Origin of the sequence: Microbacterium sp. 10M-3C3 (assembly GCF_003931875.1) — a bacterium.
Classification (GTDB): Bacteria; Actinomycetota; Actinomycetes; order Actinomycetales; family Microbacteriaceae; genus Microbacterium.
The window spans coordinates 3000214-3224971 of record NZ_CP034245.1; the positions used below are offsets into that span (position 1 = coordinate 3000214).

The 224758-nt window shown below is 73.1% G+C and carries 209 protein-coding genes, 2 tRNA genes and 1 riboswitch (2 of these 212 running past the window's edge); of the genes, 92 read left to right on the forward strand and 119 right to left on the reverse strand.

Going from position 1 to position 224758, the window contains the following annotated elements; genetic code table 11:
- The 4 genes from EI169_RS14590 to EI169_RS14605 all read right to left on the reverse strand — a co-directional run.
- On the reverse strand, window positions 1–175 hold the 5' portion of the coding sequence (locus EI169_RS14590) for a DUF1877 family protein (RefSeq protein WP_053547121.1). The gene continues 347 nt to the left of window position 1, outside the view; only the first 175 of its 522 coding nucleotides appear in the window; the start codon lies at window positions 173–175; its stop codon lies beyond the left edge, outside the window.
- A gap of 317 nt (window positions 176–492) precedes the next feature.
- Window positions 493–581, reverse strand: a tRNA-Ser gene (locus EI169_RS14595).
- 65 nt (window positions 582–646) lie between these two features.
- A complete protein-coding gene (locus EI169_RS14600) occupies window positions 647–1927 on the reverse strand; it encodes an LCP family protein (RefSeq protein WP_240640474.1) in 1281 nt (426 codons plus the stop codon).
- A gap of 42 nt (window positions 1928–1969) precedes the next feature.
- Window positions 1970–3616 (reverse strand): RecQ family ATP-dependent DNA helicase, encoded by a 1647-nt coding sequence (locus tag EI169_RS14605; RefSeq protein ID WP_125132970.1) that lies wholly within the window; start codon window positions 3614–3616, stop codon window positions 1970–1972.
- Window positions 3617–3713: 97 nt separating this feature from the next.
- Here EI169_RS14605 and EI169_RS14610 point away from each other — a divergent pair, with 97 nt between their 5' ends.
- Window positions 3714–4073 carry a nuclear transport factor 2 family protein gene (locus EI169_RS14610; protein ID WP_240640475.1) on the forward strand — a complete coding sequence of 120 codons (360 nt, stop codon included), beginning with the start codon at window positions 3714–3716 and terminating at the stop codon, window positions 4071–4073.
- A 28-nt stretch (window positions 4074–4101) separates the two neighbouring features.
- Here EI169_RS14610 and EI169_RS14615 read toward each other — a convergent pair whose 3' ends face one another.
- The gene (locus EI169_RS14615; protein WP_125132971.1) at window positions 4102–5136 is read right to left on the reverse strand and encodes a methionine synthase; all 1035 of its coding nucleotides are present in this window, start codon (window positions 5134–5136) and stop codon (window positions 4102–4104) included.
- Window positions 5133–6110 carry a putative oxygenase MesX gene (locus tag EI169_RS14620; RefSeq protein ID WP_125132972.1) on the reverse strand — a complete coding sequence of 326 codons (978 nt, stop codon included), beginning with the start codon at window positions 6108–6110 and terminating at the stop codon, window positions 5133–5135. The genes EI169_RS14615 and EI169_RS14620 overlap by 4 nt, the downstream gene beginning before the upstream one ends.
- Window positions 6111–6183: 73 nt before the next feature.
- On the opposite strand from EI169_RS14620, the gene EI169_RS14625 reads away from it, so the two are divergent.
- Window positions 6184–7125, forward strand: coding sequence for a LysR family transcriptional regulator (locus tag EI169_RS14625; protein WP_125132973.1), 942 nt, complete (start codon window positions 6184–6186; stop codon window positions 7123–7125).
- 31 nt (window positions 7126–7156) lie between these two features.
- On the opposite strand, the gene EI169_RS14630 is transcribed toward EI169_RS14625, so the two are convergent.
- The 3 genes from EI169_RS14630 to EI169_RS14640 all read right to left on the reverse strand — a co-directional run bounded on the left by EI169_RS14630 (window position 7157) and on the right by EI169_RS14640 (window position 10819).
- Window positions 7157–8935 carry an ATP-binding protein gene (locus EI169_RS14630; RefSeq protein WP_125132974.1) on the reverse strand — a complete coding sequence of 593 codons (1779 nt, stop codon included), beginning with the start codon at window positions 8933–8935 and terminating at the stop codon, window positions 7157–7159.
- Window positions 8936–9086: 151 nt separating this feature from the next.
- Window positions 9087–9171, reverse strand: a tRNA-Ser gene (locus EI169_RS14635).
- Window positions 9172–9304: 133 nt separating this feature from the next.
- Window positions 9305–10819: a CitMHS family transporter gene (locus EI169_RS14640; RefSeq protein ID WP_125132975.1), complete on the reverse strand. Its 1515-nt coding sequence runs from the start codon at window positions 10817–10819 to the stop codon at window positions 9305–9307.
- A gap of 155 nt (window positions 10820–10974) precedes the next feature.
- On the opposite strand from EI169_RS14640, the gene EI169_RS14645 reads away from it, so the two are divergent.
- Window positions 10975–12621, forward strand: coding sequence for an ATP-binding protein (locus EI169_RS14645; protein WP_125132976.1), 1647 nt, complete (start codon window positions 10975–10977; stop codon window positions 12619–12621).
- Complete coding sequence (locus tag EI169_RS14650) at window positions 12621–13271, forward strand: response regulator (RefSeq protein ID WP_125132977.1); 651 nt, start codon at window positions 12621–12623, stop codon at window positions 13269–13271. The genes EI169_RS14645 and EI169_RS14650 overlap by 1 nt, the downstream gene beginning before the upstream one ends.
- Before the next feature lie 22 nt (window positions 13272–13293).
- Here the strand turns inward: EI169_RS14650 and EI169_RS14655 are convergent, their stop codons facing one another.
- Both EI169_RS14655 and serS read right to left on the reverse strand, forming a co-directional pair.
- Window positions 13294–14184 (reverse strand): HAD family hydrolase, encoded by an 891-nt coding sequence (locus tag EI169_RS14655; RefSeq protein ID WP_125132978.1) that lies wholly within the window; start codon window positions 14182–14184, stop codon window positions 13294–13296.
- Window positions 14181–15461: a serine--tRNA ligase gene (gene serS, locus EI169_RS14660; protein ID WP_125132979.1), complete on the reverse strand. Its 1281-nt coding sequence runs from the start codon at window positions 15459–15461 to the stop codon at window positions 14181–14183. The genes EI169_RS14655 and serS overlap by 4 nt, the downstream gene beginning before the upstream one ends.
- Before the next feature lie 59 nt (window positions 15462–15520).
- Between serS and EI169_RS14665 the strand changes: the two genes are divergently transcribed.
- From EI169_RS14665 to EI169_RS14675, 3 genes are all read left to right on the forward strand, one after another.
- Window positions 15521–16864 carry a diacylglycerol kinase family protein gene (locus EI169_RS14665; protein ID WP_125132980.1) on the forward strand — a complete coding sequence of 448 codons (1344 nt, stop codon included), beginning with the start codon at window positions 15521–15523 and terminating at the stop codon, window positions 16862–16864.
- A 52-nt stretch (window positions 16865–16916) separates the two neighbouring features.
- Window positions 16917–18287: a deoxyribodipyrimidine photo-lyase gene (locus tag EI169_RS14670; protein WP_125132981.1), complete on the forward strand. Its 1371-nt coding sequence runs from the start codon at window positions 16917–16919 to the stop codon at window positions 18285–18287.
- 117 nt (window positions 18288–18404) lie between these two features.
- The gene (locus EI169_RS14675) at window positions 18405–19454 is read left to right on the forward strand and encodes an LLM class flavin-dependent oxidoreductase (RefSeq protein ID WP_125132982.1); all 1050 of its coding nucleotides are present in this window, start codon (window positions 18405–18407) and stop codon (window positions 19452–19454) included.
- 16 nt (window positions 19455–19470) lie between these two features.
- On the opposite strand, the gene EI169_RS14680 is transcribed toward EI169_RS14675, so the two are convergent.
- Genes EI169_RS14680 through EI169_RS14690 form a run of 3 tightly spaced genes read right to left on the reverse strand, consistent with a single transcriptional unit; the run spans window position 19471 to window position 22230 of the window.
- Entirely contained in the window at window positions 19471–20304 is an 834-nt protein-coding gene (locus EI169_RS14680) for a PhzF family phenazine biosynthesis isomerase (RefSeq protein WP_125132983.1), read from the reverse strand.
- On the reverse strand, window positions 20301–21263 hold the full coding sequence (gene pheA, locus EI169_RS14685; protein ID WP_240640476.1) for a prephenate dehydratase: 963 nt from the start codon (window positions 21261–21263) through the stop codon (window positions 20301–20303). Before pheA ends, EI169_RS14680 begins: the two co-directional genes overlap by 4 nt.
- 10 nt (window positions 21264–21273) lie before the next feature.
- The gene (locus EI169_RS14690; RefSeq protein ID WP_125132985.1) at window positions 21274–22230 is read right to left on the reverse strand and encodes an EamA family transporter; all 957 of its coding nucleotides are present in this window, start codon (window positions 22228–22230) and stop codon (window positions 21274–21276) included.
- A gap of 73 nt (window positions 22231–22303) precedes the next feature.
- Between EI169_RS14690 and EI169_RS14695 the strand changes: the two genes are divergently transcribed.
- Together EI169_RS14695 and pgm are read left to right on the forward strand one after the other, a co-directional pair.
- Entirely contained in the window at window positions 22304–23212 is a 909-nt protein-coding gene (locus EI169_RS14695; RefSeq protein ID WP_125132986.1) for a LysR family transcriptional regulator, read from the forward strand.
- A 39-nt stretch (window positions 23213–23251) separates the two neighbouring features.
- On the forward strand, window positions 23252–24898 hold the full coding sequence (pgm, locus tag EI169_RS14700; RefSeq protein WP_125132987.1) for a phosphoglucomutase (alpha-D-glucose-1,6-bisphosphate-dependent): 1647 nt from the start codon (window positions 23252–23254) through the stop codon (window positions 24896–24898).
- Between the two features lie 116 nt (window positions 24899–25014).
- Here the strand turns inward: pgm and EI169_RS14705 are convergent, their stop codons facing one another.
- The 3 genes from EI169_RS14705 to EI169_RS14715 all read right to left on the reverse strand — a co-directional run bounded on the left by EI169_RS14705 (window position 25015) and on the right by EI169_RS14715 (window position 28404).
- Window positions 25015–26058: an NAD(P)-dependent alcohol dehydrogenase gene (locus EI169_RS14705; RefSeq protein ID WP_125132988.1), complete on the reverse strand. Its 1044-nt coding sequence runs from the start codon at window positions 26056–26058 to the stop codon at window positions 25015–25017.
- Between the two features lie 168 nt (window positions 26059–26226).
- The gene (locus EI169_RS14710) at window positions 26227–27309 is read right to left on the reverse strand and encodes a glycerate kinase (protein ID WP_125132989.1); all 1083 of its coding nucleotides are present in this window, start codon (window positions 27307–27309) and stop codon (window positions 26227–26229) included.
- 114 nt (window positions 27310–27423) lie between these two features.
- Window positions 27424–28404 carry a LacI family DNA-binding transcriptional regulator gene (locus EI169_RS14715; RefSeq protein WP_125133512.1) on the reverse strand — a complete coding sequence of 327 codons (981 nt, stop codon included), beginning with the start codon at window positions 28402–28404 and terminating at the stop codon, window positions 27424–27426.
- A 167-nt stretch (window positions 28405–28571) separates the two neighbouring features.
- Between EI169_RS14715 and EI169_RS14720 the strand changes: the two genes are divergently transcribed.
- From EI169_RS14720 to EI169_RS14740, 5 genes are all read left to right on the forward strand, one after another.
- Entirely contained in the window at window positions 28572–29489 is a 918-nt protein-coding gene (locus EI169_RS14720) for a sugar ABC transporter permease (protein ID WP_125132990.1), read from the forward strand.
- Window positions 29486–30418 (forward strand): carbohydrate ABC transporter permease, encoded by a 933-nt coding sequence (locus tag EI169_RS14725; RefSeq protein ID WP_125132991.1) that lies wholly within the window; start codon window positions 29486–29488, stop codon window positions 30416–30418. The genes EI169_RS14720 and EI169_RS14725 overlap by 4 nt, the downstream gene beginning before the upstream one ends.
- Window positions 30419–30500: 82 nt before the next feature.
- Window positions 30501–31844 carry a sugar ABC transporter substrate-binding protein gene (locus EI169_RS14730; protein ID WP_125132992.1) on the forward strand — a complete coding sequence of 448 codons (1344 nt, stop codon included), beginning with the start codon at window positions 30501–30503 and terminating at the stop codon, window positions 31842–31844.
- Window positions 31845–31909: 65 nt separating this feature from the next.
- The gene (locus EI169_RS14735) at window positions 31910–33427 is read left to right on the forward strand and encodes an alpha-L-arabinofuranosidase C-terminal domain-containing protein (RefSeq protein ID WP_205783826.1); all 1518 of its coding nucleotides are present in this window, start codon (window positions 31910–31912) and stop codon (window positions 33425–33427) included.
- 14 nt (window positions 33428–33441) lie between these two features.
- Window positions 33442–35196 (forward strand): beta-galactosidase family protein, encoded by a 1755-nt coding sequence (locus EI169_RS14740; RefSeq protein WP_125132993.1) that lies wholly within the window; start codon window positions 33442–33444, stop codon window positions 35194–35196.
- 135 nt (window positions 35197–35331) lie between these two features.
- Here EI169_RS14740 and EI169_RS14745 read toward each other — a convergent pair whose 3' ends face one another.
- Window positions 35332–36303 carry a substrate-binding domain-containing protein gene (locus tag EI169_RS14745; RefSeq protein WP_164515513.1) on the reverse strand — a complete coding sequence of 324 codons (972 nt, stop codon included), beginning with the start codon at window positions 36301–36303 and terminating at the stop codon, window positions 35332–35334.
- Window positions 36304–36358: 55 nt separating this feature from the next.
- Here EI169_RS14745 and galT point away from each other — a divergent pair, with 55 nt between their 5' ends.
- From galT to EI169_RS14770, 5 genes are all read left to right on the forward strand, one after another.
- Complete coding sequence (galT, locus tag EI169_RS14750; RefSeq protein WP_125132994.1) at window positions 36359–37534, forward strand: galactose-1-phosphate uridylyltransferase; 1176 nt, start codon at window positions 36359–36361, stop codon at window positions 37532–37534.
- Entirely contained in the window at window positions 37531–38694 is a 1164-nt protein-coding gene (galK, locus tag EI169_RS14755) for a galactokinase (protein ID WP_125132995.1), read from the forward strand. The genes galT and galK overlap by 4 nt, the downstream gene beginning before the upstream one ends.
- Window positions 38695–38765: 71 nt before the next feature.
- Window positions 38766–40229: a carboxylesterase family protein gene (locus EI169_RS14760; protein ID WP_125132996.1), complete on the forward strand. Its 1464-nt coding sequence runs from the start codon at window positions 38766–38768 to the stop codon at window positions 40227–40229.
- A gap of 46 nt (window positions 40230–40275) precedes the next feature.
- Complete coding sequence (locus EI169_RS14765) at window positions 40276–41256, forward strand: squalene cyclase (RefSeq protein ID WP_125132997.1); 981 nt, start codon at window positions 40276–40278, stop codon at window positions 41254–41256.
- A 19-nt stretch (window positions 41257–41275) separates the two neighbouring features.
- Entirely contained in the window at window positions 41276–42136 is an 861-nt protein-coding gene (locus tag EI169_RS14770; protein ID WP_125132998.1) for an NAD(P)-dependent oxidoreductase, read from the forward strand.
- On the opposite strand, the gene EI169_RS14775 is transcribed toward EI169_RS14770, so the two are convergent.
- The 4 genes from EI169_RS14775 to EI169_RS14790 all read right to left on the reverse strand — a co-directional run bounded on the left by EI169_RS14775 (window position 42129) and on the right by EI169_RS14790 (window position 45985).
- Window positions 42129–43115, reverse strand: coding sequence for an LLM class F420-dependent oxidoreductase (locus tag EI169_RS14775; protein ID WP_125132999.1), 987 nt, complete (start codon window positions 43113–43115; stop codon window positions 42129–42131). The genes EI169_RS14770 and EI169_RS14775 overlap by 8 nt on opposite strands.
- 110 nt (window positions 43116–43225) lie before the next feature.
- Complete coding sequence (locus EI169_RS14780) at window positions 43226–44173, reverse strand: site-specific DNA-methyltransferase (RefSeq protein ID WP_240640744.1); 948 nt, start codon at window positions 44171–44173, stop codon at window positions 43226–43228.
- A 101-nt stretch (window positions 44174–44274) separates the two neighbouring features.
- Window positions 44275–45324 carry a biotin/lipoate A/B protein ligase family protein gene (locus EI169_RS14785; RefSeq protein WP_125133000.1) on the reverse strand — a complete coding sequence of 350 codons (1050 nt, stop codon included), beginning with the start codon at window positions 45322–45324 and terminating at the stop codon, window positions 44275–44277.
- A 49-nt stretch (window positions 45325–45373) separates the two neighbouring features.
- Window positions 45374–45985, reverse strand: a complete 612-nt coding sequence (locus tag EI169_RS14790; protein WP_125133001.1) for a TetR/AcrR family transcriptional regulator — start codon at window positions 45983–45985, stop codon at window positions 45374–45376.
- A 106-nt stretch (window positions 45986–46091) separates the two neighbouring features.
- Here EI169_RS14790 and EI169_RS14795 point away from each other — a divergent pair, with 106 nt between their 5' ends.
- Window positions 46092–46919 carry a sugar phosphate isomerase/epimerase gene (locus EI169_RS14795; RefSeq protein WP_125133002.1) on the forward strand — a complete coding sequence of 276 codons (828 nt, stop codon included), beginning with the start codon at window positions 46092–46094 and terminating at the stop codon, window positions 46917–46919.
- Entirely contained in the window at window positions 46916–48046 is a 1131-nt protein-coding gene (locus EI169_RS14800) for a Gfo/Idh/MocA family oxidoreductase (protein WP_125133003.1), read from the forward strand. Before EI169_RS14795 ends, EI169_RS14800 begins: the two co-directional genes overlap by 4 nt.
- 89 nt (window positions 48047–48135) lie before the next feature.
- Here the strand turns inward: EI169_RS14800 and EI169_RS14805 are convergent, their stop codons facing one another.
- The 3 genes from EI169_RS14805 to EI169_RS14815 all read right to left on the reverse strand — a co-directional run bounded on the left by EI169_RS14805 (window position 48136) and on the right by EI169_RS14815 (window position 51933).
- Window positions 48136–49314 (reverse strand): ROK family transcriptional regulator, encoded by a 1179-nt coding sequence (locus EI169_RS14805; protein WP_125133516.1) that lies wholly within the window; start codon window positions 49312–49314, stop codon window positions 48136–48138.
- A gap of 61 nt (window positions 49315–49375) precedes the next feature.
- Window positions 49376–50335 carry an ABC transporter permease gene (locus tag EI169_RS14810; protein ID WP_240640745.1) on the reverse strand — a complete coding sequence of 320 codons (960 nt, stop codon included), beginning with the start codon at window positions 50333–50335 and terminating at the stop codon, window positions 49376–49378.
- 77 nt (window positions 50336–50412) lie between these two features.
- Window positions 50413–51933 carry a sugar ABC transporter ATP-binding protein gene (locus EI169_RS14815; protein WP_240640477.1) on the reverse strand — a complete coding sequence of 507 codons (1521 nt, stop codon included), beginning with the start codon at window positions 51931–51933 and terminating at the stop codon, window positions 50413–50415.
- A 257-nt stretch (window positions 51934–52190) separates the two neighbouring features.
- Between EI169_RS14815 and EI169_RS14820 the strand changes: the two genes are divergently transcribed.
- From EI169_RS14820 to EI169_RS14830, 3 genes are all read left to right on the forward strand, one after another.
- The gene (locus EI169_RS14820; protein WP_125133006.1) at window positions 52191–53237 is read left to right on the forward strand and encodes a substrate-binding domain-containing protein; all 1047 of its coding nucleotides are present in this window, start codon (window positions 52191–52193) and stop codon (window positions 53235–53237) included.
- A 104-nt stretch (window positions 53238–53341) separates the two neighbouring features.
- The gene (locus EI169_RS14825) at window positions 53342–54484 is read left to right on the forward strand and encodes a Gfo/Idh/MocA family oxidoreductase (protein ID WP_125133517.1); all 1143 of its coding nucleotides are present in this window, start codon (window positions 53342–53344) and stop codon (window positions 54482–54484) included.
- Between the two features lie 26 nt (window positions 54485–54510).
- The gene (locus EI169_RS14830; protein WP_125133007.1) at window positions 54511–55512 is read left to right on the forward strand and encodes a sugar phosphate isomerase/epimerase family protein; all 1002 of its coding nucleotides are present in this window, start codon (window positions 54511–54513) and stop codon (window positions 55510–55512) included.
- A 75-nt stretch (window positions 55513–55587) separates the two neighbouring features.
- On the opposite strand, the gene EI169_RS14835 is transcribed toward EI169_RS14830, so the two are convergent.
- Window positions 55588–56448, reverse strand: coding sequence for an alpha/beta fold hydrolase (locus tag EI169_RS14835; RefSeq protein ID WP_125133008.1), 861 nt, complete (start codon window positions 56446–56448; stop codon window positions 55588–55590).
- A 100-nt stretch (window positions 56449–56548) separates the two neighbouring features.
- On the opposite strand from EI169_RS14835, the gene EI169_RS14840 reads away from it, so the two are divergent.
- The 3 genes from EI169_RS14840 (at window position 56549) to EI169_RS14850 (ending at window position 60096) form a co-directional block, all read left to right on the forward strand.
- The gene (locus EI169_RS14840) at window positions 56549–56998 is read left to right on the forward strand and encodes a MarR family transcriptional regulator (RefSeq protein WP_240640478.1); all 450 of its coding nucleotides are present in this window, start codon (window positions 56549–56551) and stop codon (window positions 56996–56998) included.
- Window positions 56995–58344 carry an MFS transporter gene (locus EI169_RS14845; RefSeq protein ID WP_125133010.1) on the forward strand — a complete coding sequence of 450 codons (1350 nt, stop codon included), beginning with the start codon at window positions 56995–56997 and terminating at the stop codon, window positions 58342–58344. The genes EI169_RS14840 and EI169_RS14845 overlap by 4 nt, the downstream gene beginning before the upstream one ends.
- Window positions 58345–58485: 141 nt before the next feature.
- A complete protein-coding gene (locus tag EI169_RS14850) occupies window positions 58486–60096 on the forward strand; it encodes an MFS transporter (RefSeq protein WP_205783827.1) in 1611 nt (536 codons plus the stop codon).
- Between the two features lie 99 nt (window positions 60097–60195).
- Here the strand turns inward: EI169_RS14850 and EI169_RS14855 are convergent, their stop codons facing one another.
- The 4 genes from EI169_RS14855 to EI169_RS16860 all read right to left on the reverse strand — a co-directional run bounded on the left by EI169_RS14855 (window position 60196) and on the right by EI169_RS16860 (window position 64174).
- Complete coding sequence (locus EI169_RS14855; protein WP_125133011.1) at window positions 60196–61041, reverse strand: transglutaminase family protein; 846 nt, start codon at window positions 61039–61041, stop codon at window positions 60196–60198.
- Entirely contained in the window at window positions 61038–61973 is a 936-nt protein-coding gene (locus EI169_RS14860) for an alpha-E domain-containing protein (RefSeq protein WP_125133012.1), read from the reverse strand. The genes EI169_RS14855 and EI169_RS14860 overlap by 4 nt, the downstream gene beginning before the upstream one ends.
- Before the next feature lie 105 nt (window positions 61974–62078).
- Window positions 62079–63800, reverse strand: a complete 1722-nt coding sequence (locus EI169_RS14865) for a circularly permuted type 2 ATP-grasp protein (RefSeq protein WP_240640479.1) — start codon at window positions 63798–63800, stop codon at window positions 62079–62081.
- 125 nt (window positions 63801–63925) lie between these two features.
- A complete protein-coding gene (locus tag EI169_RS16860) occupies window positions 63926–64174 on the reverse strand; it encodes a hypothetical protein (protein ID WP_240640754.1) in 249 nt (82 codons plus the stop codon).
- Here EI169_RS16860 and EI169_RS14870 point away from each other — a divergent pair.
- Complete coding sequence (locus EI169_RS14870) at window positions 64128–65204, forward strand: CoA transferase (protein WP_240640746.1); 1077 nt, start codon at window positions 64128–64130, stop codon at window positions 65202–65204. The genes EI169_RS16860 and EI169_RS14870 overlap by 47 nt on opposite strands.
- Here EI169_RS14870 and EI169_RS16865 read toward each other — a convergent pair.
- The 5 genes from EI169_RS16865 to EI169_RS14895 form a co-directional block, all read right to left on the reverse strand.
- Complete coding sequence (locus tag EI169_RS16865; RefSeq protein WP_240640480.1) at window positions 65156–65989, reverse strand: hypothetical protein; 834 nt, start codon at window positions 65987–65989, stop codon at window positions 65156–65158. The two genes, EI169_RS14870 and EI169_RS16865, sit on opposite strands and share 49 nt — an antisense overlap.
- A 282-nt stretch (window positions 65990–66271) precedes the next feature.
- The gene (gene rocD / locus EI169_RS14880; protein ID WP_125133014.1) at window positions 66272–67489 is read right to left on the reverse strand and encodes an ornithine--oxo-acid transaminase; all 1218 of its coding nucleotides are present in this window, start codon (window positions 67487–67489) and stop codon (window positions 66272–66274) included.
- Entirely contained in the window at window positions 67486–68370 is an 885-nt protein-coding gene (gene ddaH / locus EI169_RS14885; protein ID WP_125133015.1) for a dimethylargininase, read from the reverse strand. The genes rocD and ddaH overlap by 4 nt, the downstream gene beginning before the upstream one ends.
- Before the next feature lie 206 nt (window positions 68371–68576).
- Window positions 68577–69515: a nucleoside hydrolase gene (locus EI169_RS14890; protein WP_164515514.1), complete on the reverse strand. Its 939-nt coding sequence runs from the start codon at window positions 69513–69515 to the stop codon at window positions 68577–68579.
- A complete protein-coding gene (locus tag EI169_RS14895; protein ID WP_205783828.1) occupies window positions 69512–70342 on the reverse strand; it encodes a ribokinase in 831 nt (276 codons plus the stop codon). The genes EI169_RS14890 and EI169_RS14895 overlap by 4 nt, the downstream gene beginning before the upstream one ends.
- Before the next feature lie 225 nt (window positions 70343–70567).
- On the opposite strand from EI169_RS14895, the gene EI169_RS14900 reads away from it, so the two are divergent.
- Window positions 70568–72637 (forward strand): MDR family MFS transporter, encoded by a 2070-nt coding sequence (locus tag EI169_RS14900; RefSeq protein WP_205783829.1) that lies wholly within the window; start codon window positions 70568–70570, stop codon window positions 72635–72637.
- Between the two features lie 89 nt (window positions 72638–72726).
- On the opposite strand, the gene EI169_RS14905 is transcribed toward EI169_RS14900, so the two are convergent.
- Window positions 72727–76389 (reverse strand): bifunctional proline dehydrogenase/L-glutamate gamma-semialdehyde dehydrogenase, encoded by a 3663-nt coding sequence (locus EI169_RS14905; protein WP_125133018.1) that lies wholly within the window; start codon window positions 76387–76389, stop codon window positions 72727–72729.
- 175 nt (window positions 76390–76564) lie between these two features.
- On the opposite strand from EI169_RS14905, the gene EI169_RS14910 reads away from it, so the two are divergent.
- Both EI169_RS14910 and EI169_RS14915 read left to right on the forward strand, forming a co-directional pair.
- Window positions 76565–77236 carry a hypothetical protein gene (locus tag EI169_RS14910; RefSeq protein ID WP_240640481.1) on the forward strand — a complete coding sequence of 224 codons (672 nt, stop codon included), beginning with the start codon at window positions 76565–76567 and terminating at the stop codon, window positions 77234–77236.
- Entirely contained in the window at window positions 77233–77829 is a 597-nt protein-coding gene (locus EI169_RS14915; protein WP_125133019.1) for a hypothetical protein, read from the forward strand. The genes EI169_RS14910 and EI169_RS14915 overlap by 4 nt, the downstream gene beginning before the upstream one ends.
- A 371-nt stretch (window positions 77830–78200) precedes the next feature.
- Here EI169_RS14915 and EI169_RS14920 read toward each other — a convergent pair whose 3' ends face one another.
- Together EI169_RS14920 and EI169_RS14925 are read right to left on the reverse strand one after the other, a co-directional pair.
- The gene (locus tag EI169_RS14920) at window positions 78201–79562 is read right to left on the reverse strand and encodes a hypothetical protein (RefSeq protein WP_240640482.1); all 1362 of its coding nucleotides are present in this window, start codon (window positions 79560–79562) and stop codon (window positions 78201–78203) included.
- 22 nt (window positions 79563–79584) lie between these two features.
- Window positions 79585–80145 carry an acyl-CoA thioesterase gene (locus EI169_RS14925; RefSeq protein WP_125133020.1) on the reverse strand — a complete coding sequence of 187 codons (561 nt, stop codon included), beginning with the start codon at window positions 80143–80145 and terminating at the stop codon, window positions 79585–79587.
- Between the two features lie 130 nt (window positions 80146–80275).
- Between EI169_RS14925 and EI169_RS14930 the strand changes: the two genes are divergently transcribed.
- The 3 genes from EI169_RS14930 to EI169_RS14940 all read left to right on the forward strand — a co-directional run bounded on the left by EI169_RS14930 (window position 80276) and on the right by EI169_RS14940 (window position 81962).
- A complete protein-coding gene (locus EI169_RS14930) occupies window positions 80276–80794 on the forward strand; it encodes a GNAT family N-acetyltransferase (protein ID WP_125133021.1) in 519 nt (172 codons plus the stop codon).
- A gap of 1 nt (window position 80795) precedes the next feature.
- A complete protein-coding gene (gene cofE / locus EI169_RS14935) occupies window positions 80796–81578 on the forward strand; it encodes a coenzyme F420-0:L-glutamate ligase (protein ID WP_125133022.1) in 783 nt (260 codons plus the stop codon).
- A gap of 87 nt (window positions 81579–81665) precedes the next feature.
- Window positions 81666–81962 carry a hypothetical protein gene (locus EI169_RS14940; RefSeq protein ID WP_205783831.1) on the forward strand — a complete coding sequence of 99 codons (297 nt, stop codon included), beginning with the start codon at window positions 81666–81668 and terminating at the stop codon, window positions 81960–81962.
- A gap of 57 nt (window positions 81963–82019) precedes the next feature.
- On the opposite strand, the gene hutI is transcribed toward EI169_RS14940, so the two are convergent.
- Genes hutI through hutH form a run of 5 tightly spaced genes read right to left on the reverse strand, consistent with a single transcriptional unit; the run spans window position 82020 to window position 88813 of the window.
- Window positions 82020–83156, reverse strand: coding sequence for an imidazolonepropionase (gene hutI / locus EI169_RS14945; protein WP_125133023.1), 1137 nt, complete (start codon window positions 83154–83156; stop codon window positions 82020–82022).
- A complete protein-coding gene (locus tag EI169_RS14950) occupies window positions 83153–84454 on the reverse strand; it encodes a formimidoylglutamate deiminase (protein ID WP_125133024.1) in 1302 nt (433 codons plus the stop codon). The genes hutI and EI169_RS14950 overlap by 4 nt, the downstream gene beginning before the upstream one ends.
- Complete coding sequence (locus EI169_RS14955) at window positions 84451–85638, reverse strand: allantoate amidohydrolase (RefSeq protein WP_240640483.1); 1188 nt, start codon at window positions 85636–85638, stop codon at window positions 84451–84453. Before EI169_RS14955 ends, EI169_RS14950 begins: the two co-directional genes overlap by 4 nt.
- A 2-nt stretch (window positions 85639–85640) precedes the next feature.
- On the reverse strand, window positions 85641–87278 hold the full coding sequence (hutU, locus tag EI169_RS14960) for a urocanate hydratase (protein WP_125133025.1): 1638 nt from the start codon (window positions 87276–87278) through the stop codon (window positions 85641–85643).
- Window positions 87275–88813: a histidine ammonia-lyase gene (hutH, locus tag EI169_RS14965; protein ID WP_125133026.1), complete on the reverse strand. Its 1539-nt coding sequence runs from the start codon at window positions 88811–88813 to the stop codon at window positions 87275–87277. The genes hutU and hutH overlap by 4 nt, the downstream gene beginning before the upstream one ends.
- A gap of 119 nt (window positions 88814–88932) precedes the next feature.
- Here hutH and EI169_RS16720 point away from each other — a divergent pair, with 119 nt between their 5' ends.
- Window positions 88933–89247, forward strand: a complete 315-nt coding sequence (locus EI169_RS16720) for a helix-turn-helix domain-containing protein (RefSeq protein WP_205783833.1) — start codon at window positions 88933–88935, stop codon at window positions 89245–89247.
- Window positions 89196–89846 carry an IclR family transcriptional regulator C-terminal domain-containing protein gene (locus tag EI169_RS14970; protein ID WP_205783835.1) on the forward strand — a complete coding sequence of 217 codons (651 nt, stop codon included), beginning with the start codon at window positions 89196–89198 and terminating at the stop codon, window positions 89844–89846. Before EI169_RS16720 ends, EI169_RS14970 begins: the two co-directional genes overlap by 52 nt.
- Window positions 89847–90310: 464 nt before the next feature.
- Here the strand turns inward: EI169_RS14970 and EI169_RS14975 are convergent, their stop codons facing one another.
- From EI169_RS14975 to EI169_RS14985, 3 genes are all read right to left on the reverse strand, one after another.
- Window positions 90311–91837 carry a cytochrome b/b6 domain-containing protein gene (locus tag EI169_RS14975; RefSeq protein ID WP_240640484.1) on the reverse strand — a complete coding sequence of 509 codons (1527 nt, stop codon included), beginning with the start codon at window positions 91835–91837 and terminating at the stop codon, window positions 90311–90313.
- Window positions 91838–92037: 200 nt separating this feature from the next.
- On the reverse strand, window positions 92038–93009 hold the full coding sequence (locus tag EI169_RS14980; RefSeq protein WP_125133027.1) for an electron transfer flavoprotein subunit alpha/FixB family protein: 972 nt from the start codon (window positions 93007–93009) through the stop codon (window positions 92038–92040).
- Window positions 93010–93020: 11 nt separating this feature from the next.
- Window positions 93021–93797 carry an electron transfer flavoprotein subunit beta/FixA family protein gene (locus tag EI169_RS14985; RefSeq protein WP_125133028.1) on the reverse strand — a complete coding sequence of 259 codons (777 nt, stop codon included), beginning with the start codon at window positions 93795–93797 and terminating at the stop codon, window positions 93021–93023.
- A 99-nt stretch (window positions 93798–93896) separates the two neighbouring features.
- On the opposite strand from EI169_RS14985, the gene EI169_RS14990 reads away from it, so the two are divergent.
- Window positions 93897–94424 carry a MarR family transcriptional regulator gene (locus EI169_RS14990; protein WP_125133029.1) on the forward strand — a complete coding sequence of 176 codons (528 nt, stop codon included), beginning with the start codon at window positions 93897–93899 and terminating at the stop codon, window positions 94422–94424.
- A 60-nt stretch (window positions 94425–94484) separates the two neighbouring features.
- Here the strand turns inward: EI169_RS14990 and EI169_RS14995 are convergent, their stop codons facing one another.
- From EI169_RS14995 to EI169_RS15005, 3 genes are read right to left on the reverse strand one after another with little or no spacing between them, the layout of a single operon-like run.
- Complete coding sequence (locus EI169_RS14995) at window positions 94485–95261, reverse strand: enoyl-CoA hydratase-related protein (protein ID WP_125133030.1); 777 nt, start codon at window positions 95259–95261, stop codon at window positions 94485–94487.
- Window positions 95258–96178: a 3-hydroxyisobutyrate dehydrogenase gene (gene mmsB, locus EI169_RS15000; RefSeq protein WP_125133031.1), complete on the reverse strand. Its 921-nt coding sequence runs from the start codon at window positions 96176–96178 to the stop codon at window positions 95258–95260. The genes EI169_RS14995 and mmsB overlap by 4 nt, the downstream gene beginning before the upstream one ends.
- Window positions 96175–97374, reverse strand: a complete 1200-nt coding sequence (locus tag EI169_RS15005) for an acyl-CoA dehydrogenase family protein (protein WP_125133032.1) — start codon at window positions 97372–97374, stop codon at window positions 96175–96177. The genes mmsB and EI169_RS15005 overlap by 4 nt, the downstream gene beginning before the upstream one ends.
- Window positions 97375–97671: 297 nt before the next feature.
- On the opposite strand from EI169_RS15005, the gene EI169_RS15010 reads away from it, so the two are divergent.
- Entirely contained in the window at window positions 97672–101469 is a 3798-nt protein-coding gene (locus EI169_RS15010; protein ID WP_125133033.1) for a choice-of-anchor I family protein, read from the forward strand.
- A 165-nt stretch (window positions 101470–101634) separates the two neighbouring features.
- Complete coding sequence (locus tag EI169_RS15015) at window positions 101635–102162, forward strand: ribonuclease H (RefSeq protein WP_125133034.1); 528 nt, start codon at window positions 101635–101637, stop codon at window positions 102160–102162.
- Window position 102163: 1 nt separating this feature from the next.
- Here EI169_RS15015 and EI169_RS15020 read toward each other — a convergent pair whose 3' ends face one another.
- Both EI169_RS15020 and EI169_RS15025 read right to left on the reverse strand, forming a co-directional pair.
- The gene (locus tag EI169_RS15020) at window positions 102164–103351 is read right to left on the reverse strand and encodes a thiolase family protein (protein WP_125133035.1); all 1188 of its coding nucleotides are present in this window, start codon (window positions 103349–103351) and stop codon (window positions 102164–102166) included.
- Between the two features lie 96 nt (window positions 103352–103447).
- The gene (locus EI169_RS15025; RefSeq protein ID WP_125133036.1) at window positions 103448–103897 is read right to left on the reverse strand and encodes an SRPBCC domain-containing protein; all 450 of its coding nucleotides are present in this window, start codon (window positions 103895–103897) and stop codon (window positions 103448–103450) included.
- A gap of 80 nt (window positions 103898–103977) precedes the next feature.
- On the opposite strand from EI169_RS15025, the gene EI169_RS16725 reads away from it, so the two are divergent.
- From EI169_RS16725 to EI169_RS15045, 4 genes are read left to right on the forward strand one after another with little or no spacing between them, the layout of a single operon-like run.
- On the forward strand, window positions 103978–104619 hold the full coding sequence (locus tag EI169_RS16725; protein ID WP_205783844.1) for a TetR/AcrR family transcriptional regulator: 642 nt from the start codon (window positions 103978–103980) through the stop codon (window positions 104617–104619).
- Window positions 104620–104671: 52 nt separating this feature from the next.
- Window positions 104672–105652 (forward strand): ABC transporter ATP-binding protein, encoded by a 981-nt coding sequence (locus EI169_RS15035; protein WP_125133037.1) that lies wholly within the window; start codon window positions 104672–104674, stop codon window positions 105650–105652.
- Window positions 105649–107268: a polyketide antibiotic transporter gene (locus EI169_RS15040; RefSeq protein ID WP_125133038.1), complete on the forward strand. Its 1620-nt coding sequence runs from the start codon at window positions 105649–105651 to the stop codon at window positions 107266–107268. Before EI169_RS15035 ends, EI169_RS15040 begins: the two co-directional genes overlap by 4 nt.
- Window positions 107265–107732, forward strand: coding sequence for a MarR family transcriptional regulator (locus EI169_RS15045; protein WP_125133039.1), 468 nt, complete (start codon window positions 107265–107267; stop codon window positions 107730–107732). Before EI169_RS15040 ends, EI169_RS15045 begins: the two co-directional genes overlap by 4 nt.
- A 91-nt stretch (window positions 107733–107823) precedes the next feature.
- Here EI169_RS15045 and EI169_RS15050 read toward each other — a convergent pair whose 3' ends face one another.
- Entirely contained in the window at window positions 107824–108408 is a 585-nt protein-coding gene (locus EI169_RS15050; RefSeq protein ID WP_125133040.1) for a TetR/AcrR family transcriptional regulator, read from the reverse strand.
- 70 nt (window positions 108409–108478) lie between these two features.
- On the opposite strand from EI169_RS15050, the gene EI169_RS15055 reads away from it, so the two are divergent.
- Window positions 108479–109456 (forward strand): zinc-binding dehydrogenase, encoded by a 978-nt coding sequence (locus EI169_RS15055; RefSeq protein ID WP_125133041.1) that lies wholly within the window; start codon window positions 108479–108481, stop codon window positions 109454–109456.
- A gap of 39 nt (window positions 109457–109495) precedes the next feature.
- Here EI169_RS15055 and EI169_RS15060 read toward each other — a convergent pair whose 3' ends face one another.
- The 4 genes from EI169_RS15060 to rlmN form a co-directional block, all read right to left on the reverse strand.
- Window positions 109496–109993 carry an NUDIX domain-containing protein gene (locus EI169_RS15060; RefSeq protein WP_125133042.1) on the reverse strand — a complete coding sequence of 166 codons (498 nt, stop codon included), beginning with the start codon at window positions 109991–109993 and terminating at the stop codon, window positions 109496–109498.
- Window positions 109994–110000: 7 nt separating this feature from the next.
- Window positions 110001–111017, reverse strand: coding sequence for an aldo/keto reductase family protein (locus EI169_RS15065; RefSeq protein ID WP_125133043.1), 1017 nt, complete (start codon window positions 111015–111017; stop codon window positions 110001–110003).
- 64 nt (window positions 111018–111081) lie between these two features.
- Entirely contained in the window at window positions 111082–111813 is a 732-nt protein-coding gene (locus EI169_RS15070; RefSeq protein ID WP_125133044.1) for a DUF429 domain-containing protein, read from the reverse strand.
- Window position 111814: 1 nt separating this feature from the next.
- Window positions 111815–113059, reverse strand: a complete 1245-nt coding sequence (gene rlmN / locus EI169_RS15075; RefSeq protein ID WP_125133045.1) for a 23S rRNA (adenine(2503)-C(2))-methyltransferase RlmN — start codon at window positions 113057–113059, stop codon at window positions 111815–111817.
- 182 nt (window positions 113060–113241) lie between these two features.
- Between rlmN and EI169_RS15080 the strand changes: the two genes are divergently transcribed.
- A complete protein-coding gene (locus EI169_RS15080; protein ID WP_125133046.1) occupies window positions 113242–114102 on the forward strand; it encodes a Cof-type HAD-IIB family hydrolase in 861 nt (286 codons plus the stop codon).
- 98 nt (window positions 114103–114200) lie between these two features.
- Here the strand turns inward: EI169_RS15080 and EI169_RS15085 are convergent, their stop codons facing one another.
- The 3 genes from EI169_RS15085 to EI169_RS15095 are packed head-to-tail and all read right to left on the reverse strand — an operon-like array spanning window position 114201 to window position 116577.
- Window positions 114201–115034: an NAD(P)-dependent oxidoreductase gene (locus EI169_RS15085; RefSeq protein WP_125133047.1), complete on the reverse strand. Its 834-nt coding sequence runs from the start codon at window positions 115032–115034 to the stop codon at window positions 114201–114203.
- Window positions 115031–115819, reverse strand: a complete 789-nt coding sequence (locus EI169_RS15090) for an enoyl-CoA hydratase-related protein (RefSeq protein WP_125133048.1) — start codon at window positions 115817–115819, stop codon at window positions 115031–115033. The genes EI169_RS15085 and EI169_RS15090 overlap by 4 nt, the downstream gene beginning before the upstream one ends.
- Window positions 115816–116577 (reverse strand): SDR family NAD(P)-dependent oxidoreductase, encoded by a 762-nt coding sequence (locus EI169_RS15095; RefSeq protein WP_125133049.1) that lies wholly within the window; start codon window positions 116575–116577, stop codon window positions 115816–115818. Before EI169_RS15095 ends, EI169_RS15090 begins: the two co-directional genes overlap by 4 nt.
- Window positions 116578–116758: 181 nt before the next feature.
- On the opposite strand from EI169_RS15095, the gene EI169_RS15100 reads away from it, so the two are divergent.
- Window positions 116759–117262 carry a GNAT family N-acetyltransferase gene (locus tag EI169_RS15100; protein WP_240640486.1) on the forward strand — a complete coding sequence of 168 codons (504 nt, stop codon included), beginning with the start codon at window positions 116759–116761 and terminating at the stop codon, window positions 117260–117262.
- On the forward strand, window positions 117259–118011 hold the full coding sequence (locus EI169_RS15105; protein WP_125133050.1) for an aminoglycoside 3'-phosphotransferase: 753 nt from the start codon (window positions 117259–117261) through the stop codon (window positions 118009–118011). The genes EI169_RS15100 and EI169_RS15105 overlap by 4 nt, the downstream gene beginning before the upstream one ends.
- 4 nt (window positions 118012–118015) lie before the next feature.
- Here the strand turns inward: EI169_RS15105 and EI169_RS16650 are convergent, their stop codons facing one another.
- On the reverse strand, window positions 118016–118924 hold the full coding sequence (locus EI169_RS16650; RefSeq protein ID WP_125133051.1) for a cation:proton antiporter: 909 nt from the start codon (window positions 118922–118924) through the stop codon (window positions 118016–118018).
- On the opposite strand from EI169_RS16650, the gene EI169_RS16945 reads away from it, so the two are divergent.
- Window positions 118917–119516: a hypothetical protein gene (locus tag EI169_RS16945; protein WP_276312893.1), complete on the forward strand. Its 600-nt coding sequence runs from the start codon at window positions 118917–118919 to the stop codon at window positions 119514–119516. The genes EI169_RS16650 and EI169_RS16945 overlap by 8 nt on opposite strands.
- Window positions 119517–119658: 142 nt before the next feature.
- On the opposite strand, the gene EI169_RS15120 is transcribed toward EI169_RS16945, so the two are convergent.
- The 3 genes from EI169_RS15120 to EI169_RS15130 form a co-directional block, all read right to left on the reverse strand.
- Window positions 119659–120432 (reverse strand): energy-coupling factor transporter transmembrane component T, encoded by a 774-nt coding sequence (locus EI169_RS15120; RefSeq protein ID WP_125133525.1) that lies wholly within the window; start codon window positions 120430–120432, stop codon window positions 119659–119661.
- Between the two features lie 8 nt (window positions 120433–120440).
- Window positions 120441–121934, reverse strand: coding sequence for an ATP-binding cassette domain-containing protein (locus tag EI169_RS15125; RefSeq protein ID WP_240640487.1), 1494 nt, complete (start codon window positions 121932–121934; stop codon window positions 120441–120443).
- The gene (locus EI169_RS15130; protein ID WP_125133052.1) at window positions 121931–122569 is read right to left on the reverse strand and encodes an ECF transporter S component; all 639 of its coding nucleotides are present in this window, start codon (window positions 122567–122569) and stop codon (window positions 121931–121933) included. The genes EI169_RS15125 and EI169_RS15130 overlap by 4 nt, the downstream gene beginning before the upstream one ends.
- Window positions 122562–122671: riboswitch (TPP riboswitch) on the reverse strand. It overlaps the preceding gene by 8 nt.
- 36 nt (window positions 122672–122707) lie before the next feature.
- Between EI169_RS15130 and EI169_RS15135 the strand changes: the two genes are divergently transcribed.
- On the forward strand, window positions 122708–124273 hold the full coding sequence (locus EI169_RS15135) for a D-alanyl-D-alanine carboxypeptidase (RefSeq protein WP_125133053.1): 1566 nt from the start codon (window positions 122708–122710) through the stop codon (window positions 124271–124273).
- Window positions 124274–124412: 139 nt separating this feature from the next.
- Here EI169_RS15135 and EI169_RS15140 read toward each other — a convergent pair whose 3' ends face one another.
- From EI169_RS15140 to EI169_RS15155, 4 genes are read right to left on the reverse strand one after another with little or no spacing between them, the layout of a single operon-like run.
- Window positions 124413–125327 carry a DnaJ domain-containing protein gene (locus tag EI169_RS15140; RefSeq protein WP_125133054.1) on the reverse strand — a complete coding sequence of 305 codons (915 nt, stop codon included), beginning with the start codon at window positions 125325–125327 and terminating at the stop codon, window positions 124413–124415.
- Window positions 125328–125337: 10 nt separating this feature from the next.
- On the reverse strand, window positions 125338–125922 hold the full coding sequence (locus tag EI169_RS15145; RefSeq protein ID WP_125133055.1) for a hypothetical protein: 585 nt from the start codon (window positions 125920–125922) through the stop codon (window positions 125338–125340).
- Window positions 125919–126848: an LssY C-terminal domain-containing protein gene (locus EI169_RS15150; RefSeq protein WP_125133056.1), complete on the reverse strand. Its 930-nt coding sequence runs from the start codon at window positions 126846–126848 to the stop codon at window positions 125919–125921. Before EI169_RS15150 ends, EI169_RS15145 begins: the two co-directional genes overlap by 4 nt.
- Window positions 126848–127948, reverse strand: a complete 1101-nt coding sequence (locus tag EI169_RS15155) for an enoyl-CoA hydratase/isomerase family protein (RefSeq protein WP_125133057.1) — start codon at window positions 127946–127948, stop codon at window positions 126848–126850. Before EI169_RS15155 ends, EI169_RS15150 begins: the two co-directional genes overlap by 1 nt.
- A 104-nt stretch (window positions 127949–128052) precedes the next feature.
- Between EI169_RS15155 and EI169_RS15160 the strand changes: the two genes are divergently transcribed.
- Both EI169_RS15160 and EI169_RS15165 read left to right on the forward strand, forming a co-directional pair.
- Window positions 128053–129462, forward strand: a complete 1410-nt coding sequence (locus EI169_RS15160; protein WP_125133058.1) for an ABC transporter ATP-binding protein — start codon at window positions 128053–128055, stop codon at window positions 129460–129462.
- Entirely contained in the window at window positions 129459–130283 is an 825-nt protein-coding gene (locus EI169_RS15165; RefSeq protein WP_125133059.1) for an ABC transporter permease subunit, read from the forward strand. The genes EI169_RS15160 and EI169_RS15165 overlap by 4 nt, the downstream gene beginning before the upstream one ends.
- Before the next feature lie 21 nt (window positions 130284–130304).
- Here EI169_RS15165 and EI169_RS15170 read toward each other — a convergent pair whose 3' ends face one another.
- A complete protein-coding gene (locus EI169_RS15170) occupies window positions 130305–130739 on the reverse strand; it encodes a hypothetical protein (RefSeq protein ID WP_125133060.1) in 435 nt (144 codons plus the stop codon).
- Window positions 130740–130845: 106 nt separating this feature from the next.
- Here EI169_RS15170 and cofG point away from each other — a divergent pair, with 106 nt between their 5' ends.
- From cofG to EI169_RS15195, 5 genes are read left to right on the forward strand one after another with little or no spacing between them, the layout of a single operon-like run.
- The gene (gene cofG, locus EI169_RS15175; RefSeq protein WP_125133061.1) at window positions 130846–133260 is read left to right on the forward strand and encodes a 7,8-didemethyl-8-hydroxy-5-deazariboflavin synthase CofG; all 2415 of its coding nucleotides are present in this window, start codon (window positions 130846–130848) and stop codon (window positions 133258–133260) included.
- Complete coding sequence (locus tag EI169_RS16730; protein WP_205783845.1) at window positions 133257–134747, forward strand: NAD(P)/FAD-dependent oxidoreductase; 1491 nt, start codon at window positions 133257–133259, stop codon at window positions 134745–134747. The genes cofG and EI169_RS16730 overlap by 4 nt, the downstream gene beginning before the upstream one ends.
- Window positions 134744–135763 (forward strand): glucose-6-phosphate dehydrogenase (coenzyme-F420), encoded by a 1020-nt coding sequence (fgd, locus tag EI169_RS15185; protein WP_125133062.1) that lies wholly within the window; start codon window positions 134744–134746, stop codon window positions 135761–135763. Before EI169_RS16730 ends, fgd begins: the two co-directional genes overlap by 4 nt.
- Window positions 135764–135803: 40 nt before the next feature.
- Entirely contained in the window at window positions 135804–136523 is a 720-nt protein-coding gene (gene cofC / locus EI169_RS15190; RefSeq protein ID WP_125133063.1) for a 2-phospho-L-lactate guanylyltransferase, read from the forward strand.
- Entirely contained in the window at window positions 136520–137188 is a 669-nt protein-coding gene (locus tag EI169_RS15195) for a DUF1275 family protein (RefSeq protein WP_240640488.1), read from the forward strand. Before cofC ends, EI169_RS15195 begins: the two co-directional genes overlap by 4 nt.
- A 61-nt stretch (window positions 137189–137249) precedes the next feature.
- On the opposite strand, the gene cofD is transcribed toward EI169_RS15195, so the two are convergent.
- From cofD to hemE, 11 genes are all read right to left on the reverse strand, one after another.
- Window positions 137250–138212 (reverse strand): 2-phospho-L-lactate transferase, encoded by a 963-nt coding sequence (cofD, locus tag EI169_RS15200; RefSeq protein WP_125133064.1) that lies wholly within the window; start codon window positions 138210–138212, stop codon window positions 137250–137252.
- A 142-nt stretch (window positions 138213–138354) separates the two neighbouring features.
- Complete coding sequence (locus EI169_RS15205) at window positions 138355–139692, reverse strand: glutamate-1-semialdehyde 2,1-aminomutase (protein ID WP_125133065.1); 1338 nt, start codon at window positions 139690–139692, stop codon at window positions 138355–138357.
- A gap of 88 nt (window positions 139693–139780) precedes the next feature.
- On the reverse strand, window positions 139781–140752 hold the full coding sequence (hemB, locus tag EI169_RS15210) for a porphobilinogen synthase (protein WP_125133066.1): 972 nt from the start codon (window positions 140750–140752) through the stop codon (window positions 139781–139783).
- The gene (locus EI169_RS15215; protein WP_125133067.1) at window positions 140749–141555 is read right to left on the reverse strand and encodes a uroporphyrinogen-III synthase; all 807 of its coding nucleotides are present in this window, start codon (window positions 141553–141555) and stop codon (window positions 140749–140751) included. The genes hemB and EI169_RS15215 overlap by 4 nt, the downstream gene beginning before the upstream one ends.
- Window positions 141555–142574, reverse strand: coding sequence for a hydroxymethylbilane synthase (gene hemC, locus EI169_RS15220; RefSeq protein WP_125133068.1), 1020 nt, complete (start codon window positions 142572–142574; stop codon window positions 141555–141557). Before hemC ends, EI169_RS15215 begins: the two co-directional genes overlap by 1 nt.
- Window positions 142575–142581: 7 nt before the next feature.
- Window positions 142582–143298 carry a hydrogen peroxide-dependent heme synthase gene (hemQ, locus tag EI169_RS15225; RefSeq protein ID WP_125133069.1) on the reverse strand — a complete coding sequence of 239 codons (717 nt, stop codon included), beginning with the start codon at window positions 143296–143298 and terminating at the stop codon, window positions 142582–142584.
- An 88-nt stretch (window positions 143299–143386) separates the two neighbouring features.
- Complete coding sequence (locus EI169_RS15230) at window positions 143387–143665, reverse strand: DUF3618 domain-containing protein (protein WP_125133070.1); 279 nt, start codon at window positions 143663–143665, stop codon at window positions 143387–143389.
- The gene (locus EI169_RS15235) at window positions 143655–144065 is read right to left on the reverse strand and encodes a phage holin family protein (RefSeq protein ID WP_125133071.1); all 411 of its coding nucleotides are present in this window, start codon (window positions 144063–144065) and stop codon (window positions 143655–143657) included. Before EI169_RS15235 ends, EI169_RS15230 begins: the two co-directional genes overlap by 11 nt.
- 3 nt (window positions 144066–144068) lie before the next feature.
- Entirely contained in the window at window positions 144069–144527 is a 459-nt protein-coding gene (locus tag EI169_RS15240) for a hypothetical protein (RefSeq protein WP_240640489.1), read from the reverse strand.
- Between the two features lie 21 nt (window positions 144528–144548).
- Window positions 144549–146027, reverse strand: coding sequence for a protoporphyrinogen oxidase (hemG, locus tag EI169_RS15245; protein ID WP_125133072.1), 1479 nt, complete (start codon window positions 146025–146027; stop codon window positions 144549–144551).
- Complete coding sequence (hemE, locus tag EI169_RS15250) at window positions 146024–147067, reverse strand: uroporphyrinogen decarboxylase (RefSeq protein ID WP_125133073.1); 1044 nt, start codon at window positions 147065–147067, stop codon at window positions 146024–146026. The genes hemG and hemE overlap by 4 nt, the downstream gene beginning before the upstream one ends.
- Before the next feature lie 149 nt (window positions 147068–147216).
- On the opposite strand from hemE, the gene EI169_RS15255 reads away from it, so the two are divergent.
- From EI169_RS15255 to EI169_RS15265, 3 genes are all read left to right on the forward strand, one after another.
- Entirely contained in the window at window positions 147217–148545 is a 1329-nt protein-coding gene (locus EI169_RS15255) for a glutamyl-tRNA reductase (protein ID WP_125133074.1), read from the forward strand.
- Between the two features lie 87 nt (window positions 148546–148632).
- On the forward strand, window positions 148633–149202 hold the full coding sequence (locus EI169_RS15260) for an HhH-GPD-type base excision DNA repair protein (RefSeq protein ID WP_125133075.1): 570 nt from the start codon (window positions 148633–148635) through the stop codon (window positions 149200–149202).
- Window positions 149203–149363: 161 nt separating this feature from the next.
- The gene (locus tag EI169_RS15265) at window positions 149364–152192 is read left to right on the forward strand and encodes an AAA family ATPase (protein ID WP_125133076.1); all 2829 of its coding nucleotides are present in this window, start codon (window positions 149364–149366) and stop codon (window positions 152190–152192) included.
- Between the two features lie 3 nt (window positions 152193–152195).
- Here the strand turns inward: EI169_RS15265 and EI169_RS15270 are convergent, their stop codons facing one another.
- The 6 genes from EI169_RS15270 to EI169_RS15295 form a co-directional block, all read right to left on the reverse strand.
- Complete coding sequence (locus EI169_RS15270; RefSeq protein ID WP_125133077.1) at window positions 152196–153011, reverse strand: ABC transporter permease; 816 nt, start codon at window positions 153009–153011, stop codon at window positions 152196–152198.
- The gene (locus tag EI169_RS15275; RefSeq protein ID WP_125133078.1) at window positions 153008–154006 is read right to left on the reverse strand and encodes an ATP-binding cassette domain-containing protein; all 999 of its coding nucleotides are present in this window, start codon (window positions 154004–154006) and stop codon (window positions 153008–153010) included. The genes EI169_RS15270 and EI169_RS15275 overlap by 4 nt, the downstream gene beginning before the upstream one ends.
- Window positions 154007–154178: 172 nt before the next feature.
- On the reverse strand, window positions 154179–155564 hold the full coding sequence (locus EI169_RS15280; protein ID WP_125133079.1) for a glycine--tRNA ligase: 1386 nt from the start codon (window positions 155562–155564) through the stop codon (window positions 154179–154181).
- Between the two features lie 85 nt (window positions 155565–155649).
- Window positions 155650–156510 carry a hypothetical protein gene (locus EI169_RS15285; protein WP_125133080.1) on the reverse strand — a complete coding sequence of 287 codons (861 nt, stop codon included), beginning with the start codon at window positions 156508–156510 and terminating at the stop codon, window positions 155650–155652.
- Window positions 156507–157634 carry an o-succinylbenzoate synthase gene (gene menC, locus EI169_RS15290; protein ID WP_125133081.1) on the reverse strand — a complete coding sequence of 376 codons (1128 nt, stop codon included), beginning with the start codon at window positions 157632–157634 and terminating at the stop codon, window positions 156507–156509. The genes EI169_RS15285 and menC overlap by 4 nt, the downstream gene beginning before the upstream one ends.
- 156 nt (window positions 157635–157790) lie before the next feature.
- A complete protein-coding gene (locus EI169_RS15295) occupies window positions 157791–157991 on the reverse strand; it encodes a hypothetical protein (RefSeq protein ID WP_125133082.1) in 201 nt (66 codons plus the stop codon).
- Window positions 157992–158234: 243 nt separating this feature from the next.
- On the opposite strand from EI169_RS15295, the gene EI169_RS15300 reads away from it, so the two are divergent.
- Window positions 158235–159044 carry an SDR family oxidoreductase gene (locus tag EI169_RS15300; protein ID WP_125133083.1) on the forward strand — a complete coding sequence of 270 codons (810 nt, stop codon included), beginning with the start codon at window positions 158235–158237 and terminating at the stop codon, window positions 159042–159044.
- A 25-nt stretch (window positions 159045–159069) separates the two neighbouring features.
- Window positions 159070–159255 carry a multidrug transporter gene (locus tag EI169_RS15305; protein WP_125133084.1) on the forward strand — a complete coding sequence of 62 codons (186 nt, stop codon included), beginning with the start codon at window positions 159070–159072 and terminating at the stop codon, window positions 159253–159255.
- A gap of 271 nt (window positions 159256–159526) precedes the next feature.
- Here EI169_RS15305 and lhgO read toward each other — a convergent pair whose 3' ends face one another.
- The 3 genes from lhgO to EI169_RS15325 all read right to left on the reverse strand — a co-directional run bounded on the left by lhgO (window position 159527) and on the right by EI169_RS15325 (window position 162017).
- Window positions 159527–160729 (reverse strand): L-2-hydroxyglutarate oxidase, encoded by a 1203-nt coding sequence (lhgO, locus tag EI169_RS15310; RefSeq protein ID WP_125133085.1) that lies wholly within the window; start codon window positions 160727–160729, stop codon window positions 159527–159529.
- 151 nt (window positions 160730–160880) lie between these two features.
- Window positions 160881–161255 (reverse strand): VOC family protein, encoded by a 375-nt coding sequence (locus EI169_RS15315; RefSeq protein WP_125133086.1) that lies wholly within the window; start codon window positions 161253–161255, stop codon window positions 160881–160883.
- A gap of 54 nt (window positions 161256–161309) precedes the next feature.
- Window positions 161310–162017: a GNAT family N-acetyltransferase gene (locus EI169_RS15325; protein ID WP_240640490.1), complete on the reverse strand. Its 708-nt coding sequence runs from the start codon at window positions 162015–162017 to the stop codon at window positions 161310–161312.
- A gap of 107 nt (window positions 162018–162124) precedes the next feature.
- On the opposite strand from EI169_RS15325, the gene EI169_RS15330 reads away from it, so the two are divergent.
- On the forward strand, window positions 162125–163522 hold the full coding sequence (locus EI169_RS15330; protein WP_125133531.1) for an MFS transporter: 1398 nt from the start codon (window positions 162125–162127) through the stop codon (window positions 163520–163522).
- A gap of 57 nt (window positions 163523–163579) precedes the next feature.
- On the opposite strand, the gene EI169_RS15335 is transcribed toward EI169_RS15330, so the two are convergent.
- Complete coding sequence (locus tag EI169_RS15335) at window positions 163580–164914, reverse strand: MFS transporter (protein ID WP_240640747.1); 1335 nt, start codon at window positions 164912–164914, stop codon at window positions 163580–163582.
- Window positions 164915–165000: 86 nt separating this feature from the next.
- Here EI169_RS15335 and EI169_RS15340 point away from each other — a divergent pair, with 86 nt between their 5' ends.
- The gene (locus EI169_RS15340; protein ID WP_125133087.1) at window positions 165001–166473 is read left to right on the forward strand and encodes a peptide MFS transporter; all 1473 of its coding nucleotides are present in this window, start codon (window positions 165001–165003) and stop codon (window positions 166471–166473) included.
- Between the two features lie 9 nt (window positions 166474–166482).
- Here EI169_RS15340 and EI169_RS15345 read toward each other — a convergent pair whose 3' ends face one another.
- Genes EI169_RS15345 through EI169_RS15355 form a run of 3 tightly spaced genes read right to left on the reverse strand, consistent with a single transcriptional unit; the run spans window position 166483 to window position 169978 of the window.
- A complete protein-coding gene (locus tag EI169_RS15345) occupies window positions 166483–167424 on the reverse strand; it encodes a 3-hydroxyacyl-CoA dehydrogenase (RefSeq protein WP_205783846.1) in 942 nt (313 codons plus the stop codon).
- Window positions 167421–168701, reverse strand: coding sequence for an iron-containing alcohol dehydrogenase (locus EI169_RS15350; RefSeq protein ID WP_125133089.1), 1281 nt, complete (start codon window positions 168699–168701; stop codon window positions 167421–167423). The genes EI169_RS15345 and EI169_RS15350 overlap by 4 nt, the downstream gene beginning before the upstream one ends.
- Window positions 168698–169978: an aldehyde dehydrogenase family protein gene (locus EI169_RS15355; protein WP_346427099.1), complete on the reverse strand. Its 1281-nt coding sequence runs from the start codon at window positions 169976–169978 to the stop codon at window positions 168698–168700. The genes EI169_RS15350 and EI169_RS15355 overlap by 4 nt, the downstream gene beginning before the upstream one ends.
- On the opposite strand from EI169_RS15355, the gene EI169_RS15360 reads away from it, so the two are divergent.
- From EI169_RS15360 to EI169_RS15370, 3 genes are read left to right on the forward strand one after another with little or no spacing between them, the layout of a single operon-like run.
- Window positions 169931–170272 carry a hypothetical protein gene (locus EI169_RS15360; RefSeq protein WP_205783847.1) on the forward strand — a complete coding sequence of 114 codons (342 nt, stop codon included), beginning with the start codon at window positions 169931–169933 and terminating at the stop codon, window positions 170270–170272. The genes EI169_RS15355 and EI169_RS15360 overlap by 48 nt on opposite strands.
- Window positions 170273–170332: 60 nt before the next feature.
- The gene (locus tag EI169_RS15365; RefSeq protein WP_125133091.1) at window positions 170333–171103 is read left to right on the forward strand and encodes an SDR family oxidoreductase; all 771 of its coding nucleotides are present in this window, start codon (window positions 170333–170335) and stop codon (window positions 171101–171103) included.
- Window positions 171100–171342, forward strand: coding sequence for a glutaredoxin domain-containing protein (locus EI169_RS15370; RefSeq protein ID WP_125133092.1), 243 nt, complete (start codon window positions 171100–171102; stop codon window positions 171340–171342). The genes EI169_RS15365 and EI169_RS15370 overlap by 4 nt, the downstream gene beginning before the upstream one ends.
- 48 nt (window positions 171343–171390) lie before the next feature.
- On the opposite strand, the gene EI169_RS15375 is transcribed toward EI169_RS15370, so the two are convergent.
- Window positions 171391–171843 carry a MarR family winged helix-turn-helix transcriptional regulator gene (locus tag EI169_RS15375; protein WP_125133093.1) on the reverse strand — a complete coding sequence of 151 codons (453 nt, stop codon included), beginning with the start codon at window positions 171841–171843 and terminating at the stop codon, window positions 171391–171393.
- 88 nt (window positions 171844–171931) lie between these two features.
- Between EI169_RS15375 and EI169_RS15380 the strand changes: the two genes are divergently transcribed.
- Genes EI169_RS15380 through menE form a run of 4 tightly spaced genes read left to right on the forward strand, consistent with a single transcriptional unit; the run spans window position 171932 to window position 175813 of the window.
- Window positions 171932–172861: an SDR family NAD(P)-dependent oxidoreductase gene (locus EI169_RS15380; RefSeq protein ID WP_125133094.1), complete on the forward strand. Its 930-nt coding sequence runs from the start codon at window positions 171932–171934 to the stop codon at window positions 172859–172861.
- 8 nt (window positions 172862–172869) lie between these two features.
- Window positions 172870–173757: an amidohydrolase family protein gene (locus EI169_RS15385; protein WP_125133095.1), complete on the forward strand. Its 888-nt coding sequence runs from the start codon at window positions 172870–172872 to the stop codon at window positions 173755–173757.
- A 31-nt stretch (window positions 173758–173788) separates the two neighbouring features.
- Window positions 173789–174241 (forward strand): MaoC family dehydratase, encoded by a 453-nt coding sequence (locus EI169_RS15390; RefSeq protein ID WP_125133096.1) that lies wholly within the window; start codon window positions 173789–173791, stop codon window positions 174239–174241.
- Window positions 174242–174280: 39 nt separating this feature from the next.
- A complete protein-coding gene (menE, locus tag EI169_RS15395; protein WP_125133097.1) occupies window positions 174281–175813 on the forward strand; it encodes an o-succinylbenzoate--CoA ligase in 1533 nt (510 codons plus the stop codon).
- On the opposite strand, the gene EI169_RS15400 is transcribed toward menE, so the two are convergent.
- From EI169_RS15400 to EI169_RS15420, 5 genes are read right to left on the reverse strand one after another with little or no spacing between them, the layout of a single operon-like run.
- Entirely contained in the window at window positions 175806–176651 is an 846-nt protein-coding gene (locus EI169_RS15400; protein ID WP_240640491.1) for a PaaX family transcriptional regulator C-terminal domain-containing protein, read from the reverse strand. The two genes, menE and EI169_RS15400, sit on opposite strands and share 8 nt — an antisense overlap.
- Window positions 176648–177457, reverse strand: coding sequence for an ABC transporter ATP-binding protein (locus EI169_RS15405; protein WP_125133098.1), 810 nt, complete (start codon window positions 177455–177457; stop codon window positions 176648–176650). Before EI169_RS15405 ends, EI169_RS15400 begins: the two co-directional genes overlap by 4 nt.
- Complete coding sequence (locus tag EI169_RS15410; RefSeq protein ID WP_125133099.1) at window positions 177450–178274, reverse strand: ABC transporter permease; 825 nt, start codon at window positions 178272–178274, stop codon at window positions 177450–177452. Before EI169_RS15410 ends, EI169_RS15405 begins: the two co-directional genes overlap by 8 nt.
- Entirely contained in the window at window positions 178271–179140 is an 870-nt protein-coding gene (locus EI169_RS15415; protein WP_125133100.1) for an ABC transporter permease, read from the reverse strand. The genes EI169_RS15410 and EI169_RS15415 overlap by 4 nt, the downstream gene beginning before the upstream one ends.
- Window positions 179141–179164: 24 nt before the next feature.
- Window positions 179165–180151: an ABC transporter substrate-binding protein gene (locus EI169_RS15420; protein WP_125133101.1), complete on the reverse strand. Its 987-nt coding sequence runs from the start codon at window positions 180149–180151 to the stop codon at window positions 179165–179167.
- Between the two features lie 288 nt (window positions 180152–180439).
- Between EI169_RS15420 and purU the strand changes: the two genes are divergently transcribed.
- Together purU and EI169_RS15430 are read left to right on the forward strand one after the other, a co-directional pair.
- Window positions 180440–181318, forward strand: coding sequence for a formyltetrahydrofolate deformylase (purU, locus tag EI169_RS15425; protein WP_125133102.1), 879 nt, complete (start codon window positions 180440–180442; stop codon window positions 181316–181318).
- A 145-nt stretch (window positions 181319–181463) separates the two neighbouring features.
- Entirely contained in the window at window positions 181464–182246 is a 783-nt protein-coding gene (locus EI169_RS15430) for a hypothetical protein (protein WP_125133103.1), read from the forward strand.
- 111 nt (window positions 182247–182357) lie between these two features.
- Here EI169_RS15430 and EI169_RS15435 read toward each other — a convergent pair whose 3' ends face one another.
- The 3 genes from EI169_RS15435 to EI169_RS15445 all read right to left on the reverse strand — a co-directional run bounded on the left by EI169_RS15435 (window position 182358) and on the right by EI169_RS15445 (window position 185847).
- Complete coding sequence (locus tag EI169_RS15435; RefSeq protein WP_240640492.1) at window positions 182358–182849, reverse strand: 2'-5' RNA ligase family protein; 492 nt, start codon at window positions 182847–182849, stop codon at window positions 182358–182360.
- 29 nt (window positions 182850–182878) lie between these two features.
- Window positions 182879–183763, reverse strand: coding sequence for a serine hydrolase (locus EI169_RS15440; protein WP_125133534.1), 885 nt, complete (start codon window positions 183761–183763; stop codon window positions 182879–182881).
- A 119-nt stretch (window positions 183764–183882) separates the two neighbouring features.
- On the reverse strand, window positions 183883–185847 hold the full coding sequence (locus EI169_RS15445; RefSeq protein WP_125133105.1) for a M13-type metalloendopeptidase: 1965 nt from the start codon (window positions 185845–185847) through the stop codon (window positions 183883–183885).
- A gap of 194 nt (window positions 185848–186041) precedes the next feature.
- Between EI169_RS15445 and EI169_RS15450 the strand changes: the two genes are divergently transcribed.
- Entirely contained in the window at window positions 186042–187367 is a 1326-nt protein-coding gene (locus tag EI169_RS15450; protein WP_240640493.1) for an MATE family efflux transporter, read from the forward strand.
- A gap of 10 nt (window positions 187368–187377) precedes the next feature.
- Here the strand turns inward: EI169_RS15450 and EI169_RS15455 are convergent, their stop codons facing one another.
- Window positions 187378–188028, reverse strand: a complete 651-nt coding sequence (locus EI169_RS15455) for a TrmH family RNA methyltransferase (protein ID WP_125133107.1) — start codon at window positions 188026–188028, stop codon at window positions 187378–187380.
- A gap of 88 nt (window positions 188029–188116) precedes the next feature.
- On the opposite strand from EI169_RS15455, the gene EI169_RS15460 reads away from it, so the two are divergent.
- Both EI169_RS15460 and EI169_RS15465 read left to right on the forward strand, forming a co-directional pair.
- Complete coding sequence (locus tag EI169_RS15460; protein WP_125133108.1) at window positions 188117–189376, forward strand: Nramp family divalent metal transporter; 1260 nt, start codon at window positions 188117–188119, stop codon at window positions 189374–189376.
- A gap of 8 nt (window positions 189377–189384) precedes the next feature.
- Window positions 189385–190020: a metal-dependent transcriptional regulator gene (locus tag EI169_RS15465; protein WP_125133109.1), complete on the forward strand. Its 636-nt coding sequence runs from the start codon at window positions 189385–189387 to the stop codon at window positions 190018–190020.
- A gap of 111 nt (window positions 190021–190131) precedes the next feature.
- Here the strand turns inward: EI169_RS15465 and EI169_RS15470 are convergent, their stop codons facing one another.
- Window positions 190132–191076 (reverse strand): SDR family NAD(P)-dependent oxidoreductase, encoded by a 945-nt coding sequence (locus tag EI169_RS15470; protein WP_125133110.1) that lies wholly within the window; start codon window positions 191074–191076, stop codon window positions 190132–190134.
- A gap of 60 nt (window positions 191077–191136) precedes the next feature.
- On the opposite strand from EI169_RS15470, the gene EI169_RS15475 reads away from it, so the two are divergent.
- Window positions 191137–191961, forward strand: coding sequence for an HAD-IIA family hydrolase (locus EI169_RS15475; RefSeq protein ID WP_125133111.1), 825 nt, complete (start codon window positions 191137–191139; stop codon window positions 191959–191961).
- An 8-nt stretch (window positions 191962–191969) separates the two neighbouring features.
- Window positions 191970–192542, forward strand: a complete 573-nt coding sequence (locus tag EI169_RS15480; RefSeq protein WP_125133112.1) for a YdeI/OmpD-associated family protein — start codon at window positions 191970–191972, stop codon at window positions 192540–192542.
- A gap of 222 nt (window positions 192543–192764) precedes the next feature.
- On the opposite strand, the gene pyrE is transcribed toward EI169_RS15480, so the two are convergent.
- The gene (pyrE, locus tag EI169_RS15485) at window positions 192765–193343 is read right to left on the reverse strand and encodes an orotate phosphoribosyltransferase (RefSeq protein ID WP_125133113.1); all 579 of its coding nucleotides are present in this window, start codon (window positions 193341–193343) and stop codon (window positions 192765–192767) included.
- 132 nt (window positions 193344–193475) lie between these two features.
- On the opposite strand from pyrE, the gene EI169_RS15490 reads away from it, so the two are divergent.
- The 3 genes from EI169_RS15490 to EI169_RS15500 all read left to right on the forward strand — a co-directional run bounded on the left by EI169_RS15490 (window position 193476) and on the right by EI169_RS15500 (window position 196108).
- Window positions 193476–194321, forward strand: a complete 846-nt coding sequence (locus tag EI169_RS15490; protein WP_125133114.1) for an exodeoxyribonuclease III — start codon at window positions 193476–193478, stop codon at window positions 194319–194321.
- A gap of 124 nt (window positions 194322–194445) precedes the next feature.
- On the forward strand, window positions 194446–194871 hold the full coding sequence (locus EI169_RS15495; RefSeq protein WP_125133115.1) for a YciI family protein: 426 nt from the start codon (window positions 194446–194448) through the stop codon (window positions 194869–194871).
- A 4-nt stretch (window positions 194872–194875) separates the two neighbouring features.
- Entirely contained in the window at window positions 194876–196108 is a 1233-nt protein-coding gene (locus EI169_RS15500; protein ID WP_125133116.1) for a DUF6596 domain-containing protein, read from the forward strand.
- 111 nt (window positions 196109–196219) lie between these two features.
- Here the strand turns inward: EI169_RS15500 and EI169_RS15505 are convergent, their stop codons facing one another.
- The 4 genes from EI169_RS15505 to EI169_RS15520 all read right to left on the reverse strand — a co-directional run bounded on the left by EI169_RS15505 (window position 196220) and on the right by EI169_RS15520 (window position 198787).
- Window positions 196220–196843: a dihydrofolate reductase family protein gene (locus tag EI169_RS15505; RefSeq protein ID WP_125133117.1), complete on the reverse strand. Its 624-nt coding sequence runs from the start codon at window positions 196841–196843 to the stop codon at window positions 196220–196222.
- Window positions 196844–196877: 34 nt separating this feature from the next.
- The gene (locus EI169_RS15510; RefSeq protein ID WP_125133118.1) at window positions 196878–197579 is read right to left on the reverse strand and encodes a helix-turn-helix domain-containing protein; all 702 of its coding nucleotides are present in this window, start codon (window positions 197577–197579) and stop codon (window positions 196878–196880) included.
- Window positions 197580–197582: 3 nt separating this feature from the next.
- The gene (locus EI169_RS15515) at window positions 197583–198017 is read right to left on the reverse strand and encodes a VOC family protein (RefSeq protein ID WP_125133119.1); all 435 of its coding nucleotides are present in this window, start codon (window positions 198015–198017) and stop codon (window positions 197583–197585) included.
- Between the two features lie 188 nt (window positions 198018–198205).
- Window positions 198206–198787: an NADPH-dependent FMN reductase gene (locus EI169_RS15520; protein ID WP_240640494.1), complete on the reverse strand. Its 582-nt coding sequence runs from the start codon at window positions 198785–198787 to the stop codon at window positions 198206–198208.
- Between the two features lie 156 nt (window positions 198788–198943).
- On the opposite strand from EI169_RS15520, the gene EI169_RS15525 reads away from it, so the two are divergent.
- The 4 genes from EI169_RS15525 to EI169_RS15540 all read left to right on the forward strand — a co-directional run bounded on the left by EI169_RS15525 (window position 198944) and on the right by EI169_RS15540 (window position 202978).
- The gene (locus EI169_RS15525; RefSeq protein ID WP_125133121.1) at window positions 198944–200203 is read left to right on the forward strand and encodes a histidine kinase; all 1260 of its coding nucleotides are present in this window, start codon (window positions 198944–198946) and stop codon (window positions 200201–200203) included.
- Window positions 200196–200870: a response regulator transcription factor gene (locus tag EI169_RS15530; RefSeq protein ID WP_125133122.1), complete on the forward strand. Its 675-nt coding sequence runs from the start codon at window positions 200196–200198 to the stop codon at window positions 200868–200870. The genes EI169_RS15525 and EI169_RS15530 overlap by 8 nt, the downstream gene beginning before the upstream one ends.
- A gap of 117 nt (window positions 200871–200987) precedes the next feature.
- Window positions 200988–201872, forward strand: a complete 885-nt coding sequence (locus EI169_RS15535; protein WP_125133123.1) for an ATP-binding cassette domain-containing protein — start codon at window positions 200988–200990, stop codon at window positions 201870–201872.
- Window positions 201869–202978 carry an ABC transporter permease gene (locus EI169_RS15540; RefSeq protein WP_125133124.1) on the forward strand — a complete coding sequence of 370 codons (1110 nt, stop codon included), beginning with the start codon at window positions 201869–201871 and terminating at the stop codon, window positions 202976–202978. Before EI169_RS15535 ends, EI169_RS15540 begins: the two co-directional genes overlap by 4 nt.
- Before the next feature lie 235 nt (window positions 202979–203213).
- Here EI169_RS15540 and EI169_RS15545 read toward each other — a convergent pair whose 3' ends face one another.
- Window positions 203214–205007: a glycoside hydrolase family 15 protein gene (locus EI169_RS15545; protein ID WP_125133125.1), complete on the reverse strand. Its 1794-nt coding sequence runs from the start codon at window positions 205005–205007 to the stop codon at window positions 203214–203216.
- 60 nt (window positions 205008–205067) lie between these two features.
- Between EI169_RS15545 and EI169_RS15550 the strand changes: the two genes are divergently transcribed.
- Window positions 205068–206459 (forward strand): glucose-6-phosphate dehydrogenase, encoded by a 1392-nt coding sequence (locus tag EI169_RS15550; RefSeq protein ID WP_125133126.1) that lies wholly within the window; start codon window positions 205068–205070, stop codon window positions 206457–206459.
- On the opposite strand, the gene EI169_RS15555 is transcribed toward EI169_RS15550, so the two are convergent.
- A complete protein-coding gene (locus tag EI169_RS15555) occupies window positions 206446–206826 on the reverse strand; it encodes a VOC family protein (protein WP_125133127.1) in 381 nt (126 codons plus the stop codon). The genes EI169_RS15550 and EI169_RS15555 overlap by 14 nt on opposite strands.
- Window positions 206827–206911: 85 nt before the next feature.
- Complete coding sequence (locus tag EI169_RS15560; RefSeq protein ID WP_125133128.1) at window positions 206912–207439, reverse strand: winged helix-turn-helix domain-containing protein; 528 nt, start codon at window positions 207437–207439, stop codon at window positions 206912–206914.
- A gap of 57 nt (window positions 207440–207496) precedes the next feature.
- Here EI169_RS15560 and EI169_RS15565 point away from each other — a divergent pair, with 57 nt between their 5' ends.
- The 4 genes from EI169_RS15565 to EI169_RS15580 all read left to right on the forward strand — a co-directional run bounded on the left by EI169_RS15565 (window position 207497) and on the right by EI169_RS15580 (window position 212242).
- Window positions 207497–208831 (forward strand): MFS transporter, encoded by a 1335-nt coding sequence (locus tag EI169_RS15565; protein WP_125133129.1) that lies wholly within the window; start codon window positions 207497–207499, stop codon window positions 208829–208831.
- 417 nt (window positions 208832–209248) lie between these two features.
- On the forward strand, window positions 209249–210430 hold the full coding sequence (locus tag EI169_RS15570; protein ID WP_125133130.1) for a 3-oxoacyl-[acyl-carrier-protein] synthase III C-terminal domain-containing protein: 1182 nt from the start codon (window positions 209249–209251) through the stop codon (window positions 210428–210430).
- A complete protein-coding gene (locus EI169_RS15575) occupies window positions 210427–211125 on the forward strand; it encodes a methyltransferase domain-containing protein (protein ID WP_125133131.1) in 699 nt (232 codons plus the stop codon). The genes EI169_RS15570 and EI169_RS15575 overlap by 4 nt, the downstream gene beginning before the upstream one ends.
- On the forward strand, window positions 211118–212242 hold the full coding sequence (locus EI169_RS15580) for an FAD-dependent monooxygenase (RefSeq protein ID WP_125133132.1): 1125 nt from the start codon (window positions 211118–211120) through the stop codon (window positions 212240–212242). The genes EI169_RS15575 and EI169_RS15580 overlap by 8 nt, the downstream gene beginning before the upstream one ends.
- Window positions 212243–212367: 125 nt before the next feature.
- On the opposite strand, the gene EI169_RS15585 is transcribed toward EI169_RS15580, so the two are convergent.
- The 3 genes from EI169_RS15585 to EI169_RS15595 form a co-directional block, all read right to left on the reverse strand.
- The gene (locus tag EI169_RS15585) at window positions 212368–213213 is read right to left on the reverse strand and encodes a UbiA family prenyltransferase (protein ID WP_240640495.1); all 846 of its coding nucleotides are present in this window, start codon (window positions 213211–213213) and stop codon (window positions 212368–212370) included.
- Between the two features lie 36 nt (window positions 213214–213249).
- Complete coding sequence (locus EI169_RS15590; protein WP_125133133.1) at window positions 213250–215454, reverse strand: AAA family ATPase; 2205 nt, start codon at window positions 215452–215454, stop codon at window positions 213250–213252.
- A gap of 104 nt (window positions 215455–215558) precedes the next feature.
- Window positions 215559–216542, reverse strand: coding sequence for a helix-turn-helix domain-containing protein (locus tag EI169_RS15595; RefSeq protein WP_125133134.1), 984 nt, complete (start codon window positions 216540–216542; stop codon window positions 215559–215561).
- Between the two features lie 88 nt (window positions 216543–216630).
- On the opposite strand from EI169_RS15595, the gene EI169_RS15600 reads away from it, so the two are divergent.
- Window positions 216631–216927, forward strand: coding sequence for a hypothetical protein (locus EI169_RS15600; protein WP_125133135.1), 297 nt, complete (start codon window positions 216631–216633; stop codon window positions 216925–216927).
- Window positions 216928–216992: 65 nt separating this feature from the next.
- Complete coding sequence (locus EI169_RS15605) at window positions 216993–217358, forward strand: hypothetical protein (protein ID WP_125133136.1); 366 nt, start codon at window positions 216993–216995, stop codon at window positions 217356–217358.
- Here EI169_RS15605 and EI169_RS15610 read toward each other — a convergent pair.
- From EI169_RS15610 to EI169_RS15625, 4 genes are all read right to left on the reverse strand, one after another.
- Window positions 217342–218601 (reverse strand): glycosyltransferase, encoded by a 1260-nt coding sequence (locus tag EI169_RS15610; protein WP_125133137.1) that lies wholly within the window; start codon window positions 218599–218601, stop codon window positions 217342–217344. The genes EI169_RS15605 and EI169_RS15610 overlap by 17 nt on opposite strands.
- 1 nt (window position 218602) lies before the next feature.
- On the reverse strand, window positions 218603–219811 hold the full coding sequence (locus EI169_RS15615; RefSeq protein WP_240640496.1) for a glycosyltransferase: 1209 nt from the start codon (window positions 219809–219811) through the stop codon (window positions 218603–218605).
- Between the two features lie 122 nt (window positions 219812–219933).
- A complete protein-coding gene (locus EI169_RS15620; RefSeq protein ID WP_125133138.1) occupies window positions 219934–221973 on the reverse strand; it encodes an ABC transporter ATP-binding protein in 2040 nt (679 codons plus the stop codon).
- Window positions 221970–223697 carry an ABC transporter ATP-binding protein gene (locus EI169_RS15625; RefSeq protein ID WP_125133139.1) on the reverse strand — a complete coding sequence of 576 codons (1728 nt, stop codon included), beginning with the start codon at window positions 223695–223697 and terminating at the stop codon, window positions 221970–221972. The genes EI169_RS15620 and EI169_RS15625 overlap by 4 nt, the downstream gene beginning before the upstream one ends.
- 119 nt (window positions 223698–223816) lie before the next feature.
- On the opposite strand from EI169_RS15625, the gene EI169_RS15630 reads away from it, so the two are divergent.
- On the forward strand, window positions 223817–224413 hold the full coding sequence (locus EI169_RS15630; protein ID WP_125133140.1) for a hypothetical protein: 597 nt from the start codon (window positions 223817–223819) through the stop codon (window positions 224411–224413).
- Window positions 224414–224435: 22 nt separating this feature from the next.
- On the opposite strand, the gene EI169_RS15635 is transcribed toward EI169_RS15630, so the two are convergent.
- On the reverse strand, window positions 224436–224758 hold the 3' portion of the coding sequence (locus tag EI169_RS15635) for a MerR family transcriptional regulator (protein WP_125133141.1). The gene runs 130 nt beyond the window's last position; only the last 323 of its 453 coding nucleotides appear in the window; the start codon falls outside the window, past its right edge; it ends in the stop codon at window positions 224436–224438.

The window sequence follows — 224758 nt, forward strand, 5'->3', positions numbered from 1 at the left end:
AGAGCATGTCGCGCTTCGGTGAGACCTGCTCGAACGTCGCGACACTCACGCTCGCGTGCGGCTCCAGGCCCCACGCGTCAGCGAGCGGGTCGCTGGAGAGGATGCTGTGCGGGTCATCGACCGCCTGCTGAGCAAGGTCGGCATCGAAGGCATAGGCGTAGTAGCGGATTCCCATGCGGCCAGCATCCCGACGCAGGCGCAGCCACGATCACCGCATCCGACGCCGTGGGGAGAACGCGCCCGAATCCGCCGCTGTGGAGGAACGGAGGCCTTCGCATGGCCCCGCCCCTGGAGACCGAGGGATATGCGCTCGCGGTCTCGCGGGCAGCGGCACTGAACCTTCGACCGGTCCGGCCGCAACCGAGCAGGTTGATGAACAAGAGCTCCCGATCGAGTTCAGATCGCCCAGCGTGAGACGCTCCGCAAACGTGGCAGAAGTGGCGGATTTCGTGGCAGAGCAGAGTAAAAAACCCCTGACCGGGGATTTTTCGGCGGAGACGGAGGGATTTGAACCCTCGGTCCCCTTACGGGGACTCCACCTTAGCAGGGTGGTGCACTAGGCCTGACTATGCGACGTCTCCAGGTGCCGCACGGCGGCACGCGGCTCCCATACTAACCGCCCGCAGGCGCGGCGCCGAACCGTCACTCAGCGCAGGTTGCCGTTCGAGCACGTGTTCTGCGCGGCGGTCTGCCCGGCAATCGTCGAGGGCAGTGCCACCGGCGTCTCGGTCGGTGCCGGATTCGCCGCATCCGTCGGCGCGGTCGTCGGCGCCTCGGTCGGAGCCTCCGTCGGCGTCGCGCCGTCGCCCCCGTCTTCGACGATGACGCCGTCGCCCTGGCTCGCCTTGCCGGTCAGCTCGATCGGCTGATTCGCCTCGAGCGCCGCCCACAGGGCGTCGGCCGCCGGCTTGTTCGGCACGACGCGGTTCGGGTCGGCGGGATCGGCCAGGGTCGGGTACTGCACGAAGACGATCTCGTCGAAGGGGACGTCCTTCACCGCGAGCGCGATCTGCACGAGCGTCATCGGGTTCGTGAGGCTCGTCGACGGGTCGACGTTCTTCAGCGCCGTCGAGGCCAGCGAGAACAGCGTCGCCGGGTTGGACAGGACGTCCTCGCTCACGAGCTTGCGCGCGAGCTTGGCCATGTACTGCTGCTGGTTGGAGATGCGGCCGAGGTCGCCGCCGTCGCCGACGCCGTGACGCGTGCGCAGGAACTGCAGCGCCTCGAGGCCCTGGATGTTGCGGGTACCGGCGGGCCAGTCGATGCCCGTGTAGCGGTCGCGGATGCCGTTCGCGATGCAGACGTCGACGCCGCCGATCGCATCTGTGATGTTGATCACGCCGCCGAAGGTCGTCTTGGCCGCGAACGGAATGTTCTGGCCGCTCAGCTCGGAGACGGTCTTCACGACGCACGACAGACCGCCGTACGAGTAGGCGCTGTTGATCTGCTGCTTGCTCATCGCCGACGTGGTCTTCCCGTCCGCGTTCGTGCATGACGGGATCGGCACCATGAGGTCGCGCGGGAAGGAGATCACCGTCACCCGGCGCGGGTTGTCGGAGATGTGGACGAGCATGTTCACGTCGTTGAGGTTGTCGGCCGCGTCCGGGCCCGTGCAGCGCGCGCCGAAGTACTGCGCGAACTCGGGCTCGCACTCGTCCGTGCCCGCGATGAAGAGGTTGACGCCGCCTTCGATCGCCCCGATGTCGGGCGGTACGGGGCTCTGCCCCTCGAGGTCGACGGCGTCGGCCGTGAAGCTCGACACACCGTCGTAGACCGCCCACGCCGCGACCCCGCCGCCGGCGACCAGCACGACCGCGAGCGCGACCGCGACGATGCGCATGATCTGCGAGAACGGGCCGGGTGAGGTGAGTCGACCGTGACGCGCCACCGTGCGGCGGCCGCGCGAAACGGGCGTGGTCGGGCTCACGGAGATCCTTCCGGACGGGGAAAGGGCGGGCAGCGCCCCATATTAGGGCCGGACGCCTGTGAACCCGGTGAAGGACTCTCGCAGCAGCCCGTGTTCGGAGATCACGGCACGAGCGAGGGTCTTGTAGCCCTGCGACTCGAAGAACACCGTGATGCGGTCGGCTTCGACGGCCATGACCGTCCCCTCCCCCCACTCGGCGTGCGTCACGGGCTCGTCCACCTGCCACTCGTCGCCCCCGACGGATGCGGCCTGCGCGGCGTAGGCGGATCCGTCGGCGCACGTGTCGCAGTGGCCGCACGGCTCGGGCAGCTCCTGCCCGAAGTAGCCGAGCAGCACGTGCCGGCGGCACCGTCGCGTCTCGGCGTACCCCCGCATCATGTCCACGCGCGAGCGGTCGATGTGCTCGCGGTCCTCGGAGCGCTGGAGGGCGGCCGCGACAGCGGCCTTCTCGTCGCGGCCCAGCCAGCTCGCGCCGTTGCGATCGATGCGTGCGGCGGCGGTGTCGACCAGCAGGCTGAGGAGCGCGGTCAGGCGCCGGGGCGCGACCTCCGCCGCCGCGGCGAGGTCCGCGCGCGACACGGTGCCCCGGGCGGCGAGCGCGCCGACGACGCGGCGCAGCTCCGGAGCATCCGGATGCTTCGTCGCGAAGAACGTGCGCAGCGCGAGGTCTTCCGGCCGGTAGTGCAGCGTCGCCCGGGCGGCCGCGCCGTCGCGACCGGCACGGCCGAGCTCCTGGTAGTAGGCGTCGACGGAGTCGGGCACGTCGGCGTGCACGACGAAGCGCACGTCGGGCTTGTCGATGCCCATGCCGAACGCCGACGTCGCGACGACCACGTCGAGCTCACCCGCGTGGAAGCGCTCGTGGACGCGTTCGCGCTCCTTCGCCGGCAGCCCGCCGTGGTACGCGGCGACCCGCAGCCCGCGCGCCGTCAGGTCGGCGGCGTACTCCTGCGTGCTGCGGCGCGTCGCGACGTACACCAGCCCGGGCATCGGCAGGCCCGCGACATCGTCGACCACGGCGGCCCGCTTGTCGGCGTCTTCGGGGTGCCGGCGCACCGCGAGGTCGATGTTGGGGCGGTCGACGTCGCCCGCGAGGATGACCGGATCACGCAGGCCCAAGCGCTCGACGATCTCGCGGCGCACCGGCAGCGACGCCGTCGCGGTGAGCGCGAGCACGGGCGGACGGCCGAGCCGCTCCACCGCGTCGCCCAGCACGAGGTAGTCGGGGCGGAAGTCGTGCCCCCACGCCGCGATGCAGTGCGCCTCGTCGACGACGAACAGCGACACCCCCGCCTCGGCCACCCGCGTCACGACGTCATCCTTTGCGAGCTGCTCCGGCGCGAGCAGGAGGTACTCGATCTCGCCGGCGTCCACGCGCTCCCACGTGTCGCGCGTCGCGCGCGCGCCGCGCGTGGAGTTCAGAACCGCACCGACGGGCGCGTCGGGCGCCTCGCCGAGCCGCTCGACCTGATCCGCCTGCAGGGCGATGAGCGGCGACACGACGACCGCGATCCCCGGTCGCAGCGCCGCGGCGATCTGATAGACCGCGGACTTGCCCGACCCGGTCGCCCATACGACGAGCACGTCGCGGCCGTCGACCGCGGCACGGATCGCTTCGCGCTGGTCGGGATGCAGGTGGTCGAGGCCGAAGCGCTCGCGCGCGACGCCGTCGATGTCGAGGGAGGTCATGGTCCTAGTGCAACGCTAATCCCCGGATCCGGCTGCGGGGGTTGCGGATCGTGCCAGAGTCGAACCACCGGATGTCGTACCGCGCCGAGGAGGAACCATGGCCACACCCGTCGAGCAGCTCATGCACGCGAATCTCACCGAGGTCTTCGGTGAGCGCGGCAGCGCCGCGCGCGCCGAGGCCGCGGCGCGGACGTACGCCGCCGACGTCGTCTTCTCCGATCCGGACGAGGTCGTGGTCGGCGTCGACGCCGTGGTCGAGAAGGCCGGGAGGATCCTCGACGGCGCGCCCGGGTTCGTGTTCCGCCCCGCCGGTCCGGTGCACGAGAACCACGACCTCGGCTACCTCGCGTGGGAGTTCGGGCCCGCCGATGCGGAACCGGTCGTCACCGGATTCTACGTGTGCTTCATCGAAGCGGGGCGCATCACGAAGGTCTACACGGTCCTGACCGCGTCCTGACCAGCCGACCGCGTCGAGGTCGCGCGGCTCAGGCGGCGCGTGACAGCTCCTCGCGGAGAATGCGGGCGCCGGCCGACAGCGCGGTCAGCTTGTCGAGAGCGACCTGGCGCGGCAGCGGCGCCATGCCGCAGTTCGAGCTCGCGATGAGGTCCGCCGCATCCACGAACTCCAGCGCGCGCCGCAGCGTGTCGGCGACCTCCTCCGCGCTCTCGACGCGGGTGCTCGCGACGTCGAGGGCGCCGAGCATGACCTTCTTGCCGCGGATGAGCTCGAGGAGCTCGATCGGCACGCGGGAGTTGTGGCTCTCGAGCGAGACGACGTCGATGCGCGAGCCCTGCAGCAGCGGGAAGGACTCCTCGTACTGCCGCCACTCCGGCCCGAGGGTCTCCTTCCAGTCGGTGTTGGCCTTGATGCCGTAGCCGTAGCAGATGTGCACGACCGTCTGCGCCTTCAGGCCCTCGGCCGCGCGCTCGAGGGCCGCGATGCCCCAGTCCTTCATCTCGTCGAAGAAGACGTTGAAGGCCGGCTCGTCGAACTGGATGATGTCGACGCCCGCGGCCTCCAGGTCACGCGCCTCCTGGTTGAGGATCGCCGCGAACTCTTCCGCCAGACGCTCGCGGCTGCGGTAGTGCCGGTCGGCGAGCGTGTCGATCATCGTCATCGGACCGGGCAGCGCCCACTTGATCGGCCGGTCGGTCAGCGTGCGCGCGAACGCGGCGTCCGCGGCGAACACCGGGGCGTGCCGGGCGACGTCGCCGACCACCGTCGGGACGCTCGCGTCGTAGCGGTTGCGGATGCGGACGGTCTCGCGGCGCTCGAAGTCCACGCCGTCGAGGTGCTCGATGAAGGTCGTCACGAAGTGCTGCCGCGTCTGCTCGCCGTCGCTGACGATGTCGATGCCGCGGCGCTCCTGCTCGAGAACGGCACTGCGCAGCGCGTCGCGCTTGCCCTCGGCGAGCGCCTCGCCCTCGAGCTGCCACGGTGACCACAGCCGCTCGGGCTCCGCGAGCCACGCCGGCTTCGGCAGGCTTCCCACGATCGCGGTGGGCAGCAGCGCGGTCATCGCGCGCCCGCCAGCTCGGCGCCGGTCCATCGCGCGAGGAGTGCGCCGTAGGGGCGCACGAGGTGCTCCTCGGCCCAGCGGCCCTGCACGACGGCGAGGCGGCTGCGCTCTTCCCGGTCGTACTCGATCCCCGTCGGCTCGAAGTCGGGCTGCTCGAGGCTCGGCCGGTAGAGCTCGCCCGCGACCGAGCGCGCGGCGTAGATCTCGGGTCGGTAGATCTTCTGGAAGGTCTCCATCGTGCTGACCGTACCGATCAGCTGCAGGTCGGTATACCCGTCGAGGCGGCCGTCGCGGACGTAGAAGGCGAGGGGGGCGACGCTCCCGCGCGGCATGAAGTACCGCACCTGCAGGCCCATCTTCGCGAAGTAGCGGTCGGTGAGCGACGGCGACCCCTCCTGCACGTACTCGACGCCGAGCACCGGATGGGTCGCGGCCGTGCGGCGATACGTGCGGCTCGTCGACACGCTGATGCAGATGAGCGGTGGCGCCGGGTAGTGCCGACGGAAAACGTCCGAGTCCACCAGGCGTTCGAAGAGCCGGCCGTGGAGATCGCCGAAGTCCTCCGGCACCGGGCCGCCGTCGGCGGTGGCGGCAGCAAGCGCGATGCTGAAGTCGTAGTCGCGCAGGTAGGAGGAGAAGTTGTTCCCGACGATGCCCCGGTGGCGCTCACCCGTGCGCCGGTCGAGGATCGAGACGTCGAGGATCTCGATCGCGGGCACCGGCGCCGCGGCATCCACCTGCAGGTCGATCGAGACGATGTCGAGCTCGACCGCCCAGCGGCCGCGCTCCGCGTCGTCGGATGCGGCGAGGTCGGCGAAGCGGCGGTCGATCATCGCCAGCGCGGCCCGCAGGTTCTCGCGGCGGTTCGCGCCGCGCGCGAGGTTGGCGAAGTTGGTCGTGATCCGCGAGCCGGCCGACGGGACGTAGTCCTCGTCGAAGCGCGTCGTGGTCAGGCGGAACGCGATCTTGTCCATGGAGGACAGCGTGCCCGCAATGCCGGGTCATCAGGTAATCCGGCGTCACTATGCAATGCCATAGCCTGTGACTATGTCCCAGCGCGCGAGCGGCATCACCCTTCAACAGCTGCAGTACTTCATCGAGGTGGCGGCAGAGGGGTCGATCTCGGCCGCGGCCGACCTGCTCTACGTCGCGCAGCCCACGATGTCGGCGGCGATGAAGGACCTCGAGCAGCGTGTCGGCCGCACGCTGCTGCTGCGCTCGGCGCGCGGGGTGACGCTCACGCTCGACGGCGTCGAGTTCCTGGGGTACGCGCGCCAGGTGGTCGAGCAGGCGCAGCTGCTCGAGCAGCGCTATCTCGGTCGGCCGCCCTCCCGGCGCCTGCTCGGCGTCTCCGCGCAGCATTACTCGTTCGCGGTCGACGCCTTCGTCCGCATGGTGAAGGCGACCGACGTGCCGGAGTACGAGTTCTCGCTCCGCGAGACGCGCACGTGGGACATCATCGAGGACGTCCGCACGCTCCGCAGCGAGCTCGGCATCCTGTATCGCAACGACTTCAACCGCGACGTGCTCGACAAGCTCCTGCGCGACTCCTCGCTCGCCTTCCATCCGCTCTTCGTGGCGGAGCCGCACATCTTCGTCTCCCGCCGCAATCCGCTCGCCTCACGCGAGCGGGCGACCCTCGACGACCTCGCCGCCCTGCCGCGGCTCACCTTCGATCAGGGCGCGAACAACTCGTTCTACTTCGCCGAGGAGATCCTCTCGACACTCTCGAGCAGCCGCGAGATCCGCGTGTCCGACCGGGCGACGATCTTCAACCTCATGATCGGCCTCGACGGCTACACGATCTCCACGGGCATCATCAGCGACGATCTCGACCCCGAGATCGTCGCGGTGCCGCTGGACGTCGATGAGCGCATCGAGATCGGCTGGATCGGCCGCACCGCGGTCCCCCTCACCGAGCAGGCGCAGCGCTACCTCGCCGAGGTGCGCGCCGTGGTCTCCGAGTTCGGCGTGACGCTCGTCGACTGAGCCGGGGCCAAGCAACGGCTCGTCACCTCAGTTAGAAGAGCCGCTGCTCCGGGTCGTCTTGCTTACCGTCGGTCGGAGGGTCGCTCTTGGGAGTTCTAGCACGCCGCGGTCGTGAGCGCGGGAACCGCTCACCCTTCCCATACTCGACGTTCGGACCGCGTGCCGCTTCAGAGGTCCGCGTGATGATGGATCTGGTCTGAAGATCCGCGAGGATATCTCGAGCGCGCCAGACATCTATGTCGAACAGGTTCTGCAGAGTGCGGTTAGTCACCTTGCCGTACTCGTTGATATGCGCGACAACTTTGCGGTCGATCTCATCCGTTGTGCGCCGCTGGTAGCGCACGGCGGTGCCGAGCGCACGAAGTGCGTCGCTCCGAAGCCGGTACTGCTTGACTCGCGATCGTTGCGACTCCCGCGTGAGTTCCAGGATGCCGGGCACATCCTGAGCCATCCTCCTCAGAATTAGCTCGGTTTCCGCTTGCCCCTTCTGTAGTACCGGCGCCATGTCGGCCGAGGTGACAGTTCTACGTTGGCAGAGGGAGTACAGCACGAGCATCGAATCCGTGTCCTCGCGCTCGTCCGCGGGCAATTGCGCAACGAATCGGGCAATAGAGGTTCTTGGGGCACCTCCAGCGAGCACGACCCGCACATAGTCCACGCCGTCTTCGATTACCGGCGGCTCCTGTCCAGCACGAATCATCTCGCGGAACATGCGATCCACGCCTCGCCCCGTCTCCTCTGCGAGCCGGAGCATGCGTGCCGCTTTGGCTAGCACGGGATTTCGCGGGGTGGATGCGTGGGTAAGGATGTTGCGGCTCGTGACGCTACCAACAAGCGGACCCGGAGAAATTGCGATGAACGCCGAGGGCGAATGTTCCAGGTTGACTGGTTGGTCCAAGTGGTAGTCGCGGTGTATCAGCGCATTCGATAGCGCCTCCCGAACTGCGACTTCTGGGAAGTCGGCGATCTCGATCTGTTGACCGTTGGGCAGGGTTAAAGGGGTCACGTTGCGGCGCGCCCAGATCAAGTCCATCGTCCGCTCGAACGCAAGTATTAACGGGTAGTTCAAGCGCTCCACGGCCGTCGCTTCACCACCAGGCGTCTGCCGGTATTGATAAAGAACTTGTGGAAGCTGGCTGGCCTCCTCGCTGAACAATAGGGCGCCAGCTCGCAGCAAGAACCCCTTTTCGTCCATCACGCCGAGCGCGCGGAGCAAGTCTTCGTCGCTGAGGAGGGCCAGCGCTTGTCGGTCATCTGGCACACGCTGCAGTGCGTCACGCGCAGCAGTGAGCGCTCGCGGCGAGACATGAGATATCCGAAGCTCAGTCGACTGTGCTGACCAGTCGATCGGAAGTCGTTCTTCTCGCAGGCGGCGATGCTCCTGAGGAGTCAGCGGAACACAGTCCGTGCCAATTCGATGGGTTGCTTTGCCCTGCTTGTCGGCGTGAATATCAAAGCTCTGAAAGACGTCCAGGACGAGCAATGCCACGCCCGCGTGCTCTCTCAGCCGAGATCCCACCATTAGTGGCGGATCGGTTAGCTCATGAATTCGGCGCTGAACTATGCGGGGGTCGAGGTCACACCCCATCATCGCTTCCCGGCCACCTCTGGAGTTCGCCACCCCCATCACAACTGTGCCGCCCCTGCTGTTTGCGAAACACACGGTGGCGTCCACTAGTAGCTTGAGTGCGTCGTTCTTGCTGTGCGGCTGTTGTTTGAAGTCCAGATACTCGGACTCAAGACTGTCCGCGGTCGCGCCCTCACTGATCTTTGCGAGGATGCGATCGAGATCAGCGTCACTAAGAGGCATAGCCACAGTCTGACACGAGTTTGGCGATTCGCACCCATGTCAGGCTTCTGCCAAACTTCCTCAAACTAGGGCCCGTCGGTGTCGCACCGCCCCCGCATACGTCGTCCTGACGCCGCTTGAGGAGATCTGGCGTGGAACGCCTCCCACGAAGCGGAGGGTGTGGGATTCGAACCCACGGGACATCGCTGCCCACTGGTTTTCAAGACCAGGTCCATCGGCCGCTCGGACAACCCTCCCGGTGCCGGATGCCGCAGCATCCGCCGCCCGAGTCTATCCACTGACGCCGGGTCACCATCGCGCCGCCGAATCACCACGTCCGCCGGGCGAGCGCGTGGTGACTCGGCGGCGCGGGGGCTGGCGAGGGATGCGTCACGCGACGAGCGGGACGACCCCCACGAGCACGGCGACCGCGAGCATGACGAGCGACACGATCACGGCGCGCCACAGCACCTTCTTGTGGTGGTCGCCGAGGTTCACGCCGGCGAGCGACACGAGGAGCAGGATCGCCGGCACGAGCGGGCTCTGCAGGTGCACGGGCTGACCGGTGATCGACGCGCGCGCCATCTCGACGGGGTCGATGCCGTAGGTCTGCGCGCTCTCGGCGAGGATCGGCAGGATGCCGAAGTAGAACGCGTCGTTGGACATGAAGAACGTGAACGGGATCGACAGCACGCCCGTGATGACCGCGAGGAAGGGACCCATCGCGTCGGGGATCACGGTCGTGACCCAGTTCGCCATGGCCGTCACCATGCCGGTGCCGTTGAGCACACCCACGAGCACGCCGGCGGCCAGCACCATCGAGACGACGCCGACGATGCTCGGCGCGTGGGCGACGATCTCGTCGGCCTGCTGCTTGATGCGGGGGAAGTTGACGATGAGCGCGATCGCGGCGCCGACCATGAAGACGTACGGCAGCGGGAACAGGTCCAGCACGAGCAGCACCATGACGGCGAGCGTGAGCACGAGGTTGAACCAGATGAGCTTCGGACGCAGCGTCGGGCGGTTCGGGTCGAGCATCGTGTCAGCCATCGCGGTGTCGGCCGCGTCGACGAGCTCGGCGGCGGCGACAGCCCCGCGGGCGCCGCGCACGGTCACGATGTTGCCGGTGCGCAGATGCGCGCGGGCGCCGGGCTTGCTCTCGGCGCCGCGGAAGAGGCGCGGGCCGGCGAGGCGTCCGTCGCCGCCCTCGAGCCGCGACAGGTCGACCGAGCCGGCGAGGCGGCGGCGCTCGGACAGGCCGAGGAACCACGCGAAGGTCAGCGCGACGACGATGCCCGCCGCGAGCGAGGGCAGCATCGGCACGAAGATGTCGGTCGGCTGCAGGCCGAGCGCGGAGGCGGCGCGGACGGTGGGGCCGCCCCACGGCACGATGTTCAGCGTGCCGTTCATGAGTCCGGCGACGCACGTCAGCACGACGGGGCTCATGCCCAGGCGCAGGTAGATCGGCAGCATCGCGGAGGTCGTGATGATGAAGGTCGTCGACCCGTCGCCGTCGAGCGACACGGCGCCGGCGAGAAGGGCCGTGCCGAGGACCACCTTGGCGGGGTCGTCGCCGAGCAGGCGCGTGACGAAGCGGATGAGCGGGTCGAACAGCCCGACGTCGATCATGATGCCGAAGTACATGATCGCGAACATGAGGAGCGCGGCCGTGGGCGCGAGGTTGCCGATCGCGTCGATCACCATGTCGCCGAGGCCGAGGCCCGCGCCCGCGAACAGACCGAACACCGTCGGCACGACGATGAGCGCGACCATGGGCGTGAGCCGCCGCGTCATGATGAGCGCCATGAAGAGGAGCACCATGAGGAAGCCGAGGGCGACCAGGATGCCGTCGGGCGGGGTGAACGCCGTGGCGTACTCCGCGGTTTCTGCTCGCAGGATTCCCATCGCGACTCCTTCGTCGTAACGTGCGGCCCCGACGGGTCCGCTGACCGGATGCAGGGGAGGCTACGGCCGGTCGCAGCGCCTTCGCGCGCTATCTCTCGTTTCGCCCCTTATGCGCGTATCGTGGGTTTCGCGCATTTTGCGCACAGAGGAGGACGATGCGGTTCGCGACGCGCCTCCTGCTCGTGCAGCTGATCACCCAGGTGTGCGTCGTCGCGGTGTGCGCGGCCGCCTTCGTCGCCCTCACCGTCGGGCAGCTGCGCGCCGAGGCGGAGTCGTCGGCGCTGAACATCGCGCGCACCGTCGCGGCATCGCCGCAGGTGCGCACGCTCGTCACCGCGTACAGCGCCGACCCCGGCACCCCGGATGCGGCGAGCCTGCGCGACGGCCTGTTGGAGAGCTACGCGCGCACGACGACGGAGCGCTCCGGCGCCCTGTTCGTCGTCATCACCGACGACCAGGGCATCCGCCTCGCCCACCCCGACCCCGATCGGCTCGGCGAGGTCGTGAGCACGAGCTTCGACGCGGCGCTGGCGGGGCAGGAGGTCGTGACGTGGGAGACCGGCACGCTCGGCGAGTCGGCCCGCGCGAAGGTGCCCGTCTACCCGTTCGTGCGCGACGGCGCGCCGGTCGGCGAAGTGAGCGTCGGGTTCGCCCGCGGCAGCGTGTTCGACGACCTCCCCGCGATCCTGCTCGCGATCGGCGTGACGGTCGTCGTGGCGCTCGCCCTCGGCGCCGCGGTCGCGGTGCTCATGCGCCGCCGCCTCGAGCGCCTGACCCTGGGCCTCCAGCCCGAAGACCTCGCGGCGCTCGTGCAGACGCAGTCGGCGGTGTTCGCCGCATCCGACGCGGGCGTCGTGGCGGTCGATCCCGACGGCGTCGTGCGGGTGTGGAGCGAGCCCGCCGTCGAACTCCTGGGCGTCGCGGATGCGGTCGGCCGCCGTCTCGACGACCTGCCGCTCGGCGACGACCTGCGCGCGGCGCTGCGCGAGGGAGCGCCGTACGGCGTGATCGTCGGCGAGCGCATCCTCTACATCGACGCCGCGCGCGTGTCGCGTCTGGGCCGAGACCTCGGCACGTCGGCGGTCGTGCGCGACCGCACCGACGTCCTCGCCCTCACCGAGCGCCTCGAGAGCGTCCGGACCCTTACCGAGGCGCTGCGCGTCGAGCGGCACGAGTTCGCCAACCGGCTGCACGCGGCGTCCGGCCTCATCGCGGCGGGCCGCCTCGCCGACGCGCGCGAGCTCCTCGGCGACATCGGCGCGCGCGGCGCCGTCGACCACCGCGTCCCGGGCGTCCCGGCCGTCACCGACCCGGTGCTGCAGTCGTTCGTCGGCGCGAAGGCGATCACGGCGGGCGAGCGGGGCGTGCGCGTGCGCGTCGGCCCCGACACGCTCCTGCGCGGCACCCTCACCGACGTCGAGGACGCCCTGGCCGTGCTCGGCAACCTCATCGACAATGCGATCACGGCCGCCGCATCCGCGCCCGCGCCGCGCTGGGTCGAGGTGACGCTGCTGGACGCGGGCGGCGAGCTGGTCGCGACCGTGACGGACTCCGGCGCCGGCATCGACGCCGGTGCGCGGCCGTTCGAGCCGCGCACCGGCACCGCGCCGACCGAGCCCGACGCGGTGCACGGCCACGGCATCGGGCTGCCGCTGTCGCGGGAGCTCGCACGGCGCCGCGGCGGCGACGTGTGGATCATCGACGAGGGCGGCGCGGGCACCGGCGCCGTGTTCGGGATGCGGCTGCCCGGCGTCATGGGCGCCCTCGACGACGCCTCATCCATCGATCACGAGGAGGACTGATGCCGGAACTGCGCGTGCTCGTGGTGGACGACGACTACCGCGTCGCGGGGCTGCACCGCGACGCGGTCGCCGCCCAGCCCGGCTTCGTCGCCCTCGAGCCGGTGCGCACGGCGGCCGACGCGCTCGTCGCGCTGCGCACGCACTCCCCCGACCTCGTCCTCGCCGACGTCTACCTCCCCGACGGCGACGGCATCGAGATCGTCCGCGCGGCGAGCGCCGATGCGTTCGTGCTGTCGGCGGCGACGGATGCGGCGACCGTGCGCCGCGCGTTCGCCGCCGGCGCGCTCGCCTACCTCGTCAAGCCCTTCGAGGAGCGGGTGCTCGCCGACCGGCTGGCCGCGTACGGGCGCTACCGCAACCTGCTCGCCGCGCCGGCACTCACGCAGGAGCAGATCGATCGCGCCGGCGCCGCGATGCACGGCGCGGGCGACGCACCGTCGATCGCGCGGTCGGCGACGGAGCAGACGGTGCTCGCCGCCCTCGGCGCCGACGAGGCGTCGGCGAGCGAGGTCGCCGAGCGCGCGGGCGTCTCGCGCGCGACGGCGCAACGGCATCTGAGCGCGCTCGCGACGCGGGGCCTGGTCGAGGTGAGCCTGCGGTACGGCGCGACCGGGCGGCCCGAGCACCGGTTCCGCACCGCGCACGGCTGACGCGCCCGCGGGCGGAGGTCGGTTACAGGGCGCGGAGGATCGCGGCGACGCCGCCATCCGCGACCGACGGGCCGACTTCGCCGGCAGCCGCGTGCACCTCGGCGGGGCCCTGGCCCATCGCGATCGCGCGGCCGCCGTGCTCGAGCGCCCACTGGAACATCTCGATGTCGTTGCGCCCGTCGCCCATCACGAGCACGTTCTCGGGCGCGATGCCCAGGCGCTCGCGGACGATCTGCAGCCCGGTCGCCTTGTTGACGCCCTGCGGCGCGATGTCGAGCCACGCCGTCCAGCCGATCGCGTACGACACCTGGCTGAGGCCGATGCGGCTGACGAGCTCGAGGAAGTCCTCGTCGGTCTGCCCCGGGGAGACGACCACGACGCGGCAGACGGGCTGGTGCGACAGCTGCTCGAACGTCACGCGATCGGCGCCGCGCAGGTTCCAGTCCTCGAGGTACTCGGTGTACAGGCGCGTGCCGTCGGGCAGCTCCACCATGTACCGCGCGTCGCGCAGATGACCACGGAGCAGCGCGAGCACTTCGGCGGGGTCGAACGTCTCGACGTGCACGCGCTCGTACCCGCCTCCGGCGGTGCGGCCCATGATGATCGCACCGTTGGAGCACACGGCGTACTCGGGCTCGATGCCCAGGACGTGCATGATGCGCTCGGTGCTGTCCCAGCTCCGCCCCGTCGCGAGCATCACCTCGTGGCCGAGGCTCTGCGCGTGCGCGACGGCGTCCACGACGCCCGGGCTCAGCGACTCGTCCTCGAGGATCACGGTGCCGTCGACGTCGAGCGCGATGAGCAGGCGCTCCGCGGATGCGGCGGGCGCGACGTCCGCGACGGCCTCGGCCGCGTCGGCCTGCGGCCGCGTCTCGACCTCGCCGGGGGCCGGGACATGCGGATCGTCCGTCACGCGATGGGCTCCAGCACGGCCAGTCCACCGAGGTAGGGCCGGAGCACCTCGGGCACCGTCACCGACCCGTCGGCGCGCTGATGCGTCTCGAGGAGCGCCACGATCCAGCGGGTGGTCGCGAGGGTGCCGTTCAGGGTCGCGACGGGCGTCGTCCTGCCCTGTCCGCCGCCCTCGGCCGCCTGCCGATAGCGGATGTCGAGCCGGCGCGCCTGGTACGTGGTGCAGTTCGACGTGCTCGTGAGCTCGCGGTAGGCGCCCTGCGTCGGCACCCACGCCTCGATGTCGTACTTGCGGGCGGCGCTGGACCCCAGGTCGCCGGCGGCGACGTCGATGACGCGGTACGCGAGATCCAGGTCCTGCAGCATCCGCTCCTGCATCTCCACGAGCCGGAGGTGCTCGGCCTCGGCCTCGTCGGGCGTGGTGTAGACGAACATCTCGAGCTTGTTGAACTGGTGCACGCGGATGATGCCGCGCGTGTCCTTGCCGTACGAGCCGGCCTCGCGCCGGTAGCAGGTCGACCAGCCCGCGTACCGCTTGGCGCCGCGCTCGAGATCGAGGATCTCGTCCATGTGGTAGCCGGCCAGCGGCACCTCGCTCGTGCCGACCAGGTACAGGTCGTCGTCGTCGAGGTGGTAGATCTCGTCGGCGTGCTGGCCGAGGAAGCCCGTGCCGCGCATGACCTCCGGACGCACGAGGGTCGGCGGGATGATCGGCGTGAACCCGGCGGCGAGCGCGCGGTCGAGCGCGAGCGTCATGAGCGCGAGCTCGAGCCGTGCGCCGATGCCGGTGAGGAAGTAGAAGCGGCTCCCCGACACCTTCGTGCCGCGCTCCATGTCGATCGCGCCGAGCATCTCGCCGAGCTCGAGGTGGTCGCGCGGCTCGAAGCCGAAGCGCGCGGGCTCGCCGTGCGTGCGGAGCGTGACGAAGTCGTCCTCGCCGCCGGCGGGCACGCCGTCGATCACGATGTTCTCGATGCGCGCGAGTGCCGCCTCTGCCGCGGCCTCGGCCTCGGTCACGGCGTGCTGTGCCGCCTTCACGCGGTCGCTGAGGTCTTTCGCCTGCGCCACGAGCGCGGCCTTCTCGTCCTTGGGCGCCTGCGCGACGCGCTTGCCGTGGGCGTTCTGCTCGGCACGCAGCTCCTCGAACGCCGTGATGGCGGCGCGGCGGTCGCGGTCGGCGGCGATCGCCGCATCGACGGTCTCGGGCGACTCGCCGCGGGCGATCTGCGAGCGCTTCACCCGCTCGGGATCCTCGCGCAGCAGGGTCAGGTCGATCACGCGTCGAGTCTAGTCAAGCCCGCCCGCAGCGGGTCCGCGGCTGGCCTAGGGTGGACCCCATGGCGGCGTCCGACGGCTCACGCAACGACGACTCCTCCCGCGAGCCCGAAGATCCGGAAGATCCCGTGCTCGAGCACGAGACGCGGCCGGCCCCCGAGGAGGACGTGCCCACCGACACCGCCGAGTTCGCCGCGACGAGCATCGCCCCGGATGCGGCGGAGGCGGAGCAGGCCGACGAGGTCGGCGCCCCCGGCCCCGAAGGCGCGTCGAAGGACGCGCCGCATCCGGCCGAGGCCGCGGCGCCCGACGACGTCATCCGCGAGCCGGAGGACGTCGAGCCCGATACGGCCGACGGCGAGCACGGCGAAGCCCGCCGCGTGACCGCCGACGGCGAGCACACCACGATGACGGCGCCGGAGACCGACCTGCGGCGCGCCGCGCTCGTCTACAACCCCATCAAGACCGATCCGGCGCAGCTGCGCGCCCGCGTGGCCGAGCTGTCCGCCGAGGCGGAGTGGGCGGAGCCCCTCTTCTTCGAGACGACGGTCGACGACCTCGGCGACGATGCGACGCGGGCCGCCGTGCACGACGGCGTCGACGCGGTGCTCGTGGCCGGCGGTGACGGCACCGTCCGCGCGGTGGCGGAAGCCCTCACCGACACCGGCATCCCGCTCACGATCGTGCCGAGCGGCACGGGGAACCTCCTCGCCCGCAACCTCAACCTGCCCCTCGACGACGCCGACGCCATGATCCGCGCCACCTTCGCCGGCGACGTGCTCTCGGTCGACGTGGGTGTCGCGCGCCTGCGGCGCACCGACGGCAGCACCGAGGAGCACGGCTTCGTCGTCATGGCCGGCATGGGCCTGGACGCGGCGATGATCGCGAACACGCGCCCGGAGCTGAAGAAGACCGTCGGCTGGGTCGCGTACGTCGACGGCGCCGCGCGCTCCCTCGTGACGGCCAAGCCGTTCCGCGTGGTGTACCAGCTCGACGAGCACCGCCTCCACTCGTCGCGCGTGCAGAGCATCCTGTTCGCCAACTGCGGGGCGCTCCCGGCGGGCATCGCGCTCATCCCGGATGCGTCGATCACCGACGGGCAGCTCGACGTCGCCATCATCCAGCCCGCGGGGCCGCTCGGATGGCTGGGCGTATGGCGGAAGATCTGGTGGGACAACTCGTTCCTGCGGCGCTTCCGCGCCGGCCGCCGGGTGCTCGAGCGTCGCGGCCGCGACTCGTCGGTGCACTACCGCCAGGGCCGTCAGATCGAGACGGCGACCGCCCCCGCGCAGCCCGTCGAGCTCGACGGCGACGAGTTCGGCGAGGCCACCCGCATCCACTGCCGCATCGTGCCCGGCGGGCTCCAGGTCGCCGTCCCGGCCGGCCACCCGACCGCGTCGCTGTAGTCCGGGCTGTCAAGCCCGGGCCGACGCGACCGGCGCTGGATAGCGTCGAGCCATGTCCAGCCCGTCCCTCGTGTGGTTCCGCGACGATCTGCGTCTGGCCGACCATCCGGCGCTGCGCGCCGCGATCGACCGCGACGAGCCGATCGTCGGCCTGTACGTGCTCGACGAGGAGTCGGACGGCGTGCGGGCTCTCGGGGGCGCCGCTCGCTGGTGGCTGCACCATTCCCTGGCGTCGCTGCGCGACCGCCTGCACGACAAGGGCGCGACCCTGATCCTGCGCCGCGGCCGGGCGGCCGACGTCGTGCCCGACGTCGTCGCCGACACGTCTGCCGGCGCGGTGTTCTGGAACCGCCGCTACGGCGGCCCCGAGCGCGAGATCGATGCGGGGCTGAAGTCGAGCCTCCGCGACGACGGGCTCACGGTCGAGTCGTTCGCCGCGAACCTCCTCTACGAGCCGTGGACCGTGCGCACCGGCTCCGGCACGCCCTACGGCGTGTACTCGCCGTTCGCGCGCGCGGTGCAGAAGCTGCCGTCCCCGCGCGACCCCCTCCCCGAGCCGCGCTCGGTCACGGGCGCCCGCACGCGCGCCGCATCCGACGACCTCGACGAGTGGGGGCTGCTGCCGACGAAGCCCGACTGGGCCGGCGGGCTGCGCGAGACGTGGGAGCCCGGCGAGCCGGCCGCCCGCGCGCGGCTGCGCGCGTTCCTCGACGAGGACCTCGGCGACTACGCGAAGTACCGCGACGTGTTCGCCGGCGGGGTCACCTCGCAGCTGTCGCCGCGGCTGCGGTGGGGCGAGCTGAGCCCGTACCAGGTGTGGAAGGACACGATCGAGCACCGCGGCAGCGGCGAGCACGCGAAGTCCGCCACGGGGTTCCTGTCGGAGGTGGTGTGGCGCGAGTTCGCATGGCACGTGCTGTTCCACTTCCCCGATCTGGCGACGAAGAACTGGCGGAGCGAGTACGACGCCTTCCCGTGGCCGCGGCTGGAGCCGAGCCACCTGGAGGCGTGGCAGCGCGGACGCACCGGCATCGCCGTCGTCGACGCCGGCATGCGCCAGCTGTGGCGCACGGGCGTCATGCACAACCGCGTGCGCATGGTCACCGCGTCGTTCCTGTGCAAGAACCTGCTGATCGACTGGCGCCACGGCGAGCAGTGGTTCTGGGACTGCCTCGTCGACGCGGATGCGGCGAGCAACCCCTTCAACTGGCAGTGGGTGGCCGGCTCCGGCGCCGACGCGGCGCCGTACTTCCGCGTCTTCAACCCCGAGACCCAGCGCGAGAAGTTCGACCCGCACGACGAGTACGTGCGGGAATGGGCGCCGGAGTTCCTCTCCGACGACCCGCCGGAGCCGATCGTCGACCTGAAGGAGACGCGACAGGCCGCCCTCGACGCGTACGCGCACGTCCGCCACGGGGGCTGACGCCCCTCCCCCTCCGTTCACTCGTCGTATATCGCGTGAGAATGCGCGCGCTTGCCGCGATATACGACGAGTGAGCGGAGAGGGAACACCGGCGAGCGCGGCGGGGTTGGAGTGGGGGTGAGCTTCCCCCAGCTGTCGGTCCTCGACCTCATCCCCGTGCGCTCGGGGCAGTCCAGCGCGCAGGCGGTCGCCGCCTCGCTCGACACCGCCGTGCGCGCCGACCGCCTCGGCTACCGCCGGTACTGGTTCGCCGAGCACCACAACATGCCCGCCGTGGCCTCGACGACCCCGCCCGTGCTCATCGCGGCGGCCGCGTCGCGCACCGAGCGCATCCGCGTCGGCTCCGGCGGCGTCATGCTGCCGAACCACGCGCCGCTCGTCGTCGCCGAGCAGTTCGCGGCGCTCGAGGCGATCGCCCCGGGCCGCGTCGACCTCGGCATCGGCCGCGCCCCCGGGTCGGACCCGGTCATCACGCAGCTGCTCTTGCGCACCGGCACGACGAGCGACGTCGACCGCTTCCCGGAGCACATCGCGAATATCCTCGCGCTCACCTCCGCCCAGGGCGCGACCGTGCGCTTCACCTCCGGCGGCGAGTACACCGTGCACGCCACGCCCGTCTCGCAGGGCTCGCCCGAGGTGTGGCTGCTCGGCTCGAGCGACTACTCCGCGCGGCTCGCGGCCAGCCTCGGCCTGCCGTACGTGTTCGCGAACCACTTCTCCGGCGAGGGGCTCGAGCGCGCGCTCGCCCTCTACCGGCAGGAGTTCCAGCCGAGCGAGTACCTCGACGCGCCGCGCACGTTCCTCACCGCGAACGTCGTGGCCGCCGACACGGCCGAGGAGGCCGGGGAGCGCGCCCTGCCGCAGCTGCGCATGATGGCGCGGCTGCGCACGAACCGGCCGCTCGTGCCGCTCGAGACCGTCGAGCAGGCCAAGGCCGATCCGTGGGACGGGCTGTCGACCACGATCATGGATGCCGCCCGCGCGAAGTGGTTCGTCGGCGACGGCGCCACGGTGCGCGCCGAGCTCGCGGCGTTCGCCGAGCGCTGGGGCGTGGACGAGGTCATGATCTCGCCCGTGGCGGGCGCCTACGACGGCGAGCCGCTGGACACCGCGCCCGGCCGCATCCGCTCGCTCGAACTGCTGTCGACGGCGTCCGTCGCAGCCTGAGCCGTCGCGGGCCGGGTCAGAGCGGCGTCGCGGTTCCCGAGACGGTGATTCCGCCGGCGTCGGGGATGTCGACCTGCAGGAGGCTCGGGCGGCCGACGTGCGCTCCCTGGTGGATGCGCAGGGTCGCCGGCGGCTGCACCGCGCCGAGCTCCCGCAGATATCCACCGAAGGATGCGGCGGCCGACCCGGTCGCCGGGTCTTCGGTGATCGCGCCCACCGGGAAGAGGTTGCGCGCCTCCCACACGGCGTCGCCGACGCGGTGCACGACCGTGACCGTGCCGGTCCAGCCCTCGGCGTCCATGAGCGCGCGCACCGCGGCGGGGTCGAAGGCGAAGCCGTCGAAGACCGCACGCTCGCGCACGACCAGCACGGGGTGCCGGTTGCCCGCGAACGCGACCCGCACCGGAAGGGCCGGGTCGAGGTCGCCGGGCTCGAGCCCGAGGAGGTCGAGCAGCCGCGCGAGCACGGAGGGATCGATGCCCTCGACGCGCGGCGCGACGCTCGTGAACGCCGCCCGGACCACCCCGTCGGGATCGCGCGCGGTCTCGATGCGCACCGGACCGACCGGGGTCTCGAACGTGCGCGGCCCGAGTCCGTCGCGCTCGGCCAGCACGACCGCCGTCGCGATCGTCGCGTGACCGCAGAACGGCACCTCGGCGATGGGCGAGAAGTAGCGGATGCGCCGCTCCCCGGTGAGGAACGCCGTCTCGGCGAAGCCCACCTCGGCCGCGATCCGCTGCATCCGCGCCTCGTCGAGGCCCGCGGCATCCGTCACGATCCCGGCGGGATTCCCGCCGCCGGGATGCTGCGGATCGGCGAACGCCGCGTACCGCAGGACCTCGGGCGTCACGCGTCGGGCTCGCCGCTGAGCAGGCCGCGCAGCCAGTCGCGCGCCTCGACGAACACGTCGTCGGAGTAGCGCTCGGGGTAGCGGACGATCGCGCGATCCGCGCGTGCGTACGAGCCGAGGTAGATGACCTTGGGGCTGAAGCGGCGCAGCCCCAGCAGCGCGTCGGCCATGCGCTCGTCCTCGATGTGCCCATCGGCGTCGATGACGAACCGGTAGCGGCCGAGGGCGTCGCCGATCGGCCGCGACGCCAGCAGCGACAGGTTGATGCCGCGCGTCGCGAACTGCTCGAGCAGCTCCAGCAGCGCGCCGGGGTGGTCTTCGGGCAGCTCGACGATGAGCGAGGTCTTGTCGGCGCCCGTGGGAGGGGCGGGGGCGACCGTCCGCGACACGAGCACGAACCGGGTCACGGCGTTGGCGTTGTCGCCGATCCCCTCGGCCAGCACCTCGAGGTCGTGGTGCGCGACGATCCCGGGCGCGGCGATCGCCGCATCCGCGTTGCTGGTGGCGTCGAGGAGGCCCAGGGCGCTCGCGACGTTGCTCTCGGCGGGGAGGTGCGCGTGCGCGGGCAGCGTGGTCGAGAGCCACCGCAGGCATTGCGCGTAGGCGACCGGATGCGCCGCGACGAGCGACACGTCCTCGAGCCGCGTGCCCGGCCGGGCGACGAGCACGAAGCTCACCGGCACGAGGTACTCCCCGACGATGCGCAGGCCCGGCATCGTCGCCAACGCGTCCTGCGCCGTGGACACCCCGCCGTCGACGGAGTTCTCGATCGCGAGCATCGCCGCGTCGGATCGTCCTTCGACGACGTCGTCGAGCGCCTCGCCGATGTTGCGCACGGGGCGCCACACCTGGTCGCGCGCCTCCGGCACCTGCGCGAGCGCGGCCTCCGTGAAGGTCCCCGCGGGTCCGAGGTAGCTGTACGTGCGGCGGACGGGCGGGGTCTCGTGCTCGGGCGTCACGCGCGCAAGCCTAGCCCGCGCGCTCCCCAGCGGTTGAGCGTCCCCGACGCGCCGCATCCCGCGCCGCCGGGCGGCGTGTCGTGGACACGCGACGCAGCGCGGCAAGGGGGACGGATGCGACGAGCACGCCGAGCACGAGCACGACGCCCCCGATGGCCTCGGCCACGGTGGGGACCTGGCCGAGGAGCACGGCGGCCGCGACCATCGCGACGACGGGCGCGAGGAGCACCCACGGCACGACCGCGGCGGAGCGGTTGCGGGCCAGGAGCGCGTTGAAGATCGCGTAGCCGACGAGCGTGCAGACGATCGCCGTGTACGCCGTCGAAAGCGCCGCCCGCCCGCCGAAGGCGGCGAGCCCCGCGAGCACCGCCCCCGGGCCCTCGATCACGAGCGAGAGCGCGAGCGCGGGCACCGGCACGACGAGCGCCGACCACACCGTGAGCGAGAGCGCGCCGAGGCGCCCCGGGCCGGCGACCACCCCCGCACGACGCGAGATGACGTTGCCGATCGCCCACGACAGCGCGGCGGCGAGCGCGAGCAGCACGGCCAGGAGCGGCGCATCGCCGCCGCGGCCGGTCGCGATGACGGCGAGCCCGACCACGCCGGCCGCCACCCCCGCCACCTGCGCGGCGGTGGGCCGCTCGCGCAGCACGCCCGCGGCGATCGCGATCGTGAACACCGCCTGCGCCTGCAGGAGCAGCGCCGCGAGCCCCGGCTGCAGCCCGAGCGCGAGTGCCGTGTACAGCAGGCCGAACTGGCCGAGGCTCATGAACAGCCCCACGCCGACGACCGTGCGCCACGACCCGCGCGGGCGCGGCACGACGACGACGAACGCGGCGACCACCGCGAAGCGGATCGCGACGAACAGCAGCGGCGGGATGCCGGCCATGCCCCAGTCGATGACCACGAAGTTGAAGCCCCACGCCGATGCGACGGCGGCGGCCAGGAGCATGTCACGGCGACTCACGCGTCGAGTCCAGCGGATGCACCGGATGAAGCACAAGCGATGCTTTCTTCCGCGAAATCGGTAGCATCGCTTCATGATCGACCTCGACGCCGTCCAGTCCCTCCACGCGGTCGCGACGGAGGGCAGCGTCGCCGGTGCCGCTGCGGTGCGCGGCTTCACGCCGTCGGCGGTGTCGCAGCAGATCAAGCGCCTCGAGCGCGAGACGGGCGTGCCCCTGCTCGAGCGCGTCGGCCGGGGCGTACTCCTCACCGAGGCCGGATCGCGCCTCGTGATCTCCTCGACGCCGATCCTCGCCGACCTCGCGCGCCTGCGCGCCGACCTGCACGCCGGTGTCGCCGACGCCGCCGAGATCACCGGCGAGCTGCGCATCGCGGCGTTCTCGTCCGTCGTGCGCGGGCTCCTCGCCGACGTCCTCGCCGACCTCGCCCGCACGCATCCGCGCCTGCGGCTGCCGCTGCGCGAGAGCGAGCCGTGGGAGACCGTCGCGCTCGTCGCGTCGGGGCAGCGCGATCTCGGCATCGCGCACCAGTGGGGCGGCATCGCCCTCGCCCTCCCCGATTCGCTCGTCGCGACGCCGCTCTACACCGACATCGCCGACGTCATCCTGCGCGAGGACCACCCGCTCGCCGGCCGCGACGTGCTGCATCCGGCCGACCTCGCCGACGAGCCGTGGATCGCGACGTTCGAGACGACGATCTGCCGCCAGTGGCTGCGGCGCCTGTTCGACGGGGTGGGCGGCGCGCCCCGCGTCGTGCACGAGTCGATGGAGTTCCACAACCACCTCGAGCTGGTGCGTGCGGGCCTGGGCGTCGCGCTCATCCCGCGCCTGGGGCGCGGCCCGCTCGGCCCGGGGCTCGTGGCGATCCCGACGGCCGACCCCGCCTCCACGCGCGACGTCGTCACAGTGCATCGGCGCTCGCAGGCCGACTCCCCCGCGCTGCATGCCGTGCTCGCCGCGCTGTCGGCGCGCCTGCCCGGCTGAGTGGTATCGAGGGGCGCGCGCAACGGGCAGACTGGGCGCATGAGCAGTCGCGCAGGACTCCCCGCCGAAGCATCCGATCTCGTCGACATCGACGAGCTGATCGCCGCCTACTACGACCGCAAGCCCGATCCCGCCGTGCCCGAGCAGCGCGTCGCGTTCGGCACGAGCGGGCACCGCGGCTCGAGCCTGTCCACGAGCTTCAACGAGGACCACATCCTCGCCACGACGCAGGCGATCGTCGACTACCGGGCCGCGCAGGGCATCACCGGCCCGCTCTTCCTCGGCCGCGACACCCACGGGCTGTCGCTGCCCGCCGAGCGCAGCGCGATCGAGGTGCTCGTCGCCAACGGCGTCGACGTGCGCGTGGACTCCCGCGACTCGTGGGTGCCGACCCCGGCGCTCAGCCACGCGATCCTCACCTACAACCACGGCCGATCAGCCGACGACCCCGGTCGCGCTGACGGCATCGTCGTGACGCCGAGTCACAACCCGCCGCGCGACGGCGGCTTCAAGTACAACCCGCCGCACGGCGGCCCGGCCGACACGGATGCGACGGGCTGGATCGCCGACCGCGCCAACGAGCTCATCGCGGCGGGCCTGCAGGGCGTGAAGCGCACGCGGCACGCCGACATCGACCTCGACGCGCTCGGTCAGTACGACTTCCGCGACGCGTACGTCCGCGACCTCGCGAACATCCTCGACGTGGACGCGATCCGCACCGCCGGCGTGAGGATCGGCGCCGACCCGCTGGGCGGAGCATCCGTGGAGTACTGGGCGCTCATCGCGGAGGTGTACGGCCTCGACCTCACGGTCGTGAACCCCGAGGTCGACCCGACGTGGAAGTTCATGACGCTCGACTGGGACGAGAAGATCCGCATGGATCCGTCCTCCCCCTCGGCCATGGCCGCGCTCGTCGCGCGCCGTGACGAGTACGACATCCTCACGGGCAACGACGCCGACGCCGACCGGCACGGCATCGTCACGCCCGACGCCGGGCTCATGAACCCCAACCACTACCTCGCCGTCGCGATCGACTACCTGTTCTCGCACCGCCCCGGCTGGTCGGCGGATGCGGCGGTGGGCAAGACGCTCGTGTCGTCGATGATCATCGACAAGGTCGTCGCAGGCCTCGGCCGGCGCCTGTACGAGGTGCCGGTCGGGTTCAAGTGGTTCGTGCCGGGGCTGCTCGACGGCTCCGTCGCGTTCGGCGGCGAGGAGTCGGCGGGCGCGTCGTTCCTCCGCACCGACGGCTCGGTGTGGACGACCGACAAGGACGGCATCCTGCTGTGCCTGCTCGCCGCGGAGATCCTCGCCGTCACGGGCAAGACCCCGTCGCAGCGCTACGCGGAGCTCGAGGCCGAGTTCGGCGCATCCGCGTACCAGCGCGTGGACGCCCCCGCGACGCCTGCGCAGAAGGCGGCGCTCGGCAAGCTCTCCCCCGACGCGGTGGCGGCGACCGAGCTCGCGGGCGAGCCGATCACCGCGAAGCTCTCGCACGCGCCGGGCAACGGCGCGGCGATCGGCGGCCTGAAGGTGCAGACCGCCGACGCATGGTTCGCCGCGCGCCCGTCGGGCACGGAGGACGTCTACAAGCTGTACGCCGAGAGCCTGCGCGGCGAGGAGCACCTGCGCGAGGTGCAGGCCGAGGCCCGCGCCGTGGTCTCGGCCGCGCTCGGCGACGCGTAGCCGCATCCGCCCGTCGTGTGCCTGCCCCTGCCGGCCAGAGCAGGCAAATCGGTCGGATGCAGTACTTCTCGCGCGAGAAAGTACTGATCTCGGCCGATTTGCCTGCTCTCGCGCGCTCAGATGGTCGCGGCGTCGATGACGAAGCGGTAGCGCACGTCGCTCGCGAGAACGCGCTCGTACGCCTCGTTGATCGCGGATGCCTCGATCAGCTCGGTCTCGGGCGCGATGCCGTGCTCGGCGCAGAAGTCGAGCATCTCCTGCGTCTCACGGATGCCGCCGATCGACGACCCGGCGAACGAGCGCCGGTTGGCGAACAGCGTGAAGACCTGGATCGGCAGCGGCTCCGGCGGGGCTCCCACGTTGACCATCGTGCCGTCGAGCTTGAGCAGCGAGAGGTACTGCTTCAGATCCAGCGGCGCACTCACGGTGTTGAGGATGACGTCGAACGTGTTGCGCAGCGAAGCGAACGTCTCGCGGTCGCTCGTGGCGTAGTAGTGGTTGGCGCCGAGAGCCAGGCCGTCGTCCTTCTTGCGCAGCGACTGCGACAGCACCGTCACCTCGGCGCCGAGGGCGTGGGCGATCTTCACACCCATGTGGCCGAGGCCGCCGAGCCCGACGATCGCGACCTTCGAGCCCGGGCCGACGTTCCAGTGCCGCAGCGGCGAGTACGTCGTGATGCCGGCGCACAAGAGCGGCGCGGCCTTGTCGTAGGGGATCGACTCGGGCACGCGCAGCACGAAGTGCTCGTCGACGACGATGCCCTGCGCGTAGCCGCCCTGCGTGATCGAGCCGTCGCGGTCCACCGCGGCGTACGTCTGGATGTTGCCCTCGAGGCAGTACTGCTCGAACCCGGCCAGGCAGTTCTCGCACTCGCGGCACGAGTTGACCATGCAGCCCACGCCGACCCGGTCGCCGACGGCGTAGCGCGTGACCTCGGAGCCGACCTCGGCGACGGTGCCGACGATCTCGTGCCCGACCGTGAGCGGGTAGACCTGCTCGCCCCACTCGCCGCGGATCGTGTGGATGTCGGAGTGGCAGATGCCGGCGTATGCGATGTCGATGCGCACGTCGCGCGGGCCGACGTCGCGGCGCTCGATCTGCGTGGGCTTCAGGGGTTCGGTCGCGGATGCGGCGGCGTAGGCGCGCACGGTCGTCGTCATTGTTCTCCTCGGGGTCGGCTGTCGAGATTACCCGGCGCCGAGCGCCGCTTCGCGCCCCTGCATCCCCGGCTCCGTCGTGATAAAGCCGATCCGCGCTGAGAAACGCCGTCGCACCGCGCTTCTCAGCGCCGGAAGCGTTCATCGGGTGGGGACGCGACGGCGAGGCTGTCACATGCGACGTGCGAGGGCGGCGCCGGCGGCGCGGAGCCAGCGCGCCGGATCGGACAGCGCCGCGGCGGCCGATCCGGCCAGCGCGCTCAGCTCCATGGTCGCGGCGAACGCGGCGGTGCCGGCGCCGGGCGCGATCCGCCCCGCCACGAGCGCCGTGCGGCCGGGCGCGAGGCCGGCGACGAAGCCCGGCACCTTGCCGGCGCCCGACGACGCGTCGAACGCCCCCTCGCCCGTGATCACGAGGTCGGCGGATGCGGCGGCCGCCGGCAGCCCGATGATGTCGGCCACGGCCGGCGCGCCGGGTTGGAGCCGCGCGCCCCACAGGCCGAGCGCCCACCCCGTGCCGCCGGCGGCGCCGGCCCCCGGCGCCGCCGGCGAGCCGTGCGGAGCGAATGCGGCGAGCCGGGCGAGGCCCGCGTCGGCGCGGGCCACGCCGGCGGGGTCGAGCCCCTTCTGCGGTCCGAACACGGCCGCCGCGCCGCGCGGTCCGAGGAGCGGGCTCGTCACGTCGGTGAGCACGCGGACGCCGCCGGGGGGCAGCGGCCGGAGCGAACGCACGTCGACGGACGCGACGTCGGCGAGCCCGTCGGCGCCGGGGCGCACGGGCACGCCCGCGGCATCCGTGATCCGGGCGCCGAGGGCGACGAGCATGCCGACGCCGCCGTCGGTGGAGGCGCTCGACCCGATGCCGAGGACGAGCCGCGCCACCCCGTCGCCGAGGGCGGCCGCGATCGCCTCACCGAATCCGCGCGTGGACGCGCGACCGGGGCGGAGCCGGCCGCCGAGCAGCTCGATGCCCGACGTCGAGGCGAGCTCGACGACGCCCGTCCCGTCGGCCAGCCGCAGCCATACCGCCTCGACCGGGGCGCCCGTAGGCCCCTCGACCGTCACGGGCACACGCACGGCTGCCGGGACCGCCGCGGCGATCGCTGCGAGCGTGCCCTCGCCGCCGTCGGCCATCGGACGCGCGCGCACGTCGTCGGCCGGGCGCACGCTGCGCCAGCCCTCCGCGAGCGCGGCGGCCGCCGCATCCGCGCGGATCGAGCCCTTGAAGCTGTCGGGGGCGACGACGACGCGCATGCGCCCATCCTCTCGCCCGCGACGCGGTCAGAATTCAGGCTCAGACGGCCTTTCGCCCGCCGACAGCGCGCGCGCCGTCGCCTCGGCCTGAATTCTGCACGCCGGAGGGCGGTCTCAGCGGGCGGCGGTGCTCTGCCGGACGACCAGCTCAGTCGGAACGAGCACGCGATCGACCGGAAGCTCGTCCGACTCGATCTCGGCGATGAGGGCCCGCACGGCGTGCTCGCCGACGCGCTCGAAATGCTGGCGCACCGTGGTCAGCGGTGGCCAGTAGTTCGCCGCATCCGGCATGTCGTCGAACCCGATGACGCTCACCTCGTGCGGCACGCGGCGCCCCGCTTCGTGCAACGCCCGGATGACGCCCAGCGCCATCTGGTCGTTCGCCGCGAAGACGGCGGTGACGCCGGGATCGGCGGCGAGCCCGCGCCCGATCCGGTAGCCGGAGTCGGCCGTCCAGTCGCCCACCTCGACGCGGCCGGGCGTGCGGCCTCGCGCCGCGAGCGTCTCGAGGAAGCCGTCGCGGCGCCGCTCGGCGGAGAACGACTCGCGGGGGCCCGAGACGTGGTGGACGGTCTCGTGCCCGAGCGCGAGCAGATGCTCGACAGCCAGGCGCGCGCCCTGCGCCTGATCGGTGTCGACGACGGGGTAGGGGTAGTCGGCGCTCGAGTCGACGACGACGACGGGCAGCCCCATCGGCAGTGCGAGCTCCGTCTCGCCCAGGCGGTGGGTCTCGATGAGGATGACGACGCCGTCGACGTTGTGCTCGCGCAGGCGCACGAACGCGCCCGACACGTCGGACTGCGTCGCTGACTCGACCGTGATGAGCGTGATGGAGTATCCGGATGCGGCGGCCACGGACGCGACCGCGTCGAGGGTGCGGCTGTTGCCGTAGGACGACAGCGAGAACATGATCACGCCGATGCTGCGGAAGCGGCCCGAGCGCAGCGCCCGCGCGGCGCTGTTGGGCCGGTAGCCGAGACGCTCCATCGCTTCGAGCACGCGGTCGCGCGTGGCGGGGTCGACGTTCGTCCGCCCGTTCGCCACGCGCGAGACGGTCTGTCCCGACACGCCCGCCGCCTCGGCGACGTCGGCCATGGAGGTCTTGCGGCGGCGCGCGGTGTCCGTGCTCGCCGTCGTTGCCGTGTCGTCCACCGCGCCTCCCATGTTGACGTTGACATGCTAGCGACACCCGGTTTATGTTTACGTCAACATCCGCCGACCCCGCGACGGATCCCGCAGCGAAGCACGAGGCACTCCGGACGATGACGACCACGACGGCTCCCCCGCCCGCCCTGCGACCGGCCCGCCGCCGCATGCGCGTCGACGAGCGCGGCTGGATCTTCGTGGCCCCGTTCGCGATCGTGTTCGCCGTCGTGTTCCTCGCGCCGCTGGCCTACGCGCTGTACCTCAGCCTCTTCCGCGACCAGCTGATCGGCGGCAACGCGTTCGTGGGCTTCGCGAACTACGTCCAGGCCTTCGGCGACGCGAAGTTCTGGGACGGATTCCTGCGCGTCCTGGTGTTCCTCGTCGTGCAGGTGCCGATCATGCTGCTGCTGGCCCTCGCGGCCGCTCTCGCGATCGACAGCGCGCGCCTGTACGCGACCGCTCTGTACCGCATCGTGATCTTCCTGCCGTACGCGGTCCCCGCCGTGGTCGCGGTGCTCATGTGGGGCTACATCTACGGCGACCAGTTCGGGCTCACCGGCAACATCAACGACCTGCTCGGCTCCGACGTGCTCCAGCCCTTCGTGCCGCAGTGGATGCTGCTGTCGATCGGCAACATCGTGACGTGGCAGTTCGTCGGCTACAACATGCTGATCTTCTACTCGTCGCTGAAGACGATCCCCGGTGAGCTGTACGAAGCGGCCTCGATCGACGGCGCGGGCGCGTGGCGCACGATCTTCTCCATCAAGATCCCGGCGGTCCGCGGCGCGCTCGTGATCGCGACGATCTTCTCGATCATCGGCAGCTTCCAGCTGTTCAACGAGCCGAACATCCTCAAGCCCCTCGCGCCGAACACGATCTCGACCTTCTACACGCCCAACATGTACGCGTACAACCTGTCCTTCGCGGGGCAGCAGTACAACTACGCCGCGACGATCGCCATCATCATGGGCGTCATCACCGCGGTCATCGCCTACGTCGTGCAGCTGCGCGGCTCCCGTCAGGAGGTGCGATGACCACCGCCGCCCCCGCCCGCCCGCCCGTCGCGACCACCCCGGTGCGCCGCCGCCGCGTGCCGAACTACAGCCGCACATCGCCCGCGCACGCGCGCAAGTCGGTCGTCCTCACGATCGTGTTCGCGCTGTACCTGCTCTACACGCTCGTGCCGCTGCTGTGGCTCGTCATCAACGCGACCAAGACCCAGGGCGACCTGTTCGGCACCTTCGGGCTGTGGTTCGGCGGCAGCTTCGCGCTCGGCGACAACATCGTGCAGACGCTGACGTACCGCGACGGCATCTTCCTGCGCTGGCTCGGCAACACGCTGCTGTACGTCGTGGTCGGCGCCGGCGGCGCCACGATCCTCGCGACGATGGCCGGCTACGGCCTCGCGAAGTACAACTTCCGCGGCCGCAAGGCGGTGTTCGCGGTGATCCTCGGCGCGATCGCGGTGCCGGGCACCGCCCTCGCAGTGCCGACCTTCCTGCTGTTCAGCCAGCTCGGCCTCACGAACACGCCGTGGGCGATCATCATCCCGTCCCTCATCAGCCCGTTCGGTCTGTACCTCGTGTGGGTCTACGCGACCGACGCGATCCCCACGGAGCTGCTGGAGGCGGCCCGGATGGACGGCGCCGGTGAGCTGCGGACCTTCTTCACCATCAGCATCCGCCTGCTCGCCCCCGGAATCGTCACGGTGCTGCTGTTCGCCGTGGTGGCGACGTGGAACAACTACTTCCTGCCCCTCATCATGCTGAGCGACCCCGCGTGGTACCCGCTCACGGTGGGCCTGAACCAGTGGAACGCACAGGCCACGGGCGTCGCCGCGCAGCCCATCTACAACCTCGTCATCACCGGGTCGCTGCTGTCGATCATCCCGATCGTCGTGGCGTTCCTCGTGCTGCAGCGCTACTGGCAGTCGGGCCTGAGCGCCGGAAGCGTCAAGCAGTGACGCCCACGAAGACCTCCCCCCACCCGGAGCGTCCTGCCCCGGAAACCACTCCACCCACCCCATCCACAGTGAAGGAAACCCGATGACAACCATGCGCAAGGGCACCGCAGTGCGGCGTGCCGTCTTCGCCGTCGCGGCCGCCGCGGTCGCGGCCGGGTCGCTCGCCGCCTGCTCCTCCGGCGGCACCGCGGCCGGCGGCGGCGCCGACGACATCGAGAGCGCGCTCGAGCAGGGCGGCGAGATCACCTACTGGTCGTGGACGCCCTCGGCCGAGGCGCAGGTCGCCGCGTTCGAGAAGGCCTACCCGAACGTCAAGGTCAACCTGGTCAACGCCGGCACCAACACCGACGAGTACACGAAGCTGCAGAACGCCATCAAGGCGGGCTCCGGCGCGCCCGATGTCGTGCAGATCGAGTACTACGCCTTCCCGCAGTTCGCGCTGTCGGACGCGCTCGTCGACCTCGCCCCGTACGGATTCGGCGACCTGGAGGACGACTACAGCCCCGGCACGTGGGGCTCGGTCGACTTCGACGGCAAGATCTACGGCCTCCCGCAGGACTCCGGCCCCATGGCGCTGTTCTACAACAAGGAGGTCTTCGACCAGTACGGCCTGACCGTCCCCACGACGTGGGACGAGTACATCGCCGAGGCGAAGAAGCTCACCGCGGCCGACCCGTCCAAGCACATCACCTCCGACACCGGCGACCCCGGCTTCGCGACCAGCATGATCTGGCAGGCCGGCGGCACGCCGTTCACGACCGACGGCACGAACGTCACGATCGACCTGCAGGACGAGGGCTCCAAGAAGTGGGCCGACACGTGGAACCAGCTCGTCGACGGCGGCCTGCTCGCCGACACCCCCTCGTGGAGCGACGAGTGGTTCAAGGCGCTCGGCGACGGCTCGATCGCGACGCTCATCACCGGTGCGTGGATGCCGGGCGTCCTGGAGTCCTCGGTCGCCGACGGCGCCGGCAAGTGGCGCGTCGCGCCCATCCCGACGTACGACGGCACGCCGGTCACGGCGGAGAACGGCGGCGGCGGCCAGGCGGTCACGAAGCAGAGCAAGAACCCGGCGCTCGCGGCTGGCTTCCTCAAGTGGCTCAACAACGACGAGGAGAGCCTGAAGATCTTCGCCGAGTCGGGCGGATTCCCCTCGACCACCACGCAGCTGAGCGACCCGGCCTTCGTCGACGCGGCGTCGGATTACTTCGGCGGCCAGCAGATCAACCAGGTGCTGACCGAGGCCTCGACGCAGGTGCGCGACGGCTGGAGCTATCTGCCGTTCCAGGTGTACGCCAACAGCATCTTCGGCGACACCGTGGGCCAGCAGTACGCGTCGAAGGGCGACCTCAACGAGGGCCTGTCCACGTGGCAGGACCAGCTCGTCGAGTACGGCAACTCCCAGGGCTTCACCGTCGACAAGTGAGCCCGAGACGGGGTGGTCGGTCGCGCGACCGGCCACCCCGTCCCCTTCCCACCCGAGAGCACAGCATGACCACCAGCATCCGCATCGCCGTCGATCCGACCGACCGCCTCGCCGCCGTCCCCCGGCGCCTGTTCGGCACGTTCGTCGAGCACATGGGGCGCTGCGTCTACGACGGCATCCACGAGCCGGAGCATCCGACCGCGGACGCGGACGGCTTCCGGGCAGACGTGCTCGCGCTGGTGCGCGAGCTCGGCGCGACGATCGTGCGCTACCCCGGCGGCAACTTCGTGTCGGGCTACCGCTGGGAGGACGGCGTCGGCCCGCGCGCCCAGCGCCCCGTGCGCCTGGACGCCGCGTGGCACAGCACCGAGACCAATCACGTCGGACTGCACGAGTTCGCCGCGTGGGCGGTTGCGGCGGGCCTGGAGCTCATGGAGGCGGTGAACCTCGGCACCCGCGGTGTCGCGGAGGCCGCCGATCTGCTCGAGTACGCGAACCATCCCGGCGGTACCGCACTCAGCGAGCGCCGCCGCCGCAACGGCCGCGACGAGCCGTTCGGCATCCGCGTCTGGTGTCTGGGCAACGAGATGGACGGCCCGTGGCAGATCGGGCACAAGACCGCCGACGAGTACGGCCGGCTCGCCGCCGAGACCGCACGGCTGATGCGCTTCATCGACCCCTCCATCGAGCTCGTCGCCGCCGGCAGCTCCAACCACGAGATGCCGACGTTCGGCGCGTGGGAGCGGACCGTGCTCGCGCGCACCGACGGCCTCGTCGACCACATCTCGGTGCACGCGTACTACGAGGAGACGCCGGGCGACGCCGAGGGCTTCCTCGCGTCGGCCGTGGGCTTGGACCGCTACCTGCGGGAGGTCGCCGCGATCATCGACGAGGTCGGCGCACGCACGCCCGCGGGCGAGCCCGTCGGCATCAGCGTCGACGAGTGGAACGTGTGGAACCAGACCCGGTGGAACGAGGTCGACAAGCCGCGCGTGCTCACCGGCGAGTGGCCCGTCGCGCCGCGCCTCATCGAGGACGACTACACCGTCACCGACGCCGTCGTCGTCGGGTCCCTCCTCATCACGCTCCTGCGCCATGCCGACCGCGTCACGATGGCGAACCTCGCGCAGCTCGTGAACGTCATCGCGCCCATCCGCACCGAGCCGGGAGGCCCGGCATGGCGGCAGACCACGTTCTTCCCCTTCCAGCTGACCGCGGCCGAGGCCACCGGATCGGTCGTCCTCCCCCGCATCGACGCCCCGACCACGGCGACTCGCCACGGCGAGGCCGGGCTCGTCGACGCGGTCGCGACCGTCGAGGGCGACCGCACGAGCGTCTTCCTTGTGCACCGCGGGCTCGAGGATGCCGCCGTCGTCGACCTCGATCTCGGCGCCGAGGTCGCGGATGCGGCAGCCCTCGTCGTGTCCGCGCCCGAGGGCGGCGACCGCCGCACCGTCAACACCGCCGACTCCCAGCCCGTCCGGCCCCTCGACCTCCGCGTCGAGCGCACCGGCCCGACCTCGATCCGCGTCACGCTTCCCCCCGTCGCGTGGGCGCGCCTCACCGCGCGCACGTCCGCCTGAACCCGAGAGACCCCGTGACGACCTTCACCATCGGCGAGACCGACTTCCTGCTCGACGGCGCCCCGCACCGCATCATCTCGGGCGCGCTGCACTACTTCCGCATCCACCCCGACCAGTGGGCCGACCGCATCCGCTCGGCACGTCTCCTCGGCCTCAACGCCGTCGAGACGTACGTGGCGTGGAACGCCCACGAGCCCGAGCGCGGCGCGTGGGACACGACGGGGTGGAACGACCTCGGCCGCTTCCTCGACCTCGTCGCCGCGGAGGGGCTGCACGCGATCGTGCGGCCCGGTCCCTACATCTGCGCGGAGTGGCACAACGGCGGCCTCCCGGTGTGGCTGACCGGAATCGAGGGCCTCGGCCTGCGCCGTTCCGAGCCGCAGTACCTCGCGGCGGTCACCGACTACCTCCGCCGCGTGTACGACATCGTCGCGCCGCGTCAGATCGACCGCGGCGGCAACGTCATCCTCGTGCAGATCGAGAACGAGTACGGCGCGTACGGCGACGACGCCGACTACCTGCGGACCCTCGTCGAGGTCACGCGCGCGGCCGGCATCACGGTGCCGCTCACGACGGTCGACCAGCCCGAGCCGGCCATGCTCGCCGCCGGCAGCCTCCCGGAGCTGCACAAGACCGGGTCGTTCGGATCGCGCGCGGCCGACCGCCTGCGCACGCTCCGCGAGCACCAGCCCACGGGCCCCCTCATGTGCTCGGAGTTCTGGGACGGCTGGTTCGACTGGTGGGGCGGCGTGCATCACACGACGGATGCGGCGGCCTCGGCGGCCGAGCTCGACGCGCTGCTGGCGGCCGGCGCATCCGTGAACCTGTACATGCTGCACGGCGGCACGAACTTCGGCGCCACCTCCGGCGCCAACCACAAGGGCCGGTACCTGCCGGTCGTGACGTCGTACGACTACGACGCCCCGCTGGATGAGGCCGGCCGCCCCACGGCGAAGTTCCACGCCTTCCGCGACGTGATCGCGAAGTACGCCCCCGTGCCCGACGAGCTGCCCGCGGCCGGCACGCCCGCGCCCGCGCTGACCGTCGCCCTCACCGCGACGGGCGACTGGATGCCCGCGGCCGCCGACGACGACGGCTCGGCGGAGCCCCCGACGTTCGAGCGACTCGGGCACCTCGGACCCCTCGTACGGTACGACGCCGACCTCGACCCGGCGGTGTTCGGCGACGACGACGCCGCGCCGCTGGAGTCGACGGCCGTGCGCGACATGGCGTGGGTGCTCGTGGACGGGCGGCCCGCCGGCCGGCTCGCGCGGATCCACCACGAGCGCACCCTGTCGATCCCGCGCGGCGCGCGCGTGACGCTCCTCGTCGAGGAGCAGGGTCGCGTCGACTACGGCGAGCGCCTCGGCGAGCCGAAGGGCCTCATCGGCCCCGTGCGTGTCGGCGGCCGCCACGTCACGGGGTGGCGCGCGACGCCGATCGACCTCGCCTCCGTCGCAGCCGCCGTCGCCAGCGGGGCGGCTGGGGCGGCCGGCACGGCGCCGGGGCGCATCGGGCTGCGGGGCGCGTTCGCCCTGGACGCCGCATCCGACCTGTTCCTCGACACCGACGGCTGGGCTAAGGGCTTCGCGTTCGTCAACGGCTTCTTCCTCGGCCGGTACTGGCGCAACGGCCCGCAGCGGACGCTGTTCGTGCCCGGCGCCGTGACGCGCGCGGGCGAGAACGAGCTCGTCGTGCTCGAGCTCGAGGGCGCCGCGCCCGTGGCGCGGTTCGTGCCCCATCCGGTGCTCGGCCCGACCGACGAGTAGCCGCGGTTCACGCGCGTCGCGGTCTGCGCACACCGGGGCTCCGGGGCGCAATTCACGCGCAGAATTCAGGCTCAGCGGTGCTGCAGCCGCCGCGTCGCGCCGGAAAAGGCGTTCGAGCCTGAATTCTGCGCGCGGTCAGCCAGAGCTGGCGCGCACGACGAGCTCGGCCGGCACGATCGCGGGAGCCGGGAGCGCGCCGCCCTCGACCTGCGCGACGACGGCCGCGACCGCGCGGCGGCCGAGCTCGGCGAAGTCCTGGCGCACCGTCGTGAGCGGCGGACGGAACTGCGCGGCGTCGACCAGGTCGTCGAAGCCGACCACCGCGACGTCGCCGGGCACGTCGCGGCCGGCGTCGGCGACGGCACGGAGCACCCCGAGCGCCATCTGGTCGTTCGCGACGAACACGGCCGTCGCGTCGCGCAGCGCGTCTGCGGCGGCGTATCCGGATGCGGCGGTCCAGTCGCCGCGCACCGGCTCGGGCGCGGGTGCCCCCGCCGCCGCCAGCGCCGCGCGCCAGCCGCGCTCGCGCTCGTCGGCGGCGAAGGAGCCGGCCGGACCGGCCACGTGGTGCACCGTGGCGTGCCCGAGGGAGAGCAGGTGCGCGACGGCGGCGGCGGCGCCACCCGCATGATCCGTGCCGACGACGGCGAACCGCGCGTCGGGGGGCGAGTCGACGACGACGACGGGGATCGCGGTGGGCACGTCGGCCGCGCGCGTGAGCGGCGTCGCCTCGTTGAGCACGACGACGCCGTCGACCTCCTGATCGATCAGCCGCGCGAACGCGTCGGCGACGCCGCCGTCGCCGCGGGCGATCGCGACCGCGAGTGCGTAGTCGCCGTCGGCGGCGACCTCGGCGATCGCTTCGAGCATGCGCGAGTTGCCGACCGACGCGAGGGTCGACACGACGACGCCGAGCGTGCGCGAGCGCCCGGTGCGCAGCGCGCGGGCGGCTCGGTGCATCCGGTACCCGAGCGCTGTCATCGACCGCTCGACGCGCGCCCGCGTGGCCGGGTCGACGCGCGGGCTGCCGTTCGCCACCCGCGACACCGTCTGCGCCGACACCCCCGCGTGGGCGGCCACGTCGGCCATCGACACTCGCGCCGCCATCCGCCCTCCCGCAGGTCGTGTTGACGATATCACGCCCGCGGTTTAGCGTGTTATCGTGAACACGGATGCGACGCGCGCGACGCTGCTCGGAGCCGGTGTCGTCAAGCGCCCCACACGCCTGGCCGACGGCCGCGAGCTCATCTACTACGACGACCCCGGAACGACGCTCGGCGAGGAGCGCGCCGTCGACGCCCGCCCGCTCGACCCGCGCCCCGCGACCGCGTCGATGCGGCAGGACCCGCTGACCGGCGACTGGATCTCGATCGCGTCGAACCGGCAGAACCGCGCGTTCCTCCCGCCCGCGCACCTCGACCCCCTCTCGCCGCAGACGCCGACGAACCCGTCGGAGATCCCGTCGACCTATGACGTGGCGGTGTTCGAGAACAAGTCGCCGTCGTTCGGTCCCGCGCTCGCGGCCGCCACGGGCGACGCGCCCGCGGCCGACGACGCACCGCTCGGGGTCGACGATCTCGCGCAGATCGGCCTCAACCGCACGCGCACGTCGGTCGGTCGCTGCGAGGTGGTGTGCTTCAGTCCCGCGCACGAGGGGTCGTTCGGCACACAGTCGGTCGTGCGCGCGCGCACGGTGATCGAGGCGTGGGCCGACCGCACCGCCGCGCTGTCGGCACTGCCGGGGGTCGAGCAGGTGTTCCCGTTCGAGAACCGGGGTCAGGAGATCGGCGTCACCCTGCCGCATCCGCACGGCCAGATCTACGCCTACCCGTACGTCACGCCACGCACCCGCCGCACGCTCGACGCAGTCGCGCGCACGTCGCCCGACCTGTTCGCGCGGATCCTCGACAGCGAGCGCGCCGGCGGCCGGATGGTGCTCGAGGGCGAGCACTGGAGCGCCTACGTGCCGTTCGCGGCGCGCTGGCCGATCGAGGTGCACCTCGTGCCGCACCGGCACGTCGCCGACTTCGCCGAGACGACCGACGCCGAGCGCACCGAGCTCGCCCCGCTGTACCTGCGGCTCCTGCGCGGCGTCGATGCGCTGTACGACACCCCGACGCCGTACATCGCGGCGTGGCACCAGGCGCCGGTGCGCGTCGGGCGCGACAGCCTGCGCCTGCACCTGGAGCTCACCTCGCCGCGCCGCGCCGCCGACAAGCTCAAGTACCTCGCCGGATCGGAGGCCGCCATGGGCGCCTGGATCGGCGACGTGACCCCCGAAGCGCAGGCCGAGCGCCTGCGCGCCGCCCTCGAGACCGTTCCGGAGGTGACGGCATGAGCGCCGTCGACGACGCCTGCGCCCTGCTCGCGACCCTGACCGACGCCGAGGCCGTGGGCGTGTGGTCGGCCCCCGGACGCGTGAACCTCATCGGCGAGCACACCGACTACAACGAGGGCTTCGTCCTTCCCTTCGCGATCGAGCACCGCACGGTCGCCGCCGTCGCCCTCCGCGACGACGACGTCGTCCGCGTCGCGTCGACCTTCGCCCAGGCGCCGGTCGAGGTCGACCTCGCCGACCTCGACGCCGCGATCGCGCGCGGCGGGCTGGACTGGGCCGCGTATCCGCTCGGGGTCGCGTGGGCGCTCCGCTCGGCCGCACCCGACGCGTCGCCGCGGGGCGTCGACATCGCCCTGGCGTCGGACGTGCCCGTCGGCGCCGGCCTGTCGTCGTCGGCCGCGATCGAGGGCGCCGTCGCCGGCGCGCTGAACGACGTGTGGGCCGCGGGGCTCGACCGCGTCGCGCTCGCGCGCGTCGGCCGCACCGCCGAGAACGACGCGGTCGGAGCGCCGACCGGGATCATGGACCAGATGGCGTCGATGCTCGGCGAGGCGGATGCGGCGACCTTCCTCGACTGCCGCACGCTCGAGGCGCACGAGGTCGACCTCGGCTTCACGGCCGCGGGCCTGAGGATCCTGGTGATCGACACGCTCGTGGCCCACGCGCATTCGTCCGGCGGCTACGCCGAGCGCCGCGCGTCGTGCGAGGAGGGCGCGCGCATCATGGGCGTCGCGGCCCTCCGCGACCTCGACGTCGCCGACCTCCCGCGCGCGCAGGAGCTGATGGACGACGTCACGTTCCGCCGCGTGCGGCACATCGTGACCGAGAACCAGCGCGTGCTCGACACCGTCGCGACGCTCGCCGCCGAGGGCCCGCGCGCGATCGGCGGCCTGCTCGTCGCGTCGCACGCGTCGATGCGCGACGACTTCGAGATCTCCGTCCCCGAGCTCGACCTCGCCGTCGACACGGCGCTCGCGGCCGGCGCGGTCGGCGCGCGCATGACCGGCGGCGGCTTCGGCGGCGCGGCGATCGCGCTCATCGACGCGGAGCTCGTGGAGTCCGCCGCATCCGCCGTGTCCGCGGCGTTCGCCGAGGCGGGCTTCCGCGCGCCGCGCACGTTCACGGTCGCCCCCTCGCGAGGCGCGGCCCGCGACGCCTGACGCCCGCCTGACGCCGAACCGGGGCACGACACGGCGTGCGGGGTGGCAGATGTGTCGGCGAGAATGCGGGGATGAGCGACTCCGCAGCGCCCGTCGTCCGCACGAGCCGGGGAGCCGTGCGCGGGATGCGCGTCGGCGGCACGCTGCGCTTCCTGGGCATCCCGTACGCGCAGCCGCCGGTCGGCCCGCTCCGGTTCGACGCGCCCGTGCCGCCCGAGCCGTGGGAGGGCGTGCGCGACGCGACCGCCTACGGCCCGACGCCGCAGCGCGGCGACACGGGCATCACGCTCATCCCCGAGCCGAGCATCCCCGGAGACGACACGCTCAGCGTCAACGTCTTCACCCCCGACACGGATGCGGCGCTCCCGGTGCTCGTGTACATCCACGGCGGCGGGTACGTCTCGGGCTCCCCCGCGAGCCCGTGGTACGACGGCGCGGCGTTCGCCCGCGACGGCGTCGTCACGGTGACGCTGTCGTACCGCCTCGGCTTCGACGGGTTCGGTGACATCGCCGGCGCGCCCTCCAACCGCGGCGTGCGCGACCAGCTGGCCGCCCTGGCGTGGGTGCGCGACGAGATCGCGGCCTTCGGCGGCGACCCCGGCCGTGTCACGATCGCGGGGCAGTCGGCGGGCGGGGCGGCGGTGCTCACCCTCCTCGGGCTGCCCTCCGCATCCGGGCTCTTCCATCGCGTGCTCGCGATCTCGCCCGCGATCACCGACGTGCGCCCCGACCTCGCCCGGCGGCGCACGGCGCGCCTCGCCGCGCTCGCCGGCGTGCCGGCCACGCGCGCGGGCTTCGCGACGATCGACGAGGAGCGCCTCCTCGACCTGCAGCGACAGCTGGAGAAGGCCGAGGGCGGCGACCGACTCGCGCCGATCCGCGATGTGCTCAGCGACGGGCTGCCGTGGGGCCCCGTCGTCGGCGGCGACCTCGTGCCGACGGGCACGCTCGACGCGATCCGCGCCGGCCGCGGCGCCGACGTGCCGCTCGTCGTCGGCAGCACCGACGACGAGTTCACGATGACGACCGACCGCTATCGGCGGGTGCTGCGCCTCGTTCCCGCCGGGCTCGCGCTCGCACGGCTCGGCGTCGAGCGCGCGACCCGCGACGCGTGGCTGCGCGCGAACCGGATGCAGCGGCGCAAGGGCACGGCCGCGACGCTCGGCCGGTTCGTCTCCGACCGCGTCTTCCGCTCGGGCGTCGCGGCGGCCGCCGCGGCTCGCGGCGCGGCGCCGACGTGGGTCTACCGCTTCGCGTGGCCCTCGCCCGTCATCGGGTGGGCATGCCACTGCCTCGACGTGCCGTTCTGGTTCGACGTGCTCGATGCGGCGGGCGTGCGCGAGATCGCGGGCGGCCCCCCGCCGCGCGGCCTCGCCGACCAGATGCACGCTGCTGCGGTGCAGCTGATCCGCGAGGGCGACCCGGGGTGGCCGGCGTGGTCGGAGCGCCCCGGCACGACGCGCGTGTTCGGCGGCGGCGCATCCGCTCCCGACGTCGTCTCCGACGGGTACGCGAGCGCGCTGCCGCTCGCGTGACGCCTCGGCCTCGCGCCGTGTCGGCGGGCGGGGCTACCGTGTCGCCATGACCCCCGAGGATGTGGTCCCGTGGCTGCTCGAGTCCGATCCGGCGCTGCGGTGGCAGGTGGAGCGCGATCTCGTCGGAGCGCCGCCCGAGGTGTGGCAGGCGACACGGGCGCGCGTCCCGCGGGAGGGCATGGCCGCCGTCGTGCTGGCGCACCAGGATGACGACGGGCAGTGGGCGGGCGGGGCGTACTTCCCGTCCGACTGGGACTGGAACAGCGACGAGAAGCAGCCGTGGACAGCGACGACGTGGTCGCTGAAGTCGCTGCGCGAGTGGGGTGTCGAGCCCGACGCGCTCCGACCCGGCACGGCCGAGCTGCTGCGGCAGAACTCGCGCTGGGAGTACGACGACCTGCCGTACTGGGACGGCGAGGTCGATGCGTGCATCAACGCCTTCACACTCGCGACCGGCGCCTGGCTGGGCACCGACGTGTCGCCGATCCGCCGGTTCTTCCTCGCCCGCCAGCTCGAGGACGGCGGCTGGAACTGCGAGTGGGTCGAGGGTGCGACGGTGTCGTCGTTCCCCTCCACGCTGAACTCCCTCGAGGGCATGCTCGACTACGAACGGCGCGTCGGCGGCGACGCCGAACTGGCCGCGGCGCGCCGCCGCGGCGAGGAGTATCTGCTCCGCCGCACGCTCCTGCACCGCCTCGCCACCGGCGACGTGCACGAGTGGGCGCTGCGGTTCGCCTATCCGTTCCGCGCGGAGTACACGGCCCTGCATGCCGTCGAGTACTTCCGTGCCGCCGCCGAGTACGCCGGCACGCCGCCCGACCCGCGCATCGCCGAGGCGATCGGGATCGTGCGCGGTGCGCGCGACGCCGACGGCACGTGGCATCAGGGCGCGCGGTACGGCGGGCGCGTGTGGGCCGAACAGGACGTGGCCGTGGGCGAGCCGTCGCCGTGGCTCACGTTCGTCGCGCTGCGCGTGCTCCGCTGGTGGGATGCGGCGCACGCGCAACCCTCCGCCGCCGCGGCCTGAGTCGTGCGACGCTGAGGTCATGCGCATCGCCCTCACCGGCTCGTCCGGAAAGCTCGGAACCGTCGTCGAGCAGCACCTTCGTGCCGCCGGGCACGACGTCCTCGCCCTCGACGTCGTCGGCGCCCGCCGCGACGGCGAGTTCGTCCAGGTCGACCTGACCGACTACGGGCAGGTCGTCGACGTCCTCGGCGGCGTCGGGGAGCGCGGCACCGCCCCGGATCCGCTCGACGCCGTCGTACACCTCGCCGCGGTGCCGGCGCCGGGCCTCCGCCCCGACGTCGCGACGTTCCACAACAACATGACGGCCACGTTCAACGTGTTCTGGGCGGCCGTGCGCCTGGGCGTGCGGCGGATCGTCTACGCCTCGAGCGAGACCGTGCTCGGCCTCCCCTTCGACGTGCCGCCGCCCTACATCCCGGTCGACGAGGAGCACGCGCCGCGCCCCGAGTCGGTGTACTCCCTCGTGAAGACGCTCGAGGAGCAGCTCGCGACCGAGCTCGTGCGCTGGCATCCGGAGCTGTCGATCACGGCGCTGCGCTTCTCGAACGTCATGGCGCCCGAGGACTACGCCGCGTTCCCCGCGTACGACGCCGACCCGCGCACGCGCAAGTGGAACCTGTGGGGCTACATCGACGCGCGCGACGGCGCGCACGCCGTCGAGCGCGCGCTCGAGGTCGCCCCGGCCGGCTTCGACCGCTTCATCATCGCCGCCGCCGACACCGTCTCGAACCGCCCGAACGCCGAGCTCGTCGCCGAGGTGTATCCCGACGTGCCGGTGCACGGCGAGCTCGGCGCGCACGACACGATGCTCTCGATCGCGAAGGCGCGCCGCCTCCTCGGCTACGCGCCGCAGCACTCGTGGCGCGACGGGATCAGCTGAGCGCGGGCACGACCTCGCGCGCGAACAGCTCGATGCCCGAGCGGTCGTACGCGGCCTCCGGGAAGTAGTGGATCGCATACCCGAGGCCGGCGCGCTGCCGCTCGGCGAGCCGCTCCGCGATCTGCTCGGGCGTGCCCACGGCGAGCGAGCCGCGGTAGTCCCGCTCGATCGCGGCGGCACGGTCGTCGCCGACGAACGGTCGCAGCCGCTCGACCACGGCGCGCACGCGATCGTCGACCTCGGCCTCGGTCGCGGCGACGATCGTGTTGAAGTTCGACGAGCGCGTGATGGCGTCGAAGTCGCGGCCGAGCGCGTCGCAGTGCCCGCGCAGGACCTCCGACTTGTGCGCGAACTCCTCGGGGCTGCCGGCGAAGTTCGTGTAGGCGGCGTACTGGGCCGCGATCCTGAGCGTCACCTTCTCGCCGCCGCCGGCGATCCACAGCGGCACGCCGCCGGGCTGCAGCGGCAGCGGCTGCACGATCGCGCCGTCGACGTCGTAGTACTTCCCCGCGAGGGTTGCGGAGCCGGTCGTCCACGCCTGGTGCATGATCTCGACGCCCTCGCGCAGGCGCCCGAGGCGCTCGGCGATCGGCGGGAACCCGTAGCCGTACGCGCGCCACTCGTGCTCGTACCATCCGCCGCCGATGCCCATCTCGGCACGGCCGCCGGAGACGGCGTCGACGGTCGCCGCGACCTTCGCGAGGTACGCCGGATTGCGGTATCCCATGCACGTGCACATCTGGCCGAGGCGGATGCGCTCGGTCGACGCCGCGAAGGCGGCCATCAGGGTCCAGGCCTCGTGCGTGGCCTCGCTGCTGGGCACCGGCGTGGTGTGGAAGTGGTCGTACACCCACAGCGACTCCCACGGGCCGGCGTCGGCGGCCTGCGCGAGCGACGACATGACGCGCCAATGGTCGGCCGGCTCGATGCCGACGAGGTCGAAGCGCCAGCCCTGGGGGATGAAGAGTCCGAATCGCATGCCTTCACCCTACGGATGCGGCAGACCACCGGCAGCCCGTTGACTCCCCCGCCGACGGTCCCTGCCGCTTGCGTGAATCGGCGGCTATACCGGGCCCGGTAGGCGCCGATTCACGCCCGTGGCACGGCGAGCACGGCGGCGTGAGGCATGCGGGCACGCATGATGGCCACCGCATCCGCGTTGTCGTCGACGAGCACGGCGTGGCGTCCGAGTGCGGCGGCGACGGCGCCGGTCGTGCCGCTGCCGGCGAAGAAGTCGAGCACGCGGTCGCCGGGGCGGCTCGAGGCCTGCACGATGCGGCGGAGGATTCCCTCGGGCTTCTGCGTCGGGTAGCCGGTCTTCTCCCGCCCCGACGTGGGCACGATCGTGTGCCACCACACGTCGGTGGGGAGCTTGCCGCGTGCGGCCTTCTCGGGCGTGACCAGGCCCGGCGCCATGTACGGCTCGCGGTCGACGGCGTCCGAGTCGAACCAGTACCGCTGCGGGTCCTTCACGTACACGAGGATCGTGTCGTGCTTGGTCGGCCAGCGGCGGCGCGTCTTCGCACCGTAGTCGTACGCCCACACGATCTCGTTGAGGAACCGCTCGCGTCCGAACAGGGCGTCCAGCAGCACCTTCGCGTAGTGCGCCTCGCGGTAGTCCAGGTGGACGTAGAGGGTGCCGTCGTCGGCGAGCAGCCGCCACGCCTCCACCAGCCGCGGCTCGAGGAACCCCCAGTAGTCGTCGAACCGGTCGTCGTACGCACGCAGGTCGCCGCGCAGCCGCGCGTAGTCGCGGCCGTGGAAGCCGCGCCGCACCGCGGGCGGTGCCGCCGCATCCGTCTCCGCCGGCGACGTATTCAGGCCGGGCGTCGACCCGGCGGGATCGGCGGCGCGGAAGGACGCGGGTCCACCGTCCGCCGCATCCGGCTCAGCCTGAGTACGTGACGGGGCGTGGCGGGCGGTCTCGACGGCGCGGGAGCGCGCACGGCCGGTGTTGAACGGCGGGTCGAGGTAGACGAGCGCGAACGCGCCGTCGGGGTAGCCCGCCGCGACGGCGAGGTTGTCGCCGTGGTGGATCGTGACGGTCCCGGGCGGATGCGGCGCATCGGGGCCGGGCGGATGCGGCGCATCGGGGCCGCGCCGATGCGGCGCATCGGGGCCCGGCGGATGCGGCGCGCTCACGGCACGCGGCGCAGCCACGCGTCCGTGGCGAACTTCGTCGCCACGAGCTGCTCGGCCTCGGCGTACTCCTCGTCGCTGATGGTGCCGGGCACCGCGCCGTAGAGCTTCGTGAAGGTGTCGATGAAGCGCTCGATGATCGCCTCGCGCGACAGGCCGGTCTGGCTGCGGAGCGGATCGACGCGCTTGGCCGCCGACACGGTGCCCTTGTCGCTGAGCTTCTCGCGGCCGATGCGCAGCACGTCGGTCATGACGGCGCCGTCCATGTCGTAGCTGAGGGTGGCGTGGTGCAGCACGCCGCCGTTGGCGAGGCGCTTCTGCGCAGCGCCGCCGATCTTGCCGTGCGGCCCGGCGATGTCGTTGAGCGGCTGGTACACCGCGTCGATGCCGAGGGAGCGCAGCGCCTGCAGCACCCAGTCGTCGAGGAACGCATACGAGTCGGCGAAGGTCATGCCCGCGACGAGCGAGGCCGGCACGTACAGCGAGTACGTCACGATCGAGTTCGCGGCCATGAGCATCGCCCCTCCGCCGGAGATCCGGCGGACGACGTCGAACCCGTGCCGCGCAGCGCCGTCGGGGTCGACCTCGTTGCGCAGCGACTGGAACGACCCGATGACCACGGCGTTCTCGTCCCACTCCCACAGCCGCAGCGTGGGGTTGCGCCGACCGTCGCCGACGCGCGTCGTGAGCACCTCGTCGAGCGCGAGGTTCATGCGGGGCGAGACGGGGCGCTCGTGCACGACCTCCCACGTGAAGTCGCCCCATCCCGGCGCCGTGATGAGGGCGCGGCGCACGGCGGTGCCGACGGCCTCGGGGGTGAAGCCGAGCAGCTGCGCCCCGTCGGGCAGGGCGGCGCGCACCGCGGCGGCGATCGTGGCGACGTCGGCCTCGACCGGCAGGCCGTTGACGGCGGCGTCGATGTCATCGAGCGCCGAGTCCGGCTCGAGGAAGAAGTCGCCCGCGAGGTGGAACCCGGCGATGCGCCCGTCCTGCTCCTCGAGGTCGACGACGACGAGCTTCCCGCCGGGCACCTTGTATTCGCCGTGCATGGCTCTCATGCTAGGCCGCGGCGCCAGGGCCTACGACCGGCCGGCGCGCTCAGCGCGGGGCGAGCAGGGTGCCGAAGGCGCCGAGCGTGCGCTCGAGGGCGACGGCGGGTTCGAGGAGCCACTGGATCTGCAGACCGTCGGATGCGGCGATCAGCAGTGCCGCGATCTCGTCGGCGTCGACGTCGCCGCGCACGGTCCCCGCCGCCTGCTCGGCGCGCAGCTGCGCGGCGAGCTGCACGCGCAGGTCGGCGAAGCGACGCGCGATGAAGCCGCGTGCGGCATCGCTGTCGGATTCGAGGGCGTTGGCCACGAGCGTCGAGTACAACTCGACGAGCCCCGGAACGGCGACGTTCCGGCTGGCCGCATGGGTGAGCCCCTCCACCGGGCCGAGCTCGGTCGCCGAGGCCATCTGCCGTGCGGCGTGGTCGTAGACGGCGACGAGCAGCTGCTCGCGGGAGTCGAAGTAGTGCAGGAGCGCCGCGTGCGAGACGTCGAGGGCCCGCGCGATGCTGCGCAGCGACGCGCCGCTCGCGCCGCGCTCGGCGAACACCGTGATCGCACGGTCAAGGATCTCGCGCCGGCGCGCGACGCCCTTCGCGTACGCACCCTCGCGGCCGAGCGCCGCGCCGTCGGGCACGGCGGTCGCGTCATCCGTGGGCACGGGCTCAGTGTACGGGACAGAAAACGACCACTGGTCAGTTTTTGTGGTAGCTTTCGAGCGACGGCGCCGTCCGGCGCCGCCTCGACGATGCAGGAAGGAAGGCCCGATGGCACTGCCCGTCGCTTCCGTGCAGCTGTACAGCCTGGCGGCGGAGTTCTCCGCCGACCCGCAGGGCTCCCTCGACCGTCTGGCCGCCCTCGGGCTGCGCCACGTGGAGGCGTTCGACTTCGTGCGGCGGCCCGACGAGGTCCGCGCCGCGCTGGATGCGAGCGGGCTGGACTCCCCCACCGGTCACGCGCCGCTGCTGTCGGACGAGCTGTGGACGCCCGACGGGTCGATCCCCACCCCCGCCCCCGAGGTGGTCTTCGAGGCGGCCGCGACGATCGGCATGACGACCGTGATCGACCCGTTCGTCGACCCGGCGCGCTGGCTCACCGAGGAGGGCGTCGCCGACATCGCCGAGCGCCTGAACCGCGCGGCCGACACCGCCGCATCCTTCGGCCTGAGCGTCGGCTACCACAACCACGCGCAGGAGTTCGTCGCCTCCTTCGGCGGCGTGACGGCGTTCGAGCGCTTCGTGTCGCTCACCGACGAGCGCGTCGCGATCGAGCTCGACCTGTTCTGGGCCCTCACGGGCGACCAGGACGTGCCCGCCCTCGTCGAGCGGCTGGGCTCGCGCCTGACCGCCGTCCACGTGAAGGACGGCGTCGTGCCGCGCCCCAACCCCTTCGCCCCGGGCGCCGAGCGCCTGTCGACCGACGTCCTCGACCAGCGGCGCCCCGGCCAGGGCGACGTGCCCCTCGCGGCGGCCCTCGAGGCCGGACGCGGCGCCATCCGCTACGCCGTGATCGAGTACGACCGCCCGCCGGGCGACGTGTTCGACGACATCGCCGCGAGCCTCGCGTTCCTCACCGAGGGCGGGTTCGTCCGATGACCGGGCCGGTCGGAATCGGCGTCATCGGCGCGGGGGTCATCAGCGACACGTACCTCGAGAACCTCACGACGTTCCCCGACGTCGAGGTGCTCATCGTGGGCGACCTGTTCCCCGAGCGCGCCCGGGAGAAGGCCGACGCGCACGGCGTGCCCGCCGCGGGCACCGTCGACGACGTGCTCGCCCACCCCGGCGTGCAGGTCGTCGTGAACCTCACGATCCCCGCCGCCCACATCGAGATCTCCGCGGCCGCGGTCGCCGCCGGCAAGCACGTGTGGACCGAGAAGCCGCTGGGTCTCGACCGCGAGGGCTCGGCTCGGCTGCTGCGGGATGCGGCGGCGGCGGGCGTGCGCATCGGCTCGGCGCCCGACACGGTGCTCGGCCCCGGCTTCCAGTCGGCCAAGCGCGCGATCCTCGCGGGGGTCATCGGGCGGCCGCTGTTCGCGCAGACCGCGTTCCAGACGCAGGGGCCCGATCTGTGGCACCCGAGCCCGCAGTTCCTGTTCGCCCGAGGTGCGGGACCGCTCCTGGACATGGGCCCGTACTACCTCACGGCTCTCGTGAGCCTGCTCGGGCCGGTCGACCGGGTCGCGGCGGCGGGCCTGAAGGCCCGCGAGGAGCGCGTCATCCACACCGGCCCCGACGCGGGCACGACCTTCGCGGTCGAGGTGCCCTCCACGGTGCAGATGCTCACGGTGTTCGAGAGCGGGCAGCAGGCGCAGAGCCAGCTGTCGTTCGACTCCGCGCTGGAGCGCCATGGCGTGTTCGAGGTGCACGGCACCGAGGGGTCGATCGTGATCCCCGACCCCAACCGGTTCGAGGGCGTGTCGCGCTCCGTGAAGCCGCTCGGCGTCATCCGTGACGGCATGTCGTTCGAGCAGGAGTGGATCGACCTGCCGCAGGAGGGCACGGTCGTCGGCCGGGGCCTCGGGCTCCTGGACATGGTGCGCGCGATCGCCGAGGATCGTCCGCACGTGGCGACGGGCGAGCTCGGCTATCACGTGCTCGACGTCATGCTCTCCGCGGCCGAATCCGCCGATTCGGGCGCGTTCGTGACGGTCGACAGCACGCTGGCCGCCCCCGTGCCCGTCGTGCCGGCCGGCTTCGACCCCTTCGCGCGCACGCTCTGACCGCGCAGAATTCAGGCCCAGCAGGCGCCGGAAGGCCGCATCCGGCCGTCACCGACGGCTGGGCCTGAATTCTGAACCGCGCGCGCCGCTCAGACGCCGACGATGCGGTGGAGGGTCTCGGGCGAGAGCGCGTGCTCGAGCGCGAGCACGCCGGCGCCGATCACCGCGGCGTCCTCGGCGGCCGTGGAATGCACGATCGCGAGCCGCTCGGTCGCGAGCGGCGTCGAGCGGGTGTAGACGACCTCGCGCACCCCCGCGATGAGGTGCTCGCCGACCCGCGCCATCGATCCGCCGATCGCGATGACCGACGGGTTGAGCAGGCTCACGCTCGCCGTGAGCACCTCGCCGATGTCGCGGCCCGCCTGCCGCACCGCGTGGATCGCGTCGATGCTGTTGTGCTTGACGAGGTCGACGACGTCGTCGGACGAGTGCGCGTCGATGCCGCGCTCACGCAGCGTCCGCGCGATCGCGGGTCCGGATGCCAGCGCCTCGAGGCACCCGCGGCTGCCGCAGTGGCACGGCACGTCCGCGCCGCGGGCGACGCGCACGTGCCCCAGGTCGCCGGCGACGCCCTGCGCGCCGCGCAGCAGCCGCCCGCCCGATATGACGCCGGCGCCGATGCCCGTGGCGACCTTCACGAAGATGAGGTGCTCGGTGTCGCGCCACCCCACCGCGCACTCGCCGAGCGCCATGAGGTTCACGTCGTTGTCGACGAGAGCGGGCGCGTCGAGGTGCTGCGCCATCCAGCCGGGCACGTCGAAGCGGTCCCACCCGGGCATGATCGGAGGGTTGATCGGCTGCCCCGTCGAGTGGAGCACCGGCCCCGGCAGGCCCACGCCGATCGCCGCCAGGTCGCGCTCGGTGCGACCGGTGCGGGAGAGCAGGTCGTGGAGCATCGCGACGACGCGCTCGAGCACCGCGACGGGACCCTCGGCGACGTCGAGCGGCTCGCTCACCTTCTCGAGCACGCTGCCGACGAGGTCGATGAGCGCCACCGTCGCGTGCGACGCACCGATGTCGACCGCGCCCATGACGCGCCCGCCCGGGTTCAGGGCGAACTGCGACGAGGGTCGCCCGCCGGTGGACACCGCATCCGCGACGGGAGCGATGAGGCCCATCCGCATGAGCTCGTCCACGCGGGCGGCGACCGTCGAGCGGGCCAGGCCCGTCGCCTGGGCGAGCTGCGCCCGGGTGCGCGGGGCCCCGTCGCGCAGCAGCTGGAAGAGCTCGGTGACACCCGCGCTGCCGGCCGGCGCTCCGCCGCTCATGAGGACCACGACCCCAGTGAACCACGTGGGCGCCGGGCCGACGACCGCGGCGGCACGGGGATCACGTCGTGCGCACGTCCGTGCGGGCGAACCGCTGCTGGAGCAGCACCGCGATGACGATGATGACGCCCTTGGCCACCGCCTGCACCGAGGACGACAGGTTGTTCTGCACGAAGACGTTGGTGAGCGTGGAGAAGATGAGCACGCCGAGGACGGTGCCGGTGATCGTGCCGCGGCCACCGGCGAGCAGCGTGCCGCCGACGACCACGGCGGCGATCGCGTCGAGCTCGTACAGCGTGCCGTGCGTCGAGGTGCCCGAGGTGGTGCGACCGAGGATCATCACGGCGCCGATGCCGGCGGTGAGGCCCGACAGGGCGTAGAGCCACACGATGTGCCGCTTGACGTTGATGCCCGCGAGGCGCGCGGCCTCGCGGTTGCCGCCGATCGCGACGGTGCGTCGGCCGAAGGTCGTGCGGTTGAGCAGGATCCACCCGCCGACCGCGACCAGCACGAAGATCCAGATGAGCATGTCGACGCCGAGGAAGTCGGCGTTCAGCGCCGACACGAACGCACGCGAGTCGACGATGAGGGTGCGCCGCTCGGCGAGGATCTCGGCGAGACCGCGCGCGGCGACCAGCATCGCGAGGGTCGCCATGAACGCGACGACCTTGCCGTACGCGATCACGACGCCGTTGATCAGGCCCGCCGCGACGCCGACGGCGAGGGCGATGACGACCATGACGATCCAGTGCGTGCTGGCAACGACGTCCTGCACCGCCGCGAGCGTCGCCACGATCGAGGCCAGACCGAGGACGGAGCCCACCGACAGGTCGATGCCGCCGGAGATGATGACGAAGGTCATGCCGATGCTCACGACGCCGATGATGGAGGCCTGCCGGAGGATCACCAGCACGTTGCTGATGCTCGTGAACGAGTCGCCCGACGTGACCGCGCCCACGATGAAGATCACCAGCAGCGCGACGACGAGGCCCAGGTTGCGGCCGAGGGACCCGCGGAGCAGCCGGCGCGCGAGCGGGGGCCGGGACGACGGTTCACCGGGCGACGACGATGTCGCGACGGCGGGGATGGTCTGCTCGCTCACGCGGCAGCTCCTTTCATGACGAGGTCGAGCACGCCGTGCTCGTCGATCTGGGAAGCGGGGAGGGTCTCGAGGACGCGGCCCTCGGCGACGACGAGCACGGTGTCGGAGAGCCCGAGCACCTCCTCGATCTCGCTCGAGACGACGACGATCGCGTTGCCGGCGGCGGCGAGGTCGCGGATGAGGGCGTAGATCTCCGCGCGCGCGCCGACGTCGACGCCGCGGGTGGGCTCGTCCAGCAGCAGCACGCGCGTGCCGTGGACGAGCCAGCGGGCGAGGAGGATCTTCTGCTGATTGCCGCCGGACAGCGTCGCGGCGGGACGGTCGGGGTCGGCCGGGCGCAGCTCGAGCGCCTCGATCTGCTCGCGCGCGACGCGTCGCTCGGCGCGCTCGTCGAGGAAGCCGCCGCGCGCGAAGCGGCCGAAGGTCGAGAGCGTCACATTCACGGTGATGGGCTCAGACAGCACGAGGCCCTGGCTCTTGCGCTCCTCGGGCGAGAGCCCGATGCCCGCGGCGACGGCCGCCGGCACGGAGCCGGGGCGCAGCACCCGCTCGCCCACGCGCACCGACCCGCTCGTGGCCCGGCGGGCGCCGTAGACGGTCTCGAGGATCTCCGAGCGCCCGGAGCCGACGAGCCCCGCGAGCCCTACGACCTCGCCCGCGCGCACCGAGAACGACACGTCGTCGAAGACGCCCGCGAGCCCGAGCGCCTGCACGTCGAGGACGACCGGCGCGCCGGGCGCGATGGGCGGGCGGGCAGGGAAGACGTTCTCGACGGCGCGGCCGGTCATGAGGCGGATGAGCTCGGCCGTGGGGGTGTCGGACACCGGGAGACCCACCGCAGTGGAGCGGCCGTCCTTGAGCACCGTGATGCGGTCGCCGATCTGGCGGATCTCCTCGAGGCGGTGCGTGATGTAGACCACCGCGATGCCGGCAGCGGTGAGCTCGCGCACGACGTGGAAGAGGTTCTTGACCTCCTCGGTGTCGAGCACGGCCGACGGCTCGTCCATGATGATGAGCCGGATGTCGTGCGACAGTGCGCGGGCCATGCTGACGATCTGCTTGTTGGCCGCGCTCAGCTCGCCGACCTCGGTGTGCGGCGAGAGCGACCCGTGGCCGAGCCGCTTGAGCAGATCGCGCGTGCGTGCCGCCGCCTCCGAGCGCCGGCTGAATCCGCCGCGCGCGAGCTCGTGGCCGAGAAAGACGTTCTCGGCGATCGTGAGGCCGTCGACGACGTCGAGCTCCTGGTACATCGTCGCGATGCCGAGGGCCAGCGCCGCCTGCGGGTCGGGGATCTCGACGTCTTCCCCGTTCCAGCGGATGACGCCGTCGTCGGGTCGGTGCGCGCCGGCGAGCATCTTGATGAGCGTCGATTTTCCGGCGCCGTTCTGGCCGAGCACGCAGTGCACCTCGCCCGCCCGCACCTCCAGGTCGACGCCCTTCAGGGCCGCGACCCCCGCGAAGCTCTTGGTCGCGCCGCGCACATCCAGTAATGCCGGCGAGTGGTCATCTTTGATCACGGAGCAGACAATACACATCGCCGGCCCCCTGCGCGACCATCCGCGGTGAAGGATTCGCTCGGAGGCGACTCCGATGCGCAACGTCGTCATCGGCGGAATTCCGCACTCGCCGTCACCGCCGCGGGACTTTCGACGGATCGAAAACAAAAGTTGACCTTTCGCCGACCCGTTCAGTACCGTGACGCTGTCAGCGACGACGAGGCTCCCCGCCCGCATGCGGAGGCAGTCGCTGACTGCATCGCATTCAAGGAGGAAACATGCATTCACTGCGCACTGCGCGCACGCGGGCCCTCGTGGCCGGCGGCGCGGCGCTGGCGGCCATCGCCCTGCTGGCCGGCTGCACCCAGGGGGCCGACGAAGCGGACGTCGTCGACCAGGGCACGACGAGCGAGGAGAACGCCGCCGCGGGCGACACCGTCACCATCGGCTTCTCGGGCCCCGCGGCCGACCACGGCTGGCTGGGCGCGATCAACTCCGGCGCCCTCGCCGCCGCCGAGAGCTTCCCCGACGTCGACCTCAAGGTCGCCGAGGGCACGAACGACGTCAACGCGCAGATCGCCGCCGTCGAGACCTTCATCAACGACGGCGTCGACGCGATCGTCCTGCTGCCCAGCGACGGCGCGGCCTTGACCGAGGTCGCGATCAAGGCCATGGAGGCCGGCATCCCCGTCATCAACGTCGACCGCGAGTTCTCGAGCCCGTTCGCCGCCCGCACGACCGTGCTCGGCGACAACTACGGGATGGGCGTGAGCGCCGGCACCTACATCTGCGAGCAGCTGGACGGCAAGAGCGACGCCGTGGTCGCCGAGATCGCGGGCATCGACTCCCTGCCGCTCACGCAGGACCGCTCGCAGGGCTTCGCCGACGCGCTGGAGGACTGCGGGCTCGAGGTGAGCGCGCGCGTCGCCGCCGACTTCACGGTGCAGGGCGGCGAGTCCGCGGCCTCGCAGCTGCTGTCGGCCAACCCGCAGATCGACGCCATCTGGAACCACGACGACGACCAGGGCATCGGCGTGCTCGCCGCGATCGACGCGGCCGGCCGCGACGAGTTCTTCATGGTCGGCGGCGCCGGCTCGCGCAACGCGATGGAGGCGATCCAGGCCGATGACACGGTGCTGAAGGCGACGGTCATCTACCCGTCGACCCAGGCCGCCGACGGCATCGCGCTCGCCCGCCTCATCGCGCAGCAGAAGACGATGAGCGACATCATCACGCCGAGCGTCGCGAACCGGATCGTGCTGGACGCCCCGGTCGTGACGAAGGACAACGTCGCCGACTTCATCGACCTGGCGTTCGAGTCCTGACACCTCGCGGGGGCGCACGACCCGGGCGCACCACCCCGGGCGGGCGCCCCCGCATCCGTCCTACGAAAGGATCCCCCGTGACCACTCCCCCGCTGCGCGTCGCCATGATCGGCCACGGCTTCATGGGCGCCGCCCACTCGCAAGGCTGGCGCGTCGCGCCCCGCTTCTTCGATCTACCGCGTGCGGTGGAGATGGCGGTGGTGGTCGGGCGCAATGCGCAGGCGGTGGCGGATGCGGCGGCGAAGTGGGGGTGGGCGGAGTCGGCGACGGACTGGCGTGCGGTGATCGCGCGGGACGACATCGATGTCGTGGACATCGTGACGCCGGGTGATTCGCACGCCGAGATCGCGATCGCGGCGCTTCAGGCGGGCAAGCACGTGCTGTGCGAGAAGCCGCTGGCCAACACGGTCGCGGAGGCCGAGGCGATGACCGAGGCCGCCGAGCGTGCCGCGGAGCGCGGCATCCGGAGCATGGTCGGCTTCACCTACCGCCGCGTTCCCGCGGCCACCTTCGCACGCGACCTCGTCGCCGCCGGCCGCATCGGCGACGTGCGCCAGGTGCGCGCCGAGTACCTGCAGGACTGGCTGTCGGATGCCGACGCCCCGCTCACGTGGCGCCTGCAGAAGGATCGCGCCGGGTCGGGTTCGCTCGGCGACATCGGCGCGCACGCGATCGACCTCGCCGAGTACATCACGGGCCTGCACGTCGAGCGTGTCTCGGGCATCCTCGAGACCCTCGTCGCCGAGCGTCCGCTCATGGCGGAGGGCATCGGCCTCTCCGGCACGGCGTCGAGCGAGCGCGGGGCGGTCACGGTCGACGACGTCGCCCTGTTCACGGGGCGTCTCTCGGGCGGCGCGCTCGCGTCGTTCGAGGCGACGCGATTCCGCACCGGGCGCAAGAACGCGCTGCGCGTGGAGGTGTCGGGATCGACCGGCGCCCTGTCGTTCGACCTCGAGCGCATGAACGAGCTCGAGTTCTACGACGCGACGGCGCCCGACACCGAGCTCGGCTTCCGCCGCATCCTGGTCACCGAGCACGACCACCCTTACCTCGCGCCGTGGTGGCCGACCGGTCACATGCTCGGGTACGAGCACGGCTTCAGCCACCAGGTCGTCGACTTCGTCACCGCGATCGCCGACGGCACCCAGCCGCGCCCCTCGTTCGGCGACGGCCTCCACATCCAGCGCGTCCTCGACGCGGTCGAGCGCAGCTCCGAGCACGGCAGCGCGTGGCTCGACGTCGAGTGAACCGCATCCACCCAGAAGGGAATCGCATGTCTCGTCCGATCACGTTGTTCACCGGTCAGTGGGCTGATCTGCCGTTCGAGGAGGTGGCTCGTCTTGCTGGTGAGTGGGGGTATGACGGGTTGGAGATCGCGTGCTGGGGGGATCATCTGGATGTGTCGCGGTGGGATGACGCGGCGTATGTGCAGTCCCGCAAGGACGTCCTGGAGCGCAACGGGTTGGGAGTGTTCGCGATCGCGAACCATCTGACGGGGCAGGCGGTGTGCGATGACCCGATCGATCAGCGTCACCGCGACATCCTCTCGGACCGGGTGTGGGGCGACGGCGACCCGGAGGGGGTGCGGGCGCGGGCGGCGGAGGATCTGAAGGACACCGCCCGGATGGCCGCAGCCTTGGGCGTGTCCACGGTGACCGGGTTCAGTGGGTCGTCGATCTGGAAGTACGTGGCGATGTTCCCGCCCGCCTCGCAGGAGATGATCGACGCCGGGTACGCGGACTTCGCGGAGCGGTGGAATCCGATCCTGGACGTGTTCGAACAGGTCGGGGTGCGGTTCGCGCTCGAGGTGCACCCCTCGGAGATCGCGTACGACTACTGGACCGCCAAGCGCACCCTGGAAGCGATCGGGCACCGGGGCAGTTTCGGGTTCAACTTCGACCCGTCGCACTTCGTGTGGCAGCAGCTGGACTCGGTGGCGTTCGTGCTGGATTTCGCGGAGCACATCTTCCACGTGCACTGCAAGGAGTCCGTCACCAACCTCGACGGCCGCAACGGTGTCCTCGGCTCGCACCTGTCCTGGGACAACCCGCGGCGGGGGTGGACGTTCGTGTCCACCGGGCACGGCGCGGTGCCGTGGGAGCCGATCTTCCGCGCCCTCAACGCGATCGGATACGACGGCCCCACCTCCGTCGAATGGGAGGACGCCGGCATGGACCGCCTCGTCGGCGGCCCCGAAGCCCTCGCCTTCGTCCGCAAACTCGCCCAGATCACCCCACCCCACCAACTCTTCGACGCCGCCTTCAGCTCCAAGTAGCCCGCGGCTCGCGTGAATCGGCGCCTATCCGTGGTCGGGTAGGCGCCGATTCCCGCACGTGGGCACGGGGAAGGGTCAGGCGCGGGCGGGGAAGCGCGCGTCGAGCCACGCGAGGAGGTCGGCGCGCACGTCGGCCTGCGCGACCTCGTTGAAGATCTCGTGCCGCGCGCCGGGGTACACGAGCGTCGTGACGTCGGTGAGTTCCGACCGCGTGCGGTACGCCTCCGCGAGGCGGTGGACGCTCCGCGGTCCGCCGACGGTGTCGTCGCGGCCGACCAGGAGCAGCACGGGCACGTCGTGCCCCGCGGCCTCCGCGAGCCCCCGCCGCGGACGGCCGAAGAGCCGCGCCGACTCGACGAGGCCGAACAGGCGCCGCAGCGGCACGACGGTCGTCAGCGGGTCGTCCACGAACGCCTGCCCGACGGCGGTGTCGCTCGAGAGCCACTGCAGTCCGTGACCGCCTTCGTGCCGCCACGGCTTGTTGAGGTCGCCGGCGTTCAGCGCGCCCGGGACGCGCAGCGCCGAGCCGCTGAGCACGACGGCATCGTAGGCATCCGGATGCCGGTTCAGGAGGATCTGCGCGAGGAACGACCCCCACGAATGCCCGAGGAGGACGAGCGGCAGGTCGGGGTGGGCGGCGCGGATGCGCTCGGTGAGCATCCACACCGCATCGACGGCCGCGCCGTGTCCGCCGGTGCCGAGCCGGCCGAGCTGGGACGCATCTCCGCCGTGCTGGCGCATGCCGGTGCGCCCGTGGCCGCGGTGATCGTCGGCGTACACGGTGTACCCCGCGTCGACGAGAGCCGCGATCAGTGCGCCGTACCGGCCGGCATGTTCGCCGACGCCGTGCAGCAGCTGGACCACCGCGCGCGGCCGCGCCGCTTCGGCGACGTCGTAGACGATGGCGACCCCGTGCGCATCGACGAACTCGGGCATGCCGCGAGTCTAGGGCGCGCGTGCCGGGAGGGGCGGCGCACGTCGCGGCGCCGCCGCCGACTTTCTTTAGCAAAGCTAATGAGCTATGCTAACTATTCGCATGAAGACGTCGACGACTCCCCCCGAATCGCACGAGCTCAGCGCCCACGCCACCGAGATCCGGATGGCGACGTTCCGCCTCGCGCGGCGGCTGCGCGCTCAGCGCGCCGTCGACACGATGAGCGACGGACAGTTCGCGGTGCTCGCCGCCCTGAAGGTGCACGGACCGCACACCCTCGGCGAACTGGCCGAACGCGAGCGCGTCACCGCACCCTCGATGAACCGCACGGTGGGTGCGCTCGAGGAGGCGGGACTGCTTTCGCGCATGCAGGCCGATCACGATCGCCGCAAGGTGACGATCGATCTGACCCCCGCCGGCCTCGACGTCGTCGAGGAGACCGTGCGCCGCCGCGACGCATGGCTCGAGGAGGCGCTCGGCGAGCTGTCGAAGGCCGACCGCGCCCTGCTCGTGCGCGCCGCCGACGTCATGAGGAGGCTGGCCGAGCGATGACCGCGATGTTCCGCTCCTTCGGCGTCTTCAACTACCGCGTGTGGTTCATCGGCGCCCTCATCTCCAACATCGGCCAGTGGATGCAGGCGACCGCGCTCAGCTGGGTCGTGCTCACGCAGCTGACCGACAACGACGCCGCTGCGATGGGCGTGACGATGGCGCTGCAGTTCGCACCCCCGCTCCTGCTCGTGAGCCTCACGGGCTGGGTGGCCGACCGCTTCGACCGCCGGCACCTGCTCTTCGTCACGCAGGGCTCGCTCATGGTGCTCGGCCTCGCTATCGGCGCCCTGATCCTCCTGGGCGTCATGACCCTCCCGCTCATGTACGCCTTCGCGCTCGCGCTCGGGGTCGTCGCGGCCTTCGACAACCCCGCCCGTCAGGCCTTCGTCTCCGACGTCGTCTCACGCGAGATCGCGTCGAACGCGGTGGCGCTGAACTCGGCGTCGTTCAACGGCGCCCGGATGCTGGGACCCGCCGTCGCGGGCGTCGTGATCGTGGTCGTCGGCACCGGCTGGGTCTTCCTCATCAACGCCGCGACCTTCCTCGCGATGATCACCGCGCTGAGCCTCATCCGCACGCACGAGCTCGCGCCCCGCGCGCACAACGCGGGTGCCGCGCGGCTGGCCGACGGCTTCCGCTACGTCGAGCGACGCCCCGATCTCGTCGTGACGTTCGCAATGGTCTTCCTCATGGGCGCCTTCGGCATGAACTTCCCGATCTTCGCGTCGACGATGGCGCTGGAGTTCGGGCAGGAGGCCGACGGCTATGGCCTGCTCAGCTCGATCGTCGCGATCGGGTCGCTCGCCGGTGCCCTGCTCGCCGCCCGCCGCGACCGGGCGCGCATCCGCGTCGTCATCGCCGGCTCGGCGCTGTTCGCGGTGGTCGCGCTCGTCTCGGCCTTCACCCCGACGTACTGGACGTACGCGCTCACCCTCGTCTTCACCGGCTTCGCGGTCGTCACGATGCTCACGACCGCGAACGGCTACGTGCAGACCACGACCGACCCGGCCTTGCGCGGCCGCGTGCTCGCGCTCTATGTCGCGATCCTCATGGGCGGCACGCCGATCGGCGCCCCGATCGTCGGCTGGGTGGCCGCCGAGTTCGGCCCGCGCGTCGCGATCCTCGTCGGCGCGGCGGCCGCGGTCGTCGCCTTCGGCATCGGCGCGACGTGGCTCATCGTGTCGGGCCGGCTGCACCGTCACGCCGAGCGGCGGTTCCGCCTCACGATCGACGAGACGCGGCCGCTCGCCGTGATCCCGCCCGAGGAGTTCTCCGACGAGGTCGCCGGCACGACGCCCGTGCGCGTGCCGCCCCGCGGCCCCGGCTCCATCCGCCACGCGCGCTGACCCGCGGCCCGGCCGAGCCCCGCTGCATCCGTTCGCTCGTCGTATCTCGCGCGGAATCGCCACGGCGCGCACGGTTATACGCCGAGCGAGCGGACGGGGCAAGGCGTGACACCCGGAGATATCGCTAGATAAGCTAGGAATATGCCTCAGGTGTCTGCGCGCCGCCGATGGGCGGGCCTCGTCTTCATCAGCATCGCCGTGTCGCTGATCATCGTCGACTCCACGATCGTCAACGTCGCCGTGCCGTCGATCGTCGACGACCTCGGCATCTCGTCGACCGAGGTCCAGTGGGTGCAGGAGGCGTACACGCTCGTGTTCGCCGCGCTGCTGCTCGTCTTCGGCAGCCTCGCCGACCGCTTCGGCCGACGGCGACTCATGCTCACGGGTGTGGCGATCTTCGCCCTCGCGTCGATCGCCGCGGCGCTCGCACCCACCGGGAGCCTCCTCATCCTGTCGCGCCTCGTGCAGGGCGTCGGCGGCGCGATGATCCTCCCGACGACCCTGTCGCTCATCAACGCGACCTTCCGCGGCCGGGAGCGCGGCATCGCGTTCGCGGTGTGGGGGTCGACGATCGGCGGCATGGCCGCGGTCGGCCCCCTCCTCGGCGGCTGGCTCACCACCGCGTTCTCGTGGCGCTGGGCCTTCGGCATCAACATCCCGCTCGGCGTCGTCATCGTCGTCGGCGTGCTCCTCACGGTCGCCGAGTCGCGCAGCGACCGCGCGCAGGGCATCGACGTCGTGGGCGCCGTGCTGTCGGTCATCGCGATGGGCGGCCTCGTGTTCGGACTCATCGAAGGCCGCACGTACGGCTGGTGGCTCGTCGACACGCGCCCGCAGGTCGGCGACTGGTCGTGGCCGTGGGACCTCTCCCCCATCCCGATCGCCTTCGCGGTCGCCGTCGTCGCCCTCGTCGCGTTCATCGTGTGGGGCGTGCGCCGCCAGCGCGCCGGGAAACCGACCCTCCTCGCGCTCCGGCTCTTCGCCATCCCGTCGTTCCGCAACGGCAACATCGCCGCCACCGTCGTCTCGCTCGGCGAGTTCGGCATCATCCTCGCCCTGCCGCTGTGGCTGCAGTTCGTTCTCGGCTTCGAGGCGGTGCAGACGGGGCTGCTGCTCCTCGCCCTCGCGATCGGGTCGTTCGTGGCCAGCGGCGCGGCCGGCGCGCTCAGCGGCAAGGTCGCCCCGGTGTGGGTGGTGCGCGTCGGCCTCGCGGCGGAGATCATCGGCGTCGGCGGCATCGCGTTCGTGATCGCCCCGGATGCCTCGTGGTTCGCGCTCGTTCCGTTCCTCTTCGTGTACGGCTTCGGCGTCGGGCTCGCGACGGCCCAGCTCACCGGGGTCGTCCTCGCCGATGTCCCGGTGTCGGACAGCGGCCAGGCCTCGGGCACGCAGTCGACGTCGCGCCAGCTCGGCGCCGCACTGGGCGTCGCGGTCCTCGGCACGGTCCTCTTCTCGAGCACGGCGGGCGTGCTGGCGGCCAAGCTCGACGACCGCGGCCTCCCCGCCGAGCAGCGCGACCAGGTGGTGTCGGCCGTCGTCGACAGCGCCGGCGCGGCGATCGCGGGACTCGAGAAGTCTCCGCAGACGGCGGATGCGGCGACCGACGCCAAGGCGGCCTTCTCCGACGGCACGCGCGCCGCCGCGTTCACCGCCGCCGGGTTCCTGGCGCTCGGCCTGCTCTCGACGATCTCGCTCGGGTCCGCCGCATCCGCCCCCGCCCGCCGCGAGGAGGAGCCCGCGCCCGCCGCGTGAGCCGTCTCGCGCGACCCCGGCTCGCGCGAGCCCGTCTTGCGGGAATCGGCGGCTACCCGGCGTCCGGAAGCCGCCGATTCACGCCACACGCGGTGCGCGTCAGGCCTCGCGGGTGATCGTCACCTTCACGCGCAGCTGGCTCTTGAAGGGGCCGGCGTACACGCCGCGCAGCGGCGGCACGTCGTTGTAGTCGCGGCCGCGGCCCACGAGCACGTGCCGGTCGCCGATCTCGATGTTGTTCGTCGGGTCGAAACCCTGCCAGTCGCCCGCGAACCACTCCACCCACGCGTGCGACTCGCCCGTGACGGCCTCGCCGACCTCGGCGGACGGGCGCGGATGCAGGTATCCCGACACGTAGCGCGCCGGGATGCCGACTTCGCGCAGGGCGCCGAGGGTGATGTGCGCGATGTCCTGGCACACACCCTTGCGCGCCTCCCACGCTTCCGAGGCCGTCGAGTGCACGCCCGTGATGCCGTGCATGTACTCCACGCCGTCGCCGATCGCCTCGGCGATCGCGTGCGCCGCGCGCCCCGGATGGTCGTGCTGCGCGGCGATCGAGCGCGCGATCTCGGCGACCTCGGGGTGCGGCCGCGTGCGCCCGGTCTGCACGAGCTGCTCGACCGTGCCGATCGAGCGCTCCGACTCGACGGCGAGGCGGTCCCACGAGATGTCGGCGTGCGCGATCGGCCGCGCGCGCACCTCGACGAGCGAGCGCGCGGTGATCGTGAGGGCGGCGTGCGGCGAGAGCACGTCGAACGAGCTCACGCGCGTGCCGAAGTAGTCGACGTACTGGTTGACGGTGGTCGACGGGTCGATCTCGAGCGCGGAGCTCAGCACGAACTGGCTGTCGGTCGAGTTCGGGAGCATCCGCGCCTCGTTGTACGACGCCGACACGTCGCCCTGGTACGCGAACCCCGTCTGATGCTCGATCCGGAGTCTCTTCATAAGGCGCTCTCCCCGATCCAGCTCGGCTCGGCCTGCGTCGGGAAGAACCGCGACCGGATGGCCTCGGATGCCTCGCGGGTCACCTTCTGCACCTGCTGCATGTGCTCGGGCAGCTCCGAGAGGATCTCGCTGATGGGGCGGTACTCCAGGTCGTTGCGGATGCGGCCGAGCGCGCGCAGCACGGTGTTGGAGTGCCCGACGCGGTCGGCGCGCGGGTCGATCGCGCTCATGCAGTCCTCGGCCCGCTGGATCGAGTAGATGATCGAGCGCGGGAAGAGCCGATCGAGGAGGAGGAACTCCGCGGCGTTGCGGGCGCTCGGCATGCCGCGGTACGTGCGGAGGTATGCCTCGTACGCACCGCACGAGCGGAGGATCGTCGTCCACGACGGCCCGGACGCCTCGGTGAGCGACCGCGTCGCGAGGAGCCGCGCGGTCATGTCGGTGCGCTCGATACTGCGACCGAGCGTGAAGAACTGCCACGCCTCGTCGCGGCTCGTCGAGGAGTCGACGGTGCCGACCGCGAGCGCCGCGCGCTCGCGCACCCATTGGAAGAACTCGTGCACCTTGTCGGTCTGGAGGCGCCGCGGCATCCGGGAGTTCGTGGTGTTGAGCGCCTCCCACAGCTCGCTCGAGACGATCTCGCGCGCGCGGCGCGCGTTCTCGCGGGCGGCCGTGAGCGCGTACGCGATGCTCGCCGGGTTCATGCGGTCGACCGCGAGGCGCTGGAGCACGTCGCCGCGGCGCACGGTGTCGCTCGGGTCGGGCGGGAGCGACCCCATGACGCTCAGCAGCGACCGGCACGCGGTGTCCTCGTCGATCCACGGGTCTTCGAGGAGGAGCTGGAGGTGCACGTCGAGGATGCGCGCGGTGCCGTCGCTGCGCTCGATGTAGCGCCCGATCCAGAACAGACTCTCGGCGATGCGGCTCAGCATGAGCCGTCCTTTCCGGTCCCGGAGCTCGTCGAAGGGTCGGCGATGCGGCTCAGCATGAGCCGTCCTTTCCGGTCCCTGAGCTCGTCGAAGGGTCGGCGATGCGGCTCAGCATGGCTCGCTCCGCTGTTGTTGCTGCTGCTCGGCCTGCGGGCCGTGCTCCTGCGGACCGTCGGACTGCTGCTGCTGCTCCTGCTGCTCGCGGCCGCTGCGGGGGCGGTCCAGCGGGGAGTGCGCGGGCTCCGGCTGGCCGTCGTAGATGATCGGGATCGCCTCGGTGACCGTGGCCGCCTGGTCGGCGACGAGCCCCGCGAGGCCGTGACCCTGTCCGTACTCGACGTGCGACGGCGCGGCGCCGCCGACGATCCACGTGTCCTTCGATCCGCCGCCCTGGCTGGAGTTCACGACGAGCTGCCCCTCGGGGAGCGCGACGCGGGTGAGCCCGCCGGGAAGCACCCACACGTCGTCGCCGTCGTTGACGGCGAACGGGCGGAGGTCGGCGTGGCGCGGCCGCATGCCGTCCTCGACGAGGGTCGGGATCGTCGAGAGCATCACGACCGGCTGCGCGATCCATCCGCGCGGGTCGGCGATCAGGCGCTTGCGGAGCTTGTCGAGCTCGGCGGGTGACGCGTCGGGTCCGACGACGAGCCCCTTGCCACCGGATCCGTCCACGGGCTTCACGACGAGCTCGTCGAGGCGGTCGAGCACCTCCTCGAGCGCGCCCGGGTCTTCCAGGCGCCACGTGTCGACGTTCTTGAGGATCGGCTCCTCCGCCAGGTAGTAGCGGATGAGGTCGGGCACGTAGGTGTAGAGGAGCTTGTCGTCGGCGACGCCGTTGCCGACGGCGTTGGCGATGGTGACGTTGCCGAGGCGCGCGGCGAGCATGAGGCCGGGGGCGCCGAGCATCGAGTCGGCGCGGAACTGCAGCGGGTCGAGGAAGTCGTCGTCGACGCGGCGGTAGATCACATCCACCCGCTGCGGCCCGCGCGTGGTGCGCATGAACACCTTGCCGCCCACGCACAGCAGGTCGCGCCCTTCGACGAGCTCGACGCCCATGAGCCGGGCGAGGAGCGTGTGCTCGAAGTACGCGGAGTTGTAGACGCCGGGCGTCAGCACCACGACGTTCGGGTCTTCGATCCCGCCGGGAGCCGACGCGCGCAGGGCCGCGAGCAGCTTGTTGGGGTAGTCGCCGACCGGCCGCACCCGCATCGAGACGAAGAGCTCGGGCAGGGTCTGCGCCATGACCCGGCGGTTGGAGATGACGTAGCTGACGCCCGAGGGAACGCGCACGTTGTCCTCGAGCACGCGCATCTCGCCGTGCTCGTCGCGGATGAGGTCGATGCCGGCGACCTGGATGCGCACGCCGTTGGCGCTGTGGATGCCCGCCGCCTGACGGTAGAAGTACTGCGACGAGGCGATGAGCCGGGCCGGGAGGATGCCGTCGCGCACGACGTGCTGGCTGCCGTACGCGTCGTCGAGGAATGCCTCGAGCGCCTTCACGCGCTGCTTCACGCCCGCCTCGATGCGCGACCACTCGTCGAAGTCGATCACGCGCGGCACGGCGTCGAGGGGGAACGGTCGTTCCTCGCCGGCGAAGTCGAACGTGACGCCCTGCGCGAGGTAGGAGCTCGCGAGCGACTCGGTGCGCCCGCGCAGCTCCTCCTGCGTCATCTGCGCGAGCTGGCGGTACAGCTCGCGGTAGGCCTGCCGCGACTCGGCGGAGTCGCCCGGATGCGCCGGATCGGCGAACATCTCGTCGTAGGCCGGGATGCCCGACGGCGTCTTGCGCGGCGCCAGCGTGGAACCGTAGCCGTCGAACAGGTCACCCATGCCCCGAGCCTAATGCGGCGCGTATTGCGCGAGTGTTTCCGCGCACCGCCCGCGCCTCGCGAGAACGCGCGCTTGCACGGTTTCGGCGCCCCGGAGTGTGCACGGGCGTGTTCTCGCGAGCCGCGTCAGACGACGCGGAGCAGGTCGCCGTCCCACTCCCAGCGCGTGGCGAGGTCGGCCTCGACGGTGATGCGTCGGAGGTACTCGGCCACCGCGACTCCGCGCTCGTCGCCCGCGCCCACCGGCACGGGCTGCGCGTCGTCGTCGATCCAGCACGGCACGACCGCGGCCGCCACCGGCGACAGCGCCCGCACGAACTCGCCGTACATCTCGGCCACCGGGCTCTCCGCCGAGCGCCGCTCCGACGAGGACATGTCGGTGTCGATGGCGCTGCGCGGCCGCGGCAAGGAGTCGATCACGATCGACCTCAAGACCGACGAGGGCCGCGACGTGCTCCTGGACCTCGTGTCGAAGGCCGACGTGCTCGTGGAGAACTACTCCGCGGGCGTCACGCGGCGCCTGCGCATCGACTGGGAGAGCGTCCGGGAGGTCAACCCGTCGCTCGTGTACACCTCCATTACCCGGTTCGGGTCGGACGACGACGGCGGCTCCAAGGCGATGGACACGATCGTGCAGGCGCTGAGCGGCCTCATGCTGACCGCCGGCAAGCCCGAGGATGCGCCGATCCGCTTCGGCTTGCCCCTCGGCGACCTCTCGGCGCCGCTGTTCGCCGTGATCGGCACGCTGTCGGCCCTCCTCGAGGTGCAGCGCGGCGGCCAGGGACAGCACGTCGACGTGTCGATGCTCGGCGCGCTCACGTCGTTGGTCGCATGCGAGCCGTTCGACGCGTTCGAGTCGATGGGCATGCCCACGCGCACGGGCGACTGGGTGCCGCGCCCGGCGCCGTTCGGCACGTTCCGCGGCGAGGACGGGTGGTTCGCGCTGTGCGGGCCGACCGACGAGTTCGCCGCCGGCGTGTTCCGCGCGATCGGCGCCCCCGAGCTGCTCGGGGATCCGCGCTTCGCCAAGCGCGACGCGCGCGTGCGCAACTCCGACGAGCTGCACGGCCTCATCGCGACGTGGGCGGCCGAGCATCCCGTCGCCGAGGCCGTCGACGCGCTCGCGCGCCACGGCGTGCCCGCCGCCCCGGTGCGCTCGCTCGCCGATGCCGTGCGCGACCCCGCGGTGCGTCGCCGGGGCGAGGTCGTGCCGCTGCCGCATCCGGTGTACGGCGAGAACGCCGATCTGTGGGGCACGGGAGTGCCGATCACGTTCAGCGACAGCACCGTGGGCTTCGACAAGCCCGCGCCGTACCTCGGCGCCGACACCGACAGCGTGCTGCGCGACCTCCTCGGCTACGAGTCGTCGCGCGTGGAGTCGCTGCGCGAGTCGGGGGTCGTGTGACCCCGCCCGCGGTCGTCGGCGTCATCGGCCGCGACGTCCCGATCGAGATGATCGACGCCGCCGGCGCCGTGCCGCGTCGCCTCTCCGGCCGGACCGCCGAGGACACCGCGTTCGCGGTCGACGTGCTCGGGGAAGGCCTGGACCCCGCCGCCGCCGGCATCCTCACGACCGCGCTGCGACCGCCGGTGCCCCTCGCCGGCATCGCGTGCAGCACCGACAGCGACCTGTCGCTGCGCGTCTTCTACGCGCTGCGGGAGCTGCGGGCACGCGGCCACGCATTGCCCCCCGTGCAGCTCGTCGACATCCTGCACCTCCCCCGGCCGGCATCGCTCGCGTACGACCGGCGGCAGCTGGCCGCACTGAACGACGCGCTCGCCGAGTGGACCGGACGCCCGGCGTCGCCGGAGGCCCTGGCGGATGCGGTCGACGCACGCCGGCGCGTGCGTGCGGGTCTGCTGCGGCTCGCCGCGGAGCGCCCGCGGCGCGGGTCGGCCGCGTTCTGGGCCGCGCGGCGCGCGGTCGACGACCTCCCCGCCGCCGACGCGGTCGCGCACGTCGCGGACGTGCTGCGACAGCCCGCGAGCGACGGGCCGGCCGGCACCCGGATGATCCTCACCGGCAGCGCCGACCTCGGCGCGGGAACCGCGGAGGCCCTCGAGGCCGCGGGCCTGCGCGTCGTCGGCGACGATCTGCCCGACGGCGAGACGGGGCTCGAGCTCGAGGCGGTCACGGCCGACCTCGACGGCCTCGCCGAGCGCGCCCAGCGCGACGACGCGACCCCCCACCGGGGCTCCGCCCCCGAACGCGCGCGCCGGTTACGCCGGCTCGTCGTCGGACGTAGGTCAGATCGAACGCGGGCGCATCCGCGGTCGCGGGGCGCCGCAGCCGCCCGATCCGTTCCCCCATCCCGACAGTGTGCCCCGTCCGCACCTCTTCGCGCCCGCGTCGCGGCGCACGAACTCAGGCTGAGTGGACGACCGCCCGGCCCGCACCCGCGAATTTCTGCGGGTGCTCGGGCAGCGGAACCTGCTCAGCCTGAGTTCGTGATGCGTCGTGCGGGGGGTGCGTCATGCCGTGAGGACGTGCTTGAGCTGCTCCACCGCCCAGTCGAGCTCGGTCGCGCGGATCGTCAGCGGCGGCGCGATGCGGATGGTCTGGCCGTGCGTGTCCTTCACGAGCACGCCGCGCGCGAGCAGCCGCTCGGCGACCTCGCGGCCCGTGCCGACGGCGGGGTCGATGTCGACGCCCGCCCACAGGCCCGCCACCCGCACGGCCGTGACGCCGTGGCCGACGAGGTCGGCGAGCTTGGCCTCGAGGTGCTCGCCGAGGGCCGCGGCCCGGGTCTGGAACTCGCCCGACGCGAGCATCTCGACCACGCGCAGGCCCACGGCCGACGCGAGCGGGTTGCCGCCGAACGTCGAGCCGTGCTCGCCGGGGCGGATGACCCCGAGCACGTCGCGGTCGGCGACGACGGCCGACAGCGGCAGGATGCCGCCGCCGAGGGCCTTGCCGAGGAGGTACACATCGGGCACGACGCCCTCGCGGTCGCACGCGAAGGTCGTGCCGACGCGGCCGAGGCCCGACTGGATCTCGTCGGCGATGAACAGCACGTTCTCGCGCGTGCAGATCTCCCGCACCGCGCGCAGGTATCCCTCGGGCGGGATCACGACGCCCGCCTCGCCCTGGATCGGCTCGATGAGCACCGCGGCGGTGTTCTCGTCGATCGCCGCCTCGATCGCGGATGCGTCGCCGTAGGGCACGTGCACGAATCCGGGCGCGAACGGGCCGAAGTCGTTCCGCGCCGTCGGGTCGTCGCTGAAGCCCACGATCGTCGTGGTGCGGCCGTGGAAGTTGCCGTCCGCGACGACGACGGTCGCCGCATCCGGCCGGATGCCCTTCACGCGGTACCCCCACGCGCGGGCGACCTTGATGCCGGTCTCGACGGCCTCGGCGCCGGTGTTCATGGGCAGCACGAGGTCTTTGCCGCACAGCTCGGCGAGCGCCGCGGCGAACGGGCCCAGCCGGTCGTTGTGGTACGCGCGGCTCGTGAGGGTCAGGCGGTTCAGCTGCTCCTGGGCGGCTGTCACGATCGCGGGATGGCCGTGGCCGAAGTTCAGCGCCGAGTAGGCCGAGAGCAGGTCGAGGTAGCGCTTGCCCTCGACGTCGGTCACCCACGCCCCCTCGCCCTGCGCGATGACGACGGGCAGCGGGGAGTAGTTGGACGCGAGGTGCGCGCCCTCGTCGGCGATGAGGCGGGCCGTGCCGCTGTCGATGCTCGTGCTCATCGCTGCACTCCGCGCAGCTCGAGCGTGCAGCACTTGATGCCGCCGCCGCCCAGCAGCAGCTCCGACAGGTCGACGAGCACCGGCGTGTAACCGCGCTCGCGCAACTGCGCCTCGAACCCGGTCGCGCGCGGCGAGATGATGACGTTGCGCCCGTCACTCGCGGAGTTCAGGCCGAAGACCGCGCCGTCGGCATCCGAGACCTGGATGGCGTCGGGGTAGCGCTCGCGGAGGATGCCCTGGCTGCGCTCGTCGAACGCGGCCGGCAGGTACGCGATGGTCGCCCGCTCGACGCCGCTCGGGCCCTCGACGGGATCGAGCACGGCGATCGCGGTGTCGAGGTGGTAGAAGCGCGGGTCGGTGAGGGTGAGCGACACGACCTCGCGGCCGAACACCTCGCCCACCTCGCGGTGGCTGTCGCCGGTGGAGCGGAAGCCCGTGCCGGCGAGGATCGTGTCGCCGACGAGGAGGAAGTCGCCTTCGCCCTCGTTCACTTCGGCCGGCTCGACGACCTCGTAGCCGTTCGCGCGGAACCACTCCATGAACGCCGGACCCTCGGGCACGCGCTCGGCGAAGCGGAACTTCGCGCCGTACGCGATGCCGTCGATGAGGAAGCCGCCGTTGGCCGTGTAGACCATGTCGGGCAGGCCCTCGAGCGGGTCGATGAGCTCGACCTCGTGGCCGAGCGCCAGGTACGTGTCGTACAGCGTCTGCCACTGCCGCAGGGCCTTGGCGGTGTCGGTGGGCCGGGTCGGCTCCATCCACGGGTTGATGCTGTAGCTCACCGTGAAGTGCTCCGGGCGGCACATGAGGTACTTCCGGTGCTGCTGGATGCGGCCGCTCGTCGCGGTGTCGGCGGGGGCGAGAGATTCGTGCGTGGACATACGGCTCCTCGAGATACGCGCGGCGGACGCTGTCCTCTGGCCCGGCGGCCCTTCGACTCGCGCGGGCGAGGAAAGGTCGGCACGGGCACGCCGCGTCCATTGTGCCACGACCACCCCATTCCGCCTCCGCGCGCCCGCACCGATCCGCCTCTCCGCGTCGCCGCACGGGGCCGATCGGTGCCCAGGAACAGCGGCGGGTCGGGACGTCAGGCGCGCCAGGCGCGACGGGCGAGGCCCCCGACGAGGCGCTCGGCGGCCGAGCCGGCCACGGCGTCGACCACGAGGTGCCGTCCGTTCGCGGCCGGTGCGAGCACGGTGCGCCCACGCTCTTCGCCCGCTTCGATCACGCGCACCCGGCCGCGGCGCGCGGCCACCTCCGCCGCGGGGTCGGCGAGCAGGATCGCGGCGAGCGGATCGTGCAGTGCGCACGCGCGGTCGCCGTACACACCGAGGTAGAAGTCGAGGTAGAAGTCGAGCATCGACCGGAGGGCCCGCGGCACGGCACCGCCGACGGCGCCGAGGCGGTCGGCGTCGGCCTCGGTCAGCCGCTGCGGCATCGTGGCATCCAACGGCACGAGCGCGAGCTCCCAGTCCGCGCTGAAGACGACGGCGGCCGCCTCGACGTCGTGCCCGATGTTCGCCTCGGCGAACGGCGTGATGTTGCCGCGGTGCGCGAACGCCCCGCCCATGATCGTGACGCGGCCGAGCGCGGGCACCAGCTCGGGGTGCACGTCGACGAAGGCCGCCAGATTCGTGAGCGGACCGAGCGCCAGCACCTCGAGCCCCGGATGCTGCGCCACGAGGTCGGCCAGGAGGGTCACCGCGTCGCGCGGGTCGGGCCGGCGCTCGCCCGGGGTTCCGGCGGTGCCGCCGACGCCGTCGTGCCCGTGGACGTGCGGCGCGCCGCCCGCGAACGCGCCGGCGCGCGCGTCGTGGGCGCCGATCGCGACGGGCACGTCGTGCACGCCGGCGGCCGTCAGCAGCGCGAGGGTGTTCTCGGCGGCCTGCGCGGCGGCGACGTTGCCCGAGACGGTGCCGACGCCGACGATCCGCACGCCCGGATCGGAGAGAAGGTAGGCGAGGGCGAGGGCGTCGTCGACACCCGTGTCGCAGTCGACGAAGACGGGACGGGGCGCGGCGCTCATGCGGTCACCGGGTACGTGTCGAGGGCCGACAGCGCGGGCTGCGAGCGCTCGTCGGCGACCGCTGCGGCGCCCACCGCGCATGCGCGCTGCAGGGCGGCGGCGGGGTCGTCGCCGCGGACGAGGCCGAGCACGAGCGCGGCGGAGAACGCATCGCCCGCGCCGACGGTGTTGCGCACCGTCGTCGGGACGGCCGCGGCACGGGCGATCTCCTCGCCGCGGCGCAGCAGGCGCGCGCCGTCGGCGCCGAGGGAGATCGCGAGGAGCGGCGCGTCGTGCACGTCCGGCAGCTGCGCGTACTCGGTCTCGTTGACGATCACGAGGTCGGCGCGCGCGATCAGCTCGGCGGGCACGGGGCGCCCGGGCGCCGCGTTGAGCGCGAAGAATCCGCGGGTGCCCCGCGCGGCGGCGAGCAGCACGTCGTCGCCGACCTCCAGCTGCACGAGCACGGGGGCGTCGGGGTCGAGCCGCACGGCGCCGGGGTCGATCGCGGCGTTCGCGCCGGGGCACACGACGATCGAGTTCTCCCCCGTCGCATCCACGACGATGAGCGCCGTGCCGGTCGCGGCCGCGACCGTCTGCACGCGCGACACGTCGACGCCGGCGGATGCCAGCGCCTCGCGCGAGAGCGCGCCGTCGGCGTCGTCGCCCACCGCGCCGGCGAGCGCCACGCTCGCCCCCAGCCGCGCGGCGGCAATGGCCTGGTTGGCGCCCTTGCCGCCCGGCCCGCGCGAGAGGACGCCGTCGGCCACCGTCTCACCCGGTCCGGGAGCGCGGTGCACGCGCGCGGTCACGTCGACGTTGATCGCCCCGACGACGCTCAGCCGCACGGCGCTCTGCGATCGCGGATGGGGAACGGGATCGGCATCACGAGGCACGCTCCATTGTCTCCTCTCCGCACCCGTGCCCCCCGCTCGCCGGAAGGGGAGGGCGGCGACGAGGCGGACCGAGCGGGTATCGATAGTTGACAAAGCTCAACTATCATATGGATACGCCTCCGCGCGGGTCACCCGCCGCGCTCCGGAGCCGCCGACCTTCATCCCTTGCGAGGAACCATGTCCGACGTCGCCCAGACCCGCCGCAGCCGGGCCGCGGCCGCCAGCCCCGCCGACGGGGTCATGACGCACCGCATGATCCTGTTCGTGATCTTCGGCCTCATGGCCGGCATGTTCCTCTCCGCGCTCGACCAGACGGTCGTCGGCACGGCGATCCGCACGATCGGCGACGACCTCCAGGGCCTGAGCCTGCAGGCGTGGGTCACGACGGCCTACCTGATCGTCTCGACGATCTCGACGCCTATCTACGGCAAGCTGTCCGACATCTTCGGCCGCCGGCCGCTGTTCCTCATCGCGATCGTCGTCTTCGTGATCGGGTCGATCCTCGCGGCGTTCTCGACGTCGATGGTCGAGCTCGCGGCGTTCCGCGCCATCCAGGGCCTGGGTGCGGGCGGCCTGATGTCGATGCCGCTCGCGATCATGGGCGACATCCTCGCGCCGCGCGAGCGCGCGAAGTACCAGGGGTACTTCCTCGCCGTCTTCGGCATCTCGAGCGTCATCGGCCCGCTGGTCGGCGGCCTGTTCGCCGGCGCCGACCAGATCCTGTGGATCACCGGATGGCGCTGGGTCTTCCTCATCAACGTGCCGATCGGGATCGCGGCGCTCGCGATCGTGTGGCGCTTCCTTCACATCCCGCGCCACCCGCACGGTTCGGTCCGCATCGACTGGTGGGGCGCGACGACCGTCATCGTCGCCCTCGTGCCGCTGCTGCTCGTCGCCGAGCAGGGCCGCGAGTGGGGCTGGGGCTCGCCGATCGCGATCGCGTGCTACGTGATCGGCGCGGTCGGGATCCTCGCGTTCGTCATCGCCGAGACGCTCATGAAGGACGACGCGCTCATCCCGCTGAAGCTCTTCCGCTCCCCCACGTTCTCGATGGCGACCGTCATCGGCGTGCTTGTGGGCTTCGGCATGTTCGGCGCGATGCTGACGCTGCCGCTGTACCTGCAGCTCGTGCTCGGCTCGACCCCGACCGAGAGCGGCTTCCAGATGCTGCCGATGATCCTCGGCCTCATGATCGCCTCGATCGCGAGCGGCCAGCTCATCGCGCGCACCGGCCGGTACCGGATGTTCCCGATCCTCGGCACGCTGCTGATGTCGGCGGGCTTCTTCCTCCTGACGTTCATGACGTACTCGACGTCGTACTGGTACGTCGCGGGCTCGATGCTCGTGATCGGCCTCGGACTCGGCCAGCTCATGCAGACGCTCACGATCGCGAGCCAGAACTCCGTGGGCCTGCGCGACATGGGCGTGGCGACGAGCTCGTCGACGTTCTTCCGTCAGATCGGCGGCACGCTCGGCACCGCGGTGCTGCTGTCGCTGCTGTTCACCCTCATGCCGACGAACATCATCGGCTCGTTCTCCGACCGCGCGACCCTCACCGACGCCCTCGACGCCGCCTTCGACCCGACGGTCTCGTCGGCGCCCGAGAACGCGAAGATCATGTCGACCGTGTACACCCCGATCGTCACGCAGGCGACGGATGCGGTCACCGCCCAGGTCGAATCGGGGGTGACGCAGGCGACGGATGCGGCGACCCAGGCGGTCGCGGCGCAGGTTGCCGCCGGCCAGCTGCCCGCGGCCGCGCAGCAGCAGGCCACCGACGCCGCCGTCGCCCAGGCCATCGGCGCGGCCGCCGCGCAGATCCAGCAGCAGGTGCCGGTCGCGCGCGTGGCCGCCGACGGCACCGTGAGCCTGGACTTCTCGGATGCGACCGACCGCGCGGCGTTCATCGACACCCTCGCGACCACCCTCGAGGAGCGCTTCGCGGCCGGTGACGAGACGACCTCGCTCGGCGACTCGACGCTCGATGACACGTCGTTCCTCACCGGGGCAGACGCGCGCCTGAGCAAGCCGTTCCTCGTCGGCTTCAACGAGTCGTCGGTGATGGTCTACCGCGTCGCGATGTTCGTCGTGCTCGCCGCCTTCGTGCTGTCGCTGTTCTTCCGCACGCCGCCGCTGCGCTCCAAGTCGGCGCTGCAGGAGGCCGCCGACGAGCGCAAGTCGCGCGAGGAGGAGGAGATCGAGGCCTCGGAGGCCGCGGTCTCGACGGGCTCGCTCATCGCGCCGTAGCCTCGCGCGCGACGGCCGCGAGAACGCGCGCGTGCACACTTTTCCGCCGGGATTTTGTGCACTCGCGCGTTCTCGCGTGAGGACGGCGGTCAGATGACCGGGGCGCTCCAGTCGTCGGGCGTGCCGTAACGGTGCGCGGTGATCGAGATCGCCTGCTCGTGGAGGAAGGGCAGCAGCTCGATCCGCCCCGCGGTCGTCACCTCGTCGGCGTACACCGCCAGGTCGGGGTCGCCCTCGACGGCGAGCGCGAGCGCCCGGGCGAGCGCGTCGACCGTGGCCGCCGCGCCCACCAGGCGTACGCGCGGCGGCCGCGGCGCCGCATCCGGCGTCGCGTCGTCGAGCGGTGCGGGGGCGAGGAGACGCTGCAGCCACTCCTCGTCGGTCTCGACGAACACCGGCACGTCGAACTCGCCGAGCGCGCGGCGGACGGGCGCCGGAAGACCCACGGGCGTGCTGAGCGAGAACGCCGACCCCGCGCGGACGGCCGCCAGCACGACGCGCAGCACCGCCTGCCACGGCGCGTCGCCCGCGGCGCGGACGGCCACGGGCACCGGCCGGTAGCGGAACAGGTTCCGCTCGATGCCGAGGTGCGACACGTCCTTCACGCGCCCGAACTCGCGGTCCCACGCGAGCGCGTCCGACAGCGCGGCACGCCGCAGCCACTCGAAGGCGGCGTAGTCGAGCGAGGGCTGCGCGGCCTCGATGATCGTCGTGATGCGCGAGTCGAGCCCGCGCAGGTGCAGGGTCGACGACGTCGGCCCGCCGTCCGAGCCGCGCCACGACCCGAGCCCCACGAGGTGGTTCGGCCCGCCCGCCTTGGCGCCGCCGCCCACCGACGAGCGCTTCCAGCCGCCGAACGGCTGGCGCTGCACGATCGCGCCGGTGATGCCGCGGTTGACGTAGAGGTTCCCCGCCTCCACGCGCTCGAGCCACAGCGCGAGGTCGTCCGGGTCCTGCGTGTGCAGCCCCGCGGTGAGGCCGTACTCGACGGCGTTCTGCAGCTCGATCGCGTGCGCGAGCGACGACGCGTGCATGATGCCGAGCACGGGGCCGAAGAACTCCTCGCGGTGGAACCGGGAGCCGGCCGCGACGCCGGTGCGGATGCCCGGCGTCCAGAAGCGGCCCGGATACTCCGCGCCGAAGTCGAGCTCGCGCGGGCGCACGAGCCACTTCTCGCCGTCGCCGAGCTCGGTCAGCGCCCACGCGAGCTTGCCGGCGGGAGGCTCGATGAGCGGACCGACCTCGCTCAGCGGGTCGGTCGGAGGCCCGACCCGCAGTGACGTCGTCGCGTCGACGAGCTGCTGGGCGAACCGGCGCGAGCGCGCGACCGGGCCGACGAGGATCGCGAGCGACGCCGCCGAGCACTTCTGCCCCGCGTGCGAGAAGGCGCTGCGGACGATGTCGGATGCGGCCAGGTCGAGGTCGGCCGAGGGCATCACGACGATCGCGTTCTTGCCGCTCGTCTCCGCGAGCAGCGGCAGGTCGGGACGCCACGAGCGGAACAGTCGCGCGGTCTCCCACGAGCCGGTGAGCACGACGCGGTCGACGGCAGGGTGGGTGATGAGGGTGCGGCCCAGCGCCTCCTCGTCGAGGTCGACGAGCGCGACGAGCTCGCGCGGCACGCCCGCGTCCCACAGCGCCTCGGCGACGACGGCCGCGCAGCGGCGTGCCTGGGGCGCCGGCTTGAACACGACCCCCGAGCCGGCCGCGAGCGCCGCGAGCACGCCGCCGGCCGGAATCGCGAGCGGGAAGTTCCACGGCGGCGCGACGACGGTGAGCCGGGCCGGCTCGAACACGGCGCCGGGCACGCGGTCGAGCTCGCGCGCCGACGCGGCGTAGTAGTTCGCGAATTCCACAGCCTCGCTCACCTCGACGTCGGCCTCGGCGAACACCTTGCCGGTCTCGGAGGCGGCGACTTCGATGAGCTGACCGCGACGGCTCTGCAGCACGCGCGCGACGCGCTCGAGCGTCGCGGCCCGCTCGGCGGCCGGGCGCGCCGCCCAGTCCGAAGCCGCGCCGCGCACGCCCGCCACGACGGCGTCGAGCGCGAGCTCGTCCTCGACGCGGGCCGCGGCGATCGTCGCCGCACCCGCGTCCGAGTCCGCGATGCGGGCGAGCACGGACGCGCCCCACGCGCGCACCTCGGGCAGCGACGGGTCGGAGTCGGCGGCGTTGCGGAACCCGGGCGCGCCCGCTGCATCCGGGTCGGACTCGCGCGGCGCGTACACCGCCGTCTCGACGAACGCGGCGCCGCCGAAGACCACCCGCGCGTCGTCGGCCGCGTCGGCGCCGCGCGCGATGCCGAGCACAGCCTGCGTGAGCCCGTCGTCGACGGCGGGGTCGCGCAGCAGGCGCGGCGGTGCCGGCTCCTCGTCCTCGTCCCGCACCTGATGGCGGCGCGGTCCGGCGGGAAGCGCGGGGTCGGCCGCGCGCGCGACGGAGGCGGTGTAGCGGTCGCGCTCGCGGGCGAACAGATCGGGGTCGTCGGCGAGGTCGAACGCGGCGGAGAGGAAGTTCTCCCCCGACGCGTTCTCCTCGAGCCGGCGGACGAGGTAGCTGATCGCGACGTCGAACTCGTCGGGCCGCACGACGGGCACGTACAGCAGCACGTGGCCGACCTCGCGTGCGACGGCAGCGACCTGTCCCTGCGCCATCCCGAGCAGCATCTCGAACTCGACGGCGTCACGCACGCCGCGCTCCCCGGCGAGGAGCCACGCGTGAGCGATGTCGAACAGGTTGTGGCCCGCGATCCCGATGCGCACGGCCGCCGCCGACGCGGGGCGCAGCGCCTCGTCCAGGCAGCGCAGGTAGTTCGCGTCGGTGTCGAGCTTCGTGTCGTACGGCGCGAGGGCCCACCCGTGCAGGATCGCGTCGACGCGCTCCATCGCGAGGTTCGCGCCCTTCACGAGTCGCATCTTGATCGGCGCGCCGCCGCCGGCCACGCGCTCGCACGCCCACGCCGTGAGCTCCCGCAGCGCCGGCAGTGCGTCGGGAAGGTACGCCTGCAGCACGATGCCGGCCTCGAGCCCCGCGAGGCGCTCGTCTTCGAGCAGGCGCGTGAACACCGCGATCGTGAGGTCGAGATCGCGATACTCCTCCATGTCGAGGTTCACGAACGTGCCGTCGGCGGCGGCGCTGAGGTACAGCGGCAGCAGGCGCTCCGCGATGCGCTCGACGAGGTCGTCGAACGCCCACAGCGACACGTGCGACACGATCGCCGACACCTTCACCGACACGTAGTCGACGTCGGGGCGGCGGACGAGCTCGTGGATGCCGGCGAGCCGGCGCTCGGCCTCTTTCTCGCCCAGCACGGCCTCGCCGAGGAGGTTGAGATTGAGTCGTGCGCCGCCCGCGCGCAGCTTCTCCAGCGCCGGCCCCAGCTTGTCGGGTCGGGCGTCGACGACGAGGTGGGAGACCATCTCCCGCAGCGCCCGACGCGCGATCGGCACGACGGGCGCCGGCAGCACGGGCGCGACGGCGCCACCGACCTGCACGGCGCCGCGCAGGTACCACGGCAGGAAGCCCGGCACGCTCGGGGCGAGCCGGCGGAGGCGGGATGCGGCGGCCGCGAGGCTCTCCGGCCGCATGACGCCGTCGACGAAGCCGATCGTGAAGGGCAGGCCGTCCGGGTCGCGCAGGACTCCCGCGAGGCGCTCGGCCGACGCGTCGACGTGCTCGGCCGCCGACTCCGCGACCCAGCGCCGTGCGAGCTCGATCGCGCGCTCGGCGAGGTCGGGGGCGGGATCGCTCATGCCGCCAGCCTAGGGACGCGAGCCGCCCGTGCCCGCGAGACCCGCCCGCACCGCCGCATCCGCCCCCCTCCACCCCTGTTCGCTCGGCGTATATCGCGCGACTCGACGCCGAATCCGCACGGGATACGACGAGCGAGCGGGGACGCCCAGCGGCGGACGCCCTAGGCTGTCGCGCGTGACGGAGGACAGGGCGCCGCGGACCGCTGCGCTGTGGCGGCGGTGGCTGCCGGCGGCCTTCGACCGCGTGCCGACGGGGTGGCTCGCGGGGATCCTCACGGCGCTCTTCCTCGGCGTGACCGCCGGCTTCGGCGGGCTGAGCGCGGCCGCCGCGCCCCCGATCGCGACCCTCGACGCGGGCGAGACGCACGAGAGCGCGCAGTTCGCGGTCACCGTCGAGCGGGCCGTGCTCATCGACTCCCTGCCCGAGGCGGGCATCCGTGTCCCGGCGTGGCAGCGCGTGCTCGCCGTCGTCGTCACGGTCGAGAACCGGTGGGATCGCCCGCTGCCGTCCACCGGAAGCGGCGGGCTGGAGGACGTCGTGCGCGTCGCCGCGCTCGGCGACGTCGGCCCCGCCGCGATCGCGCGATTCGACGACACCGGCGAGAACCCCACGCTGCAGCCGAGGGTGCCCGCGCAGCTCGTCCTGACGTGGGCCGTGGGCGGCGGTCAGGTGCGCGACGGCGACACGCTCGACGTCGAGCTGCGCGACCTGAGCCTGTATCGCGGCACCTTCGTCCTCCAGGGCGAGTCGTGGTCGGACCCCGTGCTCGCGGCGCGCGTCGCCGTGCCGGCGACCGACGTCGGCGCCGGCGTGGACGCTGCGGCTGGGGACGGAGCGGGCGGATGACCGCGGCAGAGCTCGCCGCCGCCGAACGGCGCTCGCGGCGCCCGCGGAACCTGCGGCCGTGGGCGGTGTGGACGATCGCGGTGGTGCTCCTCGTCGCGGCCTGGGGGATCGTGCGCATCACACCGGACGAGGACGTGAACGTCGACCCGTTCGTCGTGGCGGGGGCGCTCGACCAGCGCGTCGAGGCGCGCGCGATAGCCGTGACCGTGACCTCGCCGCGCGTGGCCGACGCAGTGACGGCCGGCGCATGGCGCGCCGAGGGCACGTGGCTCGTCGTCGACGTCGCGGCGGAGGCGCTCGTGACCGAGGCGGACGCCCTGTTCGACCACGCCGTGCTGATCGTGGACGGCCTGACCTACAGTGCGAGCGAGCGCCCGGCATCGTTCGCGAAGGAGCATCTGTCCGTCGGCATCCCGCTCGCGGGGAGCCTCGCCTTCGAGCTGCCCGCCGACCTCGCCGACGACGAGGCCGTGCTCGAGCTCGCCGGCGACGACGACACACGCCTCGACGCCGTCATCCGCATCCCGCTCGACCTCGCTGACGTGGCGCGCGAGGACGAGACCGCTCTCCGCGAGACGGGATGGGCGGCGTGAACGGGTGGCTGCGTCGCAACCGCGGCGGGCTCGTCGCGACCGCCGTTCTCGCCGTGCTCACGGGCGTCGTCGTGACCGGCAACGAGTGGTGGCCGCTTGCGCGCCAGAGCGCGCTCGTGCCCGTCACGGTCGACGCGGGGAGCGCCGCGGCCTTCGACGACGTCGAGTGGGGTCCGGCCACCGCGGCCGACGCCCCGGATGCGGCGGAGCGCGGGGCGCCCGCAGACACGCGGCTCCTCGTCGTCGAGGTGCCCGTCGACCCCGGCGACGAGGTGGCGCCCTGCGCGTTCGTCACGCTCCGCGAGCTCTCCGGCGCCGGCCGGGCCTGGCGCGAGGCGCCCGCGTCGATCGACTGGTACGACGCTCGCGGCCTATGCGGGAGCGACGAACCCGGGCCGTTCACCGCGCGGGTCGCGTTCCTCATCCCCGCCGACGTCGTCGGCCCGCTCGGTCTCGAGCTCGGCCTCCCGAACGAGTTCCCGCGCTACCTGCGACTCGTCCTTCCCGCCTGACGCCACCATGGGCGCGCCGATGAGCGCGCCGATCGTCGCGTCGTACGCGCCGGCGACGAGCACCGTGCGCAGCGTCTCGACGACGAGCGGCACGACGAGGAGGATCGGCACGGCGAAGGCCTGCCAGAACGTCTGCAGGTCGTGCGGGCCGACGAGCCGTGTGACCCCGAAGCCGAGCCAGCGCTCGCCGAGGATCAGCACCGCGTACGCGAAGAGGTACCCGGCGATCAGGAGCGGTCCGCCCCGCCACATCAGCACGATCGCGCGCCAGATCGGCCGGAAGCGCGCCCCCACGTCGGACCCGAGGTCGCCCAGGCGCCGGCGCAGGCGCTCGGGCACCCGGCCGAAGCGCGTGCGCGCGCGCTCGACCAGCGCACCGCGGATGCGGACGCCCTCCGGAGTCACGGCCTGGCCGTAGATGACGCCCGCGATCGTGAGCCACGCGAGCGGCACGAGCACGACGGCGCCCGCCTCGCGGATGACCCAGCCCACCGCGTCCCACGCCCACCCGAGCGGGGCGAACACGTCGCCGAGCCATGCCCGCAGCCCCGTCAGCCACGCGATCGCCTGCCGCGACTGCACCCACGCCGTCACGGCGCCGAGGAGCTCCCCCACGCCGTACGCGACGAGGAACACCCACAGCGCCTCGAGGTAGGCCGCGCCGACGGCGCTGCCCCGCGGCAGCCGCGCCTGCCAGCGCTTCCACGCCCAGCGACCGGCGAAGGCGAGCACGACGATGGCGACCGTCCACGGCTCCAGGCGCAGGTCGTCGACGGCGCCCGACGTGTCGACCGTCACGCCGGCGGCCAGCGCATCCCACTGGCGGCCGGTCTGCACCGCGAGCGCGCGCGAGAGGTACGCCGCCACGTCCTCGCGGAGGAACCCGAGCGCGGCGTACACCGCGAAGAACGGCAGGATCGCCGACAGCAGCGCGTCGCGGAACGCCGCACGTCGCGCCGCGGCGTCGTCGGGCGGGGGCGCGATGACGCGCAGGCGGACCATGCCGTCGCGCAGCACGAGGAACATCGCCACGACGCTCACGCACTTCGCGAGGATCGCCAGCGGCAGCAGCAGCAGGCCGCCCAGGGCGGAGTAGCCGCCGACGAAGCCCGCGAGCTGGATGCCGATGTACCGGCCGAGCGTGCCGGCGAGGAACCACGCGACGAGCGCGGGCCAGTGGGCGACGAGGAGTCGCCCGCTCAGTCCGAGCACCGCGCGCACGCTCTCACCGTAGCGGCGCGCGTCAGTCCCAGTCGCTCGGCGCCGGACGGCGTGTGGAGGGCAGGGCGGATGCGGCGGCCCACTCGTGCACCCACGGCTCCACGTCCGGAAGCCCCTCGGGCCGCCCCACGGCGGCGAAGAGCTCGTCGTGGTCGACGGTGCCGCCGCCGCGGCGCAGCATCCGCGCCCGGATGATCGCGCGCGCGTAGATCTCGCCGCGGACCACCGCGCGGTGCTCGAGGTACAGCGCGCGGTCGTCGTGCCCGAGGAAGCGCGTCTCGACGACGAAGCGCTGCCACAGCTGCAGGGACTTGCGGAACGTGATCGTCTCGCTCGAGACGACGGGGTACCAGCCGCGCTCGCGCGTGGCGTCGAGCAGGCCCGTGCGCACCAGCAGGTCCCACCGGCCGAGGTCGAACAGCGACAGGTAGCGGCCGTTGTTCATGTGGCGGAGCACGTCGATGTCGGTGGGGAGCGTCCGCAGCGGCAGGCGGCTCACCGCGGTCGGGTCGAGCGAGCGGCCGCGGCGCACGAGACGGCGCGCGCGGGCGAGGACGAGGAGGGTGCGCCACAGGACGTTCACGAGCGGCGATCGTAGCCAGCAGCGGTCGATCCGACCATTCCGTTGTGCGCTCCGCACAATGGCCGCATGGCCGTATACACCCTCTTCCGGCCGATTTCCCGCGCCGCGGACCCCCGCGTAGAGTCTCGCCATGAGCCCCGAGATCCCCGCCGAGATCCAGCGCGACGTCGTCGTCCGTCCGGTGCGCGACGTGGACGCCGAAGCACTCGGCCGCGTGCACGCCACCTGCTGGCACGAGACCTACGACCACCTCATCAGCACTGCCGCGCTCGAGCGCGTGTCGGCCCGACGCATGGCGGAGCTGTGGACCCACTGGGCCGCACAGGGCCCCGAGTACAGGATGCGCGCCGCCCTCGTCGAGGGCGACATCGTCGGCTTCGTCGGGTCGGGTCCCGCCCGCGACGACGACGCCCCGCGCGAGCGCGAGCTGTACTTCATCTACCTCCTCGACGCGTGGCACGGCACCGGCATCGGGCAGCAGCTGTTCGACGCGGCCGTCGAGCCGGACGAGGGCGTGTACCTGTGGGTCGCCGAGGACAACCCCCGCGCGCACCGCTTCTACACGCGCAACGGCTTCACGCTCGACGGCGCCTCGCACGACGAGCCGTTCCTCGGTGAGAGCCTCACCGAGGTGCGCTTCGTCCGCTGACGTGCTGCAGGTCTGGGCGCTCGACGGCATCGACGAGATCACGCCGGGCGCCGACCTCGTGTCGGCGATCGCGGATGCGGCGGCGGAGACGGTGCGCGCCGGGGGGCCGGAGCTGGTCCTCCGCGACGGCGACATCCTCGTCGTGACGAGCAAGATCGTGTCCAAGGCCGAGGGCCGGATCCTCGCCGCCGACGACCGCGAGGACGCGATCACGGCCGAGACCGTGCGCGTGGTCGCGACGCGCACGGCGCCGTCGGGGCACGTCACGCGCATCGTCGAGAACCGCCTGGGCATCGTGTCGGCGGCGGCCGGCGTCGACGCGTCGAACACGCCGGAGGGCACCGTGCTGCTGCTGCCGGAGGATCCGGATGCGTCGGCTCGCGCCCTCGCGGAGGGCCTCCGCGCCCGCACCGGCGCGCGGATCGGCGTCATCGTGTCGGACACCCTCGGCCGCGCGTGGCGCGAGGGCCAGACCGACGCGGCGATCGGCGCGGCCGGCGTGCACGTGTTCGAAGACCTCCGCGGCTCGACCGATGCGGAGGGGCGGCCCCTCGTCGTGACGATGCCGTGCGTCGCCGACGAGCTCGCCTCGGCCGCCGACCTCGTCAAGGGCAAGGCCTCGCGCCGCCCCGTCGCCGTCGTCCGCGGTCGCGCCGACCTCGTGGGCGACCTCGACCTGCCCGGCGCGCGCTCGATCGTGCGGCCCGCCGAGCGCGACATGTTCCACCTCGGTGCCGACGAGGCCTACGCCGCGGGCTTCGCCGCCGGCGCCGCATCCGCCTGACGTCCTCGCCCGCCCGCGCCGCGGGCTTGTCCCACTTTCCGCGGAAAGTGGGGCATGCGGTCAGCGGAGGGCGGGTACGGTGAGCGGATGGCGAGCGTGCTCATCACGGGGATGTCGGGCGCGGGCACGTCGACGCTCCTCGCCGAGCTCGCCGCGCGCGGGCACCGCACGGTCGACACCGACCTCGACGGGTGGACCGACGGCGACGGCGGCCCGGGGGACGAGCCGCGGATGACGGCGCTCCTCGCGGCGGGCGACCCTCGAGCTCGACGGCCGCCGGCCCGTGGCCGAGCTCGCCGACGCGGTCGAGGCCCTGCCCGGCGTCCGCCTCCGCTGACCCCTGCCGCGCGCCGAGAGCAGGCGAATCGGCCGGATGCAGGATGAAACGGCGCGCGGACTACTGATCTCGGCCGATTTGCCCGGTTTTGCGGCCGGCGGGGCTCAGGCGACGACGCGGGTGACGAGCGGCACGCCGGGGCGGTAGGCGAGGTGCACGGCCGAGGGGGCGTCGAGGAGCACGGCGCCGCCGGTCGCGCCCACGCGGAGGTGCCCGACGTCGTCGCGGCGGAGGGCTCGCGCGCCGCCGAGGGTCGCCGCGCGCAGCGCCTCGAGCGGCGTCGCGCCCATGTCGCGCACGGCCACGGCGATGCAGAACGGCATCGACGACGTGAACGACGAGCCGGGGTTGCAGTCCGAGGCGAGCGCGACCTCCGCGCCGGCGTCGAGCAGCCGCCGCATCGACGGGGACGGCTGGCGCGTGGAGAACTCCACGCCCGGCAGGAGCGTCGCGACGGTGTCGGATGCGGCGAGCGCGGCGACGTCCCCCTCGCCGAGGAATGTGCAGTGGTCGACGCTCGCGCAGCCGAGCTCGACGGCGAGGCGCACGGCCCCCGATTCGGCGAGCTGCCCGGCGTGCATGCGCAGGCCGAGGCCGCGGTCGCGCCCGGCGAGGAGGATGCGACGCGCCTCGTCCTCGTCGAAGGCGCCGGTCTCGCAGAACACGTCGATCCAGCGGGCGTGCGGCGCGCACGCGTCGAGCATCGGCCCGCACACGAGCTCGACGTACGCGGCGCGGTCGTCGGCGTACTCCTCGGGCACGACGTGCGCGCCGAGGAACGTCGTCTCGGGGGTGAGCTGCCGGGCGAGGCGCAGCGCACGCTCCTCGTCGGCGACGGTGAGGCCGTAGCCGCTCTTGATCTCCACCGTCGTCGTGCCCTGGCGGCGCATCTCGGCCACGAGGGTGCGCGCACGCGCGAGGAGCGCGTCGTCCGACGCCGCGCGCGTGAGCCGCACCGTCCGGCGGATTCCCCCTGCTGCGTACCGCTCGCCCGCCATGCGCGCGGCGAACTCGTCGGCCCGGTCGCCGGCGAACACGACGTGGCTGTGGCTGTCGACGAAGCCCGGGATGACGGCGCATCCGTCCGCGTCGATCGCCTGGTCGGCGGCGGGCGCGGCGGCGTCGTCACCGACCCAGCGGACGACGCCGTCCTCGAGCACGAGCGCCGCCCCGTGCCGCACCGGGCGCTCGTCGTCCCACGTCGTCAGCTCGCCGATGCCGCGGATCACGGTCGTCGTCATCGCACCTCCCGCAGCGCCGCGTCCAGCATCGCGCCGACGTCGCCCGCGCGCGACACCCCGCCCGACACGACCGGCTCTCCCGCCACGATGACGTCGGTGACGTCGGCGGCGGATGCGGCGAGCCACAGCTGGTCGAGGTCGGCGCCCGCCGTGCGCGGTGAGGCCGTCGCGACCGTGACGAGGTCGCACGCGGCCCCGACCGCGATGCCGCCGATCCACCCCAGGCTCCGGTAGCCGTCGACCGTGGCGGCGTCGAGCAGCGCGCGCGGCGAGAAGCGGCCGCGGCGGCCGGTGCGCAGCCGCTCGTGCCCTTCGAGCGCCCGCAGCTCGTCGAACGGGTCGACGACGGCGTGCTGGTCGCTGCCGATCGCGAGCCGCGCCCCGGCATCGGCGAGCGCGCGGAGCGGTCCGATGCCGTCGGCGAGGTCGCGCTCGGTCGTCGGGCACGCGCACACCGTGCTGCCGGCGAGGTCGGCGATGTCGGCGTCGGTCAGATGCGTCGCGTGCACGGCCGTGAAGCGCGGTCCGAGCGCACCGGCGTCGCGGAGCACCGCGACCGGCGTCCGGCCGAAGGCGGCCGCGACCTGCGCGTTCTCGACGGGCTGCTCCGACACGTGGGCGTGCAGCGGCTCGCCGCCGATCGACGCGGCGACGCGGGCGATGTCGTCGGGGTCGACCGCGCGGAGCGAGTGCACCGCCGCGCCGCGCCGCACGGTGCCGCCGACCGCGATCCGCTCGTGCCGCCCGAGCCACACGTCGACGTCCCGGTCGCCGAACGCGCGTTGCTCGGGAGCGAGGGGCAGCGCCCGGCCGGCGTCGTCCCGCCCGCCGTGGCGGTAGAGCGTGTGCAGGAGCGTGAGGCGGATGCCGGTGTCGCGCGCGGCCTGCGTGACCGCCTCCGCCATGACCGTGGTGGGGTCCGGCGCCGATCGAGGACCGTGCACGTAGTGGAACTCGCCGACGGCGGTGTACCCGGCCTGTAGCAGCTCGGCGAAGAACGCCGTCGCGAGCGCACGATAGCGCTCGGGATCGAGCCGTGCGGCGGCGGCGTACATGCGCTCGCGCCACGCCCAGAAATCGCCGCCGTCGCCGTGGGTGCGGCCGCGGAGAGCGCGGTGGAACGCGTGCGAGTGCGCGTTCGCGATGCCCGGCAGCGTCAGCCCGTCGCGCACGACGTCGCCCGGCTCCGCCGCCGCGCCGATCGACACTGCGGTGATCACCCCGCCGTCGTGCGAGACGCGCACGTCGGCCTGGACGTCCCCGTCGACCACCGCGTGGGCGAGCCAGTACGCGCTCACGCGGTGCGCTTCCGGATGAGGTCGGCGAGCGCGCGTACGCCTTCGAGGGCGTCGGCCTCCTCGGCGCGCTCGTCGGGCGCGTGCGAGACGCCGGTGGGGTTGCGGACGAGGATCATCGCCGTCGGCACGCCCGCGAGCGCGAGCACGCCGGCGTCGTGGCCGGCCCCGGAGGGGAGCACCGGCACGTCGGCGCCGATGACGGATGCGGCCTCCACCGTGAGGGCGCGGTCGAAGCGCGTCACCGCGGTCCAGCTCTCCTCGGCCGCCGCGGCTCCCGCCGAGGACTCGATGCGCGCGACGAGCGCCCGCACCCGATCGGGGTCGCCGCCGCGCGCATCGATCCACAGCGATGCGCGCGCGGCGATCGCGTTGACGGCTCCCGGATGCACCGCCACGCGGCCGACCGTCGCGAGCACGCCGAGTTCCTCGGCCGCGTCGCGCACCGCCACGATCGCGCGACCCATCGCGAGCACGGGGTCGTCGCGGTCGGCGAGCGCAGTGGTGCCGGCGTGGTCGGGGCGCCCCGCGAGGTCGAGGCGCCAGCGTCCGTGCGGCCAGATCTCGCTCGCGACACCCAGGGCGCGCCCGGCGCCGGCGAGGCCGCGTGCACCGCCCGGAAGCCGCATCCGGCCCTGCTCCACGTGCAGCTCGACGAACCCGCCGATCCGGGCCACGCGGGCGGGGTCGGCGCCCACCCGCGCGGGCTCGAGGCCCGCGCTGCGCAGCGCGTCGGCGAGGGTCGTACCGTCGTCGTCGCGGAGGGCGAGGGCGCGCTCGGGCGCGATCGCTCCGGCGAGCAGCCGCGAGCCCAGGCACGCGACGCCGAAGCGGCCGCCCTCCTCGTCGGCGAACACGGCGATCGCGAACGGCCGCGTCGGCCGCCAGCCCTCGGTGCGCAGCCGCCCGACGGCCTCGAGCGCGGCGACCACGCCGAGCGGGCCGTCCCACTGCCCGCCGCTGCGCACGCTGTCGAGGTGCGAGCCGACCACGAACGCGTCGCCGGGGAGGTCGGCGCCGTGCCAGGCCCAGAGGTTGCCGTTGCCGTCGACCTCGACGTCGAGCCCGACCGCGGCCGCGCGGGCGGCGAACCACTCGCGCAGCTCGGCGTCGGCGCGCGTCCACGCGAAGCGGGTGACGCCGCCGTCGGGCGAGCGCCCGACGCCCTCGAGCTCGTCGAGCAGCACGGTCAGTCGCCCTCGCGCATCGGCACCCGCACGCCCCGTTCGTCGGCGGTGGCGATCGCCTCGTCGTAGCCGGCGTCCACGTGCCGCAGCACACCCATGCCGGGGTCGTTGCGCAGCACGCGGGCGATCTTCTCCCCCGCCAGCGCAGTGCCGTCGGCGACCGTGACCTGGCCGGCGTGGATGCTGCGGCCGATGCCGACCCCGCCGCCGTGGTGGATCGACACCCAGCTCGCGCCCGAGGCGGTGTTGACGAGCGCGTTCAGCAGCGGCCAGTCGGCGATCGCGTCGGAGCCGTCCTTCATCGCCTCGGTCTCCCGGTACGGGCTCGCGACCGAGCCGGAGTCGAGGTGGTCGCGGCCGATCGCGAGCGGCGCGGCGAGCTCGCCCGACGCGACCATGTCGTTGAAGCGGAGCCCCGCGACATCCCGCTCGCCGTACCCGAGCCAGCAGATGCGGGCGGGAAGGCCCTGGAAATGCACCTTCTCGCGCGCGAGGCGGATCCAGCGGGCGAGCGACGCGTTCTCGGGGAACAGCTCCAGCACCGCCGCATCCGTCTTGGCGATGTCGGATGCCTCGCCGCTGAGCGCCGCCCAGCGGAACGGCCCCTTGCCCTCGGCGAACAGCGGCCGGATGTACGCCGGCACGAAGCCGGGGAACGCGAACGCGTCGGCGTAGCCGGCGGCCTTCGCCTCGGTGCGGATGTTGTTGCCGTAGTCGAAAACCTCGGCGCCGGCCCGCTGGAACCCGACCATCGCCTCGACGTGCACCGCCATCGACTCCCGCGCCCGCTGCACGAAGCCGGGGTCCCGGCGGGCGTCGGCCCCGTCCTCGAACGCGACACCGATCGGCAGGTACGCGAGCGGGTCGTGCGCGCTCGTCTGGTCGGTGACGATGTCGATCTCGGCACCCCGGGCGAGGAGCTCCGGCAGCACCTCGGCGGCGTTGCCGAGCACGCCGATCGACAGCGGCCGCTCGGCGTCGCGCGCCGCGTACGCCTGGGCGAGCGCGTCGTCGAGGCTGTCGGCCTGCACGTCCAGGTAGCCGTGCGCGATGCGGCGGGCGATGCGCGACGGGTCGACGTCGACGCAGATCGCGACGCCGTCGTTCATCGTGACGGCGAGCGGCTGCGCGCCGCCCATGCCGCCCAGGCCCGCGGTGAGGGTGATCGTGCCGGCGAGGCTCCCGCCGAAGCGCTGCGCCGCGACCGCGGCGAAGGTCTCGTACGTGCCCTGCAGGATGCCCTGCGTGCCGATGTAGATCCACGACCCGGCGGTCATCTGCCCGTACATCGTGAGCCCGAGCTGCTCGAGGCGGCGGAACTCGTCCCAGGTCGCCCAGTCGCCGACGAGGTTCGAGTTCGCCAGCAGCACGCGCGGCGCCCACTCGTGCGTCTGCAGCACGCCGACCGGCTTCCCCGACTGCACGAGCAGCGTCTCGTCGCCGCGCAGGGTCTCCAGCGTCCGCATGATCGCGCGCAGGCTCGCGTGGTCGCGCGCCGCCTTGCCGGTGCCGCCGTAGACGACGAGCTGCTCGGGATGCTCGGCGACCTCCGGGTCGAGGTTGTTCTGCAGCATCCGCAGTGCCGCCTCCTGCGGCCAGCCGAGGGTGTGCAGCGTCGAGCCGCGATACGCACGGGTCATCGGTTCTCCTCCTTCGGGGCGACGCCCGCGGCGCGCACGACGGCACCGCTGGCGACCAGGTCGGTGGCCGCCGCGATCTCGGGCGACAGGTAGCGGTCGGGGCCGGGGCCCTCGACGCGCGTGCGCAGCTCGGCGACGACGCGCGCCGAGGCAGGGGCGGAGCCCTCGCCGCGCAGGTCGATCGCGCGCGCGGCGGTGAGCACCTCGATCGCGAGCACGCGCGTGAGGCCGTCGATCGCGCGGCGGAGCTTGCGCGCGGCGCTCCAGCCCATCGACACGTGGTCCTCCTGCATCGCGCTCGTCGGGATCGAGTCGACGGATGCGGGCACCGCGAGCCGCTTGAGCTCGCTGACGATTCCGGCCTGCGTGTACTGCGCGATCATGTGCCCGCTGTCGACGCCCGGATCTCCCGCGAGGAACGGCGGCAGCCCGTGGCTGCGCGCGCGGTCGAGCATCCGGTCGGTGCGCCGCTCGCTCATGCTCGCGACGTCGGCGGCCGCGATCGCGAGGAAGTCGAGCACGTAGCCGACGGGCGCACCGTGGAAGTTGCCGTTCGACTCGACGCGGTCGTCGAGCGTGACGACGGGGTTGTCGATCGCGCTCGCGAGCTCGCGTCCGGCGACCGTGCGCGCGTGCTCGACGGTGTCGCGCGCGGCGCCGTGCACCTGCGGCGCGCACCGCAGCGAATACGCGTCCTGCACGCGCGTGAAGCCGGTCGACCGGTGGGCGGCGATGACGGGCGAGCCCTCGAGCATCGCCCGCATGGCCGCGGCCGACGCGATCTGACCCGGGTGCGGCCGCAGGGCGTGCAGGTCGGCGGCGAAGACCGAGTCGGTGCCCGCGACGCCCTCGACGCTCATCGCCGCGGCGACATCGGCGGTGGCCAGCAGCAGATCGAGGTCGGTGATCGCGAGCGCCAGCATGCCGAGCATGCCGTCCGTGCCGTTGATGAGGGCGAGGCCCTCCTTCTCCTCGAGCACGAGCGGCTCGATGCCCGCGGCCTCCAACGCCGCGGCGGCGGGCATCCGCTTCCCCGCTGCGTCGCGCACGTCGCCTTCGCCCATCGCGGCGAGGGCGCAGTGCGCGAGCGGTGCGAGGTCGCCCGAGCAGCCGAGCGAGCCGTACTCGCCGACGATCGGGGTGATGCCGGCGTTCAGGAGCGCGGCGTAGGTCTCGGCCACGAGCGGGCGGACGCCGGTGCGCCCGGTCGCGAGCGTCGCCAGGCGCAGCAGCATCGTGCCCCGCACGACCTCACGCTCGACCTCGGGTCCCGCGCTCGCGGCGTGGCTGCGCACGAGCGAGCGCTGCAGCTGCCGACGGTCGGCGGGCGGGATGGGGGTCGTCGCGAGGGCGCCGAAGCCCGTCGACACGCCGTAGTGGGGCGCCGTGTCGCTCGCGAGTCGCTCGATCACGGCGCGGGTGTGCCGCATCCGCTCGAGGGCGTCGTCGCTCAGGCGCACGGGCGCCCCGTGGCGGGCGACGGCGACGGCGTCGGCGATGGCGAGGGGCGCGGTGCCCACGACGATGTCCTGCATGCCGCCAGTGAAGCCGGTCGGCGCTCGCTCGCGCGCCCGGTTCGGGCGATATGGTGTCTGGGATCTCAGACACTGCGGAGGTGGCGATGGCGGCTCCCGCTGCCCGATACGCGCTCCGGATGCTGCGACTCCTCGCGGAGCGCACCGCCCCCGTGCCCGCCGCGACCCTCGCGCGCGAGCTCGGAGTGCCGCGGTCGTCGCTGTACCAGCTGGCCCGCGCGATGATGGACGAGGGCTTCCTCGTGCACTACCCGGAGGAGCGCGCGTACGGGCTGTCGTCGCTCGTGTCGGAGATCGGAGCGGGGTCGCTCCACACCGACCGGCTGCGCGCCTGGCGCATCCGCTGCTCGAGCGGCTCGCCGCATCCGCCGCCCTCCCGGTCGTGGGGCATCTCGCCGTGCTCACCGGCGCGTCCGTCGCCGGGGCCGACGTGACGTATGTCGACCGGGTGTCGGCGCCGCGCGCGCCGACGACGGTGTCGAACGTCGGCGTGCGGCTGCCGGCGCACCTCACCGCAACCGGGCGTGCGGCGCTCGCGATGCTCTCCCGCGACCAGGTGCGGGCACTGTACCCGCACCGCGACGCGCTGTACCGGCGGGTGGGTCCGGGGCCGGCCACGCTCGGCGAGCTCGACGCGCTGCTACGCGACACCCGCCGACGCGGCTGGGCCCGCGAAGACGGCGAGATCACGGCCGGCTACGCCTCGGTCGCCGCCGCGGCGGTCGACCGCAACGGCTACCCCGTCGCATCCGTCGGCGTGACCTTCCGCGTGGAAAGCGCCGTGTCCGCGGGGGTGGAGACGGAGCGGGGCGCCGCCGTCGAGGCGGAGCTCGGCGCCGCCGTCGAGGCGGAGCTCGGCGCCGCCGTGCGGCACGCCGCCGCCGTCGAGGCGGGGCTCGGCGCCGCCGTGCGGCAGGCCGCCGTCGAGGCGGGGCTCGGCGCCGCCGTGCGGCAGGCCGCCGTCGAGGCGGGGCTCGGCGCCGCCGTGCGGCAGGCCGCCGCCGCGCTCACCGCGCGCCTCGCCGGCCGCTGACCCCGCCGCCGGCGCGCGCAGCGCGGCCGAACACAGGCGAATCGGCCGGATGCAGGAGGAATTCGCGCAGAACGTACTGATTCGGGCCGATTCGCCCGCACCGGGTGCGACGCCAGCCCGGACGCGGGCGCGGATGCGGACGCGGGCGCGGGCGCGGACGCGGACGCGGATGCGGCGAGCCGGACGTGGGCGACCATCGTGGAGCGGACGCGGACGCGGACGCGGACGCGGATGCGGCGAGCCGGACGTGGGCGACCATCCGTGGAGCGGATTTGGCGACGGACGCGGGCGCGGATGCGGCGAGCCGGAGCATCCGAATCCGCGGCCGCCGTCCGAGTCCGCGCTCGGCACGCGCGCACCGTCGGAGGATCGCGTCGGCGTCGGAGGATCCGCGCCCCACGCTCCGACGCACGCGCGAACCTCCGACGCAGCGGTCGCGGCGCGGCGCAGCGTGCGCGGCGGGGTCAGCGGCCCTTGACCGTGCCGAAGAGGCGCGCGATCGGCACGAGGACGAGCGGACGGGCGGCGATCCAGCCGGCGGCCATCACCACGAGCGATGCCACGAAGATCCAGAACCCCGTCCAGTTCACCGCATCCTGCGCCGCGTACATGTGGTTGAGGTTGCGGAGGGCGCCTGTCGCGAACACGAGCGCGACGTGTACGACGATGAACGCGACGAAGTACAGCATGACCGGGTAGTGCACCTTGCGCGCCCACTCGACCGGATACAGCCGGTTGAGAGTCGCCGCGTTCTTCGGCCACAGCCCCGACATGCGCACGCCCGTGACGATCGCCAGCGGCGCGGCGATGAACGTCGTCGCGAAGTACGCGAGCTGCTGCAGGCTGTTGTAGTTCACCCAGCCGTTCTCGGTCGGCCAGTCGAGCGACACGTACTGCAGGCCCGCCGAGATCGCGTTGGGGACGACCTCCCATGAGGTCGGCACGATGCGCATCCACTGGCCGGTCACGAAGAGCAGCACGATGAACACGACGCCGTTGAGCACCCACAGCAGGTCGATCGCCTGGTGCGTCCACAGCGCGAGGCTGATCTTGCGCTTCTTGTTGCCGCGCGGCGACCAGAAGATGCTGGGCCGCTTCTCGCGCCGCACCTGCAGCCCCGTGCGGATGATCAGCAGCATGAAGAAGCCGTTGAGGAAGTGCTGCCACCCGAGCCACGCCGGAAGCCCGACCGGCGCGCTCGCGGGCAGGTGGTACTCGCCGGGGAAGGCTGCGAGGAAGTCCTGACCCGCCGTCGTCGACAGCAGGAATCGCACTGCCGCGACCGCCATGCCCGCCGCGATCAGCAGCGCGGCGCCGACGACGAGCGTCGCACCCGCCCACTGGCCGCGCGTGTACGGTCCGATGCGGACCGGCTCGGGCGCCGGCGTGCGCGGGGCGGATGCGGCGGCCCCCGCCCGCACCGTGCGCGGGAACGGCAGCGGCGGCCGCGGTCCGTCGGGGACGGCCGGCGCTGCGGCGGACGCCGGGGCGAGCTCGACCGCGGATGCGGCGGGCGCCGGCGCGGCCGCGGCGGGCTCGGACGCCGGGGCCGGCGCATCCGTGTCGACCGACGCGGCAGCCGTGTGCGACGCCGCCCGCGGCGCCTCGGCGGGAGGGGCGACGGACGCGGGTGCGGCGATGCCCGCGGGCGGCCACGGCTCGCCGCCGGGCACGCGCGGCAGGCCGCGGCGCAGCATCCGCCCGCCCACCGCAGCGGTCGCGGCGACCTCGGTCTCGGGCGGCCGCGACGACCCGGCCTCCCGGACATCGGATGCGGCGGGCTCGGGCGCCGCGACCGGCGCGGCGTTGCGGGCGCCGCCCGCGCTCGCGGGCGCGAAGTCCGCGCCCGGCTGCACGAAATCCGCCCGCGATCCGGCGGACGCCGCCGCGGGCGGCCACGCCTCGCCGCCGGGCACACGCGGAAGGCCGCGGCGCAGCGCCGGTGCGGCGGCCGTCCGGGCGCGACCCGTGCTCGCGGGCGCAGCATCCACGGCCGGCGGCACCGGATCCGCCCGCAACCCGTCCGCTCCGGAGCCCGCTCCCTTCGCAACCGCCACCGCCGAGGATGCAGCGACCCCATCCGCAGCCGCCTCCGCCGGAGCCGGAGCGGGCTCGGCCGCGCCCACGGCATCGGCGGGAGGCCACGGCTCGCCGCCGCGCACGCGCGGCAAACCGCGCCGGAGCGCCGGGCTCACTTCTTGCGTTCCTCGAGCGCCGCGATCAGCTGCGGCACGACCGTGAAGACGTCGCCGACGACGCCGAAGTCGGCGATCGAGAAGATCGGGGCGTCGGGATCCTTGTTGATCGCGACGATGGTCTTGGCCGTCTGCATCCCCGCGCGGTGCTGGATCGCCCCGGATATGCCGAGGGCGACATACAGCTGCGGCGACACGGAGACGCCCGTCTGACCGACCTGCGCGGTCGAGGCGATGTACCCGGCGTCGACGGCCGCTCGCGAGGCGCCGACGGCGGCGCCGAGCGCGTCGGCGAGCTGCTCGACGAGCGCGAACCTCTCCGCCGAGCCGAGCCCGCGGCCGCCCGACACCACGCGCGCGGCCCCCCGCAGCTCGGGTCGGGCGGAGGTCGCGACAGCGGCCTCGAAGCCGTCGACGTGCGCGGCGGGCGCCCCGGATGCGGCGACGTCGAGACGCTCGATCGCGGGTGCGTCCACCCCGGCGGCGCGCGCGTCGACGGCCCCCTGGCGGACGGTCACCACGAGCGGGCCGAAGGTGGCGGCGGCGGTCGTCGTGTACGCACCGCCGTAGACGGAGTGCTCGGCGACGACGCCCTCGTCGTCGCGCACGACGCCGACCGCGTCGGCGGCGAGGGCGAGACGCAGGCGCGCGGCCAGGCGGCCCGCCGCATCGCGTCCCTCGATCGAGTTCGCCACGAGCACGGCGTCGGGCTGCACGGCCGCCACCGCGGCGGCGAGCGCGTCGACCACGGGGACGGTGAGCGCCGCGGCGTCGGCGTCGGCCACCAGGACGCGGGCGGCACCGAGCGCGCCCGCGGCGGCGGCGAGCGCGTCGCCGCTTCCCGCCGGCGCGACCACGAGCGCGACCGGCGTGCCGATACCGGCGGCGGCGCCGATCAGGCCCGCGGCCGACGACGCGAGCGCGCCGTCGGGCGTCGTCTCGGCGAGCACCAGGATGTCGTTCGTCATATCGTCGCCCCTCACGCCAGCCGGTTCTGCACGAGGAAGTCGGCGAGCTGCGTGCCCGCGTCTCCCTCGTCGACGATCTTCGTCCCCGCCGCGCGGGGCGGGCGCTGCGCGACCGACACCATGATCGCCCGCGGCACCGAGAAGTCCTCGGGGTCGACGCCGAGGTCGGCGGCCGTCAGCGTCTCGAACGGCTTCTTCTTGGCCGCCATGATGCCCTTGAAGTTCGGGAACCGGGCGTCCGGCAGCGCCTCGGTGATCGAGATCACGGCGGGAAGCGGCGCCGAGACCGACACCGTCCCGGCGTCGGACGCGCGCGTACCCGCGACGCGGTCGTCGGCGACGTCGACGCTCGTGAGCGCCGTCAGCTGCGGGAGGGCGAGGTGCTCGGCGAGCATCGCGGGGAGCACACCGCCCGCGCCGTCGGTGGAGAGGTTGCCGGTGACGACGAGATCGGCCCCGGCGCGACGGACGGCGGCGGCGAGCACGTCGGCGGTCAGCGACAGGTCGGCGCCGTGGAGCTTCTCGTCCGCCACGTGCACGGCGGAGCTCGCGCCCATCGCGAGAGCCTTCCGCAGCGTCGCAGCGGCCGACTCGGGGGCCATCATGATCGCGACGACCTCGGTGCCCGCGTGCGCGTCGGCGTACGACAGCGCGACCTCGAGCGCGCGCTCGCCGATCTCGTCGAGCACGGCCTCGGATGCACCGCGATCGGCCAGTCCGGTCTCCAGATCGAGGGTGCGATCCCCCCACGTGTCGGGCACTTCTTTCACGAGAACGACGATCCTCATCGATGGGGCTCCTCACGTCGGATCGAGTCTAGGCGGCGCGCCCGCCGCGCCCTCGGCGTGCCGGCGACGGCCGGATACCGTGGGCGCAGGGGAGGCGTCATGGTCAAGCGGCTGCGGGTGGATCCGATCGCCGAGGCGAAGCGGCAGTGGCTCGCGCACGGCTGGGATGCGGCGGCCGACGGCATGACGACGGTCATCTCGCTCGTGCGGGCGCAGCAGCTCGCGTTCGCGCGCATCGACGCCGCGCTGCGTCCGCTCGACCTCACCTTCGCGAGGTTCGAGCTGCTGCGGATGCTCGCCTTCACGCGGGAGGGCCGCATCCCGCTCGCGAGCGCCGTGGCCCGGCTGCAGGTGCACGCGACGAGCGTGACGAGCACGGTCGAGCGGCTCGCCCGCGACGGGCTCGTGCGCCGCGAGCCGCACCCGACCGACGGCCGGGCGGCCCTGCTCGTGCTGACCGACGCCGGACGCGCGCGCGTCGACGAGGCGACGACGGCGCTCAACGCCGTGTTCGCCGACCTCGGCTTCGACGACGGCGACGAGCGCGAACTCGTGCGCATCATCGCGCGGTTCCGCAGGAACGCCGGCGACTTCGCCGACCCCGCGCCGCAGCCGCCGCCCCTGTGAGCCGGCCCCGCATGACGGCCGGCCCGGCCGGCCGACCCGCGCGCGACGTGTCCCCGGCGCTCACCGGTGGGTGAACCCGGGGGCGCGCTTCTCGCGGAAGGCGGCCATGCCCTCCTTCTGGTCGGCGGTGGCGAACAGTGACGCGAACACGGTGCTCTCGTAGCGGAGCCCCTCCGCGAGCGGCGTCTCGAGTGCCGCATCCAGGGCCGCCTTCGCGGCGTACAGCGACGGCAGCGACCGCGCGGCGATCTGGTCGGCGACCTCCCCCGCGACCGTCAGCAGGTCGGCGGCGGGGACGACGCGCGAGACGAGGCCCGCCCGCTCGGCCTCGTCGGCCAGCATCCGGCGCCCGGTCAGCACGAGGTCGGCGGCCTTGTAGAAGCCGATCGCGCGCACGAGCCGCTGGCTGCCGCCCATTCCGGGGATGACGCCGAGCGTGATCTCCGGCTGGCCGAACTGCGCCGTGTCGGCGGCGAGCACGATGTCGCACATGAGGGCGAGCTCGCAGCCGCCGCCCAGGGCGTAGCCGGCGACGGCGGCGATCACCGGCGTGCGCACGGCCGCGAACCGGCTCCACGCGCCGAAGTGCTCGTCGAGCACCATGTCGACGGAGGACTTGCCCTCCATCTCCTTGATGTCGGCGCCGGCGGCGAACGCGCGCTCGGAGCCCGTCACGACGATCGCCCCGACGCCGCGGTCGGCGTCGAACGCCTCGGCGGCGGCCACGATCTCGCGCATCGCCTGCGTGTTCAGGGCGTTGAGCGCATCCGGGCGGTTCAGCGTGATCCAGCCGACGCGGCCCTTCTGCTCGACGATGATCGTCTCGTATGCCGTCATGACACCCCTCGCGCTGCGCTCTCCGACCGGATGGAGTGGATCACCCCGGAGAAATCCTGCCCGGCGCCGGGCCCGGATGCGAAGGCCTTGTAGATCTCGCGGGCGAGCAGCCCCATGCGGGCCTCGACGCCCGTCTCGGCGATCGCGCGCTCGGCGAGCCCGAGATCCTTGGCCATGAGCGCGCCGGCGAAGCCCGGGCGGTAGTCGTGCGACGCGGGACTGGTCGGCACGATGTCGGGCACGGGGCAGTTCACCGTGAGCGCCCAGCACTGCCCCGACGCGTGCGCCGCGACGTCGTACAGCGCTTCGGGCGCGAGGCCGAGCCGCTCGCCGAGGACGAAGGCCTCGGCCACGACGATCTGGCTGACGCCGAGGATCATGTTGTTGCACATCTTCGCCGCCTGCCCGAGGCCGGCGCCGCCGCAGTGGACGATGCGCGCGCCCATCGCCTCCAGCAGGGGCCGCACCTCGTCGAGGTCGGATGCGGCGCCGCCGACCATGAACGCGAGCGTGCCGTTCTCCGCCCCCACGACGCCGCCGGAGACCGGGGCGTCGAGGCTGCGGTGGCCGGCCGCCTCGGCGAGCGCGTGCGCCGCGCGCGCGTCGTCGACGGCGATCGTCGAGCAGTCGACGAAGAGGGTGCCGGACGCCGCGGCGGCGAGGAGGCCTACCGCGGCGTCGTCGCCGCGGTAGGCCGAGAGCACGTGCGCCCCCTCGGGGAACATCGTGAAGACGACCGCGGCGCCGGCCGCCGCATCCGCGCCCGACTCCGCGACCGCGAGGCCGCGCTCGCGCGCCGCATCACGGGCTGCCGGGACGACGTCGAACACCCTCACGTCGTGCCCGGCGGCGGCCAGATTCGCCGCCATCGGCAGGCCCATGTGTCCGAGGCCGAGGAAGGCGATGCGCCCGGTCATGCCGCCCGCCCGTCGGTGCCGCGAGCCTCGCTCCCCAGGACGCTCCGGGCGATCACGAGGCGCATGATCTCGTTCGTGCCCTCGAGGATCTGGTGCACGCGCAGGTCGCGCACGATCTTCTCGATGCCGTAGTCGGCGAGGTAGCCGTAGCCGCCGTGCAGCTGCAGCGCCTCGTTGGCGACGCGGAAGCCGACGTCTGTCGCGAAGCGCTTGGCCATCGCCGCGCGCGCCGACGCGTCGGGGGTGCCGGCGTCCACAGCGACCGCCGCGTCGTGCACGAGCAGGCGCGCAGCGCTCAGCTCGGTGGCCATGTCGGCGACCGCGAACATCACGGCCTGCTTCTGCGCGAGGGCCTCGCCGAACGTGAAGCGCTCGTGCACGTAGCGCACCGCGCGGTCCAGCGCCTCGCGGGCGCCGCCGAGCGAGCACGCGGCGATGTTGATGCGGCCGCCGTCGAGCGCCTGCATCGCGATCGCGAAACCGCGCCCCTCCGTGCCGAGCATCGCGGACGCCGGCACTCGGACCTCGTCGAGGATGACGGGGCGGGTGGGCTGCGCGCGCCAGCCCATCTTGTGCTCGGGCGGCCCGAACGAAAGCCCGTCGGCGTCGGCGGGCACGAGGAACGCGCTGATGCCGCGCGCACCCGGCTCGCCGGTGCGGGCCATGACGACGTACACGGCGGCCGAACCGGCGCCCGAGATGAACTGCTTGACGCCGGTCAGCACGAACTCGTCGCCCTGGCGGATGGCGGAGGTCGTGATGGCCGCCGCATCCGATCCGGCGCCGGGCTCGGTGAGGCAATACGCGCTCAGGTCGGTCATCGCCGCGAGACCCGGCAGCCAGCGCTTCCGCTGGTCGGGCGTGCCGTGGCGGTCGATCATCGTGGCGACCATGTTGTGGATCGAGATGTACGACGCGATCGCGGGGTCGGCCGCGGCGAGCTCCTCGAAGATCGGCACCGCGTCGGCGCGGCCGAGGCCCGTGCCGCCGACGTCGGGGCGCACGAACAGCGCGCCGAGCCCGAGCTCGCCGCCGCGGCGGAGGCTCTCGAGCGGCAGCTCCTCGTCCCGGTCGCGCTGGAGCGCGTGCGGGGCGAGTTCGGCGGCCGCGTACTCGCGGACGGCCTCGACGATGGCAGCTCGTTCCTCGTCGCTGATGGCGACCGGCTCGAGCACGGGGACAGGGGTGGCGTCCATGTGTCGTTCCTCTCGGATGCGGCGCCTTCGCCGCACCCGCCACATTACTAGGACGCCCTACTATCTCCTAGCCCGTCCGCGCTCCTTGCGCGGGGAAGGCGGGCGAATCGGCCGAATGCAGGACGAAAGGACGCGAGACCTGCTGCATCCGGCCGATTCGCCCTTTTTCGACGGCGACGGGGCGGATGTTCGCGCCGCGTTCACTCGGGCGTCACCGAGGGCGGGCAGGGTCGTCCGCGACCCCCGCGCGCGGCAACGCCAGGGGCCGATCCCGAACCCCCTGCACCGAGGACACGCATGCCTTCGACCCTCCTGCGCCGTGCCGTCGCGATCGCCGCGACCACCACGGCCGCCTGCTCGCTCGCGCTGACCGGCGCGACCGCGGCCTCCGCCGCGATCGTCTCGCCCGTCGTCTCCGACACCGCCGCCGGCGCACCGATCGGCGTCGCGCCGATCGGCACGTACGAGACCGGCTCCTACAAGGCCTCGGCCGCCGAGATCGTCCAGACGTACAGGAACCGCATCTTCACCGTCAACGCTCAGGCCGGCTCGGTGGACGTGCTCGACAGCAGTGACCCGACGAAGCCCGTGAAGCTGTTCTCGATCGGTGCGGCCGGCGTCGCGAACTCCCTCGCGATCCGCGACGACGGCCTCGGCGTGGTCGCGTTCGAGGCGACGACGAAGACCGATCCCGGATTCCTGCTGTTCTTCGACGCGAACAAGGACGGCGACGCGGCCAAGCTCGGCCAGGTGACGGTCGGCGCGCTCCCCGACATGGTGACGATCTCGAAGGACGGCGCCTACGCGGTCGTCGCCAACGAGGCCGAGCCCGCGAACGACTTCTCCGTGGACCCGGAGGGGTCCATCGGCGTCGTGAAGCTGCCGACGACGATCGCCTCGCCGGCCCAGAAGGACGTCGCGACGGCTGGCTTCCGCGCGTTCGAGCCCGGGGGCTCCAAGCCCCTCGACCCGCGGGTGCGCGTCTTCGGCCCCGACGTCGCCGCGCCCGGACAGGACCCCGCGACCCTCGCCACCAACCGCGTCAGCCGCAACCTCGAACCGGAGTACATCACGGTCGACGGCACCACTGCCTACGCGACGCTGCAGGAGGCGAACGCGATCGCCGTGGTCGACCTCGTCAAGGCCGAGGTGACCTCGATCCTCCCGCTCGGGTACAAGGACTTCGGCGTGGCCGGCAACGGCATCGATCCGTCCGACAAGGACGGCGCCGCCGACATCCGCGCCCTGCCCGGCGTGAAGGGCGTGTACATGCCCGACGCGATCGCCTCGTACAGCGCGAGCGTGGCCGGCAAGACCGGCACCTACCTCGTGACCGCCAACGAGGGCGACGGCCGCGAGTGGGGCTCGTTCATCGACGAGGCCCGCGTGAAGGACCTCGGCAAGAACGGCCTCGGCGCGATCTGCGCGACGAGCCCCCAGGCCTCGCAGACCGCCGACGCCCAGATCGGACGCCTCAAGATCATCACCGACCTCGGCAAGACCGCCGACGGCTGCTACGGCGAGCTGTACGCGTACGGCGGGCGCTCGTTCTCGATCTGGGACACGAAGGGCACGCTCGTCTTCGACTCGGGCGACCAGTTCGAGCAGACGCTCAAGCGCGTCGCGCCGCAGCTGTTCAACGTGTCGAACGACAACAACTCCGTCGACGACCGCAGCGACGACAAGGGCCCCGAGCCCGAGGGCGTCGTGATCGGCGTCGTCGACGGCCGGACCTACGCGTTCATCGGTCTCGAGCGCGCCGGCGGCGTGATGGTCTACGACATCACCGACCCCACGAAGGCCGCGTACGTCACGTACGTCAACAACCGCGACGCGACCAAGGACGTCAAGACCGCCGCCGCGGGCGACCTCGGCCCGGAGGGGCTGACCTTCGTCTCGGCCCTCCGCTCGCCCACCGCCTCGCCGCTGCTCGTGGTGGGCAACGAGGTGTCGGGCACGACGACGGTGTTCGACGTGCGCTCGCTCGTGGGCACGAAGCCCGATCTGCAGATCCTCTCGATCAACGACTTCCACGGCCGGCTCGTGCCGGAGACCGGCGGGGTCGCGGGCGCGGCCGTCGTGGCGGGCGCCGTCGAGAAGTACCGCCAGCAGAACCCGAACACGCTGCTCGTGTCGGCCGGCGACAACATCGGTGCGAGCGCGTTCGAGTCGTTCATCGACCAGGACAACCCCACCATTGACGCTCTGAAGGCCGCGACGCTGGATGTCAGCGCCGTGGGCAACCACGAGTTCGACCAGGGGTTCGACGACCTGACGGGGCGCGTCATCCCGCGCTACGCGACGGGTGAGCCCGACTCCGACGGCGGCAAGGACTTCGCCTTCGGCGCGAACGTGTACGTCAAGGGCACGAAGACCCCGGCCCTGAAGCCCTACACGATCAAGGACGTCGACGGCACGAAGGTGGCCTTCGTCGGCACCGTGACGGAGCAGACGGCCGGCATCGTCGACCCGTCCGGCATCGCCGGCATCGAGTTCGGCGACCAGGTCGAGGCGGCCAACCGGGAGGCGAAGAACGCGCGCAAGGCCGGTGCCGACATCGTCGTGCTGCTCGCCCACGAGGGCTCCGAAGGCACGGACTGCGCGGCCATCGCCACCGAGTCCGGCGACTACGGCGACCTCGTCCGCGGCGCATCGAAGGACATCGACGCGATCGTGTCGGGCCACACGCACCAGAAGTACGCGTGCGAGATCGGCGGGCGGCCGGTGATCCAGGCCGGCCAGTACGGCACGAACCTCGGCACCCTGGACATCGACCTCGACGACGCGGGCAAGCTCGTCTCCATCACGCCCGGCGTGCGGTCGCTGTACGACGCGACGGTGGGGCAGTACATCGCCTACCCGCAGCCGGCCACGGCCGCGATCGTCGCCCAGGCGCGTCAGACGGCGGACGTGAAGGGCCAGGTGGAGGTCGGGAAGATCACCGCCGACATCACCCGGGCCAAGACGGCGCAGGGCGGCGAGGACCGGGGCGCGTACTCGACGCTCGGCAATACCGTGGCGGACGTCTACCTGTGGGCCACGAGCGAGAACCCGGGCTTCAACGGCCAGGACGCGCAGATCGCGTTCATGAACCCGGGCGGCCTGCGCGCCGATCTCCTCTACGGCTCGGACAACGGCTCGGTCTCGTACCGCGAGGCTGCGAACGTGCAGCCCTTCGGCAACACGCTCGTGACCCTCTCGCTCACCGGCGCCCAGCTGAAGTCGGTGCTCGAGGAGCAGTGGCAGCCGGCGTCGGCGTCGCGTCCCGTGCTCGCGCTCGGCGTCTCGAAGGGCTTCGCGTTCGAGTACGACCCGAACGCCGTGAAGGGCTCGCGCATCGTGTCGATGCAGCTGAACGGCGTGAAGATCGACCCGAGCGCGTCGTACCGGGTCGTGACGAACTCGTTCCTCGCCGCCGGCGGCGACAACTTCACGTCGTTCGCGCAGGGCACCGGCAAGGCCGACTCGGGGCAGATCGACCTGCAGGCGACGGTGGACTTCTTCGCCGCGAAGAAGACGGTCGCCCCCTCGCCGCTCGGCCGCGCGTACCTCGTCGGCACGTCGCCCGTCGACGAAGGCACGTCGACCCCGCCCACCACTCCCACGCCCACCCCGTCGCCGACGGCGCCGGGTGCGGGCGCGCCGCCGGCCCCGGCGAACCCGGGCGGCAGCATCCCGGGTTCCGGCGTGCAGACCGGCGGCACGTGGGCGAAGGTCGCGCTCTCCAACGGCGGCCGTGTCGAGCAGGGCACGGCTCTGCAGGTCACCCTCACGGGGCTCACCCCGGGTCAGCGCGTCGCGGCGACGCTGTTCTCCACCCCGATCACGGTGTCGAACATCCCCGCGGCGGATGCGTCGGGCACGACCCGGTTCGCCGTGCAGATCCCGGCCGGGTTCGACCTCGGCGCGCACCGGCTCGTGATCACGACCGCCGGGCAGGACCCCATCCAGGTCGGGGTGACCGTCGTGCGCCCCGGAGCCCTCGCGGCCACCGGCGCCGAGACGCCGTGGGGCATCGCGCTGGCCGGCGCGCTCCTCCTGGTCGCCGGCGGCCTCGCCGTCACCCTGCGCAAGCGGCGGACCACCACCGCGTGACGACAGAACGGGCGACCGCTCGCGCGTGAACCGCAGGAGAATCGGTCGGATGCAGCACCAACGCGCGCGAAACCTGCTGCATCCGGCCGATTCGCCCGTTCTCGGCGCGAGGGGGCTCGCGTCCGCGCCGTGGTGGCGGGTGAGCCGCACGGTAGCGTGGAGCGAGTGAGTGCGGATCGCTACGTCGTCGCGACCGACGGCGCGTGCAAGGGAAATCCCGGGCCGACCGGGTGGGCGTGGGTCGGCGAAGACGGCGAATGGGCCGCCGGCGCGCTGCCCGTCGGCACGAACAACATCGGCGAGCTGCTGGGGCTCCTGCGCGCGATCGAAGACCACGCCGACGTGCGCGAGCTCGTCGTGCAGGCGGACTCGAAGTACGCGATCGACACGTACTCGAGCTGGATGGACGGCCATCGCCGGCGCGGCTGGAAGACCTCGACCGGCGCGCCGACGAAGAACCGCGACCTGCTCGAGAAGCTCATCGCCGCGCGCGACGCCCGCCGGGCCGCGGGGCTCCCGGATGTCGTGCTCGAGCACGTGCGCGGGCACTCGGGGCACGTCCTGAACGCGTGGGCCGACGAGCGCGCCGTGCGCGCGGCCGAGCACGCCGCGAAGGGCGTCGAGTCGGCGTGGTCGTCCCTCGGGTCGCACCCGAAGCTCGACGTGTCGACCGCGCCGCGCAACGGTCGCTGAGTCAGCCGTCCCAACGCCGAAGGAGCGCGGCGAGCGCCTGACCCCCGCCGATGCACATCGTCGCGACCGCATACTCCAGGTGGCGGCGGTGCAGGTCCATCGCGGCGCGCACCGTGAGGATCGCGCCGGTCGCACCGACGGGGTGGCCGAGCGCGATCGCACCGCCGTACGGGTTCGTCTTCTCGGGGTCGAGCCCGGCATCGCGGATCACCGCGACCGCCTGCGCCGCGAACGCCTCGTTGAGCTCGACCACATCGACGTCGGCGGGCGTCAAGCCGGTCTGCGCCCACAGCCGCTCGAGGGCGATGACCGGCGCGTAGCCCATGATCTCCGGCTCGATGCCGGCGGTCGCGACCGCCTCGATCGTCGCGAGCCCGGCGAGGCCCCGCTCGCGCGCGTCGCGCTCGCGCATCAGCACCGTGGCGGCGGCGCCGTCGTTGATGCCCGACGAGTTGCCCGCCGTGACCGTGCCGCCCGCGACGAACGCCGGCCGCAGCCCCCCGAGCACCTCGACGGTCGTTCCGGGCCGCGGATGCTCGTCGACCGCCACCTCGACGGGGCGCTTCCCGCCGGTCGTCACGGGGATGATCTCCTCGGCGAACGCCGCGCGCGCCGCATCCGTCGCCGCCCGCCGCTGGCTCTCGGCCGCGAATGCGTCCTGCTCCGCGCGCGTCACGCCGTACCGCTCGGCGACGGTCTCGGCCGTCGTGCCCATGTGCCGCCCGCTGAACGGGTCGGTGAGGATCGCGAGCGTCCCGTCGAGCAGCGTCCGGTCACCCAGGCGCGCGTTGCCGCGCGCGGAGAAGTCGAGGAAGGGGGTGCGCGACATGCTCTCGTCGCCGCCCGCGACGACGACGTTCACGCCGCCCCACAGCAGCTCCTGCGCCCCCGACCAGATCGCCTGCAGACCGGAGCCGCACAGCCGGTTGACGGTGAAGGCGGGGATGCGGGGGGCCAAGCCCGCCGCGAGCGCCACGCGTCGCGCGTTGTACGCGTCGGGCCCGTTCTGCGCGATGCATCCCATCACGACCTCGCCGACGTCGGCGCCGTCGACGGCCGACCGCTCGAGCGCGGCGGTCACCGCGCGTGCGCCGAGCTCGTACGCGTCGACCCCCGACAGCGCCCCGCCGAAGCTTCCGATCGGCGTGCGCGCCCCGGCGAGGATGACAACCCTGTCTCGCGTGTCCATGCCCCCACTCTGCCCCGAAAGCGCCCCCCAGAGGCGAGAGCACCTGTTCCGGGGAGCGGGATGGGCCACGACGGCGCACTCCGGGCGGCCTGCGGGTCATGAGCCGGCGCGGTGGTACTCCTCCAGCACAGCCGGCACGCCCTCGGACAGCATCCTCCGGCGCACGCGGCCGAGCAGGCGCGACATCGCGAAGCCGCCGACACCCGCGAAGCCCGTGTGCGACCACGTGAAGCGCGTGCCACGGGGCACCTCCTCCAAGCTGTACCGCACGTCGGTGACGCTGTCGGCGCCCTCTTCGCCACGCCACGTGTAGTGCAGCGCGTGTGGCGGGTCGACGGCGACGACCTCACAGAAGACCACGCCGGCCCACCCGATCGTGGGCCTGCCGACGAATCGGAACCGCGTGCCCGGTATGGCCGCGAACCCTTCCGGGCGACCGCCGCGCCCGGTCGTGGTCCAGCGGGCGACCAGCTCGGCCCGTGTCACGACGGCCCATACCTCGTCGACCGGATAGGGGTAGACACGGGTCACCGAATATCCCGACATGTCGGCTCCTCTCTCTCGGAGTCACGCAGTCTACCTACCGGTCGGTAGATTACCTCACGCAGGGTAGATAGAGTGAAGACATGGTTGGCGCGCGTGACACAGCACCTCGCCGCGGCCGCGGCGCGCAGACGCGCGAGTCCGCACGTCGCGCAGCGCTCCGTCTCTTCACCGAACGCGGCTACGACGCCACCTCGATGCGACAGATCGCCGACGAAGTGGGGATCAACAAGGCGTCGCTGTATTACTACTTCGCCAGCAAGGAGGCCATCGTCCAGTCGCTGCTCGACGAGCGGGGAGACGAAGCGGAGCGCCTCGTCGCCTGGGTGCGCGAGCAGCCGCAGTCCCGGACGCTCTTCGCTCAGGCCGTGATGCGGTGGGTGGAGTCGTTCACCGACGAGAAGCTGCAGGGGATCCGGTTCATGGCCGCGAATCCGCTGCTGCTGGCGCGCCTCGCGGACGATGAGACCCCTCGCGTCGCGAGCGGTCTTGCGCAGCTGGCAGAAGAACTCGCCCGCCTCCTGCCCCGACGAACGCCCACCGCCGTCGTCATGGTGCGGATGGCGCTCCTCTCGATCAACGCGGCCGTGCAGGCAGCCGCCTCCGCGGACGTGCCCGATGCCGCCGTCATCGAGGCCGCTCGCCGCGTGGCGCGCATCGTGACGGCCGACCTGGTCGGCGGCGCCGACGAGGACTCCGAGGAGGAGACGCATGCTTCGGCCTGAGCGCAGCGACAGAGTATTCACAAATTTGTGAAATGAGCGTAACGTCCCGCGCATGGACGCACCGATCCGTGTTCGCGGCCTCGTCAAGCGCTATGGCCGCACCCTCGCCCTCGACGGGCTCGACCTCGACGTCGCCCCCGGCGAGGTGCACGGCTTCCTCGGCCCGAACGGCGCCGGCAAGTCGACCACACTGCGCATCCTGCTCGGGCTCGTGCGCGCGACCTCCGGCGAGGTGCGGGTGCTCGGCGGCGATCCGTGGCACGACGCCGCGCGCCTGCACCGCCGCATCGCGTATGTGCCGGGCGACGTGAGCCTGTGGCCGAACCTTTCCGGCGGACAGGCGATCGACCTGCTCGCGGGCCTGCGCGGCACGCCGCGCGACGCGGCCTATCGCGCCGAGCGCGAGCGGCTGCTCCACGCGTTCGAGCTCGACCCGCGCAAGAGGGGCCGCGCGTACTCCAAGGGCAACCGGCAGAAGGTCGCGCTGGTCGCCGCGTTCGCCGCATCCGCCGACCTGTACGTCTTCGACGAGCCCACGAGCGGCCTCGACCCGCTCATGGAGGTCGTCTTCCAGCGGGAGCTGCAGCGCGTCAAGGACGCCGGCGAGACGGTGCTGCTGTCGAGCCACATCCTCTCCGAGGTCGAGCAGCTGTGCGACCGCGTGAGCATCGTGCGCGCGGGCCGCACCGTGGAGTCGGGCACGCTCGCCGACCTCCGCCACCTCACCCGCACGGAGGTGTCGTTCGAGGCCGCGGATGAGACGGCGGATGCGGCGTGGCTGGCCGCCGTCCCGGGCGCCCACGATCCCGTCGTGGCCGACGGGCGCGCGCGCTTCACGGTCGACAGCGACGCCGTCGCCGGCGTGCTGCCGACCCTCGCCGCCCACGACGTCGCGGGCCTGCGGATCGCCCCGCCGTCGCTCGAGGAGCTGTTCCTCCGGCACTACGCAGAGGGGGCGCCGGCGGCGGACGACGGCGCCGGCGGCGCGGACGCCGCGGCGCGTGCGCCGCTGCGCAGACGGGCACGGCGATGACGCGCTTCGTGCTGCTGTACGCGCAGCGCTGGCGTCGCGACCTCGTGCAGCTGACGCTGTGGATCGCCGGCACCGTGGCCCTGGCGGCCGCCGCGGACGCGGGGGTGGCGCAGCAGTTCGCGACCGCGCAGGACCGCGTGAACCTCCTCGCCGCGGTGCTCGCGAACCCGGTCATCCTGCTCTTCCGCGGCCTGCCGTCGGGGAGCGATCCGAGCGCGGTCATCGCGTTCCTGATCCTGCCGTTCCTCGCCCTCATGGCGGCCCTCATGAGCACGTTCCTGGCCGTGCGCCACACGCGCGGCGACGAGGAGCAGCAGCGCACCGAGCTCGTTGCGGCCACACCCGCCGGACGCGTGCGGCCGTTCGCGGCGACCGCCGCGCACGGCGTCCTCGCGAACGTCGTCGTCGGGGCGCTCGTGACCGCGACCTTCGTCGCGACCGGGCAGCCCGCCGCCGGCGCCCTCACGATCGGGACCGCGACGGGAGCGACGGGCATCGCCTTCCTCGCGCTCGCGCTCCTCGTCGCCCAGCTCGTGCGGACGTCGCGCGCGGCGAACGCGACGTCGGTGTGGGTCGTCATGATCGCGTACCTCGTGTGCGGCATCGGCAACGCGCTGGGCCGTCCGAGCGACGACCTGCAGAGCCTGCAGAGCGCGCCGCTGGCCTGGTTCTCGCCCTTCGGGTGGGCCGAGAACACCCGGCCGTGGACGACTGACGACCCCCGACCCCTTCTCGTGTCCCTCGCGCTCGCGGTCGTCGCGGTCGCGGTCGCCGTTTCCCTCCAGCGCGTGCGCGACGTCGGCGGCGCGCTGCTCCCCGAGCGGCGGGGGCCCGCCGCATCCGCGTCGCTGCGCGGTCCGGTTTCTCTCGCGTGGCGACTGTCGCGCGCGTCGACGCTCGGGTGGGCGATCGGCGGACTCGTGACCGGTCTGCTCGCGACCCGGCTCGCATCGGTGGTGTCGCAGCTGGGCGACACGATCGCCTCGGTGCAGGCGCTCGTCACGGCGTTGTCGGCCGACGGATCGCTCGAGCAGGGCGCGGTGGTGATCTTCTTCACGCTCGTCGGGGTGCTCGCAGCCTGCGCCGGCGTGCAGACCGTCATCCGTGCGCGGCAGGACGAGGCGCACGGGCTGGCCGAACCCGTGCGCGCGGGAGCGGTCGGACGGGTGGGCTGGGTCGCCTCGTACGGGGCCGTGGCGATCGTGGCCGTCGTCGCGACGACCGCGGCCGCCGTCCTCGGCGCCCTCGCAGGACTGGCCTCGCAGCAGGACCCGGACTGGTCGCTCGCCGGCGACGCCGTGGTCGCCGGCGCAGGGCAGCTGCCCGCCGCGCTCGTCTTCGTCGTCGTCACCGCGCTCGTCCTCGTCGTGGCGCCGCGCCTGACGATCCTCCTCGGCTGGACGCTCGTGCTGCTGGGGCTGCTGCTGGGTCTGTTCGGTCCGCTCCTCGGCCTGCCCGACGCCGTGGTGAACGCGTCGCCGATCGCCGTGACCCCGATCGTCGAGTCCGACGGGGTCGACGTGCGCGGCCTGTGGTGGCTCGTCGCCATCGCGGTCGCGGGCGGCGCGACCGCCCTCGCGCTCGCGCGCAGCCGTCAGCTGGAGGCAGACGGATGACGCCGCGCGAGCACCGGGCCCTCGACGCCGCGGAGCAGACGGCCGCGCTGCTGGCGTCGGCGGGCATGCCGCGGATGCCCTCGCGCGTGCTCGCCGCGCTCGTCGCCGCGCCGCCCGACGGCTACACCGCCGCGGAGCTCGGCGAGCGGCTGGGGATCAGCGCCGCCGCCGTGTCGGGGGCGGTGCGGTACCTGCAGACCGTGGGGGTCGCGCATCGGATGTCGCGCCCCGGCGAGCGCCGCGACCGGTACGTGCTCACCGACGACACGTGGTACGCCGCGCTCGCGGGGAAGAACCCCCTGTACGAGCAGCTCGCGCAGCTGCTGGACCGCATCGCCGCCGAGACCGACGACACCGGTCACGCCGCCGAGATGGCGCGCTTCTTCCGTTTCATCGCCGCGCGCATGCCCGAGATCCTCGAGGAGTGGGAGCGGGTGCGCGCCGACGAGTTCCCGCGCGGCTGACGCGCGTCGGCGCGGCTCGCCGAAAGTGCATCGTCCCCGCGAGAGGGCACGGCCGGGCGAGCGGTCTCGCCGCGATGATGCACTCTCGCGGTCAGGCCCACGCGCGCACGGCGGCGGATGCGGCGTCGAGCGCACGCACGGCGGCGCCGGGGTCTGTGCGGGCCTGCGCGAGGGCGGCGATGACGAGCGACGCGACCACCTCGGCGAGCGCCGCGGACGCGTCGTGCGCGAGGTCGGCGCGCGCCCGCGCGACGCCGGCCGCCACGCCCGCGCGCAGCTCCGCGGTGTAGCCCACGACGAGCGCGCGCACGTCGGGCTCGTCGTCGACGACGGGCGCGCACGCGGCGTTCAGCAGCAGGCAGCCCGAGCGCGCGCGGGGCGAGCCCGATGCGATGGCGGTGCGCATCTCGGCGAGATAGTCCGCGAGCGCGGTGGGCGCCGCATCCGGAACGAGGAGCGGGGCGAGGCGCGTGCGCACGACGTCGTCGAGGTACGCCGCGACGACGGCCTCGAAGACACCCTTCTTGCTTCCGAAGGCGTGGTACAGGCTCGAACGGGTGAGCCCGGTCGCCGCCTCGAGCTCGGCGACCCCGGTCTCGGCGTAGCCACGATCCCAGAACACGTCGCGCGCGGCGCGCACGACCGTGTCGTGATCGAACTGGGCGGTGCGACCCATTGGCGCGCTCCTCTCGGCAGACCTATAGTAGACCAGTCGTTACAAAATAACCGACCCCCGGAGACACCTCATGCGCGCACTCATCCACCACACCTTCGGCGCGCCCGACGCCGTGCTGCACGTCGGCGACGTCGAGCTCCCCCAGCCCGCCCCCGGCCAGGTGCGCGTGCGCACGATCCTCTCGCCCATCCACAACCACGACCTGTGGACCGTGCGCGGCACCTACGGCTACAAGCCCGAGCTGCCCGCGCGCTCCGGCACCGAGGCACTGGGCGTCGTCGATGCGCTCGGCGAGGGCGTCGACACGCTCGAGATCGGCCAGCGCGTCGCGACCGGCGGCACGTTCGGCGCGTGGGCGGAGTACTTCGTCGCGAAGGCGGCCGCGCTCATCCCGGTGCCCGACGGGCTGCCCGACGAGGCGGCGGCGCAGCTCGTGTCGATGCCGTTCAGCGCGATCAGCCTCATCGACTCCCTCGAGCTGAACCCGGGCGACTGGCTCGTGCAGAACGCCGCCAACGGCGCGGTCGGCCGGATGGTCGCGCAGATCGGCACGGCCCGCGGCCTGAACGTCATCGGGCTCGTCCGCCGGTCCGCCGGCGTCGAGGAGCTCGCCGCGCAGGGCATCGACCGCGTCGTCGCGACCGACGCCGACGACTGGCGCGACCGTGTCGCGGAGATCACCGGTGGTGCCCCGATCGTCGCGGGCGTCGACTCGGTGGGCGGCACGGCGAGCGGCGACGTGCTGTCGATCCTCGGCGAGAACGGCACGCTCGTCGTGTTCGGCGCGATGGACTCCCCCACGATGCAGCTCGCGTCGGGCGACGTCATCTTCCGTCAGGTGACCGTCACGGGCTTCTGGGGCAGCAAGGTGAGCACGAGCATGCCCCCCGCCAAGCGCGCCGAGCTGTTCGGCGAGCTCGGCGGCTACCTCGCCGACGGCACCGTGACCCTCCCCGTCGCGGGCACCTACGCGTTCGACGACGTCGCGGCCGCCGTGCGCGCCAGCGGCACGGCCGGGCGCGTGGGCAAGATCCTCTTGCGCCCCTGACGCGTTCTGGGCCGGACGGCGCGTGCGGACGGCGGCGCGTCAGGTGACGGCGTCGAGGTGCCCGGCGAGGGCGTCGAGCGCGGGACGCTGGCCCTTCACGAGCAGGTCGCGCGCGCGATCGAGTCCGACCCACTCAGCCCGATCGACCTCGGGGAAGCGCTGCATCCGCCCCGACCGCGGCGGCCACTCGAGCTCGAACTCGCCGAAGTCGAAGCCGGATGCGTCGAACCCGGCGCCGTCCGCGACGAACACCACGACCCTCTTGCCGCTCGAGTACGCGAACGTGCCGAGCTCGGCGAACGGGCCGTCCGGCGGCTCGGCGCCGAGCTCCTCGCGGAACTCACGGCGCGCCGCCTCCAGCGCCCCTTCGTCGTCGGGGTCGTACTCGCCCTTCGGGATCGACCACGCGCCGGCGTCCTTGGCCGCCCAGAACGGACCGCCCATGTGGGCGATGAGCACCTCGGCCGCGGTGGCGCCGACCCGAGGGCCGTCGGCGGCGAGCCGGTACAGCAGGATGCCGGCGCTCATCGCCCCCATCGTCGGCTCAGACCAGGCGCGACTTCGGCGAGGTCTCGTACGTCTTCTGCGGGTCGCGCTCGACGACGTCGGCGCCGAGCGCCTCGTCGACCGCGGCCATCGTGTCGGCGTCGAGCGTGACCCCCGAGGCCGTGACGGTGTCGGCGAGCTGCTCGGGGCGCGAGGCGCCGACGAGCGCCGACGCGACGTTGGGGTTCTGCAGCACCCACGCGATCGCGAGCTGCGGCATCGTCAGGCCCGCCTGCTCGGCGACGGGCTTCAGTCGCTGCACCGCGGTGAGGGTGTCGTCGTTCAGGAAGCGCTTGATGAAGGTCGCGCCGCTCTTCTCGTCGGTCGCGCGCGACCCCTCGGGCACCGGCTGGCCGGGAAGGTACTTGCCGCTGAGGACGCCCTGCGCCATGGGCGACCACACGATCTGCGAGATGCCGAGCTCCTCCGACGTCGGCACGACCTTGTCCTCGATGACGCGCCACAGCATCGAGTACTGCGGCTGGTTCGAGACGAGCTGGATGTTCAGCTCGGTCGCGAGGCGGTGGCCCTCGCGCAGCTGCTCGGCCGTCCACTCCGACACGCCGATGTACAGCACCTTGCCCTGGCGCACGAGGTCGGCGAACGTCTGGAACGTCTCCTCCAGCGGCGTCTCGTAGTCGAAGCGGTGCGCCTGGTACAGGTCCACGTAGTCGGTGCCGAGGCGCGTGAGCGACCCGTTGATCGACTCGGTGATGTGCTTGCGGCTGAGGCCGGTGTCGTTGGGACCCTGGGGGCCGGTCGGGAAGTACACCTTCGTGAAGATCTCGAGCGACTCGCGGCGCTGCCCCTGCAGCGCCTTGCCGAGCACGACCTCGGCGGCGGTGTTGGCATACGTGTCGGCGGTGTCGAACGTCGTGATGCCGGCGTCGAGCGCCGCGTGCACCGTCTTGACGGCGGCGTCGTCATCCACCTGCGAGGCGTGCGTCACCCAGTTGCCGTACGTGATCTCGGAGACCTTGAGACCGCTGTTGCCGAGGTAGCGATAGTTGACCATGCGTCCACGCTAGCGGCGGGCGGATGCGGCGGGGCCCGCGCGCCCGGATGCCGGGCGGCCAGGGTCAGGAGACGAGGCCGGCGAGCCCGGCGGCGGGCAGGTGCACCCACCCCTCGCGGCGCGCGCGGCGCAGCTGCGCCGCATCCGGGGGCGTCGTCCGGCCGAGCGCGACCGCCCGGGCGGCGAGAGCGGCGACGACGGCGTCGAACGCGTCGCCGGAGCGGATCGTCAGCGCGTCGTGACCGCCGAGGTCGAGCCACGGCGCCTCGGCCCGCAGCGCCGCGAGCAGCGCCCCACGCGCGTCGGGGTCCACGCGGTAGCGGGTGGTGTCGAAGCCCCACAGCCGCAGGCTCGCGCCCGGGTACACCTCGGCGATGTCGCCGCCGCCCGTGCGATCGACGTCGAGTCCGGTGGCGGCGAGCCGGCCGAGCAGCCCCGCGCAGCGCAGCGCCGTGAGCCCGAGCCGGTCGGTCGACACGCTCAGCGGCCAGCGGCCCGTGCGCGCCCGCACCGCCCGGTCGGTCTCGCGGTATGCCAGCATCCGGCGCCAGTCGCCCCCGCCGTCGGGGGCGACGTCGCCCTCGGCGTGCGCCGACACGAACGCGACGAACGCGTCGGGCCACCCGAGCGCGAAGTCGATGCCGACGCGGTCGGCTCCGGATGCGGCGGCCACGACGCCGGCGTCGGATGCTCCGAGCACGAGCGATTCGACGCGGGCGACGCCGCCCGCCCAGGAGATCGTCGCGACGGCGGTGCCGGCATCCGCCGCCGCCAGATCGACGCCGACGGTGATCACGTCAGGAGACGGGGGTGACCCCGGCGGCGACGATCTCGTCCTCCTCGGTCGCGACGAGCTGCCCGCACGCTCCGTCGATCTCCTTGCCGCGGGTGTCGCGGAGGGTCGTCGGGATGCCGGCGTCGTTCAGGCGCCGCACGAACTCGTTCTGCACCGGCACCTCGGATGCGGTCCACACCGAGCCGGGCGTCGGGTTGAGCGGGATCGGGTTCACGTGCACCCAGCCGCGCCCGCGGGCGTTGAGTTTCTCGGCGAGGAGGTCGGCGCGCCACGCGTGGTCGTTCATGTCCTTGATGAGCGCGTACTCGATCGACACACGGCGGCCGGTCCTGTCGAAGTACTCGCGCGCGGCGTCGAGGGCCTCGTCGACCTTCCAGCGGGAGTTCACGGGGATGAGCTCGTCGCGCAGCTGGTCGTCGGGGGCGTGCAGCGACAGCGCGAACGTCACCGGGATGTCTTCGGCGGCGAGCTTGCGGATCGCCGGGACGAGCCCCACCGTCGACACCGTGATGCCGCGCGCGCTCATCCCGAGGCCGTGCTCCTTGTCGACCATCGTGCGGACGGCCTGCATGACGCGCGCGTAGTTGGCCAGCGGCTCCCCCATGCCCATGAACACGATGTTCGTCACGCGCTCGTCCGCGTGACCGACCTTGCGGGGGTCCTTGAGACCGCCCTCCGCGATGAGCCGGTTGGCGCGCACGACCTGCTCGACGATCTCGGCCGCCGACATGTTGCGGGTGAGCCCGGCCTGGCCGGTGGCGCAGAAGGGGCAGTTCATGCCGCATCCGGCCTGGCTCGACACGCACAGCGTGATGCGGCCGGGGTAGCGCATGAGCACCGACTCGACCAGGGCGCCGTCGTGCAGGCGCCACAGGAACTTGATCGTGTCGCCGCGGTCGGTCTCCAGGCGCCGCACGTCGGTGAGCAGCGGCGGCAGGAGTCCCGCGACGAGCTCCTCGCGCGCGGCGGCGGGCAGGTCGGTCATGTGCGCGGGGTCGGACGTGTAGTGCGTGAAGTAGTGCTTCTCGAGCTGCTTCGCCCGGAAGCCCGGGAGGCCGAGCTCGGTGACCTTCGCGACGCGCTCGGCGTGGGTGAGGTCAGCGAGGTGCACGGGGGGCTTGCCGCGCTTGGGGCTCGCGAACTGCAGCAGCGGGCGCCCCTCGGCGTCCTTCTGCTGCTGCCATCCCTCGGTGCGCGGGCGCACCTGGCGCACGGCGGATGCGGCGTCCCGCGCTCTCTCGGTCATGTCCTCCAGGCTACCGGCGCCCGCCTGCACGGGCCCTGACCGCCGTCATCGCCCGCGAGAACACAACCGCGGCGCGAAAACGCGGCCGGCGCCTGTGGTCTCGCGGCGCCATTGGGTTCTCGCGGGCCGCCCTAGAATGCGTGCATGCCCGCACCCGGAGGGCGCGTCCCTGACACGCTGACATGGTGAGTTCCCCGCGCCGCATCGCCTTCCTCGACGTCGACGGCACGATCCTCGAGCACGGCTCGGTGATCGCGCCGTCGACCGTGACCGCGATCCGCACGGCCCGCGCCAACGGGCACGCCGTGTGGCTGTGCACCGGCCGCGCCGACGGCGACATCCACCCGGATGTGCGCGCCATCGGCTTCGACGGCGCGATCAGCAACGGCGGCGCATACGCGGTCGACGGCGACGGACGCCTCCTCGTGGAGCATCCGATGCCGCGCGCCGACGTCGAGGCGGTCGAGGCGTACTTCCACGCGCACGGCATCGAGTACTTCCTGCAGTCGCACGGCGCGGTGTTCGCGAGCCCCGGCATCGTCGCGATGACCGACGAGTTCTTCCGGCGCCGTCACGCGCAGCGCGCGGCGGAGCTCGAAGCGCGCGGGCTGCCGGTCGACGCGCCGTCGCCGATGATCCGCTTCCGGCCGCTGGCCGAGGTCGACCGCGACCGCGTCGCGAAGGCCGTGTTCGTGAGCCCGGCCGCCGACACCGTCGCGCACTCGGCCGCGGAGCTCGGCCCGCGCTTCCACGTCATCCCGGGGTCGATCCCCCTGCCGGGCGGCTCGAACGGCGAGATCGGCATGACGGGCGTCACGAAGGGGTCGGCGATCCTCGAGGTGCTCGCGCTCCTCGGGCGCGACCCGGCCGAGTCGATCGGCATCGGCGACAGCTGGAACGACGTCGAGATGTTCGAGGTCGTGGCCGACCCGGTCGCGATGGGCAACGCTCCCGCGGAGCTCCAGGCGCTCGCCGGCCGCGTGACGACGACCGTGCTCGACGACGGCGTGCACAACGCGTTCGCCGCGCTCGGCCTGCTCTGACCCGCGAGAACCCATGCGCGACGCGAAAGCCCGGCCGTGCGCTGTGCTCTCGCCGCGCCACTGAGTTCTCGCGGTCAGGGGCGGGGCGCAGGCGCGGGTCAGTCGAGGAAGATGTCGGGGAACAGCGCGGTGTCGGGGGTGCCGGGCACGGCGGCGTAGCGCGAGAAGTCGGTGACCCCGGACTCCTCGAGCACGTCCTCGACGATGAGCGTCTGCCCGGTGAGCTCGCGCGCGGGGCGCGTGAGCACGGCGTACGCCGCATCCGCGTAGATCTCCGGCGTGCGGCTCGCCGCCATGATCCGGTCGCCGCCGAGGATGTTCTGCACGGCGGCGGTCGCAATCGTCGTGCGCGGCCACAGCGCGTTGGCCGCGATGCCATCGCCGGCGAACTCGGCCGCCATGCCGAGCGTCGCCATCGTCATGCCGAACTTCGCCATGCTGTAGCCGGTGTGCGCGCCGAGCCACTTCGGCGTGGTGTTCAGCGGCGGCGAGAGCGAGAGGATGTGCGGGTTCTCGGCCTCGCGCAGCATCGGTATCGCCGCGCGTGAGAGCAGGAACGTGCCGCGCACGTTCACGTCCTGCATGAGGTCGTACTTCTTCGTCGCGAGCTCGAGCGAGCCCGACAGGTCGATGACGCTCGCGTTGTTGACCACGATGTCGATGCCGCCGAATTCGCCGCCGGCCTTCATCACCGCTTCGGTGATGTCGTCCTCCTCGCGCACGTCGCCGACGATCGGCAGTGCGCGACCCCCGGCCTCGCGGATGGCCTCGGCCGCCGTGTGCACGGTGCCCTGGAGCTTCGGATGCGGCGTATCGGTCTTGGCGAGCAGGGCGATGTTGGCGCCGTCGCGGGCGGCGCGCAGCGCGATGGCGAGGCCGATGCCGCGGCTGCCGCCGGACATCAGGATCGTCTTGCCGGCGAGCGAGGTCATGCGGTGCCTCCCGAGGGACGGTTCTCGGCGGATGCGGCGGCGAAGGCCGCGATGCGGGCGGCGGCGTCAGGCGTGCCGAAGGCCGCGCCGATCGTGGCCGCCTCGTCGTCGAGGTTCTCGGCGAATGAGCGGTGCGCGCCGCTGCGCACGAGGCGCTTGGCCTGCCCGAACGCGGCGGTCGCCCCGTCGAGCCAGAAGCGCGCGACCTCGTCGGCGCGCGCGGCGACCGCCTCGGGGGCCACCACCTCGGCGACGAGCCCCCACTCGAGCGCCTCGGCGGCGCTCAGCATCCGGTCCTGCAGCAGCAGCTGCAGCGCGCGGCGCTGGCCGACCGCGGCGGGCAGCAGCGTCGAGACGCCGAGGTCGGGCGTCAGGCCGATGTTCGCGTAGCGGCTGACGAAGCGGGCGTTCTCGGCGGCCACGATGTAGTCCGCGGCGAGCATCAGACCGAGGCCGCCGCCGGCGACGGCCCCCTGCACGGCCGCGACGACCGGCACGGCGGAGTCGACGAGCGCGCGGATCCCCTCGTGGATGACGTGCGCGGCGGCGGTCACGTCGGACCCCGAGGCGCCCGACGTCGCCATCGCGACGACGTCGCCGCCCGCGCAGAAGGCCGAGCCCGCCGCATCCAGGACGACCGCGCCGATGCCGTCGGCCGTGGCGGCGCGGGCGGCGTCGCGCCACTGCGCGCCCATCTCGAAGTCCATCGCGTTCAGCGACGCCGGGCGGTGGAACGTGATGCGGGCGAGGGGCCCGTCGATGCGGAGGAGGACGCTGTCGCTCATCGCGGCGCCATCCGGATGGCGCCGTCCAGGCGGATCGTCTCGCCGTTGAGGTAGCCGTTGTCGACGATCGCGGCGACGAGCGCGGCGTACTCGTCCGGCGTGCCGAGCCGCGACGGGTAGGGCACCTGCTGGCCGAGCGAGTCCTGCGCGGCCTGCGGGAGACCGCGCAGCATCGGGGTCTCCATGATGCCGGGCGCGATCGTGACGACCCGGATGGCGTGGCGAGCGAGCTCGCGGGCGATCGGGAGCGTCATCGCGTGCACGCCGCCCTTGCTCGCCGCGTACGCCGGCTGCCCGATCTGCCCGTCGAACGCCGCGACGCTCGCGGTGCTGACGATGACACCGCGGTCGCCGCCCTCGGCGGGGTCGGTCCGCGCGATGACGGCGGCGGCCTGCGCGATGACGTTGTACGTGCCGACGAGGTTCACGCGCACGATCCGCTCGAAGGCGTCGAGCGGCGTCGGCGTACCGTCGCGGTCGAGCACCTTGCCGGGCGGGGCGATGCCCGCGCAGTTGACGACGACGCGCAGCGGCCCGAGCGACGCCGCCGTCGCCACGGCCGCCGCCACCTGTCCGGGGTCGGTGACATCCGCCGGCGCGAACGCGCCCTCGAGCTCTCGCGCCACCTCTTCGCCGGCGGACGACGGCAGGTCGACGATCGTGACGCGCGCCCCGGATGCGGCGAGCCGCCGCGCGGTCGCCTGTCCCAGCCCGCTCGCGCCGCCCGTGACCAGCGCGCTCGCTCCCGCGATGTCCATGATCGTCTCCGTTCGCCGTCGAAACCCGGTCCCACCATAGCCGGGACCGGGTCCCGTCGTCTCGTCCATCCGAGGCGCACAGCATTCCGGACGTTCGGCGCCGGAGCGCCCGGATGCGTGCGGCCCCGGAGCCTCCGGCAGGTCTGTCCGGCATGTTGTGCGCGCGCGGCAGGATGGAGGCGTGGGTGTGCGCATCGAAGAGGTCGCGGTCGACGACGAGCGCGCGCGGGCGATGCGGGCGCTGCTGGATGCCGAGCTGCACGCGCGCTACGGACCCGTCGAGGCCGGCGAGCCGGCCGAGGTGACGGACGCGCGCCGCGAGGCGCTGCGCGTGCATCCCGACGACGTCGTGGCGACGTGGCTCGCGCTCGACGACGCCGGCGACCAACCGCTCGGCCACGTCATGCTGCGCCGCCTCCCGCGCGAGGAGGGTGCCGCCGAGTGGGAGCTCAAGCGGCTCATCGTCACCGACGCCGCGCGGCGCCGCGGCGTCGGCCGTGCCCTCACCGCCGCCGTGCTCGAACGCGCCCGCGCGGGCGGCGCGCGGCGCGTGATCCTGCAGACGGGGGCGCCGCAGCCCGAGTCGATCGCGCTGTACACCGCCGCGGGTTTCACGCCGATCCCCGTCTACGAGCCGTACATCGCGACGATGGGCGGGTCGCTGTGCTTCGAGCGGCTGCTGTGACCCGCCCCGCCCTCGCCGCGGCGCCCGACCCCGCGACGCCGCCGCCGCCCGTCGTTCGCGCCCTCGCCGGCGCCGCGTCGCTCGAGGCGGTGTGGCGCAACGGGTACGGCGGGCTCACCTTGCGGGCGACGGATGCCGACGGCATCCGCTACATCAAGTGGGGTCCGCGCAATGCCGAATCCACGATGGCCGGCGAGGCCGAGCGGCTGCGGTGGGCGGGCGCGTTCACGCTCGTGCCCCACGTGCGCGCGGAGGGCGGCGACGACACACACGAGTGGCTCGTGACCGACGCGCTGCCGGGCCGCTCCGCGGTCGATCCGCGGTGGGCCGCCGAGCCGGCCACGGCGGTCGCGGCGATCGGCGCGGGGCTGCGCGCTCTCCACGACGCGCTCCCGGTCGAGCGGTGCCCGTTCGACTGGGGCGTGCCTCACCGGCTCCGCACGGCCGCCGGGCGCGGCATCGACGTGCCGGCGCAGCTGCGCGCGGCGCCGCCGGTCGACCGGCTCGTCGTCTGCCACGGCGACGCGTGCGCCCCCAACACGCTCGTCGGCGACGACGGCGCGTGGACGGCGCACGTCGACCTCGGCGCGCTCGGGGTGGCGGACCGGTGGGCGGACATCGCCGTGGCGGTCCTGAGCGTGGGCTGGAACTTCGGCCCCGGGTGGGACGGCGCGCTCCTGGACGCGTACGGCATTGCGCCCGACCCCGCGCGGCAGGCGTACTACGGCGCGCTGTGGAACGCGACCTGATCCCTCACCCCGGGAGGTCGTGCAGGCGCAGCTCCTCGTGGTCGAGGTCCTCCTGCACGCGGAGGAAGACGCCGTCGTCGATGCGCTGCGTCGCGCGCGGCCGCTCGAGCGCTGCGCGCTTGCGCGCGATCGCCTTGAGCCGCAGCGCTCGGGTGCCGGCGGCGTCGCCGCTGGTGCCGTGATCGTCGAGGGCGTGCTCCAGCTGATGACGCACGCTCGCGCGAACCTCGGCGGATGCGCCGGTGGCGGCCGCGTCCGCATCGAGCCCGTCGAGCGCGTGGCGGGTCATCGTCGTCACCGCCAGCTCGAACTCCTTCTGCTCGGTGTCCTCCGCGGGGATGCGCGCGCGCTGCACGACGAGGGGCAGGGTCGCCCCCTGCACGACGAGGAGGAGCACGATGACCCCGAACGTCACGGCCACGAGGAGCTCCCGGTCGGGGAAGTCGGCTCCGTCGGCCACAACGGCCGGCACCGACAGGGCTGCGGCCAGAGACACCGCGCCGCGTAACCCGCCCCACACGATGACCGCGCGGATGCGGAACGGCACGCGGCGCTCGCGCTGCGACGGGCGCCGGTCGAGCAGCCGGATGAGCGGTGCCATCACGGTGACCCACAGCAGCCGGACCACGAAGACCGCCGCCGTCACGGCGAGTGTCAGCAGCAGCGCACGCACGCCGTCGCCGTGGACGTAGATGTCGATGACCGTACGGGCCTGCAGCCCGATCAGCACGAACAGGGCGCCGTTGAGGACGTAGCTGGCCACGCGCCAGAAGTCGAAGCCGAGCGTGCGCGACTGCGCCGTCACGACCCGCGACAACACGACGCTGAGCGTCAGCCCGCCCGCGACGACGGCGACCACGCCCGATCCGCCGAGCATCTCCGCCGGCAGGTACAGGATGAACGGCGTGACCACCGAGATCGTCGCCGAGAGCTGCGGCTGCCGCGCGACGCGGCGGAGGAGACGCGAGGGCGCTCGCGTCGTTGATGAGGCTCTCGCCGCGCAGCATCGTGTCCAGCCGCCGCGGCAGATGCGGCGTCATCGCGGCGACCGCCGTCGCATCCGTCGGCGACAGGACGGCACCGAGCACGAGGGCGACCGGCAGCGCGAGACCCAGGATGGCGCCGATGCCCGTGATCGCCGCCGCGGTCGCGACGACGAGACCGATGCTCAAGAGCAGGATCACGCGCAGGTCGTAGCGGAAGCCGTGCACCGAGATGTTCAGCGCCTCCCAGTACAGGAGGGCGGGCAGGAAGATGTAGAGCACGATCTGGGGCGGCAAGGTGATCTCGCCCCACTCGGGCACGAAGCTCACGAGCACGCCGATCGCGACCCACGCCCACGGCGCCGGGATCTTCAGATACGTGCCGGCCAGTCCGCCGGCGAGCACGGCGAGCCCGAGGATGACCGCGATCTCGAGGCCCTGCACGAACGTCGCCTACTCTTCCGAAGACCCGCGGCACATGCCCGTCAGGGTGGCGGCGCGCCGCCCGCCGGCACCACCTGAGGCGCATCCGGTCGCCCTGCGCTCGCCGTTCGGGGCGCGGATCGCTCGCCGTTCGGGGCGCGGATCGCGCGGCCGGGGCGCGGATCGTGCGCCCCGACGGACGGGACGCGCCCCGAACCCGCCGGAGCGGGCCGGGGCGGCTTCAGAGGCCGAGGATCGGCCGCCACGCGCCGACGGCGACGGAGACGACGACGGATGCGGCGGCGATCGCGAGCGCGACGGCGACGAGCACGGCGTCCCGCGCGTGCAGCCGCGACGGGCGCGCCCACGTGCGCGGCACGGGCGCGCCGAAGCCGCGTGCCTCCATGGCCGTGGCCAGGTGCGAGCCGCGCCGGATCGCCAGGACGAGCAGCGCGAAGGTCTGGCCGAGGAAGCGCCGCACCCGGCCGGTGTCGGCGACGCCCCGCGCGCGGCGGGCGAGCGCGAGCTCGCGCCAGTCCTCCACGAGCAGCCCGACGAGGCGCAGGCCCGCGAGGCCCCCGATGACGAACCGCGCGGGCAGGCGCAGGATCTGGGCGAGCCCGTCGGCGAGGTCGGTGGGGTCGGTCGTGGCGAGCAGGAGCACGCTCGGCACCGCGATCGCGAGCACGCGCAGCACGATGGCCACGGCGAGCTGGATCGATCCGTCGCTCACCCGCAGCACGCCCCACTCGACGTACACCGCCCCCGACGGCCGGCCGTAGAGCGTCGTGGCGGCGCCCGCGATGAGCGCGCCGACGGCGATCGGCCACGTCCGCAGCCACACCTCGCGCGCGCGGATGCCGGTCACGGGCACGAGGGCGAGCACCGCGACGAGCGTGACCCCCGCCGACACCGGGTCGATCGAGGCGAGGAGCGCAGCCGTGAGCACGAGCGTCGCCGCGAGCTTCGCGACCGGGTTCAGCCGTGCGAGCACCCCGTCGCGCGGCCCGAGCATGACGAGGCTCACGCGCGCACCTCGTCCGTGCGCCCGCGCGGCGCGGGGAGCGCGGAGAGGTCGTCGGCGAGCGCCTCGACGAGCGCGTCGTCGTGGGTCACCACCGCGACCGCCGCGCCCCGCGCCCGGACGTCCTCGATCAGCTCGGCGATCTCGCGCCACGTCACCGCATCCTGGCCGAACGTCGGCTCGTCGAGCACGAGCGCACGCGGGGCGGATGCGAGCATCGCCGCCACCGTGAGCCGCCGCTTCTCGCCGCCCGACAACGTGAACGGGTTGACGTCCGCCAGCCGCGTGAGACGCAGCCTCTCGAGCAGCTCGTCGACGCGGCGGCCCACCGCATGCGGGTGCTGTCCGAGGGCGCGGGGCCCGACCGCGAGCTCGTCGCGCACGCGCGCGGTGAGCAGCTGATGCTCGGGCTCCTGGAAGACCATGCCGATGCGGGTGAGGAGATCGCGGGCCCGCCAGCGAGACGGTTCGGGGCCGAGTCCGCCCGCGAGCGCCGGCGCGGCGCGCACGCGACCGCCCGCGGGGGGCAGGAGCCCCGCGAGGGTGAGCGCGAGCGTGGACTTCCCGGCGCCGTTCGGCCCCGTGATCGCGAGCGTGCGCCCCGCACGCAGCTCGATGTCCACGCCGGATGCGACGGCGTCGGCCGTGCGGGCGCCGAGGCGCCGGCGCCCCACCGCGAGCCCCTCGGCGCGCAGGAGCGTCTCCCCCGAGCCGGCCGGGCCGCGCGCGAGGGCGATGTCCCGCCCCGGCACCCACACGCCGGCCGCGGCGAGCGCCTCGCCCTCCCGCGCGAACACGGTTGCGGGGTCGCCGTCGGCCAGGACGCCCCCGGCAGCCTCCGGCGAGAGCACGATGACGCGGTCGACGCCATCCGCCCACAGCGCGACGCGGTGCTCGACGACGACGAGGGTGGCTCCGGATGCCGCGCACGCGCGCACGACCGCGTCGCGCACCTCGACCGCGCCGGCCGGGTCGACGTTGGCGGTGGGCTCGTCGAGGAGCACGAGGCCCGGGCGCATCGCGACCACGCCGGCCAGCGCCAAGCGCTGCTTCTGCCCGCCCGACAGCCGCGCGGTGGGGTGGTCACGCGCGACGGCGAGCCCGACGGCGGCGCGCGCCTCGTCGACGCGTGCCCAGAGCTCCTCGCGCGGCACGCCGAGGTTCTCGCACGCGAAGGCGATGTCGTCGCCGGCGCGCGCGAGCACGACCTGGGCGTCGGGGTCCTGGAGCACGAGCCCCGCGCGGCCGCGCGCCCGCTGCGGCGGCGCGCCGTCGACGAGCAGCTCCCCGGCGGCCTCGCCGTCCTCGGCGTCGCCGAGCACGCCCGCGAGCGCGCGCAGCAGCGTGCTCTTGCCGGCACCGCTGGCGCCCAGCAGCAGCACGCGCTCGCCGGGGGCGATGTCGAGGTCGAGTCCCTGCACGGCCCAGCGACGGCGTCCGGCGTGACGCCAGCCCCACGCGCGGGCGCGGACGCCGGCCGGAACGACCGTCACGCCGCGTCGGGTGCGGCCTCGCGGGTGCGGTGCTCGCGCCCCGCCGCGAACCGGTCGAGCGCGCCGGTCGCCGCGAGCGCCCGCATCAGCAGCCACGACACGAGACCCGCGAGCAGCACGCCCGACACGATCGCCGAGACGCCGTAGACGATGCGCGCCTCGATCGACAGCGCCGCGACGGATGAGAAGAACGTGTCCAGGAGCGCGACCGCGACGCCCGCGAGCGCGCCGGAGACCAGCGCCGCCGCCAGACGCCAGCTCGCGTACGCGAACAGCGCGAAGCCGAGCTCGGCCGCGAGCCCCTGCACGACGCCCCAGATGAGCGTCGTGAACCCCCACTGCGTGCCGATCGCCATCGACACGACGGCGGCGACGACCTCGGCGTACACCGCGGCACCGGGCTTGCGGATCACGAGTCCTCCGAGCACCCCGGCGAAGAGCCATCCGCCGGCGAGCAGCCCCGACAGGCCCGGCGTGAACGACAGCGCGGTGTCGAGGGCGGGCCAGGCCTGGCCCCACAACCAGAACACGACGCCGGCGGCGACGCCGATGACGCTGGCGACGACGATGTCGACGACGCGCCAGCGGTAGCGGCTGGTGCCGGTGGCGACGGACGTGGACGTGGAAACGTGCATCATCTCTCCTCCCTGCGCCGGCATGACCCGGATCAGGTTCGACGGTCGAAGCGTGGGTCGCTTCCTCTCAGCCCGGCTCACCGGACTCCCGTGGTTTCGCGCCGAGTATACGCCTGCGGGACCGGTACCGTAGGGCGGGTGACCACCGACGCGCCCCCGCCCACGCGGCGCGCGCTGCGCACGGGGAGCATCCCGACCCTGGCCGACGGCGCGGCCCGCTCGGACGCGCCGGCCCCGGATGCGGCGCCCGCCGCCGACCCCGTCGCCGCCGTCGACGCCGCCCTGGCCGATCTGCGCATCGACCTTCCGCTTCCGGCGGCGGAGTCCGCACCCGCCGAGTCCGTGACCGCCCACGACCCGGGAGCGGCGCCCGTCGCACCGGTCGCCGCATCCGCGCCCGTCGCGCTGCGCTGGGTCGACGAGCGCACCGTCGCGACCCCGACGGGGGTCACCCCGGTGGTCGCACCCGACCTGCTCACCGGCGTGCGCCGCCGGCGGTCGCCGCTGCGCCCGGGCGTGCTGCTGCCGATCGGCTTCCTCCTCGTGGTGGTGCTCGTGTACGGCGCGACGATGCTGCTGTGGCCGCTGAATTCGCTGACCCCGCAGGTCGAGGCGGTCGCGGTGCAGCCGTCCGCCGCACCCGCGGCCGCACCCGCGTGGCCCGCGCAGGGCAGCGCCGCGATCTCGGTCTCGGGCATCGGCTCGGCCTCCTCCGGCGGCGACGCGCGCGCGATCGCGAGCATCACGAAGGTCGTCACGGCGCTCGTCGTGCTCGACGCGAAGCCGCTCGCCGTCGGCGAGTCCGGCCCCGAATACCGCTTCACCGCCGCCGACCGCGCGCGCTACTGGCAGTACCGCGCGAACGGCGAGTCGGCGCTGGACGTGCCGGTCGGCGGCACGCTCACGCAGTACCAGCTGCTCGAGGGCATGCTCATCGGCTCGGCCAACAACTACGCCGACCGCCTCGCCGGCGACCTGTGGCCCTCCGACGCGGTCTACGCGCAGGCGGCACGGTCATGGCTCGCCACGCACGGGCTGCCGGGCATCACGATCGTCGATCCGTCGGGCATCGAGGCGGGCAACACCGCGACCCCGGAGGCGCTCCTCGCCCTCGGCGCGAAGGCGATGGCCAACCCGGTCATCTCCGAGATCGTGCGCACGCAGTCGGTCGAGCTCCCCGGGGCCGGCAGCGTCACGAACACGAACCCGCTGCTCACCGACCCCGGCTTCGTGGGCATCAAGACCGGCACGCTCGACGCGTACAACCTGCTCACCGCGAAGGACGTGCAGATCGGCGACACGACGGTGCGCCTGTACGCCGCGGTGCTCGGCCAGCCCGACGCGACCGCGCGCGACGACGCGACCCGCGCCCTGTACACCCAGACGGAGACGGAGCTGCAGCTGCGGCCGTCGGTCACCGCGGGCACGGTCGCCGGCATCGTCGAGACACGCTGGGGCGAGCGGGTCGACGTCGTCACGGCCGAGGACGCCGCGGTGGTGCAGTGGAACGGAGCGGGCGCCGCCGCATCCGCCGCCTTCGACCGCGGCGACCGCGACGCCGCCGGAGATGTCGTCGGAACCCTCACCGTCACCGGGCCCCTCAACGCCGCGAGCGTCGACCTCACGCTCGCCGACGACATCGAGGGTCCGACGCCGTGGTGGCGCCTCACCCACCCGCTCGACCTCCTGGGCCTGAACGGCTGACCCCCCCCCCCGGCCCGGCGGCCACCCGCCGGCACCCGCGCGCCGGATACAGGCGAATCGGCCGAGATCAGTACGGATGCGGCGGAATCGTCCTGCATCCGACCGATTCGCCCGCTGCGGGCAGCACGAGCGGGCGGCGTCAGACGTGGCGGACGCGCTGCTGCAGCCGCGAGCGCACGTCGAACAGCTCCGTGCCGCCGATCTCGCGCGCGCCGGCGACCCCCTGGCGCAGGAGCGTGGCCAGGGCGCTGCGAGACGCCACGGCCACCGGGGTGCCGCGCACCTTGCCGAGCTGCGTGATGGCGTCGAGCACGTCGCCGTCGGGGAGCACGACGATCGCGCCGCTAAAGCGCACGCCGGCCACGCGCGCGATGTGCCGCGCACGGGTGACGAGCTGCGTGACGGGCGACCCCGACACGTGCGGCCCGACGATCTCGCCCTTGCGGAAGCCGACGGCACCGCCGAAGTCCTCCGACAGGACGGCGTACAGCCCGCTGGGCCCGAGCACGATGTGGTCGATCTTCTCGTCCGCGTCGGCGTCGCGCGACGCGTCGACGTCGTGCCACACGGTGTAGCCCATGCCGAGGTCGGCGACGATGCGCGCGGTGGCCTCCTCGGCGAGCGCATCGGCCAGGAGGTGCCGCAGGTCGTGAGGCGCCGAGCGCACGAGCGCAGGGTCGTACGGATCGGGCAGGTCGACGCCGCGGCCGGCCCATTCGCGCACCAGCGTGAGGTACCGCTCGCGCCGCCACCCGCCCGGCTGGCCGTACACGCGCGCCCGTGGGCGGGTGTCGGCGCGGGGCGCGCTCGTGCGCGGGCCCGCCCACTCGGGGGCGGATGCACCGCGCCCCCGGTCGTACGCGACGCGTGCCTCCGGCGTGCCCACGAGCTCCCACGCGCGCTGCACCTGCACGAACACCGCGGCGTCGCCGCCCGTGTCGGGGTGCGTCTCGCGCAGCCGCTGCCGGTAGGCCCGCCGCAGCGTCTCGTCGTCGGCGTCGGCCGCGACGCCGATCACCTCGTACGCCGAGGCCGAGACGGGACTGTCGAACACGTCGTTCAGGCTAACCGCGCCCGGATGTGGGGCGGCTGACCGTTCGCTCACGGCGCGCGTAGGCCGCAGCGCTCCGGCTGGACAGGGCGAGGAGGATCAGGATGTCGAGGGCGATCGTGATGTAGGTCGTCTCGATGCGGATCTCCTGCCCCGCCGACCACCAGCCGACGAACGCCGACACGATCGAGGCGGTCGAGAAGACCAGGACGAGCACGCGCGGGATGTTGCGTCCGCGCAGGATCAGCACGCCGAGCACCGCCTCGAAGACCACCCCGGCGCCGACGATCGCCCACACGATCGCGAGGAGCACGCTCGTGTCGAGGTCGCCCTCGACGCTCACCGTCGGCGCACCGCGGACCCCGGAGTCGCCGGTCGGGCCGCCGTTGAACAGCGACGCCGCATCCGCGAGCTCGGTCCACCCCAAGACCGCGCTGAGCACCCACAGCGCCCCGGCGGCCGCGCGCAGCAGCACGAGCGCGGAGCCGGCCACGATGCTCGCGGGCCGCGGCATGTCGGCCGGCGCGTGCGTGGGCGCGACGAGCGCGACCGGCGGCTCGAACGCGGGCCGCTTGTCGGGTACGCGCTCGGGGCTCACGTCGTCACCTCCGCCGCGTCGCCGCGGGCCCCGGCCGGCGTCGCATCCGCGGAGCCCGAGGCCGCCGCATCCGTCACGCCCGCCGCATCCGTCGAGCCCGCGATCGCCGCAGCCGTCACGCCGGTGACGTCGACGATCGGCAGGTCGCCGTCGGTGCGGATGCTGTCGCCCCCGCCGTTGCGGGCGTGGTAGCCGGTCGAGAAGTCGCGGATGACGTCGAGCCGCACGCGCGGATCGGCGCCGGTGAGCGAGGAGACGATGTGATCGCGCTCGATGTCGGTGTCGGCGTCGATGCGGTGGGTCACCTGCAGCGTGAACAGCGACAGGCCCACCGACGTGTCGAACGTGCCGGCCGCGAGCCAGTCGACCCGCCGCCCGCCCGGGAGCAGCCAGCCCTCGGGGCATCGCCAGAACCGCACGTGGTGCCGCTGGGCCGGGTTGCCGTCGACCTCCTGCTGATAGGCGAAGTCCTGCTGCCGGCCGAACAGGAACAGCGGGCTCACGGGCGCCTCGGTGTAGCTGCGGCGCGACAGCGTCGAGGTGATGATGCGCCACGACGACCCCAGCGTGACGGGGTCGGCGCGCGTCCATCCTGCCGCGGCGAGCGCCCGCTCGATCTGCGCCGCCTCGCCCATGAAGGCGAGGTTCACGGGGTCGCCGAGCAGTCCGTCGCTCGTGCGCGTGCGGCCGATGAAGTAGTCCGGCACGTACACGGCGGTCAGGATGCGGTGCAGCCGCGGCAGCACGAGGTAGGCCAGGAGCACCCAGAAGCCGACCGCCATGGCGATCCCCGCCCAGCCGAGGTGGAACGTCTCGGTGAGGCTCAGATACGCGAGCCACACCGACGCGAGCCCCGCGAAGACGAAGAAGAACCAGTCGAGGATGGCGCCGCGCGAGTAGCGCCGCGGCCTCCTCGACCGCGCCATCAGTCGGCCCAGAGCGGGAAGGGCGGCTCGAACGCGAACGCCGAGTCGACGAGGTCGGGCGCGAGGCCCTCGGCGTCCGCCGGCTGCCACCGGGGCGAGCGGTCCTTGTCGATGACCTGCGCGCGGATGCCCTCGACGAGATCGGGCTGGGTCGCGGCGAACCACAGCACGAGCCGGTACTCCTGCGCGAGCGCGGCCCGCAGGTCGGGCAGGGTCCGTGCGCGGCGGACGGCGGCGAGGGTCACCGCGAGCGCGGTGGGCGAGAGGGTCGCGAGCTCGTCGGCGGTCGCGGATGCCTCGGGCTCGGGGCGCGCGCGCAGGCGCTCGACGATCTCCGGCACGGTGTCGGCGGCGAAGGCGTCGTCGATCCACGGGCGGGACGCCGCGAGCCGCGACGGGCCGGGCGTCTCGTCGAACAGGAGCACGATCTCGGCCGGCCCGGTCGGGTCGGCGCGTGAGGCGAGCGCCTCGCGCAGCGCATCGAGGTGGCCGCTCGGGACCAGCCGGTCGGCGAAGCCGGCGTACAGCGCGTCGGCCGCGTCCATCGACGCACCGGTGAGGCCGAGGTACTCGCCGATGCGACCGGGCGCGCGGGCGAGGAGCCACGAGCCGCCGACGTCGGGCGTGAAGCCGATGCGCGTCTCGGGCATCGCGAGCCGCGAGCGCTCGGTCACGACGCGCAGGGCCGCGTGGCCGGCCAGGCCGATGCCGCCGCCCATCGTGATGCCGTCGGCGAGCGCGACGACGGGGATCGGCGACTCGGCGATCGCGGCGTTGAGGTGGTACTCGTCGTGGAAGAAACGCGCGGCGTCGGCGAGCCGCCCGGCCGAGACCTGCTCCGACAGCTGGCGGATGTCCCCGCCCGCGCACAGACCCCGATCACCCGCGCCGTCGAGCACGACGACGTCGACCTCGCCCTCGCGTCGCCACGCGTCCAGGGCGGCCGCCAGGTCGCCGATCATCCCATAGGACAGTGCGTTCAGAGCGCGCGGGCGGTTGAGGGTGAGATGACCGACGCTGCGCACGCGTCGTGCGAGCACGGGCGCCTCCGCCGCATGCGGCTGCCGTCCTGCGTGCTCCCGATCCGCCGTCTCCGCCACGCCGCCACGCTACCGAAGACACGTCCGCGAGGCGGGATTCCCGGGAATTCCCGCGCGATCCGGGAAGATGGGGGTGCATCCGAACACCCAGGAGAGGCCTCGCCATGCCCGACGGACAGGTGCTGGAGTTCTCCGGCGTCACCAAGCGGTTCGGCACCGTGACCGCGGTGTCCGACCTCAGCGCGCGCGTCGAGCCGGGTGTCGTGACGGGATTCCTCGGCCCCAACGGCGCCGGCAAGACGACGTCGCTGCGCATGCTGCTGGGGCTCGTGCGCCCCACCTCCGGCATGGCCACGATCGGCGGGCAGGCGTACGCGCACGTGCGCGAGCCGCTGCGCACCGTCGGGGCGGCGCTCGAGGCGTCGAGCTTCCACCCCGGCCGCTCGGGCGCGAACCACCTCCGCGTCTCCGCGCAGGCCGCGCGCATCCCGCTCTCGCGCGTCGACGAGGTGCTGGGGCTCGTGGGCCTTGCGGATGCGGCGGGCCGGAAGGTCGGCGGCTACTCGCTCGGCATGCGGCAGCGGCTGGGACTGGCGACAGCGCTCCTCGGCGACCCCGGCGTGCTCGTGCTCGACGAGCCCGCGAACGGCCTCGACCCCGAGGGCATCCGCTGGATGCGCGGGCTGCTGCGCACCCTCGCCGAAGAGGGGCGGACGGTGCTCATCTCGTCGCACCTGCTCGCCGAGGTGCAGCAGACGGTCGACGCGCTGCTGATCATCGCGAACGGGTCGCTCGTCTTCCAGGGCGGCATCGAGGAGCTCGCAGAGGCCTCCGACCACGCCACGGTCGTCGACGCCCCCGACCGCCCTGCGCTCATGGCCGCGCTCGAGCGCGCCGGCCACGCCTACGACGTGCTGCGCAACGGCCTCACGGTGCGCACCGCCGAGCCCGACGAGGTCGGCGCGATCGCCGCGGCCGCGGGCGTCGCCCTCTCGAGCCTGCAGCGACGCGGCGCGACGCTCGAGGACGTGTTCCTCGGCCTCGTCAGCGGCACGGTGCATCTCGCCGGCAGCGCCGCAGCCGCGGCGAGCGGCGCGGACGAGGCCAGCGGCGCGGAGGCGGCGGACACCGGACCGCAGGGCCCGGTGGACGAGCCCGCCGCGGTCGCCGGCACCGCGCTCGCGACCCTCGCGCCCGCGGCGGATGCGGACGCGCGGCCGCAGGGCGCTTCCGCGGCTCCGGAAGCGCGCGCCGCGGACCGGAGCCCCGCTCGCGCAGAGCCGCCCACGTCGACGGCGTCGTTCGCCGTGGCGAGCACGGGCGTCATCGACATCGTCCCGCCCGCCACCGATGACGAGGCGTGGCTCGACGACCGCCGGGCGACGCCCGACGCCGTGCCCGGCAGCGCCGCCGAGGGCGCCGACGACGTCATCGCCGCCCCCGACGAGCCCGCACCCGTCGACCCGGATGCGGCGCCCGAGACCGCGACCGACGGGCCGGCGCCCCTCGCATGGCGTCCGGAGCCGATGTCGTCGCCCGAAGACCGGCCCGACGAGGAAGGGGACCCCCGATGAGCCTCGTCGCCGCGACCCGCTCCGAGCTCACGAAGGTCTTCACGACGGCCGCGTGGTGGATCCTCGGGCTCGTCCAGCTCGTCTACATCGGCCTGTTCGCGGGCGGCTTCGGCTTCCTCCTCGGCGCACTCGCGTCGGGCCGCCTCACGGGCGGCGCGGGAAACGCGCCCGTCCTCCCGCCGGGTCTCGTCCCCTCGATCGTCTACAGCATCGCGACGTCGTTCGGGTACGTCTTCCCGCTCCTCATCGGCGCCCTCATGGTCACGAGCGAGTTCCGCCACAAGACGCTCACCCCGACGTTCCTCGCCGTCCCGGCGCGTGGCACGGTCCTCGCCGCCAAGGTGCTCGCCGGCGTCGTCATCGGACTCGTCTTCGGCGTGATCGGCGTCGTGTCGACGGTGCTGCCCGGCGCCCCCGTGCTCGCCTCCCTGGGCCTGGAGACCGGCCTCGGCTCCTCCGACACGTGGGCGCTCCTCGGCCGGATGCTCGTCGCGTTCGCGCTGTGGACGCTCGTCGGCATCGGCGTCGGCTCGGTCGTGCGCAACCAGGTCGTGGCGATCGTCGTCGTGCTCGCCTTCACGCAGTTCGTCGAGCCGATCGCGCGCCTGGCCGGCGGCTTCGTCGAAGCCCTCGAGCCGGTCGCGCGGTTCCTCCCGAGCGCCGCATCCGACGCCCTGGTGGGAGCGAGCGCGCTGTCGATCAGTCTCCCCAGCGCCGCCGACCCGCTGCCCTGGTGGGCGGGCGGACTCGTGCTGCTCGGCTATGCCGTGGTCTTCGTCGTGCTCGGCGCCGTCACGACGTGGCGCCGCGACGTCGACTGAGCCGCCGCATCCGGCGAGGGCTCAGGCCGGCGCGACGACGGGACGCTTGACGCGCGGCTTCGCGGGCTTGGCGAGCACCGCGACGTCCTCGGGCTCGTCGGCGACGTCGTCGAGCTGCAGCGCGCGCAGCAGCGCCACCCCGTGACGCGTCGTCAGCACGAGGCGCGCGTACTCGTCGTGACCGTCGAGGTCGATGACGACGCTCGGATGCCGGCGGCGGATCGCGACGAAGTCCTCGCCGAACGCCGACTTCCACGTGCCCATCGCGACCGCGACGGGGAGGTACGTTCCGGGATTGGGCACTCCCCGCAGCCAGGTCCAGGCGTCATCCGTCCGCTGCACGCGCACGATCTGCTCGCGCGGCACCGCGATGTTGCGGCGACGGAACGACAGCGCGCGCTCGACGGGCGAGAGCACGACCTCCAGCTGCGTCGAGTCGAGCAGCAGGGTCACCATGCGTCCAGTCTGCCAGCGGTGTCGCGGCGACATGCGGGGGGATGCTCACAGCTCGGCAACGTTTCGCCGCGACCCCCGCCCGGTGGGACGGGAATAGGGTGAAGGGATGACTTCCGGCAGCGCCGCGCCGCCCGTCCCGCCGCGGCCCGCGTCGATCGACGTCGTGCTCGAGCGCGCGGCCTCCGGTGCCGCGCTCGGCGTCGAGGAGACCGAGCTGCTGCTCTCGGCCGAGGAGTTCGACGCGCTGCTGGACGCCGCATCCGCCGTGCGCGACGCGGGCCTGGAGGCCGCCGGGCGCCCGGGCGTCATGACGTACTCCCGCAAGGTGTTCGTGCCACTCACGACCCTGTGCCGCGACCGCTGCCACTACTGCATCTTCGTGGACACCCCCGGCCAGCTGCTGCGCAAGAACAAGCCCGCGTTCATGTCGCCCGAGCAGGTGCTCGCGGTCGTGCGCCAGGGGCAGGCGCTCGGATGCAAGGAGGCGCTCCTCACGCTCGGTGACCGCCCCGAAGACCGCTGGCCCGAGGCCCGCGCGTGGCTCGAGGAGCACGGCTTCGCCTCGACGCTCGACTACGTCGGCCACATCGCGCGGCTCATCACGGCCGAGACCGGCATGCTCGCGCATCTGAACCCCGGCGTCATGACGCACGACGAGCTCGGGATGCTGCGCCCGACCGCACCGTCGATGGGCATGATGCTCGAGACGACCTCGCGCGACCTGTTCGCCCAGCCCGGCCGCGTGCACTACGGCTCGCCCGACAAGGACCCGGCCGTGCGGCTGCAGGTGATCGCCGACGCGGGACGCCGCCGCATCCCGTTCACGACGGGGATCCTCGTCGGCATCGGCGAGACGGTGCGCGACCGCGCCGAGTCGCTCGTCGCGATGCGCGACCTGCACGAGGCCTACGGGCACGTGCAGGAGGTGATCGTGCAGAACTTCCGCGCGAAGCCGAAGACCGCGATGCAGGGCGCCCCCGACGCCGACCTGCGCGCGTACGTGCAGACGGTCGCTGTCGCGCGGCTCGTCTTCGGACCGCGCATGCGCATCCAGGTGCCGCCGAACCTGTCCGACGCGGGCGAGTTCGGCCTCCTCGTGCGCGCGGGCGCCGACGACTGGGGCGGCGTCTCGCCGCTCACGGCCGACCACGTGAACCCCGAGCGGCCGTGGCCGCAGATCGACGAGCTCGCGCGCCTCACCGCCGACCTCGGCTTCACGCTGCGCGAGCGGCTGACGGCGCATCCGGAGTTCGTCCGCGACGCCGACACGTGGATCGATCCGGCCCTCCACGCCCCCGTCGCCGCCCTCGCCTCCCCCGACGGCCTCGCCGCCGATGTGCGGCCCGCGACCGCGCGGGCCTCCGACGCGGCAGGCGCGCAGAATTCAGGCTCAGCGGCATGGCAGTCCCCGCGCGCCGGCCACGAACGCCCGCTCAGCCTGAATTCTGCGCGCCGGCTGGCCGAACGCGCCGCAGTCGACCCCGAGACGCTCGACGACGCCGAGTGGGAACGGCTGCTGACCGCGACCGGCGCCGACCTCGACGCCGTGACCGCCGCCGCCGACGACCTCCGCCGCTACACGGTGGGCGAGGCCGTGACGCTCGTGGTCAACCGCAACCTCACCTCGAGCGGCTTCCGCGCCGCCGGCCGCGGCGGGCCGGGCGAGTTCGGCCTCGACGACGTCGCGGCCATCGCCGCCGACGCGGCCGGGCTGGGCGCGACCGAGCTGTGCGTGCAGGGGATGCTGCCGGCGTCCGAGGATCCGGAGGCGTATCTCGAGCTCGTCCGCGCCGTGCGCGCGGCCGCGCCCGCGCTGCACGTGCACGCGTACCGCCCGCAGGACGTGCGCGACCTCGCCGACCGGGGTGGTCTCGGCCTCGACGGCGCCCTCGCCGCGCTCCGCGACGCCGGCGTCGGCACGGTGCCCGGCACCGGCATCAAGGTCGCGAGCGAGCGCGTCCGCGCGCTCGTCGCCCCGGGCGACCTCGAGATCGACCGGTGGGTCGAGGGCATCACCGCCGCCCACCGGGCCGGGTTCCGCTCGACGTCGGTGCTGTTCTACGGCCACGTCGAGACCGCCGCGGAGCGGATCGCGCACCTGCGGCTGCTGCGCCGCATCCAGCACGACACCGGCGGGTTCACGGAGTTCGTGCCGATCCCCCTTCCCGGACACGGCACGCCCCTCGTCGCCGGCCGCCGCCCGATCGACGAGCACCGCGCCATGGTCGCGGTGTCGCGGCTGCTGCTGTCGGGCGCGATCCGGCACATCCAGATCCCGTGGACCCGCGTCGGCCGCGACGCGGCGGCCACGCTCCTGGGCGCGGGCGGCGACGACCTCGGCGGCACGCTCCTCGACGGCCGCGTGCTGCCCGACACCGGCATCGAGCACGGACTCGAGCTGCCGGCGGCGGATGCGGCGCGCCTCGCGCAGCGCCTCTTCCGCCCGTTCCGTCTGCGCACGACCGACTACGGCACGCCCGCCGCCCCCCGACAGGCTCAGGGACCGGGGGCGGACGCGTGATCCGCACGGGGGTCGCGATCGTCGGCGCGGGCTTCGCGGGCATCGGCATGGCCATCGCGCTGCGTCGCGCGGGACGGGACGACTTCGTGCTGCTCGAGCGCGCGGCATCCGTCGGCGGCACGTGGCGCGACAACACCTACCCCGGCGTCGCGTGCGACGTGCCGTCGCACCTCTACGGGTTCGCGACGCACCCGAACCCCCGGTGGTCGGCCACGTTCGCGCCCGGCGCCGAGATCCACCGCTACCTCGTCGACGTGGTCGCCCGCGAGGGCCTCGATCCGCACCTGATGCTGCGCACGCCGCTGCAGCACGCGCAGTGGGACGCCGACGACGCCGTGTGGCACGTCGACACCGGCGGCGAGCGCGTCGTCGCAGACAGTCTCGTGCTCGCGTGCGGCCGCCTGACCGAGCCGTACGTGCCCGAGATCCCGGGGCTGGAGTCCTTCCCGGGCCCGATCTTCCACACCGCCCGCTGGGATCCGTCGGTCGTCACCGCCGGCATGCGCGTCGCCGTCGTCGGCACGGGCGCCAGCGCCGTGCAGCTCGTGCCGGAGCTCGCGCGCGCGGGCGCCGACGTGACGCTCTTCCAGCGCACGCCCGCGTGGATCGTCCCCCGCGGCGGCCGCGCCTACACCGACGCCGAGCAGGAGCGCTTCGCGGCCCAGCCCGGCGAACTCGCGCGCGTGCGCGCCGACCTGTACGCCGAGGGCGAGGCGCGGTTCGCGTCGCGCTCCGGCGACGCCGCCGCATCCGCCGCCGCGCGCGACGCCGCGCTCGCCCACCTCGCCGCGCAGGTCGGCGACCCGGCGCTGCGCGCCGCGCTCACGCCCGACTACGCGTTCGGGTGCAAGCGCGTGCTGCTCTCCGACGAGTTCTACCCCGCGGTGGCCTCGGATGCGGTGACCCTCGAGCCCTCCGCGCTCGCAGCCGTGTCGGGCGCCACCCTCCAGGCCGGGAGCGGACGCCGGCACAACGCCGACGTGCTGGTGCTCGCGACCGGGTTCGCCGCGAGCGAGCAGCCGTACGCGTCGCTCGTCCACGGCGAGGACGGCGCGAGCCTCGCCGAGCACTGGCGCGGGGGCATGACGGCGTTCGGCTCGACGGTCGTGAGCGGCTTCCCGAACCTGTTCGTCCTCAATGGGCCGAACGCGAGCCTCGGCCACAACTCGGCCGTGCTCATGATCGAGGAGCAGGCCGCGTACGTCGTGCGCGCGCTCGCCCTCCGTGAGCGCCTCGGCGCCGCGGCCCTGCGCGTGCGGCCCGAGGCGGAGAACGGCTACACCGCCGAGATCGCCGCCGCCGCCGCATCCACCCCGTGGCTCACCGGCGGCTGCCGCAACTGGTACGTCGACCCGCGCTCGGGCCGGCTGACGCTGCTGTGGCCCGGCACCGTGCAGGCGTTCCGCGAGCGGCTGGCGGCCGCCGACGGATCCGAGTTCGAACCCGTCGCCGCCGGTGCGCGGCACGGGAGGCAAGGGGAAACATGACCGCGCAGCCCATCCGGTTCGGATACAAGGCCTCGAGCGAGCAGTTCGGGCCGAACGAGCTGATCGAGTTCGCGGTGCTCGCCGAGGAGATGGGTTTCGACTCCGTCTTCCTCTCCGACCACCTGCAGCCGTGGCGCCACGACGGCGGCCACGCCCCCGCCGCGCTGCCGTGGCTCGGCGCGGTCGGCGCCCGCACGTCGCGCATCGTCATGGGCACGTCGGTGCTCACGCCGACGTTCCGCTACCACCCCGGCGTCGTCGCGCAGGCGTTCGCCACCCTCGGCGTGATGTACCCCGGCCGCGTGATCCTGGGCGTCGGCACCGGCGAGGCCCTCAACGAGGTGACGCTCGGCCTCGAGTGGCCCGAGCCCCCCGAGCGCTTCCAGCGCCTCAAAGAGGCCATCACCCTCATCGAGCAGCTGTGGGACGACGAACGGGTCACGTTCGACGGCACCTACTACTCGGTGAAGGATGCGACGATCTACGACCGTCCGCCGGCCGACCAGAAGGTGCCGATCTACATCGGCGCGTCGGGCCCGGCGGCCACGCGTCTGGCCGGCCGCATCGCCGACGGCTACATCACGACCAGCGGCAAGGCGCCGGAGCTGTACACCGACACGCTGCTGCCGGCGCTCCACGAGGGGCTGCAGAAGGCCGGACGCCCGGACGACGCGATCGACACGCTCATCGAGGTCAAGGTCTCGTACCACCCCGACCACGACACCGCGATGGAGAAGACGCGCTTCTGGGCGCCGCTCGCGCTGTCGGCCGAGGAGAAGCGCGACGTGCACGACCCGATGGAGATGCAGCGCCGCGCCGACGAGCTGCCGATCGAGCGCGCCGCCTCGCGGTTCATCGTCTCGACCGACCCCGACGAGCACGTCGAGCGGATCGCGCAGTACGTCGACCTCGGCTTCCGTCACCTCGTGTTCCACGACCCGGGCGAGGACCAGGCCGAGTTCCTGCGGATGTACGGCGCGGAGATCCTCCCCCGCCTGCGCACCCGCTTCGCCTGACACCCCACCGCCCCGCACGTACTCAGGAAGATCGCATCGCATGCCCTCCGACTCGCCCTTTTTCGCCGCATCCGGCGCGTCCCAGCCTGAATACGAACGGCGGTGGACCGTGGTCGTGCCCGTCAAGGCCGCCGACGTCGGCAAGTCGCGCCTCGACGGCGCCGCCGCCGACCGCGTCGAGCTCGCCCGCGCGATCGCGCTCGACACGATCGAGGCGGCCGCCGCGGCGGCGACCGTCACGCGCGTGCTCGTCGTGACCGCCGACCCCGAGGTCGCCCGCGTGGCCGGCGGGATGGCGAACGTGGAGGTCGTGCCCGATCCGGATGCGGTGGGACTCGACGCCGCCGTCGCCGCCGGCGCCGCCGCGGCGGGCGTGGATGCGGCACGCGCCGCCCTCCTGGGCGATCTCCCGGCCCTGCATCCGGCCGAGCTCGATGCCGCGCTCGTGGCATCGGCCGACGTCGAGCGCGGACTCGTCGCCGACGCCGAGGGGACGGGCTCGACCCTCGTCACCGCGCGGCCGGGCGCGGTGTGGGTGTCGGCGTTCGGCGAGGACTCCGCCGAGCGGCACCGTCTGCTCGGATGCGTCGACCTCGACGTGCCGCAGGACACCGGGCTGCGCCGCGACGTCGACACCCCCGAGCAGCTCGCCGCGGCGCGCGCCCTGGGGCTGGGCTCTCGCACAGCGGCGCTCGTGCGCGCCGCGGAGACCTCCGCCGAGCAGCCCGCGAGCCCGGCCGGGGCACCGGCACGGGGATGACCGGGCGGGGCATGGCGAGCGCGGCGGTCGCCCCGCGCCGCACGATCGCCGTCGCGGCGCTGCTCGCATTCATCGCCGGCTACGTCGACGCCCTCGGCTTCCTCGCCACCGGCGGGCTGTTCGTGTCGTTCATGAGCGGCAACTCCACCGCCTCCGCCGTGCAGCTGTGGCAGGGTGCGCTTCCGGTCGCGCTCCTCGGCGGGGCGCTCGTGGTGAGCTTCGTCGCGGGGGTGACGGCGGCCGCCGTCATCGCCCGCAGCGTCCGCCACGGCCGCTCGCGCGTGCTGCTCCTCGTCATCGCGACGATGCTCGTGCTGTCGGAGATGCTCCGCGCGTTCTACCCGGAGGCCGAGGCGTGGTCGTACACGCTCGTGGCGGCGGGGATGGGCGCGGTCAACGTGGTGTTCGCCGACAGGGACCGCGTGCAGGTCGCGGTGACCTACGCGACGGGCGGACTCGTCGCCGTCGGGCTCGGACTCGCGCAGATGCTCACGGGCAGCTCGCGCACGGCGTGGCGACGGCCGCTGCTGCTGTGGGCCGCACTCGTCGTCGGGGCCGTCATCGGCGCCGTCGCACACCTTCCGCTCGGGCCGTGGGCGCTGCCCGCCGCCGCGGCCGCCCTCGTGCTCCTGGCCCTGCTCCCCGCGCGCGTGTTCGGGCATTGACGCTCGGCGCGGCCGCTCACCGGGGTCGCGGCGCGACGCGGGACCCGCGGCGCCGTTCCGATCAGCGCGCGGCGTCGAGGGCGGCGTCGGCGATCGCGGCCGACGCGGCCACGTCGCGCATCCACAGCGGCGCGACGACCGGTCGGATGCCGGCCGCGGCGACGTCGGCCGCCGCATCCGCGTCCTCCTCGGCGAGCAGCCACGCGTCGAGCACGCCCCCTGCCGCCCGCGCGCCGTAGTGCGCGGCGACCGCGGCGGCGGAGGTCTCTACCCCGATCGCCTGCAGGCACACGTCGGCCATGCCCCGCACGACGCGTCCGCCGATGATCGGCGAGACGCCGACGACGGCGGATGCGGCGGCCAGCGCCGCGCGCATGCCCGGCACCGCGAGGCTCGGCCCGATCGAGACGACGGGGTTCGAGGGCGCCACGAGCACCACGTCGGCCGCGGCGATCGCGTCGACGACACCGGGGGCGGGCGCCGCATCCGCGATGCCCGGGTTCTCGAAGGCGACCGGCGCGAGGCTCGCGCGGTGCCGCGTCCACCACTCCTGGAAGTGCAGGCGGCGGCCATCCTCGAGCAGCACGATCGTGTCGACCTCGGCGTCGGTCATGGGCAGGAGCCGCGCGCCGAGGTCCCAGCGGCGGGCCATCCGCTCGAGCACACCGGTCGGCGTGAGGCCCTCGCGCAGCCATCCGGTGCGGGCGAGGTGCGTGCCGAGGTCGAGGTCGCCGAGCGTGAACCACGGCCAGCCGGCACCCCACGCCTGCAGCTCGGCGTTGACCCGCTCGGTGTCGCCGGCTCGGCCCCAGCCGCGCTCGGTGTCGTTGACGCCGGCGAGGGCGTACGTGATCGAGTCGATGTCGGGCTGCAGCCGCACGCCCGAGAGCCAGATGTCGTCGCCCGTGTTCACCACGACGGTCGCCTCGGGCGCACCGCGGCGACGCAGCGCCTCGCGCATGCCGAGCGTGAACTTCGCCCCGCCGACGCCCCCCGCGAGCACCACCACCCGCGGCCCGGTCATCGCTCGACCTCCGCCGTCCGGCACGTATTCAGGCCGGCGTTGCGGCGGGGCGCACGCCTCCCGCGGAATCCCGCGGAGCGGGTGTCGGCCGTGTGCGCACCAGCCTGAGTTCGTGTCGCACGCAGCAGCGCGCCGCGGCCGGTCATGCGGCGAGCGGGGGCATCGGGGCGGATGCGGCGGCGCGCGCGGCGGCCGGCAGGGCCGCGAGGATGCGGCTCAGCGCGTCGTCGTCGTGCGCGGCGGTGAGGAACCACGCTTCGTATACGCTCGGCGGAAGCGAGACGCCGGCCTCGAGCATCGCGTGGAAGAACGGCGGGTAGCGCCACGCGTCCTGCGTCAGCGCCGCGGCATAGTCGCGCGGCGCATCGGGCAGGAAGGCGACGCCGAAGAGCGACCCGGCCCGCGGCACACGGTGGATGACGCCCTCGGCGGCGAGGGCGTCCGACAGCGCGTCGGCGACGACGGCGGCCGCCGCATCCACGCGCGCGTACACCTCCGCCGTCGCGCCCCGCAGCGTCGCGAGACCGGCCGCGACCGACAGCGGATTCCCCGACAGCGTGCCGGCCTGGTACACCGGCCCGACGGGGGCGAGGGCGTCCATGACGTCGGCCCGCCCGCCGAGCGCGGCCAGCGGCATGCCGCCGCCGACGACCTTGCCGAACGTGAAGAGGTCGGGCGCGTAGTGCTCGCCAGCCGCGACCTGCAGGCCCCAGAAGCCCGCGGGATGCACGCGGAAGCCCGTGAGCACCTCGTCGAGGATGAGCAGGGCGCCGTGGGCGTGGACGAGGTCGGCGAGCGCCGCGTTGTAGCCGGGGAGCGGGGCGACGACACCCATGTTCGCGGCGGCGGCCTCGACGATGACCGCCGCGATGCGGTCGCCGTGCACCTCGAACGCCTCGCGTACGGCGTCGAGGTCGTTGTAGGGGAGCACGAGCGTCTGCGCCGCGATCGGCGCCGGCACGCCCGCCGACCCCGGCAGCGCGAGCGTCGCGACGCCCGATCCCGCGGCGGCCAGGAGCCCGTCGGAGTGCCCGTGGTAGTGCCCGGCGAACTTGATGAGCAGGTCGCGGCCGGTGAAGCCGCGCGCGAGGCGGATCGCGGTCATGGTCGCCTCGGTGCCCGTGGAGACCAGGCGCACCTTCTCGACCGGCCGGGCATCGCCCACGGCGACGCGCTCGGCGATGAGATCGGCGAGCTCGACCTCTCCCCCGGTCGGGGCCCCGAACGACAGGCCGCGCGCCGCCGCCTCCTGCACCGCCGCGACGACGGCGGGGTCGGCGTGGCCGAGCAGCGCGGGCCCCCACGACGCGACGAGGTCGACGTAGTCGCGGCCCGCCGCATCCGTCACCGTCGCGCCGCGCGCCGCGGTGAGGAACCGCGGCGTGCCGCCGACCGATCCGTACGCGCGCACGGGCGAGTTGACACCGCCCGGGATGACCTCGCGCGCGTGCGCGAACAGCTCGTCGTTGCGGTCGGTCATGTCCGTTCCTGTTCCTCCCGTTCCCGCGAGAACGCGCTCGTGCACGGTCCGCGGGTCGAAAAGTGTGAATCCGTGTGTTCTCGCGGGGTTACAGCCAGCGGGCGGCCTCGGCCGCCCAGTACGTCAGGATCGCGTCGGCGCCGGCGCGACGGATCGACACGAGGCTCTCCTCGATCGCGCGACGGCGGTCGATCCAGCCGTGCGCCGCGGCCGCCTCGACCATCGCGTACTCCCCCGACACCTGGTACGCCCACACCGGCACGTCGACGGCGGCGCGCACCTCGGCGAGCACGTCGAGATACGGCAGCGCGGGCTTCACCATGACGACATCGGCGCCTTCCTCGACGTCGAGCAGCGCCTCTCGGACGCCCTCGCGGCCGTTGGCCGGGTCGAGCTGGTACGTGCGGCGGTCGCCCTGCAGCTGCGAGTCCACGGCCTCGCGGAAGGGGCCGTAGAACGCTCCGGCGTACTTCGCGGAGTAGGCCAGGATCAGGGTGTCGGTGAAGCCCTCGGCGTCCAGCGCGTCGCGCACGACCGCGGTCTGGCCGTCCATCATGCCCGACAGGCCGAGCATCGCCGAGCCCGCGCGCGCCTGCGCGAGCGCCATCGACGCGTACCGCTCGAGCGTCGCGTCGTTGTCCACGCGGCCGCGCGCGTCGAGCACGCCGCAGTGGCCGTGGTCGGTGAACTCGTCCAGGCACAGGTCGGTCTGCACGACCAGGGCGTCGCCCACCTCGGCGACGACCGCCTCGGTCGCGACGTTCAGGATGCCGCGGGGGTCGTCGGCTCCGGATCCGCGCGCGTCGCGCACCTCGGGGACGCCGAACAGCATGACGCCGCCGATGCCGGCGGCCGCCGCATCCGCCGCCGCGGCGCGGAGCGTGTCGAGGGAGTGCTGCACGACGCCGGGCATCGAGCCGATCGGCGCCGGCTCGGAGATGCCCTCGCGCACGAACATCGGCAGCACGAGCTGCGACGGCGTCACGTGCGTCTCGCGCACGAGTCGGCGGACCGCCGGCGTCTGCCGCAGGCGGCGAGGACGGTGGCGGGGGAAGCTCACGGCGCCAGCTCGTCCGACGCGTGCGGCAGCGGGAAGCGCGCGACCGCGGCGATGAGGGCCTCGACCGTCTGGTGGTCGGCGACGACGTCGACCGGCAGGCCGGTGCGCTTGGCGTCCTTCGCGGTGCGCGGCCCGATCGCGGCGATGACGGTCGTGTCGGGGATGTCGGGGAACTGCGCGTGCACCTGCTCGGCGACGGATCCGCTCGTGACGAGGATCGCGTTGATGCGCCCCGACGCGACGTCGTGCGCGATCTTCTCGGTCACCGGCACGCCGACGGTGCGGTAGGCCACGACGCTGCGCACGCGGTGGCCCGCCTCGGACAGCAGACGCGTCAGCACCGGCTTGGCGATCTCGCTGCGCAGCGTCAGCACGTCGCGCGGCTCCGATTCGCGCGCGATCATCTCCTCCGCGAGGCCCGCGGCGGAGTTGTCGCGCTCGGGGACGAGGTCGACGCGGTACCCGACCGCCTGCAGCGCGGCGGCGGTCGTCTCGCCGACGGCGGCGACCTTGGTGTGCGCGGGGATCGCCGCCCGGTAGGCGTAGAGCACGTCCACCGTCGTGGCGCTGGTGATGGTGAGCCAGTCGAAGGCGCCCGACGCGAGGTCGGACAGCGCCTGCTCGAGGGTGGTCTGATCGTTCGTCGGCGCGAAGTTGATGAGGGGCGCGATCACGGGGACGGCTCCCTGCTGGCGCAGAGTGGCCGCGACACCGTCACCCCACGGGCCGCCGCGGGGCACGAGCACGCGCCAGCCCGTAAGGGGCTTCTCGGGCGTGGGCGTGTGCCGGGGGCTGTGGTTCATCAAGTCGACTCTCGTGGGACCAGGTCGGCTGCACCGCGTTCGAGCAGCCGACGTGCGACATCGTCCCCGGTGCGCGCAGCACGCGCGATCGGGTCCGCGCCGTCGGCAGCGTGCGCACCGTTGCTGCTGCCTGACTCCCCACCATACCCCCGGTCGGAGGCCGGAAGGCCAGCGAGCCGGACCGTGCGGTCGAGCCCGATACGGCGTGCGCCGTCGGCGGCGTACACGATCGCGTTCAGGCGGAGGTCGCCCGCGGCGACCTCCGCATGGGCACCGAGGGGGGCCGCGCAGCCGGCGTCCAGGGCCGAGAGCACGCGGCGCTCCGCGGTCACCGCCACGCGCGTGTCGAGGTCGTCGAGCGCGGCGAGCGCCGCGAGCAGGGCGGGGTCGGCGTCCGCCCGGGTCTCCACCGCGAGCGCCCCCTGCCCCGGCGCCGTCGGCCAGTCGGCGAGGCCGAGCGGCTCGGCGTGCAGGCCGTCCAGCAGCTCGTCGCCGTCGCCGCCGAGGCGTGCGAGGCCGGCCGCCGCCAGCACGACCGCGTCGAGGTCGCCCTCGCGCACGCGGCTCAGGCGCGAGTCGACGTTGCCGCGGATGTCGCGCACGCGCACGCGGGGGTTGCGGCGGTGCACCTGTGCGATGCGGCGCGGCGAGCCCGTGCCGACCTCGGCGCCGTCGCGCAGGTCTGCCAGCGGCGTGCCGTCGCGCGTGACGAAGACGTCGCGCGCGTCTTCGCGCGCCGGGATGGCGGCGATCACGAGACCGTCGGGCTGAGCCGTCGGCAGGTCCTTGAGGGAGTGCACGAGCAGGTCGCACCGCCCGGCGACGAGCGCCTCGCGCAGCGTCGTGGCGAACACCCCGCGGCCGCCGAGCTGCGACAGCGAGGCGCGGTTGACGTCTCCCTCGCTCACGATCGGCACGAGCTCGACGTCCTCGCCCGCGACGGCGGCGAGCGCATCGGCGACGCGCTGCGACTGCGCCAGGGCGAGGGCGCTGCGCCGGGTGCCGAGCCGGAGGGTCACGGCGTGCTCACTGCAGGACCTCGGGCACCTCGTCGACGCGGATGCGGCGGCCGGTGTAGAACGGCACCTCTTCGCGCACGTGCCGGCGGGCTTCGGTGTAGCGCAGGTCGCGCATCATGTCGACGAGGTCGGTGAGCACGTCGGCCTCCATCGGCAGGAGCCACTCGTAGTCGCCGAGGGCGAAGGAGGCGACGGTGTTGGCGATGACGCCGCGGAACGCCGCGCCCTTGCGGCCGTGCTCGACGAGCATCTCGCGGCGCTCGGCCTCGGGGAGGAGGTACCACTCGTAGCTGCGCACGAAGGGGTACACGCACAGCCAGTCCTTCGGCTCGACGCCGCGGAGGAAGCCGGGCACGTGCGAGCGGTTGAACTCGGCGTCGCGGTGCACGCCCATCGCGTTCCACGTCGGCAGGAGGTTCTTCAGCAGCTCGGTGCGCCGCATGCGGCGCAGGGCGCGCTGGAGCTGATCGGCGTCGGGGCCGTGCAGCCAGACCATGAGGTCGGCGTCGGCGCGCAGGCCGCTGACGTCGTAGAAGCCGCGCACGGTGACCCCGTCGGCGGCGACGAGTTCGACGATGTCGGCGAGCTCCGTCGCATCCGGCTCGGTGACAGGCCGCTCGGGGTCGCGGCGCAGCACCGCCCACAACGTGAACTGGGACGCGGAGGGCGCCTCGTCGTCGGCGGGCGATGTGGACACGGCGGCGGGCTCCGAAGTGTGCGACATGCTTCCAGTCTCCCTCGCGCCCGCGCGGGCGGCCAAACCGCTCACGGGGCGTCGTCTCGGCGTCGAGAGGCCGACGCCGGAGGGGGCGTCAGCGGGTGTACGCGCGCACCGCCAGCCACACGAGCCCGCCGACGGTCGCGGCGACGGCCACGACGGCGGCTGCCGCCCCCACGGGGTTGGTGCGCTGGAAGTCGCGGGCGCGGGCGACGGTCTTGTCGACGGCGTGCCCGAGCCGGCGCGGCACGTTGGCCTTCACCTCGATGGCCGCGAGCGTCGCCTTGAGCTCGGCGCGCGCCTTCTCGACGGGATCGGAGATGCCCAGCGGCACGGCGGTCTTGGGGACGGGGAGGGGGCGCTCAACGCTCACTGCCGGCCTCCTTCACGATGCGGATGTCTTCGGACACGGCCGATCCCGGGTTCTGGCGCTTGCTGAGCTTCTTGAACCGCGCGATGCCGAACAGCGCGAGGATCGCGACGATCACGAGCATGCCGCCGAACACGACGAGCGCCGAAAGCCACACGGGCCACCACGACGAGAGTCCCGCGATGACGAACGCGAAGAACACCGGCAGCGACCAGAACAGGACGAACAGGGCGCCCACGAACCATCCGGCCCCGATGCCGGCGTCCTTGGCCGTCTTCGAGAGCCACGACTTCGCGGCGTTGATCTCGGCGACGACGAGGTTGCGCACGAGCTCGGGGATGTCGCCGAGCAGGCTGAACAGGCTCTCGTCCGCCCGATCGCGGAATCCGCGCGGGGTGGTCATGCGTCAGCCCTGTGCGGAAGAGGTCGAGCCGGTGGACCCGGCCTTGGCCGCCTCGTCGAGCGACTCCTCGACGGCGTCGGCCACGTCGTGCGCCGCGCTCTTGGCGGCGGTGCCGGCGCGCTTGGCGCGCTCCTGGACGCTGCCCGAGCCGCTCGCGGCGTTGCCGACGCGCTTCGCACCGCTCCACAGCGCACCCGGCACGGCCTTCGCCGCGGAGGCGCCGAAGGCCTTCGCCTTGTCGACCTGCTTCTGCACGGGGGCGGTGTTGTACACCTTCAGCCACTGCGTCTTGATCTGCTCGTAGCGCTCGCGACCCGCGCGCGTGCCGAGGACGTACCCGGCGGCGAGGCCGATCACGAGTCCTGCTTTGCCCTTCATGGGGCTCTCCTCACGGTCGACGATGGTGGTGCCGTTGGCGTCCACAGTAGCCCGTATGCCCTTGACGGCATCAACCCTTGACATGCTCCGACGCGGGGGGCACGCTCACGCCTCCGGAGCAGTCCCGCGCCACAGCATCGACGAGCGGATGCGGTCGGCCTCGGCGCGCGCGTCGGGCACGACCTGGGCGAGTCCGGTGCCCGCGAGCCACGCGCCGACGGCGCCGAGTCCGGGCACCGCGGCGATCGCGGCGCGCGCGGCCGCGGTCGCGGCGGCGCGGCCGATCGTCGCGCCGGGCTGGGCCTGCACGTACCGCTCGCGGTGGGCGCCGCGCAGCTGCGCGGGCTCGAGCTCGACGCCGAGGAGCGCGGCGGCTTCGCGCAGCGCCAGCATCGCGGCGCCGTCGTCGTCGAGGGGGGCCGTCGCCGGCTCCTCCCCCTGCGCGCCGAACGAGACGCGGATCACATGCCGCCCCGGCCCCGCCGCATCCGCGACCCACCCCCACTTCGCGGTCGAGTGGGTGAGCGCCTTCGCCGCGCGGACGCCCGGCACGACGAGCACTCCCGAGCCCCGCGGCGCGGCGTCGAGCTCGGGGCTGGCGACGACGAGCGTCACGACCTCGACGACCGGCGCGCGAGCCGGGGTCGTGTCCAACGCCGCCGCGTGCGGCGCGGCGAGGGCGCGAGCGACAGGCTCGGAGGTCGCGAGGACGACGCCGTCGGCCTCGAGCGGCTCGCCGTCGGCCATCTCCACACGCCACGCGTCGTCCGCGCGCGTGAGCGCGGTGACCTCCACGCCGGTGCGCACGTCCGCGCCGAGCGCGTCCAGGCGTGCGACGAGCGCCTCCACGAGCCGCCCCATGCCGCCCACGAGCCCCTCGACGGCGCCGCCGGGCGCGGTCGAGCCGGATGCGGCGGCCCGCTCGGCGCGGAGCGCGGCGACGGCGCCCGACAGCGACCCGGTGCGGGTGAGGGCGGCGTTCAGGCCGGGGGCTGCCGCGTCGACGTCGATGTCGTCGGGGCGGGCGGAGTAGACACCGCCCGTGACCGGTGCGACGAGCCGGTCGAGCGCGCGCGGGCCCATGCGGGTGCGCACGAGCTTTCCGAGGCTGTGCTCGTGGCCGATCGTCAGGGGCGGGCGCAGGCGGTCGACGTACGCACGCCACGCGCCGGCCCACCCGATGACCCGCCGCACGTCGACGGCGAACGGGTTGTCGGGGATGCCGAGGATGCCCCCGCGGGGCAGCGGGGCGGCTCCCCCGCCGGGGAGGCCCGCCACCCACGCGCCGGCCGGCCGGGGTGCGGTCACCGCGTCGGCGAGGCCGAGCTCGTCGACCAGCCCGCGGACGACGCCGGCGCGCGTGGCGTAGCTCTCCGCGCCGACGTCGAGGGCGAGCCCGTCGACCTCGGCGGTGCGCAGCACGCCGCCGAGACGCGCGTCGCGTTCGAGCACCGTGACCGACAGCCCGACCTTCGCGCACTCCAGCGCGGCGACGAGTCCTGCGACGCCGCCGCCCACCACGACGACGCGGCGTGCGCGGGCGTCGTCGGCGAGGCGGCGCAGCGGCTCGGCGGGCGTGCTCATGCGCGGCTCGCGTCCTGCGCGTGCACGTGCGCGACGATGCGGCTCAGCACGTCGGGATCGGTCTCGGGCGGCACGCCGTGCCCGAGGTTGAAGATGTGCGCGCGTGCCGCACGGCCGCGCGCGAGGACGTCGTCGACGTGCGCGAGGAGCACATCGATCGGCGCTCCGAGAAGGGCAGGGTCGACGTTGCCCTGCACGGTCGTGTCGGGGCCCAGGATCGCCGCGGCCTCGTCGAGGGGCACGCGCCAGTCGACACCCACGGCATCCGCGAGCCCCTCCAGGCGCAGGTCGGCGAGGAACGGGCCGGCGCCGACGCCGAAGTGGATGCGGGGCGCGTCGACGCCCTCGAGCGCGCGGCGCGCGTGCGGCATCGCGTGCCGGCGGTAGACGGCGGGTGCCAGCGACCCCGCCCACGAGTCGAAGAGCTGCACGGCGGCGGCGCCGGCCTCGACTTGCGCACGCAGGAACGCCGCGGAGACGCGCGCGAGCCAGTCGGCCAGGCGCGTCCACGACGCGGGCTCGGCGTGCATCATCGCGCGGGCGCGGAGATGCTCCTTGGACGGACCGCCCTCGACGAGGTAAGCGGCGAGCGTGAACGGCGCCCCGGCGAAGCCGATGAGCGGGGTGTCGCCGAGCTCGGCTGTGACGATGCGCACGGCCTCGCGGATGGGGCCGGCGGCCGCGGTCACCTCCTCGGGGTCGATCGCGGTGATGCGGTCGACGTCGGCGACGGTGCGCACGGGGTCCGCGAACACGGGGCCGCGTCCGGGCTCGATCTCCACGGCGATGCCCGCCAGGCGCAGCGGGATGACGATGTCGCTGAAGAAGATGGCCGCGTCCACGCCGTGCCGGCGCACCGGCTGCAGCGTGATCTCAGCCGCGAGGTCGGGCGTGAGGCAGGCGTCCAGCATCCGCGTGCCGACGCGCAGCTCGCGGTACTCCGGGAGCGAGCGCCCGGCCTGCCGCATGAACCACACCGGGGTGCGGTCGGGGCGGTCGCCGCGCAGCGCGCGGAGGAGCGGAGCGTCGGAGGAGGGCATTGCTCCATCCTCCCACCGCCGCTTCGGCGCAGCCTGTGGGCGCGATCCACGCGCCGCCACCCGCCACGCCGGTCGTCGACGGGACGGATGCCTCGGCGTCGAAGCATCCCCGAGCGGCACCCCACAGGCGGCGCGTAGAATCTGATGTCGTGCTGTTGTGCGTCACCGCGAGTCACAAGACCGCGTCCTTCGAGCTCCTCGAGCGCCTCAGCGTCCCCTCGACCCCGGTCTCCCCGCTGATCGCGGCCCACGACGCGTGCGTGCAGGGCGCGGTCGTCGTCGCCACGTGCAACCGGTTCGAGGCCTACATCGACATGGACGAGCCCGTCACCGCCGCACAGGCGGTCGGGCTCGAAGCCGCCCTCGCCGCGATCGAGAGCGCCACCGGCGTCCCGGCCGCCGAGCTGGACGGGGCCTATGAGGTGCTGGGCGGCGACGCGGTCGCCGAGCACCTGTTCGCCGTCGCATCCGGACTCGAGTCGGTCGTCGTGGGGGAGGGCGAGATCGCTGGCCAGGTGCGTCGCGCGCTGAGCGAATCGCGTCGCCTCGGCACGACCTCCGCCGAACTCGAGCGGCTGTTCCAGCGGGCGTCGGAAGCGCAGCGGGGCGTCAAGAACGCCACGGCCCTCGGTCGCGCCGGCCGGTCCCTCGTGCGTCTCGCGCTCGAGCTCGCCGACAGCCGGATCGCCGGCTGGTCCACGCAGCGCGTGCTGCTCGTGGGCACCGGCGCATACGCGGCGGCCACCGTCGCGGCGCTGCGCGACCAGGGCGCCGAAGACATCTCGGTCTACTCGCCGTCGGGGCGCGCCGCGCGCTTCGCGGCGAAGCACGGCCTGCAGCCGATCGCCGCCGAGACGTTCCCGACCGCGGCGCTGCATGCCGACCTCGTCATCACGTGCACGACCGCCGAGCACCACGTGCTGAGCGCCGCGACCTTCGCCGCCGGCCGCGGTGCGTACGAGACCGCCGTCACCGACGCGAGCGCGCGCTGCACCGCCGGACACACGAACCGCCGGCTCGTGATCGACCTGGGCCTACCTCGCAACGTCGACCCCGATGTCGCGACCGTGCCCGGCACCGACCTCCTCGACCTCGAGACGATCCGCCTGCACGCCCCGCTCGAGGAGCTGCAGGCGACGGATGCGGCGCGCGAGGTCGTGCGCGACGCCGCCCGCCGCTTCGCCGTGGTGGGCGAGAGCCGCAGCGTCGCCCCGGGCGTCGTCGCCCTCCGCGAGCGCGCGTTCGCCGCGATGGAGGCCGAGATCGCCCGCGCCAAGGCCCGCGGCGACGACGACGGCCGCGCCGAGCAGGCCCTGCGCCACCTCGTCGGCGTGCTGCTGCACACCCCGACGGCCCGCGCGCACGAGCTCGCCGCGCAGGGTCGCGGCGACGAGTACCTCGCGGCGCTGTCGACGCTGTTCGGCATCGAGGTCGCGGACGAGCCCCGCGCCGCCGCATCCGACTCCGGCGCCGCCTGACCGCGCACCCCTCCCCCGGGCGCCGATGAACGCGGCGTGCGGCTTTCTCGAGGCGGGCCGGGCGCCGCGCGAGGGGAGAATAGGCGCATGACCACGCTGCACATCACCGACGACGCCGACGCCGACGCGCTGCTGAGCTCCGACCCGCTCGCGCTGCTGATCGGGATGCTGCTCGACCAGCAGGTCGCGATGGAGACGGCGTTCGCGGGACCCCTGAAGATCCGCGAGCGCGTCGGGAAGCTCGATGCCGCCACGCTCGCGCACTACGACGCCGACCGCCTCGTCGAGGCGTTCACAGAGACGCCGGCGATCCACCGCTACCCCGGATCGATGGCCGGGCGCGTGCAGTCGCTGTGCGGCGCGATCGAGCAGGACTGGGGCGGTGACGCCGCGGCGATCTGGACCCGCGACGCCCCCGACGGCCCGACCGTGCTGAAGCGTCTGAAGGCGCTGCCGGGCTTCGGCGAGCAGAAGGCGAAGATCTTCCTCGCCCTGCTCGGCAAGCAGTGCGGCTTCGACGGCGCCGGGTGGCGCGAGGCATCCGCGCCCTACGGCGAGGACGGATCGTTCCGCTCGGTCGCCGACATCGTCAGCCCCGACTCGCTGGCCAAGGTGCGCGAGCACAAGCGAGCGATGAGGGCCGCCGCGAAGGGCTGAGCCGCCGCCTTCCACCGCCCGGTTCGGGGCGCGTCCGGAGCGCTCGGGGCGTGCACCTCGCGCCCCGAACGCGACCGCAGCGCCCCGGTCCGCCGCCAGCGGGCGCGGACGCTGCATCCGGGCGCCATGCGTGCCTTCGAGCCCGGGCCTAGGGTGAGACCGTGCAGGTGAGGTTCTTCGGCGGGCTCGCGGTCGCGGGCGACGCCGGACCGATCCCCATCGCCGGGCGCAATCAGCAGGCGGTGCTCTTCCGCCTCGCCCTCGACGCCGGCACCACCGTGAGCTACCGCGCCCTCGCGGAGGACGTGTGGGGGCTCGACCAGCCCGACGATCCGCGGGCATCGCTGCAGTCGCTCGTGTCGCGCCTGCGCCGGACGCTGCCGGCCGGCGTCGTGGCGGCGGTGCCGGGCGGATACCGCCTCGCGATGCCCCGCGACGCCATCGACGTCGTCCGCTTCGCCGACCTCGTGCGCGCGGCGCGCCACGCCCCGGATGCGGCGACCGCGGCCCGGCTCGCCCGCGACGCCCTCGCGCTGTGGACGGGCGACCCGTGGACCCCGTCCGACGGGTTCGACTGGGCGGTGCGCGATCTGCTCGAGGACCGCGCCCGCGCCGAGGCGATCGTGCGCGAAGCCGCGGCTGCGGCACCACCGCCGACGGCCCCCGCGTCCATCCCCGCTCCGCTGACCCCGCTCGTGGGACGCCTGCCCGAGCTCGCCCTCGTCGACGCGCAGCTGGAGACCGCTCGCCTCGTGACACTCGTCGGCCCGGGCGGCGCCGGGAAGACGACCCTCGCCACGGAGAGCGCGCGACGGCGCCCCGGATCGCTCGTCGTCGAGCTCGCCCCGGCGGCACGGGGCGAGGTGTGGGAGGCGATCGCCGGCGCGGTCGGCCGCCGCATCCGGCTCGACGCCGCCAACACGATACCCGCGACCGCTCGCGAGCGAGCGCTCGACGCGCTCGCCGGCGGGCGCGGACCGCTCGTGCTCGACAACTGCGAGCACGTCTCCGCCGAGGCCGCCGACGTCGTCGTCGAACTGCTGCGGACGCTGCCCGACCTGCGCGTGCTGGCCACGAGCCGCGAGCCCCTCGGGGTGCCCGGCGAGGCGTTCGTCGACCTCGGGCCGCTGCCGCTCGCCGACGCGGTCGAACTGTTCGCGCAGCGCATGCGGGCGGCGAGCGGCCGCACCCCCGACGACGCCGACGCGCCGGTCGTCGAGCGCATCGTCTCGCGCCTGGACGGCCTGCCGCTCGCGGTCGAGCTGGCCGCCGCGAAGACACGGACCCTCTCGCTCGCCGAGATAGACCGGGGCCTGGACGACCGGTTCGCCCTGCTGTCGTCGGGTCCGCGCGCGGCGGAGTCGCGCCACCGCACCCTGCGTGCGCTCATCGACTGGAGCTGGGACACGCTCGACGACGACGAGCGCGCGGGCCTGCTCGCGGCGGCCGTGTTCCCCGACGGGGTCGACGCCGCCGACACCGCCGCGATCGGAGCCGCGATGGCGGTCCCCGGCGACGTGTTCGATCGGCTCGTCGACCGGTCGCTGCTCGTGCGCCGCGACGGACGGTTCCGGATGCTGGAGACCGTGCGCGAGTACGGCCTCCAGCGCCTCCGCGCCGAGGGCCGGGAAGGGGCGACCCGCACCGCCGCCGGCCGGGCGCTCGCCGAGCTTGCGGCACGTCGCGACGCGACGCTGCGCGGGCCGGGGATGCGCGAGAGCCTCGCGTGGTTCGACGCCAACGACGAGAACCTGGCGTCGGCGCTCCGCCACGTCCGCGCCGTCGACGACGCGGACGCAGCGATCGCCCTCGTGCGCGCGCAGCTGTGGCCGTGGGTGCTGCGGGAGCGCTTCGAGCCGCTCCAGGCCGGGCTCACTCCCTTCGTCGGCGCCGAGCGCGCCGACTCCGAGGCGGCGGTGGTGGTGCACGGCGCGGCGCTCATGCTGAGCTCGCTGCAGTTCGCGGACCACGCCTCCGACGCCGCCGCCGACCCGCTCGAGTTCGCCGACGCGGCCGAGCGGCTCGCCGTCGCGGCCGCCCGCTACGACTCCGACCTGTCGGCGGTGCTCGCACCCCTGCTGGCCGCGACCGCGCAGAGCCTGCGCGCCGGCGGACCGTGGCTGCGGGAGCTCACGGTCCCCGATCCCGCGCCCGGCGCTCCGGAGTGGTCGCTCGCGGCGATCGTCACCCTCCGCGCCGGCGCCGCGCAGAACGCGGGCGACGTCAACACGCTGGAAGGCACGAGCGCGCAGGCGCTCGAGCTGTTCCGCCGTCTCGGCGACCCGTGGGGCATCGCGTTCGCCGCCCAGCTGCGTGCGGAATGGCTCGTGATGGCCGGTCGGCTCGAGGAGGCGCTGCGCATCGCGGAGGACGCGGCCGTCGTCGCCGAGGGCCTCACCTCGATCGCGGATGCGGTGCAGCAGCGTGCGGCCGTCGTCGGGATCCTCGCCCGGCTCGGCCGGTGGGACGAGGCGCGCGCGGTCCTCGCCGACATCGAGGCGTTCGCCCGGGCCGACGGCTCGGCCCGCGCCCTCGTGGCGGCGCAGATGGCCGCGGCGGGCCTGCACATCGCCGCCGGCGACGGCGGGAGCGCGCTGGCGGCCCTGCGCCAGGACCCCGACGAGAGCTGGGACGGCTACCCGGAGCAGATCCGGGCGTGGTGGGAGGCCAAACGCGCGCAGGCCCTCGTCCTGCTCGGTCGTCCCGCCGAGGCCCGGGACGCGCTGCGCCGGGCCGTCGACCCCGCGCGCAGCAGCGGGGACCAGCCGATCGCCGCCGAGGTGGCGACGGCGATCGCAGGATGGCTCGTGGCCACGGGGCGGACGGAAGATGCCGTGCAGGCGCTCGCGGTGTCCGCCGGCCTGCGCGGCGGCATAGACGCGACCGACCGCTTCCGCGCGTGGGTCGCCGAGCGCGCGGAAGCGGCGCCGACGGAGATCCCCGCCGACGCCGCATCCGCGTTCGCCGCTCTGGCGGCCGTGCTGGACTGAGCGCTACGCCTTGCGCAGGTAGGCCCGCACCGTGAGCGGTGCGAAGATCGCGACGATCACGACCGCGCCGACGAGTGTCGCCACCAGGTCGGAGCCGACGACACCCGCGTTCACGAGGTCGCGCACCGCCGTCACGAGGTGAGAGATCGGATTCACGTCCACGAACCACTGGAGCCACGACGGCATCGTGTTCGCGGGCACGAAGGCGTTCGAGAGGAACGTCAGCGGGAAGAGGATCACGAGCGAGATGCCCTGGACGCTCGAGGCGGTGCGGGCGATCACGCCGAAGAACGCGAAGATCCAGCTGACCGCCCACGAGCTGAACACCACCAGGAGCGCCGCGGCCAGCACGGCCCCGAGGCCGCCCGCCGGGCGGAAGCCCATGATGTAGCCCATCGTGAACGTGAGCGTCGTCGCGATCGCGTACCGCACGGTGTCGGCCAGGAGCGCGCCCGACAGCGGCGCGATGCGCGCGATCGGGAGCGAGCGGAACCGGTCGAACACGCCCTTGTCCATGTCCTCCCGCAGCTGCACGCCGGTGACGACCGAGGTGGTGATGACGGTCTGCACGAGGATGCCGGGGATGATGATCGGCAGGTAGCTCTGCACGTCGCCGGCGATCGCGCCGCCGAAGATGTACGTGAACATGAGCGTGAACAGGATCGGCTGCACCGTGACGTCGATGAGCTGCTCGGGGGTGCGCCGGATCTTCAGCAGGCCGCGGTAGGCCATCGTTACGGTGTTGCGCACCGCCTGCCCGAGCCCGGCGTGGGTGCGCAGGTCGCGGTCGGCGACGGGGGTGATGGTGAGGGCGCTCATGCGTTCGCTCCTTCCAGGCGTGCGGCGGGGCTCTCGTCCTGCGTCGCGGGGGCGCCGGTGAGGGTGAGGAACACCTCGTCGAGCGTCGGCTGCTGCACGCTGAACTCGCTGAGGTGGACGCCCGCGGCACGGAAGGCCACGAGCAGATCGGTGACGCGGTCGGGGTCTCTCATCGGCACCGTGAGCCGCGCGGCCTCGGGCGAGACGACCGCGGGCACGTCGAGGACACTGCGGATGACCTCGCGGGCGGTGTGGAGGTCGGACCCCGGAGCGAGCCGCAGCAGCAGCGACGCCTGCCCGACGGACGCCTTCAGCTCGAGGGCGGTGCCCTCTGCCACGACGCGTCCGTGGTCGATGACGGCGATGCGGTCGGCGAGCTGGTCGGCCTCGTCCAGGTACTGCGTCGTCAGCAGCACGGTGGACCCGGTGGCGACCAGGCGGCGGATGGTGTCCCACATCTGCCCGCGCGTGCGGGGGTCGAGGCCCGTGGTGGGCTCGTCGAGGAAGATGAGCGGGGGCTGCGCGATGAGCGAGGCGGCGAGGTCGAGACGGCGCCGCATCCCGCCGGAGAACTTCGCGAGCGGACGGGCGGCGGCCTCGGTGAGCGAGAACTCCTCGAGGAGCTCGGTGGCCCTGCGCTTGGCGTCGGCGCGGGAGAGGCCGAGCAGGCGCGCGAAGATCACGAGATTCTCGGTGGCCGAGAGCGACTCGTCGACGGAGGCGAACTGGCCGGTGAGGCCGATCAGCTGGCGCACGACGTGCGACTCGCGGACGACGTCGTGGCCGAAGATCTCGGCGCGGCCGCCGTCGGGCCGCAGGAGCGTCGCGAGCATGCTGAGCGTGGTCGTCTTGCCGGCGCCGTTCGGGCCGAGGACGCCGTAGACGGTGCCGGCGTCGACGACCAGGTCGACGCCGTCGACGGCGCGGTTCTCGCCGAAGGTCTTCACGAGCCCCTCGGCACGCACCGCGGGGACGCGGGTGGATGACGTGTTCATGCCCCCAGCGTGCGCCGCATCCGCTGTCGTCCCGCTGCCGCGGGCGGGCGTGCGCTGTCAGCGCCCTGTCACGCGCGGGCGGGCGCCCGGTTCGGGGCGCATCCGGAGCGCTCGGGGCGTCCACCGCGCGCCCCGGACGGGACCGCGGCGCCCCGAACGGAAGCCGACCGGGTCAGGCGCCGCGCAGGCGCTCGGCGAGGTAGGCGTGCAGGTTCTCGAGCGGCACGCGCTCCTGGCCCATCGTGTCGCGATCGCGCACGGTGACGGCGCGGTCCTCGAGCGAATCGAAGTCGACCGTGACGCAGAACGGCGTGCCGATCTCGTCCTGGCGGCGGTAGCGGCGGCCGATCGCGCCGGCGTCGTCGAAGTCGATCGCCCACGCACCGCGGAGGGAGTCGGCGACCTCGCGTGCGAGCGGAGAGAGGCGCTCGTTGCGCGACAGCGGCAGCACCGCGGCCTTCACCGGCGCCAGGCGCGGGTCGAGCTTGAGCACGGTGCGCGTGTCGGCGCCGCCCTTGGCGTTGGGCACCTCCTCCTCGACGTACGCGTCGACGAGGAACGCCATCATCGCGCGCGTCAGGCCGAACGAGGGCTCGATGACGTACGGCGTGTACTTCTCGCCGGAGGCCTGGTCGAAGAACGTGAGGCTCTGCCCCGACGCCTCGGAGTGGTTCTTGAGGTCGAAGTCGGTGCGGTTGGCGATGCCCATGAGCTCGCCCCACTCCTTGCCCGGGAAGCCGAAGCGGTACTCGACGTCGATCGTGCCCGCCGAGTAGTGTGCGCGGTCCTCCTCGGGCACGTCGAAGCGGCGCATGTTGTCTGCGTCGATGCCGAGGTCGACGAACCAGTTCCAGCAGTCCTCCACCCAGCGGTCGAACCACTCGCCCGCCTCAGCGGGAGGCGTGAAGTACTCGATCTCCATCTGCTCGAACTCGCGCGTGCGGAAGATGAAGTTGCCGGGCGTGATTTCGTTGCGGAAGGCCTTGCCGACCTGGCCCACGCCGAACGGCGGCTTGCGGCGAGACGCGGTCAGCACGTTGCCGAAGTTCACGAAGATGCCCTGCGCGGTCTCGGGGCGCAGGTAGAACAGGCCCGACTCGTCGTCGACGACGCCGAGGTAGGTCTTCACGAGGCCCGAGAACGCCTTGGGCTCGGTGTACTGCCCCTTCGTGCCGCAGTTCGGGCACGGCACGTCGAGAAGCCCGTTCTCAGCAGGGCGGCCCTTGCGCGCCTCGAAGTCCTCGAGCAGCGTGTCGGCGCGGAAGCGCTTGTGGCAGTGAAGGCACTCCACGAGCGGGTCGGTGAACGTCTCCACGTGGCCCGACGCCTCCCACACGCGCTTGGGGAGGATGATCGACGAGTCCAGGCCCACCATGTCGCCGCGACCGCGCACGAACGTCTGCCACCACTGGCGGCGGATGTTCTCCTTCAGCTCCGTGCCGAGCGGACCGTAGTCCCACGCCGAGCGCGATCCGCCGTAGATCTCGCCCGCCTGGAAGACGAACCCGCGGTGGCGGGCGAGGGCGATGACCTTGTCGAGGCGGGACTGTTCGGCCACGGTGGCTCCAATGGTCGGATGCTGAGGATTTCCGCGCGATCGGCGGGATTCCCAGTCTATCGACGCGGCCGCGGGCGACGCTCGGTCACCCCGCGCCGAAGCCGCACCAGTCGGCGACCCACGTCAGCATCCGCGCCTTCATCTCCGGGGGCGCCGCGAGGTCGATCTCGCCGGCCACCCCGTCGACGGCGACGTCGATCGTGAAGATCGTGCCGCGCTTGTCCTCCTGCACGACGTGCGGGTCGCAGCGCTGCGGCACGAGCGGGATCGCGATCTCGACGGGCGCGGATGCCGGGGTGACGTCGACGTCCAGCGGATGCGGCGACGCCGGCGCATCCGGAACGTACATCAGCAGCGGCGTCGAATCGACCGCCCCGAGGTGCACCGTGCCCGCAGCCCCCGTCGGGACGACCGACAGCACGACGGAGCCGAGCTGCCCCGCCGGGGCCGGGGTGAAGGCCGTCAGCTCGAGGTCGGCGACGGTCGCCAGGTTCTCCGCGAGGCACTCCCGGGCGTGCAGCGGCGGCAGGAAGCCGAGCGTGTCGACGACGGGCACGGCGACGTCGCCGCCGTCGAGCTCGAGCGCGACCGTGGGGGTCGCGTCATCCGGCACGTCGCACGCGACCGGCGGCAGCTGCACGCGCACGTCGAGCGTCTGCCCCGGCGCGATGCGGCTGTCGCCCGGCACGACGCGCTCGGCCGGCCCGGCCAGGCGCGGATCCTCGACGCGCACGGCACCGACCTCGAGCGCGGCATCGGTGCCGTTGACGATCTGCACCTGCGCCTGCCGCGGCGCGACGTCGGCGCGCAGCTGCACGAGCGTCACCTCGACCCCGTCGGGGAGGGCCGATGACGGCTCGGCCGTCCCCGACCCGGGCGGCACCGTGGCGCTGCATCCGGTCAGCAGCAGCGCGAGGGCGGCGAGGACGACCGGCGGCCGCTTCACGCGCGGACGACCTCGCGTCGCATGGTGTGCTCCTCGAGCGCGGCCGTGTCGATCTCGACGCCGAGGCCCGGGCCGGTCGGCACACGCACGTGCCCGTCATCGAGCACGGCGGGCTCGGTGACGATGTCGCGCGCGTAGAACCGCGACGCCGCCGACACGTCGCCGGGCAGCGTGAAGCCCGGGAGGGCGGCGAGCGCGGCGTTGGCGGCGCGGCCGATGCCGGTCTCCAGCATCCCGCCGCACCACACCGGGATCCCGGCCGCGCGGCACAGGTCGTGGATCGCGACGGCCTCCAGGTATCCGCCGACCCGGCCCGCCTTGATGTTGACGACGGATGCGGCGCCGAGAGCGAGCGCGTCGGCGGCGGCCTTGCGCGACACGATCGATTCGTCGAGGCACACCGGCGTGCGCAGGCGTCGCGCGAGCGTCGCATGGTCGACGAGGTCGTCCTCTTGCAGCGGCTGCTCGACCAGCAGCAGGTCGAAGTCGTCGAGCCCGGCGAGCGTGTCGGCATCCGTCAGGGTGTACGCGGAGTTCGCGTCGACCTGCAGCGGGATGTCGGGGAACGCCGCGCGCACGGCAGCGGTGTCGGCGAGGTCGCGTCCGGGCTTGATCTTGATCTTGATGCGCACGTAGCCCTCGGCGAGGTAGCCCCGGACGGTCTCGACGAGGGCGGCGGGGTCGCGCTGGATGCCGACCGACACGCCCGACGGCACGCGGTCGCGCACGGCGCCGAGGTGCGACGCGAGGCTCCGGCCCTCGGCGCGCAGGGCGGCGTCGAGGATCGCGAGCTCGAGCCCGGCCTTCGCCATCCGGTGTCCGACGATCGGCTCGAGCGCGGGCGCGACCTCGTGCGGTGCGACGGTGCCCCGCTCGAGGAGGGCGGGGATCAGGAAGCGCGTCAGCACGTCCCACGCGCCGTGCGTGTACTCGCTCGAGTACAGCGGCGCCGCTTGCGTGACGACCTCGCCCCAGCCGGTGCCGTCGGCCGTTTCGACGCGCACGATGATGACCTCGCGCACGTCCTCCGTGCCGAACGACGTCGTGAAGGGCGCGACGAGCGGGATGTGCAGCACGCGCAGCTCGACCGACCGCACGGAAACGGGATGCAGCGGATCCGGCATGCGGTCAGGCTACCGCCGCGCGCCCGCGCGGGGTCCGCGGCGTCCGCGTGCGGTCCCGTGCGGTCCCGTGCGGTCCCGTGCGGTCCCGCGAGAACCCATGCGCGGCGCGAGAGCCCGGCGCACCGCGGTGCTCTCGCCCCGCCAGTGGGTTCTCGGCTAGGCCCGCGGCCGGAAGGCGTCCGGCGCCGCGAGCCCGGTGGCTTCGAGCGCGTCCTCCGCCTCGAGCCACTCCACCGGCCCGGTGAGCTCGCGCCCGAGCAGCGACACCGCGACCCACGCCTCGCCCTCCGGCCGGATCCACCCGAGCAGCTCACCGTCGTCCGGCCGTCGGTGCGGCGTCCATCCCTCCTGCAGCATCCGCCCACGCTATCCGGGCTCACCCACCCGAGCGGCACGAACTCAGGCTGTGCGCGGCGCCGCCGCTAGGGCGTCCGCTGGATTCCGCGGCCGCGGCCGATTCGAACGCCCGCTCAGCCTGAGTTCGTTCGCCGGTGGCGGCGGGTTGCCGGCGACCGGAGGCCGGTGCGACCCGGCTAACGGGCGGGCGGATGCGGCGCAAGGGGTTCGGGCGGAGCATCGCCGTTCCGTAGCGTCGCGGGCATGAGCAGCGACTTCAAGCCCCGCCACGCCATCGTCACCGCCTCCGACTCCGGCATCGGCGCCGCCACCGCGATCGCGCTCGCCGAAGCGGGCCTCGACGTCGGCGTGACGTGGCACTCCGACGAGGAAGGCGCGCAGCAGACCGCCGAGGCGGTGCGCGCCCGCGGCAGCCGGGCGGTCGTCGCGCAGTTCGACGCGACCGACCTCGCAGGCGCCGCATCCGTCATCGACCGCCTCGCCGACGAGCTCGGCGGGCTCGATGTGTTCGTCAACAACGCCGGCGGCGGATCGGGCGGACCGGTGCTCGACATGGACGTCGACGCGTGGCGGCAGGACATCGGCCTCAACCTCGACGGCGCGTTCGTCGCGATGCAGGCCGCGGCCCGGCGGATGGCGGCGGCCGACGCGGGCGGGCGGATCATCGCGATCACGAGCGTGCACGAGCACCAGCCTCGGGTCGGCAGCGCCGCGTACGTCGCCGCGAAGCACGGCCTCGGCGGGCTCGTGAAGACGATGGCGCAGGAGCTCGGCGCGCAGGGCATCACCGTCAACGCGGTCGCACCCGGCGAGATCGCGACGCCGATCAACGACATGGATGCCGAGGACGCCGATCGCACGCATCGTCCCGGCATCCCGCTCGGCCGCCCTGGCAAGCCCGAGGAGATCGCGGCTGTCGTCGCGTTCCTCGCCTCGCCGGCGGCGTCGTACGTCACCGGCGCGAGCTGGGCGGTGGACGGCGGGATGCTGCAGATGGGCCCGCAGGCCGGGTCCCACATGACGAGCGACGAGTGGCGTTCGGCCGGCAGCTGACGCCGCATCCGGGAGGGGAGAGGACATGAGCGACGACTTCGACGACAAGCGACGCGATCAGCTGACGAGCGCACCGGATGCGACCGAGGGTGACGCGGCGCCGCGCATCGACGTGAGCGAGCACGACGGCATCACGCGCATCGACGTGCGCGACGACGCCGCCGTGCGACCAGGGCCCGGCCCCGGAGACCCCGCCGCCGAGCCCGACTGACCGCCCGCCGGCGTTCAGAATTCAGGCTCACCGGCACGAACGGGCGCCGGCGGCGCCGGACGCGACGCCTCAGCCTGAATTCTGAACATCGGCGCGCGCGGCCCGGCCACGTGCGCCGGCGCTCGGCGCGCCGACCAGCGCTCAGAATTCAGGCTCACCGGCACGACCGGGCGCCGACGGCGCCGGACGCGACGCCTCAGCCTGAATTCTGAACCATCGACGTGTGGCGGCCCGGCCACGTGCGCCGACCCACGTACGCGCCGAGCGCGCGTCAGACCCGGGCGCCGGCGAGGTGGTGTGCGATGACGTGGCGGGCGATCGCGATCGAGCTGGTCGCCGCCGGCGACGGCGCGTTCCGAAGCAGCGTGACGCGTCCGACCTGGTCGACGGCGAAGTCGTCGAGCAGCTCGCCGCCGCGCCCCCACGCCTGGGCCCTCACCCCCGCGGCGGTCTTGTGCGTGAGGTCGCTCATCCGCAGCTCGGGCACGAAGCGGCGCGCCTTGCGGTAGTACCGGGGCTTCAGCAGCGACGCCGAGATCTCGTCCGCGCCCATGCGCCAGTGCTGCTTCGCGAGCGCGCCGGCACCCGGCCAGCGCAGCGACTCCCAGGTGTCGCGCGGCGAGATCCGCAGCCACGAGTACCCTTCGCGCGCCAGCGCGGGCACCGCATTCGGACCCACGTGCACGTCGTCGTACACCCCCCGCGTGAAGTGCACGCCGAGGAACGGGAAGCGCGGATCGGGGACCGGGTAGATCATGCCGCGCACGAGTTCGGTGCGCTCGGGCGCGAGCGCCCAGTACTCGCCGCGGAACGGGAGGATCTTCGGCGAGGGGTCGGCGCCGACGAACCGCGCGACGACGTCCGACTGCAGCCCCGCGCACGCGATGACGCGGTCGTAGGCCTCGTCGCCGCGCGCCGTGATCACCCGCACGCGCCCGCCGTCCGGCCGCATGCCGATGACCTCGTGGCCGAGCAGAATGCGGCCACCGGCCGCGCGCACGTCCTGCGCCATCGCCTCCGTGATCGCGGCGTAGTCGACGATCGCGGTGTGCGGCGAGTGCAGCGCCGCCACGCCGGCGACATGCGGCTCGATCTCGCGCATGCGCGCTGGATCGTCGACGCGCGCGAGGTCGGGCACGCCGTTGGCGATCGACCGCCGCTCGATCTCGGCCAGTGCCGCACGCTCGGAGTCGTCGACCGCGACGACGAGCTTTCCGACCTCGCGGTAGGGCAGGCCCTTCTCTTCGCACAGCTCGCGGATGAGCTCGCGCCCGAGGGCGCAGAGCTGCGCCTTGAGCGACCCGGGCGCGTAGTACAGCCCGGCGTGCACGACGCCGGAGTTGCGGCCGGTCTGGTGCTGCGCGAGGCGCGGCTCCTTCTCGAGCACGGTCACGTCGTCGCCGCGCTGCGCGAGCTCGCGCGCGAGTGCCACGCCGACGATGCCGCCCCCGACGATGCCGATGCGTTCAGACATCCGATCCCCCACAGATCCCCGGACGCCACCCCCCAGCGACGTCTCGACCGACAGCCTCCCCCGGATCGGCGGCGGACGCAAGCGCGCTCAGCCCGGCGCGCTCAGCCCAGCGCGCTTTCGCCCCGCCGCGCGCGTCCCCCCGACAGCGTGCTCAGCCGCGCGGGACGATGTGGCTCGCCACGTTGACGACGCGACCCGCGCCGTCGCGAGCGAAGAACCGCCGGATGCCCCACGGCTCGTCTCGTGGCTCGCGCACGATCGGCACGCCGGCGTCGCGGGCGGCGGCGTACGCCGCATCCACATCCTCGACCTCGATCGAGATGTCGATGCCGCGCAGCTCGGGATCGACGGCGGTGGGGCTCTCCCACGCCACGATGATCTGCGTGGTCGGGGTGGAACGGGAGACGAGCATCATCATCCCGTCCTCCTCCATCGCCGGCCGCAGCCCGAGGACGTCGACGTAGAAGCGTCGCGCCTCGGCCGGGTCGGTCGCGAGGACGACGGGCATGATCCGACGGATGTCCATGAGCGATCCTCACCGTGCCGGAGGCGGCGCGTCCAGCCCCGCGGGCGATCCGCCTCAGGCCGGGACGAGCAGGTAGCCGCGCTCGTCGTCGAAGCCGGCGATCCGCAGCCCCGCCGCGAGGTGCCCGACGAGCATGTCGCGCACCACGCGGCGCCACGCGGCCGCGGCCGCCGGGGTCTCGCGGCGCATCGTCTCGATGTCGCCCGGGATCATGACCTCAGCCGCGACGTCGGCGAAGTCGGGGGTTCGCGCCGGCGGCGACGCGAGGTCCCACGTAACCATCAGCCGATCGGAGGCGTCGCCGCGGTTGACGTCGTCGTCCATCGGGCCGTACTGGTCGACGAGGTACTCGGTGACGCGGGCGCCGAGCACGCGGAGGTTGAAGTGGGCGTTGCGGGCCATGAGCGGGTCGAACGTCCACGTGATGCGCCCGACGCCGCGCGCGAACGCCCACTCCCGCTGGTGCTGCTTGAGCCGTCGGCCGATCCCCGACCCCTGCAGGTCGGCGAGCACCCCGGTGATGTGCGAGTGCATGCTGCGCGAGGCCGGCGGCCCGAAGAACGCCGCGGATGCACCGACCATCCGCTCCCCGTCGAACACCCCGACGACGTAGTTGCCGGAGTGCGCGAGCGCGCGCAGGATGTTCGCCGGCATCGCCTGCCGGTCGCCGGGCCACACCGCGGCCAGGACGCGTGCGGCCTCGTGCGCCTCGTCGGCGGTGGTCAGTTCGCGGATCTCGATGCCCAGGGGCTCATCGCTCACCCGCACAGTCAACCACCGTGCAGGCCCGCGGCGGCCCGGTCATCCGGCGCGGCGGTACTGTCGATGGAGTGCCCCGGGAAGAAGACGACAGACGCCACCTGACCCGCATCCCCCCGCAGGGCCTCATCGTGGCCGTGCTCGCCGTCGCGGGCCTGTGCTCGTCGTTCATGTTCTCGCTCGTCGTCCCGATCCAGGCGCGCCTCCCCGAGCTGCTGAACGCGTCGCGCGACGACACCGCGTGGGTCGTCACGGCCACGCTCCTCGCCGCGGCCGTGACGACGCCGATCGCCGGCCGCCTCGGCGACATGTACGGCAAGCGTCGCATCGTGCTGGTGCTGCTGGCGGTCATGGTGATCGGATCGGTGATCGCGGCGCTGTCGCCCGGCATCATCGGGATCATCGTCGGCCGGGCGCTGCAGGGCGCCGTCGTGGGCGTCGTGCCCCTGGGCATCTCGATCCTGCGCGACGTGCTGCACGGCAACCGCATCGACTCGGCGATCGCGCTGATCAGCGCGACCCTGGGTGTGGGGGGCGCGCTCGGACTCCCGATCAGCGCCGTCGTGGCCGACCGCGCCGACTGGCACGTGCTGTTCTGGATCTCCGCCGCGATGGGCACGGTCGTGTTCGTGCTGGTCCTGCTGATCGTGCCCGTGAGCGTGCTGCGCACCGGCGGCCGCTTCGACTACCTCGGCGCCGCGGGGCTCGCGGCGGGCCTTCTCGCCGTGCTGCTGGCGGTGTCGCGCGGCAGCCTGTGGGGCTGGACGTCGCCCCTCACCCTCGGGCTCATCGCCGCCGGGCTCGTCGTGCTCGTGGTCTGGGGCTGGTACCAGCTGCGCACCCGTGAGCCACTGCTCGATCTGCGCGTCGCGGCACGACGCCCGGTGCTGCTGACGAACCTCGCCTCCGTCGCGATGGGCTTCGCCCTGTTCAGCTCGCAGGTGTCGTACCCGCAGATGCTCGAGCTGCCGCTGGCGACCGGGGTGGGCTTCGGGCTGTCACTCCTGGCCGCGAGCTTCGTCGTGATGCCCTCGGGCCTGGTGATGATGGTGCTCTCGCCGCTGTCGGGCCGGATGGCGCGCGCCGTCGGCCCCCGTGTCCTCCTCGTCGCCGGATCAGTGTCGCTCGTCCTGGCGTACGGGTTCTCGCTCTTCTGGGCGACCGAGGTGTGGCAACTCGTGGTGGCGAACATCCTCATCGGCTTCGGCATCGGGTTCGGATATGCCGCCATGCCGATGCTCATCATGCGCTCGGTGCCGCCGAGCGAGACGGGCGCCTCGAACGGCCTCAACGCGCTCTCGCGCTCGCTCGGCACGAGCTTGGCCGGCGCGATCGTCGGCGCGGTGCTCGCCGCGCTGTCGCAGCCCTTCGGCGACATCCAGGCGCCCACCGCCGCGGCGTTCCAGGCGTCGTTCGCGCTGGGCATCGGCGCCGCGGTGGTCGCCCTCGTGCTCGCGCTGCTCATCCCGACGCGCTCCGCCGAGCAGCATCCGTCCCTCCCCCGCTGACCCCCCGCGCACTCGCGCGCGTGAACCCGCACCCCTTCCTCGGGGCGCGTCGCCGGGTCAGGAGCGCGGGCGGCGGGGCGCCTCGAGGCCCAGGTGCACGCGCGTGTGGCGGCGCTCGACGACGATCATCGTTGCGCCGAGGAGCCACAGCGGCACCTGCGCGAGGAAGGCGATCCGGAACGCTCCGAGCGAGTAGGTCTCAGGCGTGCCCGCACCCTGCAGGTCCATCGCGATGCCGATGAAGAGGATCGCGAGCAGGCCGGCGAGGAAACCGCCGCCGTTGACGATGCCGGTGGCGGTGCTGAGGCGATGGCTGGGGTTGTACGTGCGCGCATGGTCGAACGCGATCATCGACGCCGGGCCGCCGGTGGCGAGCGCCGCCGCGAGCACGAGGAGCAGCCACAGCGGCGCGGGCCCGGGCCACGCGATCACGATGAGCCACGCGACGGCCTGCACGCCCACCGTCGGCAGCACGAGCAGGCGGGACCGCCGCATCGGATGCCGCACCGACAGCGCGCCGATGACAGGGCCGAGCACGATGCCGAACAGGATGAACGCGGTGACGACGAGCGATGCCTCGCCCTGGGGCAGCCCCTCCCCGGCCGTGAGGAACGGGAAGCCCCACAGCAGCACGAACGCCGTACCGGCGAAGGGGGTCGTGAAGTGCGACCAGAACGCGAGCCGCGTGGCCGGGTGGCCCCACGACTCGGCGAAACCACGGCGCAGGTCGGGCGACGATCGCACCACGCGGATCGCGCCGGTGTCGGTGTTCACCGAGACGTCGGAGGTCTGCTCGGGCGGGCGGTTGCGGATGATCGCGAAGGTCAGCACCGCGAAGAGCACGCCCATGCCGCCCAGCGCGCCGAACGCGATCGACCACGACGTCGCGTGCAGCAGGAGGGCGAGGGGCAGCACCGACACGATCTGCCCGAGCTGACCGATGACGCCCGTCAGCTGCACGAGCACGGGCGCCCGCTGGGCGGGGAACCACAGCGCGATCAGCCGCAGCACGCTCGGGAAGATGGCCGCGTCGCCCGCGCCGATCAGCATGCGGGCGACGAGACCGATGCCGACGTCGCTCGCGAAGGCCATGACGACCTGTCCCGCCGCCATGAGCACCATGCCGGTCGTGACGATCGGGCGCGCGCCGTAACGGTCCAGGAGCAGCCCGACCGGGATCTGCAGCCCGCCGTACACGGCCAGCTGCACGACGGCGAACATCGACAGGGCGGATGCATCCGCCTGGAAGCGGACCGCCGCATCCACCCCGACCGCCGACAGCGAGCTGCGGTTGGTGACCGACAGGACGTAGGCGCCGACGCCGACCGCCCAGATGATCCAGTTCCGCCAGCCGGGCGCGAGGGCGACGGGGGCTGTGGTCACGGTTCCGATCCGGGGTGGGGGCGAATGCTACCCAGCCTACGCCGGGCGCCCCGGCCGCTGTCGCGACGCGGAGGTCGAGGTCTACCCTGAGCCGCATGGCCGATCAGACCGACACCGCCGTCGAGGCGGGCGACACCGACCGCCGCTTCTTCGGGCAGCCGTGGGCGCTCGCGCACATCTTCGGCGTGGAGATGTGGGAGCGGTTCAGCTTCTACGGCATGCAGGCGATCCTGCTGATCTACATGTACTACACGGTCACCGAGGGCGGGCTCGGGATCGATCGGGCGGTCGCGACCGGCATCGTGGGCGCCTACGGCGGGACGGTGTACCTGTGCACGATCCTCGGGGCGTGGGTTGCCGACCGGCTGCTCGGCTCGGAGCGCGTCCTGTTCTACAGCGCGATCGTCATCATGTGCGGCCACATCGCGCTCGCGCTGCTGCCCGCGGTGTGGGGGCTCGGGGTGGGCCTCGTGCTCGTCGCCGTCGGCTCGGGCGGGCTGAAGGCCAACGCGACCTCGGTGGTCGGCACGCTCTACGCGCCGGGCGACGCCCGTCGCAACGGCGGCTTCTCGCTGTTCTACCTCGGCATCAACCTGGGCGCGTTCCTCGGCCCGATCGTCACGGGCGCGCTGCAGACCTCGCTCGGCTTCCACTGGGGCTTCGGCGCGGCCGCGGTCGGCATGGCGCTCGGCCTCGTGCAGTACTCGTTCGGCCGCCGCCAGCTGCCCGAGTCGGCGCGCGTCGTGCCGAACCCGCTGCCGGCGTCGCGCCGCGGGCTCATGATCGCGGTCGCCGCCGCGGGCATCGTCGTGATCGCCGCGCTCGTGCTGCTCGGAATCATCCGCCCCGACAACCTCGCCGACGTCGTGATCATCGTCGTCGTGGCCGCTTCGATCGCGTACTTCGCCGTCATCGCGAGCTCGAAGCGCATCACCGCCACGGAGCGCTCGCGCGTGTTCGCGTTCATCCCGCTGTTCATCGTGAACGTCGGCTTCTGGTCGCTGTACCAGCAGCAGTTCACGCTTCTCACGATCTACTCGGACGAGCGCCTGAACCGCAACATCCTCGGCTGGGAGATGCCGATCTCGTGGGTGAACTCGATCAACCCGATCTTCGTGATCGTGCTGTCGGGCGTCTTCGCGGCGATCTGGACGCGGCTGGGCGCGCGCCAGCCCGGCGCGCCCGTGAAGTTCTCGGTCGGCGCGATCGTCATGGGTGTGGCGTTCCTGCTGTTCCTCCCGTGGGCGAACGGCCCCGCGAACGCCACGCCGCTCCTGGCGATCACGGGCATCCTCTTCGTCTTCACGATCGCGGAGCTGTTCATCTCGCCGCCGGGGCTCGCGGTCTCCACGGCGCTCGCGCCCGAGCGCTTCCACACGCAGATGGTCGCGCTGTACTTCCTGTCGGTGGCCCTCGGCACGGCCCTCGCCGGCTGGCTCGCCGGGTTCTACGACCCGAAGAACGAGGTGCCGTACTTCTCGATCCTCGGATTCATCGCCATCGGGCTCGGCGTCGCGCTGCTTCTGATGTCCAAGCCGGTGCTCGTGCTCATGAAGGGCGTGCGCTGACCCCGGCGGTCAGGATGCGGCGTCCCACAGCGGCGTGAGAGCCATCAGCCGGGCGTCCCGCCATCGCACGCGGTCCTCCCACTCGACCAAGGGCAGTCGCGCCCGCCGCTCCGAGGCCACGCGGGCGACGAGGTCCGGCGTCCACGGGTCGTGCTGGCCGCGCTCCGCCCCCATGCGCGCGTAGGAGTCCGCCATGCGCTCCGCGTGGGCGGCGATGCCGCCGCGCACGTTCAGGTCGCTCGTCTCGAAGGGTCCGATGATGCTCCACCGGCGTCCCAGACCGCTGCGCACGACCTCGTCCACCTCGTCGGCGTCGACGATGCCGTCCCGGACGAGGCAGTACGCCTCCCGCAGCACCGCCCCTTGGAGGCGGTTGAACACGAAGCCCTCGATCTCGCGACGCAACACGACCGGCCGCAGTCCGGCATCGCGATAGATCTCGGCCACTGCTTTCACCGTCGACCGAGCGGTGCGCGGCGACGGCACGACCTCGATCACCGGCAGCAGATACGGCGGGTTGCCCGGATGGCCGACGACGACCCGCGCCGCCACAGCGTCGTCGAGCCCATCGACGAGCATGGACGGCGCGATGGCCGAACTGGAGCTCGCGAGCAGCGCGTCCTCCGGTGCCGCGGCGGCGAACTGCACGAACACGGCGCGCTTGAGGTCGACGCGCTCGGGGGTGCACTCCTGCACGAGCTCGGCATCCGCCGCCGCGACGTGCGGATCCGTGTGCCACTCGACCCTCGCAAGGACGGCATCGGTGGGCTCCCCCACGAGGCCCGCGTCCGAGAGGAGCGCGAGCCTGGCCCCCATGTCCGCCCGTCCCCGTTCGAGGGCGTTCTCGTCGACGTCGTACAGCCGTACGGGGCGACCCGAGCGGGCGAAGAGGATCGCGAAGGCGACGCCGATCGATCCCGACCCGACGATCGCGATCGGGCGAGGGATCACTCCCCCCACCAGTCCTCGTCCGCCGCGTGGCCGTGTCGGAGGATCTCGAGCACGGCGTCGCGCGTCAGCTCCCGCGGATTGTTGGCCGTGAGGCGCGTGGCGAGCATCGCCTGGTCGGCGACGAACGCGAAGTCGTCGGGCGACAGGCCGAGGGTGGCCAGGTCGGTGGGCGCGCCCACGGCGCGCAGCAGGCTCTCGACGGCACGCACGGCGGCCCGTGCGTGCTCCTGCTCACCGGCGCCGTCCTCCGCCGCGCCCAGCAGACGAGCGATCTCGGCGAACTCCGGCACGCGCGCCGGCAGGTTGTACCGCATCACCCACGGCAGCAAGGCGGCGACGCCGAACCCGTGCGGCGTGTGCGTCAGATTGCCGATCGGCGACTGGATCGCGTGGGCTCCCGCGGTGCCGGCCGTGTTGATCGCCATGCCGGCGCAGTAGGACGCGAACATCGTGTCCGTCCGCGCCTTCAGGTCGCCGGGGTCGGCGGCGACGGCCGGGAGCGAGCGCCCGAGCAGCGACAGGCCCTGGCGCGCGTATACGTCGGTGAGCACGTTCTTCCCGGCGTACAGCTTCGTGGCGAGCTCCTCGGGCGACGGATTCTTCGCCCGCCCGGTGAACGCCTCGACGAGGTGGGAGAGCGCATCCGCGCCCGTGGCCGCCGTCAGGCCGGGCGGGCACGTGAGGGTGAGCTCCGGGTCGATGACGGCGGCGGTCGCCTCCAGGTATGGGCTGGCGACGCCGACCTTCATCCCGCGCTCGCCGTCGAAGACCACGGAGATGCACGTCACCTCGGCGCCGGTCCCGCCCGTGGTCGGGACGGTCACGACCGGCACACCCGGCCCCGGGACGAGGAACTCGCCGTAGTAGTCGCGTACGTCGCCGCCGTTGGCCAGCACCACGGCCGAGACCTTGGCGAGGTCCAGGCACGATCCGCCCCCGACCCCGACGATCACGTCGATCGGCAGGTCGCGGAAGCGCTCGGCCACCTCCATCACGTTCTCTCGCGGCAGTTCCGGCTCGGTGCGATCGAACACCTCGACGGCGACACCGGCTGCCCGCAGGCCGTCGGCGATCTCGCGGAACTCCGTGCTCGCGGCCATCCGTTCATCCGTGACCACCAACGCGTGCCGACCGATGTCGGCCACGATCCGGGGCAGCTGGCGTCGCTGGCCGGGCCCGAAGAGCACAGCGCGCGGCTGCCGGAGCAGGCCCAGCGCAAGGTCGTTCTCGGTGCGGGTGGGTGCGGGAAGTCCGGCGGGTGCGGCGGTCTCGCTCATGAGAGGGCTCCTTCTTCGTCCACGGTGACGGCCAGGTACTTGGGCTCGAGGAATTCGTAGATGCCGTCCTGGCCGCCTTCGCGACCCAGACCGGACGCCTTCACCCCGCCGAAGGCGGCCGCGGGATCGGCCATGATCCCACGGTTGATCCCCACCATGCCGAAGTCGAGGCGTTCGACGACGGCGAAGGCGCGAGACAGATCACGGGTGAACACGTAGGCGGCGAGCCCGTAGCGGGTGTCGTTGGCGAAACGGATGGCGTCGGCCGTGCTCTCGACCCGGTAGATCGCGGCGATCGGTGCGAACAGCTCACGATGGCATACGTCGCTGTCGCGGTCGCGGACCTCGAACACCGTGGGCTGGAAGAAGTACCCGTCGCCGTCGATGACGCGGCCGCCGGTGAGAAGCGTCGCGTCGATGCGCTCGAACTCCGCGACGAGCTCGGCGACGCCGTCGCGCTGACGGGCGGAGATGATGGGGCCGACATCGGTGCCCGGTTCGAACCCGCTCCCCACGCGAAGCGCCTCGGCGAGCGCGACGAATCGCTCGATGAAGGCGTCGGCGATCTTCTCGTGGACGATGATGCGGTTGGCGGCGACGCAGGCCTGCCCCGCGTTGCGGAACTTCGCGACGATCGCCTGCGCGGCGGCAGCCTCCACGTCGGCGTCGTCGAGGACGACGAAGGGGCCGTCCCCGCCGAGCTCCATCGAGGCGTTGACGATGCCCGGCGCCGCTTGACGCAGCAGCGTCGCACCGACCTCCGTCGATCCCGTGAAGCTGACCTTGCGCAGGCGCGGATCGGCCATGACCTCCGCCGAGATCGTCGAGGACGACGTGGTGTGCACGAGGTTGACGACGCCTGCGGGGAACCCGGCATCGATCAGCACCGACACGAACATCGCGCACGTCAACGGCGTCTCGCGTGCGGTCTTGACGACGGTCGTGCACCCTGCGGCGAGGGCGGCCCCCGCCTTCCGCGCGATCATCAGCAGCGGGAAGTTCCACGGCGTGATGAGCAGCGTCGGCCCGACCGGCTGATGGGTGGTGACGATGCGGTACCCGCCACGCGAGCCGTGGGCGAAGGAGCCATGGAGGTGCGCGATCTGCTCGGTGTACCAGAGGAAGAAGTCGGCGCTGAGCTGGAACTCCGCGCGCGCCTCCGACAGCGGCTTGCCGCTCTCGAGCGTCATGATCTCGGCGATGGCATCGCCTCGGTCGAGCAGGAGTCGGTGGGGAACCTGATCGTTCCGATCCAGCTCGGCGCCCAGTGGCTGCAGCGCGCGCTGAAGTGGGCGGAGGACAACGGCGTCGAGTACTTCGAGGCGACACCCGAATCCGAGGACTGGTGGCGCGAGGAGACCGAGAAGACCGGCCGACAGACCGTGATGTACACGGAGGGCAAGAAGGCGAAGGCCTGGTTCCTGGGCGAGAACATTCCGGGCAAGCCCGAGGAGTTCCAGGTCTACATGGGCGGCGGCCAGGTGTACCAGCAGTACTGCCGGGAGCTGGAGGAGTCGGGATACGCGTCGCTGCTCTTCCGCGCCGAGGCGAAGCAGCCCGTCGAGGCCTGACGATCACCGATCGGGGCCGCGGCGCGTGCGCGTCGCGGCCCGCGTCAGAAAGGACATGTCATGGGACGACTTGCCGGCAAGCGCGCCGTGATCACCGGCGCTGCATCCGGGATGGGCCGCGCGACCGCGGAGCTGTTCGCTTCAGAGGGCGCGCGCGTGGCGCTGCTCGATGCCCAGGCGGAGGCGGGCGAGACCGTCGCCGAGAGCATCCGGGCCGCCGGCGGCGACGCAATGTTCGCCCGAGCGGACGTCACCGACGAGGCGAGTGTGCGGGCGGCCGTCGACGGTGCGGCCGCAGCGTTCGGGGGTCTGGACGTGCTCGTCAACTGCGCCGGCATCATCGGGGCCGACAAGCCGACGCACGAGGTCAGCGAGGAGGAATGGGACGCGGTCTTCGCCGTCGACGTGAAGGGCGTGTTCTTCGCGACGAAGGCGGCCGTGCCGCACTTCCTCGACGCCGGCAGGGGCGCGATCGTGAACTTCTCCTCGATCTACGGGATCATCGGCAACGACGAGTTCACGCCGTACCACGTGGCCAAGGGCGCCGTGAACATGCAGACGAAGCAGGATGCGGCGACCTATGGGCGCCACCGCATACGCGTCAACGCTGTCAACCCCTCGACCGTGCTCACCCCTCTCGTGGAGGGGATCGCTGCCGAGTATCCGGGCGGATTGCCCGCGTACGAGGAGATGATGACGGCTCACCAGTCGATCCGGCGGCTCGGACGCCCGATGGATGTCGCATACGCCGTGCTGTTCCTGGCCTCCGACGAAGCCGACTGGATCACGGGCGTGACGCTGCCCGTCGACGGCGGGTACACGGCGCGATGACCGGCGACTCGCCCATCCGGGTGTTCGGGAAGTCCGACTGCGCTGACACGGCCCGCACGCGCGCGCTGTTGGAGGCCGAGAGAGCGCCGTTCGTCTTCATCGACGTCGAGGCCTCGAGCTCGGCCGCCGCGCAGGCCGCCGAGCTCGGTGGCTCGCCGCGGGTGCCCGTCGTCGTCTTCCCCGACGGCGACGTGCTCGTCGAACCGGACGACGACGAAGTGCGCGCCCGGCTTCGCTGACCGCTCGCGATCAGCGAGTCGCGACGCGCCCGGGCCGGATGCCGCGGCTCAGCCATCTGCGCCGGGGAAGGCGACGCGACGCAGCAGGTCGCGCAGCGTCTCGCGCTCGTCGGCCGACAGCGCGGCGTGCGCGCGCTCCTCGGCCTCGCCGGCCGACACGTGCGCGCGGGCCGCGAGCGCGCGCCCGGCGGGGGTCGCGACGACGACCTTGACGCGGCGATCGCTGGGGTCGGCGCGGCGCTCGACGAGCCCGCGCGTCTCCAGGCCGTCGACGAGCGCCACGACCTGGCTCGGGTCGAGCCGCAGGAACTCGGCGAGGTCGCGCTGGGTCGGCGCATCCGCCGCGAGCGAGAGGACGAGCACCGAGTACGAGCGCGCCTTCAGCCCGTGCTCGGCGAGCGCGGCATTGCCCGCGGCCAGCGCCAGCGCGTTGGCGCGCGCGAGCAGGAAGCTCACGTCGTCGACGAGCGACGGCGCGGCGGTGTCCACGGGGCGGGCCATGCTCCGATGGTAGGGCAGTTCATGACGAAAATAACGATTGACTTCTTCAACGATATGTTCTTCACTGATCCCGACGAAGGAGTCTCGAATGACACTGCAGGGCAAAGTCGCCGTGGTCACCGGGTCGGGGCGCGGCCTCGGTCTCGCGTACGCCCAGGAGCTCGCCCGGCAGGGCGCGTCGGTCGTCGTGAACGACGTCGACGAGGCCATCGCCGCCGCCGCGGTGCAGAGCATCGAGGCCGCCGGCGGAACGGCCGTCGCCGTCGTCGCGCCCGTCGGACCGACCGAGACGGCGAAGCAGCTCGTGCAGACGGCGGTGGACACCTACGGCCGCCTCGACATCCTCGTCACCAACGCCGGCGTCCTGCGCGACACCGTGCTGTGGAAGATGAGCGACGACGACTTCGACACCGTGATCGGCGTGCACCTTCGCGGCACGTTCACGTGCGTGCGGGAAGCCGCGACCTACATGCGCGCGAACGAGATCGCCGGCCGGATCATCTGCATCGGCTCGCCCACGGGCCAGCGCGGCAACTTCGGCCAGACCAACTACGCGGCCGCCAAGGCCGGCATCGTCGGCATGGTGCGCACGTGGGCGCTCGAGCTCGGACGCGCCGGCATCACCGCCAACGCCGTCATCCCCGTCGCCGCGACCGCCATGACCGCGACCGTGCCCTACTTCGCCGCGGCCGTCGAAGCGGATGCGGCGGGCGAGCCCATGCCCGCGTTCTTCCGCCACGATCTCGGCTTCGGCACGTCCGACGACGTCGCCGGCCTCATCTCGTTCCTCGCGTCCGACGAGGCCGCCGGCATCAGCGGCCAGGCGATCGGCGTGGGCGGCGACCGCATCCAGATCTGGTCGCACCCGGAGCCGGTCGTCACGGCCTACCACGACGGCGGCTGGACCCTCGAGGCGCTCCGCGAGGAGTTCGCCCCGGTCATCGCGGAGAACCGGCAGAGCGTGGGCGAGAAGTTCCCGCCGCTGCCCGACGAGCTGCAGCGCCCCGCCGCGTCCTGACCGCCGCCATGACGAGATACGAACCCGCGATCGATGTCGCGTCGCTGCGCGCGATCGACGTGCACGTGCACGTGGAGATCGACGGGCACGGCCACGGGTCGCTGCCCGCCGAGCTCGCCGAGGCCGCGTCGCGCTACTTCTCGACCGACGGGCCGCGGCCGGCGCTCGACGACATCGCCGCGTACTACCGGGAGCGGTCGATGGCCGCGGTCGTGTTCACCGTCGACGCCGAGACGCAGCTCGGGCACGCGCCGATCTCGAGCGAGGAGATCGCCGAGGGCGCCGCGCGCCACAACGACGTGCTCATCCCGTTCGGCAGCGTCGACCCGCGCCGGCCCGACGCGGTCGCACGCGCCGAGGCGCTCATCTGCGACCACGGCGTGCACGGCTTCAAATTCCACCCGACCGTGCAGGGCTTCGACCCCTCGGATGCGGCGTACGACGCGCTGTACGGCACGCTGCAGGACGCGGGCGTCGTGGCCCTGTTCCACACCGGCCAGACCGGCATCGGCGCCGGCACCCCCGGCGGCGCGGGATTCCTGCTAGGGCTGTCGAACCCGATGCTCCTCGACCCGGTCGCCGCGCGCTTCCCCGAGCTGCAGATCATCATGGCGCACCCCTCCGTGCCGTGGCAGGACGAGGCGCTCGCGGTCGCCACGCACAAGCGCAACACATGGATCGACCTGTCGGGGTGGAGCCCGAAGTACTTCCCCCCGCAGCTCGTGCGATACGCCAATTCGCTCATCACCGACCGCGTGCTCTTCGGCTCCGACTTCCCGCTGCTGACCCCCGACCGCTGGCTGCGCGACGTCGAGAAGACCGACCTGAAGCCCGAGGTCATGCCCCGCATCCTCGTCGAGAACGCCGCGCGCCTACTGGGCCTCGCCGCATCCTGACCCCGACCACCACCTCCCGGAGGAGACCGTCATGACCACCACCCGCTCGTACGCCGATGCCCCCGCCCTCGCCGGCACCGACCTCGGCTGGACCGACTGGTTCGAGATCACGCAGGACCGCGTGCAGCTGTTCGCCGACGCCACCGACGACCAGCAGTGGATCCACGTCGACCCCGAGCGCGCCGCCTCGGGGCCCTTCGGCGGCCCGATCGCCCACGGGTTCCTCACGCTGTCGCTGACCGTGAAGTTCTGGACCGAGCTGTTCGACCTCGAGGGCGTGTCCACGAAGGTCAACTATGGCCTGGACAAGGTGCGCTTCATCTCCCCCGTGCCCGTCGGCGCGCGCGTGCGGATGAACGCCGTCATCGCGGAGGTCGCCGAGGTGCGCGGCGGCTACCAGTTCACGGTCGATCAGACGATCGAGATCGAGGGCGGCACGAAGCCGGCCGTCGCCGCGCGCGGGCTGTACCGCTTCTACGCCTGACCCACCCCCGCCATCCCCTTTCGACGAAGAGGTCGGACGATGCACGAACACGGTCTCGGCACCTGGATGAACCAGCGGCGGCGCAAGTCGCCCGACAAGCCGGCGCTGATCTTCGACGGCGAGGTCACGACGTATCGCTCGCTCGCCGACGACGTCGACCGCGTCGCGGCGCTGCTCGCGCGCCGCGGCGTCGCGCGCGGGCAGTCGGTGGCGTACCTGGGCGAGAACAGCCCGCGGTTCCTGCAGGTGCTGTTCGCGGCGGCGCAGCTGGGCGCCGTGTTCGTCCCGGTGAACACGCGCCTGGCCCCGCCGGAGATCGCGCACGTGCTCGTCGATTCGGGCGCGGTCGTGCTGATCCACGATCCCGAGTTCGAGGAGCGGCTCGACGGTCTCGACGCCGTCGCGGCCGGCATCCCGCGCATCTCCACGGGCGAGGGCTCCGCGGATGCACCGGGGCTCTCGGCGCTCGCGCGCGAGCTGTCGCCCGCCGACGCGCCCGCGCCCGTCGACACCGTGTTCGCCGACCCGGCCGCGATCATCTACACGTCCGGGACGACCGGGCGGGCCAAGGGCGCCGTGCTCACGCACGGGAACCTCACGTGGGTCGCGCTGAACTGCATCGTCGACTACGACGTGGTCTCCACCGACATCGCGCTCATGATCTCGCCGCTGTTCCACGTGGCCTCTCTCGGCATGGGGGCGCTGCCGGTGCTGCTGAAGGGCGCGACGCTCGTGCTCGAGAAGGGCTTCGAGGCGTCGGCGGCGCTCGCGCAGATCCAGCGGCACCGCGTCACGATGCTCTCGGGCGTGCCCACGACGTACCAGCTCCTGGCCGACCACCCCGACTGGGCGCTCACCGACCTGTCGAGCCTGCGCCGCCTCACGTGCGGCGGCTCGGCGGTGCCGACGCGCATCCTCGACGCGTTCGAGCTGCGCGGCCTGTCGTTCACGCAGGGGTACGGCATGACCGAGACCTCCCCGGGCGCAACCTCTCTCGCCCCCGACGCGACCCGCCGCAAGCAGGGCAGCGTCGGGCTGCCGCACTTCTTCACCGACGTGCGCGTCAGCCGCGAGGACGGCGGGCCGGCGGCGCCCGGCGAGATCGGCGAGATCGAGATCGCCGGACCGAATGTCTTCGCCGGCTACCACGACAACCCCCAGGCGACGACGGCCGCCTTCACGTCGGACGGCTGGTTCCGCTCGGGCGATCTCGGCTACCTCGACGACGAGGGCTTCCTCTTCATCGCCGACCGGCTGAAGGACATGATCATCTCGGGCGGCGAGAACATCTACCCCGCCGAGGTCGAGAACCTCTTGAGCGACATCTCCGCCGTCACCGGCGTCGCCGTCATCGGCCGTCCCGACGAGCGGTGGGGCGAGGTGCCGGTGGCCGTCGCGACCGTCGCCGCGGGCACCGAGCTCGATCTCACCCGCGTGCGCGCGCACCTGGACGGCAGGATCGCGCGCTACAAGATCCCGAAGGACGTGATCGTCGTGGACGAGCTCCCGCGCACCGCGTCGGGCAAGATCCGCAAGGCCGACCTGCGCGCACGCTTCGCCCGCGTCAGCTGACGCGGGCGGCGAAGTCGCGCACGCCCGGGAAGGCGAACGCGCGGTGGCGGGCGGTGAACACCTCCGCCGAGCGCGCGGCCGGCCAGTCCTCTCCCATGTACTCCGCCGGCAGCCGGGGGTCCACGCGCAGGAGCGCGAGCCAGTCGGCGACCAGCAGGACGTGACGCGTGAGCGCGGGCAGGTCGGCCGCTGCATCCGGGTCGTCCCAGGACGCGATGAACTCGTCGTGCGCACGGCGGATGCCGGCGACGTCCCACGCCACGCGCACCGCGTCGGCCATCGGGTAGCCCGGAAGCTCGGATGCGGCGAACGCCGTCACCGCGCCCGCGGGGAGGTCGCCCTCGACGCCGTCGAGCACGGCGGCGAGGTCCACCTCGCCGGGCGCGATCCACAGCCCGTCGCGGAGGGCCGCGAACCCGGCCCACGTGAGCGCCGCGCGCAGGCGATGGCGGAGCGCCCGGCGGTCCTCCGGCAGCGTGAAGGCGACGACCGTCCACCCCTCGCCCTGCGGCGCGAACGGCTCGGCGCCCTTGACGCGCTCGGCGGCGTCGCGCAGCACGTCGCTGCCGTGGGCCGTCAGCTCGAACCCGACCTCGCGGCCGAGGCGGCGGCGCGCGAGCAGTCCGCTCTCCACCATGCGGTCGAGATTCGTGCGCACCGCCGCCGCCGCGATCCCCGCCGGCTCGAGGGCGCCGATGAGGACCGATGCGCGCAGCGGCTCGAAGTACTGATCGCACACGTACTCGCCGAACAGGGCGAGCAGCAGCTGGCGGGGCTTGCGAGCGAGGACCGAGCCCTCGACGGCGACGGGGCGCACCGCCTCCAGGGCCCTGGTCACGCCGCCGGCGCCGCGGGACGGACGGCTTCGCCGCGCTTGGCGCGCTGGATCTGCTCGTAGACGTGGGTGCGCAGCGCCGTGAACCGCGGCAGCGCGCGCGTGGTGATCTGGTCGCGCTCGTCGGGCAGGTCGACGTGCACGTCCTCCTGCACCCACGTCGGCGACTTCGACAGCACCACGACGCGCTCGCCGAGGTACACCGACTCGTCGATGTCGTGCGTCACGAACAGGATCGACATACCGCGCTCGCGGTGCAGGGTCCGCACGAGGTCCTCCAGGTCGGCCCGCGTCTGCGCGTCGACGGCGGCGAAGGGCTCGTCCATGATGAGCACCTCGGGCTGATACGCGACGGCACGCGCGATCGCGACGCGCTGCTGCATCCCGCCCGACAGCTGCCACGGGTAGCTGCGCGCGGCGTGGTCGAGCCCGACGGCACGCAGCGCGTCGTCGACGAGCCGGTCGCGCTCGTCGCGCGACAGGCGCTTGTGCTTGAGCGGCAGCTCGACGTTGCCGCGCACCGTGAGCCACGGGTACAGGCTCCGGCCGTACTCCTGGAAGACCAGCGCCATGTTCGGCGGCGGTGCGGTCACGGCCTTGCCGTGCAGCTCGATCGAACCCGACGTGGGCTTGAGCAGTCCCGCGATGCACTTGAGCAGGGTCGTCTTGCCGCATCCGGACGGCCCGACGATGCACACCAGCTCGCCCGCATCCATCCGGAACGTGATGTCGCCGATCGCCTCGACGCTGCCGGTCGACGAGTCGTAGACCTTCCGCAGCCCCGTGACGGTGAGCAGGTTGTCAGGCACGTTCCACCTCCGTGATTCCGTGATACCACCGCAGCACGCGTCGCTCGACGAGCGAGAACAGCACCGCGAGGAGCACGCCGATGAGTCCGAGCAGGACGATGCCGCCCCACATCTGGGCGATCAGGTAGTTCCGCTGGAAGTACACGATGCGATATCCCAGGCCCGAGGACGAAAAGAACATCTCCGAGATGACCATGAGGATCAGCGCGATCGACAGCGCCTGGCGCACGCCCGCCATGATGCGGGGGCTCGCGGCCGGCAGCACGAGATAGCGCAGCCGCTCAGCGCGCGTGAGCGAGTACGACCGTGCGGTCTCGGTCATGACGGCGTCGGTGCCGCGCACGCCGTCGATCGTGTTCAGCAGCACGGGCCACACCGATCCGGCCACGATGACCGTGATCTTCATCGCGTCCGTCGGTCCGAGCAGCACCGCGACGACGGGGATGAGCACGGGCGGAGGGATCGCTCGGAAGAACTCCAGCAGCGGCTCGAGCAGCTCGCCGAGCCATCGCACGAGTCCGATGATCGCGCCGAGGACCACGCCCAGGACGATCGACAGCGCGGCGCCGACGGCCAGGCGGCCGAGGCTCGGCAGCACGTCCTGGACGAACGCCGGACCGACCCACGTCTGCACGAACGCGTCGCCGATGACGAGCGGACTCGGGAAGAACGGCGAAACCGTGAAGGTCGCCCATACGCCCCACACGACGAGGAGGACGATCGGCAGGCCCAGCGCGAACGCCGTGCCCGACAGGGCGCGCCGCAGCATACGCCGCCGCGGGCGGGGCGTGACGACGGTGCTCGTGTAGAGGGTCACAGCACCTCCTCCCCGCGGACGGACTGGTGCCACGACAGCGCGCGGCGCTCGATGAGACGGAACACGAGGTTCACGAGGAGTCCGAGCAGACCCGTCGTGATCACGAGCGCGTACACCTGCGGGTAGTCGCCGGCCGACTGCGCGAAGATCAGCGCGCGGCCGAGTCCGGGGTTGCCGATGAACATCTCGGCGGTGACGGCGAGGATCAGCGCGACGGCGGCGGCGAGGCGCACCCCCGTCATGAGGTAGGGCAGCGCCGTGGGCAGCACGAGGTTCACCACGCGCGACCACCGGCCGAGCCCGAAGCTGCGGGCGGTGTCGCGCGCGACGGCGTCGACGTCGGCCACGCCGTAGAGCACCTGCACGAACACCTGCCAGAACGACGCGAAGACGATGATCACCAGCGCCGCCTGCGGCTGGATGCCGAAGACGAGGATGCACAGCGGGATGAGCGCGACCGACGGGATGGGGCGGAGGAACTCGACCGTGGTATGCGTCGCGCGCCGCAGAAACGGCACGAGTCCGATGACGGTCGCGAGCACCGTCGCCGCGACGGTGGCGATCACGAGCCCGATCGCCCACGTCGAGAGGGTCCGTCCGACGTTGCGCCAGAACTCCAGGTCGCCGAGGTCGACCGCCAGGCGCGGCAGCACCGTCGTCGGCGGTGGGAAGTAGCGGCCGTCGAGAAGTCCCAGGGTGGGCACGAGCTGCCACACCCCGACGAACAGGACGATGCCGAGCGCGCCGAGCCCGGCGCGGCGCGCCGCGCGGCGCCGGCCCCGCCCGCGCGCACGCGGGGAGGACGGCGCCGTCGCGGGCGCGCTCGCGGGAGCGTCGGCCGCCGGCGCGGGAGCGGTGGACGGCATGGTGTCGTCGGTTCCGGATGCGGCTTACTGCTGCTGCACGAGACGGTCGAAGTCGGGTGCCTTGTCGAGCACCGTGAACTCGACGGCCGTGTCGGCGAGCTTCTGCAGGTTGTCGACGTCGAGGTCCCACGTGAAGCTCGGCAGCGTGATGCCGGCGGCGGCCTCTGCGGGGATCTTCAGGTTCGTGGCGATCGCGTCGCGCACGGCCTGCTCGTTCTCGCTCGCCCACGTCAGCGCCTCCTCCATCGCGGCGGAGTAGTCGGCGACCAGCTGCGGGTCCTCGTCGAGCAGCTTCTGCGTCGTGATGTTGGTCAGCACCGACAGGCCCGGGATGGTCGCCTGGTAGGGCGAGACGACCTTCGTGCCGCCGCCGCCGACCACCATCGACATGAAGGGATCCGGCACCCACGCGGCGTCGATGCTGCCCGCCTCGAGCTGCGCGGGGGCGTCGGGGAAGGCGACCTCGACGAACTGGATGGTCGAGGGGTCGCCGCCGGCGTCATGCACCGCCTTCATGATCGTCACGTCGCCCGCAGCGCCCAGGCTGTTGACCGACACGCGCTTGCCTGCCAGGTCGGCGGGGCCCGTGATGCCGGAGTCGGCGAGCGCCACGACCGCGTTGACGTCGGGCCCGTCGGCGATGCTGTCGGCGTAGTCGCCGATCATCACGATGCCGAGGTTCTGCAGGTCGGCCCGGAACGGGCCGAAGGGCTGGCCGATCGCGAACTGGATGTCGCCGCTGAGGAGGGCGGGGATCGCCTGCGCGCCACCCTGCGCGGGAACGACCTCGATGTCGAGGTTGTGCTCGGCGAAGATGCCCGCGTCGATCGCGGCCCACAGGGCGCCGGTCTCGGCGATCGGCAGGGCGGCAACGCGCACGGCGCGCGTCTCGCCTCCGGCGTCGCCGCTGCCGGACGGCGCGGCAGAGGGCGAGGCGGCCGAGTCGCTGCATCCGCTGAGGGCGAGGGCGGCGACGGCCAGCACGATGAGCGGGGCGAGACTCTTCTTCATCGGAGGGCCTTTCGTGACGGCGGACGAATCCTCCGGCAACGCCAGTGCCTGGGCGACGATGCGCATCACCTCACGGCGACACTGCCGGATTGGTCATCATGGTCGCCCGTAGAGTCGTCGACTGTCAAGGTTTTCTCGACGGGCGTCAGATTTTCGATAAACGATTTTCGGCGCCGTGCGCCTGCGTGAACGCGGGGCGGGGTGCATAGCTGCACACCCTGCGAGGCGGCGCGGTCGGCCCCCGTCACACGACGCGGGGCGATGCCGCACGCACGGCAGAATGAACGGATGGCCTCTCCGTCCGCGCCCCTCGCCGATCACGCGTGCCTCATCGTCCACGGCACCGACCGCCCCGGCATCATCGCCGCCGTCTCGACCCTCATCGCGCGCAACGGCGGGAACATCGTCGCCCTGGACCAGTACTCCGACGACCCGCGCGGCGGCGCCTACTTCCAGCGCGTCGTGTTCCACCGCCCCGATCTCGCGGCGTCGATCCCCGCGATCGAGGAGGATCTCGCGCGCACGCTCGGGCAGGGCTTCGAGCTCGAGTGGACCCTCACCGACCAGTCGGTGCCCAAGCGCATGGCGATCCTCTCCTCGAAGCAGGACCACTGCCTCCTCGACCTGCTATGGCGGCACCGGCGCGGCGATCTGCCCGTGACGATCCCGATGGTCATCTCCAACCACACCACCTCGGCCGACGACGTCCGCTCGTTCGGCGTGCCGTTCTTCCACGTCCCCTCGGTCGCCGGCCCCGACAAGAGCGCGTCGGAGGAGAAGATCCTCGAGCTCCTCGTCGGCAACGTCGACGTCGTGGTGCTCGCGCGGTACATGCAGATCCTCTCCCCCGCGTTCCTCGAGCGCCTGGGCGTGCCGGTCATCAACATCCATCATTCGTTCCTGCCGGCCTTCATCGGCGCCGACCCGTACAAGAAGGCGAAGGACCGGGGCGTCAAGTTGATCGGCGCGACCTCGCACTACGTGACCGGCGACCTGGACGAGGGCCCGATCATCGAGCAGGACACCGTGCGGGTGACCCACGCCGATTCCGCCGCCGAGCTCGCCCGCCGCGGCGCCGACGTCGAGCGCCAGGTGCTCTCGCGCGCCGTGCTCTGGCACGCGCAGGACCGCGTCATCCGCCACGGCAACCACACGATCGTCTTCTGACGCCGGGCCCGGGCGCTGCTCGGGAGGAGATCCCGCTTCGGGAGGGCGAATTCGCGCGATTCGACCTCCGCACGCCGGATCTCCTCCCGAGGCGTCGGCCGGGGCGGACGCGCCCGGGTGGAGGGGCGTGCGCGAGAATCGAGCAATGCTGAGCGAGGGCGAGCGCGCCGAGCACCGGGCCCTGAGCGAGCGCGCGTACGGCCGCGGCGTCGACCGCCCGTTGTCGGCCGAGGAGGCGGACCGACTCCGCGAGCTCGAGGACCGGCGGGCGGCCGCACGGCGGCCGGGAGCCGCCCCGCCCCCCGCACCGGCCGCGGCGCACCCCGCCCCGGCCGCCGACTCCACGGACGCACGCGAGCGGGAGGCGGCGCCCTCCGCGCTGCCCGGGCGCGGGTCGGATGCGGCGACCGCCGCCGAGGCGGAGCATCCGCCGTCGCCCGACCCCGCCGCGTCGGCCGCCGCATCGGCGGCGAAGCCCCGCACGGCGCGGCGGTGGCTGCTGCCCGTCGTCGCCGCGGTGTGCCTCGCGGTAGGCGGAGCGGCGGGATGGGCCGTCGGACACGAGCCGCCGCCGGAGTCTGGCGCGAGCGGACCGCCCGAGCTCGCCCGGCCGGCGACCGACGAAGACGCCATGAACGCGTCGGGACTGCTCATCGACCCCGGCTCCACCCGCTTCGTCGCCCGGATAGACGGCGTCGACGTCTTCCTCGCGCGCGCCGTCGACCCCGGCGCATCCGTGTGCCTCGTCACGGTGTCGCCCGCGACGGGCCCGAGCGCCGGCTGCGGCGAATGGTCACCGACCACGGGCGGCATCTCGGTCGGCCTCAGCGACGACGTGACCGTCGCGATCGGCCCGGTCGCCCCCGGCCGCGCCCCCGGCTCGGCCTTCGCCCTCTCCGAGACGGTCTACGCCATCCGCTCCGAGTGAGCCGCGGCGGCGCGCTCGGGGAGGGGATCCGGGCACGGGAGGGCCGAATCGCCCAATCCGCCCTCCGCAGGGCGAATCTCCTCCCGAGGCGCTCCCGCATGGGGGCGCGGCTCAGGAGCCTGGGAAGGCGCCGAGGTCGGTGACGGTCGCGGATGCGGCGTCCCACCGCCGCAGCGACGCCGCGGCGCCGGCGAGCTCGCCGCCCACGACGGCGAGCGCGCGCTCGAGGTCGGCGACGCGCAGGCGCCGCGCGAGCGTGACGTGCGGCGTCCACGCGCCCGGCGCGGTGTGGGGGCGATCGTCGCCCCGCCCCGCGGCGGCGTGGACGGCGCCGTGGAGCGCGAGGAGCTCGGGCGAGGGGACGACCGAGCGCGCGAGCACGCGCCACTCCCCCGCACCGAACAGGATCGGCGCGCCGAGCACGAGCGGCACGGGGCGGCGCAGCAGCGGCGCAGCGTCGAAAGCCGCGAGCGCATCGCGCACGAGGAGCGTCACGTGCGGGCGGTTGCTCGCACCGGTGTGCGCGCCGGCACTCGAGAGCCCGGCCGCGGCGAGCGCGTCCCATTCGGCGCGGACGGCGGCCTCGAGCGCCGCATCCGGCACGATCTCGACGCTGACGATCGGCGCGCCGGTCAGAAGACGTACTCCATGAGCTCGAGACCGAGCACGCGGAACGCGTCGTGCGCGCGCAGCCGGTGCGCGATCGAGAGGTCGTCGAAGCACACGATCAGCGCGTACGACACGCCCGCGCGAGGTCCGGCCAGCACGCCGGCCTCGGCTCGGACGCCGTCGTCGCGACCGGTCTTGTTGACGAACAGCAGACCGTGGTCGTCGTTCTCGTGCGCGAACGGGTCGAGTCCGGTCGCCGAGGCGACGAGGCTCAGATCGGTGTTCAGGCTCAGCCATTCCGACACCTGCGCGCTCACACGCGGGTCGACGATGCGCGAGTTCACGAGGCCCGCGAACAGCGACGCGAGCTCGCGCGCCGACGACAGCGCCACCCGCGGTGCGTCGTCGGGTCCGCGCCGGTCGCGGAACCGGTCGAGCAGCGCCGAACGACCGAGGCCCAGCGCCTCGAGACGCGTGCGCACCGCCGGCAGGCCGACGCGCTCGAGCAGGGCGTTGGCGGCGAGCGCGTCGCCGACGGATGCGGCGAGCACCGCGACGTCGATGAGGGGCAGCGCGGGCGCCTTGAGGTGCTGCCACACCCCCGCCACCGCGACGGGGTCGAGCGCGGAGCGGTCGACGATGTCGAGCGGGTTCAGGCGGCCGTCCTCGAACGCCGCGGCGACCTCGACGAGCAGCGGCACGACGCCCAGGCCGCCGACCGGAAGCGTGTCGTTGTCGTCGCCCGCGAGCACGGTCGTGCCGCGGTCGAGGTCGTCGATGCGCACCGCGACCCGGGCGCCGGATGCGGCGAGGTCGTCGAGCGCCCGCAGCGTCGACGTGAACGACCGCCGCCCCGCGCCCGTGCGCCGCGCGGGGCGGCGCCCGCCCTCGCGCCCTGACGCGCGCAGCGTCGGCTCCCCCGCTCGCAGCGGTGTGTCTCGAGGCGATTCGGGGACCGTTCCCACCGCAGTGCTCCTCGTTCGATCCGGGATGAGCAGTTCAGCAGATCTGGGTGAATGGCAGGCGACTACCAGATGGTCACACGCTTGTCGGGATCGAGCCACAGCCCATCGGTCGGCGTCACGTCGAAGGCGTCGTAGAAGGCGTCGACGTTGCGCACGATCTGGTTGCAGCGGAACTCGTTCGGCGAGTGCGGGTCGATCGTGAGCAGTCGGATCGCCTCGGCCTCGCGCGACTTCTGCTGCCAGATCTGCCCCCAGCTCAACAGCAGCCGCTGGAGACCCGTGAACCCGTCGATGACGGGCTCGTCGGCGCCCTGGAGCGACAGGCGGTATGCCGTGATCGCGATGCCGAGGCCGCCGAGGTCGCCGATGTTCTCGCCGATCGTCAGCGCGCCGTTGACGTGGTGCTCGTCGGCCAGCCCCTGCGGCACGAGCGCGTCGTACTGCGCGATGAGGGCCGCGGTCCGCTCCTCGAACGCTGCGCGGTCGGCCTCGGTCCACCAGTCCCGCAGCGACCCGTCGCCGTCGAAGCGGCTGCCCTGGTCGTCGAAGCCGTGACCGATCTCGTGCCCGATGACCGCGCCGATGCCGCCGTAGTTGGCCGCCGCATCCCGCTCGACGTCGAAGAACGGGTACTGCAGGATCGCGGCGGGGAACACGATCTCGTTCATGAGCGGGTTGTAGTACGCGTTGACCGTCTGCGGCGTCATGTACCACTCGTCGCGGTCGATCGGCTGGCCGACCTTCGCGAGCTGGCGGTCGTGCTCCCACACGTGCGCGCGCCGCACGTTGCCGACGAGGTCGCCCGCGTCGATCTCGAGGGTGGAGTAGTCCTTCCACCGCACCGGGTAGCCGATCTTCGGCGTGAAGGCGTCGAGCTTCGCGAGCGCGCGCTCACGCGTCTGCGGGCTCATCCACTCGAGCTCCCGGATGCTGCGCCGGTAGGCCTCGACGAGGTTCGCGACGAGCTCGTCCATCGCCTCCTTCGCCGCGGGCGGGAAGTGGCGCTCGACGTAGACGCGGCCGACGGCCTCGCCCATGGCCGCCTCGACGAGGCCGACGGCGCGCTTCCAGCGCTCGCGGTTGACCGGGACCCCCGTCAGCTGGGTGCCGTAGAACGCGAAGTTCTCGGCGACGAAGTCGTCGGACAGGAAGGCCGCCGCGGCGTGCACGATCTTGAAGCGCAGCCACGCCTTCCAGTCCTCGAGCCGCTCCTCCACGAGCAGCGTGCCGAAGGACTCGAGGAAGCTCGGCTGGTACACGACGACCTCGGCGAACGCGTCGGGGTGCCCGGGGGCGATGCCCTCGCGCCACGGCGCCAGGTCGATGCCGGCGAGCGAGAGCGCCTGCTCCCACGTCCGCAGGTTGTACGTCTTCACCGCGTCGCGGCTGTCTTCGCGCGACCAGTGGTGGGTCGCGAGCTCCGTCTCGAGCGCGAAGACGCGATCGGCGGCGGCCGCCGCATCCGCGACGCCCGCGAGGCCGAGGATGCGCTCGATGTGCGCGCGGTACGCCGTGCGGGTCTCGTCGAAGTTCTCGAGCCGGTAGTAGCTCTCGTCGGGCATCGAGATGCCGCCCTGGTAGAACACCGGGATGTAGCGCTCGGGGTTGCCCGGGTCGGGCTCGACGAACAGGGCGATGAGACCGCTGATGCCGTCGCGCTCGAGCTCGCCGATCGTGCGCAGAAGGCTCGGGATGGAGTCGACCCGATCGGCGGCCGCCAGCTGGTCGGCGAGCGGGCTCACGCCGACCTCCTCGATGCGCGCGGTGTCCATGAAGCTCGTGTACAGGTCGCCGATCTTGCGCGTCTCGGTGCCGGGCTCGGCGCCCTGGGCCTCCTCGATGATGGCGCGCACGTCCTTCTCCGCCTGCTCGGCGATGAGGTGGAACGAGCCCCAGCGGGCCTTGTCGTCGGGGATCTCGGTGCGCTCGAGCCAGCGGCCGTTGACGTGTCGGAAGAGGTCGTCCTGCGGGCGGATCTCGTCGCTGAGCTCCTCCAGCTGAAGACCCGAACGGGGGGTGTCGGTCATCCGTCCAGGATAGGCCGCCGAATCTCCGCGCCGGCCGAGAGCCCGGCCGCGTCGTCGGCACGCGGGTGCTCGTGTGGCGCTTGGCGCCGCATCCGCGAGTTGCGGGAATCGGCTCCCTCAGCCGCCGATTCACGCACCACGGGCGGCGGATGCGCCGGAGGACCGGGTCGGCGGCGCGCCCTAGGCTCGGACGGGTGACCACCCGGCGCGACACGCTCAACCGCGACATCCTGCGCCTGGCCGTGCCGGCGCTGGGCGCCCTCATCGCCGAACCGCTGTTCCTCCTCGTCGACTCCGCGATGATCGGCCACCTCGGCGTCGCGCCGCTCGCCGGCCTCGGGATCGCCTCCGCGGTGCTGCAGACGATCGTCGGCCTCATGGTCTTCCTCGCGTACTCGACCACGCCGGCCGTCGCGCGGCGCTTCGGAGCCGGCGAACCCGGCCGCGCCGTGTCGGTCGGGATCGACGGCATGTGGCTCGCCCTCGCGATCGGCGCGGCGCTCGCCCTCGCCGGGTCGCTCACGACGCCGTGGCTCGTCGGCCTGTTCGGCGCGGAGCCCGCCGTCGCCGCGCAGGCGGTCACGTATCTCGGCATCTCGATGTGGGGGCTGCCGGCGATGCTCATCGTGTTCGCCGCGACCGGGCTCCTGCGCGGGATGCAGGACACGGTGACGCCGCTGTGGATCGCCGGGGCCGGTTTCGGGGCGAACGCGGTGCTCAACTTCCTCCTCATCTACGGGTTCGGCTGGGGGATCGCCGGATCCGCGTTCGGCACGGTGCTCGCGCAGTGGGCGATGGTGGGCGCCTACGTGCTCGTCGTGGGCAGGCTCGCGCGCCGGCACGCGGCCTCCGTCCGCCCGCAGCGCGACGGCGTGCGGGGATCGGCCCGCTCGGGCGGCTGGATGTTCCTGCGCACCGTGAGCCTGCGCGCGGCGCTCCTCGCGACGGTCGCCGTCGCGACCGGCCTCGGTCCGGACGAGCTCGCCGGGTGGCAGGTCGTGTTCACGATCTTCTCGGCGGCCGCGTTCGCGCTCGACGCCCTGGCGATCGCCGCGCAGGCCCTCGTCGGCAAGGGCCTCGGCGCCGGCGACGAACGCGAGGTGCAGCGGGTGCTTCGCCGCACGACCGCGTGGGGGGTGTGGTTCGGCGTGCTCGTGGGCGGCGTCATCGCCGCCGCATCCGGGGTCATCGGCATCGTCTTCACGGGCGACGCCGCGCTCGCCGCGCTCATCCAGCCGGCACTCCTCGTGCTCGCGGTCGCCCAGCCGGTCTCGGCCGTCGTGTTCGTGCTCGACGGCGTGCTGATCGGCGCCGGCGACGCGCGCTACCTCGCGATCGCCGGCGGGCTGAACCTGCTCGTGTACGCCCCCGCGCTCGCGCTCGTCATCGCGTTCGCCGGCTCCGGCGCGGTGAGGCTCGTGTGGCTGGGCGCCGCGTTCTTCGGCGCCTACATGCTCGCGCGGCTCGTCACGCTCGGCTGGCGCGTGCGGGGCCGCACATGGATGGCGATCGCGGTCTGACGAACCGCCCTCACGCCCAGCGGCGGCACCACTCGTACATGACGACGGCCGCCGCGGCCGACGCGTTGATCGAGCGCGTGGAGCCGTACTGCGTGATCTCCACGACGGCGGATGCGGCGGCGAGCGCCTCGGGCGAGAGCCCCGGGCCCTCCTGACCGAACAGCAGGACGCAGCGCTCGGGAAGCTCGGCGCGGTCGACCGGCACCGAGCCGTCGACGTTGTCGATCGCGAGGACCGGCAGGCCGGCCGCATCCGCCCACGCCGCGAAGGCCGCGACGTCGTCGTGATGGCGGACGTGCTGATAGCGGTCGGTGACCATCGCGCCCCGGCGGTTCCAGCGCCGCTTGCCGATGATGTGCACCTCGGCGGCGAGGAACGCGTTCGCGCTGCGCACGATCGAGCCGATGTTGAGGTCGTGCTGCCAGTTCTCGATCGCGACGTGGAAGGGGTGCCGGCGCTCGTCGAGGTCGGCGACGATCGCTGCCATGCGCCAGTACCGGTAGCGGTCGACGACGTTGCGCCGGTCGCCCTCGGCCAGCAGCTCGGGGTCGTAGCGGTCGTCGTCCGGCCAGGCGTCGGGTCCGCCCGGCCACGGGCCGACCCCCACGGGCAGCCGCGGCTCGTCGTCCTCGCGATCGCCCGCGCCCGCCGCATCCGTCACCCCCTCACGGTATCGGCCGGCCGGATGCGGCGGCACAGGCGGGGGCCGGGAGGTTTCGGGCTCCCGAAAGATCCGCTAGGTTTTCGGCATGCCGAAAACGGAGGTGCGAGAGGCCGCGGTGCGGGGCGCGTCGACGCGGCGCGTCGCGTGGCTGCTGGGGCCGGCGTTCGTCGCGGGCGTCGCCTACCTCGATCCCGGAAATGTCGCGAGCAACATGACCGCGGGCGCGCGCTTCGGCTACCTGCTCGTGTGGGTCGTCGTCATCGGCAACGTCATGGCATGGCTCATCCAGTACCTCTCGGCCAAGCTCGGCATCGTGACGGGCCTGAGCCTGCCTGAGACGCTCGGCCGCCGCATCCGGTCGCCGTGGGGCCGGCGCGCGTACTGGCTGCAGGCGGAGCTCGTGGCCATGGCCACCGACATCGCCGAGGTGATCGGCGGCGCCGTCGCGCTCAACCTCCTCTTCGGCGTGCCACTCGTGTGGGGCGGCCTCGCAACCGGCGTCGTCTCGCTCGCGCTGCTCGTGCTGCAGTCGCGCGGGGGCGCGCGGCCGTTCGAGTTCGTCGTGATCGGGCTCGTCGCGATCATCGCGATCGGCTTCGCCTACGGCGTGTTCATCGCCCCGCCCGACGGCGGCGCCGTCGTCGGCGGCCTCCTCCCCCGCTTCGAGGGCACCGACTCGGTGCTGCTGGCCGCCTCGATCCTCGGCGCGACGATCATGCCGCACGCGATCTACGCCCACTCCGCCCTCGCGCGCGATCGCTTCCGCTCCGGCGGTTCCGACGCCGGGTTCGGGACGCGCCGGCTGCTGCGCGCGACGCGCTGGGACGTGACGATCGCGATGGCGATCGCAGGCACCGTGAACCTCTGCATCCTGCTGCTGGCCGCCGCGAACCTCGCCGGCGTGCCCGGCACCGACTCCCTCGAGGGCGCGCACGCCGCCCTTGCGCAGAACCTCGGCGGCATGGTCGCGACCCTCTTCGCCGTCGGACTGCTCGCGAGCGGCCTCGCCTCGACGTCGGTGGGCGCCTACGCGGGCGCCGAGATCATGCACGGCCTGCTGCGCGTGCGCGTGCCGCTCGTCGCGCGGCGGCTCGTGACGCTCGTCCCCGCGCTCGTGATCCTCGCCATCGGCGTCGACCCGACCCTGGCGCTCGTGCTCAGCCAGGTCGTGCTGTCGTTCGGCATCCCGTTCGCCCTCATCCCGCTCGTGGCGGTGACGGCGCGCCGCGACGTGCTGGGCGAGCACCGCAACCGGCCGCTCACGACGGCGGCGGGGGTCGTCGCATCCGTGTTCCTCGTGACCCTCAACGGCATCCTCCTGTGGCTCGTCTTCACCGGCGGATAGCCTGAAGCGTGCCCTCTCCCGCGGTCGACGACTACCTCAAGACGATCTACGCGCACACCGAGTGGCAGGACGAGCGCATCACGCCCTCGCAGCTCGCTGCCGTGCTCGGGCTCGCGCCGTCGAGCGTGACGGAGATGGTCCAGAAGCTCGCCGCGCAGGGCTTCGTGACGCATCGGCCGTACGGACCGATCGCGCTCACCGCCGCCGGCGAGCGGCGCGCCGCCGCGGTCGTGCGCCGACACCGCCTGATCGAGACGTGGCTCGTGCAGGAGTTCGGCTACGGCTGGGACGAGGTGCACGACGAGGCCGAGGTGCTCGAGCACGCGCTCAGCGACCGGCTCCTCGAGGGCATCGACGAGCGGCTGGGCCGCCCGCGCTTCGACCCGCACGGCGATGCGATCCCGGATGCGGCGGGCCGCGTCGACCGCGCCGCCTTCGTGCTGCTCGGGGCGGCCGCGGCCGGGCACGCGGGGCGCGTTCTGCGCGTGAGCGACCGTGACCCCGACCTGCTCCGAGCGCTCGTGGACGCGGGCGTCGACGTCGGGCACGAGGTCGAGGTCGGCGCCGAGGGCTCCGTGCGCGTCGACGGCCGCGCCGTGACGCTGCCCGCCGGCGCGGCCGACGCCGTATGGCTCACGGCCTGAGCGCTCCGCTGCATCCGTCGACCCACACTCGACCGCCGAGACCACCCCTTCCGTCGCGCGAGGAGTGTGGGCTCGCGCAGCGAGTGCGGGCTGAGGGCGGCCGGCCGCGGGTCAGGACAGACGGGATGCGGCGGCGAAGGGCCAGCGCACCCCCGACGCCTGCTCGCACACGCGCCACAGGCGCTCGGCCACCGCGGGGCGCGATGCCAGCGCCGTCGCGCGGGCGCGGTGCGGCTCGCCGCGGCCGCCGAAGCGCGGACCCCAGTACTCGCCGCCTTCGATCGTCGGGTCGACCAGCGCGCGCACGAGCGACGCGGCCGCGGTCTCCTTCGACTGCGCGATCGGCGCCTGCAGGTTGTCGACGAACCGCGTGAGCCGCGACGGCTCGTTGACGCCCCGGATGCCGCGCGTGCGCCCGCTCGTGGCGTAGCCCGGGTGCGCCACGACGCTCGAGACCGCAACGCCCTGCGCCCGCAGGCGACGATCGGCCTCGAAGCCGAGCGCCGTGGTCGCCATCTTCGACTGCACGTACGCACGCCACGGCGAGTAGTCGTCGACCAGCTGCGGGTCGACGGGGTCGTAGCGCCACAGCGTCGTCGACATCGACCCGAGCCACACCATGCGTCCGCCCGCGGCGGCCAGCGGCCGCAGCAGCTCCCCGGCGAGCGCGAAGTGGCCGAGCACGTTCGTCGCGAACACCCGCTCGTTGCCGTCGACCGTCTCGCGCCTCTTCGGCGGATGCACGATGCCGGCGTTCAGGAGCAGGCCGTCTAACCGGCCGCGGGCGCGAGCGGTGGCTGCGGCCGCACGCACCGAGCCGAGGTTGGCGGTGTCCAGCAGCAGCGTCTCGACCGCCGCATCCGGCACCCGCGTGGCGAGCGTCGCCCGCACGTGGGCGAGCTTGTTCGGGTTGCGACCGGTCACGATCACGGTCGCCCCCGCGCGCGCAAGCTGCTCGCTCGAGAAGAAGCCGAGGCCGGCGGTCGCGCCGGTGACCAGGTACGTGCGCCCGGACAGATCGGGCAGCGAGGTCGGGTCCCATTCGGCGCGCGTCACGGTCCCACGGTACTGCCGCCGGGCCCTCTCGACGGGAGGCTCGGGGCATAGGCTGAGGCCATGCGCACGCGGGCAGACATCGAGTGCTGGCTGACCGACATGGACGGCGTGCTCGTGCACGAGAACGTCCCGATCCCCGGCGCCGCGAAGCTGCTCGAGCAGTGGCGCGACGACGGCACCCCGTTCCTCGTACTGACGAACAACTCGATCTTCACGCCGCGCGATCTGAGCGCGCGGCTGCGGGCGTCGGGCCTCGTCGTGCCGGAGGCCTCGATCTGGACCTCCGCCCTCGCGACCGCCGACTTCCTCGCGTCGCAGATGCCCGGCGGATCCGCCTTCGTCATCGGCGAGGCGGGCCTGACGACCGCGCTGCACGAGGCCGGGTTCATCATGACCGAGACCGCGCCCGACTACGTGGTCGTGGGCGAGACGCGCAACTATTCGTTCGAGGCGATCACCAAGGCGATCCGCTTCATCCGCGACGGCGCGCGGTTCATCGCGACGAACCCGGATGCGACGGGCCCCTCGACCGAGGGCGTGCTGCCGGCGACCGGCGCGATCTCCGCCCTCATCACGAAGGCGACGGGGCGCGAGCCGTACGTCGTCGGCAAGCCCAACCCGATGATGTTCCGCTCGGCGATGAACCGCCTCGGCGCGCACTCGGAGGTCACCGGCATGATCGGCGACCGCATGGACACCGACGTGGTCGCGGGGATCGAGGCGGGCCTGCACACGGTCCTCGTCCTCACCGGCATCAGCGACCCGGCCGAGGTCGAGCGCTACCCCTTCCGCCCCGACGAGATCCTGGGTTCGGTCGCCGAACTCGTGCGCGACGAACCGGTCGAATCGGAGCTGCCCGACGCCGACCCGACGCTCGGACTGTAGGGGGACGCGTGGGCGCGCTGGACGACGGCGAGAAGGTGGTCGCACAGGATGCGGCGGCGTGGCGCGCGTGGCTCGAGGACAACCACGCGTCGTCGAAGGGCGCATGGCTCGTCCGCGGTCGCGGCGAGCACTCCGCCGCGCACATCGGCTACGAGGAGGCGATCCTCGAGGCGCTGTGCTTCGGGTGGATCGACGGCCCCGTGCGCGTGTTCGACGAGCGCACCTCCGGCCTGTGGTTCGCGCCGCGCCGCCCCTCGAGCGGATGGGCCGCGACGAACAAGGCGCGCATCGCGCGGCTCGAGGCGGAGGGGCGGCTGCGGCCCGCCGGCATCCGGGCCCTCGAGGTGGCCAAGGCCAACGGGGCGTGGGAGATGCTGGACGGGCCCGAAGCGGGCATCGAGCCACCCGAGCTCACCGCGGCGCTCGACGCGGTGCCCGCGGCCCGCGCGAACTGGGACGCCTTTCCGATGTCGGCGAAGAAGCTCGGCCTGACGAACATCGCGATGGCCAAGCGACCCGAGACGCGCGCAGCGCGGATCGCGAAGATCGTCGCGGATGCGGCGGAAGGCCGTCGGCCGTGACCGACACCACGCCGCTGCTCGTCGTGGCGCTCATCACCGGCGCCGGCACGCTCGTCGTGCTGATCTGGCAGGCCGTGCGCTACTTCCGCAACGATCGCAACGACTGACCCCGCCGCATCCGCCCTTTCCCCGCAGCGTGCCCCGCTTTCAGCGGAAATGGCGGGCTGAGGCGGCACGAAGTGGGACATGCAGCGCGCGATGAGACGCGAGCGCCGGGCGCGGCTACTGGGGCTGGAGGCCGAGGTCGTCGAGGTCGATCGCGGCGAGCCAGCGCAGGCCCTCCGCCTCGACGGCGGCCTGCGCGCCGGTCTTGCGGTCCACGATCACGGCGACCGCGACGACCTCGGCGCCCTCCTTGCGCAGCGCCGCGACGGCCTTCAGCGCCGATTGGCCGGTCGTGGAGGTGTCCTCGACGACGACGACGCGCTTGCCCGCGACATCCGCGCCCTCGATCTGGCGCCCGCGCCCGTGGTCCTTCGGCTCCTTGCGCACGACGAACGCGTCCAGCGGCGTGCCCGCGCGCACCGATTCGTGCAGCACGGCGTTCGCGATCGGATCGGCGCCGAGAGTCAAGCCGCCCACGGCGACGACGCCGTCGAGGTCGCGGATGAGATCGAGCATGATGCGTCCGATCGCGGGAGCCGCACGGTGGTCGAGCGTGAGCTTGCGCATGTCGACGTAGTATGTCGCCTTCTTGCCGCTGGAGAGGGTGAAGTCGCCGTGGAACACCGCCTCGTCCTCGATGAGGCCGATGAGGGCCTGGCGGTCGGCTTCGAGCTCGGGCGTGGAGGCGGCGGTCACGCCCCCGAGTCTACGGACCGCCGCGAAAGTGCACCGCCGCGCCGAACCCGCTCCGGCGAACATGCACTCTCGCCGTTGCGGTGCACTTTCGGCGGGCGGGCGGCGTCGGCGGCCGCGCCTAGGCTGGGAGCCATGCGCCTGGCCACCTGGAACGTCAACTCCATCCGCGCTCGCGTGCCCCGCATCGTCGACTTCGCGGTGCGCGAGCACATCGACGTGCTGGCGATGCAGGAGATCAAGTGCAAGACCGAGCAGTTCCCGTACGCGGCGTTCGAGGAGGCCGGATACACGGTCGCCGCGCACGGGCTCAACCAGTGGAACGGCGTCGCGATCGCGAGCCGCCAGCCGCTCGACGACGTCGAGATCGGCTTCCCCGGCATGCCCGGCTTCGCGAAGGGGCACGACGGCCCGGATGCACCGCAGGAGGCGCGCGCGATCGGCGCGACGGTCGGCGGGGTGCGCGTGTGGAGTCTGTACGTGCCCAACGGCCGCTCGCTCGACGACCCGCACTACCTGTACAAGCTCGACTGGCTGAGCGCGCTGCAGCAGTACACCCTCGACGCGCTCGGCGCCTCCCCCGACCTGGCGCTCGCCCTCACGGGCGACTTCAACATCGCCCCCACCGACGCCGACAACGGCGACCCGACCGTCGTCGTCGGCGCGACCACCCACGTCTCGCCGCCCGAGCGGGCCGCGTTCGCCGCGCTCGCGTCGGCGGGACTCACGGACGTCGTCCGCCCCCTCGTGCCCACCGGCTACACCTACTGGGACTACAAGCAGCTGCGCTTCCCCCGCAACGAGGGTCTGCGCATCGACTTCGTCCTCGGTTCGCACACGTTCGCCGGAGCGGTCACCGGCGCCGAGATCCACCGCAACGAGCGCAAGGGCGAGGCGCCGAGCGACCACGTTCCGGTCGTCGTCGACCTCGACCTCAGCGGCCCCGACGACGAGGCCGACCGCCCGATGATCTTCGGCTGACCGCATCCGGAAAAAACTTCTCGGCCGCTGTCGATTTCGGCGAGGCTGGTTCGACGTATCGGTGAGGGCACGCAGAAGCGGCCCCACCGAACGCTCGAGACGAGCACGACCGAGGAGCACCCCGATGAAGTTCATGCTGATCATGCGCGGCACCGACGAGGCCTACGCCGAGTACAAGAAGATCCCCTTCGACCAGATCATCAACCAGATGGGCGCCTACAACGAGGCGATGATGAACGCCGGCGTGCTCGTCGCCGGCGAGGGCCTGGCCGAAGACCTCCGCGACGCGTTCGTCGTCGACTGGGCGAAGGGCGAGCTGACCGTCACCGACGGCCCCTACGGCGAGACCCACGAGCTGTTCAACGGCTTCTGGATCATCCAGGTCGCCACGCGCGACGAGGCGATCGAGTGGGCGCGCCGCGCGCCGCTCATCGCCGGCAACAAGCTCGAGGTGCGCCGTGTCACCGACGAGACCGACTTCGCCGCGTTCGCCGACAACGAGTTCATTCAGAAGGAGGAGGGCTGGCGCGAGCAGCAGAGCGCCCGTTGAGGCCATGACCGAAGACGTCGGCGCGCGCGTTGCGGCGATCTGGCGCATCGAAGGCGCCCGGATCGTCGCGACGCTCGCGCGGGTGGTCGGCGACCTGCCGACCGCCGAAGACCTCGCCCAGGATGCGGTGGCCGCGGCGCTCGACGTCTGGCCGCGCGAGGGCGTGCCCGACAACCCCGGAGCATGGCTGACCGCGGTCGCCAAGCGGCGCGCGATCGACGGATGGCGGCGTGCGGCGACGCGCGACGACAAGTACCGTCTGGCGGCACACGACCCACAGGACGTCGCCGAGACGGACTGGCATCCGATCGACGACGATCTGCTGCGCCTGGTCTTCGCGGCCTGTCACCCGGTGCTCTCGCGCGAGGCGCAGCTCGCGCTGACCCTCAAGGTCGTCGCGGGTCTCGGCAGCGACGCGATCGCGCGGCTGTTCCTCGTGCCGGTCGCGACCACGCAGCAGCGGATCGTCCGTGCGAAGAAGACGCTCGCCGCCGCGCGCGTGCCGTTCGAGATCCCCGACGAGACGGAGTGGCGCAGCCGGCTCGACGCCGTGCTGGCGGTCATCTACCTCGTCTTCACCGAGGGCTACGCCGCGAGCAGCGGCGAGCGCTGGATCCGCACGGAGCTCGCGAGCGAGGCGATCCGCCTCGGCCGCATCCTCGCGCGCCTGCTGCCGAACGAACCCGAAGCGCTGGGGCTGCTCGCCCTCATGGAGTTGCAGTCGTCCCGCTTCGCGGCGCGGGAGGACGCCGACGGCGAGCCGATCCTCCTCGCCGACCAGGATCGGCGCCGCTGGGATCGCTCCGCGATCGCCCGCGGACGCGCGCTGCTCGCCCGCGCCGACGCGCGGCGCCGCGGCCGCGGCCCCTACCAGCTGCAGGCCGCGATCGCCGAATGCCATGCGGTCGCCGCATCCGTCGACGACACCGACTGGGCGCGCATCGTCGTGCTGTACGAGGCGCTCGGCCGCATCTCGCCGAGCCCCGTCGTCGACCTCAACCGCGCCGTCGCGGTGTCGATGGCGACGGGGCCCGCGTCGGCGCTGCGCATCGTGGACGAGATCGCGGATGCGGGGGCCCTCCGCGGATCGCCGCTGCTGCCGTCGGTGCGCGGCGAGTTGCTGACCCGCCTCGGCCGTGCCGACGAGGCCCGCGCCGAGCTGACGGTGGCCGCCGGTCTCACCGCGAACGAGCGGCAGCGCGCCGTGCTCGAGGCGAAGATCGCCGCCCTCCGCTGACCCGCCCGGACGCGACGTCGGAGGACACGACGAACGTCGGAGGATCGACGCGGATTCCTCCGACGTTCGTGCGTTCCTCCGACGTTCGAGTGGCGGATGCGGCGAGTCGCGTCAGGTCATGTCGCCGGTGCGCACCGGCTCGCCCGGGCCGTACCGCAGCCATGTCGCGCCCGCGGAGCCGCTGACCGGCGGCTCGAGCAGCTGAAGGCCGCGCGCGCCGCCCGACTCCGGGAAGAGGCGCTTGCCCGCGCCGAGCACGATCGGGTAGATCGCGAGGTTCAGCACGTCGAACAGCCCCTCGGCGACGAGCGTGCGCGAGAAGTCGATGCTGCCGACGACGTGCACGTCCGCGTGCCGCTCGCGCAGACCCGCGATCTCGGCGGCGAGGTCGGGCCCGAGCCGGTGCGAGTTGTGCCACGTGAGCTCCCGGTCGCCGCGCGTCGCGACGTACTTCGGCATCGCGTTGAACTTCCTCGCGATCTCGAACTCCGGACGCTGGTCGTCCGCGAAGGCCGGCCAGTACGCCGCGAAGATGTCGTATGTGCGCCGGCCGAGCAGCAGCGCGTCCATGCCGCGGATGCCGGCGATGATGCGCTCCCCGATCGCGTCGTCCTGGAAGGGCGCCTGCCAGCCGCCGTAGGCGAAGCCGCCCGAGGTGTCCTCCTGGGGACCGCCCGGCGCTTGCATGACGCCGTCGAGGGTGCTGAACAGGTCGATCTGGATGGTGCCGGTCATGCTGACTCCTTCGTCGTGGCGGCCGGGCGCCGCATCAGGCGACCGCGTCCCGGTGGGGCGCGTCGATGTGGAAGGTCGCCGCGAAGCGCTCGAGCAGCGCCGGCTCGCCCCGGACGACGGCGACCAGGTCGCGGTCGATCGCCTCACCCGGCGTCACGTCGCCGGCGATGACCTCCCGGATGCCGGGACCGGCCACGAGGACGGCATCCGGCTCGCCGTCCGGCATCCGTCCGCCCACCGGCGCCATGGCCGGTGCGATGCGGTGCACGGTCAGCGTGTCGCCGACCACGACCGCGCGGAGCGCGACGTCGCCGACGTGCACTTCGTAGTCGGCGGGCTCCAGCCCGACCGCGACGTCGGGGCGGAAAGCGGTGCGCAGCGCCATCGTGAGCGAGTCGCCGGTGACGACGTCGCCCTCCTCCGGCTCGCCCATCTGCGCGAACCCCCAGCGACCGAGCGCGAGCACGATCGGCTCCAGCTCGCGGCCGTAGGACGTCAGCTCGTACACGAGCCCGCAGTGCTTGAGCGGCACGCGGCGCACGACGCCCCCCTCCTGCAGCTCTTTGAGCCGCGCGGAGAGGATGTTCGTCGGGATACGGGGGAGGCCCTGCTTGAGGTCGGTGTAGCGCCGCGGTCCGACGAGAAGATCGCGCACGATGAGCATGGCCCACCGCTCGCCGATCAGCTCCACCGCGGTCGTGACCCCGCAGTACTGCCCGTAGCTGCGCGCCGCCATCGGTCAGTGCTCCGGCTGGTACTCCATCGCGGCCGGACCCTTCTCCACCGCCTCCTGATCCATCCAGATGAAGGAGAGCAGGTTGCCGTCGGGGTCTTCGAGGTTGCGACTGTACATCCAGCCGTAGTCGTCGGGCTCGCCGTACTCGCTGCCGCCTGCCTTCTCGCCCGCGGCGATCGTGGCGTCCACGTCGTCGCGCGAGTCGCGGCTGAGGCCGATGAAGGCCTGCACCGACACACGCGGGTCGATCATCTGCCGGTCGCTGAAGGTGGCGAAGAAGTCGCGCCGCAGCACCATCATCTGGATGTTGTCGTCCCACACGACGCACGCGGCGTTCTCATCCGTGAAGAGCGGATTCAGGGTCGCGCCGATCGCGGTGTAGAACGCCTTCGAGCGGTCCAGGTCTTCGGTGGCCACGTTCACGAAGATGTGCGTCATGGGGAACTCTCTCATTCGTCGCGCCGGCCCGACGTCGGCGCGTGGCCACATACTTGGGAAAAGCAAGCAAGCTTGTCAAGAGCAAGCAATCGGCCTCGTCGGGCGAAACGACGAACGTCGGAGCATCCGGGATGGATGCTCCGACGTTCGCGTGATTCTCCGACGATGAGGGCGCCGGATGCCGCGGGTCAGGCCGCGTGCGAGTCGGCGAGCTCGCGCGCCGGCACGTAGCGGGCGATGAGGTGCTCGAACGCCTCGAGGAACGAGCGCAGGAAGCCCGCCGTCGTGTCGTCGCTGATCTCGCCGTTCTCGCCGAACAGGCCGGGCTTGGACTGCACGTAGCCCTCGGGCTGGCCGAGCACGGGCGCGTTGTAGTGGCTGAACACGGCCTTCAGGTGCTGCTGGGCCGCGGCGGTGCCGATGGGGCCGCCGGACGTGCCGATGATCGCGACCGGCTTGCCGTCGAACGAGCCGTGGCCCCACGGGCGGGCCGACCAGTCGAGCGCGTTCTTGAGCACACCCGGGATCGAGCGGCTGTACTCGGGCGTGACGATGATGACGCCGTCGACGTCGGCGATGGCCTGCTTGAAGTCGCGCGCGACCTGCGGGAAGTCCGCGTCGTAGTCGGGCGAGTAGAACGGCAGGTCCTTGATCGGGATCTCCACGAGGGTCGTGCCCTCCGGGGCGACCGCCTCGAGCGCCTTCGCCAGGCGCCGGTTGATCGAGGTGCTGGAGATGCTGCCGACGATGTAGCCGATCGTGTACGTCACGAGTGTCGTCCTTCCGTTGGGGATGTTCCCGATGTCGCGTTCTACAACGGCGCCCACCGCGGATCCATTCCCACGCATAGGTTTCTTCCAGGTTCTCGTCTCCGGCTCCGTCGCGCGGCGGATGCGGCGGCCCGACCCGGCTCGTAGCGTGGAGGCATGACCCGCCTCACCCGCGCCCCGCAGCGCGGCGACGCGATCCTCGCGGCGGCGCTCTTCGTCGGCGCCGTCGGCAGCGCCGTGCTGTCGTCCGTCGCCGGGCTCTACGGCGACGGCCAGGCCGACCTCGGCTGGGCGATCGCCTACGCCGTCGTGCTCGCGGCACCGCTCGCGGTGCGGCGGCGCTGGCCGTCGGTCGTCGCCGTCGTCGTGTCGGCGGCGTACTTCACCGCCGTGACCCTGCGCATCCCCGAGCTCTACGCCGGCAACATCGCGATGTTCATCGCGCTGTACACCGTCGGCGCGTGGTCGGACGATCGTCGTCGCGCGCTCATCGTGCGCGTCGCGATCATCCTGGGCATGACGGTGTGGCTGACGGTCACGATGTACCAGGATGCGACGACCCCCGCCGACCAGGTCGGTGACGACGCCTTCTCGCGTGCCGGCGCGTTCTCACCCTTCGTCGCGTACTCGCTGCTGATGATCCTCATCAACGCGCTGTACTTCGGGGGCGCGTACTACTTCGGCGAGGCCGCGTACGCACGCCGCCGCGAACGCCGCGCCCTCCAGCAGCGCACGCGCGAGCTCGAGGCGGAGCGCGAGCGCACGGCCGCCCAGGCGGTGGCGCTCGACCGCGTGCGCATCGCGCGCGAGCTGCACGACGTCGTCGCGCACCACGTGTCGCTCATGGGCGTGCAGGCGGGAGCCGCCCGCACCGTGATGGCGCGCGATCCCGACAAGGCCCGCGACCTCCTGCAGGGGGTCGAGGACTCCGCGCGAGCGTCGCTCGGCGAGCTGCGCCACCTGCTCGAGACCCTCCGCACGCCCGACGGCGCGGCGTCGCCCGCGCCGTCCGACGCGCCCGCACGGGGCCTCGCCGATCTGCCGGCGCTCGTCGAGGAGGCGCGCGCCGCCGGCCTGCCCACGACGCTGTCGGTCGTCGGCGACGAGACGCCCGTGCCGGACCTCGTCCAGCTGAACCTGTACCGCATCGCGCAGGAGGCGCTCACGAACGCCCGCCGGCACGCGGGGCCCGACGCGACCGCCGACGTGCGCGTGCGCTACGTGCGCGACGGCATCGAGCTCGAGGTCGCGAACACGGGCCACGCGACCGCGGCGGAGCCGGGACTCGGCCGCCTCGGCATGCGCGAGCGCGCCGCCGCCTCGGGGGGCACGCTCGAGGCCGGCCCGCGCGCCCGCGGCGGATGGCTCGTGCGCGCCGCGATCCCGCTGGCCGAACGGATGCGCGCCGATGCCTGAGATCCGCGTCCTGCTCGCCGACGATCACGCCATGATGCGGGCCGGGTTCCGCACGATCCTGTCGCTGCACGACGACATCGCCGTGGTGGGCGAAGCTGCGGACGGCGACGAGGCCGTGGCCGCCGCATCCGCCCTGCGCCCCGACGTCATCTGCATGGACGTGCAGATGCCCGGCACGGACGGCCTCGCCGCCACGCGCGCGATCGTCGCCGATCCGGCCATCGACGCGGCGGTGCTGATCGTGACCACCTTCGACCGCGACGACTACCTGTTCGCCGCGCTCGAAGCCGGCGCGAGCGGGTTCCTGCTGAAGAACGCGGGCCCGGAGGAGCTCGTCGCCGCGGTGCGCGTCGTCGCGTCCGGGGACGCGCTGCTCGCGCCCGAGGTCACGCGCCGCGTGATCGCGCGCTTCGCCGCCGGGTCGGCGGACGGCAGCGTCGGTGCCGCCCCGGCGCGCGCCCTCCCGGCGCTCCCGGATGCGCTCACCGAGCGCGAGACCGACGTGCTCCGCCTCATGTCGGAGGCGCTCAGCAACGCCGAGATCGCCGCGCGACTGTTCATCGGCGAGGCGACGGTCAAGACGCACGTGTCCAACGTGCTGCAGAAGCTCGGCGCCCGCGATCGCGTCGCCGCCGTGGTGTGGGCGCACCGCAGCGGCCTCGTCTGACGCGCCTCCCCCGCACGGCGGATGCGGCGAACCCCCCTCCGGGCGGATGCTGCGGCGCGGCCCGATCCGTAGCGTCGAAGCACGGCGGCCGATCGGTCGCGACTCCAAGGAGGACACGTGCTCGAACTTCGCGGGATCACCAAGAGCTACGGCGGACGCCGGGTGCTCGACGGCGTCGGCTTCACGGTCGCCCCGGGCCGGCTCACCGGCTTCGTCGGCGGCAACGGCGCCGGCAAGACCACGACCATGCGCATCGCCCTCGGCGTCCTCGCGAAGGATGCCGGGTCGGTGCGCCTCGGCGGCGCGGAGGTGACGACCTCCGATCGGCGCCGATTCGGGTACATGCCGGAGGAGCGTGGGCTGTACCCGAAGATGAAGGTCGGCGAGCACATCGCCTACCTCGCACGGCTGCACGGCTACGGCCGCGCCGACGCCACCGCGCGCGCCGAGGCACTCCTCGAGCGTCTCGGGCTCGGCGAGCGCCTGGGCGACTCGGTCGAGACGCTCTCGCTCGGCAACCAGCAGCGGGCGCAGATCGCCGCCGCGCTCGTGCACGACCCCGAGGTGCTCATCCTCGACGAGCCGTTCTCGGGGCTCGACCCGCTCGCCGTCGACGTCGTCGCCGCGGTGCTGCAGGAGAAGGCGGCGACCGGCGCCGCCGTGCTGTTCTCGTCGCACCAGCTCGATGTCGTCGAGCGCCTGTGCGACGACCTCGTCATCATCGCCGGCGGCACCGTGCGGGCGGCGGGCTCCCGCGAAGAGCTGCGCCGGCAGCATTCCACGCACCGCTACGAGCTCGTCTCCGCCGGCGACGCCGGGTGGGTGCGCGAGCAGCCGGGCGTCATGGTCCTCGACTTCGACGGCGGCTACGCCCTGTTCGACGCCGATGACGACACCGCCGCGCAGCGCGTGCTCCGTGCCGCCGTCGAGCGCGGCGACGTGGCGAGCTTCGCGCCGCAGCATCCGACCCTCGCCGAGATCTTCAAGGAGGTCATCCGATGAGCGCTCCCGCATCCACCCCCGCCGCGCCCACCGAGCTGCAGAGCGTGTGGCTCGTCGCCGAGCGCGAGATCGGCTCGAAGCTGCGCAGCAAGGTGTTCGTGATCTCGAGCGCGATCCTCATCCTCGCCGCCCTCGCCTCCGTGCTGTGGGGCGGGTTCGCCGCCGCGTCGGCCGGCGACGGCGTGGCCGTGGCCGTGACGTCGCAGACCGAGGCGGCGACCCGCGGCGTCGACGGGCTCGACGTCACCGTCGCCGACAGCGTCGACGACGCCACCGCCCTCGTGCGCGACGGCACGGTCGAGGCCGCGCTCGTGCCCGACGACTCGACGTCGTTCGGGTACAGGGTCCTCGCCGACGACAGTGCGCCCACCGAGGTGGTCGAGCTGCTCAGCCAGACGCCGCCGGTCGAGCTCCTCGACCCCGCCGGCGCGACCGACGGCCTCCTGCGCTACTTCGTGGCGCTCGGCTTCGGGATCGTCTTCCTCATGGCCGCGTCGACCTTCGGCAGCACGATCGCCTCGAGCGTCGTCGAGGAGAAGCAGACGCGCATCGTCGAGATCCTCATCTCCGCGATCCCGGTGCGGGCGCTGCTGGCGGGCAAGGTCGTCGGCAACACGGTGCTCGCGATGGCGCAGATCGTCGCGCTGGCCGCCGTCGCCTCGGTGGGGCTCTCGGTCACGGGTCAGACGGAGGTGCTGACCGGCCTCGGCGCGCCCCTGGTGTGGTTCGGGGTGTTCTTCTTCTTCGGCTTCGTGCTGCTCGCGGCGCTGTTCGCGGCGGCCGGCGCGATGGTCTCGCGGCAGGAGGACATCGGGGCGACCACGTCGCCGCTGACGATCCTCATCATGGCGCCGTACTTCCTCGTGATCTTCTTCAACGACAACCCCGTCGTGCTGTCGGTCATGTCGTACGTGCCCTTCTCGGCGCCCGTCGCGATGCCGCTGCGCCTGTACCTCGGGCAGGCGCAGTGGTGGGAGCCGCTCATCTCCCTCGCCGTGCTCGTCGCGACGTGCGCCGGCGCCATCTGGGTCGGCGCGCGCATCTACCGCAACTCGCTGCTGCGCATGGGCGCGCGCGTCAAGCTCGCGGAGGCGCTGCGCGGGTGAAGCTCGCGGAGGCGCTGCGCGGCTGAGGCTTGCGGAGGCGCTGCGCGGCTGAGGCTCGCGGAGGCGCTGCGCGGCTGAAGCTCGCGGAGGCGCTGCGCGGCTGAGGCGCCGCATCCGCGCGGAATTCAGGAGATCCGGGCCCTTTCGCACGCGCGAGGGCCCGGATCGGCGTCTGAGCCTGAATTCTGCGCGCGTGAGCGGCGAGAGGTGGGGCGGGCTGGGCTGCCGGCAGGGGTCAGTGGCGGGAGGCGGCCCGGCCGGTGCGGCCGGCGAGCGCATCGGCGGCCGCCACGAGCGCGAGGTGCGACAGCGCCTGAGGCGTGTTGCCGACGTGGCGGCCGGTGGCCGGGTCGTACTCCTCCGACATCAGGCCGAGATCGTTCGGCACCGCGGCCAGCCGCGTCATGAGCTCCCGCGCGTCGTCGCCGCGGCCCATCGCCGCGTACTGGCGCACGAGCCAGAACGAGCACGCGAGGAACGGATGCTCCGTGCCGGCCAGTCCGTCCACGCCCGTCTGCGTCCGGTATCGCAGCACGAAGCCGTCGGTCAGGAGCGTCTGCTCGATGCGAGCGACCGTGGCGCGCATGCGCGGGTCATCGGCCGCGCAGAAGCCGACCGTCGGGATGAGCAGGAGCGACGCGTCGACCTCGTCGGTGTCTTCGTGCTGGCGGAAGGCGCCCGTGGCGGGGTCGACGGCGCGCTCCTCGATGCGGCGGCGCACCGCGTCGCGGGCGGCGCGCCACCGGTCGGCGGGACCCTCGAGACCGTGCTCCTCGACGGCCCGGATGCCGCGGTCCAGAGCCGCCCACACCATGACCCGCGAGTGCGTGAACATGCGGGGCTCGCCGCGGATCTCCCAGATGCCGTTGTCGGGGCGGTCGATGCTCGCGGCGACCTGCTCGACGAGCGCGCGCTGCAGCCCCCACGAGAACCGCGTCTCGTCGAGGCCAGCCAGCCGCGCCGATTCGAGCGCGACGAGCACCTCGCCGAGCACGTCCGCCTGGTACTGGTCGACCGCGCCGTTGCCCACGCGCACCGGGCGCGACCCGTCGTACCCGGGCAGCTGCGGCAGCTCCCGCTCGGAGAGGTCGCGCTCGCCGGCGATGCCGTACAGCACCTGCACGTCGGCGGGGTCGCCCGCGACCGCCCGCAGCAGCCAACGGCGCCAGCGATGCGCGGCGCCGAGGTAGCCGTGGTCGATGTAGGCCTCGAGGGTCAGCGCTGCGTCGCGCAGCCACACGTAGCGGTAGTCCCAGTTGCGCGCGCCGCCGAAATCCTCCGGCAGCGACGTCGTCGCCGCCGCCACGATGCCGCCGGTGTCGGCGTGGGTGAGCGCGCGGAGAACGAGCATCGAGCGGACGGCGAGGTCGCGGTGCGCGCCGTCGATGCCGCCGCGGCCGGCCCATTCGCTCCACCATCCGCGCGCATGATCGAGCGCGTCGTCGACGTCGAACGCATCCGGGGCGTCGCGGAAGGCCTCGCCCCACGTCAGCACCGAGTCGACCGTCTCCCCCGCCGCCACCGCGAACACGGCACGGTGCGCCCGGCCGTCGGGGTGCAGGCGCGGTCCGCGCACGACGACCGAGTCGGGCCCGGCGAGCGCGCGCAGCACGGGCATGTCGTGCGAGCCGATCTGCCGCACCCACGGCGTCGCCCGCGCGTAGTCGAAGCGCAGCCGCAGCTCGCTCGTCATCTCGACAGCGCCACTGACCCCCACGACCCGGCGCACGACGCCCTGACGCTCCGGATGCAGCGGCATGAACTCGTACACGTCCACCACGCCGTCCGAGGCCTCCCAGCGCGTGACGAGCACGAACGAGTCGCCGTCGTACCGGCGCGACGGACGCGCCTGCGGATCGGCCGGGCGCAGCGACCACGAGCCGTGCTCGTCGTCGCCCAGCAGTTTGGCGAAGATCGACGCCGAGTCGAACCGCGGCAGGCAGAGCCAGTCGAGGGAGCCGTCGTCGGAGACGAGCGCGGCGCTGCGGCAATCGCTGAGCACGGCGTAGCGCTCGATCGGGAGTGACACCCCCGGATTGTCGCATGGCAACCCCCGAGCATCCTCGCGCACGGTGCTTAGGGTGAGGGCATGGCGGCTGACACGACGACCCTGCTCATCCTCGGCGCATCCGGTGACCTCACCTCGCGGCTGCTCCTGCCGGCGCTCGGCCAGCTGCTCACGCGCGAGCCGGGCCGCCGCATCCGGCTACGCGGTGCGGGCCTCGAGGACATCGCCGACGAGAAGTGGCGCGAGATCGTGCGGACCTCGTTCGCGACGACCGACAGCGCCGCGGCGTTCGACCTCGTGTCGGACACGACCTACACCGCGGCCGACATCACCGCCGAGCACGACCTGGCGTCGCTCCTGGCCGACACCCCCGGCCGCGTCGTGCTGTACTTCGCCGTGCCGCCGGCCGTCGCGGAGAAGGCCTGCGCGGCGCTCACGCGCATCGACGTCCCCGAGGGGCTGATCCTCGCGCTGGAGAAGCCGTTCGGCAGCGACGAGGCCAGCGCGCACGCCCTCAACGAGACGCTGCAGCGCATCGTGCCGGAGTCGCAGGTGTTCCGCATCGACCACTTCCTCGGGCGCTCCACGACGCTGAACCTCATCGGCGTGCGCTTGGCCAACCGGCTCATCGAGCCGGTGTGGTCGGCGGAGCACATCGAGTCGGTGCTCATCCGCTACGACGAGACGCTCGGGCTCGAGGGCCGCGCGGGCTATTACGACCACGCCGGCGCCCTGGTCGACATGATCCAGTCGCACCTGCTGCAGGTGCTCGCGATCCTCGCGATGGAGCCGCCCGCGACCCTCAGCGAAGTGGACTTCCGGGATGCGACGGCCGCCGTGCTGCGGGCGACGCACGTGTGGGGCGACGATCCCGTCGGCTCGTCCCGCCGCGCCCGGTACACCGCCGGCACGATCGGTGGCCGCGCGCTGCCGTCGTACGTCGACGAGCCGGGCGTCGACGCGGCGAACCAGACCGAGACACTCGCGGAGATGACGTGCGAGGTGCGCACCGAGCGCTGGAGCGGCGTGCCGATCACGCTGCGGTCGGGGAAGGCGCTCGACGACGCCGACCGCGAGGTGATCGTGCGCTTCCGCCCCGTCCGGCATCTCCCGGACGGGCTCACCGGCAGCACGACGCCGTCGGTGCTGCGCTTCTCGCTCGGGCCCGACCGTGTCGCACTCGAGCTGAACCTCAACGGCGGCGACGACCCGTTCGAGCTCGAGCGCGCGTCGCTCGAGGCCGACCTCGGCGACGGCGCCCTCAAGGCCTACGCCGAGGTCCTCTCGGGACTCCTCGACGGCGACGCGACCCTCGCGGTGCGCGGCGACGCTGCCGAGCAGTGCTGGCGGATCGTGCAGCCGGTCATCGACGCGTGGCGCGCCGGGGAGGTGCCGCTCGACGAATACTCCGCGGGCAGCGACGGCCCGTCCGCGTGGCCGGCACAGCCCGAAGGCACCCTCAAGCGTTCGTGAGCACCGACAGCACGTTGCCCGCCGGGTCACGGAACCACGCGATGAGCGGGCCGCCCTCGCGCATGATGCCGCGCGAGTCGGTCGGGAACTCCGCATCCCCGTAGATCTTCGTGTTCACACCGCGCGCGTTCAGCTCGTCGACGGCGGCCTCGATGTCGTCGACGGGAAAGTTCAGCACCGTGAAGCTCGCCGGCTCGTGGTTCGGCTTAGGGTACACGAGCACGTGCGCGCCGGTGCCGAGGACGAGCTCGAGGAAGCCCATGTCGTTGTCCAGGACGTCCAGGCCCAGGGTGTCGCGGTAGAACGTGCGCGCCGCATCGATGTCGTCGACGGAGAAGCCGCTGAACGCGGCGGTGGAACCGAACATGATGCCTCCCGGGGGCGGACTCGCGTGTCCTGCCTCGATCGTGCCCGTCGTGCGCGGCCGTGTCCAGGGCGTCGAGGCCGCCGCGTCACCCGGTCGGCGGATCGGTGTCGCGCGGCGGGTTCAGATCCGGATGCACCACCACGACCAGCGACGCGGCCTCGCCGTCGGGGTCGGGGCCGCGCTCCTTGAACTCGGTCACGAGCTCGTAGAGCCGCCGGTCGAGCTCGGCGCGATGCTCGGCGTTCAGGCGCAGCCCCATCCAGATGACGTCGACGTCTTCAGGGTCGACGCCCTGAAGCTGCTGGCGCATCGTCTCGATGAGCACGACCGACTGACCCGGGACGTGCGTGCGCCACGACAGCCCGGTCGCCCGGTAAGGCACCTCCCGCGCGCCGCGTGCGCCGACCCGCTCCTCCTGAGGCGCCAGCATCCCGGCGTTCACGAGGGTGCGCACGTGGTGGAGCATCGTGCCGGGGTTCACGGCGAGGAGCTCGGCCAGCTCCTTGTTGGTGCGGGCGTCGAACGCGCAGAGCCGGAGGATGCGCAGGCGCAACGGCGAGCTGAGCGCGCGGCCGACGGCCTCGGCGTGGGCCTCGTCCGTCGGCTCGGTCATGTTATGAGCGTAGCGACTGATTGACAGATCCGGATCACTTCGCACACACTGATCGACATGTCCCAATCGGTTCCGGACTCGGCGGCCGGCTCACCCCCTCCCGCCGACGACGCGGATGCGGCGACCGCCCCTGCCCGCGACGCCGCAGCGCTCGAGCGCACCACGCTCTGGCGCGACCGCAACTTCCTGACGCTGTGGGGAGGCCAGGCGCTCAGCCAGTTCGGGGCGCAGGTGACCGAGCTCGCGATCCCCGTGCTCGCCGTGCTCGTGCTGAGCGCGTCCGAGTGGGAGGTCGGCCTCCTGGGGGCGGCGCAGGTGGCCGCGTTCCTGATCGTGGGACTGCCCGCCGGCGCGTGGATCGACCGCATGCGCAAGCGACACGTCATGATCGTGGCCGACCTCGTGCGCGCCCTCGCCCTCGCGACGATCCCGGTGCTGTGGCTGCTCGGGGTGCTGCAGATCTGGCAGCTCGTCGCGGTGGCCCTCGTCATGGGCATCGCGACGGTGTTCTTCGACGTGTCCTACCAGAGCATCGTCCCCTCCCTCGTGCGCCCCGGGCAGATCGCCGAGGCCAACGGCAAGCTGGAGTCCACGCAGCAGCTGGCGGGGCTCGCCGGCCCGGCAGCGGGCGGGGCGCTCGTGAGCGCGCTGACCGCCCCCTTCGCGATCCTCGCCACCGTCGGCACCTACCTCGCGTCGTTCGTCGCGCTGCTGCTCACGCGCGACCGCGAGGAGCCGCATCCGCGAGACGAGGAGCGCGCCCTGTTCCGCGAGATCGGCGAGGGCGTGCGGTGGGTCTTCAGCAACCGGTTCCTCCGCCGCATCGTGGCCACGACGGGCGTGTCGAACCTGTTCAGCACGCTCTCCACGACGCTCCTGCCGCTCTTCCTGCTGCGCGAGCTGGGTCTGACACCCACCGCGATGGGCGTCATCTTCTCGCTCGGGGCGATCGGCGGGCTCGTCGGTGCCGTCAGCACGCCGCACATCGTCGGGTGGCTCGGCGAGGCACGCGCGATCCCCGCGAGCGCGATCGGCTTCAGCCTCGTCGCGCTCGTGCTGCCGGTAGCCGCGAGCGTGCCGCAGATCGCGTTCCCGCTCCTGGTCGCGCAGAGCTTCGTGATCAGCTTCACGGTGCTCGTGTACAACATCACGCAGGTGACCTTCCGTCAGCGCGTGACACCCGGGCGGCTCCTCGGCCGCATGAACGCGTCGATCCGGTTCTGCGTGTGGGGCGTCATGCCCCTCGCCGCCCTCGCGGCCGGGGGCCTCGGCGCGTGGCTCGGCGTCGTCCCGACGATGTGGATCGGCGCGATCGGCTGCCTGCTGTCGGCCCTCCCGGTCGTGCTCGGGCCGTTCTGGCGCCTGCGCGACCTCCCCGACGCGATGAACTGACCCCGGCTCCGCCTCGGCCCCCGAAGCGGCGTCCCCCATGCACAACTCAGGCAATCCGGATGCGGCGGCCCGCCGCATCCGCGGAAACACGCGACGCCCGCCACACCTGGTGGCGATCCAGCCTGAGTTGTGACGGCGGGAGGACGCCGACGGGCGGCGCCTTCGCCACGGGCCGTGATCACCGCTCCGTCCTGACCCCACGTCGGCCCCCGCACCGGTGTCACCCCCTGCACAACGCAGGCAATCCGGATGCGTCGGGCCGCCGCATCCGCGGAAAATTGCGGCACTCCGCCGGCCACGCCGTCGCTCAGCCTGAGTTGCGCACGGCAGGCGGGTGCGAGGCTCGCACGATAGAGGGCGCCGACCGGCTGCACCAGCCCAGAGTCCATCCACAGCGGACGGTGCCTACAGTGGACCATGACCGCGAGCATCCTCGGGATCGGCACCGCCGTGCCGGCCACCCGCCTGACGCAGGACGAGGTGCGCGATCTGCTCGCCGCCCAGCCCGGACTCGACCGCCGGGCGCGCCGCATCCTGGACGCGGCGTTCGACGCGGCCGCGATCGACACCCGCCACACCGTGCTCGGCGACCTGGGCGCCCTCGGCGCCGGCGACGGCCTGCGCGTGCGCGACGGCGCGCTGCTGCTCTCGCCCTCGACCGGAGCGCGCAACGACGAGTTCCGCCGCTCCGCGCCACCGCTGTTCGCCGCCGCCGCCCGCGACGCGCTCGCGGCCGCCGGCGTGAGCCGCGACGCCGTCACCCACGTCGTCACCGTCTCGTGCACGGGCGTGTTCGCCCCCGGCCCCGACTACCTGCTCGTGCGCGACCTCGGCCTGTCGTCGTCGGTCGAGCGCGACCACCTCGGCTTCGTCGGCTGCGCGGCGGCGGTGCCGGCGCTCCGGATGGCCGCGCGCATCACGCGGTCGGATCCCGCCGCGGTCGTGCTCGTCGCGGCGGCGGAGCTGTGCTCGCTGCACATCACGAGCTCCGACGACCCCGAGCAGATCGTGGCGGCGTCGATCTTCGCCGACGGCGCCGCAGCGGCCGTCGTGTCCGCCGACCCGGCGTACACCGCGGCCCGGCGGCTGGAGCTCGGCGGCTTCGCGACGCGGCTGAGCGACGAGGGCGAGCGCGACATGACGTGGACCGCCGGCGACGCCGGATTCGAGATGACCCTCACCGCGGAGGTGCCGCGCATCGTCGGGCGCGAGATCGCGGGCGTCGTCGACGACGTGTACGGCGGCACGTCGGACGTCGACGCGTGGGCCGTCCACCCCGGCGGTCGCAGCATCCTGGACCGCGTCGAATCGGGCCTCGACCTCGACCCGACCGCGCTGGCCGCCTCGCGCGAGGTGCTGCGCACGCACGGCAACATGTCGAGCGCGACGCTGCTGTTCATCCTGCGCGACATGCTCGCCGACCCGGCGCGCCCCGACGGTCAGCGCATCGCGACGCTCGCGTTCGGTCCGGGTCTGACCGTCGAGGCGGCCCGGCTCGTGCTGCGGGACGCCGCCGACACCGCGGCCGCCGCATCCGCCGACGATGTCGTCCCCGCCGACGACGTCGTGCCCGGGACGCCGGTGCTCGTCGCGCCATGAGCCTGCGCGAGCGCGCCGTCGCGCTGATTGAGCTCATGGACGACCCCGACTGCGATCCGCGCCTGCTGGCCGCGACCTACCGCCGCTTCGGCGTGGTCAACCGCCTCATCTCGGGGTGGGGCACGGTGTGGCGACGCGAACTCGCACCCGCCCTCGCGACCCTCGGACGGCCGGCGCGGGTCCTGGACCTCGGATGCGGCGGCGGCGACCTGGTCGTGCGCCTGGCCGCGCTCGCCCGCCGCGACGGCCTCGACGTCGCGTGGACGGGAGCCGACCCCGACCCGCGAGCGGGCGACGTCGCCGCCGCGCGCACCGCGCCCGGGGTGCGCTTCGTGCGCGCGGACTCTGCCGACCTGCTCTGCGCGGGTGAGCGGTTCGACATCGTCGTGTCGAACCACGTGCTCCACCACCTGTCCGCGGCCGAGCTCGCGCGCTTCGCGCACGAGTCCCGCCAGCTCGCCCGCACGCGCGTGCTGCACGGCGACATCGCCCGCGGCCGGCTCGCGTACGCGCTGTACGCCGTCGGCATCGCGCCGCTCGCGCCGGGCACCTTCCTGCGCACCGACGGGCTGCGCTCGATCCGCCGCAGCTACCGCGCGCCCGAGCTGGCCGCCGCCCTCGGCTCCGCGTGGCGCGTTGGCGAGCCGGCGCCCTTCCGCCTCCTCGCCGTCGCGGACGGGGCGGCCGATGCCTGACGTCGCGATCGTCGGCGCGGGCCCGGTCGGCACGCTCCTCGCCGCCGAGCTCGCCCGACGCGGCGTCGACGTCGTGGCGATCGAGCGTCGCGCGGATGCCGCGGTCGGCTCGCGCGCGATCGGCGTGCACGCGCCCGTGCTCGCCGCCCTCGAGCCCTCCGGCGCGACCGAGCGACTCCTCGCCGCCGCCGTCCGCGTGGGCGTGGGCGAGGCGCGCTCGCGCGGACGCCTGCTCGGCGCCGTCCGCTTCGACCGCCTGTCGGCGCGCTTCCCGTTCGTGGCCACGCTGCCCCAGACCGAAACGTTCGCCGCGCTGGCGACGGACGCGCCCGTCCCGCTCCGGGGCGAGGCGGTCGCGGTGCGCGGCGGCGCCCGGCCGAGCGTGCGGGTGCGCGGCGCCGACGGCGGCGAGCACGTCGTCGAGGCGCGCATCGTCGTGGTCGCCGCGGGCCCTCGTGCCCGGGCGCTGCTGTGGCGCCCGGGTGCCGCACGCGAGCGCGCCTGCCCCGACCGCTACGTCATGGCCGACGTGCCCGCCGACGGCGGCGACGTCGCCGTCGTGAACCTCGACCGCGGCGGCGTGCTCGAATCGTTTCCGCTCCCCGGTGGTGTGCGCCGCTTCGTCGCGGCCGTGCGCGCCGACGTCGACGCGCCCGACGCGCGTACAGCGGCGCTGCGCGCAGCGCTGGGCGCCCGGGGTCTCGACGAGGAGGCGGCGCGGATCGAGCGCGCGGAGGAGTTCCGCATCCGCCGTGCCCTCGCGCCGGCGCTGCGGCGCGGGCCGCTCTTCGCGATCGGCGACACCGCGCACGAGGTCAGCCCGATCGGCGGCCAGGGCATGAACCTGGGCCTCCTGGATGCGGCGACCCTCGCGCCGCTGCTGGCGACGTGGGTGCGCACGGGTGCGGCGCCCGACGCCGAGCTCGCCCGCTGGGAGCGGCGACGGCTCGCGTCGTCGCGCGTGTCGGGCGGCATCGCCGTCGCCAACACCGTGCTCGGGCGTCCCGCGGGGCCGCGCGTCGATGCCGCGCGGGCGGCCGCCCTGCGCGTCGCCCTCGCGACCCCCGCCGCGCGGCTCCTCGCGCACGCGTACGCGATGGGCTTCGACCGCGGCTGAGCCGCCGCATCCGCGAATCGCCGAAAGTGCACCGCCGCGGCGAACGTGCACGCCCGGGCGAGCGGTTTCGCCGCGAGCGTGCCCTCTCGGCGGCGCGGGCGGCGCGGGCGGCGCGGGCGCCGCCGTCAGGCGAGCGCCGACGACGCGACGAGCTGCGCGGCCAGCAGCAGGGCCGCGAGCATCACGAGCCGGAACACCGTGCGCGCGGGCGGCCGCGCGATGACGACCCCCACGGTCGCGACGGCGGCGGCGAGCGCGCCCGCGAAGAACACCCACGCGACGGGCGCGACGGCGGCCGGCTGCCCGCCGGACGAGCCGAGCAGTACGGCCAGGGCGCCGGCGACGACCCCGGATGCGGCGAGCACGGCGCTCGCCCGCACTCCGAGGCGGTGCGGCAGCCCGCGGACGCCGGTCGCGCGGTCGTCGTCCAGGTCGGGCAGCACGTTCGTCAGGTGCACGGCGGCGCCGAGCGCGGCACCCGCCGCCGCCTGCCAGGCCGGCGCCCACGCCGGCGGAATCGCGGAGAGCGTCGCGAGCGAGGGGAACAGGCCGAAGCTCACGAGGAACGGCACGATCGAGACGGGCGTGTTCTTCAGCCCCGCGTTGTACGCCCACGCGGAGGCCAGCGCGACGGCGTGGGCGCCCAGCATCCCGACCCCGAGCGGCGCCGAGAGGGCGAGCGCGACGACGACGGCCCCGACGGCCACCGCGAGGGCCAGCCGCGGCGTGACCGGCCCGGCCACGAGCGGCTTGTCGCGCCGGCCGACCGCGGCGTCGCGGTGCGCGTCGATCGCGTCGTTGGAGAGGCCGACCGACACCTGCCCGGCGAACACGGCGACGGCCAGCAGCCCGAGCCGCCACGGGTCGAGCCCGGCGGCGAGGCCGAGGGCGAGCGCGAGCGCCGCGACCACCAGCGTCGGGCCCGGATGCGTCGACCCCCACAGCCCCCGCACCGTCGCCGCTCCGCTCACGTCTCGACGCTACCCGCCGGGGCGCGTCGCGCCGGGCTATTCGACGATCTCGGCCTCGATCACGTCGTCGTCATCCGTCGCCTCGGCCGCGGCCGCGGGGCCGTCGGAGCGCAGCGCGAGGCTCGCGCCGTCGGGCGCCACGTCCACCCGCACGAGGTCGCCGTCGCGGACGCCGCCGGCCAGCAGCGCCATCGCGAGGCGGTCCTGGATCTCCGACTGGATGAGGCGGCGGAGCGGGCGTGCACCGTACACCGGGTCGTAGCCGCGCTCGGCGAGCCACGCACGGGCGTCCGGCGTGACGGCGAGGGTCAGCCGACGCTCGCGGAGGCGCCGCTGCAGCGCGTCGACCGACAGCTCCACGATCTGCGCGAGGTCGTCCTCAGTGAGCGCCTGGAAGATCACGATGTCGTCGAGGCGGTTCACGAACTCGGGCTTGAACGCCTGCCGCACGAGCGCCTGCACCTGCTCGCGCTTCTGATCGATCGACAGCGTCGGGTCGATCAGGATCGGCGAGCCGAGGTTCGACGTCAGGATCAGGATCACGTTCGTGAAGTCGACCGTGCGGCCCTGCCCGTCGGTGAGGCGTCCGTCGTCCATGACCTGCAGCAGCACGTCGAAGACCTCCGGATGCGCCTTCTCGACCTCGTCCAGGAGCACGACGCTGTACGGGCGACGACGCACGGCCTCGGTCAGCTGACCGCCCTGCTCGTAGCCGATGTAGCCGGGAGGGGCGCCGACCAGCCGCGACACGGAGTGCTTCTCGCCGTACTCGGACATGTCGATGCGCACCATCGCGTGCTCGTCGTCGAAGAGGAACTCGGCGAGCGCCTTGGCGAGCTCGGTCTTGCCGACGCCCGTCGGACCGAGGAACAGGAACGAGCCGACGGGGCGACCCGGGTCGCTGATGCCCGCACGGGAGCGACGGATCGCGTCGGACACGGCCTTCACCGCGTCCTTCTGCCCGATGAGGCGCTTGCCGAGCTCCGACTCGAGATGCAGCAGCTTCTCGGTCTCGCCCTGGAGCAGCCGGCCGACCGGGATGCCGGTCCACGCCGCGATGACGGCGGCGATGTCCTCGTCGGTCACCTGGTCGTTGACCATGCGGTCGTCGGAGGTCTCCGCGGCCTCGGCGACCATGAGCTCGCGCTCGAGCGCTGGGATCTCGGCGTACAGCAGGCGCGAGGCCTTCTCGAGGTTGCCCTCGCGCTGCGCCCGCTCGGCCTCGACGCGCGCGGAGTCCAGGCGCGTCTTCAGCTCGCCGACGCGGTTGAGCGACGCGCGCTCGCGGTCCCACCGCGCCTGCAGGTCGTCCAGGCGGGCCTGCTCGCTCGCGAGCTGCTCGCGCAGCGCGGCGAGGCGCTCCTTCGACGCGTCGTCCTTCTCCTTCTTCAGCGCGAGCTCCTCGAGCTTCAGCCGGTCCACGTGCCGACGCAGCTCGTCGATCTCCAGCGGGGCGGAGTCGATCTCCATGCGCAGGCGCGACGCGGCCTCGTCGATCAGGTCGATGGCCTTGTCGGGCAGCTGACGCGCGGGGAGGTATCGGTTGGAGAGGGCGGCCGCGGCCACGAGCGCCGCATCCGCGATCGCGACCTTGTGGTGCGCCTCGTAGCGCTCCTTGAGGCCGCGCAGGATCGCGACGGTGTCTTCGACCGACGGCTCCCCCACGTACACCTGCTGGAAGCGGCGCTCGAGGGCGGCGTCCTTCTCGATGAACTCGCGGTACTCGTCGAGGGTCGTCGCGCCGATCAGGCGCAGCTCGCCGCGGGCGAGCATGGGCTTGAGCATGTTGGAGGCCGCGACCGATCCCTCGCCGCCGCCCGCGCCCATGAGCACGTGCAGCTCGTCGATGAAGGTGATGATGCGCCCGTCGGACTCGGTGATCTCCTTGAGCACGCTCTTGAGGCGCTCCTCGAACTGGCCGCGGTACATGGCACCCGCCACGAGCGCGGAGATGTCGAGGGAGACGAGCTCCTTGCCCTTGAGGCTCTCGGCGACGTCGCCCGCGACGATGCGCTGGGCGAGCCCTTCGACGACGGCCGTCTTGCCGACGCCGGGCTCGCCGATGAGGACGGGGTTGTTCTTGGTGCGGCGCGTGAGCACCTGGCTGACGCGCCGGATCTCGCTGTCGCGTCCGATGACGGGGTCGAGCTTGCCCTGACGCGCGCGGTCGGTGAGGTTGATGCCGAACTGCTCGAGGGCGCTCTGCGACTCCTCCTGTCCGGGCTGCTGGGTGGCGTTCATTCGTTCTCCTGAAGTCTGCATCCGCTCTGACCAGAAAACTTGAGCGGTATTGGCTCAAGTTTAGCACCGCACGGTCGCGCGCACCAGGGTCCGCTCGACCCCCCTCAGGCCGCGGATGCAGCGGCCTCGGCTGCGGGGGTGCACGCGAAGCGCGCGCGATACGCCGTCGGGGTGAGGCCGAGCGTGCGCGCGAAGTTCTGCCGCAGCACCGCCGCCGAGCCGAACCCGCTCTCCTCGGCGACGCGGTCGAGCCCCAGGTCAGTCTCCTCGAGCAGCCGCTGCGCGTGCAGGATGCGCTGGCGGGCCAGCCATGCGGCCGGCGTCGCGCCGAAATCCGCCTTGAAGCGACGCGCGAACGTGCGCGGCGACATGTGCGCCTTGGCCGCGAGCTGCTCGACGGAGAGGTCTTCGCGGAGGTTCGCGAGCATCCAGTCGCCGACCGGAGCCAGCGACATCGAGGCGGCCACGGGCAGCGGCCGGGCGATGAACTGCGCCTGTCCGCCGTCACGCTGCGGCGGCACGACCATGCGCCGCGCGATGACGTTCGTCAGCTCGGCGCCGAGCTCCTGCCGCAGCAGGTGCAGGCACGCGTCGATCCCGGCCGCGGTGCCGGCGCTCGTGATGATGCGCCCCTCCTGCACGTACAGCACGTCAGGATCGACCTCGACGTGCGGGAACATGCGCGCCATCTTGTTCGCGTACATCCAGTGCGTCGTGGCGCGCTTGCCGTCCAGCACGCCGGCCTGGCCGAGGATGAACGACGCGCTGCAGACGCTCAGCAGCCACGCGCCGCGCTCCGCGGTGCGGCGGACGAGGTCGATCACGCGTTCGTCGGTGCGGCCCCAGTACTCGTGCGGGGTCGGCGCGATGACGACGAGGTCGGCCTCGTACGCGAAGGAGAGGTCGTGCTCGACGTTCATCGAGAAGCCCATCTTCGACATGACGGGCCGGTCGGGGTCGGGAGTCACGACGCGGAAGTCGAAGTTCGGCACGCCGTCCGCTGAGCGGTCCAGGCCGAACGCCTCGCACGCGAGACCGAATTCGAACGGGGCGAACCCATCCGTGACGACGACGGCGACCGTCTGCATGGCTGCTCCTCGGGCTTGGCAGGATTCGTTCGGATACTGGCGATTCTGCCACTCGTGACCGGAAACACACAACCGTAGCGTTTCTGCCATGATCCTTCTCGCCCTCATCGCCGCCCTGTCCGTCCTCGCCGTGGTCGGCACGGTCGTCGCCGTGCTGCGCGACGGATACCGCGCGTGCCGCACCGACGTGCTGCGCGCGCCCGACCGCCCGGCCGCCGCCCCCGCGGGCGTTGCCGACGCCGCCCCCGCGGGCGTTGCCGCCGCCGCTGCGGTGGCTGACGCCGCTGCCGCTCGGGCGGCGATCGATGCCGCTGCTGCTCGCAGAATTCAGGCTGAGCGGCGCGACACGCCGGCCGCGGCGCTGCGCGCGCGGCGTGTCGCCTGAATTCCGCGCGCCGGGGCACCCTCGGGCGGCCCGCCCGTGCGGCTCCGCTCCTTAGACTCAGGGACGTGACGACGCCTCCTGCCGCCTATCTCCCCGCCGCGCCGGTCGCCCGCCGCGCCAATCCGCTCGGGCTGACCGCCACGATCCTCGTCGCGGCGGCGGTCGTGCTGCAGTTCATCGCGGCCGGCGTCACGGGGTCGCTCATCGCGAACGCCGCGGGCGACCTGTCGCTCTACTCCGTGACGAGCGGGGTGTTCGTGCTCGTCCAGGGGCTGATCGCCCTCGCCGCGGTGATCGTCGGCATCGCGGGGCTCGTGGTCAAGGACCGCCCGCACGCACTCGCGGGCATCGGCCTCGGCGGCGGCGCGGTCATCGTGCTCGGCATCGCGGCGTCACAGGTGACGAACCTCGTCCTCACGCTCTCGTCCTGAGCAGGCGCTCGTAGACCACGGTCATCGCGGCCGTGCGCGAGGACTGCCGGAACGCGTCGCGGATGCCCGGGTCGGGTTGCGGCGCGTCCCCCGCGACGATGTCCGCCGCCGCCCGCCGGAGCACGCGCGCGAGCGCTGCCACCGACCCGTCGTCGGGCGTCCACACCCCCGAGCCGAGCTCGCTCGCGATGTCGGGGTCGCTCACGATCGAGGGCGTGCCGAGCGAGGCCGCCTCGAACACCGTCATCCCCTGCGTCTCGAAGCCGATCGAAGTCTGCACCATCGCGTCCGCCGCCGCGATCCGCCGCAGCGTCTCGGCGTACGGCAGCCGGCCGGCGAATTCGACGGATGCAGCGGGCCGCTCCCGCTCGATGATCCGGCGCGCGGCGCGCAGCTGACCGCCCCCACCGATGACCGTGATGTCGGCGGCGATGCCCGACTCCACCACGGCCTCGAGGAAGGGCAGCAGGCGCTTCTCGGGGCTCATGCGCCCGGCCCACACGAGCCGTGGGCGCCCTGGCGGCCGCGAAGCGGCCCCACCGCTCGTGACGTCCTCGAGCACGGCGTCGTCGATGCCGTTCCACACCACGTCCACGGCCGGGAAGACGCCGTGCTGCTCGAGCCGCCGCGCGAAGTGCGCGGACGGCGCCGTCACGGCGTCCGACAGCTGCGCGAACCGCCGCAGGTACGCCCATCCGTCGCGGGCGCTGCGCCGCGGATTCGGCCGAGGCTCGCGGATTCGAACGCGCGCGGCCGCTGCATCCGAATCCGGCGACGCGATCCGCCTCCGCGGCGGCAGGCCCCGCCGCGCCCACACGTTGAGCACCGCGAGCACCGCGCGGGGGAAGGGCGCGGTCGCGGCGATGCCGACGTCGACGCGGTTGTGCATCGTGTGCACGACCGGGAGGCCGTGGCGCCGCGCGAAGCGGTGGCCGATGAGGGCGCCCCAGAAGTCCGCCTGCACGTGCACGAGATCGACGGGCGGACGGCCGGCGAGCGCCGCGTCGACCGCGCGGTCGGTGGCGCGTCCGGGCACGCTCAGCGAGTACTCGCGGTCGGGCGTGATCGGGATCGCCGGCAGATCGATGTAGGCCGTGTCGGACGGATGCGGCGCGAACATCCGCGGTGCGACGACCGTCACGGTGTGACCGGCGCGTTCCAGGTACCGCCGCTGCAGGCGCATCGACACCTGCGCACCGCCGGCGGATTCGACGTGCTGGTCGCCGAAGAAGACGACGTGCACGCTACTCCGGCAGCGGTTCGCCGCGGTACAGCGCCTCGAACGTGTCGAGGGTGCGCTCGATGTCGTGCACGATCACGCCGTCGAGCGAGGCCTGCTGCATCCGCAGCCGTTCCTCGGGCGACGCGGTGAGCACGTCGGTGAGACGCGCCGCGAGCTGGTCGACGTTGCCGGGCTCGAACAGGTAGCCGTTCTCGCCGTCGTGGACGAGGTGCGGCAGGGCCACCGCATCCGCCGCGACGACCGGCAGACCCGAGGCCATCGCCTCCATGGTCGCGATCGACTGCAGCTCGGCGATCGAGGCGATCGCGAACACGCTCGCCCGCGTGTACAACGCCCGCAGGTCCTCCTCCGACGCATGGCCGTGGAACGTGACGCGCCCGCCGACGCCGAGCTGGTCGGCCAGCTGCTCGAGGTTGCGGCGCTGGTCGCCGCCGCCGACGATGTCGAACGTCGCGTTCAGCGCCGGGTCGAGCTTCGCGAGTGCGCGCAGCACGACGTCGATGCCCTTCTCCGTCGTCAGGCGCCCGACGAAGAGGATGCGATTGGCGTCGCGGGGCGTGAGGTCGGGCGTGTAGTTCCGGCGGTCGATGCCGCAGCTGACGGGGATGACGTCGTGGATGTCGATCGTCGCCTCGAGGAAGTCGGCCGCCTTGCGCGTGGGCGTCGTGACCGCGCGCGTCATGCGGAACGTGCGCTGCGCGTCGGCCCACGCTGCCCGCACGAACACCTTGTCCAGCAGCGGCGGGAGGGTCGTGAAGTCGAGGATGTTCTCGGCCATCACGTGGTTGGTCGCGACGATCGGGATGCCGCGCTTGCGCGCCTCGCGGGCGAGCCCGCGACCGATCACGATGTGCGACTGGATGTGGACGACGTCGGGCCGCACGCTGTCGAGCACCTCGCGCGCGTAGTGCTTGGACCGCCACGGCCACACGAAGCGCAGCCAGTCGTGCGGAGGCCAGCGCACCGACGGGAGCCGGTGCACGGTCACCGGGACGCCCTCGATGATCTCCGTCGCGGGCGGCGCCTTGCGGTAGCGGGTGTTCGGCGCCATGACGTGTACGTCGTGCCCGCGGGCGGCCAGGCCGGCGGCGAGGCGCTCGGCGAAACGCGCCGCACCGTTGATGTCGGGTGCGAACGTGTCGCAGCCCATGACGATCGTGAGCGGGCGCGCGGCGGGGGGATGCTCGTCAGGCGTCGCGGGGGTGGTCACGGAAGTGGCTGCCTATCTGTGCGGCGGGGTGGGTCGCACGGTGCGGTGCATGCGCGCACCTACTGTACCCGAGCGCCCCGCGGCGGCCCGGGAATGCCCCCGGGCGCCGCGGCGATGCGCTCTCAGCGGGCGGGCACGCCCTCTCCGGATGCGGCGCCCTCGGGCGCGACCGCCGCCTCGCCGGCGGCCTGCTCGAACTGCGACTGGTACAGGCGCCAGTACGCGCCCTTCGCGGCGATGAGCTCGTCGTGCGTGCCCTTCTCCACGATGTCGCCGTGCTCCATCACGAGGATGAGGTCGGCGTCGCGGATCGTCGAGAGGCGGTGGGCGATCACGAACGACGTGCGTCCTTCGCGCAGCGCCGCCATCGCGTGCTGCAGCAGCAGCTCCGTGCGCGTGTCGACCGATGACGTGGCCTCGTCGAGGATGAGCACCGACGGCTGCGCGACGAACGCGCGCGCGATCGTGATGAGCTGCTTCTCACCCGCCGACACGTTCGCCGCGTCCTCGTCGAGGACGGTGTCGTAGCCCTCGGGCAGCGAACGCACGAACTGGTCGACGCGCGTGGCCACGGCCGCCTCGACGATCTCCTCGTCGGTGGCCGACTCGCGTCCGTAGCGGATGTTGTCGCGGATGCTGCCCGCGAACAGCCACGGGTCCTGCAGCACCATGCCGGTGCGCGAGCGCACGTCGGCACGGCGCATGTCGGCGATGTCCTGCCCGTCGAGGAGGATCCGCCCGCCGTCGAGCTCGTAGAAGCGCATGATGAGGTTCACGAGCGTCGTCTTGCCGGCGCCGGTCGGCCCGACGATGGCGACGGTCTGGCCGGGCTCGACCCGGAACGACAGGTCGGTGATGAGCGGCCGGTCGGGCGAGTACGAGAAGCGCACATGCTCGAACTCGATGACACCGCGACCGCCCGACGGGCGCGGCGCGTCGGCGGCATCCGGCTCCTGCTCCTCGGCGTCGAGCAGCGCGAACACCCGCTCGGCCGACGCGGTGCCCGACTGCACGACCGCGGCCATGCCTCCCAGCTGCGACAGCGGCTGCGTGAACTGCTGCGAGTACTGGATGAAGGCCTGCACGTCGCCGAGGCGGATCTGGCCGGCCGCGACCATGAGGCCGCCGAGCACGGCGATGCCGACGTAGGTCAGGTTCCCGACGAACATCATGCCCGGCATGATGATCCCCGACAGGAACTGCGCCTTGAAGGACGCCTCGAACAGCTCGTCGTTCTCGGCCGCGAACTTCTCGCGCGCGTCCTGCTGGCGGCCGTAGACCTTCACGAGCGCGTGACCGGAGAACGACTCCTCCACGCGGGCGTTGAGTCGGCCGACCTTCTTCCACTGCGTGCCGAACGCCTTCTGCGAGCGGGGCCCGATGACGCCGAAGATGACCGCCATGAGCGGCAGGGACACGAGGGCGACGAGCGCGAGCTGCCACGAGATCGTGAACATCAGCACGAGCACGCCGATGACGGTCAGCACCGACGTCAGGGCGCTCGAGAGCGACTGCTGCATCGTCTGCGTGATGTTGTCGATGTCGTTCGTGACGCGGGAGATCAGCTCTCCGCGCTGCACTTTGTCGAAGTACGACAGCGGCAGCCGGTTGACCTTCGCCTCGACGTCTTCGCGCAGCCGCCACATCGTGCGGACCATGATCACGTTGATGACGTAGCCCTGGATCCACGACAGCAGCGACGAGCCGATGTAGATGAGCAGCACGATGAGGATCACGGTGCGCAGCGCGGCGAAGTCGATGCCCGCGCCGGGTTGGAAGTTCTGCATCGCCGCGACGATGTTGGCGAAGTCGTCCTGACCGCCCGCACGCAGCGCCTCCACGACCTGCTCCTGCGTGGTGCCCGGCGGGAACTGCCCGCCCACGGCGCGCGAGACGACGCCCTCGAAGATGATGTTGGTCGCCTCGCCGAGCACGCGCGGTGCGAGCACCGACAGCACGACGCCGAGGGCGCCGAGGATCGAGACGACCGTGAACGAGCCCGCGTAGGGCCGCAGCAGGCCGATCAGGCGCCGGAAGCTCGCGCCGAAGTCGGCCGCCTTGCCGGGCGCCACGCTGTCCCAGCTGCCGGAGGTCTGTCGCGCCTGCTCCGCCAGTTCGAGCTCGGCGCGCTCCTCCTCGGTCAGTGCATCGGGCGTGCTCATGCCTCCACCCCCAGCTGGGACTCCACGATCTCGCGGTACGTCTCGTTGGTCTCGAGCAGCTGCTCGTGCGTGCCGACGCCGACCATGCGGCCGCCCTCGAGCACGACGATGCGGTCGGCTCCGGTGATCGTGGAGACGCGCTGCGCGACGACGATCTTCGTCACCTCCGGCAGCTCTCGCCACAGCGCCTGTCTCAGACGGGCGTCCGTGGTCAGGTCGAGGGCCGAGAACGAGTCGTCGAACACGAGCACTTCGGGCCGGTGCACGATCGCGCGCGCGATCGCGAGGCGCTGCCGCTGACCGCCCGACACGTTCGTGCCGCCCTGGGCGATGCGCGCCTGAAGGCCCCCCTCCATCCGCTCGACGAAGTCTCGCCCCTGCGCGATCTCGAGCGCCTGCCACAGCTCGTCGTCGGTGGCCTCCTCGCGCCCGAAGCGCAGGTTCGAGGCGACCGTGCCGCTGAAGAGGAACGGACGCTGCGGCACGAGCCCGATCCGCTTCCACAGCGCCTCGAGGTCGGCCTGGCGCACGTCGACGCCGCCCACGCGCACCGCGCCGCCGGTGGTGTCGAACAGGCGCGGGATGAGAGAGACGAGCGTCGTCTTGCCGGCACCGGTCGACCCCACGATCGCGACGGTCTCGCCCGGGCGGGCGTCGAACGTGATGCCCGCGATGACGGGGGACTCGGCGCCGGGGTAGATGAAGGAGACGTCGTCGAACGCCACCGCCCCGGGCGTGGGGAAGCGGTCGACCGGCGCGGTCGGCGGGACCAGGGTCGACTCGCTCGCGAGCACCTCGCCGATGCGCTCGGCCGACACCGCGGCGCGCGGGATCATGATCGTCATGAAGCTCGCCATCATCACGCCGCCGAGGATGAGGCCGACGTACTGGATGAAGGCGAACAGCGTGCCGATCTCGACCGAGCCGTTGTCGACCTCGATGCCGCCGAACCAGATGACACCGACGATCGTGACGTTGAGCACGAGCATCACGAGCGGGAAGAGCAGGACGAACAGCGACCCGACCTTGCGGCCCACGACCATGATGTCGGTGTTCGCGCCGCGGAACCGCTCCTCCTCGATGTCTTCCCGCACGAACGCGCGCACGACGCGGACGCCGGTGAGCTGCTCGCGCATCACGCGGTTCACGCCGTCGAGCTTGCCCTGATAGCTGCGGAACAGCGGCACCATGCGGCTGACGATGATGCCGGCGAGGATCAGCAGCGTCGGCACCGAGACGCCGATGAGCCAGCTGAGCCCGAGGTCCTGCTGCAGCGCCATGATGATGCCGCCGATCGCGAGGAGCGGCGCGCTCACGAGCATCGTCGCGGACATCATCGCGAGCATCTGCACCTGCTGGACGTCGTTCGTGTTGCGGGTGATGAGCGAGCCGGGGCCGAATTGCGACACCTCGCGCTCGGAGAACGCGCTGACCTTCTCGAACACGTCGCCGCGGATATCGCGTCCGGCGCCCATGGAGGCGCGGGCGGCGAAGTAGGTGGCGATCACGGCGGCGACGATCTGGCCGAGCGAGATCATGAGCATGATCGAGCCCTGCGACCAGATGTAGGCGGTGTCGCCCCGCGCGACGCCGTTGTTTATGATGTCGGCGTTCAGGCGCGGCAGGTACAGCGAGGCCATGGCCGAGGCGAACTGGAAGACCAGCACGCCCACGAGGAGCCAGCGGTACTTCGCGAGGTAGCGGGCGAGGAGTTTGACGAGCACGGGATCTCCCACGGACGGCGGAGTGAGCGGGCGGCGCGGCACCGCGAACTACACCTTGGCACGCGCCGCCGACACCGGCCATCGACGTACGCTCAGGGCGTACCCGTAGCCTGGGCGCCATGCCTCGTCTTCAGGCCGACGCCGACCCCGCCGCGTGGGTGCCCGTCACCGGATCGCTCGGCTGGCGCGGGCGGCGGCACCGCAAGGCCGCGATCCGGATGCTGCTGGGCCAGGCCGGGCGCGCGATCGCGCCCGAGTCGGCCGGTCGTGGCGGCGGAGTGCTCGCCTGGGCGCTCAGCCAGGCGACGCCGCTGCTCCTGCGCCGCGCGGACGGGCGCGTGCTCGTGTGGGTGTGGAAGGACGATCCCGAGCTCGTCGTGGTGATGGCCCAGCTGCAGGAGCTCACGCCGCAGCTGCGCACGGCGCGCGCGATGATGCCGATGGAGTTCGACGACACCGAGGACTTCCGCAACCCCCACCTCGGCGTCGGCGAGAAGCTGGTCATGGACCTGCCGAAGGATCCGCGGACGCCGCCGTTCGCGACCTACACGTGGGACACCGGCACGCACCTCGTCACGGTGACGGCGGTGTGCTCCGACCGCGAGCGGGTCGGCACGGTGCTGCCCGCCGTCGAGGCGATCGCCCGCAGCATCCGGGTCGTCGACGACCTCGCCGTCGGCGAGTCGCCCACGATCCTGCGCATCGACCCCGCCTGAGCGGGATCGCCGGCGCGCGGCGTCAGTCGCCGGTGTCGTCGCGGGGCGGCAGCTGCCGCGGACGCCACAGCACGATGTCGGTCGCGCGGCGCACGCGCACGCCGTGGCGGAGCGGGATGACGCCGCCGCTCGGGCCGGCGGCGAACACGCGCGCGCCGGGCCGGCTCTCGCGCTCGGCCAGGAGCTGGCGCTCGAGGTCGCTGACGCGGCGCGACAGCGCGTGCACGCGCTCCTCCAGCGCGAGGAGCCGCGCGATCGCGGGGAGGCTCATGCCCTCGCTCGACAGGCGGGCGACCTCGCGCAGCTGCTCCACGTGGCGCGCGGAGTAGCGGCGGGAGCCGCCCT

What these genes read in the sequence shown, in the direction of transcription:
- EI169_RS15500 (WP_125133116.1), top strand. Translation starts at nt 194,876, where the DNA reads ATGACCGAAGACGTCGGCGCGCGCGTTGCGGCGATCTGGCGCATCGAA.
- EI169_RS14900 (WP_205783829.1), top strand. Translation starts at nt 70,568, where the DNA reads ATGTCCGACGTCGCCCAGACCCGCCGCAGCCGGGCCGCGGCCGCCAGC.
- EI169_RS15235 (WP_125133071.1), bottom strand. Translation starts at nt 144,065, where the DNA reads ATGACCACCCCGCGCGGATTCCGCGATCGGGCGGACGAGAGCCTGTTC.
- EI169_RS14860 (WP_125133012.1), bottom strand. Translation starts at nt 61,973, where the DNA reads ATGCTGAGCCGCATCGCCGAGAGTCTGTTCTGGATCGGGCGCTACATC.
- hemQ (WP_125133069.1), bottom strand. Translation starts at nt 143,298, where the DNA reads ATGTCGCACACTTCGGAGCCCGCCGCCGTGTCCACATCGCCCGCCGAC.
- EI169_RS15575 (WP_125133131.1), top strand. Translation starts at nt 210,427, where the DNA reads ATGAGCCTGCGCGAGCGCGCCGTCGCGCTGATTGAGCTCATGGACGAC.
- EI169_RS15365 (WP_125133091.1), top strand. Translation starts at nt 170,333, where the DNA reads ATGGGACGACTTGCCGGCAAGCGCGCCGTGATCACCGGCGCTGCATCC.
- EI169_RS14705 (WP_125132988.1), bottom strand. Translation starts at nt 26,058, where the DNA reads ATGACGACGACCGTGCGCGCCTACGCCGCCGCATCCGCGACCGAACCC.
- EI169_RS14825 (WP_125133517.1), top strand. Translation starts at nt 53,342, where the DNA reads ATGATCGGCCACGGCTTCATGGGCGCCGCCCACTCGCAAGGCTGGCGC.
- EI169_RS15620 (WP_125133138.1), bottom strand. Translation starts at nt 221,973, where the DNA reads ATGAGCACGCCCGATGCACTGACCGAGGAGGAGCGCGCCGAGCTCGAA.
- EI169_RS14630 (WP_125132974.1), bottom strand. Translation starts at nt 8,935, where the DNA reads ATGCCTCTTAGTGACGCTGATCTCGATCGCATCCTCGCAAAGATCAGT.
- EI169_RS15215 (WP_125133067.1), bottom strand. Translation starts at nt 141,555, where the DNA reads ATGAACCACAGCCCCCGGCACACGCCCACGCCCGAGAAGCCCCTTACG.
- EI169_RS14915 (WP_125133019.1), top strand. Translation starts at nt 77,233, where the DNA reads ATGACCGCGGCAGAGCTCGCCGCCGCCGAACGGCGCTCGCGGCGCCCG.
- EI169_RS15375 (WP_125133093.1), bottom strand. Translation starts at nt 171,843, where the DNA reads ATGGCCCGCCCCGTGGACACCGCCGCGCCGTCGCTCGTCGACGACGTG.
- EI169_RS14650 (WP_125132977.1), top strand. Translation starts at nt 12,621, where the DNA reads ATGCCGGAACTGCGCGTGCTCGTGGTGGACGACGACTACCGCGTCGCG.
- EI169_RS15205 (WP_125133065.1), bottom strand. Translation starts at nt 139,692, where the DNA reads ATGACCGACCGCAACGACGAGCTGTTCGCGCACGCGCGCGAGGTCATC.
- EI169_RS15530 (WP_125133122.1), top strand. Translation starts at nt 200,196, where the DNA reads ATGCCTGAGATCCGCGTCCTGCTCGCCGACGATCACGCCATGATGCGG.
- galK (WP_125132995.1), top strand. Translation starts at nt 37,531, where the DNA reads ATGAGCGCCGTCGACGACGCCTGCGCCCTGCTCGCGACCCTGACCGAC.
- EI169_RS15385 (WP_125133095.1), top strand. Translation starts at nt 172,870, where the DNA reads ATGACGAGATACGAACCCGCGATCGATGTCGCGTCGCTGCGCGCGATC.
- EI169_RS15045 (WP_125133039.1), top strand. Translation starts at nt 107,265, where the DNA reads ATGACGCCGCGCGAGCACCGGGCCCTCGACGCCGCGGAGCAGACGGCC.
- EI169_RS14760 (WP_125132996.1), top strand. Translation starts at nt 38,766, where the DNA reads ATGAGCGACTCCGCAGCGCCCGTCGTCCGCACGAGCCGGGGAGCCGTG.
- EI169_RS15055 (WP_125133041.1), top strand. Translation starts at nt 108,479, where the DNA reads ATGCGCGCACTCATCCACCACACCTTCGGCGCGCCCGACGCCGTGCTG.
- hutU (WP_125133025.1), bottom strand. Translation starts at nt 87,278, where the DNA reads ATGACCCGTGCGTATCGCGGCTCGACGCTGCACACCCTCGGCTGGCCG.
- EI169_RS14820 (WP_125133006.1), top strand. Translation starts at nt 52,191, where the DNA reads ATGCATTCACTGCGCACTGCGCGCACGCGGGCCCTCGTGGCCGGCGGC.
- cofC (WP_125133063.1), top strand. Translation starts at nt 135,804, where the DNA reads ATGCCCTCCGACTCGCCCTTTTTCGCCGCATCCGGCGCGTCCCAGCCT.
- EI169_RS14770 (WP_125132998.1), top strand. Translation starts at nt 41,276, where the DNA reads ATGCGCATCGCCCTCACCGGCTCGTCCGGAAAGCTCGGAACCGTCGTC.
- EI169_RS15240 (WP_240640489.1), bottom strand. Translation starts at nt 144,527, where the DNA reads ATGTCAAGGGTTGATGCCGTCAAGGGCATACGGGCTACTGTGGACGCC.
- EI169_RS14615 (WP_125132971.1), bottom strand. Translation starts at nt 5,136, where the DNA reads ATGACCGCGCTGCTGCCCACCGCGATCGTGGGAAGCCTGCCGAAGCCG.
- EI169_RS15025 (WP_125133036.1), bottom strand. Translation starts at nt 103,897, where the DNA reads ATGTCGGGATATTCGGTGACCCGTGTCTACCCCTATCCGGTCGACGAG.
- EI169_RS14775 (WP_125132999.1), bottom strand. Translation starts at nt 43,115, where the DNA reads ATGCGATTCGGACTCTTCATCCCCCAGGGCTGGCGCTTCGACCTCGTC.
- EI169_RS15490 (WP_125133114.1), top strand. Translation starts at nt 193,476, where the DNA reads ATGCGCCTGGCCACCTGGAACGTCAACTCCATCCGCGCTCGCGTGCCC.
- purU (WP_125133102.1), top strand. Translation starts at nt 180,440, where the DNA reads ATGGCCTCTCCGTCCGCGCCCCTCGCCGATCACGCGTGCCTCATCGTC.
- EI169_RS15040 (WP_125133038.1), top strand. Translation starts at nt 105,649, where the DNA reads ATGACGCGCTTCGTGCTGCTGTACGCGCAGCGCTGGCGTCGCGACCTC.
- EI169_RS14845 (WP_125133010.1), top strand. Translation starts at nt 56,995, where the DNA reads ATGACCGCGATGTTCCGCTCCTTCGGCGTCTTCAACTACCGCGTGTGG.
- cofG (WP_125133061.1), top strand. Translation starts at nt 130,846, where the DNA reads ATGACTTCCGGCAGCGCCGCGCCGCCCGTCCCGCCGCGGCCCGCGTCG.
- EI169_RS14715 (WP_125133512.1), bottom strand. Translation starts at nt 28,404, where the DNA reads ATGGCCGACGTCGCCGAGGCGGCGGGCGTGTCGGGACAGACCGTCTCG.
- EI169_RS14990 (WP_125133029.1), top strand. Translation starts at nt 93,897, where the DNA reads ATGGTCAAGCGGCTGCGGGTGGATCCGATCGCCGAGGCGAAGCGGCAG.
- EI169_RS15085 (WP_125133047.1), bottom strand. Translation starts at nt 115,034, where the DNA reads ATGACCTCGCTCGCCGGCAAGACGATCCTGATGTCCGGCGGCAGCCGC.
- hutI (WP_125133023.1), bottom strand. Translation starts at nt 83,156, where the DNA reads ATGACGACGACCGTGATCCGCGGCATCGGCGAGCTGACGACGTGGGAC.
- EI169_RS15595 (WP_125133134.1), bottom strand. Translation starts at nt 216,542, where the DNA reads ATGCAGACGGTCGCCGTCGTCGTCACGGATGGGTTCGCCCCGTTCGAA.
- EI169_RS15095 (WP_125133049.1), bottom strand. Translation starts at nt 116,577, where the DNA reads ATGGACATCGCGGGAGCGAGCGCGCTGGTCACGGGCGGCGCGAGCGGG.
- EI169_RS15590 (WP_125133133.1), bottom strand. Translation starts at nt 215,454, where the DNA reads ATGAACGCCACCCAGCAGCCCGGACAGGAGGAGTCGCAGAGCGCCCTC.
- EI169_RS14795 (WP_125133002.1), top strand. Translation starts at nt 46,092, where the DNA reads ATGGCACTGCCCGTCGCTTCCGTGCAGCTGTACAGCCTGGCGGCGGAG.
- EI169_RS15445 (WP_125133105.1), bottom strand. Translation starts at nt 185,847, where the DNA reads ATGACCGACACCCCCCGTTCGGGTCTTCAGCTGGAGGAGCTCAGCGAC.
- EI169_RS15065 (WP_125133043.1), bottom strand. Translation starts at nt 111,017, where the DNA reads ATGGTCAACTATCGCTACCTCGGCAACAGCGGTCTCAAGGTCTCCGAG.
- EI169_RS15295 (WP_125133082.1), bottom strand. Translation starts at nt 157,991, where the DNA reads ATGCTGCAGGAGGGATGGACGCCGCACCGACGGCCGGACGACGGTGAG.
- EI169_RS14620 (WP_125132972.1), bottom strand. Translation starts at nt 6,110, where the DNA reads ATGGACAAGATCGCGTTCCGCCTGACCACGACGCGCTTCGACGAGGAC.
- EI169_RS15430 (WP_125133103.1), top strand. Translation starts at nt 181,464, where the DNA reads ATGCTGAGCGAGGGCGAGCGCGCCGAGCACCGGGCCCTGAGCGAGCGC.
- EI169_RS15420 (WP_125133101.1), bottom strand. Translation starts at nt 180,151, where the DNA reads ATGAAGAAGAGTCTCGCCCCGCTCATCGTGCTGGCCGTCGCCGCCCTC.
- EI169_RS15150 (WP_125133056.1), bottom strand. Translation starts at nt 126,848, where the DNA reads ATGGCGCGGTCGAGGAGGCCGCGGCGCTACTCGCGCGGCGCCATCCTC.
- EI169_RS14850 (WP_205783827.1), top strand. Translation starts at nt 58,486, where the DNA reads ATGCCTCAGGTGTCTGCGCGCCGCCGATGGGCGGGCCTCGTCTTCATC.
- EI169_RS15580 (WP_125133132.1), top strand. Translation starts at nt 211,118, where the DNA reads ATGCCTGACGTCGCGATCGTCGGCGCGGGCCCGGTCGGCACGCTCCTC.
- EI169_RS14830 (WP_125133007.1), top strand. Translation starts at nt 54,511, where the DNA reads ATGTCTCGTCCGATCACGTTGTTCACCGGTCAGTGGGCTGATCTGCCG.
- EI169_RS16860 (WP_240640754.1), bottom strand. Translation starts at nt 64,174, where the DNA reads ATGTCCTCGTCGGAGCGGCGCTCGGCGGAGAGCCCGGTGGCCGAGATG.
- EI169_RS15090 (WP_125133048.1), bottom strand. Translation starts at nt 115,819, where the DNA reads ATGAGCGACAGCGTCCTCCTCCGCATCGACGGGCCCCTCGCCCGCATC.
- menE (WP_125133097.1), top strand. Translation starts at nt 174,281, where the DNA reads ATGCACGAACACGGTCTCGGCACCTGGATGAACCAGCGGCGGCGCAAG.
- EI169_RS15005 (WP_125133032.1), bottom strand. Translation starts at nt 97,374, where the DNA reads ATGGACGCCACCCCTGTCCCCGTGCTCGAGCCGGTCGCCATCAGCGAC.
- EI169_RS14725 (WP_125132991.1), top strand. Translation starts at nt 29,486, where the DNA reads ATGACCACCGCCGCCCCCGCCCGCCCGCCCGTCGCGACCACCCCGGTG.
- EI169_RS14855 (WP_125133011.1), bottom strand. Translation starts at nt 61,041, where the DNA reads ATGAAGAGACTCCGGATCGAGCATCAGACGGGGTTCGCGTACCAGGGC.
- EI169_RS15630 (WP_125133140.1), top strand. Translation starts at nt 223,817, where the DNA reads ATGCCTCGTCTTCAGGCCGACGCCGACCCCGCCGCGTGGGTGCCCGTC.
- EI169_RS15525 (WP_125133121.1), top strand. Translation starts at nt 198,944, where the DNA reads ATGACCCGCCTCACCCGCGCCCCGCAGCGCGGCGACGCGATCCTCGCG.
- EI169_RS14645 (WP_125132976.1), top strand. Translation starts at nt 10,975, where the DNA reads ATGCGGTTCGCGACGCGCCTCCTGCTCGTGCAGCTGATCACCCAGGTG.
- EI169_RS15195 (WP_240640488.1), top strand. Translation starts at nt 136,520, where the DNA reads ATGACCGGGCGGGGCATGGCGAGCGCGGCGGTCGCCCCGCGCCGCACG.
- EI169_RS15170 (WP_125133060.1), bottom strand. Translation starts at nt 130,739, where the DNA reads ATGGTGACCCTGCTGCTCGACTCGACGCAGCTGGAGGTCGTGCTCTCG.
- EI169_RS15080 (WP_125133046.1), top strand. Translation starts at nt 113,242, where the DNA reads ATGGTGAGTTCCCCGCGCCGCATCGCCTTCCTCGACGTCGACGGCACG.
- EI169_RS14800 (WP_125133003.1), top strand. Translation starts at nt 46,916, where the DNA reads ATGACCGGGCCGGTCGGAATCGGCGTCATCGGCGCGGGGGTCATCAGC.
- EI169_RS15505 (WP_125133117.1), bottom strand. Translation starts at nt 196,843, where the DNA reads ATGACCGGCACCATCCAGATCGACCTGTTCAGCACCCTCGACGGCGTC.
- EI169_RS15340 (WP_125133087.1), top strand. Translation starts at nt 165,001, where the DNA reads ATGGCCGATCAGACCGACACCGCCGTCGAGGCGGGCGACACCGACCGC.
- EI169_RS16725 (WP_205783844.1), top strand. Translation starts at nt 103,978, where the DNA reads ATGGTTGGCGCGCGTGACACAGCACCTCGCCGCGGCCGCGGCGCGCAG.
- EI169_RS15415 (WP_125133100.1), bottom strand. Translation starts at nt 179,140, where the DNA reads ATGCCGTCCACCGCTCCCGCGCCGGCGGCCGACGCTCCCGCGAGCGCG.
- mmsB (WP_125133031.1), bottom strand. Translation starts at nt 96,178, where the DNA reads ATGACCGGGCGCATCGCCTTCCTCGGCCTCGGACACATGGGCCTGCCG.
- EI169_RS14605 (WP_125132970.1), bottom strand. Translation starts at nt 3,616, where the DNA reads ATGACCTCCCTCGACATCGACGGCGTCGCGCGCGAGCGCTTCGGCCTC.
- EI169_RS15460 (WP_125133108.1), top strand. Translation starts at nt 188,117, where the DNA reads ATGCCGAAAACGGAGGTGCGAGAGGCCGCGGTGCGGGGCGCGTCGACG.
- EI169_RS15510 (WP_125133118.1), bottom strand. Translation starts at nt 197,579, where the DNA reads ATGGCGGCGCGCAGCTACGGGCAGTACTGCGGGGTCACGACCGCGGTG.
- menC (WP_125133081.1), bottom strand. Translation starts at nt 157,634, where the DNA reads ATGCCGGATCCGCTGCATCCCGTTTCCGTGCGGTCGGTCGAGCTGCGC.
- EI169_RS15260 (WP_125133075.1), top strand. Translation starts at nt 148,633, where the DNA reads ATGACCACGCTGCACATCACCGACGACGCCGACGCCGACGCGCTGCTG.
- EI169_RS14745 (WP_164515513.1), bottom strand. Translation starts at nt 36,303, where the DNA reads ATGGCGGCGCGAGTGTCGATGGCCGACGTGGCCGCCCACGCGGGGGTG.
- rlmN (WP_125133045.1), bottom strand. Translation starts at nt 113,059, where the DNA reads ATGACCGAGAGAGCGCGGGACGCCGCATCCGCCGTGCGCCAGGTGCGC.
- EI169_RS15035 (WP_125133037.1), top strand. Translation starts at nt 104,672, where the DNA reads ATGGACGCACCGATCCGTGTTCGCGGCCTCGTCAAGCGCTATGGCCGC.
- EI169_RS15315 (WP_125133086.1), bottom strand. Translation starts at nt 161,255, where the DNA reads ATGGACATCCGTCGGATCATGCCCGTCGTCCTCGCGACCGACCCGGCC.
- EI169_RS14865 (WP_240640479.1), bottom strand. Translation starts at nt 63,800, where the DNA reads ATGGGTGACCTGTTCGACGGCTACGGTTCCACGCTGGCGCCGCGCAAG.
- EI169_RS14890 (WP_164515514.1), bottom strand. Translation starts at nt 69,515, where the DNA reads ATGAGCGCCGCGCCCCGTCCCGTCTTCGTCGACTGCGACACGGGTGTC.
- EI169_RS14735 (WP_205783826.1), top strand. Translation starts at nt 31,910, where the DNA reads ATGACCACCAGCATCCGCATCGCCGTCGATCCGACCGACCGCCTCGCC.
- EI169_RS16720 (WP_205783833.1), top strand. Translation starts at nt 88,933, where the DNA reads ATGCTGCGACTCCTCGCGGAGCGCACCGCCCCCGTGCCCGCCGCGACC.
- hutH (WP_125133026.1), bottom strand. Translation starts at nt 88,813, where the DNA reads ATGCAGGACATCGTCGTGGGCACCGCGCCCCTCGCCATCGCCGACGCC.
- EI169_RS15475 (WP_125133111.1), top strand. Translation starts at nt 191,137, where the DNA reads ATGCGCACGCGGGCAGACATCGAGTGCTGGCTGACCGACATGGACGGC.
- EI169_RS15060 (WP_125133042.1), bottom strand. Translation starts at nt 109,993, where the DNA reads ATGGGGGCGATGAGCGCCGGCATCCTGCTGTACCGGCTCGCCGCCGAC.
- EI169_RS14980 (WP_125133027.1), bottom strand. Translation starts at nt 93,009, where the DNA reads ATGACGAACGACATCCTGGTGCTCGCCGAGACGACGCCCGACGGCGCG.
- EI169_RS14610 (WP_240640475.1), top strand. Translation starts at nt 3,714, where the DNA reads ATGGCCACACCCGTCGAGCAGCTCATGCACGCGAATCTCACCGAGGTC.
- EI169_RS14670 (WP_125132981.1), top strand. Translation starts at nt 16,917, where the DNA reads ATGTCCAGCCCGTCCCTCGTGTGGTTCCGCGACGATCTGCGTCTGGCC.
- EI169_RS14840 (WP_240640478.1), top strand. Translation starts at nt 56,549, where the DNA reads ATGAAGACGTCGACGACTCCCCCCGAATCGCACGAGCTCAGCGCCCAC.
- EI169_RS14985 (WP_125133028.1), bottom strand. Translation starts at nt 93,797, where the DNA reads ATGAGGATCGTCGTTCTCGTGAAAGAAGTGCCCGACACGTGGGGGGAT.
- EI169_RS15120 (WP_125133525.1), bottom strand. Translation starts at nt 120,432, where the DNA reads ATGCTCGGGCCGCGCGACGGGGTGCTCGCACGGCTGAACCCGGTCGCG.
- EI169_RS15010 (WP_125133033.1), top strand. Translation starts at nt 97,672, where the DNA reads ATGCCTTCGACCCTCCTGCGCCGTGCCGTCGCGATCGCCGCGACCACC.
- EI169_RS15020 (WP_125133035.1), bottom strand. Translation starts at nt 103,351, where the DNA reads ATGGACACGCGAGACAGGGTTGTCATCCTCGCCGGGGCGCGCACGCCG.
- EI169_RS14930 (WP_125133021.1), top strand. Translation starts at nt 80,276, where the DNA reads ATGAGCCCCGAGATCCCCGCCGAGATCCAGCGCGACGTCGTCGTCCGT.
- EI169_RS15050 (WP_125133040.1), bottom strand. Translation starts at nt 108,408, where the DNA reads ATGGGTCGCACCGCCCAGTTCGATCACGACACGGTCGTGCGCGCCGCG.
- lhgO (WP_125133085.1), bottom strand. Translation starts at nt 160,729, where the DNA reads ATGTCTGAACGCATCGGCATCGTCGGGGGCGGCATCGTCGGCGTGGCA.
- hemG (WP_125133072.1), bottom strand. Translation starts at nt 146,027, where the DNA reads ATGAGCACGCCCGCCGAGCCGCTGCGCCGCCTCGCCGACGACGCCCGC.
- EI169_RS14905 (WP_125133018.1), bottom strand. Translation starts at nt 76,389, where the DNA reads ATGAGCGATCCCGCCCCCGACCTCGCCGAGCGCGCGATCGAGCTCGCA.
- EI169_RS14710 (WP_125132989.1), bottom strand. Translation starts at nt 27,309, where the DNA reads ATGCGCGTCGTCGTCGCCCCCGACAGCTTCAAGGGCTCGATCCGCGCG.
- EI169_RS15570 (WP_125133130.1), top strand. Translation starts at nt 209,249, where the DNA reads ATGACCGCGAGCATCCTCGGGATCGGCACCGCCGTGCCGGCCACCCGC.
- EI169_RS15560 (WP_125133128.1), bottom strand. Translation starts at nt 207,439, where the DNA reads ATGACCGAGCCGACGGACGAGGCCCACGCCGAGGCCGTCGGCCGCGCG.
- cofD (WP_125133064.1), bottom strand. Translation starts at nt 138,212, where the DNA reads ATGACCGGGCCGCGGGTGGTGGTGCTCGCGGGGGGCGTCGGCGGGGCG.
- pgm (WP_125132987.1), top strand. Translation starts at nt 23,252, where the DNA reads ATGAGCAGTCGCGCAGGACTCCCCGCCGAAGCATCCGATCTCGTCGAC.
- EI169_RS15270 (WP_125133077.1), bottom strand. Translation starts at nt 153,011, where the DNA reads ATGAGCGCCCTCACCATCACCCCCGTCGCCGACCGCGACCTGCGCACC.
- fgd (WP_125133062.1), top strand. Translation starts at nt 134,744, where the DNA reads ATGACCGCGCAGCCCATCCGGTTCGGATACAAGGCCTCGAGCGAGCAG.
- EI169_RS14720 (WP_125132990.1), top strand. Translation starts at nt 28,572, where the DNA reads ATGACGACCACGACGGCTCCCCCGCCCGCCCTGCGACCGGCCCGCCGC.
- EI169_RS14765 (WP_125132997.1), top strand. Translation starts at nt 40,276, where the DNA reads ATGACCCCCGAGGATGTGGTCCCGTGGCTGCTCGAGTCCGATCCGGCG.
- EI169_RS15370 (WP_125133092.1), top strand. Translation starts at nt 171,100, where the DNA reads ATGACCGGCGACTCGCCCATCCGGGTGTTCGGGAAGTCCGACTGCGCT.
- ddaH (WP_125133015.1), bottom strand. Translation starts at nt 68,370, where the DNA reads ATGTCCACGCACGAATCTCTCGCCCCCGCCGACACCGCGACGAGCGGC.
- EI169_RS15600 (WP_125133135.1), top strand. Translation starts at nt 216,631, where the DNA reads ATGATCCTTCTCGCCCTCATCGCCGCCCTGTCCGTCCTCGCCGTGGTC.
- rocD (WP_125133014.1), bottom strand. Translation starts at nt 67,489, where the DNA reads ATGAGCACGAGCATCGACAGCGGCACGGCCCGCCTCATCGCCGACGAG.
- EI169_RS14695 (WP_125132986.1), top strand. Translation starts at nt 22,304, where the DNA reads ATGATCGACCTCGACGCCGTCCAGTCCCTCCACGCGGTCGCGACGGAG.
- EI169_RS14730 (WP_125132992.1), top strand. Translation starts at nt 30,501, where the DNA reads ATGACAACCATGCGCAAGGGCACCGCAGTGCGGCGTGCCGTCTTCGCC.
- EI169_RS15165 (WP_125133059.1), top strand. Translation starts at nt 129,459, where the DNA reads ATGAGCCTCGTCGCCGCGACCCGCTCCGAGCTCACGAAGGTCTTCACG.
- EI169_RS15130 (WP_125133052.1), bottom strand. Translation starts at nt 122,569, where the DNA reads ATGCACGTTTCCACGTCCACGTCCGTCGCCACCGGCACCAGCCGCTAC.
- EI169_RS15300 (WP_125133083.1), top strand. Translation starts at nt 158,235, where the DNA reads ATGAGCAGCGACTTCAAGCCCCGCCACGCCATCGTCACCGCCTCCGAC.
- EI169_RS15565 (WP_125133129.1), top strand. Translation starts at nt 207,497, where the DNA reads ATGTCCCAATCGGTTCCGGACTCGGCGGCCGGCTCACCCCCTCCCGCC.
- EI169_RS15495 (WP_125133115.1), top strand. Translation starts at nt 194,446, where the DNA reads ATGAAGTTCATGCTGATCATGCGCGGCACCGACGAGGCCTACGCCGAG.
- EI169_RS15550 (WP_125133126.1), top strand. Translation starts at nt 205,068, where the DNA reads ATGGCGGCTGACACGACGACCCTGCTCATCCTCGGCGCATCCGGTGAC.
- EI169_RS14785 (WP_125133000.1), bottom strand. Translation starts at nt 45,324, where the DNA reads ATGCACGGCGAATACAAGGTGCCCGGCGGGAAGCTCGTCGTCGTCGAC.
- EI169_RS15160 (WP_125133058.1), top strand. Translation starts at nt 128,053, where the DNA reads ATGCCCGACGGACAGGTGCTGGAGTTCTCCGGCGTCACCAAGCGGTTC.
- EI169_RS15540 (WP_125133124.1), top strand. Translation starts at nt 201,869, where the DNA reads ATGAGCGCTCCCGCATCCACCCCCGCCGCGCCCACCGAGCTGCAGAGC.
- EI169_RS15390 (WP_125133096.1), top strand. Translation starts at nt 173,789, where the DNA reads ATGACCACCACCCGCTCGTACGCCGATGCCCCCGCCCTCGCCGGCACC.
- EI169_RS14995 (WP_125133030.1), bottom strand. Translation starts at nt 95,261, where the DNA reads ATGACGGCATACGAGACGATCATCGTCGAGCAGAAGGGCCGCGTCGGC.
- EI169_RS15515 (WP_125133119.1), bottom strand. Translation starts at nt 198,017, where the DNA reads ATGACGCACATCTTCGTGAACGTGGCCACCGAAGACCTGGACCGCTCG.
- EI169_RS15555 (WP_125133127.1), bottom strand. Translation starts at nt 206,826, where the DNA reads ATGTTCGGTTCCACCGCCGCGTTCAGCGGCTTCTCCGTCGACGACATC.
- EI169_RS14625 (WP_125132973.1), top strand. Translation starts at nt 6,184, where the DNA reads ATGTCCCAGCGCGCGAGCGGCATCACCCTTCAACAGCTGCAGTACTTC.
- EI169_RS15275 (WP_125133078.1), bottom strand. Translation starts at nt 154,006, where the DNA reads ATGAACACGTCATCCACCCGCGTCCCCGCGGTGCGTGCCGAGGGGCTC.
- hemE (WP_125133073.1), bottom strand. Translation starts at nt 147,067, where the DNA reads ATGCCCTCCTCCGACGCTCCGCTCCTCCGCGCGCTGCGCGGCGACCGC.
- EI169_RS14940 (WP_205783831.1), top strand. Translation starts at nt 81,666, where the DNA reads ATGGCGAGCGTGCTCATCACGGGGATGTCGGGCGCGGGCACGTCGACG.
- EI169_RS14805 (WP_125133516.1), bottom strand. Translation starts at nt 49,314, where the DNA reads ATGAGCGGCGGAGCGCCGGCCGGCAGCGCGGGTGTCACCGAGCTCTTC.
- EI169_RS15305 (WP_125133084.1), top strand. Translation starts at nt 159,070, where the DNA reads ATGAGCGACGACTTCGACGACAAGCGACGCGATCAGCTGACGAGCGCA.
- EI169_RS15380 (WP_125133094.1), top strand. Translation starts at nt 171,932, where the DNA reads ATGACACTGCAGGGCAAAGTCGCCGTGGTCACCGGGTCGGGGCGCGGC.
- EI169_RS15350 (WP_125133089.1), bottom strand. Translation starts at nt 168,701, where the DNA reads ATGAGCGAGACCGCCGCACCCGCCGGACTTCCCGCACCCACCCGCACC.
- EI169_RS14665 (WP_125132980.1), top strand. Translation starts at nt 15,521, where the DNA reads ATGGCGGCGTCCGACGGCTCACGCAACGACGACTCCTCCCGCGAGCCC.
- EI169_RS14640 (WP_125132975.1), bottom strand. Translation starts at nt 10,819, where the DNA reads ATGGGAATCCTGCGAGCAGAAACCGCGGAGTACGCCACGGCGTTCACC.
- EI169_RS14835 (WP_125133008.1), bottom strand. Translation starts at nt 56,448, where the DNA reads ATGCCCGAGTTCGTCGATGCGCACGGGGTCGCCATCGTCTACGACGTC.